Source organism: Streptosporangium sp. G12 (assembly GCF_052983175.1).
Genome location: NZ_JBRIQO010000019.1, coordinates 1 through 229170, shown reverse-complemented (window position 1 = coordinate 229170; position 229170 = coordinate 1). Strand labels below are relative to the sequence as shown.

202 protein-coding genes are annotated in these 229170 nt (G+C 71.2%); 102 read left to right on the top strand and 100 right to left on the bottom strand.

All coding sequences use genetic code 11. The features are described from left to right. Both ACVCAG_RS28260 and ACVCAG_RS28255 read left to right on the top strand, forming a co-directional pair. Nucleotides 1-235, top strand: a 235-nt coding sequence (locus ACVCAG_RS28260) for a peptide chain release factor-like protein (protein WP_440086076.1), incomplete at its 5' end; no start/stop codon positions are given. 277 nt (nucleotides 236-512) lie between these two features. Further along, on the top strand, nucleotides 513-1085 hold the full coding sequence (locus tag ACVCAG_RS28255) for a DUF6461 domain-containing protein (protein WP_447190569.1): 573 nt from the start codon (nucleotides 513-515) through the stop codon (nucleotides 1083-1085). 358 nt (nucleotides 1086-1443) lie between these two features. On the opposite strand, the gene ACVCAG_RS28250 is transcribed toward ACVCAG_RS28255, so the two are convergent. From ACVCAG_RS28250 to ACVCAG_RS28230, 5 genes are all read right to left on the bottom strand, one after another. Then, nucleotides 1444-1659 carry a hypothetical protein gene (locus ACVCAG_RS28250; protein WP_440086078.1) on the bottom strand — a complete coding sequence of 72 codons (216 nt, stop codon included), beginning with the start codon at nucleotides 1657-1659 and terminating at the stop codon, nucleotides 1444-1446. Nucleotides 1660-1686: 27 nt separating this feature from the next. After that, nucleotides 1687-4014 (bottom strand): N-6 DNA methylase, encoded by a 2328-nt coding sequence (locus tag ACVCAG_RS28245; protein ID WP_440086080.1) that lies wholly within the window; start codon nucleotides 4012-4014, stop codon nucleotides 1687-1689. 213 nt (nucleotides 4015-4227) lie between these two features. Further along, nucleotides 4228-4407, bottom strand: a complete 180-nt coding sequence (locus ACVCAG_RS28240; RefSeq protein WP_440086081.1) for a hypothetical protein — start codon at nucleotides 4405-4407, stop codon at nucleotides 4228-4230. A 106-nt stretch (nucleotides 4408-4513) separates the two neighbouring features. After that, nucleotides 4514-5017 (bottom strand): SRPBCC family protein, encoded by a 504-nt coding sequence (locus tag ACVCAG_RS28235; protein ID WP_440086280.1) that lies wholly within the window; start codon nucleotides 5015-5017, stop codon nucleotides 4514-4516. After that, on the bottom strand, nucleotides 5017-5391 hold the full coding sequence (locus ACVCAG_RS28230) for a metalloregulator ArsR/SmtB family transcription factor (RefSeq protein ID WP_440086082.1): 375 nt from the start codon (nucleotides 5389-5391) through the stop codon (nucleotides 5017-5019). The genes ACVCAG_RS28235 and ACVCAG_RS28230 overlap by 1 nt, the downstream gene beginning before the upstream one ends. A 315-nt stretch (nucleotides 5392-5706) precedes the next feature. On the opposite strand from ACVCAG_RS28230, the gene ACVCAG_RS28225 reads away from it, so the two are divergent. The 6 genes from ACVCAG_RS28225 to ACVCAG_RS28200 all read left to right on the top strand — a co-directional run bounded on the left by ACVCAG_RS28225 (nucleotide 5707) and on the right by ACVCAG_RS28200 (nucleotide 16478). Then, nucleotides 5707-8337: a glycoside hydrolase family 97 catalytic domain-containing protein gene (locus tag ACVCAG_RS28225; protein WP_440086083.1), complete on the top strand. Its 2631-nt coding sequence runs from the start codon at nucleotides 5707-5709 to the stop codon at nucleotides 8335-8337. A 243-nt stretch (nucleotides 8338-8580) separates the two neighbouring features. Beyond that, nucleotides 8581-11118: a glycoside hydrolase family 97 catalytic domain-containing protein gene (locus tag ACVCAG_RS28220; protein ID WP_440086084.1), complete on the top strand. Its 2538-nt coding sequence runs from the start codon at nucleotides 8581-8583 to the stop codon at nucleotides 11116-11118. A gap of 75 nt (nucleotides 11119-11193) precedes the next feature. Continuing rightward, nucleotides 11194-12468, top strand: a complete 1275-nt coding sequence (locus tag ACVCAG_RS28215; RefSeq protein WP_440086085.1) for an extracellular solute-binding protein — start codon at nucleotides 11194-11196, stop codon at nucleotides 12466-12468. Continuing rightward, the gene (locus ACVCAG_RS28210) at nucleotides 12465-13412 is read left to right on the top strand and encodes a carbohydrate ABC transporter permease (RefSeq protein WP_447190568.1); all 948 of its coding nucleotides are present in this window, start codon (nucleotides 12465-12467) and stop codon (nucleotides 13410-13412) included. Before ACVCAG_RS28215 ends, ACVCAG_RS28210 begins: the two co-directional genes overlap by 4 nt. Next, nucleotides 13405-14289 (top strand): ABC transporter permease subunit, encoded by an 885-nt coding sequence (locus tag ACVCAG_RS28205; protein WP_440086087.1) that lies wholly within the window; start codon nucleotides 13405-13407, stop codon nucleotides 14287-14289. The genes ACVCAG_RS28210 and ACVCAG_RS28205 overlap by 8 nt, the downstream gene beginning before the upstream one ends. A 26-nt stretch (nucleotides 14290-14315) precedes the next feature. Continuing rightward, nucleotides 14316-16478, top strand: coding sequence for an alpha-galactosidase (locus ACVCAG_RS28200; RefSeq protein WP_440086089.1), 2163 nt, complete (start codon nucleotides 14316-14318; stop codon nucleotides 16476-16478). 95 nt (nucleotides 16479-16573) lie between these two features. Here the strand turns inward: ACVCAG_RS28200 and ACVCAG_RS28195 are convergent, their stop codons facing one another. Further along, entirely contained in the window at nucleotides 16574-17437 is an 864-nt protein-coding gene (locus ACVCAG_RS28195; protein ID WP_440086090.1) for a helix-turn-helix domain-containing protein, read from the bottom strand. Between the two features lie 200 nt (nucleotides 17438-17637). On the opposite strand from ACVCAG_RS28195, the gene ACVCAG_RS28190 reads away from it, so the two are divergent. Together ACVCAG_RS28190 and ACVCAG_RS28185 are read left to right on the top strand one after the other, a co-directional pair. Continuing rightward, nucleotides 17638-18369, top strand: a complete 732-nt coding sequence (locus ACVCAG_RS28190) for an SDR family oxidoreductase (protein WP_440086091.1) — start codon at nucleotides 17638-17640, stop codon at nucleotides 18367-18369. Between the two features lie 50 nt (nucleotides 18370-18419). Continuing rightward, the gene (locus ACVCAG_RS28185; protein ID WP_440086092.1) at nucleotides 18420-19253 is read left to right on the top strand and encodes a hypothetical protein; all 834 of its coding nucleotides are present in this window, start codon (nucleotides 18420-18422) and stop codon (nucleotides 19251-19253) included. A 68-nt stretch (nucleotides 19254-19321) separates the two neighbouring features. Here ACVCAG_RS28185 and ACVCAG_RS28180 read toward each other — a convergent pair whose 3' ends face one another. After that, on the bottom strand, nucleotides 19322-19927 hold the full coding sequence (locus tag ACVCAG_RS28180; RefSeq protein ID WP_440086093.1) for a DUF305 domain-containing protein: 606 nt from the start codon (nucleotides 19925-19927) through the stop codon (nucleotides 19322-19324). Between the two features lie 236 nt (nucleotides 19928-20163). Between ACVCAG_RS28180 and ACVCAG_RS28175 the strand changes: the two genes are divergently transcribed. Beyond that, nucleotides 20164-21288 carry a transglycosylase SLT domain-containing protein gene (locus tag ACVCAG_RS28175; RefSeq protein WP_440086094.1) on the top strand — a complete coding sequence of 375 codons (1125 nt, stop codon included), beginning with the start codon at nucleotides 20164-20166 and terminating at the stop codon, nucleotides 21286-21288. A gap of 5 nt (nucleotides 21289-21293) precedes the next feature. On the opposite strand, the gene ACVCAG_RS28170 is transcribed toward ACVCAG_RS28175, so the two are convergent. Further along, on the bottom strand, nucleotides 21294-21617 hold the full coding sequence (locus ACVCAG_RS28170) for a MerR family transcriptional regulator (RefSeq protein ID WP_440086095.1): 324 nt from the start codon (nucleotides 21615-21617) through the stop codon (nucleotides 21294-21296). Nucleotides 21618-22346: 729 nt separating this feature from the next. After that, the gene (locus ACVCAG_RS28165; protein ID WP_440086096.1) at nucleotides 22347-22718 is read right to left on the bottom strand and encodes an anti-sigma factor antagonist; all 372 of its coding nucleotides are present in this window, start codon (nucleotides 22716-22718) and stop codon (nucleotides 22347-22349) included. Between the two features lie 283 nt (nucleotides 22719-23001). Here ACVCAG_RS28165 and ACVCAG_RS28160 point away from each other — a divergent pair, with 283 nt between their 5' ends. Beyond that, the gene (locus ACVCAG_RS28160; protein WP_440086097.1) at nucleotides 23002-23871 is read left to right on the top strand and encodes an MEDS domain-containing protein; all 870 of its coding nucleotides are present in this window, start codon (nucleotides 23002-23004) and stop codon (nucleotides 23869-23871) included. Further along, complete coding sequence (locus ACVCAG_RS28155; protein ID WP_440086098.1) at nucleotides 23868-24824, top strand: anti-sigma factor RsbA family regulatory protein; 957 nt, start codon at nucleotides 23868-23870, stop codon at nucleotides 24822-24824. Before ACVCAG_RS28160 ends, ACVCAG_RS28155 begins: the two co-directional genes overlap by 4 nt. Before the next feature lie 21 nt (nucleotides 24825-24845). Here ACVCAG_RS28155 and ACVCAG_RS28150 read toward each other — a convergent pair whose 3' ends face one another. From ACVCAG_RS28150 to ACVCAG_RS28130, 5 genes are all read right to left on the bottom strand, one after another. Beyond that, on the bottom strand, nucleotides 24846-25439 hold the full coding sequence (locus ACVCAG_RS28150) for a GNAT family N-acetyltransferase (RefSeq protein WP_440086099.1): 594 nt from the start codon (nucleotides 25437-25439) through the stop codon (nucleotides 24846-24848). Next, nucleotides 25436-26908 carry an amino acid permease gene (locus ACVCAG_RS28145; protein ID WP_440086101.1) on the bottom strand — a complete coding sequence of 491 codons (1473 nt, stop codon included), beginning with the start codon at nucleotides 26906-26908 and terminating at the stop codon, nucleotides 25436-25438. The genes ACVCAG_RS28150 and ACVCAG_RS28145 overlap by 4 nt, the downstream gene beginning before the upstream one ends. 31 nt (nucleotides 26909-26939) lie before the next feature. Continuing rightward, entirely contained in the window at nucleotides 26940-27545 is a 606-nt protein-coding gene (locus ACVCAG_RS28140) for a GPP34 family phosphoprotein (RefSeq protein WP_440086103.1), read from the bottom strand. A 466-nt stretch (nucleotides 27546-28011) separates the two neighbouring features. Next, nucleotides 28012-28785, bottom strand: a complete 774-nt coding sequence (locus ACVCAG_RS28135) for a GyrI-like domain-containing protein (RefSeq protein ID WP_440086104.1) — start codon at nucleotides 28783-28785, stop codon at nucleotides 28012-28014. Nucleotides 28786-29084: 299 nt separating this feature from the next. After that, nucleotides 29085-30272 (bottom strand): esterase-like activity of phytase family protein, encoded by a 1188-nt coding sequence (locus ACVCAG_RS28130; RefSeq protein ID WP_440086105.1) that lies wholly within the window; start codon nucleotides 30270-30272, stop codon nucleotides 29085-29087. A 716-nt stretch (nucleotides 30273-30988) separates the two neighbouring features. Here ACVCAG_RS28130 and ACVCAG_RS28125 point away from each other — a divergent pair. The 7 genes from ACVCAG_RS28125 (at nucleotide 30989) to ACVCAG_RS28095 (ending at nucleotide 38056) form a co-directional block, all read left to right on the top strand. Further along, nucleotides 30989-31240 carry a hypothetical protein gene (locus ACVCAG_RS28125; protein WP_447190567.1) on the top strand — a complete coding sequence of 84 codons (252 nt, stop codon included), beginning with the start codon at nucleotides 30989-30991 and terminating at the stop codon, nucleotides 31238-31240. Between the two features lie 82 nt (nucleotides 31241-31322). Then, nucleotides 31323-32381 (top strand): glycosyltransferase, encoded by a 1059-nt coding sequence (locus ACVCAG_RS28120; protein ID WP_440086107.1) that lies wholly within the window; start codon nucleotides 31323-31325, stop codon nucleotides 32379-32381. Nucleotides 32382-32570: 189 nt separating this feature from the next. Further along, nucleotides 32571-33710, top strand: coding sequence for a glycosyltransferase (locus tag ACVCAG_RS28115; protein ID WP_447190566.1), 1140 nt, complete (start codon nucleotides 32571-32573; stop codon nucleotides 33708-33710). Continuing rightward, on the top strand, nucleotides 33707-34771 hold the full coding sequence (locus tag ACVCAG_RS28110) for a glycosyltransferase (RefSeq protein WP_447190565.1): 1065 nt from the start codon (nucleotides 33707-33709) through the stop codon (nucleotides 34769-34771). Before ACVCAG_RS28115 ends, ACVCAG_RS28110 begins: the two co-directional genes overlap by 4 nt. Nucleotides 34772-34978: 207 nt before the next feature. Beyond that, complete coding sequence (locus ACVCAG_RS28105) at nucleotides 34979-36463, top strand: glycoside hydrolase family 130 protein (RefSeq protein ID WP_440086110.1); 1485 nt, start codon at nucleotides 34979-34981, stop codon at nucleotides 36461-36463. 164 nt (nucleotides 36464-36627) lie between these two features. Then, a complete protein-coding gene (locus tag ACVCAG_RS28100) occupies nucleotides 36628-37185 on the top strand; it encodes a helix-turn-helix domain-containing protein (protein ID WP_440086111.1) in 558 nt (185 codons plus the stop codon). Next, the gene (locus ACVCAG_RS28095; protein ID WP_447190564.1) at nucleotides 37178-38056 is read left to right on the top strand and encodes an SRPBCC domain-containing protein; all 879 of its coding nucleotides are present in this window, start codon (nucleotides 37178-37180) and stop codon (nucleotides 38054-38056) included. The genes ACVCAG_RS28100 and ACVCAG_RS28095 overlap by 8 nt, the downstream gene beginning before the upstream one ends. Before the next feature lie 71 nt (nucleotides 38057-38127). Here the strand turns inward: ACVCAG_RS28095 and ACVCAG_RS28090 are convergent, their stop codons facing one another. Both ACVCAG_RS28090 and ACVCAG_RS28085 read right to left on the bottom strand, forming a co-directional pair. Next, nucleotides 38128-38472 carry a hypothetical protein gene (locus ACVCAG_RS28090; protein WP_440086113.1) on the bottom strand — a complete coding sequence of 115 codons (345 nt, stop codon included), beginning with the start codon at nucleotides 38470-38472 and terminating at the stop codon, nucleotides 38128-38130. 353 nt (nucleotides 38473-38825) lie between these two features. Beyond that, on the bottom strand, nucleotides 38826-39959 hold the full coding sequence (locus ACVCAG_RS28085; protein WP_447190563.1) for a M12 family metallopeptidase: 1134 nt from the start codon (nucleotides 39957-39959) through the stop codon (nucleotides 38826-38828). 88 nt (nucleotides 39960-40047) lie between these two features. Between ACVCAG_RS28085 and ACVCAG_RS28080 the strand changes: the two genes are divergently transcribed. Beyond that, nucleotides 40048-42273 (top strand): helix-turn-helix transcriptional regulator, encoded by a 2226-nt coding sequence (locus ACVCAG_RS28080; RefSeq protein ID WP_447190562.1) that lies wholly within the window; start codon nucleotides 40048-40050, stop codon nucleotides 42271-42273. Nucleotides 42274-42391: 118 nt separating this feature from the next. Here the strand turns inward: ACVCAG_RS28080 and ACVCAG_RS28075 are convergent, their stop codons facing one another. Beyond that, nucleotides 42392-45046: a CHAT domain-containing protein gene (locus ACVCAG_RS28075; RefSeq protein ID WP_440086117.1), complete on the bottom strand. Its 2655-nt coding sequence runs from the start codon at nucleotides 45044-45046 to the stop codon at nucleotides 42392-42394. 183 nt (nucleotides 45047-45229) lie between these two features. Here ACVCAG_RS28075 and ACVCAG_RS28070 point away from each other — a divergent pair, with 183 nt between their 5' ends. From ACVCAG_RS28070 to ACVCAG_RS28055, 4 genes are all read left to right on the top strand, one after another. After that, nucleotides 45230-46687 (top strand): S8/S53 family peptidase, encoded by a 1458-nt coding sequence (locus ACVCAG_RS28070; RefSeq protein ID WP_447190561.1) that lies wholly within the window; start codon nucleotides 45230-45232, stop codon nucleotides 46685-46687. Between the two features lie 66 nt (nucleotides 46688-46753). Then, on the top strand, nucleotides 46754-47332 hold the full coding sequence (locus tag ACVCAG_RS28065; RefSeq protein WP_440086120.1) for a sigma-70 family RNA polymerase sigma factor: 579 nt from the start codon (nucleotides 46754-46756) through the stop codon (nucleotides 47330-47332). Next, nucleotides 47329-47763 carry a hypothetical protein gene (locus tag ACVCAG_RS28060; protein WP_440086121.1) on the top strand — a complete coding sequence of 145 codons (435 nt, stop codon included), beginning with the start codon at nucleotides 47329-47331 and terminating at the stop codon, nucleotides 47761-47763. The genes ACVCAG_RS28065 and ACVCAG_RS28060 overlap by 4 nt, the downstream gene beginning before the upstream one ends. A gap of 94 nt (nucleotides 47764-47857) precedes the next feature. After that, nucleotides 47858-48448, top strand: coding sequence for a hemerythrin domain-containing protein (locus tag ACVCAG_RS28055; protein WP_447190560.1), 591 nt, complete (start codon nucleotides 47858-47860; stop codon nucleotides 48446-48448). A 62-nt stretch (nucleotides 48449-48510) separates the two neighbouring features. On the opposite strand, the gene ACVCAG_RS28050 is transcribed toward ACVCAG_RS28055, so the two are convergent. Beyond that, entirely contained in the window at nucleotides 48511-49521 is a 1011-nt protein-coding gene (locus ACVCAG_RS28050; protein WP_447190559.1) for an iron-containing redox enzyme family protein, read from the bottom strand. A gap of 649 nt (nucleotides 49522-50170) precedes the next feature. Between ACVCAG_RS28050 and ACVCAG_RS28045 the strand changes: the two genes are divergently transcribed. Beyond that, entirely contained in the window at nucleotides 50171-51133 is a 963-nt protein-coding gene (locus tag ACVCAG_RS28045) for a GAF domain-containing protein (RefSeq protein ID WP_447190558.1), read from the top strand. 156 nt (nucleotides 51134-51289) lie between these two features. Here ACVCAG_RS28045 and ACVCAG_RS28040 read toward each other — a convergent pair whose 3' ends face one another. Continuing rightward, nucleotides 51290-56722, bottom strand: a complete 5433-nt coding sequence (locus ACVCAG_RS28040; protein WP_447190557.1) for an amino acid adenylation domain-containing protein — start codon at nucleotides 56720-56722, stop codon at nucleotides 51290-51292. A gap of 366 nt (nucleotides 56723-57088) precedes the next feature. Between ACVCAG_RS28040 and ACVCAG_RS28035 the strand changes: the two genes are divergently transcribed. From ACVCAG_RS28035 to ACVCAG_RS28025, 3 genes are all read left to right on the top strand, one after another. Continuing rightward, a complete protein-coding gene (locus ACVCAG_RS28035) occupies nucleotides 57089-57544 on the top strand; it encodes a hypothetical protein (RefSeq protein WP_440086126.1) in 456 nt (151 codons plus the stop codon). Between the two features lie 86 nt (nucleotides 57545-57630). Further along, nucleotides 57631-58101 (top strand): MarR family transcriptional regulator, encoded by a 471-nt coding sequence (locus tag ACVCAG_RS28030; RefSeq protein WP_440086127.1) that lies wholly within the window; start codon nucleotides 57631-57633, stop codon nucleotides 58099-58101. A gap of 185 nt (nucleotides 58102-58286) precedes the next feature. Continuing rightward, nucleotides 58287-59264 (top strand): NAD-dependent epimerase/dehydratase family protein, encoded by a 978-nt coding sequence (locus tag ACVCAG_RS28025; RefSeq protein WP_440086128.1) that lies wholly within the window; start codon nucleotides 58287-58289, stop codon nucleotides 59262-59264. An 87-nt stretch (nucleotides 59265-59351) separates the two neighbouring features. Here the strand turns inward: ACVCAG_RS28025 and ACVCAG_RS28020 are convergent, their stop codons facing one another. Next, nucleotides 59352-59711: a DUF3140 domain-containing protein gene (locus tag ACVCAG_RS28020; RefSeq protein WP_440086129.1), complete on the bottom strand. Its 360-nt coding sequence runs from the start codon at nucleotides 59709-59711 to the stop codon at nucleotides 59352-59354. A 620-nt stretch (nucleotides 59712-60331) separates the two neighbouring features. On the opposite strand from ACVCAG_RS28020, the gene ACVCAG_RS28015 reads away from it, so the two are divergent. Then, nucleotides 60332-60697, top strand: a complete 366-nt coding sequence (locus ACVCAG_RS28015) for a hypothetical protein (protein ID WP_440086130.1) — start codon at nucleotides 60332-60334, stop codon at nucleotides 60695-60697. Nucleotides 60698-60831: 134 nt separating this feature from the next. Here the strand turns inward: ACVCAG_RS28015 and ACVCAG_RS28010 are convergent, their stop codons facing one another. After that, nucleotides 60832-62169, bottom strand: a complete 1338-nt coding sequence (locus ACVCAG_RS28010; RefSeq protein ID WP_440086131.1) for an aminotransferase class I/II-fold pyridoxal phosphate-dependent enzyme — start codon at nucleotides 62167-62169, stop codon at nucleotides 60832-60834. Between the two features lie 318 nt (nucleotides 62170-62487). Here ACVCAG_RS28010 and ACVCAG_RS28005 point away from each other — a divergent pair, with 318 nt between their 5' ends. From ACVCAG_RS28005 to ACVCAG_RS27995, 3 genes are all read left to right on the top strand, one after another. Beyond that, nucleotides 62488-63096: a TetR family transcriptional regulator gene (locus ACVCAG_RS28005; protein WP_440086132.1), complete on the top strand. Its 609-nt coding sequence runs from the start codon at nucleotides 62488-62490 to the stop codon at nucleotides 63094-63096. Nucleotides 63097-63333: 237 nt separating this feature from the next. Continuing rightward, the gene (locus ACVCAG_RS28000; protein ID WP_447190556.1) at nucleotides 63334-65067 is read left to right on the top strand and encodes an ABC transporter ATP-binding protein; all 1734 of its coding nucleotides are present in this window, start codon (nucleotides 63334-63336) and stop codon (nucleotides 65065-65067) included. 101 nt (nucleotides 65068-65168) lie between these two features. Next, on the top strand, nucleotides 65169-67079 hold the full coding sequence (locus ACVCAG_RS27995) for an ABC transporter transmembrane domain-containing protein (protein ID WP_440086134.1): 1911 nt from the start codon (nucleotides 65169-65171) through the stop codon (nucleotides 67077-67079). 110 nt (nucleotides 67080-67189) lie between these two features. On the opposite strand, the gene ACVCAG_RS27990 is transcribed toward ACVCAG_RS27995, so the two are convergent. Further along, the gene (locus ACVCAG_RS27990; protein ID WP_440086135.1) at nucleotides 67190-67537 is read right to left on the bottom strand and encodes a YciI family protein; all 348 of its coding nucleotides are present in this window, start codon (nucleotides 67535-67537) and stop codon (nucleotides 67190-67192) included. 199 nt (nucleotides 67538-67736) lie between these two features. Here ACVCAG_RS27990 and ACVCAG_RS27985 point away from each other — a divergent pair, with 199 nt between their 5' ends. The 4 genes from ACVCAG_RS27985 (at nucleotide 67737) to ACVCAG_RS27970 (ending at nucleotide 69507) form a co-directional block, all read left to right on the top strand. Beyond that, entirely contained in the window at nucleotides 67737-68048 is a 312-nt protein-coding gene (locus ACVCAG_RS27985; RefSeq protein WP_447190555.1) for an SDR family oxidoreductase, read from the top strand. Beyond that, the gene (locus tag ACVCAG_RS27980) at nucleotides 67982-68533 is read left to right on the top strand and encodes a hypothetical protein (protein ID WP_447190554.1); all 552 of its coding nucleotides are present in this window, start codon (nucleotides 67982-67984) and stop codon (nucleotides 68531-68533) included. The genes ACVCAG_RS27985 and ACVCAG_RS27980 overlap by 67 nt, the downstream gene beginning before the upstream one ends. Nucleotides 68534-68730: 197 nt before the next feature. Further along, nucleotides 68731-69180 (top strand): GNAT family N-acetyltransferase, encoded by a 450-nt coding sequence (locus ACVCAG_RS27975; protein ID WP_440086138.1) that lies wholly within the window; start codon nucleotides 68731-68733, stop codon nucleotides 69178-69180. A 42-nt stretch (nucleotides 69181-69222) separates the two neighbouring features. Then, complete coding sequence (locus ACVCAG_RS27970) at nucleotides 69223-69507, top strand: hypothetical protein (RefSeq protein WP_440086139.1); 285 nt, start codon at nucleotides 69223-69225, stop codon at nucleotides 69505-69507. A gap of 1 nt (nucleotide 69508) precedes the next feature. On the opposite strand, the gene ACVCAG_RS27965 is transcribed toward ACVCAG_RS27970, so the two are convergent. Then, on the bottom strand, nucleotides 69509-70159 hold the full coding sequence (locus tag ACVCAG_RS27965) for a MarR family transcriptional regulator (protein WP_440086140.1): 651 nt from the start codon (nucleotides 70157-70159) through the stop codon (nucleotides 69509-69511). A gap of 256 nt (nucleotides 70160-70415) precedes the next feature. On the opposite strand from ACVCAG_RS27965, the gene ACVCAG_RS27960 reads away from it, so the two are divergent. The 3 genes from ACVCAG_RS27960 to ACVCAG_RS27950 all read left to right on the top strand — a co-directional run bounded on the left by ACVCAG_RS27960 (nucleotide 70416) and on the right by ACVCAG_RS27950 (nucleotide 71960). Beyond that, the gene (locus tag ACVCAG_RS27960) at nucleotides 70416-70961 is read left to right on the top strand and encodes a peroxidase-related enzyme (RefSeq protein ID WP_440086141.1); all 546 of its coding nucleotides are present in this window, start codon (nucleotides 70416-70418) and stop codon (nucleotides 70959-70961) included. A gap of 121 nt (nucleotides 70962-71082) precedes the next feature. Next, on the top strand, nucleotides 71083-71220 hold the full coding sequence (locus ACVCAG_RS27955) for a hypothetical protein (protein ID WP_447190553.1): 138 nt from the start codon (nucleotides 71083-71085) through the stop codon (nucleotides 71218-71220). Beyond that, a complete protein-coding gene (locus ACVCAG_RS27950) occupies nucleotides 71217-71960 on the top strand; it encodes an MOSC domain-containing protein (RefSeq protein ID WP_440086143.1) in 744 nt (247 codons plus the stop codon). Before ACVCAG_RS27955 ends, ACVCAG_RS27950 begins: the two co-directional genes overlap by 4 nt. A 64-nt stretch (nucleotides 71961-72024) precedes the next feature. On the opposite strand, the gene ACVCAG_RS27945 is transcribed toward ACVCAG_RS27950, so the two are convergent. Further along, entirely contained in the window at nucleotides 72025-72912 is an 888-nt protein-coding gene (locus ACVCAG_RS27945) for an alpha/beta fold hydrolase (RefSeq protein ID WP_447190552.1), read from the bottom strand. A 185-nt stretch (nucleotides 72913-73097) separates the two neighbouring features. Continuing rightward, a complete protein-coding gene (locus ACVCAG_RS27940; protein WP_447190551.1) occupies nucleotides 73098-74114 on the bottom strand; it encodes an alcohol dehydrogenase catalytic domain-containing protein in 1017 nt (338 codons plus the stop codon). A gap of 196 nt (nucleotides 74115-74310) precedes the next feature. On the opposite strand from ACVCAG_RS27940, the gene ACVCAG_RS27935 reads away from it, so the two are divergent. Further along, nucleotides 74311-74907, top strand: coding sequence for a TetR family transcriptional regulator C-terminal domain-containing protein (locus ACVCAG_RS27935; RefSeq protein WP_447190550.1), 597 nt, complete (start codon nucleotides 74311-74313; stop codon nucleotides 74905-74907). A gap of 137 nt (nucleotides 74908-75044) precedes the next feature. Here the strand turns inward: ACVCAG_RS27935 and ACVCAG_RS27930 are convergent, their stop codons facing one another. Then, complete coding sequence (locus ACVCAG_RS27930; RefSeq protein WP_447190549.1) at nucleotides 75045-76844, bottom strand: hypothetical protein; 1800 nt, start codon at nucleotides 76842-76844, stop codon at nucleotides 75045-75047. Nucleotides 76845-76900: 56 nt separating this feature from the next. On the opposite strand from ACVCAG_RS27930, the gene ACVCAG_RS27925 reads away from it, so the two are divergent. Next, a complete protein-coding gene (locus ACVCAG_RS27925) occupies nucleotides 76901-77995 on the top strand; it encodes an NAD-dependent protein deacetylase (RefSeq protein WP_447190548.1) in 1095 nt (364 codons plus the stop codon). Nucleotides 77996-78158: 163 nt separating this feature from the next. Here ACVCAG_RS27925 and ACVCAG_RS27920 read toward each other — a convergent pair whose 3' ends face one another. Beyond that, on the bottom strand, nucleotides 78159-78884 hold the full coding sequence (locus tag ACVCAG_RS27920; protein WP_447190547.1) for an HAD family hydrolase: 726 nt from the start codon (nucleotides 78882-78884) through the stop codon (nucleotides 78159-78161). A gap of 162 nt (nucleotides 78885-79046) precedes the next feature. Next, nucleotides 79047-80081 (bottom strand): endonuclease/exonuclease/phosphatase family protein, encoded by a 1035-nt coding sequence (locus tag ACVCAG_RS27915; RefSeq protein ID WP_447190546.1) that lies wholly within the window; start codon nucleotides 80079-80081, stop codon nucleotides 79047-79049. Nucleotides 80082-80134: 53 nt separating this feature from the next. Between ACVCAG_RS27915 and ACVCAG_RS27910 the strand changes: the two genes are divergently transcribed. Then, entirely contained in the window at nucleotides 80135-80986 is an 852-nt protein-coding gene (locus ACVCAG_RS27910; RefSeq protein ID WP_447190545.1) for a hypothetical protein, read from the top strand. Between the two features lie 98 nt (nucleotides 80987-81084). Here ACVCAG_RS27910 and ACVCAG_RS27905 read toward each other — a convergent pair whose 3' ends face one another. Further along, a complete protein-coding gene (locus ACVCAG_RS27905; protein WP_447190544.1) occupies nucleotides 81085-81543 on the bottom strand; it encodes a hypothetical protein in 459 nt (152 codons plus the stop codon). Nucleotides 81544-81753: 210 nt separating this feature from the next. Beyond that, a complete protein-coding gene (locus tag ACVCAG_RS27900) occupies nucleotides 81754-82353 on the bottom strand; it encodes a cupin domain-containing protein (RefSeq protein WP_447190543.1) in 600 nt (199 codons plus the stop codon). 76 nt (nucleotides 82354-82429) lie between these two features. On the opposite strand from ACVCAG_RS27900, the gene ACVCAG_RS27895 reads away from it, so the two are divergent. Both ACVCAG_RS27895 and ACVCAG_RS27890 read left to right on the top strand, forming a co-directional pair. Further along, complete coding sequence (locus tag ACVCAG_RS27895; RefSeq protein WP_447190542.1) at nucleotides 82430-82939, top strand: MarR family winged helix-turn-helix transcriptional regulator; 510 nt, start codon at nucleotides 82430-82432, stop codon at nucleotides 82937-82939. A 288-nt stretch (nucleotides 82940-83227) separates the two neighbouring features. Further along, nucleotides 83228-83533: a hypothetical protein gene (locus tag ACVCAG_RS27890; RefSeq protein ID WP_447190541.1), complete on the top strand. Its 306-nt coding sequence runs from the start codon at nucleotides 83228-83230 to the stop codon at nucleotides 83531-83533. A gap of 104 nt (nucleotides 83534-83637) precedes the next feature. Here the strand turns inward: ACVCAG_RS27890 and ACVCAG_RS27885 are convergent, their stop codons facing one another. After that, complete coding sequence (locus ACVCAG_RS27885) at nucleotides 83638-84012, bottom strand: winged helix-turn-helix transcriptional regulator (protein WP_447190540.1); 375 nt, start codon at nucleotides 84010-84012, stop codon at nucleotides 83638-83640. Nucleotides 84013-84109: 97 nt separating this feature from the next. Between ACVCAG_RS27885 and ACVCAG_RS27880 the strand changes: the two genes are divergently transcribed. Next, entirely contained in the window at nucleotides 84110-84517 is a 408-nt protein-coding gene (locus tag ACVCAG_RS27880) for a YybH family protein (RefSeq protein WP_447190539.1), read from the top strand. A 411-nt stretch (nucleotides 84518-84928) separates the two neighbouring features. Here the strand turns inward: ACVCAG_RS27880 and ACVCAG_RS27875 are convergent, their stop codons facing one another. Beyond that, nucleotides 84929-85648 carry a dihydrofolate reductase family protein gene (locus ACVCAG_RS27875; RefSeq protein WP_447190538.1) on the bottom strand — a complete coding sequence of 240 codons (720 nt, stop codon included), beginning with the start codon at nucleotides 85646-85648 and terminating at the stop codon, nucleotides 84929-84931. A gap of 185 nt (nucleotides 85649-85833) precedes the next feature. Between ACVCAG_RS27875 and cpt the strand changes: the two genes are divergently transcribed. Next, nucleotides 85834-86394 carry a chloramphenicol phosphotransferase CPT gene (cpt, locus tag ACVCAG_RS27870; protein ID WP_447190537.1) on the top strand — a complete coding sequence of 187 codons (561 nt, stop codon included), beginning with the start codon at nucleotides 85834-85836 and terminating at the stop codon, nucleotides 86392-86394. A gap of 87 nt (nucleotides 86395-86481) precedes the next feature. Here cpt and ACVCAG_RS27865 read toward each other — a convergent pair whose 3' ends face one another. Further along, nucleotides 86482-87318 (bottom strand): arylamine N-acetyltransferase family protein, encoded by an 837-nt coding sequence (locus ACVCAG_RS27865; RefSeq protein WP_447190536.1) that lies wholly within the window; start codon nucleotides 87316-87318, stop codon nucleotides 86482-86484. Nucleotides 87319-87393: 75 nt separating this feature from the next. On the opposite strand from ACVCAG_RS27865, the gene ACVCAG_RS27860 reads away from it, so the two are divergent. After that, nucleotides 87394-88041: a TetR/AcrR family transcriptional regulator gene (locus tag ACVCAG_RS27860; RefSeq protein ID WP_447190535.1), complete on the top strand. Its 648-nt coding sequence runs from the start codon at nucleotides 87394-87396 to the stop codon at nucleotides 88039-88041. An 87-nt stretch (nucleotides 88042-88128) separates the two neighbouring features. Here the strand turns inward: ACVCAG_RS27860 and ACVCAG_RS27855 are convergent, their stop codons facing one another. Continuing rightward, the gene (locus ACVCAG_RS27855; RefSeq protein ID WP_447190534.1) at nucleotides 88129-89013 is read right to left on the bottom strand and encodes a phosphotransferase family protein; all 885 of its coding nucleotides are present in this window, start codon (nucleotides 89011-89013) and stop codon (nucleotides 88129-88131) included. Nucleotides 89014-89427: 414 nt separating this feature from the next. On the opposite strand from ACVCAG_RS27855, the gene ACVCAG_RS27850 reads away from it, so the two are divergent. Continuing rightward, nucleotides 89428-90360 (top strand): YDG/SRA domain-containing protein, encoded by a 933-nt coding sequence (locus ACVCAG_RS27850; RefSeq protein WP_447190533.1) that lies wholly within the window; start codon nucleotides 89428-89430, stop codon nucleotides 90358-90360. A 98-nt stretch (nucleotides 90361-90458) separates the two neighbouring features. Here ACVCAG_RS27850 and ACVCAG_RS27845 read toward each other — a convergent pair whose 3' ends face one another. Beyond that, nucleotides 90459-90671, bottom strand: coding sequence for a DUF397 domain-containing protein (locus ACVCAG_RS27845; protein ID WP_447190532.1), 213 nt, complete (start codon nucleotides 90669-90671; stop codon nucleotides 90459-90461). An 11-nt stretch (nucleotides 90672-90682) separates the two neighbouring features. Further along, on the bottom strand, nucleotides 90683-91990 hold the full coding sequence (locus ACVCAG_RS27840; RefSeq protein WP_447190531.1) for a helix-turn-helix domain-containing protein: 1308 nt from the start codon (nucleotides 91988-91990) through the stop codon (nucleotides 90683-90685). A gap of 241 nt (nucleotides 91991-92231) precedes the next feature. On the opposite strand from ACVCAG_RS27840, the gene ACVCAG_RS27835 reads away from it, so the two are divergent. The 3 genes from ACVCAG_RS27835 (at nucleotide 92232) to ACVCAG_RS27825 (ending at nucleotide 94760) form a co-directional block, all read left to right on the top strand. Next, nucleotides 92232-92732, top strand: coding sequence for a hypothetical protein (locus ACVCAG_RS27835; RefSeq protein ID WP_447190530.1), 501 nt, complete (start codon nucleotides 92232-92234; stop codon nucleotides 92730-92732). 654 nt (nucleotides 92733-93386) lie between these two features. After that, nucleotides 93387-93806, top strand: a complete 420-nt coding sequence (locus tag ACVCAG_RS27830) for an ATP-binding protein (protein ID WP_440086170.1) — start codon at nucleotides 93387-93389, stop codon at nucleotides 93804-93806. A 318-nt stretch (nucleotides 93807-94124) separates the two neighbouring features. After that, nucleotides 94125-94760 (top strand): hypothetical protein, encoded by a 636-nt coding sequence (locus ACVCAG_RS27825; protein WP_447190529.1) that lies wholly within the window; start codon nucleotides 94125-94127, stop codon nucleotides 94758-94760. 159 nt (nucleotides 94761-94919) lie between these two features. Here ACVCAG_RS27825 and ACVCAG_RS27820 read toward each other — a convergent pair whose 3' ends face one another. Further along, a complete protein-coding gene (locus ACVCAG_RS27820; protein WP_447190570.1) occupies nucleotides 94920-95276 on the bottom strand; it encodes an AAA family ATPase in 357 nt (118 codons plus the stop codon). A 121-nt stretch (nucleotides 95277-95397) separates the two neighbouring features. Here ACVCAG_RS27820 and ACVCAG_RS27815 point away from each other — a divergent pair, with 121 nt between their 5' ends. Next, entirely contained in the window at nucleotides 95398-95871 is a 474-nt protein-coding gene (locus tag ACVCAG_RS27815; RefSeq protein WP_447190528.1) for a DUF4279 domain-containing protein, read from the top strand. 212 nt (nucleotides 95872-96083) lie between these two features. Beyond that, nucleotides 96084-97274, top strand: a complete 1191-nt coding sequence (locus ACVCAG_RS27810) for a hypothetical protein (RefSeq protein WP_447190527.1) — start codon at nucleotides 96084-96086, stop codon at nucleotides 97272-97274. A gap of 58 nt (nucleotides 97275-97332) precedes the next feature. Here ACVCAG_RS27810 and ACVCAG_RS27805 read toward each other — a convergent pair whose 3' ends face one another. Further along, complete coding sequence (locus ACVCAG_RS27805; protein WP_447190526.1) at nucleotides 97333-98295, bottom strand: LysR family transcriptional regulator; 963 nt, start codon at nucleotides 98293-98295, stop codon at nucleotides 97333-97335. An 89-nt stretch (nucleotides 98296-98384) separates the two neighbouring features. Between ACVCAG_RS27805 and ACVCAG_RS27800 the strand changes: the two genes are divergently transcribed. After that, nucleotides 98385-99902 carry an MFS transporter gene (locus ACVCAG_RS27800; protein WP_447190525.1) on the top strand — a complete coding sequence of 506 codons (1518 nt, stop codon included), beginning with the start codon at nucleotides 98385-98387 and terminating at the stop codon, nucleotides 99900-99902. Further along, complete coding sequence (locus ACVCAG_RS27795) at nucleotides 99899-100666, top strand: phosphotransferase (RefSeq protein ID WP_447190524.1); 768 nt, start codon at nucleotides 99899-99901, stop codon at nucleotides 100664-100666. Before ACVCAG_RS27800 ends, ACVCAG_RS27795 begins: the two co-directional genes overlap by 4 nt. 52 nt (nucleotides 100667-100718) lie before the next feature. Here the strand turns inward: ACVCAG_RS27795 and ACVCAG_RS27790 are convergent, their stop codons facing one another. Both ACVCAG_RS27790 and ACVCAG_RS27785 read right to left on the bottom strand, forming a co-directional pair. Beyond that, entirely contained in the window at nucleotides 100719-101585 is an 867-nt protein-coding gene (locus ACVCAG_RS27790) for an NAD(P)H-binding protein (protein WP_440086178.1), read from the bottom strand. Continuing rightward, nucleotides 101582-102019, bottom strand: a complete 438-nt coding sequence (locus ACVCAG_RS27785) for a nuclear transport factor 2 family protein (protein ID WP_440086179.1) — start codon at nucleotides 102017-102019, stop codon at nucleotides 101582-101584. The genes ACVCAG_RS27790 and ACVCAG_RS27785 overlap by 4 nt, the downstream gene beginning before the upstream one ends. A gap of 102 nt (nucleotides 102020-102121) precedes the next feature. On the opposite strand from ACVCAG_RS27785, the gene ACVCAG_RS27780 reads away from it, so the two are divergent. Further along, nucleotides 102122-102724 (top strand): TetR family transcriptional regulator, encoded by a 603-nt coding sequence (locus ACVCAG_RS27780; protein ID WP_440086180.1) that lies wholly within the window; start codon nucleotides 102122-102124, stop codon nucleotides 102722-102724. A 7-nt stretch (nucleotides 102725-102731) separates the two neighbouring features. Here the strand turns inward: ACVCAG_RS27780 and ACVCAG_RS27775 are convergent, their stop codons facing one another. From ACVCAG_RS27775 to ACVCAG_RS27760, 4 genes are all read right to left on the bottom strand, one after another. Beyond that, the gene (locus ACVCAG_RS27775; RefSeq protein ID WP_440086181.1) at nucleotides 102732-103760 is read right to left on the bottom strand and encodes an oxidoreductase; all 1029 of its coding nucleotides are present in this window, start codon (nucleotides 103758-103760) and stop codon (nucleotides 102732-102734) included. Between the two features lie 206 nt (nucleotides 103761-103966). Beyond that, nucleotides 103967-104683, bottom strand: coding sequence for a CE1759 family FMN reductase (locus tag ACVCAG_RS27770; RefSeq protein WP_440086182.1), 717 nt, complete (start codon nucleotides 104681-104683; stop codon nucleotides 103967-103969). After that, on the bottom strand, nucleotides 104680-105168 hold the full coding sequence (locus ACVCAG_RS27765) for a MarR family transcriptional regulator (RefSeq protein WP_440086183.1): 489 nt from the start codon (nucleotides 105166-105168) through the stop codon (nucleotides 104680-104682). The genes ACVCAG_RS27770 and ACVCAG_RS27765 overlap by 4 nt, the downstream gene beginning before the upstream one ends. Nucleotides 105169-105170: 2 nt before the next feature. Continuing rightward, nucleotides 105171-106358, bottom strand: coding sequence for a CE1758 family FMN-dependent luciferase-like monooxygenase (locus ACVCAG_RS27760; RefSeq protein WP_440086184.1), 1188 nt, complete (start codon nucleotides 106356-106358; stop codon nucleotides 105171-105173). A gap of 225 nt (nucleotides 106359-106583) precedes the next feature. Here ACVCAG_RS27760 and ACVCAG_RS27755 point away from each other — a divergent pair, with 225 nt between their 5' ends. Next, complete coding sequence (locus ACVCAG_RS27755; RefSeq protein ID WP_440086186.1) at nucleotides 106584-107312, top strand: hypothetical protein; 729 nt, start codon at nucleotides 106584-106586, stop codon at nucleotides 107310-107312. A gap of 157 nt (nucleotides 107313-107469) precedes the next feature. Here the strand turns inward: ACVCAG_RS27755 and ACVCAG_RS27750 are convergent, their stop codons facing one another. The 8 genes from ACVCAG_RS27750 to ACVCAG_RS27715 all read right to left on the bottom strand — a co-directional run bounded on the left by ACVCAG_RS27750 (nucleotide 107470) and on the right by ACVCAG_RS27715 (nucleotide 114548). Then, the gene (locus ACVCAG_RS27750) at nucleotides 107470-108930 is read right to left on the bottom strand and encodes a serine/threonine-protein kinase (protein ID WP_440086187.1); all 1461 of its coding nucleotides are present in this window, start codon (nucleotides 108928-108930) and stop codon (nucleotides 107470-107472) included. 72 nt (nucleotides 108931-109002) lie between these two features. Continuing rightward, nucleotides 109003-109356, bottom strand: coding sequence for a hypothetical protein (locus ACVCAG_RS27745; RefSeq protein WP_440086188.1), 354 nt, complete (start codon nucleotides 109354-109356; stop codon nucleotides 109003-109005). A 122-nt stretch (nucleotides 109357-109478) separates the two neighbouring features. Continuing rightward, entirely contained in the window at nucleotides 109479-109973 is a 495-nt protein-coding gene (locus tag ACVCAG_RS27740; protein WP_447190523.1) for a hypothetical protein, read from the bottom strand. 107 nt (nucleotides 109974-110080) lie between these two features. Then, nucleotides 110081-110455 (bottom strand): hypothetical protein, encoded by a 375-nt coding sequence (locus ACVCAG_RS27735; protein ID WP_440086190.1) that lies wholly within the window; start codon nucleotides 110453-110455, stop codon nucleotides 110081-110083. Nucleotides 110456-110589: 134 nt separating this feature from the next. Further along, nucleotides 110590-111804, bottom strand: a complete 1215-nt coding sequence (locus ACVCAG_RS27730; protein ID WP_440086191.1) for a CU044_5270 family protein — start codon at nucleotides 111802-111804, stop codon at nucleotides 110590-110592. Beyond that, the gene (locus ACVCAG_RS27725) at nucleotides 111801-112322 is read right to left on the bottom strand and encodes an RNA polymerase sigma factor (protein ID WP_362696255.1); all 522 of its coding nucleotides are present in this window, start codon (nucleotides 112320-112322) and stop codon (nucleotides 111801-111803) included. Before ACVCAG_RS27725 ends, ACVCAG_RS27730 begins: the two co-directional genes overlap by 4 nt. Nucleotides 112323-112491: 169 nt before the next feature. Next, a complete protein-coding gene (locus tag ACVCAG_RS27720; RefSeq protein ID WP_440086192.1) occupies nucleotides 112492-113865 on the bottom strand; it encodes an alpha/beta fold hydrolase in 1374 nt (457 codons plus the stop codon). Nucleotides 113866-114032: 167 nt separating this feature from the next. Further along, the gene (locus ACVCAG_RS27715; RefSeq protein ID WP_440086193.1) at nucleotides 114033-114548 is read right to left on the bottom strand and encodes an FBP domain-containing protein; all 516 of its coding nucleotides are present in this window, start codon (nucleotides 114546-114548) and stop codon (nucleotides 114033-114035) included. A 327-nt stretch (nucleotides 114549-114875) separates the two neighbouring features. On the opposite strand from ACVCAG_RS27715, the gene ACVCAG_RS27710 reads away from it, so the two are divergent. Continuing rightward, a complete protein-coding gene (locus ACVCAG_RS27710; protein ID WP_440086194.1) occupies nucleotides 114876-116411 on the top strand; it encodes a glycosyltransferase family 39 protein in 1536 nt (511 codons plus the stop codon). A gap of 61 nt (nucleotides 116412-116472) precedes the next feature. On the opposite strand, the gene ACVCAG_RS27705 is transcribed toward ACVCAG_RS27710, so the two are convergent. Both ACVCAG_RS27705 and ACVCAG_RS27700 read right to left on the bottom strand, forming a co-directional pair. Continuing rightward, on the bottom strand, nucleotides 116473-116700 hold the full coding sequence (locus ACVCAG_RS27705) for a helix-hairpin-helix domain-containing protein (RefSeq protein WP_440086195.1): 228 nt from the start codon (nucleotides 116698-116700) through the stop codon (nucleotides 116473-116475). A 361-nt stretch (nucleotides 116701-117061) separates the two neighbouring features. Next, entirely contained in the window at nucleotides 117062-117346 is a 285-nt protein-coding gene (locus ACVCAG_RS27700; RefSeq protein WP_440086196.1) for a hypothetical protein, read from the bottom strand. Between ACVCAG_RS27700 and ACVCAG_RS27695 the strand changes: the two genes are divergently transcribed. Then, nucleotides 117345-118748: a hypothetical protein gene (locus ACVCAG_RS27695; RefSeq protein ID WP_440086198.1), complete on the top strand. Its 1404-nt coding sequence runs from the start codon at nucleotides 117345-117347 to the stop codon at nucleotides 118746-118748. The genes ACVCAG_RS27700 and ACVCAG_RS27695 overlap by 2 nt on opposite strands. 118 nt (nucleotides 118749-118866) lie before the next feature. Here the strand turns inward: ACVCAG_RS27695 and ACVCAG_RS27690 are convergent, their stop codons facing one another. From ACVCAG_RS27690 to ACVCAG_RS27660, 7 genes are all read right to left on the bottom strand, one after another. Continuing rightward, nucleotides 118867-119673, bottom strand: coding sequence for an SDR family oxidoreductase (locus ACVCAG_RS27690; protein WP_440086200.1), 807 nt, complete (start codon nucleotides 119671-119673; stop codon nucleotides 118867-118869). Between the two features lie 218 nt (nucleotides 119674-119891). Further along, entirely contained in the window at nucleotides 119892-121826 is a 1935-nt protein-coding gene (locus ACVCAG_RS27685; RefSeq protein WP_440086202.1) for a discoidin domain-containing protein, read from the bottom strand. 194 nt (nucleotides 121827-122020) lie between these two features. Beyond that, nucleotides 122021-123004: a substrate-binding domain-containing protein gene (locus ACVCAG_RS27680; RefSeq protein ID WP_440086203.1), complete on the bottom strand. Its 984-nt coding sequence runs from the start codon at nucleotides 123002-123004 to the stop codon at nucleotides 122021-122023. A gap of 37 nt (nucleotides 123005-123041) precedes the next feature. Continuing rightward, nucleotides 123042-124097 carry an ABC transporter permease subunit gene (locus ACVCAG_RS27675; RefSeq protein ID WP_440086205.1) on the bottom strand — a complete coding sequence of 352 codons (1056 nt, stop codon included), beginning with the start codon at nucleotides 124095-124097 and terminating at the stop codon, nucleotides 123042-123044. A gap of 94 nt (nucleotides 124098-124191) precedes the next feature. Beyond that, nucleotides 124192-125838: an ATP-binding cassette domain-containing protein gene (locus tag ACVCAG_RS27670; RefSeq protein WP_440086206.1), complete on the bottom strand. Its 1647-nt coding sequence runs from the start codon at nucleotides 125836-125838 to the stop codon at nucleotides 124192-124194. Beyond that, nucleotides 125835-127250, bottom strand: a complete 1416-nt coding sequence (locus tag ACVCAG_RS27665) for an aldehyde dehydrogenase family protein (RefSeq protein ID WP_440086207.1) — start codon at nucleotides 127248-127250, stop codon at nucleotides 125835-125837. Before ACVCAG_RS27665 ends, ACVCAG_RS27670 begins: the two co-directional genes overlap by 4 nt. A gap of 63 nt (nucleotides 127251-127313) precedes the next feature. Next, the gene (locus tag ACVCAG_RS27660; RefSeq protein WP_440086208.1) at nucleotides 127314-128096 is read right to left on the bottom strand and encodes an IclR family transcriptional regulator domain-containing protein; all 783 of its coding nucleotides are present in this window, start codon (nucleotides 128094-128096) and stop codon (nucleotides 127314-127316) included. A gap of 175 nt (nucleotides 128097-128271) precedes the next feature. Here ACVCAG_RS27660 and ACVCAG_RS27655 point away from each other — a divergent pair, with 175 nt between their 5' ends. After that, nucleotides 128272-128811: a DUF4262 domain-containing protein gene (locus tag ACVCAG_RS27655; protein WP_440086209.1), complete on the top strand. Its 540-nt coding sequence runs from the start codon at nucleotides 128272-128274 to the stop codon at nucleotides 128809-128811. Between the two features lie 496 nt (nucleotides 128812-129307). Beyond that, nucleotides 129308-131173, top strand: coding sequence for a CASTOR/POLLUX-related putative ion channel (locus tag ACVCAG_RS27650; protein WP_440086210.1), 1866 nt, complete (start codon nucleotides 129308-129310; stop codon nucleotides 131171-131173). Between the two features lie 242 nt (nucleotides 131174-131415). Here ACVCAG_RS27650 and ACVCAG_RS27645 read toward each other — a convergent pair whose 3' ends face one another. Beyond that, nucleotides 131416-132507, bottom strand: coding sequence for an alanine racemase (locus ACVCAG_RS27645; RefSeq protein WP_440086211.1), 1092 nt, complete (start codon nucleotides 132505-132507; stop codon nucleotides 131416-131418). Between the two features lie 281 nt (nucleotides 132508-132788). Here ACVCAG_RS27645 and ACVCAG_RS27640 point away from each other — a divergent pair, with 281 nt between their 5' ends. Next, nucleotides 132789-132995: a VOC family protein gene (locus ACVCAG_RS27640; protein ID WP_440086212.1), complete on the top strand. Its 207-nt coding sequence runs from the start codon at nucleotides 132789-132791 to the stop codon at nucleotides 132993-132995. A 25-nt stretch (nucleotides 132996-133020) separates the two neighbouring features. Here ACVCAG_RS27640 and ACVCAG_RS27635 read toward each other — a convergent pair whose 3' ends face one another. From ACVCAG_RS27635 to ACVCAG_RS27625, 3 genes are all read right to left on the bottom strand, one after another. Further along, nucleotides 133021-133560 carry an RICIN domain-containing protein gene (locus ACVCAG_RS27635; protein ID WP_440086213.1) on the bottom strand — a complete coding sequence of 180 codons (540 nt, stop codon included), beginning with the start codon at nucleotides 133558-133560 and terminating at the stop codon, nucleotides 133021-133023. 226 nt (nucleotides 133561-133786) lie between these two features. Continuing rightward, entirely contained in the window at nucleotides 133787-136867 is a 3081-nt protein-coding gene (locus ACVCAG_RS27630) for an AAA family ATPase (RefSeq protein ID WP_440086215.1), read from the bottom strand. Nucleotides 136868-137069: 202 nt separating this feature from the next. Then, complete coding sequence (locus tag ACVCAG_RS27625; protein WP_440086216.1) at nucleotides 137070-137804, bottom strand: SDR family oxidoreductase; 735 nt, start codon at nucleotides 137802-137804, stop codon at nucleotides 137070-137072. A gap of 80 nt (nucleotides 137805-137884) precedes the next feature. On the opposite strand from ACVCAG_RS27625, the gene ACVCAG_RS27620 reads away from it, so the two are divergent. Next, nucleotides 137885-138541: a TetR family transcriptional regulator C-terminal domain-containing protein gene (locus ACVCAG_RS27620; protein ID WP_440086218.1), complete on the top strand. Its 657-nt coding sequence runs from the start codon at nucleotides 137885-137887 to the stop codon at nucleotides 138539-138541. Between the two features lie 13 nt (nucleotides 138542-138554). Here ACVCAG_RS27620 and ACVCAG_RS27615 read toward each other — a convergent pair whose 3' ends face one another. Further along, nucleotides 138555-140216: an alpha-amylase family protein gene (locus ACVCAG_RS27615; protein ID WP_447190522.1), complete on the bottom strand. Its 1662-nt coding sequence runs from the start codon at nucleotides 140214-140216 to the stop codon at nucleotides 138555-138557. A gap of 118 nt (nucleotides 140217-140334) precedes the next feature. Here ACVCAG_RS27615 and ACVCAG_RS27610 point away from each other — a divergent pair, with 118 nt between their 5' ends. The 5 genes from ACVCAG_RS27610 (at nucleotide 140335) to ACVCAG_RS27590 (ending at nucleotide 146398) form a co-directional block, all read left to right on the top strand. Continuing rightward, the gene (locus tag ACVCAG_RS27610; protein ID WP_440086220.1) at nucleotides 140335-140721 is read left to right on the top strand and encodes a hypothetical protein; all 387 of its coding nucleotides are present in this window, start codon (nucleotides 140335-140337) and stop codon (nucleotides 140719-140721) included. A 147-nt stretch (nucleotides 140722-140868) separates the two neighbouring features. Next, on the top strand, nucleotides 140869-143145 hold the full coding sequence (gene secD, locus ACVCAG_RS27605; RefSeq protein WP_440086221.1) for a protein translocase subunit SecD: 2277 nt from the start codon (nucleotides 140869-140871) through the stop codon (nucleotides 143143-143145). A gap of 177 nt (nucleotides 143146-143322) precedes the next feature. Next, nucleotides 143323-143679: a four-helix bundle copper-binding protein gene (locus tag ACVCAG_RS27600; protein WP_440086222.1), complete on the top strand. Its 357-nt coding sequence runs from the start codon at nucleotides 143323-143325 to the stop codon at nucleotides 143677-143679. Between the two features lie 244 nt (nucleotides 143680-143923). Continuing rightward, nucleotides 143924-144139 (top strand): EF-hand domain-containing protein, encoded by a 216-nt coding sequence (locus tag ACVCAG_RS27595; protein WP_329086723.1) that lies wholly within the window; start codon nucleotides 143924-143926, stop codon nucleotides 144137-144139. Between the two features lie 660 nt (nucleotides 144140-144799). Beyond that, nucleotides 144800-146398, top strand: a complete 1599-nt coding sequence (locus ACVCAG_RS27590; protein ID WP_440086223.1) for a tRNA ligase subunit PheS family protein — start codon at nucleotides 144800-144802, stop codon at nucleotides 146396-146398. 28 nt (nucleotides 146399-146426) lie between these two features. Here the strand turns inward: ACVCAG_RS27590 and ACVCAG_RS27585 are convergent, their stop codons facing one another. Continuing rightward, entirely contained in the window at nucleotides 146427-147755 is a 1329-nt protein-coding gene (locus ACVCAG_RS27585) for a hypothetical protein (protein WP_440086224.1), read from the bottom strand. 429 nt (nucleotides 147756-148184) lie between these two features. Here ACVCAG_RS27585 and ACVCAG_RS27580 point away from each other — a divergent pair, with 429 nt between their 5' ends. Then, a complete protein-coding gene (locus tag ACVCAG_RS27580) occupies nucleotides 148185-148994 on the top strand; it encodes an ATP-binding protein (RefSeq protein ID WP_440086225.1) in 810 nt (269 codons plus the stop codon). Nucleotides 148995-149005: 11 nt separating this feature from the next. Here the strand turns inward: ACVCAG_RS27580 and ACVCAG_RS27575 are convergent, their stop codons facing one another. Beyond that, the gene (locus ACVCAG_RS27575) at nucleotides 149006-150886 is read right to left on the bottom strand and encodes a DUF4118 domain-containing protein (RefSeq protein WP_440086226.1); all 1881 of its coding nucleotides are present in this window, start codon (nucleotides 150884-150886) and stop codon (nucleotides 149006-149008) included. Nucleotides 150887-151028: 142 nt separating this feature from the next. Between ACVCAG_RS27575 and ACVCAG_RS27570 the strand changes: the two genes are divergently transcribed. From ACVCAG_RS27570 to ACVCAG_RS27510, 13 genes are all read left to right on the top strand, one after another. Beyond that, the gene (locus ACVCAG_RS27570; protein ID WP_447190521.1) at nucleotides 151029-151712 is read left to right on the top strand and encodes a response regulator; all 684 of its coding nucleotides are present in this window, start codon (nucleotides 151029-151031) and stop codon (nucleotides 151710-151712) included. A 128-nt stretch (nucleotides 151713-151840) separates the two neighbouring features. Beyond that, nucleotides 151841-152473, top strand: coding sequence for an IclR family transcriptional regulator (locus ACVCAG_RS27565; RefSeq protein ID WP_362696195.1), 633 nt, complete (start codon nucleotides 151841-151843; stop codon nucleotides 152471-152473). A gap of 118 nt (nucleotides 152474-152591) precedes the next feature. Further along, the gene (locus tag ACVCAG_RS27560) at nucleotides 152592-153404 is read left to right on the top strand and encodes an SAM-dependent methyltransferase (protein WP_440086228.1); all 813 of its coding nucleotides are present in this window, start codon (nucleotides 152592-152594) and stop codon (nucleotides 153402-153404) included. A 123-nt stretch (nucleotides 153405-153527) separates the two neighbouring features. Then, nucleotides 153528-154841 carry a Na+/H+ antiporter NhaA gene (nhaA, locus tag ACVCAG_RS27555; RefSeq protein WP_447190520.1) on the top strand — a complete coding sequence of 438 codons (1314 nt, stop codon included), beginning with the start codon at nucleotides 153528-153530 and terminating at the stop codon, nucleotides 154839-154841. 130 nt (nucleotides 154842-154971) lie between these two features. Next, entirely contained in the window at nucleotides 154972-155784 is an 813-nt protein-coding gene (locus ACVCAG_RS27550; protein WP_440086230.1) for a phytanoyl-CoA dioxygenase family protein, read from the top strand. Nucleotides 155785-155999: 215 nt separating this feature from the next. Beyond that, nucleotides 156000-157172 (top strand): homogentisate 1,2-dioxygenase, encoded by a 1173-nt coding sequence (locus ACVCAG_RS27545; protein WP_440086281.1) that lies wholly within the window; start codon nucleotides 156000-156002, stop codon nucleotides 157170-157172. Between the two features lie 53 nt (nucleotides 157173-157225). Then, entirely contained in the window at nucleotides 157226-158182 is a 957-nt protein-coding gene (locus ACVCAG_RS27540; RefSeq protein WP_440086231.1) for a hypothetical protein, read from the top strand. After that, a complete protein-coding gene (gene fahA / locus ACVCAG_RS27535) occupies nucleotides 158182-159318 on the top strand; it encodes a fumarylacetoacetase (RefSeq protein WP_440086282.1) in 1137 nt (378 codons plus the stop codon). The genes ACVCAG_RS27540 and fahA overlap by 1 nt, the downstream gene beginning before the upstream one ends. Before the next feature lie 111 nt (nucleotides 159319-159429). Continuing rightward, nucleotides 159430-159867 (top strand): NfeD family protein, encoded by a 438-nt coding sequence (locus ACVCAG_RS27530; protein WP_440086232.1) that lies wholly within the window; start codon nucleotides 159430-159432, stop codon nucleotides 159865-159867. Between the two features lie 4 nt (nucleotides 159868-159871). Next, nucleotides 159872-160978 (top strand): SPFH domain-containing protein, encoded by a 1107-nt coding sequence (locus ACVCAG_RS27525; protein ID WP_440086233.1) that lies wholly within the window; start codon nucleotides 159872-159874, stop codon nucleotides 160976-160978. Between the two features lie 277 nt (nucleotides 160979-161255). Further along, the gene (gene tdh / locus ACVCAG_RS27520; protein WP_440086234.1) at nucleotides 161256-162284 is read left to right on the top strand and encodes an L-threonine 3-dehydrogenase; all 1029 of its coding nucleotides are present in this window, start codon (nucleotides 161256-161258) and stop codon (nucleotides 162282-162284) included. After that, complete coding sequence (locus tag ACVCAG_RS27515; RefSeq protein ID WP_440086283.1) at nucleotides 162284-163456, top strand: glycine C-acetyltransferase; 1173 nt, start codon at nucleotides 162284-162286, stop codon at nucleotides 163454-163456. Before tdh ends, ACVCAG_RS27515 begins: the two co-directional genes overlap by 1 nt. Before the next feature lie 141 nt (nucleotides 163457-163597). Next, entirely contained in the window at nucleotides 163598-164512 is a 915-nt protein-coding gene (locus ACVCAG_RS27510) for a LysR substrate-binding domain-containing protein (protein ID WP_440086235.1), read from the top strand. Nucleotides 164513-165196: 684 nt separating this feature from the next. Here ACVCAG_RS27510 and ACVCAG_RS27505 read toward each other — a convergent pair. The 3 genes from ACVCAG_RS27505 to ACVCAG_RS27495 form a co-directional block, all read right to left on the bottom strand. Next, nucleotides 165197-165727 carry a pyridoxamine 5'-phosphate oxidase family protein gene (locus ACVCAG_RS27505; protein ID WP_440086236.1) on the bottom strand — a complete coding sequence of 177 codons (531 nt, stop codon included), beginning with the start codon at nucleotides 165725-165727 and terminating at the stop codon, nucleotides 165197-165199. Nucleotides 165728-166061: 334 nt separating this feature from the next. After that, nucleotides 166062-167156, bottom strand: a complete 1095-nt coding sequence (locus tag ACVCAG_RS27500; protein WP_447190519.1) for a CU044_5270 family protein — start codon at nucleotides 167154-167156, stop codon at nucleotides 166062-166064. Then, a complete protein-coding gene (locus tag ACVCAG_RS27495; RefSeq protein WP_440086239.1) occupies nucleotides 167149-167706 on the bottom strand; it encodes a sigma-70 family RNA polymerase sigma factor in 558 nt (185 codons plus the stop codon). The genes ACVCAG_RS27500 and ACVCAG_RS27495 overlap by 8 nt, the downstream gene beginning before the upstream one ends. Nucleotides 167707-167985: 279 nt before the next feature. On the opposite strand from ACVCAG_RS27495, the gene ACVCAG_RS27490 reads away from it, so the two are divergent. Continuing rightward, nucleotides 167986-168636, top strand: a complete 651-nt coding sequence (locus ACVCAG_RS27490) for a hypothetical protein (protein ID WP_440086240.1) — start codon at nucleotides 167986-167988, stop codon at nucleotides 168634-168636. Between the two features lie 7 nt (nucleotides 168637-168643). Here ACVCAG_RS27490 and ACVCAG_RS27485 read toward each other — a convergent pair whose 3' ends face one another. Both ACVCAG_RS27485 and ACVCAG_RS27480 read right to left on the bottom strand, forming a co-directional pair. Next, nucleotides 168644-169384, bottom strand: a complete 741-nt coding sequence (locus ACVCAG_RS27485) for an aspartate/glutamate racemase family protein (RefSeq protein ID WP_447190518.1) — start codon at nucleotides 169382-169384, stop codon at nucleotides 168644-168646. Next, on the bottom strand, nucleotides 169384-170964 hold the full coding sequence (locus ACVCAG_RS27480; RefSeq protein ID WP_440086242.1) for an NCS1 family nucleobase:cation symporter-1: 1581 nt from the start codon (nucleotides 170962-170964) through the stop codon (nucleotides 169384-169386). The genes ACVCAG_RS27485 and ACVCAG_RS27480 overlap by 1 nt, the downstream gene beginning before the upstream one ends. Nucleotides 170965-171306: 342 nt before the next feature. Between ACVCAG_RS27480 and ACVCAG_RS27475 the strand changes: the two genes are divergently transcribed. After that, entirely contained in the window at nucleotides 171307-171927 is a 621-nt protein-coding gene (locus ACVCAG_RS27475; RefSeq protein ID WP_447190517.1) for a helix-turn-helix domain-containing protein, read from the top strand. On the opposite strand, the gene ACVCAG_RS27470 is transcribed toward ACVCAG_RS27475, so the two are convergent. The 3 genes from ACVCAG_RS27470 to ACVCAG_RS27460 all read right to left on the bottom strand — a co-directional run bounded on the left by ACVCAG_RS27470 (nucleotide 171911) and on the right by ACVCAG_RS27460 (nucleotide 176338). Beyond that, on the bottom strand, nucleotides 171911-173758 hold the full coding sequence (locus tag ACVCAG_RS27470) for a hypothetical protein (RefSeq protein WP_447190516.1): 1848 nt from the start codon (nucleotides 173756-173758) through the stop codon (nucleotides 171911-171913). The genes ACVCAG_RS27475 and ACVCAG_RS27470 overlap by 17 nt on opposite strands. Further along, on the bottom strand, nucleotides 173743-174498 hold the full coding sequence (locus ACVCAG_RS27465; protein ID WP_440086245.1) for an ATP-binding cassette domain-containing protein: 756 nt from the start codon (nucleotides 174496-174498) through the stop codon (nucleotides 173743-173745). The genes ACVCAG_RS27470 and ACVCAG_RS27465 overlap by 16 nt, the downstream gene beginning before the upstream one ends. 208 nt (nucleotides 174499-174706) lie before the next feature. After that, the gene (locus ACVCAG_RS27460; protein WP_440086246.1) at nucleotides 174707-176338 is read right to left on the bottom strand and encodes an amidase family protein; all 1632 of its coding nucleotides are present in this window, start codon (nucleotides 176336-176338) and stop codon (nucleotides 174707-174709) included. A 307-nt stretch (nucleotides 176339-176645) separates the two neighbouring features. Here ACVCAG_RS27460 and ACVCAG_RS27455 point away from each other — a divergent pair, with 307 nt between their 5' ends. Next, the gene (locus ACVCAG_RS27455) at nucleotides 176646-177020 is read left to right on the top strand and encodes a hypothetical protein (RefSeq protein ID WP_329086781.1); all 375 of its coding nucleotides are present in this window, start codon (nucleotides 176646-176648) and stop codon (nucleotides 177018-177020) included. 112 nt (nucleotides 177021-177132) lie between these two features. Here the strand turns inward: ACVCAG_RS27455 and ACVCAG_RS27450 are convergent, their stop codons facing one another. Beyond that, nucleotides 177133-177870: an SRPBCC domain-containing protein gene (locus ACVCAG_RS27450; RefSeq protein WP_440086247.1), complete on the bottom strand. Its 738-nt coding sequence runs from the start codon at nucleotides 177868-177870 to the stop codon at nucleotides 177133-177135. Between the two features lie 474 nt (nucleotides 177871-178344). Between ACVCAG_RS27450 and ACVCAG_RS27445 the strand changes: the two genes are divergently transcribed. Together ACVCAG_RS27445 and ACVCAG_RS27440 are read left to right on the top strand one after the other, a co-directional pair. Further along, nucleotides 178345-178554 carry a hypothetical protein gene (locus tag ACVCAG_RS27445; protein WP_362841132.1) on the top strand — a complete coding sequence of 70 codons (210 nt, stop codon included), beginning with the start codon at nucleotides 178345-178347 and terminating at the stop codon, nucleotides 178552-178554. Between the two features lie 2 nt (nucleotides 178555-178556). Further along, complete coding sequence (locus ACVCAG_RS27440; RefSeq protein WP_440086248.1) at nucleotides 178557-178901, top strand: DUF1036 domain-containing protein; 345 nt, start codon at nucleotides 178557-178559, stop codon at nucleotides 178899-178901. A 174-nt stretch (nucleotides 178902-179075) separates the two neighbouring features. Here ACVCAG_RS27440 and ACVCAG_RS27435 read toward each other — a convergent pair whose 3' ends face one another. The 7 genes from ACVCAG_RS27435 to ACVCAG_RS27405 form a co-directional block, all read right to left on the bottom strand. Beyond that, entirely contained in the window at nucleotides 179076-180878 is a 1803-nt protein-coding gene (locus tag ACVCAG_RS27435) for a GTPase (RefSeq protein ID WP_440086249.1), read from the bottom strand. Continuing rightward, entirely contained in the window at nucleotides 180875-182743 is a 1869-nt protein-coding gene (locus ACVCAG_RS27430; protein WP_440086250.1) for an ABC transporter, read from the bottom strand. Before ACVCAG_RS27430 ends, ACVCAG_RS27435 begins: the two co-directional genes overlap by 4 nt. Nucleotides 182744-183004: 261 nt before the next feature. Next, nucleotides 183005-183703 carry a response regulator transcription factor gene (locus tag ACVCAG_RS27425; protein WP_350969699.1) on the bottom strand — a complete coding sequence of 233 codons (699 nt, stop codon included), beginning with the start codon at nucleotides 183701-183703 and terminating at the stop codon, nucleotides 183005-183007. 183 nt (nucleotides 183704-183886) lie between these two features. Beyond that, entirely contained in the window at nucleotides 183887-184447 is a 561-nt protein-coding gene (locus ACVCAG_RS27420; protein WP_440086251.1) for a hypothetical protein, read from the bottom strand. A 37-nt stretch (nucleotides 184448-184484) separates the two neighbouring features. Further along, the gene (locus ACVCAG_RS27415; RefSeq protein ID WP_440086252.1) at nucleotides 184485-185765 is read right to left on the bottom strand and encodes an ABC transporter permease; all 1281 of its coding nucleotides are present in this window, start codon (nucleotides 185763-185765) and stop codon (nucleotides 184485-184487) included. After that, nucleotides 185762-186493, bottom strand: a complete 732-nt coding sequence (locus ACVCAG_RS27410; RefSeq protein WP_440086253.1) for an ATP-binding cassette domain-containing protein — start codon at nucleotides 186491-186493, stop codon at nucleotides 185762-185764. Before ACVCAG_RS27410 ends, ACVCAG_RS27415 begins: the two co-directional genes overlap by 4 nt. Continuing rightward, a complete protein-coding gene (locus tag ACVCAG_RS27405; RefSeq protein ID WP_440086254.1) occupies nucleotides 186490-187653 on the bottom strand; it encodes an efflux RND transporter periplasmic adaptor subunit in 1164 nt (387 codons plus the stop codon). The genes ACVCAG_RS27410 and ACVCAG_RS27405 overlap by 4 nt, the downstream gene beginning before the upstream one ends. A gap of 135 nt (nucleotides 187654-187788) precedes the next feature. Between ACVCAG_RS27405 and ACVCAG_RS27400 the strand changes: the two genes are divergently transcribed. Continuing rightward, on the top strand, nucleotides 187789-189663 hold the full coding sequence (locus tag ACVCAG_RS27400; protein WP_447190515.1) for an efflux RND transporter periplasmic adaptor subunit: 1875 nt from the start codon (nucleotides 187789-187791) through the stop codon (nucleotides 189661-189663). Nucleotides 189664-189807: 144 nt separating this feature from the next. Here the strand turns inward: ACVCAG_RS27400 and ACVCAG_RS27395 are convergent, their stop codons facing one another. The 4 genes from ACVCAG_RS27395 to ACVCAG_RS27380 all read right to left on the bottom strand — a co-directional run bounded on the left by ACVCAG_RS27395 (nucleotide 189808) and on the right by ACVCAG_RS27380 (nucleotide 194306). Next, the gene (locus tag ACVCAG_RS27395; RefSeq protein ID WP_440086284.1) at nucleotides 189808-191196 is read right to left on the bottom strand and encodes a HAMP domain-containing sensor histidine kinase; all 1389 of its coding nucleotides are present in this window, start codon (nucleotides 191194-191196) and stop codon (nucleotides 189808-189810) included. Next, nucleotides 191196-191927, bottom strand: coding sequence for a response regulator transcription factor (locus ACVCAG_RS27390; protein ID WP_447190514.1), 732 nt, complete (start codon nucleotides 191925-191927; stop codon nucleotides 191196-191198). Before ACVCAG_RS27390 ends, ACVCAG_RS27395 begins: the two co-directional genes overlap by 1 nt. 10 nt (nucleotides 191928-191937) lie before the next feature. Continuing rightward, nucleotides 191938-193128 carry an L-2-hydroxyglutarate oxidase gene (gene lhgO / locus ACVCAG_RS27385; RefSeq protein ID WP_447190513.1) on the bottom strand — a complete coding sequence of 397 codons (1191 nt, stop codon included), beginning with the start codon at nucleotides 193126-193128 and terminating at the stop codon, nucleotides 191938-191940. 164 nt (nucleotides 193129-193292) lie between these two features. Beyond that, nucleotides 193293-194306 carry an NAD-dependent epimerase/dehydratase family protein gene (locus ACVCAG_RS27380; RefSeq protein WP_447190512.1) on the bottom strand — a complete coding sequence of 338 codons (1014 nt, stop codon included), beginning with the start codon at nucleotides 194304-194306 and terminating at the stop codon, nucleotides 193293-193295. 374 nt (nucleotides 194307-194680) lie between these two features. Between ACVCAG_RS27380 and ACVCAG_RS27375 the strand changes: the two genes are divergently transcribed. Next, nucleotides 194681-195058, top strand: a complete 378-nt coding sequence (locus ACVCAG_RS27375) for an anti-sigma factor antagonist (protein WP_440086259.1) — start codon at nucleotides 194681-194683, stop codon at nucleotides 195056-195058. 36 nt (nucleotides 195059-195094) lie between these two features. On the opposite strand, the gene ACVCAG_RS27370 is transcribed toward ACVCAG_RS27375, so the two are convergent. After that, nucleotides 195095-198472, bottom strand: a complete 3378-nt coding sequence (locus ACVCAG_RS27370; protein ID WP_447190511.1) for an SCO7613 C-terminal domain-containing membrane protein — start codon at nucleotides 198470-198472, stop codon at nucleotides 195095-195097. Between the two features lie 95 nt (nucleotides 198473-198567). Continuing rightward, nucleotides 198568-199740, bottom strand: coding sequence for a hypothetical protein (locus ACVCAG_RS27365; RefSeq protein ID WP_447190510.1), 1173 nt, complete (start codon nucleotides 199738-199740; stop codon nucleotides 198568-198570). A gap of 118 nt (nucleotides 199741-199858) precedes the next feature. Here ACVCAG_RS27365 and ACVCAG_RS27360 point away from each other — a divergent pair, with 118 nt between their 5' ends. Then, the gene (locus tag ACVCAG_RS27360) at nucleotides 199859-200827 is read left to right on the top strand and encodes an aldo/keto reductase (RefSeq protein ID WP_440068930.1); all 969 of its coding nucleotides are present in this window, start codon (nucleotides 199859-199861) and stop codon (nucleotides 200825-200827) included. A 254-nt stretch (nucleotides 200828-201081) separates the two neighbouring features. Here ACVCAG_RS27360 and thpR read toward each other — a convergent pair whose 3' ends face one another. From thpR to ACVCAG_RS27345, 3 genes are all read right to left on the bottom strand, one after another. Beyond that, a complete protein-coding gene (thpR, locus tag ACVCAG_RS27355) occupies nucleotides 201082-201672 on the bottom strand; it encodes an RNA 2',3'-cyclic phosphodiesterase (protein ID WP_440086262.1) in 591 nt (196 codons plus the stop codon). Beyond that, nucleotides 201626-202891: an MFS transporter gene (locus tag ACVCAG_RS27350; protein WP_440086263.1), complete on the bottom strand. Its 1266-nt coding sequence runs from the start codon at nucleotides 202889-202891 to the stop codon at nucleotides 201626-201628. The genes thpR and ACVCAG_RS27350 overlap by 47 nt, the downstream gene beginning before the upstream one ends. Nucleotides 202892-203106: 215 nt before the next feature. Beyond that, nucleotides 203107-203562, bottom strand: a complete 456-nt coding sequence (locus tag ACVCAG_RS27345; RefSeq protein ID WP_440086285.1) for a MarR family transcriptional regulator — start codon at nucleotides 203560-203562, stop codon at nucleotides 203107-203109. 501 nt (nucleotides 203563-204063) lie between these two features. Between ACVCAG_RS27345 and ACVCAG_RS27340 the strand changes: the two genes are divergently transcribed. From ACVCAG_RS27340 to ACVCAG_RS27325, 4 genes are all read left to right on the top strand, one after another. After that, nucleotides 204064-204648, top strand: a complete 585-nt coding sequence (locus ACVCAG_RS27340) for a hypothetical protein (protein ID WP_447190509.1) — start codon at nucleotides 204064-204066, stop codon at nucleotides 204646-204648. Between the two features lie 272 nt (nucleotides 204649-204920). After that, on the top strand, nucleotides 204921-205520 hold the full coding sequence (locus tag ACVCAG_RS27335) for a hypothetical protein (RefSeq protein WP_440086265.1): 600 nt from the start codon (nucleotides 204921-204923) through the stop codon (nucleotides 205518-205520). Then, nucleotides 205517-206743 (top strand): aspartyl protease family protein, encoded by a 1227-nt coding sequence (locus ACVCAG_RS27330; RefSeq protein ID WP_447190508.1) that lies wholly within the window; start codon nucleotides 205517-205519, stop codon nucleotides 206741-206743. Before ACVCAG_RS27335 ends, ACVCAG_RS27330 begins: the two co-directional genes overlap by 4 nt. 85 nt (nucleotides 206744-206828) lie before the next feature. Continuing rightward, a complete protein-coding gene (locus tag ACVCAG_RS27325) occupies nucleotides 206829-208334 on the top strand; it encodes an ATP-binding protein (protein ID WP_447190507.1) in 1506 nt (501 codons plus the stop codon). A 170-nt stretch (nucleotides 208335-208504) separates the two neighbouring features. On the opposite strand, the gene ACVCAG_RS27320 is transcribed toward ACVCAG_RS27325, so the two are convergent. After that, nucleotides 208505-209902 (bottom strand): solute carrier family 23 protein, encoded by a 1398-nt coding sequence (locus ACVCAG_RS27320; protein ID WP_440086268.1) that lies wholly within the window; start codon nucleotides 209900-209902, stop codon nucleotides 208505-208507. 203 nt (nucleotides 209903-210105) lie between these two features. On the opposite strand from ACVCAG_RS27320, the gene ACVCAG_RS27315 reads away from it, so the two are divergent. Then, complete coding sequence (locus ACVCAG_RS27315; protein ID WP_440086269.1) at nucleotides 210106-210366, top strand: DUF2530 domain-containing protein; 261 nt, start codon at nucleotides 210106-210108, stop codon at nucleotides 210364-210366. A gap of 25 nt (nucleotides 210367-210391) precedes the next feature. Here the strand turns inward: ACVCAG_RS27315 and ACVCAG_RS27310 are convergent, their stop codons facing one another. Both ACVCAG_RS27310 and ACVCAG_RS27305 read right to left on the bottom strand, forming a co-directional pair. Continuing rightward, a complete protein-coding gene (locus tag ACVCAG_RS27310) occupies nucleotides 210392-213679 on the bottom strand; it encodes a sacsin N-terminal ATP-binding-like domain-containing protein (protein WP_447190506.1) in 3288 nt (1095 codons plus the stop codon). A gap of 186 nt (nucleotides 213680-213865) precedes the next feature. Beyond that, nucleotides 213866-214681 carry a DUF3027 domain-containing protein gene (locus tag ACVCAG_RS27305; RefSeq protein ID WP_440086271.1) on the bottom strand — a complete coding sequence of 272 codons (816 nt, stop codon included), beginning with the start codon at nucleotides 214679-214681 and terminating at the stop codon, nucleotides 213866-213868. Nucleotides 214682-214862: 181 nt separating this feature from the next. Here ACVCAG_RS27305 and ACVCAG_RS27300 point away from each other — a divergent pair, with 181 nt between their 5' ends. Continuing rightward, nucleotides 214863-216506: an MFS transporter gene (locus tag ACVCAG_RS27300; RefSeq protein WP_440086272.1), complete on the top strand. Its 1644-nt coding sequence runs from the start codon at nucleotides 214863-214865 to the stop codon at nucleotides 216504-216506. Nucleotides 216507-216615: 109 nt separating this feature from the next. Here the strand turns inward: ACVCAG_RS27300 and ACVCAG_RS27295 are convergent, their stop codons facing one another. Both ACVCAG_RS27295 and ACVCAG_RS27290 read right to left on the bottom strand, forming a co-directional pair. After that, a complete protein-coding gene (locus ACVCAG_RS27295) occupies nucleotides 216616-217014 on the bottom strand; it encodes a cold-shock protein (protein ID WP_344744291.1) in 399 nt (132 codons plus the stop codon). A gap of 90 nt (nucleotides 217015-217104) precedes the next feature. Next, nucleotides 217105-217734: an HAD hydrolase-like protein gene (locus tag ACVCAG_RS27290; protein ID WP_440086273.1), complete on the bottom strand. Its 630-nt coding sequence runs from the start codon at nucleotides 217732-217734 to the stop codon at nucleotides 217105-217107. Nucleotides 217735-218227: 493 nt separating this feature from the next. On the opposite strand from ACVCAG_RS27290, the gene ACVCAG_RS27285 reads away from it, so the two are divergent. Continuing rightward, entirely contained in the window at nucleotides 218228-218851 is a 624-nt protein-coding gene (locus ACVCAG_RS27285; protein ID WP_440086274.1) for a TetR family transcriptional regulator, read from the top strand. Between the two features lie 43 nt (nucleotides 218852-218894). Here the strand turns inward: ACVCAG_RS27285 and ACVCAG_RS27280 are convergent, their stop codons facing one another. Further along, entirely contained in the window at nucleotides 218895-220799 is a 1905-nt protein-coding gene (locus tag ACVCAG_RS27280) for a hypothetical protein (RefSeq protein ID WP_447190505.1), read from the bottom strand. Between the two features lie 145 nt (nucleotides 220800-220944). Here ACVCAG_RS27280 and ACVCAG_RS27275 point away from each other — a divergent pair, with 145 nt between their 5' ends. The 3 genes from ACVCAG_RS27275 (at nucleotide 220945) to ACVCAG_RS27265 (ending at nucleotide 226237) form a co-directional block, all read left to right on the top strand. Next, nucleotides 220945-223380 carry a helicase-associated domain-containing protein gene (locus ACVCAG_RS27275; protein WP_440086276.1) on the top strand — a complete coding sequence of 812 codons (2436 nt, stop codon included), beginning with the start codon at nucleotides 220945-220947 and terminating at the stop codon, nucleotides 223378-223380. A 302-nt stretch (nucleotides 223381-223682) separates the two neighbouring features. After that, entirely contained in the window at nucleotides 223683-224252 is a 570-nt protein-coding gene (locus ACVCAG_RS27270; RefSeq protein ID WP_440086277.1) for a hypothetical protein, read from the top strand. 338 nt (nucleotides 224253-224590) lie between these two features. Next, nucleotides 224591-226237, top strand: a complete 1647-nt coding sequence (locus tag ACVCAG_RS27265) for a DNA repair helicase XPB (RefSeq protein WP_440068963.1) — start codon at nucleotides 224591-224593, stop codon at nucleotides 226235-226237. Nucleotides 226238-226477: 240 nt separating this feature from the next. On the opposite strand, the gene ACVCAG_RS27260 is transcribed toward ACVCAG_RS27265, so the two are convergent. After that, complete coding sequence (locus tag ACVCAG_RS27260) at nucleotides 226478-226795, bottom strand: hypothetical protein (protein WP_447190504.1); 318 nt, start codon at nucleotides 226793-226795, stop codon at nucleotides 226478-226480. A gap of 137 nt (nucleotides 226796-226932) precedes the next feature. Between ACVCAG_RS27260 and ACVCAG_RS27255 the strand changes: the two genes are divergently transcribed. Next, nucleotides 226933-228954: a HelD family protein gene (locus ACVCAG_RS27255; protein WP_447190503.1), complete on the top strand. Its 2022-nt coding sequence runs from the start codon at nucleotides 226933-226935 to the stop codon at nucleotides 228952-228954. Nucleotides 228955-229170 lie beyond the last annotated feature (216 nt).

The window sequence follows — 229170 nt, the reverse complement described above, 5'->3', positions numbered from 1 at the left end:
CAACAAGGCGAGCACGGCGGTACGGGCGACCCACCGGCCCTCGGGGATCGTCGTCGTGGTCGACACCGAGCGGCAGTTCAGCCTCAACCGCCGCATCGCCATGCGGCTGTTGCGACAGCGCATCGAGCACGGCGACGAGACGGCGGGGCGCGCCGCGACCAGCGCCCGCCGGCGCATCCACGACGAGCTCGTCCGCGGCGACCCCACCCGTGTCGAACGTCCGGGAATGTCGTAGTGCCCCGATGAATGAGCCTTTTTCGTGCTGAAGCCGCGGCTCGGAGCGGCTGAGCCGGTGGAGGTGAACACCCAGGCCGCCGACGACTTCACCCGTTTTCGAGCAACTTCACATCACCCGCTCCCGAGCTGCCGATCGGGAGGGTGAAAGGCTCGCTGATCGCCGGAATTCTGAGCTCACGTTGGCCAGGGGTGCGTCACGCCACATCGCGACCAGCCCCATCGGCCCGTGACGATCGGGTTCCGTGTCTGTCGGTGGCGGCTGGCAGCATGACGACATGACTGTGCGGCCCATTGACGTCTCCTGGCTCCGCGGCGAATATGCCGAGGAGTGCTACAGCTTCATCTACGTCCGTGCCACGCCTGAACAGGTGGTCGCCCGCCTCGGCGGTCGATGGGAGGACTTCACGCCGGGCCCCTTCCCCGACGACCCGGATCACTACCCAGGTCCCGGGGAGCCTCTCGGCGTCACCTCCATCGGCGATTGGACGTTCGTTTTCGACCCTGACTGGCTCGGCACCTGCGAAGACGTGACCACCAAACTTTCCGAGGGCACCCGCCTCGTCTCCCAAGCCGCACTCGCCATCAAGGGCCTGGACTACTTTTACTGGTGCGAGAACGGCGAGATCCGATTCCGCTTCGGAGTCGATGACGAACATCTGACGGAGGAACCGGACGAACTCGCGGACGTGGTGACGGAGATCGACAGGCTTTACCCGTCGTTTCCCTGTTTCTACGAAGGGCCGGCTTTCCTGCTCGTCGAGCACCTGACCGGGATCAGGGTGACGGAGCAACTGCTGAAGGGCTCCACATTCATGTGGGGCGTCGTCCCGGAACCAACCACGTCGTGACGCCGGCCGCCAGTGAACGTTTTCGTCTTCCCTCGCGCGTTCGAAGGGTGAGGACGGCTTTGACCGGCCGGCCTGCCCGAAGAGGGCGGCAGCGGAGTTTCCACAGGATGCGCCAGGTCGAACCGCGCCGGAGCACATCGAAGCCTCCAGCAATCCAGCGCGGTTCGTCGGCTTTGCCGATGTGGCATGGGACGGCGCCGTCCACGCATTCATCCTCGGCACCCTCGTGACGGGAAGAGCCCGGCGGCACGGTATCCACAGCAGCCCTGCGGCCCGTGCCGCCAGGACGGAATGGACTCGATGATCAAGCCGAATGTGTCCTGTGCCTGCCTCCGTCCGGCCGGGAGACGTTGAAGAGTCATCGCGGTCCTTGGACCGCGGCCAGGACCGCCAGGCACAGGGCCATCGCCGCGGCGAACGCGCCACCACTCGTCAGCGCCGATTCGGCGAGCCCCGCTCCGGTCTGGCTCTTCAGTATGCCTGCGACCAGGGCGATCACCAGGGAGAAGAGCCCCGCGATCGCCAGCCAAAGGGACCGGGTGGCGCTCGGGCCGGCAGGAGGTTGCGTGTCCATGCGGAGTTTCCTTCCTCGGAGATGGGTTCATGCCGGGTCGAGAGTGAGCGCCCCGCTCATGAGGCCCTGGGTCAGCAGGGCGCGGGCGTCCGTGGCGGCCGTGACCAGCTGCCGGTGAAGTGAGATCTGCAGGTCGAGATCGTGGAGCAGGGCGGCGACGCGCCGCTGTACGGGCATCGGGGGCAGCATCACCGGTAGTTCCCCGAACGAGCGGGTGCTGATGGAGCGCGCTCCCGCCGTGGCCGAGCGGTCGTACACCCAGCCGAGCGCTTGCGGCTGCGACAGGAGGCCGAGCAGGTAGAGCGGGTCGAAGGCCTCCGGCCGGTGCGCGCGCAGGCGGAACAGGTTGTGGTGCGGCAGCCAGCCGCGGTGCTCATCGCGCACCAGCGCGGGAGGGACCAGCACGCCGGATCGGATGCAGATGATATCGCCGGGTTGAAGTAGGTAGCGCTCGTACGACGCGGCGAATCCGGCCGAGATCTTCTCCTGGCTGGAAGCGGTGATGTGGCCCTCCCGCAGGTGCTTGGGCCGCACCATGGGGGCGGCGCCGTCCGGCGAGCGTCGCTCGTCGCGCAGACGCGCGTACGAGGGGCCCGCCTGGATCTCACACACCTCCGCCAGTGTCGTACTGGTCCAGCCGTCTGGAATCGCGGAGAACGGGCTCTTGGTCCCTTGGGCGAGCGCCGCCGCGTGCGCGACGACCGCCTGGCCCGCCTCGTTCGCCAGAACCTGCGTCCTGGCCAGCAGTCCGAACGCGCCGGCGGCGGCGTTCAGCCCTTTGGCCGTATCGTTCGGCGACTCGTTGGCGAGATAGTCGGCGGGATTGAGGGAGAAGTCGCGGGCGTGGATGTCTTCAGGCCGAACCGTGACGCCGAGACCGCCGCCCGCCTCGTGCCCGCCGTCCGGCGCCTGACCGTCACGCCACCGCCGGTACGTGGTCACGATGGCGTTCGGGTCGTCCAGCGACAGGGTCCGGTGGTTGCGGGATTTCGCTGCTCGCTCCCGCGCGTCGATGAAGAGCACCGGCGTGCCAGGAGTGCCCGGCCGGCGCAGCAACCACACGGACACGGGCACGTCGGTGGCGGCGAACAGCCGGCCCGGCAGGGCGATCACGCACTCGACCACCCCGGCGTCCACCATGTCGCGGCGGATGTCCCGCTCGGCCTGGTTGACGGACGTCCCAGCGCTCTGCGGCATGATCACGGCTGCCCTGCCGCCGTCTTCAAGTGATTGCAGGACGTGCTGCAACCAGGCGAAGTTGTCGTTCCCCATCGGCGGCGCGCCGTACGGCCAGGTTGTCCGGGCCCTCTGCCCCGTCGTCGAGCCCGTGTTGAACGGCGGGTTCGTGACGATCACGTCCGCCCGGATCGCCGGCCGGTTCCCGCGCACCTCCCACGGAGTGGCCGTGCCGACTTCCAGGATCGCGTCGGCACCGCGCAGGGCCAGGTTCATCGCAGCGTATCGGAGGGTCTCCAGGCGCGGGCTCTCGCCACGCACCTCCGTGTTCCCGCCCGCGGCGTCGGCGGTCGCGACCAGCAGCTCACCCCCGCGGGCGTACGGGTCGTAGATGCGCTTGATCTTGGTGACACCGGAGACGACGAGGTCGGCCATGAGCCTGGTCAGCGCGGGAGGTGTGAAGAACTCGCCGCTGCGCAGCGCGACCTGCTCCTCGTACCTGATGAGGAGCAGGTCGTACGTCTCGCGTCCGAGGCCGGCGGAGAGCTCGACGACCTGCCTGAGTTTCCGGACGGTACGTGGGGTCAGCCGCACCAGGGAGTCCTGCAGCCCCGGGGGCACACCGCGGCGGCGCAGCGCCTCGTCGGCCGCGTGCCCGATGCGCCGGAGCAGTTCTTTGGCCTGCTTCGCGCCGTCGGCGGGCATGGACGGCTCGTGCAACTTCGTCCAGCGCTCCTGCTCGGCCACGCGCAGGAAGTTGAGCGTGAGCAGCAGAGCCAGGTAGTCCGCCATGGCGGCGGAGCCTCTGATCGCATCTGCCGGCGCCAGCAGCTCGTGCAGCCGTCGTGCGTGTCCTTCGCCGGATGAATCCCCTGCCGCGGGGGGCAGCTGGTCATCGGGCAGGCCACGTCGTACCCGGTCGCCGTAAGTGGTGCCGGAGGGTTCGTCACCGATCAATCTGTTGGCCGGGACGCGGCGCGCGTCCAGCCATGTGAGCACGCTCTGGAGCTGGAAGTATTCCGCCTCCCCCGCCGACACGGGCTTGGGGAAGTCGGCGTGCCGTCTCTCCCAGTTCGTGACGGCCGGACGGGCCACCTTGGCCCACTCCGCGATCTCCGTTCGGGTGATCAGCCGGCGGGTGTTACCCGTCTCCGCGCGTATCTCTCGCTGCTGTGCCATGAGCGCGACTGTAGGGGAGACAGCAGGCCCGCACACTCTGAGCACTGCCCGTGCGCAACTATCGGCCAACCGGCGTGCGGCTGCGTGCGCGTCGCCGAGATTGCCGCAACACCCCTGATCTGCAGGAAAATCCGCTGGAAGACATCCAGCCAGGATCATCGATGAGGTGGATTTTCAAAAATAGGGTTAACAAATTGACGGGACGACCTGATTCTACGAGAGCCGTACGTCGACGTCCACGTGGAAGCCGAGGCGGTCGGCGTAGGAGGCCTTGGCCCGGTCGATGTCCTTGACGGGCACCGGGACGAGTTCGAGGAGAAACGTGCCGGGAGGGACGGGCGGTGCGGTGAGGTCGGCCGGGACCTCGGTCTGCGCGGGCCGGGCGTCCGTCATTGCGGCTTGCCTTTCAGGTCGGTCGTCGCGGCTCGCCTTGTAAGGTCGGTCGTCACAGCTCGTCTTTCACGGTCGGGCGTCACAGCTCGCCGGTCAGGGTCGGACGTCACGGGCCGGCGTTCGCGGTCGTCTCGTCGAGCATCTCGGCGAGACGGTCGTACGCCTCGCCCGCACCGCGTTCCATGGGGGTGCGGAGGATGCCGTCGCGGGCCTCGCGTGAGGGGTAGCGCACCGTGATGGTCATCGCGGTCCGGCCGTCTCGCTCGTCGAAGACGGTGGTGACGAGGGCCTCGCCCTCCTCCCAGCCGTCGTGGACCTCGCTCTGGACCAGCCGGCCGGGCGCGTCGACCTCGTGGAACACCCCGCTCTGGCCCAGCTCCGCACCCCCCGGCCCGCGCGACACGAAGCGCCAGGCGCCGCCTGGGCGCAGGTCGATCTCGCAGACGACGAGGTGCCAGCCGCGGGCACCGTGCCATCGCCGGAGCAGCTCGGGGCGGGTGAACGCGTCGAAGACGAGCCGGCGGGGCGCGGCGAACGTCCTGGTGAGCACGAGGTCGGTGTCGGACACCGCCCGCACCGTGAGGCCTTCGGCCCGCTCCTGCCGTGACATCACGAACTCTCCCGGCTCTCCCGGCTCTCCCGTCCGGCGGCGTTCGCTCCGCCGGGTTCGAGCTCGCCGAGGAGGGCGTCCAGCCTCTGGTAGCTCTCCTCCCAGTAGGAGCGGTAGTTCGCCAGCCAGTCCACGGCGTCCTTGAGCCGACCGGCCTCCAGGCGGCAGGGCCTGCGCTGCGCGTCGCGTCCGCGGGAGATCAGTCCGGCGCGCTCCAGCACCCGCAGGTGTTTGGAGATGCCCGGCTGGCTCATCGCGAACGGCGCGGCCAGCTCGGTCACCGTGGCCTCGCCCTCCATCAGCCGGGTCAGGATCGCTCGCCGGGTCGGGTCGGCCAGCGCGGCGAACGTCGCGTCGAGAACGTCGGCAGACACTTTAATTACCTTTCAGTTCTATAACTATTCGGTTTTCTATCGCGCCGGGTCCGGCGCTGTCAAGGACCTCGGGCCCTACCTGCGGTGGCAGGGTTCCACCCCACGTCCCGTCGGCTCGGCTTCCGCCGGTCGTGTCGTCGCTCTTTCGGCCCGGCGTCCCTGCCCTGCCCTCCGCGACGTACCGGCGAATAGTCGGATCGTCCAGCCAGTCCACCGGTTCCACCATTCCTGCGGCCTCCAGCTGGGCTCATAGTTACCTCACCTGAGCGGATACACCCTGGTGAAGTCCAGCCCCCCTTCCTGACCGGAGGCGAAATGCCGCAGCGAAACGGCCCTCACCGCCCAGTCCTGATCGCCGTGCTGGCCATGGCGGCGATACTCCTCAGCCTTCTCGCGACGCCCCCCGCGTTCGCGCTGACGACCCGTGGCGTGAGCTCGCCGAACGGGCAGATCACCTTCACCGTCACCGAGCAGGCGCAGGGAGCGCTGACGTTCGCGGTGACGGCCGGGAGCACCTCGGTCTTCGGGGAGTCGCCCCTGGGCATCGCCACCTCGGCGGTCGACCTGCGGTCCGGTCTCGGCTTCACGGGAGAGTCGCGCAGGTCGATCGACACGACCTACACGTTGCCCGCCGGGACCAAGCCGTCGTACCGCGACCACGCGAACGAGCTGGTGCTGCGGTACGCCAGGTCGGGCCAGACGCTGGAGCTGGTGATCCGGGCCTACGACGACGGCGTCGCCTACCGGTACCGGCTGCCGGGGAGCGGCGCGGTGTCGATCACGGACGAGGCCGGCGGGTGGCGTCTGCCGACGACGACCGGCGGATGGGCCGCCCCCTGGAACGGGAACTACGAGCAGGACTACACCTACCGGAACGCCTCCCAGCTGAACTCCGGTGCGGAACTCACCATGCCGCTGCTGGCGTCGATCGACGACAACGCGTACTTCACGGTGATCACCGAGGCCGAGGTGGTGAACGCGAACGCCTCCTACGTGCCGTCCCTGCTGAAGGGCAGCGGCGCCGGGGACGGGCTGCTGAACCTGAGGCGGACGCCGGACCAGGCGTTCCCGATCTCGGCGACGTACCCGTTCCAGACGCCGTGGCGGGTGGCGATCATCGCGAAGGGCGTCGACCCGCTCTACAACTCGGACCTGGTGCAGCACCTGAACCCGCCGGCGGCGACCCCCGCCTCCTGGGTCCGCCCGGGGCGCGCCGCCTGGTCGTGGTACGCGGACGGGGACAGCGCCGCCGACCTCGACAAGCAGAAGGAGTACGTCGACTTCGCCGAGTCGATGGGCTTCGAGTACGTGACCATGGACTGCTGCTACGACCGTGCGACGGACCTCCCGGCGATCGCGTCCTACGCCGAGCGGCGCGGGGTGGGCATGTTCGCCTGGGTCAACGCCGAGCCGTTCGCCGAGCCGGCCGTCGCGGACGCGCTGATGGCCGAGCACAAGGACTACGGTGTCAAGGGCCTCAAGGTCGACTTCTTCCTGCGGGACTCGCGGGAGGCGATGGGCTGGTACCAGTCGATCGGCAAGGCCGCGGGCGACAACGAGATGATGATCACCTTCCACGGCAACACCAAGCCGGGCGGCGAGAACCGTACCTGGCCGTGGCTGGTGACGACGGAGGCGGTCGCCGGAACCGAGCACTACCTGTACCCGCCGCCCACGACCGCCCGCCAGGACGTCACCTATCCGTTCGTCCGGAACATGCTCGGCGGCATGGACTACACGCCGACGATGATCTCGGAGAACGCGTCGATCCTCACGCAGGGGCACACGCTCGCGCAGGCCGTCGTGTACACCTCCGCGATGGTCAACTACGCGGACTCGGCCGCGGCCTACGAGCAGTGGGACGGCCGTCACCTGATGCGCGCGCTCCCGACGACGTGGGACGAGACGAAGGTCGTCGAGGGGTTCCCCGGAGATCACATCACGGTGGCCCGCCGCTCGGGCGGCGACTGGTTCGTCGGCGCGATGACGTCGCCGGCCAGGACCGCCACGGTCCCGCTGTCGTTCCTCGGCTCGGGCACGTACACCGCGACGATCTTCTCCGACAACGGTTCGGGACGGCTCACCACGTCGACCCAGGCCGTGACGAGCGCGACCACGCTCTCGCTGCCGATGATCGCCACGGGCGGGGTCTCGGTGCACATCTCGAAGACCCCTCTGCCGAAGATCGGGTCCGGTGACACGCGGTACGAGGCGGAGAGCGCGGCCAACACGCGCGGCGGCGCCGCCGGGATCCACCCCTGCAAGGGGTGCTCCGGCGGGCAGAAGGTCGGCGACCTCGGGGCCGGCGGCTCGGTGCGGTTCAACGGCGTGACGGCCGCGACCGCGGGCACGCACAGGCTGACCTTCACCTACACCTCGGGCGACCCGCGTTCGGTGCAGGTGCAGGTCAACGGCGCCACCGTCTCGACGGAGAACGTCAAGGACTCCGGCGGCTGGGAGCACGTGGGCAAGTGGTCGCTCGACGTGCCGCTCAACGCCGGCGCGAACACCGTCACGTTCCTGAATCCCGGCGCCCACGCCCCCGACGTCGACGCGTTGACGATCGCGCGTACCGTCCAGGCCGAGGCGCCGGCGAACATCCGGGAGGGCGGGGCCGCCGTGGACGCGTGCTCGGGATGCGAAGGCGGCGGAAGCGGGGCCGGGGTGTCCGGGCTGGCGGACGGGTCGCTCTCGGTACGCGTCGACGCCGTCTCGGCCGGCGACAAGACGGTACGGATCAATTACGCGTCGGCGACCGCCGGCTCGATCAAGGTGGCGGTGAACGGCGGAGCCGCGATCACCGTGCCGCTGCACGCGACGGGGAGCGACGACACCCCCGCGACGGCGACCGTCGGGCTCCCGTTGAACCCCGGCGTGAACACGATCGTGTTCAAGGAGGCGTCCGGGGCGGCGGTGACCGTCGACTCGGTCGGCACGGTGCTGTGAGCCGGGCGGGGCGGTGATCGCCGGCTCGGCGGTCCGCGCGCCGACGCGAGCCGGGCGGGGCGGTGACCGCCCGCCCGGCGGTGCGGGTCTGACGAGGCGCCGCCCCGCCTACACCGTCGGATCGTCCATCCCCTGCCTGCGAAAGCCCATTTCACGAAGAATCACCCGGCCGATAGCGTCATTGATATGTGGCGGTGGCTCCCCACCGCCCGAGCAGCCTGACGGCATCTGATGGAGAACGTGGTGACCGACGAAGTACGCTCCAGAACCGCGACGAACGCGGGTCCGGTCGACGCCCGGGTCGAGAACGCCGGCACGGGAGTGCGGTTGACCGTCACCTGGCGGGAGGAGGTCGTCCTCGACCGGGTCCCGCTCGGGTTCGTGCTCGACGGCACGGAGCTGGGGACGGCGGACGCGGAGCTCGTGCGCGTCTCGGAGCGTACGGTCCGCGACCGGTTCCGCGCCCGCTCCGGCAAGTCCGCCGGCGAGCACGACTACGAGCACCGCGAGAGCGTGTACGCCTTCCGCGAGGCCGGCGTCGAATGGCAGGTCGTCCTGCGCGTCGCGCGTGACGGCGTCGCGGTCCGCTACGCGCTGCCCGCGCTGGACGGGACCGCCCGCGTCACGGGTGACCGCACCGCCGTCACGCTTCCCGCCGGGTCGCGGAGCTGGGTGCTCGACTACCAGACCTGGTACGAGACGCCTCGTTCCGGGGTCGACAGCGCCGAGCTGGCGAGCGGCGCGTACGGGTTCCCGTTCCTGGCCCGGCTGGACGCGGAGAGGTACGTACTGATCACCGAGTCGGGGATCGACGGCCGGTTCGCGGGCGCGCACGTCGAGGCGGGCGAGCCCGAGGCGGGAGGACTCGAGGGCGGCGGGCGGACGCTGCGGTTCGTCCTCGCCGACGAGAGTGTCGAGGTCACCCGCGGCGTCGTCACGCCGTGGCGGGTCTTCCTCGTCGGGACGTTGTCGGAACTGGTGTCCTCGCTGCTCGTCGACGAGCTGGCGCCCGCGGCCTCTCCCGAGCTGGAGGAGGCGGCGTGGGTCCGGCCGGGGCGGGCCGCCTGGTCGTGGTGGTCGGACTTCTACTCTGGCGCGCAGCTGAACAAGCAGAAGCACTTCGTCGACGTCGCCGCCGACCTTGGCTGGGAACACCTGCTCATCGACTGCGGGTGGGAGGAGACCTGGGTGCCGGAGATCGTCTCCTACGCCGCCGGCCGGGGCGTCCAGGTGCACCTGTGGACGATCTGGCGCGACCTGAACAGCCCGGAGGACCTGCGGAGGCTGGCGCTGTGGCGGTCCTGGGGCGTCGCCGGGATCAAGGTCGACTTCATGGAGTCGGAGTCGAAGGACCGCTACCGCTGGTACGACACGATCCTCGCCGAGACCGCGCGGCTCGGCCTCATGGTGAACTTCCACGGCTCGGTCGTCCCGCGCGGCTGGGCGCGCACGTTCCCGCAGGTGATCGGGTACGAGGCGATCCGCGGCGCCGAGTACTACGTGTTCTTCGAGAACCAGGCGCTCACCGCCGCGCACAACGTCATCCAGCCGTTCACCCGCAACGTCGTGGGCGGCATGGACGCCACGCCGGTCGCGTTCGGCGCCGCGAACCGCACGACCAGCGACGGCCACGAGCTCGGGCTGTCGGTGGCGTTCGAATGCGGGATCACCCACTTCGCCGATCATGTCGACGCCTACGCCGGACGCCCGCTCGCGGCCCGGTTCCTGGCGGAGCAGGCGCCGTACTGGGCGGAGACGGTGCTGCTGGCCGGCGACCCCGACAGCCACGCGGTCATCGCCCGCCGGGCCGGGGACCGGTGGTTCGTGGGCGGCATCGCCACCGGGGAGGCCCGGACGATCCGCGTGCCGCTCGACGCGCTCGGGGTGGGGGCGGACGCCCAGGTGTGGATCGTCGGCGACGCGTCGCCCACGACCGGCGAGGTGCCGGCGACCGGGCTCGTGGAGACGACCACGACCGCCGGTGACGCGATCGACGTCGAGGTCGCCCGCGACGGCGGGTTCGTCGCCATCGTGGCCCCGGCGGGCACCGACGTGTTCCGGGCCGCGCCCCGGCCGCGTCAGGCCGTACCGGCCGTGTACCCGGCCGTCGCCGAGGTCGGCGCGGACGGGACGGCGTCGATCACGACCGACGCCGGGGTCCGGCTGCGCCTTCCCCCCGGGTGGTCGGCCGAGCCTGTCGGCGAGACCGGCTGGGCCGTCCGTCCCGACGCCTCGCTGCGCCCCGGGCGTCTCGGCGTCGTGACGATCGAGCGGGACGGCGAGGGCGAGGGCCAGGTGCCCGTTGTCTCGCACGCGCGTGTCGTGCGCCCCCTGACGCCCGGCGACCACGCCCTCTCGGACCTGCCGATGATCGCTTTCGTCAACGACGACGGGCCCGTCGAGCGGGACCAGTCGAACGGGGCGGGCAACCCCGGCGACGGCCGGCCCATGCGCGTGGCGGGTCAGGGGTTCGAGCGCGGCCTCGGCACGGCGCCGTACTCGGAGGCGCGCTTCCACCTCGGCGGGCGCGTGGAGACGTTCACCGGCGCGGTCGGGGTCGACGACGAGTCGACCGGCGGTGCCAGGGTCGGCGTCCTCGGCGACGGCGTCGAACTGTTCGCCGCCGTCGTCGAGGCGGGCAAGCCCGTCACGGACTTCGGCGTGGAGGTGCGGGGCGTCCAGACCCTCTGCCTGCGCAGCGAGGCGGCCACACCGGACGACGCCGGCGTGCACGTCGACTGGGTCGGCACGACCCTGCACGTCCCGCCCACCAGCAGATGACACCCGGCCGATGACACCGCGCCGATCACGGCGACCGGTGCACAGCATGATCAACAGCGCAACCAGAGGAACACCATGAAAAGCACGTGGATGGCGGCCGTGGCGATGGTCACGGCGACGACACTTCTCACGGCCTGCGGGTCCGGATCCGGGTCGGGGTCGGGGTCGGGTGCCGCGCCGGGTGAGAAGGTCACCCTCACCTACGCCAACTGGAGCGAGGACCAGACTCCCGCGATGGAGCAGATCGCCGCGGAGTTCCAGAAGGCGAACCCGAACATCACCGTCAAGGTCCAGACGCTGCCGTGGACCGAGTACTGGTCGACGCTCCAGGTCGGCGCCGCGGGCGGCACCGCGCCCGACGCGTTCTGGATGCTCGCCGACCACTTCCGCGAGTACGCGAAGGGCGGCCAGCTGCTCGACCTGTCGGAGACGGTCAAGACCGCCGGGATCGACACGGGCGTCTACCCCAAGGCCGTCACCGACTCCTACACCTACGAGGGCAAGCTGTTCGCGCTGCCGAAGGACTTCGACACCAACGGCATCTGGTACAACAAGGCGCTCTTCGACGCCGCCAAGGTCGCCTACCCGGACGACACCTGGGGCTGGCAGGACGTGCAGGACGCCGCCGAGAAGCTGACCGACAAGGCCAAGGGCGTGTGGGGCATCGCGGCGCCGATCGACCCGCAGGGCGGCTACTACAACACGATCCTGCAGGCCGGCGGATCGATCATCAACAGTGAGGGCACCGCGTCCGGCTTCGCGAGCCCGGAGAGCGTCGCCGGCCTGAAGTTCTGGACCGACCTGCAGGCGGCCGGCTCGTCGCCGACGCTGCAGCAGCTGTCGGACACCGAGGCCGTCTCGATGTTCGAGAACCAGAAGGTCGCCATGTACTTCTCCGGCGCGTACTGGGCCTTCCGCTTCCACAAGAACGCCGACCTGAAGGGCAAGGTCGACGTCGCGCCGCTGCCGCAGGGCGTCAAGCGCGCCACCGTCACCAGCGGCATCGGCAACGCCGGGTACGCGGGCAGCAAGCACCCGGAGGAGCTGAAGAAGTTCCTCGCCTTCCTCGGCGGGACCAAGGCCGCCGAGATCCAGGCCGCCACCGGGACGGTGCTCCCCGCGTACAAGGGGACGCAGCAGCCGTGGCTCGACGCGATGCCCGAGTTCAAGCTGAAGGTGTTCATCGACGCCATCGAGTACAGCGTCCCCCTCCCGGTCGCCGGCAACGCGTCGGAGTGGCAGGGACTCGCCGCGGAGTATCTGGCTCCCGCGTGGGACGGCAAGAAGCCCGTGCAGGAGGCGGCCAAGGAGTACCAGGCCGCCGTCGACGAGGTGCTCGCGAAGCAATGACGTCCGTGACGACGAAGCCCGCGAGGGCGACGGAGCCTGTACGGCGGCCGGCCGGCCGCCGTACAGGCGTCGGTCAGCCCGGCGGCTGGTGGGCGGCCGCGTTCGTCGCCCCGGCGGTGATCGGCCTGGCCGCCCTCTACCTGTGGCCGTTCCTGTCCACCATGATCAAGAGCTTCCAGGACGTGCCGGCGTTCGGGCCCGCCACCTTCGTGGGGCTGGACAACTACGCGAACCTCCTCGGCGACGAGGACTTCTGGAAGGCGTTCGGCAACTCCGCCCTCTACACCGCGATCATCCTGCTCGGCATCCCCCTCGCCATCGTGCTGGCGGCGCTGATCGAGCAGGTCGGCCGGGGGCGCGCGGTCTACCGGGTGCTCTTCTTCCTGCCCGTGGTCACCCTGCCGGTCGCGATCGGCATGGTCTGGCGGTTCATCTACAACGGCGACTTCGGGCTGCTGAACTCGGTGCTGTCGTGGTTCGGCGTCTCCGGCCAGTTCTGGGTGGCCGATCCGCGGTTCACGATCTACGCGTTCGGCGTGGCCGGCATCTGGATGGGCCTCGGCATCAACCTGATCATCCTGGGCGCCGGGCTGCAGGCCATCCCGAAGGAGCTCTACGAGGCCTCCGCCCTGGACGGCGCGGGCCGCGTACGGCAGTTCCGGCACATCACCGTGCCGCTGCTCAGCCCGAGCATCTTCTTCGTCACGATCCTCAACGTGATCGCCGCCCTGCAGATGTTCGACCTGATCTTCGTCATGTTGCGCGGGGTGAACAACACCGCCCTCGCCGACTCCAAGACGATCGTCTACCTCTTCTACGAGAAGGCGTTCGTCCAGTTCGACCAGGGTTACGGAGCCGCGATCGCGATCGTGCTGCTCATGGTGATCATGATCGCCACGGCCCTGCAGTTCCGCCTCCAGAAATCGTGGGTGTTCTATGGCTGAGACCATCGCCGCTGAGACCACCGCCGCCAGGAGTCCCGGGCCGCGCCCCCGGCGGCGCGGGAAGGCGGGCACCACCTGGCCGATCCACGTCGTCCTCGTCATCGCGGCCGTGATCATGGTGGTGCCGTTCGTCTGGCAGATCCTCACCCTGTTCAAGTCGACCGCCGAGGCGACCAGGATCCCGCCGACGATCCTCCCGGAGAGCTTCGGCCTGGACGCGTTCGCGACGTTCTTCACGACCGTGCCGTTCTGGTCGATGTTCGCGGTCTCGGTCGGCTCACTGGTCCTGCGGGTCGCCGGCCAGCTCGCGGTCGCGGCGCTCGCCGGGTACGCCTTCGCCCGCATCCCCTTCCGCGGCCGCAACCTGCTGTTCGGCCTGTTCATCGCGATGCTGATGGTGCCGAGCCAGCTGTTCCTGATCGGCCAGTACGAGCTGATCCGCGGCATGCGGCTGCTGGACACCCTGCCGGCGCTCGCCATTCCCGGCCTGTTCTCGGCGTTCGGCACCTTCCTGATGCGCCAGGCCTTCCTCACCATGCCGAAGGACTACGAGGAGGCGGCGCGGCTCGACGGCGCCAACACCTTCCAGGTGTTCTGGCACGTCATGCTCCCGATGGCCAGGCCGATGCTCGCCGCGCTCGCCGTGCTGACCGGCCTCTACTCGTGGAACGACCTCCTGTGGCCGCTCATCGTCTCGCCCTCGGGGGAGAACCGGCCGCTGCCGGTCGGGCTGGCGGGGCTGCAGGGACAGTTCGGTACGGACTACCCGACCCTCATGGCGGGGGCGTTCGTGTGCTCCGTCCCGCTCGTGATCGTCTTCCTGCTCCTGCAGCGGCAGTTCTTCGCGGGCATCGCGAGCAGCGGCCTCAAGGGATGACGGAAAAGATGGGTAAAGATCATAAAGTGAACGACACCACGAACGACGTACCGGTACACCTGCGCGCGGGAGGCACCAGCCTCGTCGTCGCCGTCGACGGTGGCCGGCTCCCGCGCGTCCTGCACTGGGGGGCGGACCTCGGCCCGCTGGGAGACGGCGCCCTGGCGGACCTGCACCGGGCCGCGCTCCCGGCCATCGGCGACAGCGCGGTCACCTACCCGCAGCCCGTACCGGTGCTCCCCCAGCTGGCGGAGGGCTGGCTCGGGCGCCCGGGGCTCGTCGGTGACAGCGACGGCCGCCGCTGGGCGCCGAAGTTCCGGAACGCGACGCACCACCTCGACGGCGCGGCCGACGGCGGCCCGGTGCTGCGCGGCACGGCGCACGACCCGGAGTACGGGCTGACCGCCGACATCGAGATCCAGGTGCTCGCCGCCGGCGGCCTCGTACGGCAGCGGGCCCGGATCACCAACGACGCCGAGACGCCGTACCGCGTCGGCGGCCTGGAGATGGCCCTCCCCGTGCCGCCGGACGCGTCGGAGGTCCTCGACCTGACCGGCCGCTGGGCGCTCGAACGCGTGCCGCAGCGGCGCCCGTTCCACGTCGGGGAGTGGGTCCGGGCCTCGCGGGGCGGCAAGCCGGGGCTCGAACACACGCTGCTGCTCGTCGCCGGTGAGGAGGGGTTCGGGTTCCGGCACGGGACGGTGTGGGCGACCCATCTCGCCTGGAGCGGCAACCAGGTGCTCGCCGCCGAGCGGACACCGGCGGGCACCAGGCACCTGGCGGCGGGAGAGGCGCTGCTCGCGGACGAGGTGGTGCTCGGGCGGGGCGACTCGTACCAGAGCCCGTGGCAGTACGGCTCGTGGGGAGTGGGGCTGGACGACCTCGCCTCGCGGTTCCACCGGTACCTGCGGTCGCGCCCCGAGCACCCTCGCTCGCCCCGGCCCGTCGTGCTGAACACCTGGGAGGCCGTCTACTTCCAGCACGACCTCGCGACCCTTGCCGCGCTCGCCGAGCGCGGCGCGGAGATCGGCGCCGAGCGGTTCGTGCTGGACGACGGCTGGTTCCTCGGCCGCCGGGACGACACCACCTCGCTGGGCGACTGGACGGTCGACCCGGCCGTCTGGCCGGACGGCCTCGAACCGCTCGTCGCCCGCGTGCGCGAGGCCGGCATGGACTTCGGGCTCTGGTTCGAGCCGGAGATGGTGAACCTCGACTCCGACCTGGCCCGCGAACACCCGGAATGGATCTTCGACGCGGGGCACGGCCCCGGGCTGCCCTCCCGCCACCAGCACGTCCTCGACCTCGGCCATCCCGGCGCGTACGCCCATCTCCTGGAGCGGATGAGCGCCCTGATCGGTTCGCTCGGCATCGCGTACGTCAAGTGGGACCACAACCGGTACCTGCTCGACGCCGGGCACGGCCCCGACGGCCGGCCGGGGGTGCGCAGGCAGGTCCGGCAGGCGTACCGGCTGATGGCCGATCTCAAGGCCGCCCACCCGGGGCTGGAGATCGAGTCGTGCGCCAGCGGCGGCGGCCGCGTCGACCTCGGCGTGCTGGAGTACGCCGACCGGGTCTGGCCGAGCGACTGCAACGACCCGCACGAGCGGCTGGAGATCCAGCGCTGGACCGGGCTGCTGGTGCCCCCGGAGATGCAGGGCACGCACATCGGAGCCGAGGAGACGCACACGACCCACCGCACGCATCCGCTCGGCTACCGCGCGGAGAAGGCGCTGTGGGGGCACCTCGGCGTCGAGGTCGACCTGCTCACCGTGGACGACGAGACCCGCGCCGCGCTCGCGAGGTGGATCGCGTTCCACAAGGAGCACCGGGCGCTGCTGCACTCGGGTGACGTCGTGCACGCCGACCTCGCCGACGCCGCGTTGCGCCTCCAGGGTGTCGTGGCGGGCGACCGGAGCGAGGCGCTCTACGCGTTCAGCGTCGTCGAGCGCCCGTCGACCTGGCCGCCGGGGCGCGTCCGGCTGCCCGGGCTCGACGACGAGCTGACCTACACCGTCGAGGCCGTTCACCCGGGCACCCCGCCCGCGCCCGGCACCGTGCTCCCGCCGTGGCAGCACGACGGTGTGACGCTGCCCGGACGGGTGCTGCGGCTCGTCGGCGTCGAGGCGCCGTCGCTGGACGTCGACCGCTCGGTGCTGATCCGCGTCGTGAGCCGGGCGGCGACGCCGTGACCCGGGCGGCGGTCGCCTCGCCTCCCGGGCCCGTGGCGGCGTCGTGCCCCGGGCCGCCCTGCCGGGCTCGCGGGCCGCGGGAGAGCGCCCCGGGCTCAGCCCTTGGCGCGGTTGCGGTATTCGGTGGGGCTGGCCTCGTGCATCCGCTTGAAGTGGCGGGAGAAGTAGAACGGGTCGGGATAGCCGACCTCGCGGGCGATGGTGGCGACGGTCGCGTCCGTCGTGTCGAGCAGCTGGCGCGCCTGCGCCATCCGCAGCGCCGTGTGGTGCGCGAGCACCCCGCCTCCGGTCGCGTGGCGGAACATCGCGCTCAGGTGGGAGGGGGAGACGCCGACCAGTGACGCCAGGTCGGCGACCCGGACCGTGCTGTCCAGCCGCTCGGCGAGGTAGGCCATCGCCCGCTGCAGGGGGTCGCCGGGTGCCGGCATGGCGCGGTCGACGACGATCTGCGTGAGGAGCTTCCACGCCGCGCCGGCCGCTCCCATCCGGCTCGCCGGCGAGTGGTCGCGTTCGAGGATGGTGACGATCTCGTCCAGCAGCGCAACCGCCCGGTCGAGGCGCCGGATGGGGATCACCGGTCTGGACACGCTCGCGCCGATCTCCTCGACGAGCTCGGCCAGGTCGCTGCCACGGAGATGGCACCACCAGATCGTCCAGGGATTGTCGGCGGACGCGCCGTAGGAGTGCGGGGCGCCGCGCGGGATCACCAGGGCCGCGTTCGACCCGACGCGGTGCTGGGCGCCGCCGACGCTCGCCCATCCGGTGCCGGCCGTGCACAGGATGAGAATGGTCTCCTCGGTGCCGTTCGGCCTTGTCATCAGGTGGTCCGCCGCCTTGGGATAGTAACCGCAGTCGGTGACCATGAGGCGCCTGGTCACCGGCCGGGCGTGCGCCTCGGCGACGACGCGGCGCGGCACGACGGTGAGCCGCTGGTTGAGGAACCCCTCCTGGATCGGCACGGGAGCAGTATGGCACACGCCGTCGGATTGTCCAGGTAGTGCCGCGTAATGAACATTCCTCGCGGCCGGTCGCCGCGTGTTGACTGGTCCGCGAGGAACGACGGCGTGACCGGTCCGTGAGGAACGACGGGTCGCGTTCTCGGCCGATCGTGGAGACCGTCCAGCCGGGCGGGCTCCTCACCATCTGGGGGATGTAGATCATGGGACGGGGATTGCTGTCCGGCAAGGTGGCCGTGGTGACCGGCACTGCCTCCGGCATCGGCGCCGCGGTGGTGGACCGCTTCCTGGCCGAGGACGCGCGCGTGATCGCGGTCGACCTGGCCGGGCAGGGCCCCGACCGGCCCGGAGTGCTGGCGATCACCGGCGACGTGGCCGACGCCCGTACCTGGCGGCGGATCGCGGACGTGGCGCGGGCCGAGTTCGGGCGGCTCGACGTGCTGCACAGCAACGCCAGCGTGGTGACGCGGGCCCCCGCCCACGAACTGGCCGAGGCCGACTGGGATCGGCAGATCGCGGTCAACCTCACCGCGACGTACCTGGCGGTCCACGCGTGCGTCGGGCTCTTGCGGGCGAACCGGGGCACCATCGTGCTCAGCTCCTCCGTGCACGCCCTGGCGGGCCTGCCCGCGCACCCCGCCTACGCCGCGGCCAAGGGCGGCCTGGTGTCGCTCGGCCGCCAGCTGGCCGTGGAGTACGGCCCCGAGGTGCGGGTCAACACCGTGCTCCCCGGGCCGATCCTCACCCCCGCCTGGGACGGCATCGGCGAGGAGGACCGCCGCCGCAGCGTGGCCGGCACCGCCGCCGCGCGCTTCGGCAGGCCCGAGGAGGTGGCGGCCGCGGTGACCTTCCTCGCCTGCGAGGAGAGCTCGTACGTCACCGGGGCGTGCCTGGTCGTGGACGGCGGCTGGAGCGCGGTGAAGGACTCCGCGTGACCGGCCGGAACCGAGCGGGAGATCAGGACGGCCGGGAAGAGGTTCGCCGGATGGTGACGGTCCCGGTTCCGCTGCGCCCTCTCTTCGACCTCGAGCGCGGTGGCAGGTGGACGTCGCTGGCCGGCGGCGGCCGCGAGTGGCTGTGGTCGCGCCCCGACCCCGCCCGGGAGAGCGTGGTCCCCGGCATGGACTTCGTCGACGCGGGCGGCCTGGAGGAGTGCCTTCCCACGGTGCGCGGCCTGCCCGACCACGGCGACGCGTGGAGCCGCCCCTGGAGCGGGTCGGCGGGCGAGGGCTTCGTACGAGGTGACGGCTTCGAGCTGCGGCGCGGGGTCACCGAGGAGGCCGGGGCGGTGGTCGCCGAGTACCGCCTGTCGGCCGACCCGGGGTACGCGTTCGTCTGGGCCGCCCACGCCCTGCTCGACCTCGGCGACGACGCCCGGCTCGTCGCTCCGGCGGAGACCCCCACCAGGGTCTTTCCCGAGGCCGCGGAGATGCTCGCCCGTCCCTGGCCCTCCGGCGCCCCCTACCTGGAGGGCCGCTGGCCCGACCCGCTGGGCCTGCCGCTCGGCCGGTTCGGCCCGTGCGACGGCACCGCGGCCGGAGCCGTGCTCCGGTGTGCGGCCGTCCGGGTGGTGGACGGCCCCGACATCCTCCACCTGCGGGTGGAGGCGCCCGAGGGGGTGCCGGTGTCCACCGCGCTGTGGCGCAACCTCGGCGGATTCCCCGCCCGCGCGCCGTACCGCAGCATCGGCGTGGAGCCGATGCTCGGCGCGGTCTTCGACCTGGCCGAGGCGGGGCCGGGAGACGCCGCGGTGGTCCCGCCCTCCGGGGAGCTGACGTGGCGGCTGGTACTGGCGGCGGAACGGATGAGCGACGGCTGAACGCCCTTCGCGGGCACTCTCAGGTCCGGAGACGGGGCCTGCCATCGCCGTTCGCCCGGCCGGCATGATCAGCCGGGATGTCCATTCTGCCTGCCGGTCTTCAGCAAACGCTGCATCTGGGATATCTCGGCATGCTGGGTGTCCCTCACCTCGCGGGCGAACGCCGCGACCTCCTCGTGTCGCGCGAGCCCGTGCCTGAGCAGGTGCTGGGACAGCATCACCGCCGCCTTGTGGTGCGAGATCATGTCTTTCAGGAACGCCTTGTCCAGTGAGTCACCCGACAGGTTCGACAGATCGCGCATCATCGGCTGGTAGTCGACCGCCGTGTCGCGCCCTGGGTACCACTTGGCCAGCCACGCCTTCATCCTGGCGATGTCGGCGGTCTGCGTGGCCACGATCGTCGCGCCCAGCCGGCGTATTTCCGGGGTGCCGGAGCGCCGAAGCTGCTTCGCGGCGGTGACGCCCTCCTGATCGTGGGGCACCATCCGCGCCAGATAGTCGAACTCGCCGGTCGCGGCCATATTGTTCGTCCCGCGCCCGTCCGAGTTCCCCGGAGGGCGGGACTGCTGGGCCGGCGAAAGGCGGTCTTCGATCACGGCCGCCACGGTGACCCCCGCCAACGCCACGATCATCAGGATCAATACGAACAAGATCTTTGTCGTCGCCGGCCGCATCTTCCCTCCCTTCCGGCAAAGGTTCGCTTATCCCCACATATCAGGATGTATCTGTCACCTCAGTAGAAACAGTGCTGTTTGGCGCATCGGATCAGGACTAAAGTCCTTCCCGGAGCAGCCGATCAACATCGCCGCCCACGCCGGCCCGGCCTGACGGCTGCGCTCTCTCCCCCGCGACGAGTCCCGTTGTTCGGGAAAGCGGCCCGGGAGGCCACCGCTCGGGTACGTTGGGGCCGATGAACGATCAGCACGCGGAGGTTTCACGGCCGGAGCGTGGCCACCGGCCGGGCGGGCGGACGACGCCCGCCCGGCCGGACGTCTCGGAGGGCAGGCCGCGGGGCACGCGCGCGGGCCGGTCGCGCGGGAGGCCGATGGTCGCCTCGCTCGTCGGCCTGGTCGTCGCGATCTCCGGCTGCGCCGCCTCACAAAGCGCGACCTCACAGGACGCCGCCTCACAGGACGCCGCCCCGCGAACGGGTGCCGCGCGGGACACCTCCTCGCAGAGCGCCGCCCCGAAGACGACACCGCCGCCTGCGGCGGAATCCGCGGGCCGGACTCCCGCGGGCCAGACGGCACCCGCTCTGCCCGCCCCGGACGCGACGATCCCCACCGACCCGTCACGGCTGGCCCGTTCCCTCACCACGACCACCGCGGAGCTCCGGCGCGCCATCGACGGCTGGAGACGCGAGGGCGACCCCGCCAAGGGGCGACCCCCCGAGCCGGTGGTGCTGCTGGCCCTGCACCAGCAGCGCATCTACCGCTACCTGGTCCTCAACCCGAAGGTCGCCTCCCGCACCTACGCCAGGCTGCCGAAGGCCCTGGCCGGGCAGGCGAGGGACAACGTGACGGCCGGCCGGGACCTGCGCTCCCTCGTCCGGCCCATCAGCGGAGCGGCGAAGTTCCGCGTCCAGCCGCCCAAGCCCGCCGACTTCCTGCTCGGCCACTTCCGGTATGCCGAGCGGCGGTTCGGCGTCGACTGGGAGGTGCTGGCGGCGGTGATGTTCGTCGAGACCAAGTTCGGCCGGGTGCGGTCGCCGAGTCACACCGGCGCCAAGGGGCCCATGCAGTTCATGCCGCGAACATGGGCCGCCTACGGGATGGGCGGCGACATCCAGGACACCCGTGACGCCCTGCTCGCCGCGGCCAACTACCTGCACGCGTCGGGGGCGCCACGCGACTACCGGCGCGCGCTGTACGCCTACAACCACTCCCAGGCGTACGTCGACGCGGTGCTGCTGCACGCCCGCCAGATCAAGCAGGACATCAGGAACTACTACGCCTACTACAACTGGCAGGTGTTCGTGGTCACCACCCGCGGAGACCGCCGCCTCACCGGCCCCGGCCTCACACCCGGCGGCTGAGGTCCTCACTGGCGGTCGCGGCTCCGCTGGAGTTCGGAGTTGATGCGCAGGGCCTCGGCGAGCTGGTCCTCCAGGATGATGATGCGGCAGGCCGCCTCCAGCGCGGTGCCCTGGTCGACCAGTTCGCGGGCGCGGGCGGCCAGGCGTAGCTGGTAGCGCGAGTAGCGGCGGTGGCCGCCCTCGGAGCGCTGCGGCTCGATCAACTTGGCGGTGCCCAGGTTGCGGAGGAACGCCGGGGTGACGCCGAGCATCTCGGCGGCCCGGCCCATGCTGTAGGCGGGGTAGTCCTCGTCGTCGAACCGGTGACCGGAGACCTCACCCGAGCCCATCGGCCCTCCCCGCTGCGGTGACCCGGTGGGCCGGTTCAGCCTTGCCGGCGGTGCCGCGGAGCCCGAGCCCTGCGCGGACGGCCGACGCCGTCACTGCTTGATCCATACAACCTTCCCGGAATGCCGACAGGGGCCCCGGCGCCTTGATGCGCCGGGGCCCACGAGGTTCAACACCATCTATCGGCCCTGGGGCCGATCCGTTTCTTCCGCACCGGCCGCCCGATGGGGACGGGGATGCGGGGATCGCGTGTGCGTGACCGTAGACCACCTTCCAATCCGTGGGACTGCGGTACCCGTGCGGCGGAACATCAGCCGTCAACGGGCGATCCTGATGGCGTTCAACACTCCCTTCGCTATCTCTGCTTCTTCGATCTCATGCGTCACTTACCGCAACCGCGCGCCCATGGCCAGGACCCTTCACCTGCTGTGCCGGCCCCGGCACGTCCGACGTCGCGGCTTCGTTCACCGCTACTGCCGTGGCAGCGCGTCCACGGCCGGGACCCTTCAACCGCTCGGCCCCGGCACGTCCGACCTTCTGCCCCTCTTCACGGTCTTACCGCGTTGTCTCCTGCTGTCCACGCTCGTCCGGGCAGCTCGTCGTGATGCCTGAGTCCTGCGCTGCCCTCGCGGATCCGTTCCTTGCGATGTCAGAAACCATACCCCCGCTCGATACGAATGTCTACATCGGCCACTACAGATTTTCGCTCTCGTGAAGGTAGGAGCGGCGCCTCACGTCGGGGGGAGCAGCTCGGCGACGGCCTGTTCGGCGTTGTCGCGCAGCTCGAAGCGGGGCAGCAGGCCGGTGCGTCGCAGCAGAAGCCTCAGGCCGTCCGGGACGCCCGCGAACAGGAGCCGGCCGGTGGCGGTGTCCTGGATGCGCTGCCGGGTGTTGGCCAGGATTCCCAGGGCCGTGGAGTCGTAGAAGGTCAGCTGTGACAGCTCCAGCACCAGGCGGGGACCGGCGCTCAGTTCCCAGACCTCGTTGACGTGCCGGGTGAGCGTGGGGGCGGTGACGAAGTCCAGGTGCCCGCCCACCTCCAGCACGCTGCAGTGCCCGCGATGAGTCACCCGCACCCACAACGCCTGCTTGTGACGATCCACCTCAGCCCTCCCTGGCCGCGTACCGATGGCGGACCCCCGCGATACCCCGATAACGAGCGGCAATGCCCCTCCCCACGGACCAAACGCGAATCCGCCGGCGCATACCCCGGTCCGGCCGCCGCGAACGTCCCCGGCGGCGGACGCGGGTGACGGCGGTTACGGTCGCCGCGACGTCGACAGACCCGCTCCAGGCGAGGACGAGCTGTATAGGCTTACCTGGCGATAACTATGAAATTTCCGAAATATCTCCTTTTCCCGACGAGATGGCGATTAGGGGGAAGTGATGCGCCATGTCAAGGACGTGAAGCTGGGCGATCACCTGTGCCTGGCGTTCTCGCATGAGGACGAGCAGCGCGAGGTGGCCTCCGCCTTCGTCTCCGCGGGCTTGGAACGCCGGGAGCGGGTGCTGTACTTCACCGACGGCCCGGCACCTGGGCGCGTACGTCACTGGCTGGAGGACGCCGGGGTCGATGTGACCTCGGCGATGCGGACGGGCCAGTTCGACGTCGTCTCCAACGACGACGGCTACCTGGCCTCGGGCCGGTTCGACGCCGATACGATGATCACCACGCTGAGGCGCGAGATCGAGGCCAGCCTGGAGGCGGGGTTCACCGGGTTGCGGGTCAGCGGGGAGATGAGCTGGGCCCTTCGCGACAGACCGGGCGTCGAGCAGCTCGAGCACTACGAACGCCGCGTCACCGCCCTGTTCGCCGAAGGCCTGTCGGCGGCGATCTGCCAGTACGACACGCGCCTGTTCCCCGCCGAGCGCCTCGGCGCGCTGGTCGGCAGCCACCCGGACGACGTGCGGATGAACGCCCTGTTCCACGACGGCCAGCTGCGTGTCATCCCGTCCTTCGACGCCGTCGGCGGCCGTGTGCTGCGGGTGATCGGCACCATCGACCACCGGAACACCACGGTGCTGCGCACGATCCTGGACGCCGATTCGAGCGCGGACGTACGCTTGGACATGGCCGGCCTGGAGTTCATCGACGTGGCGGGCCTGCGCGATCTGGCGCACGCGGCCGCCCGCCTCCCGCGCGGACGGCGCCTCCTGGTGCTGAATCTGGCTCCCATGCTGGGCGAGGTCATCCGCCTGGTCGGCTGGGACCGGACCCCCGGCCTGATACTCGACTCGGAGGCTGTCCCCGCATGAGCAGCATCACCGTCCAGCCCTCGGACGCGGCGCCCGGGTTGATCCACCAGGCACTGATATACGACACCGACCAGGCCTTCCTCTCCGCCACCACCGCTTTCTGCCTCGACGGCCTGGCGCGGGACGACAGGGTCCTGGCGGTGACCACCGAGGCCAACATCGAGCTGCTGAGGTCCGGCCTGGGCGACGCGGCGGGCCAGGTGGAGTTCGTCGCCGCGCGGAAGTGGTACGACGCGCCCGGCCGGACCCTGGCCGCCTACAACTCCTACGTCAACACCCACTCGCCCGCCCACCGGCGGATCCGCATCATCGGCGAGCCCGTCTGGCACGGCCGCGGCGAGCGGCAGGAGGCGGAGTGGACCCGGTACGAGGCGATGCTCAACGTCGCGTTCGCCGGCAGCCCGGCCTGGATCGTCTGCCCCTACGACACGCGGACGCTGCCCGGGCGTATCGTCGCCGACGCCCGCCGCACCCACCCGGACCTGCTGGTCGACAGCAGCTCGCGGGCGAGCCGGGACTATGACGATCCGGCGACCTTCACCCACGCCGCCGACCACCGTCCCCTGCCGCCGCCCGCCGGGACCGAGGCGACCATCCGGTTCGACGCCGACCTGTCCCGGATGCGGAGGCGGGTGGCCGCGTGGGCGGCCGCGTCCGGCCTGTCGGACGAGCGGGCCGAACGGCTCCTGCTCGCCGTCAACGAGGTCGTCGCCAACGCCGTCGAGCACGGCGGCGGGCACGGTGAGATACGGCTGTGGACCGACGGCCCGGCCATCGGCTGCGACGTCACCGACCCCGGGCACATGGACACCCCGTTTCCCGGCTACCTGCCGCCCGGCCTCACCGGCCTTCGCGGCCACGGCCTGTGGGTCGTCCGCCAGGTCTGCGACCTGCTGGAGATCCGCACCGGCCTGCCCGGCACCCAGGTCCGTCTTCACCTCTCCCGCGCCTGACCTCGGCTCGGCGCGCCGGAATCAGGGGTTCGGCGGGCGCCACATCGGGAACATCGGCGGGCCGCCGGGCAGGACCAGCGGGTCGCCGAGGTCCCGGTAGCCGTGCCGCAGGTAGAGCCTGCGGCTGCGAGTGCTGCTGGCCTCCAGGTACGCGGGTGTCCCCGCCTCGTCGAGCCCGCGGTGGTACCCCTCCAGCAGCCGGGTCCCCGTCTTCCGTCCCTGATGTCCGGGAAGCACGGCGAGGAACGCCAGGTAGTGGTGTGGCTCGTGGGGATGGCGCCGGTCCATCTCCTCGCCCATCTGCTCGATGCGCTCCGCGTGGGGCCCGGCGAACGCCTCCACCCGGGCGGCCCGGTCGGGGATCTCGGGAAGCGGCTCGACCCCCTTGTGGTACCACACGGCCACGGCGGACATGTCGGCCGTCGCGTGGACCTCGCCGTGAGTGAGGGCGCCTTCGCTGAGCATGGAGAAGAAGGGGGGCATCACCCGGCGGCGGTCCTCCTCCGGCGGGATCATCCAAGCCGAGACCTCCTGCTCGTGGAAGGAGGTGGCGATGATCGCGCCGATGGTCTCGGCGACCCCGGGAGCGTTCTGGATGCGAATGATCTCGGTCATTCGTTCCCTCCCACGGCCGCCTGGGCGCCCAGGCCGATGTTGGCGTACACCTTCGGCCGCCTGGCCCGCAGGGCGAGTCCCCACATGACGCCGAACCCCGCGGCGACGAAGTAGATGGCGGGCATGATCCAGCGGAGCGGGGAGTCGGGGGCCACGCCGAGCACGGTGTCGAAGTTGAGCAGGACGAGCACGATGACGACGAACAGCAGGACGGAGGAGATGACCGGGGCGATGCGGGTCCGCCAGGCGTTCTCCTCGTGGGGGTTCTTGGCGAAGAAGACCAGCACGGAGACCGAGGTGGCCGCCAGCATCATGAGCAGTCCCAGGCCGCCGAACGACCCGACGGTGAAGAACAGCTGGATGACCGGGTCCAGGTCGAAGATCGCGTATATGACGATCGTGGCCAGCCCGATGACGCTCTGCGCCACCGAGCCGTTGACCGGGGCACCGGTCCGGGGGGAGGTACGGCCGAAGGTCTCGGGCAGGACCCTTTCCCTCCCGAGGGCGAAGACGTAGCGGGAGATCGTGTTGTGGAAGGCGATCAGCGCGGCGAAGAGGCTCGTCACGAAGAGCAGGGAGCCGATGGTGGCGATGGTCGCCCCCAGGTGCTGCCCGGCCAGGTTGAACAGGAGATTCGAACTCTGCTCGCGCGAGGTCTCGACGATCTTGTCCGAGCCGATCGGCACGGTCATCGCCCAGGAGGACACGGCGTAGAGCCCGGAGATGACGGCGAGCGCGACGTAGGTCGCGATCGGCACCGTGCGCCTCGGGTCCTTGGTCTCCTCGGAGAACACCACCGACGACTCGAAACCCGCGAAGGACGCGATGCAGATCGCGACCACCGCTCCGATCCCGGGGACGAAGAGGTTCGACGGGTCGAAGACGTCGAGGCTGTAGCCCGAGGCCGACGGGTTGACCAGGTCCGCGATGTCGAACAGGACGACGACGGCTATCTCCGTCAGCAGCAGGACCGACAGGACCTTCCCGTTCACGTCGACCCGCATGAGGCCGAGCGCCCCGGTCAGCACCCAGGCGACCAGCCCGATGACCCACCAGGGCGGGGAGCTGCCGAACCAGCCGGCGATCAGCGGCTGGGCGGCCGCGCCGATCATTCCGTAGAGACCCACCTGGAGCGCGTTGTAGGCCAGCAACGCGACCCACGCGGTCGCCACCCCCACCGGCCTGCCGAGCCCTTTCGCGGTGTACGCGTAGAACGCCCCGGCATTGACGACGTGGCGGGCCATCGTCACGTAGCCGACGGCGAACAGGCCCAGGATGCCCCCGAGCAGGATGAAGGCGAGCGGCACGCCGGTCACGCCGGTCGCGGCGTAGGCGGCGGTCACCGAGCCGCCGATGACGGTGAGCGGCGCCGCCGCCGAGATGACGAAGAAGACCACGGAGGGCACGCCAAGGCGGTCCTGGGCCAGCGCGGCGGAGACCGCGCCGGTTCTCTGCTCTGTCACGGACATCGAGGGACTCCTTGGAATGAGGGGGGTGGGCTCACCGGCGGGTGATGACGGCGTCGCCGACGGCGGCCTCGGTCTGGGCGATCAGTTCCTGGAGCGGCGCCGGAAGGGCGGCGATCGCCGCGGAGAGGTACGCCGGGTTCTGCTCCCACAGGACGAGCTGGTCGCCGCCGGTCGCGACGAGCAGCCCCAGCAGGACGCGGTCCTGGGCGTTGAGTGGCTCACGGCGTTGGATCGCCAGGTTGACGCGCCCGACGGGCCACCCCGCGACGTTCACGTCGACCGGTACCCGTCTCCGTGACGGGCGCCTGCCGGGCGGGCGCAGCAGCCCGTCGGCGGTCATCCGGGCCGCCACGTCGGCGAGTGCAGTACGGGCGAGGAACTGCAGCCAGGTACGGAAGCGGTGCGAGGGTTCGGCGACGATGTGCCCCAGGGCGGTCCGGGTGAGCGCGTCTTGAGGCGGCGCCGCGTCGAGGACGACGAGCCGCACCTGTCCCGCCGCCGATCCCACGGTCACCCGCCCGGCGAGCATCAGTTCTCCCAGTACGGCGGCGGCCAGCCCGAGACCGGTCAGACGGGCGTGAAGCCTCATCCGGCCGGTCGCGTTGTCATGCACGACAAAGAACAGGTCGTCTGCCAATCGGGTTCCTGAAAGATCAACTCCAACCACGAACGGCGATCGTATAGCTAAATCATTAAATTTGTCATTATGCGAACAAAGTTCTAGCGGCGGACATAGATGAACCCGACGAGAATCAAAGAAGCGGGAAGATGGCCAAGAACCCGGAGCCATGCCGAGGACACCTCGACGACTCCAACGAATCCAGAAATTTACTTATTTTTGGCCATCAGCAGGCAGGTGCCGGGAAGCGACGGGCCAAGGAGTTCGGGAGCCGGAACAACCCCGGTCAGGCGGCTCCCGAAAGAGGAGGTCCACGAATCCCGATGAATCGTCGCGGTACTTTGATGCGAACACTTTTGGCATTTTAGGACCGACGTAATGCCGGGGCGGCTTTCGGGTCTCCGCCCGGGGTGATAGCGGGGCGCACGCGCCCGCGCGGGGCCGGACTCGGCCGCTTCTGGATCGCCGGCGGCCGGACACCCGTTCATTCCGGGTCATTCAGTTTGATCATCAGATGTGTCACCAGCCGGTCCTGTGGCGTGGTGGCGGGGTTGGAGACGTACACCTCCCGCAGCGGGCCGGCAGGCATGTGCCCGCGCTCGCCCACCCAGGCGAGCAACGCGTGTGTGGTGAGAGGGATCTGGTCGTACGCCCCGATATGGGTCGCCGACGCGTACAGACCGCCCGGCAGGACGTCCGAGGACGTCCCCGGGACGTCCTCGGACGTCTCCAGCGCGACGGCCACGGCCACCTCCTCCGCCATGTCGAGCGGGAACAGGCCGACCAGCAGCCCGTCCGGCACGCCCGCCGCCGCGAGCAACCGGGCCACGCACGCCGAGGTGACCGCGCCGATCCGCTCCTGAGGCGCGGTGTCCCGTACGACGACCACCCGCCGGGCGGGCTCGCGGACGACCGTCACCTCCGGCCGGGGCAGGCCCTCGGACAGGATGCGTTCGAGCGCGGCGAAGTTGCGCTCTCGGCGCGCCAGCTCGGCCTCCATGCGGTCGCGCACGCCGCCGAGCACGCCCGCCTCACCGGACAGCACCCGCCCGATCGAGGGGAGGGGTACGTCGAGGGAGCGCAGCAGGCCGATCAGCATCGCGGGGCGCGCCTGGTCGGGCCGGTAGTAGCGGTAGCCGGTGTCCGGATCGACATACGCCGGGGCCAGCAGGCCCAGCTCGTCGTAGTGGCGCAGTTGCTTGACGCTGAGCCGGCACAGCCGTGCGAACCGCCCGATCGGCAGGTGTCCCTCGTTCACCTCACCAGAATGAAGGTTCCCGCGGTGGGAGGGTCCAGCCGGACCGCCGTCTCCCGATCCGCCCGTGGGCCGCGGGGACCGGCCCCGGCACGGGAGACGGAGACCCGGTCAGGTGCCGGACCGCCGCGCCTCCCGCGACGACCGGACGAGCGGGCGAGCGGGCGAGCGGGCGGCGGGGACGGCGGAACAGCAGGCGTGGCCGGGACCCGTGTCGCGGGTCCCGGCCACGCCCGGGTTCTTTCTCGATCGAGCCGCCGTCACCTCGTGGCCGGCGGGGGCACCGGTCGCCCGGTGCTATCTCAACGGCCGTCGCAGCCCCGGGCGGCGAAGGCCAGGAACTGGGTGGCCTCGTTGCTGTCGAAGTTGTCGTCGGAGCCGACCACCAGCGTGCACTCGCCGTTGCGCAGGCGCGGCCCCCAGGCGAGGCTCTCCAGATTCTGCAACGGCAGCCGCACCCTGCCGAAATCGGTGACGAGACGCTTGGAAACCGGGCGGTACGGGCGTCCGGCGGCCAGGCTGTCGCGGGTCAGCACGTTCGTGGCGCCGCGCAGGTCGATCTCGTACAGTTTGGCCTTGTAGTTGACGCCCTCGATCCAGGAGCGCTCAAGGGCGAGGTAGCGGTTGTCGTCGATCGCCAGGATCTCCGAGACCCCGCTGTCGGACTTGCCGTTCGCCGGGATCGGCGCCGCCGGGAGCTTGTCGATCGGGTAGGCGTACTGCCCGCGCGGCCGGCCGTCGCGTCCCCACACGGTGATGCGGGCCGTGGCGCCCCGGCTGACGGTCGGCGGCGCGCCGTCCTCGTATCGCGGGCCTTCCGTGACGGCCGCGATGGTCCGCTCCGTGGAGGTCAGCCCCTCGAACCCGAAGTTGCGCCGGGGGCCGCTGGTGGTGGCGGTCATCTTCAGGTTGCGGGGAACCGGCAGCTCCCCGAGGTAGCGGCCCTCGCTGTTGGTCCAGCGGACGGACAGGTCGGACACCGGGATGTCGGGGTTCTCCGCGTCCGGCCGGTCGCCCTCGTTGGCCCACAGCACCCTGCGGCTCCACCGGTCGTAGCGGATCGTCTCGGGATCGGCGGACCTGGGCCGGCCGTAGGCCGGGTAGGAGCTCCCGCCGGGACGCCGCAGGGTGGTGACCCCGGTGAGGTTCACCCCGGTGAACGCCCCGGTGACCGGGTGGATGTCGAAGCGGCCGGTGTAGAAGCGGGCCGGGTTGTAGCGCCACCGGTCGTCGGATATGAGGTACCAGGTGCCGGTGCGGGGGTCACGGTCGAGACCGGAGAGGCCGCCGACGGTGGTCCCCCGGAACCGCATCCTGTGTGGCAGGCGCTGCTCGCCGAGGAAGCGGGTGATCCGGAGCCCCTGCGCCGGAGGCGCGGCCACCACCGAGGACTCCGCGGCCGTCGCCGACGCCTGCGCACCGGCGGCCCCGAGGCTGACCGCCGTCGCGAGCGCGGCCGCGAGTGCCGTGATTCTTCGCGAATTGGTCATATGACTCTCCTCTTCCCAGTAATGATCCCGAAAGAACTGGCTGGAATATGAGACCGCGGATTGCGGAAAATTTCCACGAGAATCAACAATTCAATGCCCATTGGCCGCTCAATGACAGAGCAGAATAAGCCATTTGTCACGCATTTCCATCACCAAGTCGGCGATAAGGGCAAGCCGCTTCAAAACCTGCGGGTAAGGATGTCGGGGACGGCGCCGTACGGGCAGCTCACACCCGGAACGCGTACACGCACGGACATCCGGCGACGCCCGCGACGCCGCGTCCGCACGGATCCGGCCGAGGTGGCGCGCATCCGCACGGCGACGGCTCGGGCCGTTTCCCGTGCGTGAATTGCACCGGATTGGATGGCGATCGACCCGTCATGACGCGGAGAAGCCACCCTGACGGGTGAAATACCGTTCCGGGGTTTATCTATCGATCGCGGTGACGCGTACACGAATGCAAGGTGCCGAGGGCCGATCTGGCTCGCTGACGTTCTTGTCCCGGTTCGCGGGCATGAGAGGGAGGGGGTTTGACCAGGTGCTCGGCGGGGTGATGAGCCGGCGGGGCGGCGAGTCGGCTGGTCGGAGCGTCAGCGGGTCGACGATCATGGTGGTCGTTCGCCCGCTCGGGGTGGCCTCCGGCGCGAGGAGTACGCTCGACAGGACGCCGACAACTCCGCCGGGTCTACTCCACATGGACATCTGGACGGCGAAACATGGCGGATACCGAGCCCGCGTGCGAGCTGCACCTGCGAATCGCCGGGCAGCCCCACGACCTGATGCTGCGCCTGCACGGACACGAGCCCACCGAGGACGAGGTGGCGGGCTGGATGCGGGACGGGTCGGTGGTCAGGCTCCAGGTCACCGAAACGGCCGGGCGGACACCCCACACCATGCTGGTGAATTTCAGCAGCGTGGTTTTTGCCTGGCTCTGTCCTTACCAGTCCGGCAGAGGGGTGAATCTGTGAGGTCGAGGGAGGGCCTGGGACGGGTACGCACCGGATCCGGTGACCGGTGAGGGCGGCTTCGCCTGAGGGGGGCGCGCCGAAGGTGACTCCGGCGAAAGCGGCTCCGGCAGAGGCGGCGCCGGAGCCGGCTCCGCTGAAGGTGGCCCTGCTGGGACCGGTCGCCTGGCGTACGCCGCCGCGCCACTACGGGCCGTGGGAGCAGGTCACCAGCCTGCTCGCCGAGGGACTGACCGCCAGGGGCGTCGACGTGACGCTCTTCGCCACCCTCGACTCGATCACCTCGGGGACGCTCGACGGGGTCTGCCCCACCGGGTACGCCGAGGATCCGTCCCTCGACGGGCGGGTGTGGGAGGCGATGCACGTCGCGCACGCGCTGGGGCGTTCCGCCGAGTTCGACCTCGTCCACAGCCACCTCGACTGGCTGCCCCTGGCCTTCGCGGGCCACTGCCGCGCTCCGCTGCTCACCACGATCCACGGGTTCTCCGGGGCGGGGATCCTGCCCGCCTACGCCCGTGCCCGATCGGCCTACGTCTCCATCTCCGACGCCGACCGCTCCCCCCGGCTCGACTACGTCGCCACGGTTCACCACGGCATCGACCTCGGGCTCCTGCCCTTCGACCCCGACGGCGGCCGAGGGCTGGTCGTCTTCGGCCGGGTCCATCCCGACAAGGGGACCCACACGGCGATCGAGATCGCGCGGCGGGCCGGGCTGCCGCTGACCGTCTGCGGGATCGTCCAGGACCGGCGCTACTTCGACGAGCGGGTCGCCCCGCACGTCGACGGCGAGCGGGTCAGGTTCCTCGGCTCGGTCGGCCCCGAGCGGCGCGCCGAGATCCTCGGCGGAAGCGCGGCCCTGCTGCATCCCATCGCGTTCGACGAGCCCTTCGGCCTGTCGGTGGTCGAGTCGATGGCCTGCGGCACCCCCGTGGTCGCCTACCGGCGCGGGTCGATGGCCGAGGTCGTGGATCCGGGCGTGACGGGCTTCCTGGTGGACACCGTCGAGGAGGCCGTCTCCGCCGTTTCGCGCGTCGGCACGATCGACCGGGCGGGTTGCCGCGCCCAGGCCGAACGCAGATTCGGGGTGGAGAGAATGGTGACCAATTATTTACGCATCTACCGCGACATAGTGGACCGAGCGTAATCCCCTGATACTGTCGGAGTGACGTAGCCCCCGCGGTCCTCTGCGGGGTCGCGGCAGCCGGGCCCCGATGAGGACGGCCCCCGGCGCCAGGCTTCGGTTCCATCCGCCACCACGCCGGCCGATGGACGTCTTCATCCCGTGAGGTCCGCATCCGTGAGCCGGGGCGGCCGATGACCGGAAGGCTTGGCAGTGGCCTGTACATATGGATTTCTCAGCACCCACCCGCCCACGCAGTGCGGGCTCGCGACCTTCAACTCCGCCCTGGCCGCCCACCTCACCGAGGGGGGCACCCGCGGCGGGATCGTCCGCGTCACCACGGACGGCGACGACGAACGCGCCGTGCCCGGGGTCGTGCACACCTGGGCCCCCGGCGGGCGCGAGAGCTGGAAGGCGGCGGCCTCCGCCCTGGAGCGGTTCGACGTGGCGGTGGTCCAGCACGAGTACGGCATCTACCCCGGCCAGGACGGCCAGGACGTCCTGCCGCTGCTGCGGCATCTCATGGTGCCGAGCATCGTGGTCCTGCACACCGTGCTGACCCGGCCGACCCCCCGGCAGCGAAGGCTGCTCGAGCAGATCGTGGACGCCGCCGGCGCGGTGGTCACCATGACCGGCACCGCCCGCGACCGGCTGCTCGCCGGCTACCACGTCGACCCGGGCAAGGTGTCGGTCATCCCGCACGGAGCCGCCGACCACATGCGCGTCCCGGCCCAGCGCCGCCTGCGGCCGCACCTGCTCACCTGGGGGCTGATCGGCCCCGGCAAGGGCATCGAGTGGGCGTTGCAGGCGCTCGCCCTGCTGGGGGACCTCTCCCCCTCGCCCACGTACACGATCGCGGGCAAGACCCACCCCAAGGTGCTCGAACACCACGGGGAGGCCTACCGCGACCGGCTGCAGCGGATGGGGGCGCGGCTCGGCGTGGCCGCCTCCGTGCGGTACGACCCGGTCTACCGCGACCAGGCCTCGCTGATCCGGCTGGTCCGCTCGGCCGACGTGGTCGTGCTGCCGTACGACTCGCACGAGCAGGTGACCTCCGGTGTCCTGATCGAGGCGGTGGCCGCCGGGGTGCCGGTGGTCGCCACGTCCTTCCCGCACGCCGTGGAACTGCTCACCGGCGGGCCCGGCCTGCTCGTCCCCCACGAGGACCCCGCGGCGCTCGCCGCGGCCGTACGCCGGATCCTCACCGAGCCCGGCCTGGCCGAGGACCTCAGGAACCGTACCCACGCCCTGGTCCCGACCCTGCTGTGGCCCGCCGTGGCGGCGCGCTACGAGGACCTCGCCCGGGGCCTGCTCACCAGACGCCCGGCGGCCGTGGCGGTGGCCCTGCCGTGACCCCCGCGACCCCCGCCCCCCACACGGCCCCCATGGTCGCCTCCGCCATCCCCGGCTTCCGGCACCTGGCGCGGCTGAGCGACGACACCGGCCTGTTCGAACACGCCAGGCACGCCGTCGTCCGCCGCCAGCACGGCTACTGCACCGACGACGTCGCCCGCGGGCTCGTCGTCACCAGCCGCGAACCGGCGCCGGCCCCCGAGGTGCGGCGGCTCGCGGAGTGCTACCTGGCCTTCCTCACGCACGCGCAGGACGGCTCCGGCACGTTCCACAACCGGTTCTCCCACGACCGGCGCTGGACCGACGAGCCCGGTCTCGGCGACTGGTGGGGCCGGGCGCTGTGGGGCCTGGGCACCGCGGCGGCCCGCAACCCCGCCCCGTGGATCCGCGACGAGGCCCTGATCTCCTTCGCCCTCGGCGCCACCAGGCGGTCCACGCATCCGCGCGCCATGGCGTTCGCCGGGCTCGGCGCGGCGGAGGTCCTGCGCGTCATGCCGGACAACGCCCCGGCCGCGGCCCTGCTCGCGGACGCCGCCCGCGCGGTCGGCGTCCCCCCGGCCGACCCCGACTGGCCGTGGCCGCAGCCCCGGCTGACGTACGCCAACGCCGCCCTCGCCGAGGTGCTCATCGCGGCGGGCCACCTCGGCGGCGATCACTCGATGCTCGCCGACGGCCTGCGGATGCTGACCTGGCTCCACGACATCCAGACCAGGGACGGGCGGCTGTCGGTCGTGCCCGTCGCGGGCTGGCGGCGGCACGCGCCGCGGGACCGCTACGACCAGCAGCCGATCGAGGTCGCCGCGCTCGCCGACGCCTGCGCCACGGCGGGCGCCGTCACCGGCGACCCCGCCTGGCAGGCGGGGGTGTGGCGGGCGTCGGCGTGGTTCCAGGGCGCCAACGACCGGGGTACGGCGATGTGGGACACCGCGACCGGCGGCGGCTACGACGGCCTGACCCTGTACGGGCCCAATCTGAACCAGGGCGCGGAGTCGACCATCGCACTCATCTCCACCCTGCAGCACGCCGAGCACCTGGTGAGCGAACGGAGTGAGGTCGTCTGAAGGCATCGTGCCCTGGTCACGGGACCGGCGGGATGATGTCATGGGTGTCATGACGGGATATGGCGCGACCTTCACACGGCGTCGCGTCCCGACCGCGCTCCTTGGGGGACGCCGCGTCCCGGCCGTGCCCTCCGGAAGGTGCCGCGCCCCGACGGCCTCCCCCGGAAGGCACGGCGTCCCGGCCCCGAGACCCCTGAACGAGGTGCCATGACCATCAGGGACCTGGCCACCCGGCTCGACCAGACCCTCGCCCCCGACCCGCGAAGAGTGATCATCAAGCTGTTCGTGCCCGGCGAGGACGCAGCCCTGGCGCGCAGCCGGGCCGCCGCCCTGATCGACCGCATCACGCTTCTCGGCCACGACGAGACCGCCGCGCTCCTCGAGGAGACGCTGCGGGGGTTCGGCGACCGGCACCGCGACCTCGCGACGACCTTCCTGCACCACTACGACCTGGTCCGCTACCGGGTCCCGAGCCATGTCGACCTGCGGCCGGCGGCCCGCCTGCTGGTCGGCGCCTACTTCAGCCACGAGTACGCGGTGGAGGGCGCCGCGCTGTGCAACCCCTCGATGGTCGCCCACCCCGACCAGTCCGGCCTGAGCCCGGGACGGCTGCGCGTGGTGATCAGCACGCGGCAGATCGGCGAGGGCCACCTGTCGTCCATCGGCTTCGTCACGGCGGTGCTCGGCCCCGGCGACGAGCTCGTCGTCGCCGACCGCTCGGGACCGCTGGCCGCCGGCCCTCGGCACGGGGTCCCCCACCGGCGTGACCTGCTCGCCGCCGCGCTCACCGACGAGGGCTGGGACAACGAGGTCTCCGCCACCGTGCTGGGCTCGCTGCCCGACCTCTTCGACGACGACGACTTCGAGCAGGCGGTCGCCCGGCTCCCCACCGACCTGCTCACCCGCACCACCACGCACGGCACCGTGGAGGAGCTGCGCCGGGCGACCGCCGCCGACTACGCCGTGACCTTCCCCGCCGACGTCCCGATCGAGCGGCGGGTGCTCTGGCCCGCCACCGCGGCCGAGAGCAACGGGATGGAGGACGCCCGTTTCGTGAGGATCGTCGATGAGGACGGCACGCCCTCGTACCGCGCCACCTACACCGCCTACGACGGGCGGCACATCCGCTCGCACATGCTCGCCAGCGACGACCTGCGTACCTTCGAGGTCACCCCGCTGCGCGGGCCCGCCGCCGTCAACAAGGGGATGGCGCTGTTCCCGCGCCGGGTGGGCGGGCGCCGGCTGGCGCTGTGCCGCTCCGACGGCGAGACCATCGGCCTGACCTCCCTCGGCGAGGACAGCAGGTGGCGGCGCCCGGTACCGCTCCACACCCCCCGCAGCGGCTGGGAGCTGATCCAGGTCGGCAACTGCGGATCCCCCCTGGAGACCGAGGCCGGCTGGCTCGTCCTGACCCACGGCGTCGGCCCGATGCGCCGCTACGCCATCGGCGCGCTGCTGCTCGACCTGGACGAGCCGCGCCGCGTCATCGCCGAGCTGCCGGGCACGCTCCTCACCCCCGGCGACACCGAGCGCGAGGGGTACGTGCCCAACGTCGTGTACTCCTGCGGCGGCCTGCTGCACGCGGGCGCCCTGTGGCTGCCGTACGGGGCGAGCGACGCCCGGATCGGATTCGCCCGCGTGACCCTCGACACCCTTCTGGGGGCGATGCGATCGTCCCCGGAAGGCAGGTGAGCCCCGCACCTCCCGCCCGCCCTGCTCTTCTGGTCTTCTGGTCTCCTGGCCGCCTTCCTCTCGCCCGCCTGACCGGTCGCCGGTCACCGCGGAGAGACGCCGGGCGAGCTCCTCCGCGCCGACCATTGAAAAAATATAATTTTACGTACAAGCTTGATTTTGCGATGAGAGACGTCCTGTACCTGGAGCAGATCGAGCAGGCCGAGGCCCTGCTCAAACCGCAGCGCATCGAGGTGCTGCGGCAACTCGCCGAGCCGCGCTCGTGCACCGAGGTGGCGGCTCTGCTCGACCAGACCCCGCAGCGGGTCTACTACCACGTCAAACGCCTGGTCGAGGCGGGCCTGGTGACACAGGTGACCGAGCGCAGGGTGCGCGGCATCCACGAGGGCGTCTACCAGGCGAGCGCCCGTTCCTACTGGCTCTCGCCCCGCCTCGTCGGCCGGATCGGCCTGCGCACGACCCGGGACGACCTGGGCCTGGGCTACCTGCTGGACCTCATGGAGGAGGTTCAGGCCGACATCGGCGCGCTCGACAGGACCGCGCCGGAGCTGCCGTCCATCGGCGTGTCCGGCGAGATCCGCATGCTCCCCGAGCGGCGTCAGGAGTTCCTGAACGACCTCCAGGCGGCGCTGCAAGACCTTTTCACCCGTTACGGCGGCACCGAAGGGGACGCCTTCAAGCTCGCCGTCGCCTGCTACCCCAAGGGAGAACCCCGTGAGTGAGCCGATGAGGCTGAGCGCGCGCGTGACCGCACCGCTCAAGGCAGTCCACCACGCCCTGACCGACCCGGGCGAGCTGCGCGTCTGGCTGGCCGAGCACGCCGAGGTCGAGCTGCCGCACCGGTACGCGTTCTGGGGGCGTCACACCCCCGACGGAGAGGCGCCCCACCAGCGGCCGCTGCACGTCGACGACCACACGCTGCGCTTTTCCTGGCTGCTCGGCGGCGAGGAGACGACCGTCGAGATCAGCCTGGAGGAGGAGAGCGCGGAGTCGACCATCGTGACGCTGACGCAGACCCACTTCGACCAGGAGTCCGCGATGACCGAGGGCGGAGTCCTGGGGACGCTGCAGACGTTCTGGTGCCTGTCGATCGCGAACCTGGTCGACCACCTGGAGGGCCGCGGGCTCACCCCGAAGGCCGACTTCACCTCCCCGATCATGCGGGAGCAGCTCGTCATCGGCGGCTCGCCGGAGGCGGTCTTCGACTCGCTCGTCGACCCGGAGAAGTTCAGCCGGTGGTTCGGCTACAAGGTCGACCTCGAGCCGTACGTCGGCGGGCGGTTCGCGATGGGCGGCTTCGAGGCCAACGACACGCCCGCGAAGGTCGTCGCGCTGGAGCCGGGCCGCGGCCTCTCCCTGGAGTGGCCGGGCCTCGGCGTCTCCAGCTGGGAGCTGGAGGATTCGGGCGGCGCGACACGGCTCACCTTCGTGGAGAGCGGCTTCGACGAGAAGAACCCCCCGTACGCCGGGTGGATGGGCTGGCTCAGCGGCATCGCCGAGCTGCGCCGCTTCCACGAGCTGAGCGACTGGCGCCCGATCTGGCTCGACGCGAGCATTCCGGGCTCGCCGGAGCAGACAGAGGTGAGCGGCTGACCACGAGGGGCGGGATCGGCGGCATGCCGGTCACGCCCCTCCGTCACCCCCGTCACACGACCTCGTGAATGTCACGGGGTCCGGTGAGTGTCACCCGATTCCATGGAGCGCTCCGCCTTCTTCATCTTCATCCTTACGACGACCGCTCCCGCCACGAAGGCGACGACGAACACGAGGGAGACGATCCGCCATTCGCTCGGCCAGTCCAGCACCTGCGGCAACGCCAACGCGACCAGGGCCAACCAGAAGAGCAGCAGGTACCACGCGTACGGCCGCACCGGCAACGCCCGGTCGCCCTTGGAGTACAGGGGAGGGAACCGGCCTGTCGCCAGCGTGTAGACGCTCTGTGCGACCATCACGCATCCGAGGACCAGAACAGCCCAGTTGATCACCGTTAAAATTATGTTGTCGCTCATCAGGATCGTCCCCCATCCCCGCCGCCTATGAACGAAACCCGTCTTTTCCGACCGTCGGCCACCTGCCCCGCGATATGCGAGGAAAACCATTCATTCGGATGACTGCGCGCGACTCCGACCCGCCTTTTCCCGCTCCGGAAAGATGAACTGCGGAAACGCCGGACATATACCGGAGATCTAGCTGACGCAGAACTCGTTCTCCTCGGGGTCGAGCATCGTCACCCCGTAGTGGTCGTCGTTTCCCTCCGGCGTCGTCACTCTCGCCACGGTCGCCTCCGTGTCGCCACCTCGCCGGCCCGTCGCCGGCGCCGGCGATCCTGCACGACGCGTACGACAGTTCCGGCACCCGGCGCTCACCAGCACATGACGGCGGCCTGGCCGGGTCCCCAACAGGAGTGGACACGCGCGCGCAGGACGTAGCGGCGGTCCCTGAGCAGGTGGACGCGGAGGGACGCGTTGCGCGGGCGCCCGCCGTCGTCGTCGCCCGCCAGATAGCGCGGGTCGCCGCCGACCTCCTCGAACAACACCAGCACCGTGTCGCACTCGCCGAAGACACCGACGGTGTAGTCACGGGTGGCGCGAGGTGTGATCACGAAGTCGCGCTGCTCCCCCGCCCCGGTTCCGAGCGGGGCGGAACGGAACGGCCGCAGCTCGGAGGGCGGCGCGGCTCCCGGGGGCGGGTACCAGCGGCGGGCGAACGCGGCGTCGGGCCCGGAGACGGTGCCCGGCGGCACGATCCCCGCCCGGTGGCACGAGGGTTCCAGGATGAGCCCCGGGCCGAGCCGGTATCCCATGACGGACAGCGGATCCCATACGGGGCCGTTCGCCTCGCTCTCGTCGAGCCTGCGGATGACGTTGTGGAACGTCCGCGACCTCGGCCAGAGATTCGGCGGCCCCGCGAAGTCCTCGTAGACGGCCTCCTCGTCCCAGAGGATGCCCGAGTACGGGCTCTGGTGCTCGTGGACCATGCCGATGACGTGGCCGATCTGGTGCAGCACGGTGCCCCGGCCGGACGCCCCGGTGAGGTCCCAGCCGAAGTTCACCGTGCGGGAGGCGGTCCCGACGCGGAGCGCGTCGCGTCCCACGGCCGACCACGATCCGGCGTCCCGCCGGAACCCGATCCGCACCTCCGCCTCGGTACGGTCGGCGACCTCGGCGAACTCCAGCCCGATGCCGAGGTCCTTCCACTCCTGGAACCCCCGGCGCACGGCGTCGCGCTGCCCGCCGTCGCCGTGCTCGCCGTCATGCCGCCCGCCCAGGAAGCAGTAGTGCAGGACCGTGCCGTTCAGCCACGCCCGCCGCCCCGAGAGCAGGGCCGCGCGCCGCCGCCCCTCGAGCCCGTCCGGCGGCGCGTAGGCGGGGTACGGCGGGAGCGAGCAGTGCCGGACGCGCTCGCCGTCGCCCGCCCTCATCGACGTCCCCGCGGCATGGCGGCCCTCGCCCGCGGGCAGGGTGGGGAGATCAAGGAAACCGTGTCCACATGCCACGAGACTGGGGACGGAATCCCGGACGCGCATGAGTAGGGCCTACTCAATTCCACGTGTATCACGGACGGGCGGCCCGGCTCATACCGCTGTGAGAAACCCACGGTCCCCCTGGCCGTTCACGGCCAGGACTGAGGAACTCGATCTCGTACGGCGAAACCTGGCGGCCGGCCGCCGGGGCGTCGTCGTGACCGGCGCGGCGGGGAGCGGCAGGAGCCGCCTGGCCGCCGAGGCCGTACCCGTGCCCGAGACTGTGACCGAAGCCATGACCGAGCCGGTGCACGCGCGGATCACGGGAACGCCGGACACCCTGGACAGCCCGCTCGCCGCCTTCGCCCATCTCCTCTCCCGCTCCCTGCGCCGCGCCGGGCTTTCCACCTCCCGGGATTCCGCGGGGCTCCCCGTCTCCCCGTCCCTCACGGGATCCTCCCCGCGCCCCGCGGGGCTCCTCTGCCCGCCGGACCCGGTCGAGGCGCTGGACGGGGTGCGCGTGCTCGTCGTGGACGACGCCCACCTCCTCGACGACTCCTCGGCCGCGCTCGTCCACCGCCTGGCGCTCAGGGGGCGTACCCGCCTGCTCGTCACGGTCCGTGAGGGCGTGCCCGTGCCGGAGGACGTCTCCAGGCTCTGGAAGGAGAACCTCCTGCCGCGCGTGGCGCTGGTCCCCATGACGGAGCGCGAGTGCGGCGAACTGCTGTCCCGGGCGGTGGGCGGCTACGTGGACACCCTCACCGTCCGGCGCCTGCACCGGGCGAGCCGCGGTGACCTCCGCCTCCTGCGCGAGCTGGTCGTCGCCGTCCACGCCGGAGGGGACCTGAGCAACGTCTCGGGCACCTGGACCTGGCGGGGCACTCCCCCGATGACGGCGCGCGTCAGGGAGCTGGTCGAGGACACGATCCGCGACGTCGACGGGGAGGAACGGGAGGCGCTGGAGCTCATCGCGTCCGGCAGGCCGCTGAGGCTGGTCATGTCCGGCGAACCGCAGGAACCCCCCACCGCGTCCGACGCCCCCTCGGAACCCGTCGCGTCCGGCGCGCTCCCGGAGCTCCTCGCGTCCGGTGAGCGCCCGGTCCCGGACGCGCCGGGCGCCGGGACCGCCTTCGGCGTCCTCGAACGCCTGCGGGCGAAGGGGCTGGTCACCGTGGACGACCGGTTGTCGGTCCGGCTCGCCCACCCGCTGCACGGCCCGGTGCTCAGGGCCGCCGCGAGGCGCCCGGGGACGGGCGGTCCTTCCGGCTCGCCACGGCTCCCGCGGGCCTCGGCAACGGCCACGGCGCTGGCGGGCGAGTGCGAGGACCTGACCGCACGCGCGTACGCGGGACGGCTCTCGGGGATACCGCGCGGCACCGGCGAGCGGATGGCCGAGGACGACACCGGCTGGGACGAACCCGCGATGCCGGAGTTCTGCGCGCGGCGCGCCCGGGTGGCCCGGCTTCGCGGGGAGACCCGCGAGGCCGTCGCCTGGAGCCGCGAGGGACTGCGCCGTTCCCCCCACCACCGCGCCTGCCTGGCCGAGCTCGCGCACGCCTCCGCCTACCTCGGCGACCTGACGACCGCGCGGCAGGCCCTGTCGCGCGGTCCGGCCCCCGGCGGGGACGCGCGGGCGCGCGCGCGGCCCGCCGCCCAGGACCGGTCCCCGGGATCCTCGGTGTCCCCGGCGGCACCGGAACCCGGGGGGAACGCACGGTCGTGGGCGCTCGCCGCCGAGCGGGCGCGGACCTGGACGCTCGCCGCCGAGGGAGACCTCGACGGTGCCCTGCGCTCCGCGCTGCGTGCCGCCGGAGACGACCCGCTCGACGACGACCTGTTCGCCCTGCACGACGTGGTGCGGCTCGGGACCCCCGAGCTGGTCGTCGACCGGCTCGGGGAGCTGGCCGACCGCGCGCGGGGAGGCCTCGCCCCCCTGCTGGCGCGGCACGCCCGAGCGCTGGCCGGGCGCGACGGTGAGGCCCTGGACGAGGTGGGGCGTGGTCTCGCCGGCCTCGGCCTGACGCTGCACGCGGCGGAGGCGTTCGCGCACGCGGCCCTCGTCCACGAGGACCGGCGAGCCTCGCAGTCCTCCAGAAACCGGGCCTCCGCGCTGGCGGGCGCCTGCCAGGGGGCGCGCAGCTCCGCCCTGGTCAACCTCGCGCTGCCCAGGCTGACCGCACGCCAGCGGCAGATCGTCAGCCTCGCCGCGGCGGGCCTGACCAACCGGCAGATCGCCGAGCAGCTCACCGTGTCGATCCGTACGGTGGCCAACCACCTGTGCGACGCCTACGCGCGGCTCGGCAGCAGCGACCGCGCCGACCTGGGAAGGCTCTTCACCGTCGGCTGACGCGGCGGGCCGGCCGGGCACGCCGGTCGGCCCGACCGGCCGGGTGCCGGACGTCCCCCGGCCAGAGGCGTCAGGCTCCACCCTGCCGGAGACACCGGACGTCACCCGGCCGGAGCCGTCAAGCCCCGCCGATGGCGGAGAAGGACCAGCCGGTCGCCCGGTTGAGGGCGTCGCCGGGCATCGCCAGCCTGGCGTCGCGCAGGGCCTCGGCCATGCTCAGGCCGCGCCGCAGCCCCTCGTGCAGGGCGAGCATCAGCGGCACCACGGCCTGGTCGTCGACGGGCACCGAACTGGCCACGATCCCGGCCGTGCCCAGCGGCAGCAGCGCCGCGGCGAGGCCGAGCAGTTCGTTCGCGCCGACCGGCTGCAGCCTGCCGGAGTCGCAGCTGGACAGGACGATCCGGTACGGGGCGCTGTGCAGCCGTTCGAGGTCGTGCACCGTGAGCGGGCCGTCGTCCATCCTCAGGGAGGAGAACATCGGGCTGTCGGAGCGGAAGGTGCCGTGCGCGGCGATGTGGGCGAGCCTGCTGCCGTCGAGCGCCGCGAGCACGGCCGGTGCGACCGCGGTGCCCGACCCCAGCACGGTCGCCTCCCCGTACCGCGCGGCCAGGAGCGGGATCTCGGCACCGCCCGTCGCCAGCCCCGGCCCCCTGACCAGCACGACCCGCTCCTTCGCCGGCGACGGCTCGATCTGCCGGGCGCGGAGCCAGGCGCTGGCGGACGGCGACACGCTCAGCACCCGCTCGCCCAGCGCCGGCAGCAGCGCCCAGGGCACCCCGTGCAGCCTGCCCGGCGGGACGACGACCACGGGACCGTCCCCGAGGTGGCGCACGGCGGGACCGAGCAGCGACTCCTGGAGGCGGCGCCCGCCCGCTTCGAGGACGGGCAACCTGCCCTCCGAGCCCCCGTACGCGATCCGCGAGAGGCCCGCGCGGGCGTGGTCGGCGTCGATCGCCGCGTCGGCCAGCCGTCCCGCGGCGAACCTGCGCACCCGGCCCCGGCCGCAGAGCAGGACGTGCAGCTCGCCGTCGACGGCGACGATCTCGACCAGCCACCCGTCGCCGAGCCCGTCGAGCAGGAGGCCCGCGTCGAAGCGGTGCCCGTCGAAACCGCCCGCGCTGCGGGTGCGGAGCGTGCGGGCGCGGATCTCCCTCTCCAGCCGCCGCTGCTCGCGCTCCAGCGCGGGGACCGGCACGCCCCCCTGCCTCGCCGTGTCGACCCGGCTGCTGATCTCGCGGAAGGCCGTCACGTCGCGCAGCAGCCCGGGATCGTCCGGGGGCCGGGTCGGCGGGACCGCGAGCACGGTGGCCCGCCAGCGCTCGCTCCAGCCGAGGAACCGGCGCGGGCTCCCCCCGGCGAGGGTCGCCCGCTGCGCGAGCAGGGCCAGCTCCGCCCCCTGCGCGCTGGCCCGCGCCCGCAGCTCCGAGGCGCCCAGGGTCATCCTGTACTCGTCCAGCAGGTCGAGCCCCCGGCGGCAGGCGTCCAGCACGCCGCGCGTGCGTCCCGCCGTGGCCGCCCTGAGCGCCTGCGCCACCCAGCCGTCCACCCGGGCGAAGGCGGGCCCGCGTCCCCTGGCCCTGGCCGCGGCGGCCAGATGCCGTTCCGCGTCGGCCTCCCAGCCCAGGGCGAGGGCGGTACGGCCGGCCAGCAGCGAGGCCTGGACCGCCTCGGGGGAACGCAGCTCCGCCAGCCGTACGGCGACCTCGGCGGCGTCGCGCACCGAGCGGCCGGAGACCTTTCCCGCCGCGAACCTGGCCTGGACCAGCACCAGCCGGGCGTGGGCCTGCCACCAGTCGCGGCGCTGGCTGGAGAACAGCCGGATGGCCGTGCTCGCGCGGGCGATCGCCGCGTGCGGCTCACCCGCCGCGATCGCGGCCCGCGCGGCGATCAGGAGGAGCTCGGCGCTGCGGGTCGTCTGTCCTCCCATGCGGTTCAGCTGTTCCGTGGCGGCGTCGGCCTCCTCCAGCGCCTCGCGCGCCAGCCCGGCCGCCAGGAGCACCCCGCACCGCCGGATGTGCAGCACGAACATGGGCGTGCCGAGGGCCTCGTAGCGACTCGCGGCCTCGTCGAAGAGACGCAGCGCCGCCGGGAGGTCGCCGGACCTGAACGCCGCCAGCCCGCGGCTCTCCACGGCGTCGGCCTTGTCGTGCTCCTGGTCGGTGGTGTCCCACAGCCGCTCGGCGGCGACGAAGTCGGCCTCGGCCCGCTCGACGGATCCCATGGCCAGGTGGACGGTCGCCCTGAGCGTGAGCGCACGCGCGGTCCAGATCGTGTCCTGGGCGCGGCGCAGGGCGGGAATGGCCCGCCGCAGGTCGTCGAGCGCCTCGCGGTGGCCGCCGAGGATCCACCAGGCGTAGCCGCGGCGGAACAGCACGCGGGCCCCGGTGACCCCGCTGCCCCTCTCGACGGCCGTCTCCAGCGCCGCCATCCCCTGGCGGGTACGGCCCGCGTGGATGAGGGCGGCGCCCAAAGTCGCCAGCACGTCGGCCTCGCGGTTCGGGGAACCGGACCTGGCGGCGAGGGCGCGAGCCTGCCGGAGGTGGCCGATCGCCACCATGAGGTCGCCGAAGTCGCGATGCCAGATGCCGATCACCTGGTGGGCGACGGAGGCGTCGTGCGGCGAGGGCGCGCCCGGCAACCCCGGCAGCCCCGGCAACCCCGACAACACGGCCCGCGCTCCGGCCAGCGCGTCCGCGGGGCGGGCGAACACCAGGGGCAGCAGGGAGAGCGGGTCTCCCGCGGGCGGCGGGATCCGCGAGCTTCCCCCGGTCACGGATCGATGTTAGACGTGGTGTGTTCAGGGCGTCCATGCCGTGGAGCCCTCCGAGGACGCCCCCGTCCGGCTTCGGACTCCCGTTCGCGCCCGGAAATCCGCTCGGGGGGTGTATCAACGAGACGACCGGCGGCTCTTAACCCGTGGCGACGTCAGGACATCTCCGAGACGAGGACGGCGAATATGACGAGTGCGGTACCAGACAGATTCCAGGAACAGTTCGACCAGATCCAGGCCGCCATGGGCGACGAGATCGTGCTCGCGGCGGGTTTCGAGGGTCCGGAGCGCATGTTCCTCTACGAGAAGGGCTACGTCCTCGCCCGCGCCGACGACGCCGACGAGGTCGCCTCGGTGGTCAGGGACGCGTTCGTCCGGGATCGCGGCGGCGACCAGACCGAGAACGTGCGGGTGGAACGGGACGACAGCCCGGGCGGCGTGCTCAGGATCAGGGTCGGGGAACCGGACAGGAGCGAACGTTCCGGCGACCGGGACGTGTCGGACGCCCTGAGGGCCGTCGAGGGCCTGGAGCGTGACAACAGCCGTCGCATGGTGTCCAGGAACCACATCGTGTCCATCGCGGTGAACTGCTGCCCCGGCGACGAGCCGGTGCCGGTGCCCCGGTCCCAGCCGCCCAACCCGGCGGTGGCCGAGTTCTCCGGCCGGGGAGACGTGCCGGTGTCCGTCCTCGTGGTCGACACCGGGCTGGTGGAGAACTACAAGTCGCACCCGTGGATGCACCGCGTCGAGGGCGTGGGCAAGGAGGTCGAGCTCGACAAGGAGGGCGTCCTCAAGCAGTACGTCGGGCACGGCACCTTCATCGCCGGGCTGGTCAGCGCCGTCGCGCCCGGCACCGACGTCACGGTGCACGGGACGCTCGTCAACGCGGGCGCCATCAGCGAGAAGGTCCTGGGTGACAAGCTGCTCGGCGGGATGCTGCCCGAGGGGAGGTGGCCCGACATCATCAACCTGTCCGCGGGGACGCCGAGCACGTGCTCGGAAACGCTCCTGGGGCTCGAACGCTTCATGGACGCGCTGATGGAGCACCCCGAGACGCTGCTCGTGGCGGCCGCGGGGAACAACGGCAACGACGTGAGGTTCTGGCCCGCGGCCTACGCCGACCACCCCGGCTACGCCGGTGCCGTCGTGTCGGTGGGGGCGCTGAGGAAGGACGGCGCGGACCGCGCCTGCTTCAGCAACCACGGGCCGTGGGTGACGACGTACGCGCCCGGTGAGCGTCTGGTGAGCGCCTTCACCGCGGTGGACCCCACCCCCGCGGTGTACGACTACCAGCACTCCACCTTCCCCCGCTGCCGGTACGACCACTGGTACGACTGCACCTGCCGGTTCCCCCCGCACCGGGGCGAGCTCAGCGAGAACGCGAAGGCGTCGCCGGCCGCGCTTCCCGAGCGCGTCGTGTTCGACGGCCTGGCGGAGTGGAGCGGCACCTCCTTCTCCACGCCCCTGGTGGTGGGCATGATCGCCGACTACATGATGCGGCACGAGGGGACCGGTTCCCGGGAGGCCGCCAGAAGGCTCCTGGACGAGACCCCCGTCGGCATCCTGCAGAGCATCCCCGTCCCGGCTCTCATCCCCTCCACCTGGAAATCGGCGAGCGTGCGAAGTGTTCCGGCCGGGCACTGAAAACCACTGCGGGCGGATCGGCCCTCCGGCGTACGATGACAGTCCCGAAAGCAAGGGGACCTCACCGTGGATCGAGACTCGATCGGCATCCTCTTCCGCGCCGCGGTGGACACCGACGACGCCGCGGCGTGGAAATCCCTGGTCGAAGGTCTCAGCCCCCTCGTGTGGTCCGTCGTGCGCGCCCACGGGCTGAGAGACGCGGACGCGCAGGAGGTCTACCAGACGACCTGGTTCCGGCTCGCGCAGAACCTCACGCGGATCCGTGAGCCGGACAGGGTCGGCGCGTGGCTGGCCAGTACGGCGCGCAACGAGTGCATCAAGGTGATCAGGGCCGCCCGGCGGGTCTCGCCGAGCGGCGACCCGGGGGTGTTCGACCGCGTCGTCGACGACCGCACCCCGGAGCAGGCGGTGATCGACTCGGAGGACGCCGCGAGGGAGCGGGAGCGGGCGCGGGCGACCTGGCAGGCCTTCCAGGAGCTCGGTGAGAGCTGCCAGCGGTTGCTGCGCCTGCTCACGGCGTCACCGCCGTCCAGCTACCAGGAGGTGTCGGCGACGCTCGGCATCGCCGTCGGGAGCATCGGGCCGATCAGGCAGCGCTGCCTGCGACGGCTGCGCGTCCTCCTGGGCAGGCGGGGTTTCCAATGAGCGACGACGAGCTGGAGGCGGAGCTGCGCCACGCCATCGAGCTGTTCGATCCCGTTCCCTCGCATCTCCTGCAGATCGCGGTCGAGGCGTACACGCTGCGCACGCTCGACGCGGAGCTGGCCGAGCTGGTCTTCGACTCGCTGAGCGGGTCCTCGCAGGTGCGGGGTGAGCGGCAGCCGCGCGTGCTGACCTTCCAGGGCGCGGGGCTCACCGTCGACCTGGAGGTCACCGTGACCGCCACCGGCGGGCGGGTGGTGGGCCAGCTGATGCCGCCGCGACGCGTGGAGGTCGAGGTCCTCGGAGGCCGGCCGGCCACCCTGACGGCCGACGACCTGGGCAGGTTCATCTACGACGATGTTCCCGCCGGGCCGTTCAGCCTCCGCTGCCGTCTCGGGGACGCGACGGTCGTCACCGAGTGGATCACCGTCTGACGGCGGCCCGCACCCGTCCGCGTCCCGCGACGTCCCCCGGGTTTCGGTGCCCAGGTGGGGGTAATCCGACCTGGTAGACGACACAGGGGGACTCATGAGTGACCGCCAGGCCGTGCCCGAGTCGATGGGCGAGAACGACGTCGTGGACCTGCTGGTACGCCAGCACGCGATGATCAGGGATCTGTTCGACGAGGTCGAGGAATCCCCCGTGGGGGCACAACGGACCGAGGCCTTCGAGCGCCTCGTGCGGATGCTGGCGGTGCACGAGACCGCCGAGGAGGAGGTCGTGCACCCCTACGCGCGTCTCAAGATCGAGGATGGGGACGAGGTGGTCGGCGACCGCCTCGCGGAGGAGAGGGAGGCGAAGCAGCTGCTCGCCGACCTGGAGAGGCTGGGCGCCGACCATCCCGACTTCTCCGGGCATCTCCAGGTGCTGCGGGCGGCGGTGCTGGCCCACGCCCAAGCCGAGGAACGCCACGAGTTCGCCCGGTTGCGCGCCCGGACGAGCGTGGCCGAGCGCCGGGCGATGGCGGCCGGGGTGAAGGCGGCCGAGGCGCTGGCCCCGACCCACCCGCACCCGGGCACGGAGTCGATGGTCATGAACCTGCTGTTCGGGCCGCCTCTGGCGATCGTGGACCGGACGCGCGACGCGATCCGCCAGGCCATGCGGGGGCACGGCGGCTGAGGTACGCCGCTCTCATCGGTGGCGGCCGCCGGACGAGGCCGGGTGGCGGGGGGCGGGGTCGGTCACGACCTCGTCGCCGCGCCCGCCTCCCGCAGCGAGGAGGTGCCGCGACGCCAGTGGCTCATGACGTGCTCGGCGAAGAGCCGGTCCAGGGTCAGGGCGCAGGCCGCGCCGTACAGGACGTCGCCGGCCCGCGAGGGGTACTGCGTCGCGAAGCCGCCGCACATGTCGTCGGCGGCGATCTGCTCGTGGGCTGCGTCGGCGCGCACGTGCTCGTCGTAGAAACGCCGCGCCGCCTCGTCGCCGCCCAGCCTGCGCAGGCCCAGGGAGTAGCGGTGGTTGAGCGCCGAGGAGGTCATCTCGACCGCCGCCAGGTGGCCCAGCAACGCTCCGAGGTGGCGCCGGTGCAGCCCGAACAGCGACATGGCGTTGGAGACGGCCAGCGTGATCGCCGGGACCCGGTCGAGATGGGCGCCGTAGGAGTCGTCCATGTCCAGCCCGCGCATGGTGGTCCTGAACAGCTCCGAGCGCATCCGCTCGGCCCTCCCGCCGCCGTACGCGTCGGCCTGGATCTCCACCAGCGCGGCCTTGGGACGGCCGCTCAGCCGGGGAATCGCCAGGGTGTGCGGGTCGGCCTCCCTGAGATGGTGGATCGACCGGTGCGCGACGAACTCGCGGAACTGCTCCAGGTCGGCCTGCCGCTGGAGGAACCCCGCCAGGTCGGGCCCGTCGACGGCGGCGGCCACCAGCTCGGCCAGGGCCTGGCGCGTCTGCTCGGGCCGCGAGCCCGGCGGGTACTGTACGGCCCGCGCCAGCCCCTCCTCGAACCGCGCCTCCAGGATCTCCCGCACCTCCAGCAGGGAGGGATTCCACTCCCACCGGTCGTCCACACCGTCGAAGCCCCGGTAGTGCAGCTCGTAGCAGACGAAGAGGGCCAGCTGTACGTCCTCGTCCACGAGGACCGGGCCCGCGAAACGCGCCGGGAACGACAGGAGCGGGAGCGAGAGGAGACCGAAGCGGTGCGGCGGGCGTACCAGCCGTTCGAAGAGCAGGGAGGTGATCGGGCCGCGCACGGCGGGCAGCGCCGGAGCCCCGCCGGGAACCCCCGGATCCCGCGGGTTCGGGAGGTTCCGCTTCGAGCGCGGCGAAGGCGACGGGGACGGCGGGAACTTCGAGGGCGCCGGAGAACGTGACGGGCCGGAGGACCTCGGGGGCCCCGGCGTGCGCGACCGGGTCGGAGACTCCGGGGGAGCCGGGAGGCGCGACGATCCGGAGGCCTCGGATCGCCCCCGCGTGCGCGGCCGTAACGAGGACTCCGAGGGGGCCGGGAGGCTCGGGGGCCCGGGGAGACCGGGAGCCGTCAGGGGTCCGCTCGCGACCGCGGGGGGATCCTTCACCGTGGTGCCGTCGTCGTGGACGTCGGCGGTACGCCGCCCGTAGTGAGCGGACGCGTCGAACCCGCGCGCCATGCGTCCCCCCGTTCGATGACCCCTAGACCGGTCCGATGCCCGCCCCGGAGCCCGCGAAACGCCCCCAAGATCGCTGCTTCCATCCGATGAACTGCAGAAATAACGAAATATGCGAGTACTCCGGTAGCTCGGGCGGCACTTCGGTCGTCCGGATCGGGCCGGTACCGCGTTCCTCGGGACGGGCACGCGCCCGGCGCTCGGCGGGACGCGGCATCGATTCGGGATGTTTGGCATGACCGTTTACGGTCATCCCATGGAGAACCTCGACGTCCCGCGGTTCCCGCCCGTCCCCCTACCGGAAGCGGTCCTGGTGTCTGCCTCTCCATCCGCGTCGGCGTCCGCCGGCCCGTCCGCCGTCGCGAACGGCGGACCGCCCCCGGCCGTGCCCGCCTCCGGAGACGAAGCGGAGACCGCGCGACCGGCTCCCGGTGACGACGCCGAAACCGGGCGGCTGGCCGCGCTGCGGCGGTACGAGATCCTCGGCGCCTCCCCGGACGGAACCTTCGACCAGATCGCCAAGCTGGCCGCGGCCGTGTTCGACGCCCCCATCGCCACGGTCGGCGTCGTCGACACCGACCGGGTGTGGTTCGCCGCCACCCACGGGCTGGACGGGATGGAACAGGTCGGCGTCGAGCCCGGCCTGTGCGCCTCGGCGGTGCTGGCGGACGGCCCGTACGTCGTGAAGGACGCGGCGGCCGACCCGCGTACCCTCGATCACCCGCTGGTCCGCGGGGAGCTGGGGCTGCGGTTCTACGCGGCCGCCCCGATCGTCACCGCCGAGGGGCATCGGCTGGGCACCGTGAACGTCATCGACCGGCGCCCGCGGGAGGTCACCGCCACGCAGACGGCGGTGCTGACCGGGCTCGCCGCGCTGGTCGCCCGGCACCTGGACCTGCGCCTGGCGACCATCCACGCCGTACGCGCCGAGCGGCTGCTGCGCGAGGAGGCCGACGAGCGCGGCACCGTGACCGCCGCGCTCGCCGAGCGGCTGCGCCAGGTCGCCGCCGCGGAACGCGAGACGGGCCACCCCGCGCTGTGCCAGCTCGGCGGCTCGGGACGGCAGTGCGCGGAACCCGCCGAGCTCAAGATCGCCGACGGCTGGGGCGACTCGGCGTGGGCCTGCACCGCGCACGCGGAGGAGGCCCTCTTCGTGGCCGCGGTGTTCATCGCCAACAAGGACCTCGGCGGCCTGAACGCCTATCTCGAACGCCCCTGACCGGCGGCGCTCCCGGCGACCCCGAGCGCGCTCCCGGGAGCGCGGTCAGGCGCGGGCCTTGGGACGACCAGCGCGTCAGGCGCGGACGTTGAAGGAACCGCGCGTCAGGCGCGGGGCGTCGAGGAAGCGGTCAGGCGGGGTCGTCGAGGAGGGCGGTCAGGCGTTCGCCCTGGCGCGGCGGGCCTCGATCGCCTCCAGTCCCACCTGGTCGTCGGGGAGGGCGTCGGGCATCTCGGTGTCGAGCCCCACCAGCCTCCTGACCCGCAGCGACCCGGCGACGACCAGCACCATCCCGAGAGCGCAGACCAGGTAGAGCAGCCCGATGCCCCGGCCGGGTCCCACCCCGATCACCGCGCCGACCGTCGAGGCGAGAGGGCCGCCGGGGACGAGCAGCGGGTCGAGCAGGGCGGTGCCCAGCGGGGCCACCAGCCCCATGCCGATCGGCAGGGTCGACCAGGCGACCAGGGTGTTCAGTGCGAAGACCCGGCCGTGGTAGCGGTACGGCACCTTGATCTGGACGATCGTGGTGTAGATCGAGTTCATCACGGTGAGGAAGAAGGTCAGCGCGAACGCGCCGATCCCGATCGTCACCAGCGACGGGCCGAGGCCGACGATCACGCTTCCCGCGGCCATGGCCAGCGTGGCGGCCAGGACACCGCGGAAGCGCCGCTTGGGCGGCCCGCCCCACAGCGCCATGGTGAGCCCGCCGAGCAGCACGCCGAGGCCGCTCACCACCGAGATGCGGCTGACGTCGGCGAGGGTCGCGAAGGAGAGCACCAGCGGGGACACCAGCAGCATGAGCGGCGACAGGAAGACGTTGAGCACCGCGAAGAAGGCGAGCATCGAGCGCAGGCCCCGCTCGTTCCAGGTGTAGCCGAACCCCTTGGCGATCTCGGTGGTCAGCGGCTCCCTCGGCCGCCACGGCAGCGTGTCGGGGAAGCGGACGAGGAGCACGACGACGATCGCGAAGACGTAGCTGGCCACGTCGATGGCGACGATGCCGCCCAGCCCGATCCAGGCCAGCAGACCGGCGGCGATCAGCGGTACGACCAGCTGTGCCACGCCGCCCGCCATCTGGGTGACCCCGATCGCGTGGCCGAGGTAGTGCTTGGGGACGAGCTGCGGGACCGCGGAGTTGTAGGCCAGCCGCTGGAAACTGCTCGCGACCGACAACGAGATGATCAGCAGGTAGATGTGCCAGAGCCGGAGGTCGCCGAACAGGATGATCCCGGCGAGTACCGCCTGGATGGCGGCCGAGGCGCAGTCGGCCAGCAGGATCACCCGGCGCCGGTCTCCCCGGTCCACAATCGCACCGGCCAGCGGCGAGATCAGCAGCCCCGCGAGGTTGAGCACGGCCAGGATCGAGAACTGCGTCACCGAGCCCGAGTCGACCAGCACCGTGAGCGGCAGCGCCCACCCGACGAGCGCGGAACCGATCATGGATATCTGCTGGCCCGCGGAGAAGGTGAGGAAGCGCGCCATGCTGGGCCGCACGACGTCCTTCGCGTCCTTCGCGTCCTCTGCGTCCGAGGTCCTGGCGACCCCGTGGACCCACCAGGTGTCGTCGGGACCGCGTTCCGGTGGCGCGTCCAGCCGGTCGTGGATCTGCAGGATCCCGGCCAGTTCCTCGGCCCGGTAGCGGAGGAAGAAGTGCCCGCCCTCGTCGAGGACGACCAGGGCGGCGGTGTCGGCGATGAAGTGCCACTCCCTGAACCGCTCCTCGTAGAAGTCGGTCGCCGGGTCGCGCTCGCCGATCACCGAGACGACCGGGGCGCGCAGCCGGACGCGGTCGGGGGTGTCGAACAGGTCGGTGAAGTACTTCTCGGCCGCCTTGCCGTCGTGGCGCATCGTGCGGACGATCCGGTCGGCCACCCCCGGGTCGAGCTCCTCCAGGTCGACGCCTCGCGCCTTGAGCCAGTTGATGTCGCCCTGGCTGCGGCGCAGGCTCTCGAACTCCCCGATGCGCGACAGGGTCCGCATCAGGCCCCGGGGACGGGCGAAGGGGAAGATCGCCCCGATGTAGACGGCCTCGACCTCGCGGCCCGCCGCCTCCACGCGCCTGGCCAGCTCGGTGGCGAGGCCCGCGCCGACCCCGCAGTGGCCGTAGATCACGACCGGCCCCTCGACGGTCCGCAGGCTCTCCTCGGTGCAGCGCCTGGCGACCTCGTCGAACTCCTCGGGCTCCTCGTCCAGCCCGACGTCGTTGCCCGGGATGGCGACGGCGTAGAGCGCCTGGTCCTCGGGGAGCGCGTCGGCGAGCGGCTGGTAGACGATCGCGCTGCCCGAGCCGTACGGGACGCAGACGTAGCTGCGCGTCACGGTACGGCGGGGAGTGAGCCGCTGGAGCAGCGGGCGGACCCCTCCGCCGCCGGGGCCGCCGACGAACCCGGCCAGCTCCCGCACGGTGCGGAAGGAGAACAGGTCCACCAGGCCGACCTGCAAACCGCCCTCGGGCAGGGCCCTGCGCAGCTTGGCCACGACCTGGATGGCCAGCAGGGAGTTGCCGCCCAGGTCGAAGAAGTCGTCGTTCGCGCCGACGCGCTCCACCGAGAGCACCTGCTCCCAGACGGCGGCGATCGCCCGCTCGGCGTCGTTCTCGGGCTCGACGTACTCGGCGGCCCCGGGCTTCTCGGGGGCGGGCAGGGCCTTGCGGTCCAGCTTGCCGTTCGGCGTCAGCGGCAGCGCGTCCAACGTGACGAACATCGAGGGGACCATGTAGTCGGGCAGGGTGCCGCCGAGGGCGACCCGCACCCGGGCGGTCTCCGGCGGCTCGTCCGCGACGAGGTAGGCGACGAGCCGCCGGTCCCCCGGCACGTCCTCCCTCACGATCACCGCGGCGTCGCGCACCCCCGCGCGCTCCCGCAGCGCGGTCTCGATCTCTCCCAGCTCGATCCGCAGGCCGTGCAGCTTGACCTGGTCGTCCAGGCGGCCGAGGAACTCGATCGTGCCGTCGGGCAGCCACCGGGCCGCGTCGCCGGTCCGGTAGACGCGGTCGTGGCCGAGGGGGAAGAACCGCTCGGCGGTGAGCTCGGGCCTCCGGTGGTAGCCGAGGGCGACGCCGACCCCGCCGATGTGCAGCTCGCCGGGCACCCCCACCGGCACCGGGCGGCGGTGCGGGTCGAGCACGTGCAGCGCGATGTTCTGGATCGGCGCGCCGATCGGCACGCTCGTCCTGCCCGCGAGCGCCTCGGCGGTGCAGTGCCAGGAGGAGACGTCGACGGCGGCCTCGGTGGGACCGTAGAGGTTGTGCAGCTCGGCGCCCGGCAGGATCGCGAGGCAGCGCAGGGCCAGGTCGACCGGGAGTTCCTCCCCGCTGCAGATGACGCGCCGCAGCGAGGTCAGGTCCCGTACGCCGTCCTCCGACAGGAAGATCCCGAGCATCGAGGGGACGAAGTGCGTCGTGGTGACGCCCTCCGAGGCCACCAGCTCGCGCAGGTAGGCCGGGTCGCGGTGCCCGCCCGGCTCGGCCAGCACCATCCTGGCGCCCGTCATGAGCGGCCAGAAGAACTCCCAGACCGACACGTCGAAGCCGGCGGGCGTCTTCTGCAGGACGACGTCGTCCGGCGTCAGGCCGTAGCGCTTCTGCATCCAGTCGAGGCGGTTGACGATGCCGCGGTGGCTGTTCGGCACGCCCTTCGGCCTGCCCGTCGAGCCGGAGGTGTAGATCATGTACGCCGCCGCGCCCGGCTCCACCGCGCCACCCGCGCCCGGTTCGCCCGCACCACCCGGAGCGGCGCCGGCGCCGGCGTCCCCGGTGGCGGTCCAGACGGCGGGATCGTCCAGGGCGAGGACGGTGGCGCCGTGCCCGGCCAGCCGGTCCGCCAGGTGCCGCTGGGTCAGCACCACGGCGGCGCCCGCGTCGGAGAGCATGAAGGCGAGCCGGTCGGCGGGGTAGTCGGGGTCGAGCGGCACGTAGGCCGCTCCCGTCTTGAGCACGCCCAGCAGCCCGGTGACCAGCTCCGCCGACCGCTCCGCGCAGACCGCGACCAGCGATCCCGGTCCTGCCCCCGAGCCGCGCAGCACGCGGGCCACCCCGGCGGCCCGCTCGTCGAGCTCCCGGTAGGTCAGCGACTCGCCCCCGAAGGTGACCGCGGGAGCGTCGGGGCTCCGCGCCACCTGGGCCTCGACGAGGCCGTGCAGCGTCGCGTCGGCGGGGAAGTCGGCCGCCGTGGCGTTCCACTCCTCGGTGAGGAGACGGTGCTCGGCCTCCCCGAGCAGCTCCAGCTCGCTCACCGGGACGCCGGGGCGGGCGACGGCGTCCCGCAGGAGGTTCTCCAGGTGCCCGGCCATCCGCTCGACGGTCGCGGCGTCGAACAGCGCGGTCCGGTAGGTGAAGGTGGCGGTCATGCCGCCGTCGGCGGTGGGGACGAGGTAGAGCTCGATGTCGTGGCGCGCCGAGCCCGGCGCCATCGCGAAGTCCTCGGCCGCCAGGTCACCGGCGGCTCCCGCGGCGACGGCGAAGTCGTGCATGGAGAAGAGCGCGTCGGCCAGCGGCTGCCTGCTCGGGTCGCGGGGCACGTCGAGCGCGTCGACCAGTCGCGTGAAGGGCAGTTCCTGGTGGTCGAGGGCGTCGATGACCACGTCGCGGGTGCGGGTGACGAGCTCGGCGAAGCCGGGGTCGCCGTCGAGGCGGGCGCGGAGCACGAGGGTGTTGACGAACATGCCGACCACGTCGTCCAGCCCGTCCCTGGTCCGTCCGGCGACCGGCGTGCCGACGGCGAGGTCGTCCCGGCCGCTGTAGCGGGCGAGCAGCACCTGGAAGGCGGCGAGCAGGGTCATGAAGCGGGTCGCGCCGCGTTCCGCGCCCAGCCCGGTCAGGGCGGTGACCAGCTCGGGGTCGAGCCGGTGGACGTGGGAGGCGCCGTCGAAGGTCAGCCGGGGCGGGCGCGGCCGGTCCGAGGGCAGCTCGGCGCGGGGCAGCCCGGCCAGTTCCCCGCGCCAGAACGCCAGCTCGCGCTCGAACGACCGCTCGCGCTGCCAGAGCGCGAAGTCCCCGTACCGGACGGCGGGCGCGGCGGGGGCGTCTCCCCGGTACAGCGCGAGGAGGTCGGCGAAGAGCAGCTGGGTCGACTGCCCGTCGGCGGCGATGTGGTGGACGAACAGCGCCAGGACGTGCTCGTCGTCGGCGATCCTGATCAGGGTGGCGCGCAGCAGCGGCCCCTCGGCCAGATCCAGCGGCTCGGCGCTCTCCGCGCCGATCAGCTCGGCGGCCTCCGCGTCCGTGGCGGCCTCGGCCAGGCGCAGCGGCACCGGCGCGGTGGGAACGACGTGGACCGCGGGCCGCCCGTCCTCCGTCGCGGGGAAGCGGTGGCGCAGGCTCTCGTGCCGGTCCGTCAGCGTGGCCAGCAGGTCGCGCAGCCGGTCGACGTCGAGCGGGCCGCGCAGCCGCACCGCGACCGGGAGGGTGTACGTGGAGGTGCCCGGGGTGAAGTGCTCCATGAACCACAGGGGCTCCTGGACCGGGGAGAGCGGGGGATGCGTGCCCTCGGGCCTGCGCGGGATCTCGGGGCGCCCGGTGTCGACGGCCCCGCCCCGGAGCCTGCGCCTGAGCAGATCCCGCCTGGCATCGGACAGATCGGCGACGGACATGGCCTCATCCCCCTGTGACGATGTCTCCACGGGTACGCCGGGACGGCGCGGCGCCGGGGTACGGGGGGCGCGGCGCGCTCACGATGAATCCACGGAAACCATCGGATGCGCACCCCAGTGTGCGCAGAACAGGAAAGAAGGTATCCCAAAAAGATCCGCGACTCCATCAAGGTCCACTGGCCACTTCCGGCAGCGGGAAAGGGGTGGCGGTCCTCACCGCGAGCCGGCGGGACCACCGGGGAGGCGCCGGGGAAACGCCGGGAAGTGCCGAGGAAGGGCCGGGGAAACGCCGGGGAAAACACGGCGCCCGGCGCGTGGGAGCGGGGGAAGCACCGGTCTCCCGGTACGGGAAGGTACGGTCGGTTCATGTCCGAGCGCAGCATGCCGCATGACCTCGCCGCCTGGGCGTGCCCCCACGGGCAGGACGCTCGCCGGGGTTGCACGACCTGCTACGAGGAGTCGAGCGACCCCGACACGTCGAATCCCTTCTGGGAGGTCGCCGCGTGGTTCACCACCTCGCGGCCGATCCCGATCAGGACGCTCCAGGACGCGCACCACCACGGCCGCCATTTCGCCCTTGACCAGCCGTCCACACCACTGGTCTACCTGCTCACCGGCCGCGCCCGCGCGGAAGACAGCGTGCAGGCGATCGCGGGCGTCGTCGGCTTCCTGCTGCACAACCGGCACGTGGTGGCCGACTTCACCGTGACCGAGACCCGTGCCACCCGCCGCTCGCCCGGCACTCCCGCCGCGCCCAACGCGACCCGCCAGACCGACAAGTGGCTCCAGGACCAGCGCCGCCCCGACGGCCGCGCACGGTGAGAGCTCCGCGCCGCGGATGACAGGGTGCGGCGGCGGTCCCTAAGCTCGACAACACCATTGTCGGGACAGCGAGCCGGGAGGCGATCGTGACGGCGGACCCTCCGGGCTTCGAGCTGCCGCTCCGCCTCTTCCTCGGCTTCCGGGTGCTCATCGACGAGCTCCACGCGGAGCTCGCCCGCCAGGGGCACCCTGACATGCGGCCGATGCACGGCTTCGTCCTGCAGGCGATCGGCCCCGAGGGCACCACGGCCGTGGAACTCGGCCGGCGGCTGGGCGTCTCCAAGCAGGCGGCGGGCAAGACGGTCGACGCCCTGGAGCAGCTGGGCTACGTCGAGCGCGGCTCCGACCCCGGCGACGCCCGCCGCAAGATCGTGCGGCTCACCGAGCGGGGCGTCGACAGCCTCGTCCGGTCGGCGCGCATCTTCGACGACCTGCGCGCGGGCTGGGCGAGGACCCTCGGCGAGGACCGGCTGCGCGCCCTGGAGTCCGACCTGCGCGCCGTGACCCCGCAGGACGTCTTCCGCCTGGACGTCCCCGGCTGGTTCGGCGGCCACTGAACGTTCACGGGAACGGCCCGCGCGAAGCACTCCGTCCGGACGGGAGCCCGGTGAGCGGGACCTCGCCGAAGGGAACGTCACCGGGTGCAACCGCCCTCATCCGGGTGGCGGCGGATAAAGAGCCCGGCTCTCGGGAGCGCGTACCGCGACGTGGGCGCCCCGCCCGGTTGGGGACAATGGCGGGTATGCGAATCCTGATCGTCGGCGGCACCCGGTTCGTCGGCCGGCACATCACCGGGGCCGCGCTCGCGGCCGGACACGAGGTCTCCCTGCTGCACCGCGGCCGGTCCGGCCCCGGGCTGTTCCCCGAGGCCGAGCACCTGACGGCCGACCGCGACGCCGACCTGTCCGTGCTGCACGACCGGCGGTGGGACGCGACGATCGACGTCAGCGCGTACTTCCCGTCGCAGGTGACCTCGCTCTCCGGCGCGCTCTCCACCGGCCAGTACGCCTTCGTCTCCAGCACCGCGGTCTACCGGACGCCCGAGGCGCGGGGCTTCACCGAGGACTCGCCGCTGGCGGAGATCGACGGGCCGGTCCCCGAGACGGTGACGAGCGAGACGTACGGGCCGCTGAAGGTGCTGTGCGAGCGGGCCGCGGCGGAGGCGTTCGGCTTCCCGACGCTGATCGTGCGGCCCACGTACGTCATCGGCCCGCACGACCACACCGGCCGCTTCACCTACTGGGTCAACCGGATCGCGCGGGGCGGCGAGGTCCTCGCGCCCGGCGACCCCGGCGACCCCATCCAGGTGATCGACGCCCGCGACCTGGCCGTCTGGATCGTCTCCATGGTCGAGGGGACGCGTCCGGGCACCTTCCACACGGTCAGCCCTCCCCCGCCGTTCTCCTTCGGCGACATGCTGGAGGCGATCGCGGCCGAGGTCGGGCCGCCGGGAACGACCCTGACCTGGGTCGGGCAGGACTTCCTGCTCGCCCAGGGCGAGACCGGCCGGTCGCTGCCCCTGTGGTCCGAGGGCGACCCGTGGATGTCGGTCAACACCGCCGACCCCGCCGCCGCCCGCGCCGCGGGGCTCGATCCGCGGCCCCTGGGGCGGTCGATCCGCGAGATCCGCGAGGCGGAGTCGTCCTTCTCGACGGACGCCGCCATCACCCCCGCCAGGGAGGCCGAGCTGCTGTCCCGCTGGTCCGCGCGCGGCGCCTAGTACCGGTTTCCGGCTACCGGCCGTCGGGCTCTCGACCGTTCGGCCACGGCCGCCGGTTGGACGACGGCCGCCGGTTTCCGGCCGGGGTCAGCCCCCCAGCCGTGACGGCCTCAGCGGGTTGTGCCCGACCTCCAGCAGCGCCCGCCGCCGGTCGTCGTCGTCATCGTCGACCGCTCCCTCGGCCAGCGTGTCCTCGACGCGGTCGACGGCCTGCCGCATCGTCTCGACGTCGTCGGCGGTCAGGTCCGCCTTCCGCTTGCCGAGAACCTGGAGCACCTGGCGCCCGAGCGGCGGCATGGCCGCCTCGGGGTTCACCACGTCGGCCCCGTCCGCCGACGCGGAGGCCGAGGCCAGCAGGAAAGCCCTCAGCTCCTCCGACGTCATGTTCACGACCTCGTGGAACTCCTGCCACACCAGGTCGAGGATCAGATCCGATTCGTCGGCCATCGCGTTCTCCTCTCACGCCGGGCCGGTACGGCCACGCCCCGGACACGAACCGGCCACCGGCGGGTCGGAGCTCCCACTGGCGGGAGTGCGCACGGCGGCGGGCGCACGGCCCGCCCTACCCCCGCTTCCACACCGATAACACGAGAGCCGGGGCACGGATGGGGAAAGAGACCTCCACAGCCGGATGAGAGCCACCCTCGGGCGGGGCCGCCCTTCGAGCGCACGCCCCGTCCGGGCAGCGGCGGCCGACCGGCCGAGCCCTCCGAAACAGAACCCTCTCGGACGGGCCTTCTGGAAAAGTCCTCCAAGGAGGGGAAGGCGGCCCTGCCGCAGAGTGATCTCATGCGACCAAGGCCATTCAGTTGCCATTTTCCTAAATGTCAGAATTTAAGACGAAATTTGTCGCCAGAGTCGAACCTGCAATTCTCGATCCGGTGTAACCTCGGCCTTTCTCTTCGGCGGCGATCCCGGACCAAGGCTTTGTCTTGTGCGGGGTGAACACCCGGATGCTCCTGAACTAGCGTTTTGTGTGACATCGATTCCATATATTTCCGGAAACCGGATTGGCGGCATGCAGGACCAGGCGGCATGCCGGACTGAAACATCAGAGACGGAGTGACATGTTCAAGCACGTTCTCACCATCGGCACATTGGCGGCCTCCGGCTTCATCGTCGCCATGACGATGCCGGTTCAGCCCGCCGGGGCGAACGCGACACCCCAGGAAGCCGCTCCGGTATCCATACTTCTGAGTGATCCGTCCCCCGGCGGTCACAGGCAGCCTCGCTCCTCGCCCGGCCGCCGGCAGCACCGCTCCTCGCCCGGCCGTCAGCAGCACCGTTTCTCGCCCGGCCGCCAGCAGCAACAACCCGAGGTCGGCCGTCAGCAGCAGCAACCCGAGGCCGGCCGCCAGGACGGCTCCTCGCCCGGCCGCCAGCACTACTCCGTGCGCGGCAATCAGTACTTCTCGCCCGGCATCCCCTTCTAGCCGAGAGGTTCCGAAGCGGGCCGGTGGCCGGTTCCGCGATGCCCGGGGGCGGCCGGCCGCCGGCCGCGCCGTCACCTCGGAACGTCCCGTCCAGGACAAACCCCTCCGAGGCAAGCCTGACCGGCCGGCCCTCCTCAGGCGGGGTTGTCCACCGTGAAGCGCACTCCGGAGAAGCGGCTCCGCCACTCGGTGACCTCCGGCGCCACGGTGCCCGGGTCGACGTTCTCGTCCAGGCCCCGGGCGACGAACGCGGCCAGCTCCGGCATGTCCGCCTCGGTCATCCCGAGCCTGACGAGTTCCGGCGTACCGACGCGCAGGCCGTTCGCGTCCCCCTCGACCGCCTCCGACGGCAGGCCGATGCCGCAGGCGAGAAGGTTGGCCTCGCGCAGCCGCCGGGCGGCCCGCTGGCCGCCGCCGTAGCGGTGGGCCAGGACGGCGAACTGGTGGGAGCGGGTACATCCGCGCTCGGCGGCGAAGACCGGGACCCCGAGGGCGAGCAGCTCGTCCGCCAGCCGCCGCGCGGTCGCGACCATCTCCCGCGCGTAGGCGGGTCCCGCGGCCTTCCAGTCGAGCATCGTCATGGCGAGCGCCGCGGTCTTGCCCGCGTCGAAGTTAGCGGTCAGTCCCGGGTAGGCGATCGCTTCGATCCGCTGGGCCAGCTCGGCGTCGTCGGTCACGATGAGGCCGCCCGCGGGACCGCCCAGGCTCTTGTACGTGCTCATGGTGATCAGGTGGGCGCCCTCGTCGAGCGGCTGCGGCCAGACCTTCCCGGCGATCATTCCGCACAGGTGGGCGGCGTCGAAGAGCACGCGGGCGCCGACCGAGTCGGCGATCTCGCGGATCCGGGCCACGGGGTGGTGGAACAGGTTGAGGCTGCCGCCGATGGTGATCAGCTTCGGCCGTACCCGCCCGGCGAGCTCCCGCAGGGCGTCGACGTCCACCGTGTAGCCGTCGGGCGTGACGGGGGCGGGAACGATCCGCAGCCCGTACAGGCCGGCCGCACCCGGCTGGTGGTGGGTGACGTGGCCGCCGATGCTCGCCGGAGGGGCGATGATCGTGTCACCGGGTTCGCAGGTGGCCATGAACGTGTAGAGGTTCGCGAGCGCCCCCGAGCCGACGCGCACCTCGGCGTAGCGCGCGCCGAAGACCTCCGCGACCAGCTCGGCGGCGACGATCTCGATCTGCTCGATCGCCTCCAGGCCCATCTCGTACTTCTCACCCGGGTAGCCCAGTGACGGCCGCGACCCGAGGTTGGCCGAGAGCAGGGCCTCGGCCCGCGGGTTCATGATGTTCGTGGCCGGGTTCAGGTTGACCGACTCCACGTCGTGGATGCGGTGGTTGTCGGCCACCAGTCTTTCGATCTCGTTCTGGACCGTGGAGGCGGCCTGGTCCGTCACGGTCTTCAGGACGGACTGGACGCGATCCTCGGTGGCGGCGGGCACCCAGGGACGGTGGGCGAGGGCACGGGGCATCGGGTGATCTCCTGGCCGACAGGCAGACGGCTGTCGCGATGACGTCACGGTGTCTGCCACACGACGTTAGATCGCCGACGAAGCCCAGCGCATCAGGTGAAAGATGGGCTTTCTAGCTGCTTTTTCCTACATTTGCCGGAAAAAGATCACTTCTTCCACAGGGGCCTCAGACGCACCTTCAGCCTCCTCCACCGGCGGCCCCGCGGCCTCGGGACAGGACGGTTTCAGGACCGCACGACAGGACCGCTTCCAGGCCGCACGACGGGACCGTTTTAAATGAGTGAGCAACTCACTCACTCATCGGATAGGATGCACGACGTGATCTCGACCTCACAGCGGGCGGCCCCCCTCCCTCCCGACGAGCGGCGCGCGGCCCTCATCGCCTCCACCCTGTCGCTCGTGCTCGCCGAGGGCCCCGACGTGAGCACCCGGCAGATCGCGCAGGCCGCGGGCGTGGCCGAAGGGACGATCTTCCGGGTCTTCACCACCAAGGACGAGCTCGTGAACGCGGCCGTCACCAGCGCCTTCGACTCCTCCCCGCTGCTGGACGAGCTGGAGGCCGTCGACCGTACGGCTCCCCTGGACGTCCGGCTCGTGGCGGCGGTCGAGATCCTGCAGCGGCGCACCGCGCGCGTCTTCCGCGTGGTGGACGCGATCGGGCTGAAAGCCGTCGAGGCCGGCCGCAACCACCAGAGCCTCTCCGAGGAGAGCGCCCTCATCCAGCAGGCGCTCACCGACCTGATCGAACCCGCCCGCGACCGGCTGCGGCTCGAACCGCACGAGGCGGCGCGCCGGCTGCACCTGCTGACCGTCGCGTTCACCCATCCCCGGCTCGTCGAGAACGATCCGGTGGCCGCCCCGGAGATCGTCTCCATGCTGCTCGACGGGGTACGCCTGCGCCCCGACGCCCCCGAGCCGCTTCCCTGACCCCGACGGCCCCGACGACTCGACGGCCCCGGCACCCCCGCCCTCCCTGCCTCGACCCGATCCCTCGCCTCGACGTCCTCCTTGACCTCAACCGAGGTTCACATCGCAGGCTGATCCCCGACCCTCCCTGGAGAAGATCCCCATGATCCCGGTTACCGGGGTGACGGGCGAGACCGGCCGGCGGCCGGACCCCCGGCACGACGCCCCTCGCCCGGCCACCCCACGTGAAGAGACCTCATGCTGACCCGCCTGCTCCGCACGTACCTGCGCCCCTACTCGTGGGTGCTGACCGCCGTGGTGGTGCTGCAACTCGTCGGCACCATCGCCTCCCTGTACCTGCCCAGCCTGAACGCCGACATCATCGACCGGGGCGTCGCCACCGGCGACACCGGCTACATCCTGTCCGCCGGCGGCTGGATGCTGCTCGTCTCCCTCGTGCAGATCGCCTGCGCGATCGCGGCGGTCTACTACGGTTCCCTCGCGGCCATGGGGTTCGGGCGGGACGTCCGCTCGGCCGTCTTCCACCAGGTCGGCGGGTTCTCCGCCAGGGAGGTCTCCCAGTTCGGGGCCCCCTCGCTGATCACCCGCGGCACCAACGACGTGCAGCAGGTCCAGATGCTCGTCGTGATGACCTGCACGATGCTGGTCGCCGCGCCGATCATGGGCGTCGGCGGCATCATCATGGCCCTGCGCCAGGACCTCGGCCTGTCCTGGCTCATGCTGGTCTGCGTCCCCGCGCTGCTGGTGTCGATCGGCCTGATCATCACCCGCATGGTCCCCCAGTTCCGCGCGATGCAGGACCGCATCGACACGGTCAACCGGGTGCTGCGCGAGCAGCTCACCGGCATCCGCGTGGTGCGCGCCTTCGTCCGCGAGCGCGAGGAGACCCGCAGGTTCGCCGAGGCCAACCAGGCGCTGACCGACACGTCGCTGCGCGTCGGACGGCTGACCGCGCTCATCTTCCCGACCGTGATACTGATCCTCAACGTCTCCAGCATCGCCGTGCTCTGGTTCGGCGCCGCGCGGGTCGACAGCGGCGAGATGCAGGTCGGCGCCCTCACCGCGTTCCTCATGTACCTGATGCAGATCCTCATGTCGATGATGATGGCCACCTTCATCTCGATGATGATCCCGCGCGCCGCGGTCTGCGCCGAGCGCATCGTCGAGGTGCTCGACACCGAGTCGTCGGTGACGCCGCCCCGCGACCCGGTACGGCAGGTGAGCGGGCGCGCCGAGCTGGAGATGCGCGACGTCGAGTTCCGCTACCCGGGGGCGGCGGCACCGGTGCTGTCCGGCATCTCCTTCCGCGCGGGCGCGGGACAGACCACCGCCGTCATCGGCAGCACGGGCTCCGGCAAGACGACGCTGATCTCCCTGATACCCCGGCTGTTCGACGCCACCTCGGGCACGGTGTCGGTCGGCGGCGTCGACATCCGCGACCTCGACCCCCAGACGCTCTGGACGCGCATCGGCCTGGTGCCGCAGAAACCGTACCTGTTCAGCGGCACCGTCGCGAGCAACCTGCGGTACGGCAACCCGGACGCGAGCGACGCGGAGCTGTGGGAGGCGCTGGAGGTCGCCCAGGCCCGCGACTTCGTCGAGGCGATGCCCGAAGGCCTGGAGGCGCCCATCACGCAGGGCGGCACGAACGTGTCCGGCGGGCAGCGGCAGCGGCTCGCCATCGCCAGGGCGCTGGTCAGCAAGCCCGAGATCTACCTGTTCGACGACTCGTTCTCGGCCCTCGACCTGGCCACCGACGCGCGGCTGCGGGCCGCCCTGCGCCCGCACACCGCCGACGCCGCCGTCGTCATCGTCGGCCAGCGGGTCTCCACCATCGCCGACGCCGACCAGATCATCGTCCTGGACGACGGCGTGATCGTCGGCCTGGGGACCCACGACGAGCTGCTGGACTCCTGCCCCACGTACCTCGAGATCGTCGAGTCCCAACTAGCCGCGGAGACCGCAGCATGAGCGACCGGCCCACGACGACCACGCGACCGCGCCCCCCGCGCCCCCCGGGCCCTCCGGCCGGAGGGCCCGGCTTCGGCCGCGGCCCCTTCGGGGGAGCCGGGATGCCCGCGGAGAAATCGATGACCTTCGGGCCGTCCGCGCGTCGGCTGATGCGGCGCCTGGATCCCGACCGCCCGAAACTCATCGTCGTGATCGCCCTCGCCGTGACCAGCGTGGTGCTGAACGTCATCGGACCGAAGATCCTCGGCCACGCGACGGACCTGATCTTCACCGGGGTGATCGGCAAGCAGCTGCCCGCCGGCACGACCCCCGAGCAGGCGATCGCCGCCGCCCGCGCGTCGGGCAACGACAACTTCGCCAACCTGCTCGCGGGGCTGGAGGACTTCGTACCGGGCCGGGGCATCGACTTCGGCGCGCTGGGCACGGTCCTGCTGTGGGTCCTGGGCATCTACGTCGCGGCGTCGGCCTTCGCCTGGATCCAGGGCTACGTGCTCAACGACGTGGTGCAGCGCACCGTGTTCCGGCTGCGCGAGGACGTCGAGGACAAGCTGAACCGGCTCCCCCTGCGGTTCTTCGACGGCCAGCCGCGCGGCGAGCTGCTCAGCCGGGTCACCAACGACATCGACAACGTGTCCCAGACCCTGCAGCAGACGATGAGCCAGCTGCTGACCTCGCTGCTGACCGTGATCGGCGTGCTGGCGATGATGTTCTTCATCTCGCCGCTGCTCGCGCTGATCGCCCTGATCACCATCCCGCTGTCGATGGTCGTCACCGCGCAGATCGCGAAGCGCTCGCAGAAGCACTTCGTGGCGCAGTGGGCCCACACCGGCACCCTGAACGCCCACATCGAGGAGGCGTTCACCGGTCACGAGCTGGTGAAGGTGTTCGGACGCCGCCCCGAGGTCGAGGAGGTGTTCAGGCAGCGGAACGAGGAGCTGTTCAAGGCCAGCTTCGGCGCCCAGTTCGTCTCCGGGATCATCATGCCGACGATGATGTTCATCGGGAACCTCAACTACGTCGCCATCGCCGTCGTCGGCGGCCTGCGGGTCGCCACCGGGTCGATGAGCCTGGGCGACGTGCAGGCGTTCATCCAGTACTCGCGGCAGTTCACCCAGCCGCTCACCCAGGTCGCCTCGATGGCCAACCTGCTGCAGTCGGGGGTGGCCTCGGCCGAGCGCGTCTTCGAGCTGCTCGACGCCGAGGAGCAGGCCCCGGACCCCGCGGTCCCGGTGCCTCCCACCGTCAGGCGGGGCCGCGTCGAGTTCGAGCACGTGTCCTTCAGCTACGACCCGGAGCAGCCCCTCATCGAGGACCTGTCCCTGGTGGCCGAGCCCGGGCACACGGTCGCGATCGTCGGCCCGACCGGCGCGGGCAAGACCACCCTGGTCAACCTCGTCATGCGCTTCTACGAGCTGGACTCGGGACGGATCACCCTCGACGGCGTCGACATCACCGCGATGCGCCGCGACGACCTGCGCTCGCACATCGGCATGGTGCTCCAGGACACCTGGCTGTTCGGCGGCACCATCCGCGAGAACATCGCCTACGGCAACCCGCGGGCCACCGAGGAGCAACTCCAGGCCGCCGCGCGCGCCACGTTCGTCGACCGGTTCGTCCGCACGCTGCCCGACGGCTACGACACCGTGATCGACGAGGAGGGGAGCAACGTCAGCGCCGGGGAGAAGCAGCTGCTGACCATCGCCCGCGCCTTCCTCGCCAACCCGTCCCTGCTCATCCTGGACGAGGCCACCAGCTCGGTCGACACCCGCACCGAGGTCCTGGTGCAGCACGCCATGGCCGCGCTCCGCTCGGACCGCACCAGCTTCGTCATCGCCCACCGGCTGTCCACCATCCGCGACGCGGACCTCATCCTGGTGATGGACGCGGGGCGCATCGTCGAGCACGGCACCCACGACGAGCTGCTCACCGCGAGGGGCGCCTACCACCGCCTGTACTCGGCGCAGTTCAGCGGCGCCGTGGTCACGGACGACGAGGAGGCCGCCGTACGCTGAACCCCGCCGCACGCCCGGCACCACCCGCACGGTGTACGCGTGCGGGTGGTGCCGGGCGTCGCGGGTGTCCGGCGCGGCCGCCGGTCATCGCCATGACCCGCCCCGGCGGTTCAGGAGGGCGCGTCCCAGACCGGCCTGACCTCGACGCCGGCACCCATCGGACAGCGCGCGGCGAGCTCCAGGGCCTCGTCCAGATCCGCGCAGTCGACGAGGTAGAAGCCCGCGAAGTCCTGCCTCCGCTCGGCGAAGGGGGCCTTCGCGACCAGCACGCCGTCATCGGAAGGGCGTAGCGTCACGGCCTCCCTCGCCGGCATCACCGCTTCGCCGGAGAAGTGGATCCCGCGCTCCTCGAGGAACCGGGCGAACGCCCGGTGCTCGTCCAGCGCGGCCCCCATCTGCTCCTCGGAGACCGAGTCCCAGTAACCCTCGGGATCGAACAGCGACAGCATGAACCTCATGTGAACCTCCTCGTACGGAGTGGCTGTGGGCTTCCGGTTCCCGCATCGTGCCAGGACACACCGACAGAACCGCCGGCCCGGGAGTGCCCGGCCGGGCCCTCTCCCCGGGCGCGTCCGGCCCTCGCCGCGTCCGCTTGACTTCAACCGAAGGTGAGGTCGCAGGCTGGCCTGGACATCCCCACCATCGAAGGAGATCCACATGATCCTGGTCACCGGAGCGACCGGCAAGGTCGGCGGGCAGGCCCTGTCCCAACTCCTCGACGCGGGCGTCGCGGTGCGCGCGCTGACCCGCGACCCCGCGTCCGCGACCCTCCCGGAGGGCGCCGAGGTCGTACGCGGCGACCTGGCCGACCCCGCCACGCTGGACGACGCCCTGGACGGGGTCGAGTCGGTGTTCCTCGTCTGGCCCACCCTCTCGGCCGACCACGCGGCGCCCGCGACCCCGTGCCGGGCGCGCCCGAGCAGGACCCGGACTCGATCCTCGGCTCCCACGCCCTCGTCGAGCGGCTGATCGAGCGGTCCGGGCTGGAGTGGACGTTCCTGCGGCCCGACGGGTTCGCCGCCAACACCCTGATGTGGGCCTCGCAGATCCGGGAGACCGGGACCGTCCGCTGGATCCACGGAGCCGCCTCCAGGGCGCTGATACACGAGGGTGACATCGCCGCCGCCGGGGTGAGCGTGCTCACCGGCACCGGCCACGCCGGGGCGAGGTACGTGCTGAGCGGCCCCGAGACCCTGACCCAGGTCGAGCAGGTGACCGTCATCGGCGAGGCCGTCGGCCGGCCGGTCCGCTGGGAGGAGCTCTCACCCGAGGTCGCGTTGCGCGGGCTGCTCGACCAGGGCTGGCCGCCCGCGGCGGCGGAGGAAATGATCGACGCGTACGCGCAGATGGTGACCTCCCCCGAGCCGGCCACCTCCACGGTGGAGGAACTCACCGGGCGGCCGGCCACCCCGTTCCGGCGGTGGGCGGCCGACCACGCCGGCGACTTCCTCTGACGCACCCCGAGCCAGGGCCCGCATGAGGTTCAGAGCATGGGATTGCCTCAGCGCCGACCATTCGGCTCGGCAGGTCACCGCTGGACGGTCACCCTCCAGGGCACCGCACGTCTCATTTCGTCCTATATGGGACGCTCTCTGCCATGCAAATGAGGAGCGGCATAGCTGATGACATTTTCCCCATCGTTGCTCTGCACGTGGACAGCTGGCGTTCGGCGTACGCGGGGATCATGCCCGACGGCTTCCTGAACGGACCCCTGGCCGACGATCGGCTGGTGTTGTGGCGGGAACGGCTGGCTTCGCCCGTACGGGGATCGGGGCTGTTCGTCGCTCGCGACGGCGATGGAGAGCTGGCCGGCTTCGTCTACCTGCTTCCGGCTCCCGGCGGGCGGATCCTCCTTGACAACCTCCACGTGCGGCCGGGGAGCACCGGTTCAGGCATCGGAACGCAACTGCTGCGGCGAGGGCTGGCATGGGCGGCGGACGAGCACCCCGGCAGGGAGGTTTATCTGGAGGTGCTCCGTGCGAACACGCGCGCCATCGCCTTTTACGAACGACACGGCGCCCGCCGCACGGACGAGCGGATGTGCCGTTTCCCGCAGGGTTTCGAACTGCCCGAGTTCGAGTACGCCTGGCCGACAACCTGATCGGCCGGGTACGTGGGCTCCAGTGGCGAGGTATGGCGATTGATGCGTCAGGACGACCTGGTCGGCGAGATCACGATCGTGGACGCGGATGGACCGTGGCTCAGCGGCCGGTTCGTTGCCGGGCCCGCGTTCCCTGACGTGGAACCGCTGTTCCAGCAGGAACTAGCGTTGCTCGACACTCTCGACGAGGACTACGAGCGGTGGGAAGCGATCTATGACGAGATCACGCGAGCGGTGCGCCTGATAGGACCTCATCGTCCGGTGACAGAGTTCCTGCTTCACATCCAGAACGGCGAGGCATGGTTCCGCTGGAGCGACGAACCGTGATCTAGGCCGTCCACGCGGAGGTGAAGCGCTGCCAGGCGAGCTGTTGTTGCTCGGGGGAGGCGTCGGCCTGCTCGGCGCAGTCCAGGCGCAGATGCCGATCCCCGAACGGTTCGTTCAGGTAGTCGCAGTGGTGAGGGTTCGCGGAGTCCGCGTGGACGTACGGCTGGAAGAAGCGGCAGGTGACGCAGATGCGTTGTGGCGGGATGTCGCCGTTCTGCTGCAACGTACGGATCAGCTTGATCAGCGACCGTAACATGGCGGTCTGTTCGCGGGAGTCGAGCGTTTCGACGGCGCCGCTCAGGAAGCCGGGCCACTCGCTCGCCCGATCCGCCGTGGTTTCGCCGGCCGGGGTGAGACGCAGGGTCACGGATCGCTTGTTCGCCCCGGGCTCCTTCACCACGAGTCCTTTGTCCACGAGCGTGCCCACGGCGTTGCTCGCGGTCGCGGCCGAGACGCCCAGGCGGGCGGCGAGGCTGCCGAGACTCGTCGGCCGCCCGCGCAGCAGCTCCAGGGCCTGCGCCTGGGTCGGTGTCACGCCCGCGGGCCCGGCCCCCTTCCATGCCCTGCTCCGGAGCACCATGCCGATCTTGGAGAGGCCGCTCGTCACGCGCCTGGCGACAGGCTCGCTGATCGCGTCGAAGCCCTCAGTCATGTTTAGCACTCCTAACTTTGGCTTGACGTGGCACCGTTCAGCATTGATAGTACTGCTAACGGTTGATTGAGCCAAGCGTTTCCAGGGCGGCCACCTGCGCGGACTCTGTTCGCCATGCCCACGTCGCGACGTTTCTGGTGCCCGGCCTCAATTACGACCGTGAGACCTCCGGTCTCGACATTCAGACGTGCGCGCAGGCAGTGCACGTTCACGGCACCTCACCCATCTTCGATGATGATGACAGGAGCACCACCCGATGTCCCGTGTCAAACTGATCGACGCTCAGGGCGCTACCGACGAGTCCAAGCCTCTGCTGGACGACATCACCGCGACATTCGGCACGACGCCGGCCATGTTCAAGGCCGTCGCCAACTCGCCGGCCGCGCTCAAGATGATGTGGGCCGGCTTCGGAGCCCTCGGCGGCGGGCGCCTGGGCGCCCGGCTCGGCGAGCAGATCGCCGTGCTCGTCGCCGACCGCAACAGCTGCGAGTACTGCCTGGCCGCCCACACCGCCCTGGGCCGCAAGGCCGGCGTCTCCGCGGAGGACATGAGCCGGGCCCAGGAGGGCCACTCGCACGACCCACGCGTCGGCGCCGCGCTCGGATTCGCCGCCAAGCTGGTGGAGGACCGCGCGCAGGTGACCGACTCCGACGTCGAAGCGCTGCGCGCGGCCGGCTTCGACGACGAGGAGATCGTGGAGCTGGTGGCGCACGTCGCGCTCAACCTCTTCACCAACTACGTCAACGTCGCACTGTCGGTCCCCGTCGACTTCCCGAAGGTCGCCCTGCGCAAGGCCGGCTGACCAGGCGGGGGCGGGCTGCGGGCGACTCGCCCGCCGCCCGCGTCCCGCCCCGTCAGCCCCTGGCGCGTACCGCTTCCCCGAAGCGGCCCAACGAAATCGGCCCGACCAAGAGGAGGCCCGTATGCACGCGGTGGTGAGCAGGCACGTCCCGTTCGAGGGCCCTGGCCCGATCACGCCGGCGCTGCCCGCGGCCGGCACCGAAGGGCGAATGCCCAGCTGGGCCGAGCACCCGCCGGCCACGGCAGGTGAGCGGTGGTGACCGCCGGACGGGTGCTGGTCGTGTCCACCGGGGTCGTGCGCCCCCTGCCCTGGCACGGACGCACCGTGGCGTCGGGCATCGGGAAGAGCCCCGTCCACGGGCCGGTCGAGGTCACCCGGCTCGGCGTGACGGGCGACGAGCAGGGGGACCGGAAACACCACGGCGGTCCGGACAAGGCGCTCCTGCTCTACCCCGTCGAGCACTATCGGGCATGGGCCCGGCGGATCGGTCACCTCACCCCGCCCGCGTTCGGGGAGAACCTCACGATCTCCGGGATCGTGGAGGACGACGCCGTGCTGGGCTCGGTCTACGCCGTCGGCACCGCCGTGCTGCAGGTGACCCAGCCGCGCAGGCCCTGCTACAAGCTGGCCGCCCACCACGGCATCGCGGGCCTGGCCGTCCTGACCCAGCGCAGCGGCAGGACCGGTTTCTACTGCCGGGTGCTGCGCCCCGGCCGGCTGGAGGCCGGTGACGGCCTCGACCTACTGTTCCGTCCCGGCCACGGCATCACCGCCGCCGAGGCGCACCGCGTGCTCAACGTCGACCGCGCCGACCGGGCTGCCGCCCGGCGCCTGCTCGACCACCCCGAGGTGCTGCCCGCCTCCTGGGTCGGGCTGCTCCGCAAGCGCCTCGACGGGCAGCTCGACGACCAGGGGGAACGCCTGCACGGCTCGGCGTCAGCCGGAGCGGCGGACACCGAGCCCGCTGTTCCGCCCGGCATGACGAAGGAGACCGCATGACCACCGACACCCGCGTCCCCGGGCGCAACCACAGGGACCCCGCGCCCACCCCGCCGCCGGCCGGCTAGGACGGCCCCGACGAGCCGCGAGCCGCGTACCGTTCCTCCCCGCCGGCGAGAACCGAGTGGAGCCTCTCGGCGAACTCGGCGGGCCGGTCCGCGAGGCCGCCCCCGTGGTCACCGGGGAAGTCCACGACGGTGGTGCCGAGACGCCCGGCCAGGGCCGCCGCCGCCCGACCTGCCACCTGTTCCCGTGACTCCACGCCACCGGCCACGACGATCCTGGTCGGCGCGGTCCGCAGTCCCGCGATGTCGGGCAGGTGGCCGATGAGCGGCAGCCACTGGTGGGCGAAGTAGAACTCGACGTTCTTCCGTATCCGGGCCGTCGTCTCCGGCGTCCCGGGACCCGGCTCCCCCTCGGGCCCCGGACCTTCCGGTTCCTCCCGGTCGCCGTCCATCTCGCCGCTCCGGATCATGGAGGCCAGCGCCGCGTCGGCCCCTTCCGCGAGGAAGGTCTCGTGGATCCTCCGCCCCTCGGCGCGATGGTGCTCGGCCTCGTCGAGCAGCTCCGTGACCGGCGGCTCGTGGGCCACCAGGGCACGGACCTGACCGGGATGCGCGGCCACCAGGTCGAGCCCGATCAGCGCGCCGCTGCTGGTGCCGAACACGTACGCGGGCTCCGAGCCGAGCGCGGCGAGCAGGTGGTGCGCGTCGTCGGCGTGGTCCGCGACGCTGCAGTCCTCGGGCGGGCCGTCGAAGACGCTGCGCGAGTTGCCGCGCGTGTCGTACGTCACGACCGTGTACCTGCCGGCGAGAAGTCCCGCCACCTCCGCGAACGCCTCGGCGTCCATCGGGCCCGCGGGGATCATCAGCAGGACGGGGCCGGAGCCCCGCACCTCGTAGTGAAGACGCGCGCCCGGCAACTTCAGGCTTTCCACCTTCGCGGGATACATCGGCTCTCCTCCGGGTGAGACGCGGCCCGCGGACGTGTGTCCCCGGCCGGGTGTCCTCGCGGCGCCCTTTCGCGGAAGGCGGAGAGGGGCACCCTTTCACACGAAGGAGTCGGAGCCCGGAACCCGATCTCGACAGCCTTTCTCTCCGCGAACGCCGTCCTTTCGAATCGAGACGCCCGCCCGGTTCACGCCGCCACGTCGAGGACGACGCGGAACCGGGCCTCACCGCTCATCATGCGTTCGTACGCCTTCGGCGCCTCCGCCAACGGCACGGTCTCGATCATCGGGCGGATACCGTGCCGCCCGCTGAAGGCGAGGTTGTCCTCGTTCTCGATCGAGCTGCCGGTGAGGCTCCCGCTGAGCGTGCGGGTCCCGAAGATGAGGTCCGCGGTGTTGACGGAGATGGGGTCGAGGGCGGCTCCGACGACCACCATGCGGCCGCGAGCCGCGAGCCCGGTGACCAGCCCTGTCATCGAGGCACCGCTCGCGGCCGTCGCGATGATCGCGGCCGCGCCCCCGAGCTCCCGCAGAGCGGCACCCGGGTCCTCGCGGGAGCTGTCGATGTAGTGGTCCGCACCCAGCTGCCTCGCCAGCGCGGCCTTGCCTGTTCCCCGGGCGACGGCGGCCACGCGGTAACCGAGCTTGGCGGCGTACTGCAGGCCGAGGTGGCCGAGACCCCCGATCCCCTGGATGGCCACCAGAGCTCCCGGGGGGCCGTCCACCTGCTGCAACGCCTTGAACGTCGTGAGACCGGCGCACAGCAGCGGCGCCGCCTCGACGGAGCTCATGCCCTCCGGAATGCGTACGAGCCCGCTTCCCCTGGCGAAGACGACCTCGGCGTAGCCGCCGTCCACGGTGGTCCCCACCTGGTGCTGGTTCGCGCAGTTGACGAAGTCACCCCTCCGGCAGGGGTCGCACTCGCCGCACTGACCGCCCAGGAACCCGACGCCCACCCGGTCCCCCACCCGCCAGCCGGTCACGCCCTCGCCCACCGCGTCGATGACGCCGACGATCTCGTGGCCGGGGACGACGGGCCGTTCCGGGTCGGCCCGGACTCCTTCGACGGCGAGGAAGTCGGTGTGACAGACCCCGCAGCTCTCGACCCGGATCCGGACCTGCCCCACGGGCGGCTGCCGGAGCTCGCGGGTCACGAGCTCGAACTTCCGCGATCCGGTCACTTCGAAGGCACGGTAGGTGGACATCGTTCTCCTCACAGGGGTTCGTGCCCGCTTCGCGACCGTGGCGGCCGGCGAAACGGTCCCGGAGGTACCCCGGGCGTTTTCAATATGACCGGTCGTCTTAAAAGTGTCAACAGCGTCATGTCGCGGTGGGCGCTGTCGCCTCCCCGGTTTGACGGCACCCAAGACGACCGGACATATTGGGGGTGAGGGGGCGACCATGGCCAGGAAGAGCATGCGCGCGGAGATCGTCGGGGCCGCGCTGGAGCAGTTCCACATCCGGGGCTACAACGCGGCCGGGGTGAAGGACATCACCGACGCGGCCGGCACGCCGAAGGGGTCCTTCTACAACCACTTCGACAGCAAGGAGGCCCTCGCCGTCGTCGCCCTGGAACACTACGGCGCGGGGCTCCGCATGGAGGATCTCGCCGACGGCGAGGTCGAACCCCTCACCCGTCTGCGCAGGCACTTCGAGTTCCTCCGCGACGAGACCGTGCGGCACGGATTCACCCGGGGATGCCTCATCGGTAACTTCGGCGCCGAGATCGCCGATCGCAGCGACGTCATCCGCACGGCCGTGCACCAGAGTTTCCAGCAGTGGACCGCCCTGATCGCGGCGACGCTCACCGAGGCCCGGCGCGCCGGATCGGTACGCCCCGATCTCGACCCTGAGGCGACGGCCCGCTTCCTTCTCGGCGCCTGGGAGGGCACCCTCGTCGTGGCCCGCGCCGACCGTTCGGCGAGCGCCTTCGACTCCTTCTTCACCGTCGCGTTCGGCACGCTGCTCGTACGGGGCGACGACCACACCGGCACATGACGGACTCCGCGAGCTCGCGACCGCACCACGTACCGGAAGCCGGCCGATCGGGTGAGGGCGGGCACCGGGCGATTCGCCCGGTGCCCGCCCGTCCCCGTCACGCCGGGCGGCCCGGAGGATTCACGACACCGGCGCCGCTATTGCGGATGGTCGTTCTCCGTCACCATCGGCGTGTCCTGGTTGATTCTGATGATCTTCGTCGGCGGTGGTGTGGCACCCGCCGGGGGGTCGGTGGCCTGGCGCTTGCCGGCGCCGGCTTGACCAGGGGGCTGCGCGGGGGGATGGACCGGAGCGTGAACCGGGGCATGGACTGGCGGAGGAGCCGGGAACAGCGTGTGAGAGAAGCCGATGATCTCCCGGATATCGACCTCCAGTTGCTTCCAGTTCACCTCCTCGTCGCCGTGGGCGCGGAGTTCGAGGGGGACGAGGCGGTATGACACGCCGCCGGCCAGGTAGTGGTCCGGTTCGTGGATCTCCTTCATCCCGCCGAAGACCCGCTCCACGGAAACGGTGGGCACGCCGGGAAGGAGCAGCGCGCTGTTCAAAAACGCGCCCACCGTCAGCCGGTTCACCTCCGATATCGCAGTGTCCTCATCTTCCTCGGGATTGCATGTCGTCAGGGTTTCCAGGTCACGTATCGGGCCGCCGTCGGGACCGTTCTCGCTCCCCTCGGGCGCGCCGGCCTCGAACAGGTCCCCGGGTGATTCCCTACCGGTCGGCGCGGCACTGATCGCCCTGCCCTCAAGCGCCGGGACGAGCGCGTCATCCAGAATCGACCACGGGAATCCGAATTTCGGGTCCTGCTGTTCCTGGTAGACCTTCTTGTACGAGGGCAGGAATCCCGCCAGGTTCTGCCATTCGTTCAGAGCCTGGTCGACATAGTCGCGATTGAGAGTGATATCGCGTGCGCTCGCCCTCAATTCCGAGAGATCCCAGGCGTCCTCCGGGTCATCGGAATTCTTGGCCTCGGCCGCCGCGATGTCGGCCAGGATCGTGGCGAGGTCGGCCTCGGCGTCGGCGTACCGCTGCTCCCTGTGCCGCTGCGCGCTCGCGACCTGCACGGCGACGAACGCATTCAGATCCTTCAGCTCCGCGTCGTCCGTGTCCGCGAGCAGGGTGGCGAACGCCTGTTCCTTGAGGAACCACTGCACCTGTTCGGGGAGCGTCTTCGCCACCTCTCGCAAAGGGACGCGCGACAGCGCGACGGCCTTGTTCTTGATCTGTCCCGCACCCTCCACGTACGAGTGATCGATGATCGCGGCGACCTGGGTGTACACCAGGGCGACGAATCCGCGGAGCGTGGTGCGCTCCTCCTCCGTCACGGTGATCTGCCTTCGCCCGGCCCACTGGGTGAACATGATCTCGGCCGCGGTCCCGGCATGTGCCGCGCGAACACAGCTGATCTTGGCGAAGGGGCGTTTGCCCACCGCGCGCGCCTTCTGCCCGATCCAACGCAGGGCTTCGTCGAGCTTGCCGATCGGAACCCCGACCGTATAGTGCACGAAAAGGTTTTCCACCCCTTTGTCGGACACCATGTAGACCTTCTTTTTGGGTCCCGCGATCCTGAGGTCGGATTCGACGAAAGCTCCGGCACCATTGGTTCGGGTCACCCAGAAACCGAGTTTCTGCAACGACAGTAGTTTTACCAGGGAGGTCCTCCCCTTCGGGGAGTACAGCACGTCGGCGACCCCTCTGAGTCCGGCCAGCAAGGGACCGACCGGGTCACCCGGCGCCAACTGGTCGAACGGGTCGGTGACGAACTCGACGTTCGAGTAGTCGATGGATTCACCGCTGTCTTTCACCTCGTCCGCGTCGCGGGCGTCGGTCAGGAGCCGGAACCGGCCTTCCTTGAAACCGGCGAGCAATTCGTCGCCGTCGAACATCCCTCCGTCGGCGTTGGTGACGCGCCTGTCCAGTTCGATCTCGAATCCCATCACGCCGTCACAGTAATCCCGGCCGCGAACAATGCCCATGACGCCATTGACTCGTTCCAATGACAGTTTCCGGCAAGGTTCTCACCTCCTCGATACGGATGCCCGCCAAGACGCGCGTGCCGTTCCCTCCCGCGCGGTACGAGGGGTGGAGCCCCGAGCACGGTGATCGGTCAAGCGAGGTCGGCACGATCACCACCACCGGGTCCACGGACCGGGCACCCGTACGGGGCCGCCTGGACGGTGGGCGGCGGGCAGGACCCGAGGCCGCCCCGCCCGTGCGGGTGGGGCAGCATGGAGGGGTGAGCGACGGTACGAGCACGCTGGCGGGACTGCTGGCCGAGGGTGACGTTGTGGTGCTGAGCGGCGCCGGGATATCGACGGAGTCGGGGATCCCCGACTATCGAGGACCGGGCGGCACCCTGACCCGGCACACCCCCATGACCTACCAGACGTTCACCGGCGACCCGGTGGCCAGGCGGCGCTACTGGGCCCGAAGTTACATCGGGTGGCGGGCGATGACCCGGGCCGCGCCGAACAGCGGCCACCACGCGGTCGCGTCCCTCCAGCGGCGGGGCCTGGTGTCCGGAATCGTGACGCAGAACGTCGACGGCCTGCACCAGGCGGGCGGCGCCCGTTCCGTCATCGAGCTGCACGGCAACCTGCGGGACGTGGTCTGCCTGGACTGCGGCCACTCCAGCCCGCGCGAGGAGCTGGACCGTCGCCTGACCCAGGCGAACCCGCGGTTCGGCGCCCGGCCCACCGCGATCAACCCGGACGGTGACGTCGAGCTGCCGGACGAGGAGATCGACGATTTCCAGGTGGTCGGGTGCCGGGCGTGCGAGGAGGGCATGCTGAAGCCCGACGTCGTCTTCTTCGGGGAGACCGTCCCGGCGGAGCGGGTGCGCGAGTGCTACGCGCTCGTGGAGGGCGCGCGCCTGCTCCTGGTCCTCGGGTCGTCGCTGACGGTGATGTCGGGCCGCCGGTTCGTGCTGCACGCCGCGAAACTCGGCATCCCCGTGGCGATCGTGAACCAGGGCCCGACCCGAGGCGACGACTACGCGGCCCTCACCGTCGACGCCCCCCTGGGCACCGTCCTTCCGGAACTGGTCCGTCTCATCGACACCGGGGCGGTGTCCACCGGCTCGCCGCACTGATCCGGTCCCCGCGTGACCCCGGCTTGACCCCGCGTGGCTCCGGCTCGTCCCGTACAGGACTGACCGGTTCCCCCGCCGGCTCCCCGGCCGGGGGACCGAGCCGGGCAGGCCCCTCGGAAGCAGGCCGGTGGTCGGTGGTGCGGGCCGTTACGGCCGTCTCGGTCTAACGGTCGCCGCTCGCCCGGTCCGGCACGCCCAGCACGGACCGTACGACGGCGTCGGTGTCGGCGAGATCCCCCAGCACCAGCTCCGGACCGGCCTCGCCCAGGACGCTCGCGTCGTTGAAGCCGGTGGCCACCGCGATCACCCTCGCTCCGCCCTCATGACCGGCGCGGACGTCGTTCGGCGTGTCGCCGATCAGCACGGTGTTGCGCGCGGTGAAGGGCTCCCCGTACTTGCCGGCGGCGCGCCGCTGCGCGAGGGCCACCAGCGCGGCGCGGTCCTCGTGGTCGGTGCCGTACGCGCCCACCTCGAAGTCCACGAAGCCCTCCAGCCCGAACACGGTGAGCTTGCCGATCGAGACCGGCTCGGTGTTGCCGGTGAGCACCGACTGCACCACGTCCCGGCGTTCCGCCAGCGCCGCGAGCGCCTCACGCGCTCCGGACAGGGCCCGGCCGCGTTCCCGCATGACGGCCTCGCGCACGACGAACGCCTCGGCGAGGGCGACGTAGAAGGAGTCGAGGAGCCGGTCCGACACCTCGACGTCGTGCGCCTGGAAGATCTCGGTGATGATCGCCCGCTCGGTCCGCCCGGCCACCTGCACCGAGTGCTCCATCCGGCGGCCGGTGGTGGCGTGCAACGCGTGGTCGTAGGTGTCGGCGGTGACACCGCCGGCGTCGATCAGCGTGTGGTCGATGTCCCACAGCACGAGCGTTCTCGGGGAGCTCACCGCCCGAGCATAACCAAGCCCGGATCGCCGAGGCCTGACGGCCCGGCCTCCCGGAAGGGCGCGGATCCCGTCACCGGCGGGGCCGGAGCCCGAAGCGAACGGCGTGAACGGCATGAACGGCGTGAACGGGGTGAACGGCATCGACACGGCCTCTCGCGGGCGTCAGAGATCGACGCGGGCGACGAGCGGCAGGTGGTCGCTGCCGGTGGCGGGCAGGGTCCAGGCCGCGACGGGGATCGCCGTACGGGTCATGACGTGGTCGATCCGGGCGAGAGGGAGGGCGGCGGGCCAGCTGAAACCGAACCCCCTCCGCGTCGAGACCATCCGGGAGGTGAGCGGGGCCAGGCCACGGTCGTCGAGGGTGCCGTTGAGGTCGCCCAGCAGGACGACCCTGTCCAGCTTCTCCGAGGCGACGGCCGCCCCCAGCTTGGCGGCGCTCTCGTCCCTGCGGCCTGACCCGAAACCGTCCGGCGGCCGGATGCGGATCGAGGGAAGGTGGGCGACGTACACGGCCACGTCCCCGTGCGGCGTCCGCGCGGTGACCCGCAGCCCGCGGTTCCAGTCGAGCCCGACGCCCGCGGGCCTGATGTCCACCGGCCGCGGGTCCGCCAGGGGATACCTGGACCAGAGGCCGACGGTGCCCGCGACCGCGCGGTGGGGGTGGCCGGACGCGAGGGCGTTCTCGTAGACGGGCCGGACGGCGGGCGTCAGCTCCTCCAGGGCGACGAGGTCGGCCCCGGCCCGTACCAGGGCCAGCGCGGTCCCCTCATGGTCGGGATTCTCCTCGCCGACGTTGTGCTGGAGCACGGTCAGGTCGCCCCCCGCCGCCCGGTCGGCGGGCAACGCCCGCCCGCCGAACACCACGGCCCAGACCGCCGCGGGCAGCACCAGGGACACCGTCGCGAGGGCCGAGCGGCGCAGCAGCGCCAGACCCAGCAGCACCGGAACGGCCAGGCCGGCCCAGGGCAGGAAGGTCTCCAGCAGGCTGCCGAGATTGCCCACGGTGTTGGGCACCACGGCGGGGAACGCCGTCAGCCCCGCCACCAGCACGCCGGCCGACGCGAGAACCCACCCGCGCGGCCGTGACTTCGAAGGCTCGCCGGAGCTTCCGTCCGGCGTGTCCCGTCCCCACGCCCGGCGCCCTGCACGACGGGCGCGCTTCCCCTCGCCGTCGGTCTTCCGATCTTCGACGCTCATACACCCGACCGTACGATCATCGCGGCGGCCCTGGGGGCCTCGATAATCTTCGGATGCTGCGATTACTCCTGACGCTCCTGATGGTGACCCTGCTTCTCAGCAGCGGCCACCTCCTCGTCGGACAGTTCACCTTCGATGACCACGCCGCCCGCGCCGTCTGGACCTGGCGGACCAGCGGCGCGGCGGAGATCTGGCGCGACGGCTTCGTCCCGACGGAGGACCTGAGCCAGATGCCGCACGACGTGGAGGAGCAGATCTCGAGTGACGAGGAGTACGGCTTCGCCGTGGCCGGCCCGCTCCCCGCGATTCCCGAGGAGGCGCGGATTCACTGGGATGACGGCTCCACCATGCGGGTCCCCGTGATCGGCGCACGTCAGGCGCTGATCGCACTGTCCCCCTTCGAGATGGAGGCTTCCGTCCGGGACGATCTGGCATACAAGATGACCGCCGCCATCTTCACGACCATGCGCCTGCGGACCCTGCGCGGCATGGCCACCGTCCCGGCGTGGCGGCTGTACTTCTCCAACCTGCCCGGCCCGATCGATCACGTCGCGGTCGACCGGGCCACGCTCGGCACCGTCGAGGACGCGGTCGGTGACCACCTGGCTCCCGACTTCCGCGGTTTCGAGGTGCTCGACGAGCGCACGCTGCGGGTGAGCTACCTCTATGGCGTCTGCGACAGCCGAGATACGCCGACCGTGCACCTGCGGACCGACGAGCGGCCCGACGTCGTGGTCCTCGGAATCGAGATTCGCGAGCGCAGGAACGGCCTGTGCGCGGGCGTCGGCGCATCCGGCGAGGGCGTCGTCCGGCTCCGGGAACCGCTGGGCGGCCGGGTGGTGCTCGATGCGAAGAGCCGGCTTCCCATCTGCCTCCATTGGTCGGGCCCTTGCCACGCCGGGTGACCTGGGGCGCGTCCTGGTACCGACCGCCGCCATCCGGCACGACCGGGCCACCGCCCGGCCCGCCACCCGATCACCGATCGGGCTCGGGGCTCACTCGTCTAACCGGCTGACAGCCGCCCGGCGAGCCGGTCCAGGCCCTGCCTGATCATCTGCCCGTACCCGTCGTCACCGAGTGCGCCAACGGCGGCACGCCCGCGTTCGAGGTGGTCGCGCGCCCGGTCGAGGTCGCCGAACCTGCGGTAGGCGTCACCCAGGTTGAGGTGCAGGGAAGGGTAGAAACCGCTCACGGGACCGGCGACACCCGCCTGCTGAGCCCGCTCGTCGGTGACCAGGTCGGCAGCCTCCAGGGCGCGCAGATCCCAGAGCAGTTCCTCCTTCACCTCGTCCTGGACGTCGGCCATCCAGTGAGCGAGAGCGCACCGGTGCAGGGGGTCGCCCGTCACACCGATCTCCTCCCACAGCTCGGAGAACAGCTTCCGGGCGGCCTCTCGTTCACCCCGCCGGCCCAGCTCGACACCTTGGCCGATCCTGGCCATCGTCACGTCGGGCTCGGTCATGCGGTCTCCTCGGCAGTCCTCGGCAAAAGGGCAACAGTGATCGGCGACTGTAACGGCCACCACCGACACAAACGCGACCCGCCTCGGCATCGTCGCGCATGGCGCGCGCCCACGAGCTTGGCGGCGCCACCGATCAGCGACGAGACCGCCGGCACGATCGACGGGATGTGCCGTCACCTCCACCGTGCGTTTCCCTCCGTGGCACGCATGTCAGGGACGGGGACCGCGCCGTGATGGGGGTGACGGAGTCGCGTCGCGATGGGGTGGCGAAGCCGTGTCGTGGTGGGTCGGCAGGGTGAGGAGACGGTCCCGCGCCCGGCCGTCACGGAAGCGGCGCCAGACCGGACTGTCGTGGAAGTGGTTGTCGAAGCGGTCCTGTGAGCCGAGGATCTCCTGTGGGCTCGCCTCCCCGCGGCGCACGCGGTCTCCCAGCCGGAAGTAGTCGAATCGCTCGGCTCCCGGCTTGAAGATCAGCATGTCCACGCCGGTGTGCGCGGGGGTGCTGAACGCGTGCGGGGTCCGGGGCGGCACGAGCAGGAAGTCGCCGGTCTCGACCGTGACGACCTGGTCGCCGGTGAGGACGTGCAGGCCGCCGTCGACGATGTAAAAGATCTCCGGCGCCCCGTTGTGGTAGTGCGGCGGTGGCCCGTCCGTGTCCTTCCCGATCTTGGTGCGGATCGCGCTGACCAGCCTGCCCGTCGTCTCGGCGTCCGCCAGCAGTTCCATCGTGTTCGGCGGGTCGCCGAGGATCTCGGCCTCGCCCGCCCGCACCAGCACCGGCCGGCCGTGGCTGGAATCGGTCTCTGTCACTCGGCGCTCCTCAAAACTAGTTCGTGATCGGATAGTACGACTGCTAACTATCTTCTGTCGAATAGAATCCGATGACATGACAGGAGAGGCCGACACCGGCCCGGGAGACGCGATCGACGCGATCCTCGACCAGTGGCGGCGCGAACGCCCCGATCTGGATCTCTCGGCCATGGACGTCCTCGGCCGCCTGGCGTTGCTCACCCGCGTCGTGGAGACGCAGGTGGACGGCATGCTCGCCCGTCACGGTCTCGGACGCGGGGAGTTCGACGTGCTCGCCGCGCTCCGCCGCTCCGGCCCGCCGTACTCGCTGATCCCCTCGGAGTTGTCGGCGACCCTGATGATGTCGCGTGCGGGCATGACCAGCCGGCTGGACCGGCTGGAGACCGCCGGCCTGGTCGAGCGGAGTCTCGACCCCGCCGACCGCCGCAGCTTCCGGGTCACGCTGACCGGCGAAGGCCGGCGGATCATCGACGCCACGCTCACCGACCACGCGGCGACCCTGAAGCGCCTGGTCTCCGGCCTTGCCCCGGAGGATGTCGCCGCGCTGACCCGAATCCTCCGCGCCATGATGGACACCGCTACCTGAGGCTCCCGGATGCGGCCCCGACCACGTCCGGCACTCAGCTCAGACGGACAAATTCAGCGTGGCCGTTCCGGGGTGCCCGGCGGGACGGACCGATGCTCCAACGAGTCTGGGAGGTGTCGGTCCTCATGTCATCGGCACGGTAGCGGCCAGGTCGTCGCTCATCGCGGTGAAGACGACCGGGATCGACGCAACGACCGCCGCAGTGGCGTGACGAAGTTTTCCGTACCGTCCGCAGGACATGACGCCCCTTGTGGGCAGGGAAAGGTGGATGCGGAAAGGAGACAGACCATGCGGGCACGTGGCGAACCCTCGGTCGCGGCTTCCGGTGAATGGAAGGACGAGGACGGCACGCGGTTGCCGGCGGGTGAGGCTCACGCCTGGCGGCCGGGAACCAACCAGACGTTGTGCGGCCTGGCTCTGAGCCGGTCGCGGCTGCGGCGGTTCCACCACGTTCCGTGGACGGACGTGTTCCCCGAGTCAGGCGGTGCCGCCGAGGAGATACGGCGGGTCTGCCCCAAATGCCGGGCGGCGGCCGGGGGCCATTCCGGTCGCGGCTGGAGCAAGACCTGGCACCGCGAGTCTCCCCGCCCCTGAAGCGGTTTTGCAATGGAAGTCGCTCGGCCGAGCGAGCGTGCCATGGGCGGTCACGGTCGTTCCTCCAGGAGCAGACCGGCGAGGGCGACGGCGATCAAAGCGATTCACGTGCCTGGCGGCCGGTGCCGCGCACCCCAGTCCCACATCGCCTGGAGGACGGGGCCGAGGTCACGCCCGTGGGAGGTGAGGCTGTAGCGCACCCGGGGCGGCCAGTCGGGCCGGCGGTGGCGATCGAGCACGCCTGCCGCGGTCAGGTGCGCCAGCCGATCGGACAGCACCTTGTCCGACAGCGCGGGCAGCGCCTGGCGAAGCTCGCTGAACGTACGGTCGCCCCGCAGCAGCTCACGAATGAGCAGGGTCGTCCAGCGCCCGTGCAGGGTCGCCAGAGTGATCTCCACCGGGCATGACGGGGTGGGTTCGGTGACGCTCGCGCGAGGGTCGTCGGGCAGGCCCGGGAAACCAACCGTTTGGTGAGCCACGAAGGCACCTCCTAGCGTTGCCGCGTCTGACTGGTTTCTACCTGACCGCGATGTCTACCTGACCGCGATTTCTACCCGACCGGAAGGAAACAGGTCGATGATGCGACAGCTGGCCGAACGCCCCGAGGACGTGCCCGCGGTCTTCGCCGAGCGCTTCAACCACGGTGACGCGGAGGCGGTGGCGGAGGTCTACGAAAGCGGAGCCGTGTTCGTCCCGGAGCCGGGCTCACCGCTGACCGGACAGCAGATCGACGCCGCCAACGGCCGGTTCCTGGCCCTGGGACTGCCGATCACCGTCCGGCCACGGCACGTCTACACCACGGGCGACCTCGCCCTGCTGATCGTCGACTGGGTCATCGACGGCACGTCCCGCGACGGCCGGCCCGTGCACATCCAGGGCACCGCGACCGACGTCGCCCGACGCGGGCAGGACGGGTACTGGAGGTACGCCATCGACAACCCCTTCGGCGTACGGGCGGAAACCGGCGGCCAGGAAAGTCCCTGACGGTCGTCGCCGGTCGTTCACCCCGCCAGGCGACGTGCGAAATCAACCGGCTCCGGCAGGCGCAGCACCCGCTCGTCCTGGTTCCACCCCCCGCCCCTCACGCATGGCCCGGACCGTCTTGCCCAGCTCATGGGCGAGACGCGTGGCCTCGTAAGCCTCAGCCGCACCCGGCTCGGCCATCCGGCGATCTCTGAGCTCCTGCCAGCTCTCTCGCTCACTCATATCGCTTCTTCTTCCTCGTCGACGGTATGCGCCAGTCGGACACAGCGACGCGTGGCCCGGAGAGCCCGAACTCGAAAGGGGCGCCCACCGCGGATCCCACGACGGCGCCGACGGCCCGCCGAGTACGGCTCATCCCGGCAGCCTATGACCACCGGTACGCCAGGAAGGCGTGCTGATCGATCTGGAGGGTTACGGGGCGTTCATTCCGCTGCCACTACCGCGGTCGTCGAGGACGAGGGCGGCCCGCCCGTTGACGGTGTAGCGGATGTGCGTGACCTCGGGGGTGTGGATCACCCTGGTGGGCGTGAGCTCGATCGCCTCCTTCTCCGCGAGGTCGAGACCGAGGCCCGCACCAAGGTCGGCGTCGAGCAGGCGCATCCCCCTGCCGAGCACGGTCGGGACGATGTGCAGTTCCAGTTCGTCCAGCAGACCGGCCTGGATGACCTGGCGCAGCAGGGTGCCCCCTCCGGCGACCGCCACGTTCTTGTCCCCCGCGGCGGCGCGTGCCTGCTCCACGGCACTGGCGATGCCGTCGGTCACGTAGGTGAAGCTCGTCCCGCCCTGACGCACCAAGGTCTCGCGGGGGCGGTGGGTCACGACGAACACCGGCGCGCGAAACGGCGGCTCGTCACCCCAGGGGACCTCGCCTCCGTCCGCCATGTTCCGACCCATGACGTAGGCCCCGGCGGCCTCGAACGTCTCGGCCATGATGTCGGAGTTGACGTCCCGTTCGCCGCCCGCGAAGCCCTGCCGTTCACGCCAGGCCGCGGCGTCGATCACCCACCGGGTGACCCGGAAGAAGCCCGCGGCCTCCGCCGACTCCAGCCAGTCCCTCGCCTCGCCGCTGTGTCGCGGGCCGGCGTAGTGGCCGTCGAGTGAGACCGACATCTGTGCCGTCACCTTTGTCATGTCGCTTCGCTCCTGTTCCGGCGGCCCCCTGAATGGGACCCGCTCGGTAGGGAGTCGGAGCCGCGGACCGGATCTCTACCTGCCCGCACCGAAATCTTGACGCCACCGGACGCCCCGACCTCGCGGCGGCAACGTTCGCCGGGTCGTGACGGCGGGGCGGGGTCGGCCGAAATCCGCTTTGGGCCGTGTGGGAGAGGCTCTACCGTGGCAAGGTGGCGACTCAGATGATCATCATCAACGGTGGTTCCAGCTCGGGGAAGTCCGGGATCGTCCGGTGCCTGCAGGCTGTTCTTCCTGATCCGTGGCTGGCGTTCGGCGTCGATTCGCTCGTCGACGCGATGCCCGCGAGGATGCGGGCGTCGGACGAGGGGCTCGAGATCGCGGCTGACGGCGGGGTGAGCGTCGGAGCGGACTTCATGGCGCTGCAGACGGCCTGGATGCGGGGCGTCGCGGCCATGGCCCGTGCCGGCGCCAGGGTCGTCATCGACGACGTCTTTCTCGGTGGAGCCTCGTCCCAGCGGCGGTGGCAGAGGGTTCTGGACGAGCTGGACGTGCTGTGGGTCGGTGTGAGATGCGAGGCCGCGGTCGCCGCGGGCCGCGAGGTCGCACGTGGAGATCGGGTCCAGGGTATGGCCGCGTTGCAGGCGGACGTGGTTCACGACGGCGTGGTTTACGGCGTCGAGGTGGACACGACGCATACCGAGTCCCTGGCGTGCGCGCGGACCATCGCCGCCCGTGTCAGCTGATCGGTGGATGGGCTCCGGGCCGTCCGGCTCCTGCCCCTCTTGATGGGAATGTCGACGGGAGATGACAGCGCCCGCGCCGTACTGAATTCAGGGAGTGTCGCTGACGCGTGCGCGCCACAGGTCGTCCTGGGTGCCTGTCTTGTGCCAGAGCCGGGCGACGCCGTTCCGGCCGAGGTCGTCGAGCGGGACGAGGAAGTCCGTGGAGAGCGTTCTGGCGAACTCGTCCGCGTCGCCGATGGTCCGGGACGTCCTGCCGTCGGCGCCCAGCCGTCGCAGCGTACGTGACAGCAGTAACAGCGTGTGACCGGCGATCGGCCGGGCGGCCATGAGCGTGGTGACGTACGCCGACTCGGCGGAGGTCGACATCTCCCGGGAGCGAGCGGCGAAGTCGGCGATCTCGCGCGGCAACAGCCGGAAGTCGTAGGAGGCGACCGTCCCGCCGGGGTGGTGGTGGAAGCGCCAGGTGTCCGGGTCGAGCCGCTCCAGCCGGTACGTCAGGTCCCCCTGGGTGTGCGGCCCCTCGCGCAGCGGCAGCGGCTCGACGAAGCCGTCCCCGATGCCCGCGTCGGCCAGCCAGCGACGGCCGTCGAGGTCGACCAGCAGCGCGTTGTGGTTGCCCCACATCGCCTCGCCCCGGGCCGCGCGCAGGACGCCGGCCTCCACCATCGTCACCTGGAAGCCCGCGAGGCGCAGCAGCATGGCCAGGCCGGCGTTCTGCTCGTAGCAGTAGCCGCCGCGTCGCCGCCGCACGAGCTTGTCGAACAGCGCGTCCGGTTCGAGACTGATCGGCCTGCCGAGCTGGATGTCGAGGTTCTCGTACGGCACGGCCTGCCGCCAGGCCCGGTGCAGGGCGAACAGCGTCCCCAGGTCGGCGGCCACGGGCCCGTGGTGACCGATCCTGCGCAGTATCGAGTCGATGGTCATCTCCGCCTCCTAAGTGAAAGAAGATCCGCCACTTATCTAACATAAATGAAAGAGACCCATCCGTATACTGCTGGAGTGGAAAACGAGAGTCCCGGCCGCAAGCTCCGGGCCGACGCCCGGCTCAACCGCGAGCAGATCATCGAGGCCGCCCGCGCACTCATCGCCGAGCGCGGCGCCGAGGTGCCGATGGAGGAGGTGGCCCGCCGCGCCGGCGTCGGGACCGCCACCCTCTACCGCCGCTTCCCCGACCGGGAGGCGCTGGTGCGCGGAGTCGCGCTGGACGGCTTCCACCGCGTGGTCGCCATCGCGCGCGACGCCGAGGACGAGGAGCCGGACGCCTGGCGGGCGCTGTCGCGCTTCATCCGCCGAGCCGCCGCCGAGCTGCGGCTGGCCACCTGGCTGTCGATCTGGTTCACCAGCACCTGGGAGCAGCTCCACACCGACCCCGAGGAACGGCGGCTGCGCCACACCCTGCTGAAGATCCTCGACCGGCTCGTCCGCCGCGCCCAGGCCGACGGCGACCTGCGCCACGACGTGGACGCTGGCGACCTGACACTGATGATGGCCCTGCTGCTGCGGCCGATCCCCGGCCTGCGCGCCGAGCTCACCCAGCGCAGCGTGGACCGCTACCTGACACTCATGCTCGACGGCCTGCGTGCCCACCCGGACATCCAGCGACTGCCCGACGGCGACATCGGGCTGGCCGACCTCGGCGGCGATTGACGGCCACCTTCACCGCCTCCAGGGCAGATCGGCGAGGGCTGCGGCGATTGGCAGGCCGGTGGCGTCTTCACATGACGCGGTCGCCGGTCAGGTAGAACGGTGGTGCACCCATGCTCGCCCTGCCTCGGCGGCCCGCGCGCGAAAATCGCGTCCTTCCACCGGGCCGAACCGCGCCTTGTACAGACGGAACAGCGTCCACAGCGCGGCCAGGGCGGTTACGGCGTTCGCGGGTGCGGATCGCCAGGCGGGCACCTGCGCGAAGAGCGCCTCGGTCTGCTCGGGAGTGTGGCCCGCCTCGATGAAGCGGGGTGCGAGCATGACGGCATCTATCCAGGCCGCACCGCGCGCAGCGAACGCCCAGTCGATGACGTACGGCCGACCGTCATCGATCCGGAAGTTACCGGAGTGCAGGTCGTAGTGGAGAAGGGTGTCGCCGTCCAGGGCGTCGGGGCTGAGCTTGTCGAGCGCCGTCTCGTACATGGCCCGGTGCGGAAGCTCCTCGGGAGGAAGAGTGAGCAGTCGCGCGGCCTTGGCCTGGAGCATCGCGATGTTCGCGGCGACATCCGGAACATCGCCTGGACATGGGGTGAGCGCTTCGTTCAGGACGGCCAGGGTGTCCAGCACGAGCGGCACATCCGGCGAGCCGGGCGACAGGTCGGCATCGCGGCCGTCGACGTACTCGTGCAGCAGCACGATCCACCCCTCCACCTCGCCACTCCACCGCAGGCGGGGGGCGGGCAGGCCGGGCGGCAGTACGGTGCCGACTCGTCGTTCCCGCTCGTACAGGGACGCGGCCGGACTGGCGGTGGAGACGGCCTTGAGGAAGACGGTCCCGCCGTCCTCGGCGTGCAGCCGAGCGGCGATGCCGGGCATGAGCCCTTTGGTCACCGATTCGGCCTTGAGGACCTGGCCGATCTGCTGCTCGACGGTGTGACGTGCACTGCTGGGGAGGTCGTCCCACTGTGGTTTCACGGTCAGCTCTCCCTCGGGTCGTCGGCGCAGCCCACGTAGCACCGGCTGCATTGGCTGGCAGGTATCCACAGCTTGGGGACAACCGGCAGGTCAGCGGCTCGCATGGCCTTGACGGTAGCCCCGATCGCGGCCACAGGGTCGTGAATCGCGTCCTTGGGGGTGTCGACAGGCGTGTGATGAATGAACGCCACCGGCCCTCACGCAGAAGCCCTGGCGGTCACGGGTGTACGCCATGAAGGCGTGCCAGCCGATATCCACCTGCTTGGAAGGGGAGCAGACGCGCGTCTGAGTTGAGTGCGCACGCGACCAGAGAGGCCAGGACATCTGTTCCATGATGCGCGTGGCGCCCCCGCAAAAAACGATCTTCACAGGCGACTTGTCCAAACTGTCGCTACTTAATGGCAAGATTCGGACATGAGCACGTACATCAGGATCTTCGGTGAAATCCCTGGGTACCCAGAGGGCTGGGCACCTCCTACCGGGAAACGTGCAGAACTACGCGAAGCGGGCATACACGCACATAACGTAGCTGGAATATCCGGAACAGCCGATGAGGGCGCCGACGCAATCGTTCTTAACGGCGGGTATCCAGATGACGATGACCGCGGCTTGTTGATCATCTATACCGGACATGGAGGGCAAGACTCCAGCACAAAGAAGCAAATCGCCGATCAAGATCTCAAGGACTCCGGAAATGCCGCTCTTGTCAAAAGTCAACTCGACAGCCTACCTGTTCGAGTGATCCGTGGATATAAAGAGAAGTCACCGCACGCACCCGCCAAGGGTTATCGGTACGACGGGCTATATCGAGTTGTACGGCACTGGTTCAAGACTCGTAATGACGGGTTCCGCGTCTGCCAATTTCTCATGGTCAAAATCGATAGCCCGTACGATGTTCCCGACCCGGACTACCCTGATGATATCTTCACTGAAGATAATTCGAGTGCTTCTCAAGTACCAGTGGGACCTGTCCGTCGAACTAAGACTACCGTCAACAAAGCCAACCGCCGTGCTACCGTTGTAAAAGAGGTTAAGGCTCTACACACCAATCTATGCCAGGTCTGCGGCAACACGGTAGAACTTCCCAGTGGCCCAAGTAGTCAAGCTGCACACATACAAGCCCTTGGCGTCCCCCACAATGGCCCTGATGTGATCGAAAACATTCTATGCTTATGCCCTAACGATCATCTAAGGTTCGACAACGGCGCCTTCTACTTGACTGACAACTTGGAGGTTGTGAATGCCCTCGACGGTAAGATCGGCCGTCCATTGCGGACTCATCCTGAGCATAAAATTGGAACCGAATACGTGCGATATCACCGAGCTTGCTGGGTTAAAGTGCCCTGAACCAACCCCAAGCTATATGGCAATGGAATCTTTCACCTCAACCTCAAACACGCTTCCAATAGGAGGAAAAGATCTTCCTAGGAGCTAGGATTCACTTTTTAACAGCCCAGGCTGTCGAACGCTCCGTTTTTAACATCACAGACAAACGCTTGCCACACGTTACTTTTGAACACCAGCATGGGTCCGAATGGATCTTTGCTGTTTCGTACAGCACAGCTTCCTCCGGGAAGGACCGCCGTCTCCACACAGTTGTCTTGCTGAGCACTCTGACTGCTTTTACGCCAAACCAAAGCAGAAATGATGTGATCCACAATCACTTCTCTCAAAGGAGGTGCATGCGGACGCCCAGTCGACGGATCCGCTCCCGGTAGCTGTATCGCTCAAGATCCAGCAACGTCCGTACGGCCTGCTGGGCCATCGGGTGGTTACGCACCAGCAGAGGAGCCGCCTTCTCCGCGCGCTCCAGTTCGACCAGAGCCGCCTCGCGCTTACCGCACCACAGCAGACCTCGCGCATAGTCGAGATGGTGATACCCAACGCGGCTCGCCTGTAGCCCCTTCGGTAGCCGTACCGTCTCTCCCCTGCTTACGGCCTGCGGTCCGTCTCCCAACTCGACCGCGACGGCGACGCCGTGGATGTCGACGTTGGGTCGATTCGTACACAGCTCGTAGTAGTTCGTGCGCTGGCGTGTTCCGAGCCGAGTGACCGCCTCATCGGCCAGCCGATGTCGCGACCATGCCTCAGCGGCGTCGTTCTTACGAGCGGCGGTGATCGCGGCTCTGAGCTGGAGCCCTCCCCAGACGGCCAGCGCTTCGGGCTCACCCGCGACGTACTCGTCTTCGATGCTCGCGCAAGCTGTGTCGAGCACGGCAAGCGCGTCATTCCACGAGGTACTCGACCACAGGTTTCGTATGCGTAGATACGCGAATATAGCGCCGTGGTACGGGTCTCCTGAGCGCTCGGCGGCCCAGCGGACCCGGCCGGTGGCGATGAGGGAGAGGTCGGCGTACCCGAGGTTGTAGGCGACCGAGTCGGCCGCCTGATAGGCGGTCGAGAGCAACCCGAACGCCGTGCTCCGATCGGACTCGGGATACAGATGGGTCGCGGCCTGGAGTTCGGAGAGCAGGGCCGGCAATGCGTCAGCTAGTTCCGCGTAGCGGGCTTCCCTCCGTAGCCAGCAGACGTGTTCGGTCGCGGCGCGAAGGTCGGGCAGTGCTCGTACCTCACCGTCCCACTCGGGGTCGAGGTCGTAGCGCTCCAGGTGGCGGCGGATCTCGGGGATCGCCGAGTGGCCGCGGTCCTCGGCCGGGGTGTCACCGCGGTAGGGGCGCGCGGTGAGCTCGTTGGGATGTACGCGCAGCACCCGCGAGAGGGTGTTGACCAGCGCGATGGAGTCGAGCGGAATGCTGTCGTTCTCTACTCCGGACACCCAGGACTGCGCGCGGCCGATGCGCCGCGCCAGCTCGTTCTGGGTGATGCCCACGCGCTTACGAGCACGTCGTACGCGCGTTCCCACACTCTCCGCCGCCGGGTCCGAGTAGGCCATGGCCTCAAGGTAACTCGCCTTGACGCGCTTGGCTCCCCTCCTCGCCAAAGTATCAACGGCGCTGATGTCGCTGCCTCTGCGCATCAATACATTCACTCTCCGTGAGGGTCTATGAACGCGGGAATGCCCGGCGGCGACGGGAAGTACTTGGCGCCCTGCCTGACGCGTACGCGAACTCTCATACGGAGATCGCGGCTTCCCGAAACGGGAGCCGGTCCACCGGCCGATGCACGGACGTAGCCGGTGGCACCACCATGAAAACGGCCCTGCCAGGGCGAATGACGTCGCCCGGCAGAGCCTCGACCGCACTCTGGAGGTGCGACCTATGTCCAACCCTAGTAGAACCCTAAAGATCATCCGGGTCCGCTGGCATGCCGAGCAGCCGCCCTCGCCCCTTGGCTGCCGCTGGTGCGGCCATCCCCCGTACGCGCACGACGCCGCCAGCCTGCCGCACCGGCCCGGTCACCTGTGGGAACAGCCCACCCCGGCCCAGGTCCGTACCCGCATGACGGCCCGGCGCCGCCTCGGGCTCTGCGGTCGGCTGCCCTCGGCCGTACCGGCCGCACACCCGGTGCCCGCCGCGCCGAATCCGTCCATCACCGTGGCCGCGCGCCCGACGGGTCGGCCCTTCGCCGGTTCTCCCTCGGGCAGGGGACGCCACGCGCGACCGGCCGCGATGGCCGCGCCGCCGTACAAACAACCGCCGTACGGGCAGTCGCCGTACGGACAGCCTTCGTCCAGACAGCAGCCGTACGGACGGAAGTCGCTGGGTGTACGACCCTGGCCGGGCAGGCGCGAGGCGTACCGGAAAGCGGTGACGGCATGAGTCCGCCACCCGTCGAAGCGACCGCCGAAACAACGGAAAACCTTCCCGCTTCCCTCTCCTGCGAGCCCGGTGAAGACGACACCGGCGCGCCGGCCCTCCGGTTCACCGGCTGGTGTCTCTGGTACGGCAAGGCCACCGAGCGATGGTGGGCGCTCTCCCCCGCCTGGTGCCGGGAGCGCGTCGGCCTGGTCGAGGCCGATACTCCCGCCGAGCTGGCCGCCCGGATGCGGCACATCGAGGACTTCCGCCCCCATCCCGCCTCCGACCAGCGTGAACGGCCACGGCGTCCTCTCCCCGGGACGGGCCGCCTAACGGCCGTTCCAGGGCCACGGCCTGAAGGTGTCGACGGCACCGAGGACGTCAGGTTCGCGGAAAGGGACGCCGGGGGCGGGAAGAGCATCGCGATCACGAGGAAGGGATGTGGAAGGGATGGCGGGGCGACTCCTCTCCGTGCTCGTCGGCGTGTTCGCTGACCGGCTCCGAGCGACAGTCGACGACGCCACGGAACCGGCCCAAGCGGGTCCGGCCCAAGCGGAACCGGCCCAAGCGGGAGCGGTATGGTCGCCGCACCTGGGCCACGTACCCGGGTGGTCGACGCCCTCGGATAACGAGGGTCACGCGGATCACATGGGTCACGTACCCGCGAGGTCTCCCGTGATCTCTCAGCGCTTCGGGGCCACCCGCGACCAGGTCAGGCCCGCGCGAAACTTCGTCGCCGAGATCCTCGGGGACGACCACCCGCTGCATGACGACGCCGTGCTCCTCACCAGCGAACTCGCCACCAACGCCGTCGAGCACTCCGCCCAACCAGTTGATACCGGCACCGGGTGGGACGGTACGGGACCGGTCGAGCGGCCAGGGGAGTTCGTCGTCACGGTGGCCTTCCTCCCGCACGGCGTCATCGTCACCGTCCAGGACCCCGGCTCCGCGCGGATCCCCTGCGTAAGGAACTCCGGGCTGGACGCCACGGGCGGCCGGGGACTGATGCTCGTCAACGACCTCGCGACCCGCTGGGGCTTCCATCGCGACGGCACCGGGACCGTCATCTGGTTCGAGCTCGGCTCACCCGGCTGAGAACCCGGACAAGGCCGGTGGGCCGGTGTGATGGTGCGAGATCTGGATGGACTCGTACCATCGCACCGGTCCACCGGGAACAACCGCGAGTGACCGTGCGAGGGGGGAACGACCTGCCGGCCGTCCTGGTCGCCGACGGATTCGAGGTCGAACTCGCCGCCCCCCGAAACATCACCTCAGGACTGAAGCCGCCCCACAGCTCCGGCCGAGCCCATGCGGCATGCGACACATGCCGCGGCGTGGCCACTGTCGTGAGTGATCGCTATCCTGGCACCTCCCGACAGGGGTGGAAAACCAGTGGATCCGGTTACACCTGAGATGATCGAACACTACACGCGCCTCTTGAAAGATCTTGGCGACCTGTCCGCGGTGCGGGGCCTGATGAACACCGATTCGATGTTCTGGATGGTCGTACGGGGTCGTGACACGCCGCTGACGGTCACCGAGGTCGCGTGCCGGCTGGGTGCCGACCCCAGCACGATCGTTCCGCGCCTTCCGGTGGATCTGCCGGACACCGGCTATGTGGCGCTGGAGCAAAGCGAGCGTGGCGTGATCCTCATAGCGAGCGTCGGTTTCTCGCCCACCACCCCGGGAGCGTGGGCCAGGCTGACCGAAAACGCTCAAGCGTGGGGTTTTTGGTGGTTGATCAACAATGCCAATGAGTTGTGCTACGGCGCCGACGGCGCTCTTGTCACCACGCTGGACATCCTGCATCCCCAGCCATCGGGATGCACCGGCCAGAACCCGCGGAAATTGGACGCCTACCTGGGCGCACTCCGGATGCTCGCCGAACGGAAGATGACCGACGCCGAAACGGGCGTGCCGTACCCCGATCAATATCGCGACTGGGAGACGGCCCTGGCGACCGTGGAAGCGATGAGCGGCGTACGCCTGGACCTTGACCGGCTCGTCCGGGAGCAGCAGTCGGTCTACGCCCCGGCGCTGGACTTGTAGCTCAAGCGTGCTCGTCTCCGCCGAGCGGGGCGACGCCTCCGCGCCTTGACCGTCGCCACCTGTCCGGCGTCACGTGATTTCAGCGTCTTCAGGCTCGTCCGGCGCCGTTGGCCGGTCGCGCCGGTCTCAACAGGTGCTGCCCTCGTGGTAGGGCCGGGGTCAGTCGGCGTCCTGGTCCAGCGCGTGGCGCAGATAGAACTCGGGCTTGGTCAGATAGCGGCGCCAGTGGTCGACCACTTGGAGCTTGTCCCACTCGGCGGTGTGGATCCCGTGGTCGTCGAGTTCGAGGATCTGGGCGCCGGGCAGGCTGGCGAGGATCGGCGAGTGGGTGGCACAGATGATCTGGCCGCCCTCGCCACGGACCCGGTCCATCAGGCTGAGCAGCCGCAGGCACGAGGTGAACGACAGGGCCGCCTCCGGCTCGTCCATCAGGTACAGGCCGGGGCCGGCCACCATCCGTTCGAGAACCGTGAAGAATCCCTCACCGCCTGGTCGAGGATGTGCGCGGCGGCCGATCCCTTTTCCCCGCCGCCCGCCGTGGACGGATCACCTCCGTTCGAAGCGGCGCCGCGTACGGCGGACCGCGGCCCTCCTCCACCACGGCGCCAACGGCACCGCACGCCGGTAATGTCGCGGAATGCGCGTCCACCAGTATGTCTACTTCGCGTTGTTCAGCCGGTACACCTCCGCGGAGGAGATGGCGCGGTGGCTGGGCGTCGAGCCTGACGAGGTCACGGTCCGGGGAGGCCGCGGCGCCGAGCCGGTCAGGCCGGTCAGCCACAGCTGGAAGATCGTATGCCGTGAGCCTGACCTGCGGGTCGACGAGCAGGTATCCCGTGTTCTGGACCGACTCCGGCCCCATACCGGCCGCATCGCCGAACTCGCCGGACGTCTTCGCGCCGAAGACGCGGAACACGGCGGCGCGGTCTTCGAGGTCGTGCGCCGTCTCGACGGGCACGAGGGGGACCCTCCGCGATCCCTCTCGAACACCGTGGATCCGGGGTCACCTCGGGAGCCCAACCTGCTCGGCTGGCACCTTGACCTCGACGTGCTGCGCTTCCTGACCGCCACCGGTGCCGCCCTGGACGTAGACGAGTACGACATGACCTAGACCGGCATCTGCCTGGGCCGTGCGACACCCACCTTCCGCACGACCTCCTGGCCCGCGGCGAGCCGAACGGCGCGCGAGCCGGGCGTACCGCACCCACCCCCTCGACGAACAGCCGCCCGGGGGCAGGCCGATCGAGAGTGTGCGTGGTTTTGTCGGACGCCTGCGGCAGGCTGCCCCCGACCGGCCGGAGTTGGATCTACCGAGGGACGCACATGGCACGCATGCTCCGCAGCATCGACGAAGAGGTCTACGTGCAGTACGGGATGTTCGCCCTGGCGGGCGCCGACCTTGAGGAGTGGAGCAGCCCGGAGGGCTACCACTTCGTGGCGGATGTCCGGATGGAGGCGTGGGACGGTGAGCCGCCGCCCCCCGGGGGCTCCTGGACGCCGGTCGACCAGGTGACCTTCGTGGCGGACAGCGGTGTCGTACACCTGTCCCTGATGATGGAGGAGCGTGGCCACGACTTCCTCATCGGGCCGCCGTGTTTCGAGTACGGGATGGCGATGCACTTCGAGCCGCTCGCCGAGGACGGCGAGCCGGATGAGGACATGGACGAGGACGAGGACACGGACGCCCCCGAGGAGCGGTGGCTGCTGCGTTTCTGGCCGATCCGTGACGTGTTCGATCCGCTGCTGCACCTGCCGGCCGCGCCGTCCATCATGCCGGCGCCGGAAGGGGACGTCCCTCCGTCGTTCTCGCCTGAGCTGCGGCCTCCACCGCTCAGGCCCCGGTCGGTGCCCGTGCCCGTGTCGGCCGCCCAGGACTGGGCCGCGATGCGGGTCGATCCTTCCCGGCGGACCTTCGAGGAGTGGCTGAGCGCGAAGGAGGAGAAGCTCCGTGGGAAGGGCGTGACGATCTACGAGTGGCTGCGGGCGCGGGGCGTCGAGATCGAGGACGGGACCGAGGTCACGCCGGAGAGCGTCGCCCGTCCCGAGGACCGGCCCGGCCGGTTCGCCGATCCCCTCATCGACCGCTACTACGCGCGGCAGGAGGCCTTGGAACTCCTTCCGCACCATTTCTCCGACGATGAACCGGATGAGCAGGAGGAGCAGCTGCGGGAGATGTCCGACGCCGAGCGCATCGCCGAGGAGTTGAATCCGGAGAATTCCCGGAGTTTCTCCATGGTCTACGAAGGCAGGGGAGACATGTCGCCGGGGATCAGCCGTCGCCTCTGGCGGTGGGAGGACGCCGTCGGTGGGCAACCGTCCAGTGGTGGTCTCACCGTCGACCGGCAGGTGCACGCCCGCGATCCGCACGGTCGCCGGATCTTCGTCTCGGGCATCGTGACCGTGCTCCGTTCGGAGCGGTTCACCGGACGCGCCAACCATTACGTGGTCAGGGACGCCGAACCACACGAGGCGGCCCGCGTCCTGTGCGCCGAGGCCACCTGGCAGGACCGGTAGTACGGCCGGGGAAGCGCAAGGCCAGAATTGTCCGTCCTACGAGGAGGGGAAGCTCACCTTACGGACGGCCGGCAGCCGCGGCGGCGAGGTCTTCGGCCGGCAGCCAGTGTGCGGTGGGCTCGTAGTGAAGCCATCCCTCCTGCAGGGCAGTGTTGGTGGCGGTGTGCAGGAGCCGATTCAGGAGCGGATGGTGGTTGCGGCGCCGCCAGACCAGCGACCACGGGTAGAGCGGGGTGGGATCGACCAGCGGGATCAGCGCCGTGTCCGCGATGTCGGCGGTCTGGGCGTTGGCGTCGATCAGCCACACACGGTCGGTACGGGCGTGGATCTGCGCCACCACCTGCTCCAGCGTGGCCAGCGCCGGCCCGATGGCCAAAGGGATGGCGAAGTGGTCACTGAAGGCGCGCAGATAGCCGTCCAGCTCGGTGGCGCCCGCCAGGGCCGGTGTCCAGATCCCGCAGGAACGCAGGTCGACCGGGCGCAGGCGGGACCGCGCCGCCAGCTGATGACGGCGTGACATCAGCGCGTACAGCGGCTCGAACCTCAGGGGCTGATGAGCCAGGTCCTCCAACCGGGAGGGGGCGAGGCCGTGCACCCGGCCGAAGGCCACGTCGATCTCGGCACGCCGCAGCGCCGACAGAGCGGTCCCCAGGCTGTGCCGGCTGCTCAGCTCCAGCGGCAGGTCGACCAGGTCGATCAGCCAGCGCAGCAGAAAGGAGCCGGCGATCGGGCGGAAGGTGTCGAGCCGCAGCGGACGGCAGTCGAGCCGGGCGGCGGCCACGATCTCCTCGGCCGCGGCCAGGGTCTGGCGCGTCAGGGGCAGCAGCCGCCGTCCCAGGTCGGTCAGCTCGACGAGGTGATGACCGCGCACGAAAAGCGATCCGCCCAGGGTCTCCTCCAGGCGTCGGACACGAAGCGACAGCGCCTGCTGGGTGAGGCACAGCCGGGCCGCGGCCCGTCCGAAGTGCAGCTCTTCGGCGGTCGTGACGAACGCCTGAAGCTGTCGAAGGTCGAGATCCACCCCCCACACGCTGCAGCGACAAGCAACGCTTGTCAAGAAGGGAAGGTTTTGTTGGACACCGCACGCCGGTGAGCGATGGGGTGGACCTCATGGATGAGGACACCCGGTCGGGCGAACCGGTCCGAGACACGACCGTCCGAGACACGACCGCCACCGCCGACGTGACCGGTACGGCCGGGGACGGCGCGGCGGATCCGCGCCGCTGGCGCGCGCTGGCGGTGCTGGCGACGGTGCAGTTCATGTTCACCGTGGACAGCTCGATCGTGAACGTCGCGCTGCCCTCGCTGCAACGTGACCTGGGTGCCTCGACGGCGGACCTCGCCTGGGTGGTCAACGCCTATGTCGTGACCGCGGGCGGGCTGCTGCTGCTCGGCGGGCGGCTGGCCGACCTGTGGGGCAGGCGCCGCCTGTTCCTGCTGGGCACGGCGATCTTCGCGCTGGCGTCACTGGCCAGCGGGCTCGCGGCGAACACCGGCATGCTGGTGGCCAGCCGGTTCGGGCAGGGCCTGGGCGAGGCGCTGGCAGCGCCGGCCGCCCTGTCGATCATCGTGCTGACCTTCCGCGACGGTCGTGAGAAGGCCCGCGCCCTGGCGATCTGGGGAGGGCTGAGCGGACTGGGCGCGACGGTGGGGGTGTTGCTGTCCGGGGCACTGACCGAACTGGCGGGCTGGCGCTGGATCTTCCTGATCAACCTGCCGGTCGCCGCGGTGGCGTTGCTGCTCGCGCCGCGGCTGGTGAAGGCGCGGCCGGGCGGCGGTGACGGCCGCAGGGTGGACTGGGCGGGGGCGGTACTCGTCACGACCGGCCTGATCGCGCTCATCTCCGCCCTGCTGTCGGCCGGTCAGGCCGGGTGGAGCACCTCGACCACCCTCCTCCCTCTGGGCGCGGGGCTGGCCGCGCTGGCCGCCTTCCTCGTCGTGCAGGCGCGGGCCGCCTCGCCGCTGGTGCCGCCGCGATTCTTCGCGAGCCGCGTCCGCCTGTCGGCGAACCTGGCGACGGTCACGCTGGCCAGCGGGATGGCGGCGACGATGTTCCTGCTCACCCTGTACATGCAGAACGTGCTCGGCTACCGGCCGCTGGCCACCGGGCTGGCCTACCTGCCGTTCTGCGTGGCCTTCCTGGGCGGGCTGATGCTCTCCACCGTGTTGACCGCCCGGCTCGGTACCGCGCTCACCAGCGGCGCCGGTCTCGTCCTCAGCGCCGCGGGCATGCTGTACGTCGCGCTGAGGATGTCGGTCGCCGGCGGTTACGCCGGTGACGTGCTGCCCGCCATGGTGATGATCGCCGCGGGGCTGGGGATCGCCTTTCCCGCGCTGCAGAACGCGGCGCTGCACGGAGTGACCGACCAGGACGCCGGACTCGGTTCCGGGGTGCAGACGACCATGCAGCAACTGGGCAGCGCCCTGGGGCTGGCCGTCTTCGCCGCGATCGCGATAGGCCGTACCGGCGCGGCGCTGGAGGCCGGCGACTCCTCCCCGGCGGCGGCCGTCAGCGGCTACCGGTGGGCCTTCCTGGCCGCGGCGGGCGCTCTGGTCCTGGCCTCCGTGCTGGTGTCGGCGACGGTGTGGCGTACCGGAGCGGATCGTACGAGAAAACCCGCCGTATGACCGAGGGCGAGGAACTCCGCGGCGGCATGAACGTGGTGCGCCGGTACGGCGGCACCGTCCACCGCCCGGCCTCCGCGGCGTCGCCGGCGGTCCACCGGCTGCTGCGGCACGTGCGCGCGCGGGGCTTCGACGGCGCCCCCGAGCCGCTGGGCCTCGACGCCGACGACGAGGTGCTGACCTTCCTGCACGGACAGGTGCACCAGGCGCTCCCCTCCGAGCTGCGCACGTCCGAACTCCTGGACTCGGCGGCCATGCTGCTGCGCCGCTTCCACGACGCGAGCGCCACGTTCGAAACCGGTCCCGGCGACCGGTGGTGGCTGCCCGCGCGTTCGCCCGCCGAGGTCATCTGCCACGGCGACGCCGCACCGTACAACTGCGTGGTGCGCGAGGGCACGGTCGTGGGCCTCATCGACTTCGACACCGCGCACCCGGGCCCGCGCATGTGGGACGTGGCGTACGCGGTCTACCGGTTCGCCCCCCTGCACGCGCCGGACAATCCCGACAGCTACGGCAGCCCCGCGGAGCAGGGGCGCCGGGCGGCCCGCTTCTGCCGCGCCTATGGCATTCCCGCCGACGCCGCGCTCCTCGACACCGTGGCCGACCGGCTGCGCGCCCTCATCGACTTCATGCGTGCCCAGGCGAAACGAGGCAACAAGGCGTTCCAGTCCCACATCGACGGCGGTCACGCCGACCTGTACGAGGCCGACATCCGCTACCTCGCCGCGAACCGCGACCTCCTGCTCAGGGCCTTCGACGAGGAGTGACAGCGCCGCGCCGTTCGTCCGACCGGCCGCCGTCGCCGAACTCCCGCGCCGTTCAGCCGGCCGGCTGCCATCGCCGGACGTGGGCGGCGCAGAACTCGCGGAAGCTCGTCGGCCGGTCACCGGTGACGTCGGCGACCGTCGTGGTGGTCCGGTCCTCGGCTCCCCCGGCAATGGCGTGGTCCATGCCGGACAGGAGGACGGCGAAGCGGTCGGGGATGCCGGCGTCGGTGAGCAGCTGCCGCATGACGTCCACCGTGACGGCGCGGTGCCGGACCGGGCGCCCGCTCAGCTCGGCGATGGTCGCCGCGACCTCCGCGTAGCTCAGGGCCTGCGGGCCGGTCAGCAGGTGGTCGGTGTTGTGCGGGGTCGTGTCGGTGAGGGCGTGTACCGCCACGGCGGCGATGTCGGCCGCGTCGATGAAGCCGACCCGGCCGTCTCCGGTCGCGGTCACGATCTCGCCTCGTTCACGGATGCTGTGCGCGTGCATGTGGTCGTCGGCGAGGTTCTGCATGAACCAGGAGGGTCGCAGTACCGCCCACTCGGGGAACATGTCGGCGATGGCGGTGTGCACCACCCCCAGACCGCTCCCGCCCGCCGGGATGGCCGACGAGCTGAGCAGGACGATCCGTCGCACGCCGGCGCCGCGGGCCAGGTCCAGGAACGGCCGCATCTGCCGCGCCGGCTCGACGACTCCGATCGGCGGTATCAGGTAGATGCCGCGTACGCCGTCCAGGGCCGCGGGGTAGGTGCTCCGGTCGTCCCAGTCGAAGCGCACGTGCCGCCGCGCGGCCTCCGGCCGCGCGGGTCGGCTCCGGTTCGCGGTCCGTACGCGATGTCCCCGCCGGATGAGCCGGTCGGCGACGCGCCGGCCGGTGTTGCCGGTCGCGCCGGTCACGAGGATGGTGTCGGCTTCGGTCATCGGGTCGCGCCTGTCGCCGCGACGCCCAGCTGGTCGTCGCCCAGTGCCTCGAGCGCGACCGTCGGGTTCCAGTGGTCCCGGTAATGGGTGATCTTTCCGTGGGCGACGGTGACCACGGCGATGTAGGAGATCTCGTACGGCTTGCCGGTGGCCACGACCTTTCCGGAGGCGGTGAACTCGGCGACGACGACCGCCGGATCGACCGTTTCGTGCACGGTGAGGGCGGTGACCTCGGCGATGTCGAGCTTGTCGGGGTAGTCGATGAGGTAGTCCGTGATGGCGGTGATCCCGTCGAGGCGACGCGGCCATCCGGGCGGCGCGAAGGGGAACTCGGCCACCGCGTCCTCGTGCCACAAGTCGAGGTAGGCCCGCATGTCCTTGGCGAGCAACAGGTCCACGCCGCGCCGGAAGACGGCGGCTGTCGTGTCGGTCATGTCTCTCCCGTGGTCGAAGGACGCTCCGCGATATAATTCGGACCGCCGGTCCATTTAATATACGGACCAGCGGTCCGAATTGCCAAACCGAAGGGGCGGGACATGACGGCGGCAGGGCGCAAGGAGCGAGCGGACGCCGTCCGCAACCGGGAGGCGGTGCTGGCCGCCGCGGCCCGCCTGCTCGACGCCGCGGACGATCCCGGTGACGTGTCCATGAACGACATCGCGGCCGCCGCCGGCGTCGGCAAGGGGACCCCGTTCCGAGGATTCGGTGACCGGATCGGCCTTCTCCAGGCCCTCGCCGAGCAACGCGGCGAGCGGTTGCGCGCCGAACTCGCCGCGGGCGAATCGTCGTCCGACCCGGTCGAGCGGGCGACGGCGATGCTCGACGCGATCCTGCGGTTCAAGCTCGCGAACCGCTCGCTGATGCTCGCCCTGGAGAACGCCGGCAGCGGCAGCCCGTACCGGAATTCGACGTACGACCGGTGGCACAGGCACCTGGCGGAGATCGTCGCCGAGGTTCACCGGCCGGACGACGCCGACTACCTGGCCCACGCGTTGCTCGCCGCCGTGCGCAGTGATCTCATCGAGCATCTCAGCGACCAGCCACCGGAACGAACTCGCGACGGCCTCGCCTGTCTCGTACGCGTCGTTCTCGCCGGCGATCCCGCCGGCCGAGCCCCGGACCCCGACCGGCCCCGGTGACGCGCCGTCACGCGTCGAGGCGCGTTCCGGTGAGCTTCTCGCCGAGGTCCCACAGCCGGGTCGCGGAGTTCGGGTCGATCGAGTAGGGCATGACGCCGAAGGTGAGGGACTCACCGGTTCGTACCCGCTCCTCGGCGATGGCGACGGGGTCGTCGCCCTCGGGGACGAGCGGGGCGATGTCGGAGTTCTCGCAGTAGACGCCGCCGTGCCCGTCGAGCCGCGGGCCGGTGGCGCACCACACGCTCGTCGCGGCGCCCTGCTCGGGGCTCTTGATGTTCCGCGACGGGTCGATGATCGGTTCGCCGTTCTCCCCGATCATGCCCATCCGCCGGAGGTGGTCCGGGTCGGTGTGCCGTACGAGCGGGGTGAGGATCCTGCCCGGGTGCAGGGAGAACGCCCGCACGCCGTGGTCGCGTCCGCGCCGGTCGAGCTCGACGGCGAAGAGGTTGTTGGCCGTCTTCGACTGCCCGTACGCGCTCATCGGGTCGTACGGGCGGCGCTCGAAGTGCACGTCGTCCCAGACGATGTCGGACTGGCGGTGTCCCCACGACGACACCGCGACGACCCTGGCGCCCTCGGCCCGCAGCAGCGCGGGCCAGAGCCGGAGCGTCAGCTGGAAGTGGCCGAGGTGGTTGGTCGCGAACTGGGACTCGTAGCCGCGCGCGTCGCGGGAGAGCGGGCCGGCCATGATCCCGGCACTGTTGATCAGCATGTGCAGCAGCCGGTCACCGTCGAGGAAACGGCCGGCGAACGCGTCGACCGACGCGGGGTCCTGGAGGTCCATCGGTTCGAGCTGGACACCGTCGACACCGGCGAGGGTCTCGGCCGCCTTCTCGCGGTTCCGTACGGGAACGACGACCTCCGCTCCCGCCGCGCGCAGCGCGCGGACCGTCTCGACGCCGAGGCCGGAGTAGCCGCCCGTGACGATCGCGGTCCTGCCGGTGAGATCGACACCGGCGACGACCTCGGCCGCGGTCGTCGCGGGGCCGTATCCGGTGCCGAGCGGGGTCTGCGGTGTGAGTGCGGGCGCGGTCATGCGATCGCCTCCGAGAGGTCGGGACCCGGGTGGCCGGGCTTGATGTGGCGCATGGGTTCTCCTACGACGGCCAACAAAACGGAGGATTCTCCGTTTACATGGGATCGACGATAACGGAGGCTCCTCCACTTAGCAAACGTGCCGTATTCCCTCGGAAGCACCCCGGTTCCCTCGGAAGCACTCCGGTCGGGGACCGGCACCCGCGATCACAGTGTTCCGCCGGCGGCGAGTCGCATGAGGTCGGTGGTGAAGTCGACGTCGTCGGCGCTGCGTTCGGCGCGGGTGGCGTTGCCGCCGAACTGGTGCTGGTAGCCGGTCCATGCGCTGTCGGCGATCGACCGGCCGACGCCACTGCGCAGCAGGAGGACGAGTTCGGTGGCGGCTCGCTGGATCCGGTCGCCGAGCGCGGCCTGCCCCCAGTCCTCGGGTGCGGCGAAGAGGGAGGTGGGCACGGGGAGAGCCCGCATGAAGGCGAACAGGGGCCGGAGGTGCTCGTCGACGACCATGGCGTGCCGGGCCGTGCCCGCGGTGGCGGCGAGGATGACGGGTTTGGCGATGAGCAGGTCGTTGTCGAGGATGTCGGCGAAGGACTTCATCAGCCCGCTGATGCCCGCCTTGTACACGGGTGTGCTGGCGATGACGGCGTCGGCGGCGGCAAGGCGTTCGAACACCGCCTTGAGGCGCTCGCCGGGAAATCCGGAGACGATCGCCTGGGCGATGTCGACCGCGAGCGGTCCGAGCTCGATGATCCCGACGGTCGCGGGCGTGCCGGATTCGCGGAGCAGGTCGAGCACCTTCTGCACCGTGCGGTCCGCGAGAAGGCGGGTGGAGGAGGGTTCGCTCACACCGGCGCTGACGACGACGAGGCGCAGGGGCTCGTCAGGTTCGGATGAATCGTGCGGGTCGAAGGTGTCGGGGTTCATTCGGGGTTCCTTTTCGTTCTCTTCGGGGTGGCGGCGGTCGCCGCCTCGTGCTCGGCGGCTTCGAGGAGCCTGAGGCTGAGGTCGCGGACCATCTCCAGCTGACCGGGGTCCAGGGCCCGGGTCATCGCCCGGGCCACATGTCGCGCGTGGGCGGTGCCGGCGCGTCGCTGGATCTCCACGCCGGCCGGCGTGAGGCGGATGCGACAGGCACGGGCGTCGTCCGGGTCGCCCTCCCGCTCGACGAGCCCGCGAGCTTCGAGCCGTGCGACGAGCCGGGACATGCCGGGCTGGGAGATCAGCACGTCGGAACCGAGCTCGGTGATCCGCAGCCCACGTCCCGCGGTGGAGAGCGCGTAGAGCACGCCGTACTCCCGCGGCAGCAGATCACCCCAGTGATCGGCCTCGGCGAACTCGCGGGCGATCGTGGCCTGCGCCCGGAAGAAGGCCTCCCACGCCTCGTTCGCGAGTCGGACGTTGCCCGCCATGGTCACACGACCGACGGGAAGCGTGCCGCGACGGCCGGGTCGCTGTCCTGGTACGGGGACGCGCCGGAGAGGTTGTCGCCGCGGTTCGGGTTCGGGCGCGGTTGCCGCGGCCGGGCGTCGCCGTACTTCTCCGCGACCAGGGTGCTGTGGACGGGGGCGTCGGGCACTCCGGGGGCGCGCCTGCCGGCCATCTCCTTGCGGAGCACCGGGACGACCTCGGTTCCGAGCAACTCGACCTGCTCGAGCGCCATCTCGACGGGCAGCCCCATGCCGTCGAGCGCGAAGAGCTGGCGCTGGTAGTCGCCGAAGCCCTCCTGGAAGGTGAGGGTCTTGTCGATGACCTCCTGCGGACTGCCGACACTCAACGGCGTGCGAGCCATGTAGTCATCGAGCGAGCTCCCCCGGAAGACCGGGTACTCCTCGAAGTACGGTCGGAAGGTGTTCACGGCGTCCTGGGAGCGCCGGGCGATGAACGCCTGCCCGCCGAGGCCGACGATCGCCTGCTCCCTCGTGCCATGCCCGTAGTGCTCGAAACGCGCGCGGTAGAAGTCCACGAGCGGTTTGAAGTGCAGGTTCGGCGCCAGGATGTGATTGGCGAAGTATCCGTTGCCGTAGAAAGCGGCCTGCTCGGCGATCTCGGGAGTGCGGATCGAGCCGTGCCAGACGAAGGGCGGCACATCGTCCAGGGGCCGCGGGGTCGAGGTGAAGCCCTGCAACGGGGTGCGGAAGGTGCCCTCCCAGTCCACGACATCCTCCCGCCAGAGCCGGTGCAACAGGTTGTAGTTCTCCAGAGCGAGAGCCACGCCCTGCCGGATGTCCTTTCCGAACCACGGATAGACCGGCACCGTGTTGCCACGTCCCAGCATGAGATCAAGCCGTCCCTTCGCCACGTGCTGGAGCATGGCGTAGTCCTCGGCGATCTTCACCGGGTCGTTCGTGGTCATGAGCGTGACCGAGGTGCTGAGGATGATGCGCTTGGTCAGCGCCGCGATGTGCGCCAGCAGGGTGGTGGGCGAGGACGGGACGAAGGGGGGGTTGTGGTGCTCGCCGAGCGCGAACACGTCCAGCCCGACCTCGTCGGCCCGCTGCGCGATTCGCACGATGTTGCCGATGCGCTCCGCCTCGCTCTGGGTACGGCCGGTGACCGGGTCGGGCGCGATGTCGCCGACCGTGAAGATTCCAAACTGCATGATGTCCGCCTTTTTGGGTTGTTTCTGGACACCATAACAACATGCCTGCGCATGTATTCCCGCGATGGGAGACCCGCCCCACCCAGGCGCCGTCGACGCCCCTACAAGTGATCACGAAGGCGATCGCCGCCAACGCCCGTCCGGGCGGTTCTGACAGCGGCGTTGATCAACGTAAGCTGTGGCTCGTCAACGCCCGAGGTTCCGGAACGCTGCGAGGGTGGGTGGATGCGGACGATCCTCTTGCAGACCGAGGTCTCCGACGCCGAACAGGTCGTCATCGAGCTCTCTCCGGGCCGCGAGATCACTTTTGGTCGCGGCTCGGCGGACGCCCCGGTCGACTTCCCTCTTGATCATCCGGGGATATCCCGGCGGGCCGGGATCATACGGGCCATGGAGGATTACTGGCTGCTCACCAATCTCAGCCGTGACTCCACCCTTGTCGTGGAGAATCCCGAGGGGGGCGGGGAGTTCCTCAAGGTGGCTCCGCGCCGGGCGGCCGCGCCCATACCGTTCGAGTTCGCCCGGGTGGTGCTCCCGGTGGCGGGTGGCGCCTGTTCCTTTCTGGTCTTCGCCTCACAGCACAGCTTCATCGACCTCGACGCGCCCGAGGCCGCGGCGGTCGGTGAGCCGACCGTCTCCGGCTTTCCCCTGGACGAGACGGCGAAATACTTCCTCGTGCTGATCGCGCTCTGCGAGCCGCGCCTTCGCGACTGTGCGTCCGCGGTCATCCCGACGGTGCCGGAGGTGCTGGAGCGGTTGCACGAGGTCCCCGGCTGCGCGGGACTGACCCGGGCCGCGGTCAACTTCCACATCGACTATCTCGCGCGGACGAAACTGCGCGTCAAGCCGTCGTCCGGTTCGCGCAAGGCCGACTGGCAGCGCGCCGCGCTGGTCTCGGTCGCGCTGCGCTTCGACCTGGTGCGGGAGGAGCACCTGAAATGGCTGAACACGTGATCACGTCTGACGTCCGGCCCGGTCGCGTACGTGACCGGGCCGGACGCGTAGGCGACCGTGTCTGACGTGCGACGCGGCCTCGTACGTGACCATGTCTGACGTGCGGCCCGGCCTCGCAGGTGATCGCGTCTGACGTGCGGCCCGGTCGCGTATGCGATCACGGCTGGTATTCGGCCCGGTGCTTCCGCACCCGTTCGACGAACGGCCGGATGCGTTCGGGAACCCCGTTCTCCCGGCGGACCACATCGTCGGAGGAGCGGAACGCCGCGGCTCCCAGCAGACCGGGATCTCCGGGCACCCCGGCCATCAGGGGCAGCCGCGTGCACAGATAGCGGCCGACGGCGGGAATGGTGTCCTCGGGGGAGAAGGGCGGGGTGGGGACGACGCCGCGGCGGTCGGCGGGCAAGTAGTACTGCAGCACCGACGGCGTCCAGCGCGCGAGGCCGTACTCGTCCTTGGCCACGTCGAACAGTCCCGCGTCGAAGTTGCTCTCCGCCTTCAGGATTCCGGCGACCAGTGCCGGGCTCAGGCCCGGCTCGGCGCACATCGTGCCGGCTTCGACGATCAGGGCGCGGTACTCCTGGGGGATGTCGGAGTCGGGGCGCAACCAGCGCCCGAACGGATCGGCCACCGACGAGTCGACCATCCCGGCCCCTGAGACGCCGGCCATCACCAGAAGGGCCGCGGCCATCGCCCCCGCCAGCCGCGCGCCCGTTCGCCGCGACGGGGCCTTGGTCGTGCCGGCCAGCACCCGGGCCCGGTAGAGCTGGCGGGCCGCGCTGGGCCGGAGCCTCGGATCGGGTGTCAGGCAGTCGGTCACCCAGGAGCGCCAGGCCTCGGGCAGCGAGACCGGAAGCGTCAGGGGCCGCTCGCCCGCCGCGTACTCGGCGGCGGCCACATAGCGCGCACGGGCGGTCGGGGCGTTGAAGGGAAGGTGGCCGGTGAGCAGCTGGCAGGCCGTCACGCCGAGCGCCCACACATCGGCCGAGACCCACACGGCGTGTCCGCGTTCGCTCAGGGGCTCGCTCCAGCGCTCCGGAGGCACGTGGTCCACCGACCCCATCGGGGGAAGGTAGCCGTGGGTCCCGTCGATCTCTGTGGCCAGGCCGAAGTCGGCGAGACGCACCGAGCCGTCGGCCATCACGAGCACGTTGTTGGGCTTGAGGTCTCCGTGCACCCACCCCTCGGCGTGCATGTGCGCTATTCCCTCGCAGATCTCGGCGATCAGCCTCGGCGCGCCGGGAACGGGAGCCCCTCCCCGGATCAGGTCGGCCAGCGACCGTTCCGCCAGGTCCATCACCAGGACGCACGCGCCGTCGAGTTCGGGATTTCCCGCGTCGTCGATGACGAGCGTCTCGTGCAACCGGATCAGGCGAGCGTGCCGCAGCCTGCTGTGCAGGCGTATCTCCCGCTGCGTCATGTCCTTGAGGTGTCCCAGCTGCCGCCGGGTGACCGTGCCCGTGGGCAGGAACTTCAACGCCGCGTGTGCCGCGCCATCCCCGTCTCGTACTCCCAGGTAGACGCTCGCCCAGCTCCCCGTGGAGATGGGCCTGCCGACCTGCCAGTCACCGACGCGGTATCCGCGGGGAACACTGACCGCCCATCCCTCGGTGTCCATCGGCCTCCTACCCTTCTTGCCGTTTCACGGTCGGAATCATCAGAATGCGTTCCCTCGGACTGTTCATCGGCTTCACGTCGGGGAGGCCGGCCTCCCCGCTCCCGCGATGTTTCCAGGGCTTCCGGCCGGGCCGATGCCGTTCAGGACGGTGGTGAGCAGGTCCTCGACGAAGCCGGGGGGAATCTCCAGGGCGGTCGCCGCGCCACCGCCGAGCAGGTGGGGCAGGACCAGCTCGTGGCAGGCACCGATGATCATGGCGGCGGCGGCCTCGGGATTGGCGCCCGGGGCCAGGCGGCCGAGGTCGCGTACGGTGAGCCCGGCGGTACCACGCTGGGCCATGAGGCGTTCGGCGGCGGCGATCAGGTGCTCGCGCAGGCTCCGATCGCCCTCGCCGTCACGCAGGGCCGCTGCTTTTCTCGGGGACATCACATCGCATCGTAGTGACCGCCGGGAGCAAATGATCACCGGGAGCGGGTGGCGGTCAGGGTCGGATGAGGGTCAGGGACAGGTGTCGGTCATGGGCGGGTGCGGGTCGGGGACGGTGGCGGTCAGGGGCGGGTGGCGGTGGTCAGCCAGGCGGCGCCGCGCAGCCGTACGGCGTCGGGCTCCTCGTAGGGCCGCAGCGCCACCGTGAGCGCGGCAAGGGCTCGGGCCGCGGTGTCCCTGTCGACCTGGTCGAGAGCGAAGCGGACGGGGCCCCGTGCTCCGAGGAAACCGGCCGCGTCGGCGGCGCCCCGGCCCCACATCTGGGGCGCGTCGACCGGTGTGGAGGTCACCTTCTCGAAGCCCGCGCCGGTGAGCACCTCGCGGACACGGGCCGGGTCGGCCAGCGACTCCGGGCCGGGAGCGCCGGGCCCGGCCGGGGCGGGGCTCGGCGGCAGGTGCTCGGCCATCGCCGCGAAGACGGTGCCCAGGTCGTTGTCGGTCATCCTTCGCAGGGACAGGATGGCCAGGCGCCCGCCCGGCCGCAGCGCGCGGCCGATGTTGGCGAACGCGGCGACCGGATCGGCGAAGAACATGATCCCGAACCGGCTCACCGCCACGTCGAAAACCGAGCGGGAGGGGCGCACGCGATCGGGTGGCGGACGTCGTCCACGGGACACGGGAACACGGGGACACGGGGATACGGGGACCGGCGTCGCCCCCTCGATCAGCCGAACCGGATGTGTTTCACACCCGTCCACGCACGGCGCAGGCGTCCTCGCAGCGCGCCGTCCGTGTTCGGGGCGAGCGCCAACCCGGACGAGGCGGCGATGTGGTCGGCGACCTGCGGGATCGTGAGGAGGTCGGTCCACACGTGCTCGGCGAACTCCGCCTCGCGCAGCCGCTCCAGGCACCGGTCGAGCCTGGACACGGCGAAGCTCTCCCGGCGCAGGGGTGCGCCCTTACCGGCCACGTACTGCATGGCGTGCCCGAAGCCGACGTGTTCGGGATCGCAGACGACGCTTCCCGGGAGCCGCCGCCGTAGCTCGTGCGCGGTCTGCGTCTTGCCGCCGCCGAAGGGGCCGTTGATCCACAGGAGCATGTTCCGAGCCTACGAGGGCGGGTGCGGATCGCGGGCGGCTTCGCATGTCCCCGACCCGTCGTACGCCCCCGGGAGTACGACGGGTCGGGAACCCAAGACGCGGGCTCGGGGGTTCAGAACGCGGGTCCGGGGACTCAGGACGCGGGTTTCTCGTCGGTCCAGCCGGCTTCGAGGACGGTCTGGGAGTGCCACACGGTGCCCGGTTCGAATCCGGCCTGCGGGCCGCCCGGCCGTACGACGACGCTCTCCCTGGCCAGCGCCCTGCCGGTCGTCTCGTCGAAGATCAGGCGGTCCAGCAGGACTCCGCCGGCGCCCTTGGCGTCCGCCTTCGCCCTGACCCGTACCTCGATGGCGACCGCGCTGCCGGTACGGCCCTCCGCGTCGGTGACGCCGCGGGAGACCTTGATGGTCTTGAGGTCGGCGAGCATCCGGAAGGCGGCGCCGCGCACCTGCGAGGTGACCGGCATGTCGGTGATCAGCCCGATCGAGACGGCGAACAACCAGGCGTCCGACGACATCGGGTCGTCCGACTCGGTGCCGCTCCCCGTGTACGAGCGCAGCAGCCAGGCCTTGAGGTCGTCGGGGTCGTCGGGCAGGCCGCGCAGGTCCTTCATGGTGACGTTGCGGCCCAGCCAGAACACCTTGTCCCCGTCGACGAGCGGAATGTGGCTGTCCTTCGCCTCTCCCGGCTCGGTCGACAGGACGTAACCGCCTCTCTGACCCCCGCCCTTGCCGGGGACCTCGACCTCGATCTCGGTCGGGGAACCGGCCCGCCGCCAGGCCGCCTCGTCGTCCGGGCTCGCGGGCCGCGCCCCGAGTGACCGCGTCCGGCTCCACTGGTCCCCGCCGGTCGCCGACGGGGTCCAGCCCTCGTTCCGTGTCCGCTCGACGACGGTGTAGTCCCCGTCCGCCGCCTCGGACAGTATCCGGGTCACCGACGCGGTGTGCCAGTAGGCGCCGGTCGTGTCCGGCTGGCGGGCCGCTCCGTGGGCGGCGGCGAGCAGGATGGACCGGCTGGAGAGCTCGACGCGCGAGGCGGAGGGCGTCGGGCTGGAGGACGCCTGGCTGGAGGCCGTCCGGCCCGGATCGGCCTGGGCGGAGGGCGCGTCCGGGACCGTGCCGCCGGTCGCGGAGATCGTGACGGCGACCGCGGTCACGGCCGCGGCGGCTCCGGCGAGGCCGAGGCCAAGGCCGAGGCCCCACCCCGGGCGGACGGCCCTGCGCCCGGCCGGCGCCCGCCGGGGCTGTGCCATGGCGCGGGAGAGCTCGGCGGCCCTGGTACGCGGGTCGACCGGGGTGTCCCCCAGGTGCTCGGGGCGTGCGGCCCGCAGCTGATCGATGGGGTTCATGACCACTCCTCGCTGAGGTTCCTCATCCGGGGTCCGGGGTACGCGGCGGTGTCCATCTCCTGCTTGAGCCGTTTACGCGCGCGGTGGAGCCGTACCCGGAAGGCGGTCGGAGAGCAGCCGACGACCCGCGCCGCGTCGCGGGGGGAGAGCCCCTGCCAGGCGGTCAGGATCAGGAGTTCCCGGTCGTCCTCCGACAGCCCCGTCAGCGCCTTGAGCACGCTGAGCCGTTCGGCGACCTGCTCGGCGACGTCGTCCTCGGTCCAGGCCCGCAGCTCGGCACTGAGCGCGTCGCGCCGGACCTCCGCCCGGATGTTGTCGCGCAGCACGTTGCGGGCCACCCCGAGGAGCCACGGCAGGGCCGGCTCCGGCACCTCCTCCAGCCTCCGCCAGGCGATCGCGAACGTCTCGCTCACCACCTCGTCCGCCACCTGCCGTCCCGCGCGGCTGACCACGTAGGCCCAGACACGTTGCCGGCACTCGTCGTACATGCTGGTGAACCGCTGCGAGTCGTCCGTCACCGCCCCGCCCCCTTCGTACCGGATGTGTTGTTCTGACACCGGGAAATGGCCGGGGCTCCTCGTTTGTTACCTGCCTTCTTCAAAAAATGGTACGAACCACTACAAATCCGGAATCATCCCGGCCTGGGACCCGTCTCCTGCCCGGTGACCGCGGGGGCCCGCTCGCGCGTCAGCACTTCGTCCCGGCGGCGGGCAGCACGCGGTCGGTGAGGTAGCGGTCGATGTGGTCGCGGGCACAGGGGTTGGAGGCGTGGAGCGTGTGGCCGGGCCCCTCGTGCCGGACGACGACGCTGCCCGGCACCTGCCTGAGCACCCGCTGCACGGCGTCGGACTCGCCCCAGGCGCCCGCGCCGAGCATGGGCGGCAGCCCCTTCGGCAGCGGGGCGGGCGGGTTGGTCACCCGTACCGGCCAGCCGACGCAGCCGAGGGTCGCGGTCGCCATCGTGCTCGCGGTGCCCGCGTTGGGCGCGACCTCGCGCAGCCGGGCGATCGTCGCCTCCAGCTCGGCGCGGCCGGCGGGACGGGGCCAGTCGACGCACTCGGTGACGCCGGTCGACTGGTCGGGATAGCGGGCGCCGCGCTCGGGCACGAAGCCGGAGGCGTCGCCGCCGGCGGCCGCGCGGATGTCCCGTGCCAGCTTCGGCCACGCCTCGGCGCCCTTCCTGGCGGAGCTCACCGCGAAGGCCTGCAGGTCGCGCCCGCCGTACGCGATGCCGGCCTGCCTGGCGGGAATCGGCGTGCGATCGGCCCTGGCGACCAGCTTGCGCCACTTCGCGGGTACGTCGCGGCACTGTCCGGCGGCGCACCAGTCGAAGAAGCGGCCGATGGCCTCCTCGTTGCTCCTGGCCATCGCCTCCAGCTCACCGGCCCAGTCGGCGGTGCTGTGGTTCCACGTGCCGTCGAGCACCATCGTGCGCACCTGGCCGGGGAAGAGCCTGGCGTACGCCTGCCCGTAGAACCCGGCGTAGGAGGCGCCGTAGAAGTTGAGCTTGGCGCCGCCGAGGGCCTTCCTGATCGCCTCCATGTCCCTGGCCTGGTCGGCCGAGCTCATGTTGGCGAAGAACTCGGGATCCTTGTTGCGGCAGGCCTCGGCGTAGCCGCGGTTGGTGTCGGAGAGCCGCCCGAAGTCGGCGTCGTCCTCGGGGAACTCGGGCAGCGGGATGCGCGTCCAGGTGCACGGCAGGCCGGTGCTCAGGCCCCCGATCTGCTCGCCGTAGCCCCGGGTGTCCCAGGTGACGATGTCCATGCGCTCGCGGAGCTCGGCCCACCGGTTTCCGGACCGGGTGATGGCGATCCCCGGCGCGCCCGGCCCGCCGTAGGCGATCAGGACGGAGCCCTCGGAGGTGCCGGTGGCCTTCAGGCGGCCCAGCTTCAGGGTGATCTCGCGTCCGCCGGCCTGCTGCCAGTTGACGGGTACCCGCAGGTCGGCGCACTCCATCCCGATCTTGTCACCCGGGCAGGTGCTCCAGTCGAGGGAATCGGTCTGTGGTGCCTGCACGCCCGAACCCAGAAGGGTCAGGGCGACGGCGATCGACGTCAGCATGAAGGCCACGATCTCCGAACGGCCACCCCGGCCGCATCGGAGCCCGGTCTGATTCCGGAGGCGGCGCATCAGACCGGGGGATGTCATCCCACGACGACCACGCGGCCACTACGCGGGCGCCCGGGGCACCTGGGGCCCTCCGGGAGGCGGGCGGACCCGCGATCCGGTCACGCCGAGCGCAGGTCGCCGTCGAAGACCTTGTCCAGGAAGCCCTCCAGGTTGAAAGCGGTCCGGGTGATCCGCTCCTCCGTGGTGAGCGTCTCCTCGAACCGCACGCCGGACTCCGCCCGCTTCGTGCCGCGCACGTAGAGGGAGCAGGCCAGGTCGGCGCAGATGTAGGTGCCGACCGTGTTGCCCTGGCGGCCCGCGGCGCCGACCCTGGGCGCGACGAACAGGGCGACCCCGGTGCCGGAGTGGGGGGTCAGGCAGATCGAGCAGACGGTGCTCTTGGTGAAACTCCTGCGGACATCCTGCGCGACGCGCAGGGTGACGCCGACGAGCTCGCCCTGCCGCTCGACGACCAGGTAACCCCGGTCGGGGGCGCCGGGATCGCGCCAGCCCAGGAAGTCGAGGTCGGCCCAGGAGAGCTCGGAAAGGTTCCTGGGCAGGTTGAGCCTGCGCGCCTCCCCCTTCGAGCAGTTGACGAAGGATTCGCGTATCTCTCGCTCGCCGACCGGGTTCATGGTTCACCTACCGTCATGACGATCATTGAAAAAGGCCCCCGGAACCCCGGCTCCGGCCCCGCGATCGGCGCCTCCGCCGACCGGCGGGCGGCCAGACCAGATCAGGCCAGGCCAGGCCACAGCCCGGTCAGGCCCGGCCGGGACGGGTCTCGGTCAGGCCGAGGTGCTCCCGGGCATCCGGCAGCGGCCAGTGTCTCAGTACGACATCAAGGACGTCGAGGGATTTTTCCCCCAACGCTCGGAGGCCGCGCGAGCGCCCGTCGCCGGATGGCGAGCGGATCGGGATCACCCCTCGCGTCACCGGCGTCGAGAGCCGATGATGAACAGGTGTCCGAGTCCTCCTCCGCGTCGCACACCCCTGACACGCCCTCTCCCTCCGCCCCGCACACCATCGGCACGACCGTCCGGGCCGCCCCCTTCGCCCGGCGGCCCGTCGGCGCGGTCGCACTGGCCACGCTCGCCGTGCTGCTGGTCGCGAGCCCGCGCTACGGCTATCACCGGGACGAGCTGTACTTCCGGATGCTGGGCGAGCGGCCCGCCCTGGGGTACTTCGACACCCCGCCGCTGACCCCGCTGATCGCGCGGGCCTCGGTCGCCGTGTTCGGCGACACCGTGGTCGCCCTGCGCGTCGTTCCCGCCCTGATCGCGTCGCTCGTCGTCGTCCTGGTCGCCCTCCTGGCCCGGGAGCTCGGCGGCGACCGGAGGGCGCAGACCGTCGCCGCTGCGGGAATCGCCACCACGACCCTGCTCCTGATCGGTGGCCATTCCCTGCTGACCCTCGGGGTCGACCTGCCGCTCTGGGTCGCGGCGGCGCTGTTCGCCGTACGGGCGCTGCGGGGCGACGGCCGCTGGTGGCTCGCGCTGGGCGCCGTCGCGGGGGTGGCGACGTACAACCGGCAGCTGATCGTGCTGCTCCTGGTCAGCGTGGGCGTGGGCGTGCTGGCGGCGGGGCCGCGCGAGGTGCTGCGGGACCGCAGGCTCTGGCTCGGCGCGCTGCTGGCCCTCGTGATCGCCGCGCCCAACCTGGTCTACCAGGCGACCCACGGCTGGCCACAGCTGGTGATGGCCGGGGCGCTGGAGGCCGACGAGGGCGCCGACAACCGTCTCTCCTTCGTACCGCTGCAGCTCCTGCTGCTCGGCCCGCCCCAGGCGGTCGTCCAGGTGGTCGGTGCCGTACGGCTGTGGCGGGAGCCCCGCCTGCGCTGCCTCGCCCTGGCCTACCCGTCGGCCTGCGCGCTGACGCTCTACTCCGGCGGGCGCCCCGACTACGTGGCGGGCCTGCTCGTGCTGCTCTTCGCCGCGGGGTGCGGCCCGGTCAGCCGGTGGATGTCGGGTGCGGGACGGCGCGCGCTGGTCGTCGGCGCCCTGGCGGTCAACGCGGTCCTCTCCGTCGTCATCGCGCTGCCGGTGATCCCTCCCCCGGCCCTGGAGGGCACCCCGGTCGCCGGCATCAACGAGGTGGCGCGCGAGTCGATCGGATGGCCGGAGCTCGCCGCGCGGGTCGCGGCGGTGGTCGGCGGGCTGACGCCTCAGGAGCGCGCGCGGACCGTACTCCTCACCGACAACTACGGAGAAGCCGGGGCGCTGGACCGCTACGGCGGGGAGTACGGCCTGCCCGAGGTCCACAGCGGGCACAACGAGCTCTACTGGCGCGGCCCGCCGTCGCCGTCCGCCCGGATCGCCGTGGTCGTGACCGACTCCACCGGCGGCTACTCCCGGGTGTTCGCCACCTGCGAGGAACGCGGCAGGGTCGACAACGGCGTCGGCCTGTCCAACGAGGAGCAGCACCTGCCCATCCTCGTCTGCCGCGACCCGCTGCGCCCGTGGCAGCTGCTCTGGCCCGAGATGCGGCACCACAGCTGACATCCCGCCACCCGCGAGACCCGCGTTCCGGCCGGGGTCCGGCCGGACTCAACGCTCGGGCTCACCCCTCGGCGAAGGCGAGGCCGCGTTCGGCGAGCGCCTCGCGCAGGAGCCCGATGGCCTTGGGGCCCATGCCGTGCAGCCGCAGGAGCTCCCGCTCGCTCGTGGCGGCCACCTGGGCGAGCGTCGTGTAGCCGGCCGCGGCCAGGGCCCTACGCGCGGGACGTCCGATGTTGGTGGGGATGTCGATGAGAACGTCGCCCTGACCGCTCTGGTCGCGGGTCGTCATGCTGCCTCCTTGCGGAACGGGTGAGCCGGTCGTCCCGCGCCACGGGAAACCCCTCGGCACGAGGACACCACGTTGCGGAAACCCGGCTTCGCGGGAACGCGTGGCGCGGTTTTGCGAGTCTCGCATTCCCCTACGACAGAACGGCGAGACGCATACGGCGAACGCCATGATCATCCGATTGAACGGGACATCCGGTGCGGACAGGCCAACGACCGCGACACCCTGCCCTGACCACGCCGCGAGGCGGAGACCGTCGACACGACGGGGAGCCCACCGGCGCGGGCCGCGGGTCATCGCGGACGCGGCGGGCGTGCGGACCGCGGGCACCGGCTGACGCCTGGATGCCCGCGCACCGGTCGCGTCATTTCCAGTTTTGAAAACGCGCCGAAAACTTAGGACGCATCAGAAAAGCCGGAACGAGAGCGGGAAACATAATCGCGGCCCGCGACCAGGAAACGCGGCCGGAGTCGAGCGCGTCACGCGAGAACCACTTCTGGATCGCCGCTCCTGTCAGGTCGCGTTGTTGAAGCGTTTTCGGATGCTCACAAATCCCGGGCTTCGAATTCCATGCCGTCGCGCCGTTCCCAATTCGGCGTCGAGCGGATTTGATGGGGCCACCACCGATCCGCAGCACGGAGGCAGGCATGTCGACGCCACAGATCCCCACCACCGAGGACGCCCTTGCCGTGGTCCGGCGAGACCTTCCGGCTGACCGGATGCTCAATCTTGGACCGCTCCAGATCAACGTCCGGCACAGCGCCCTGGCGGGTCTCGACGAGGCGGGGGTGACGGAGAAGCTCGTAAGCATCCACAGGGCCGTCGGCCAGGACCCCGGTCTGGTCGGGAATCTGACGGATCCGCAGCTCCGCCACTGGCTGCTGTACGCGGCCAACCTGCTGGCGGTGAACCAGACGGGCGCCCCCGGCTTCAACGTCAAGGAGGCGTTGGCCTGGCTGGTGAACAACGTCACCACGGTGCGGCCTCGAATGCCTTTCTCCGACCGCGACGGCTTCGAACTCCAGGTGCTCGGCCGCACCGGATGGCTGAAGGCGGCCCTGGGCGCGAAGGTGCCGCGCCTCCCGGAGGAGGCGCGGCAACGGGCCGCCGCCTGCTACGGCGCCCCGCCTCCCGGGGCGCCGGGTGAACGGCCCCCGCTCGACCAGGAGCTTCTCCTCAAGGAGTTGCTGCCGCGACTGCAGGACTTTCTCATCAAAGAGGTCACGATATGGCGTAGGCCGTCCGGGGTGAAGCGCGCGTTCCAGAAGATGTCCGACTTCGAGATGATCGCGCAACTCGCCCAGTCCGTGGCCTGGGAGATGCTGCAACCGTACGCGGCGGCCAGGGAGGACAGCCCGTTCGTGAAGGGCTTCGACTATTTCAAGAACATATACGACAAGACCACGACCGTACCGACCGAGAACGACCTGGTGAGGCACCTGATGAACCGCGCCTTCCTGGTGGGTGGGCAGGGCGCACCGGGAAAAACGGTCTTCGACGCGGCCGGATACGACAGCACCCGAGGCGCGGACAACGTATTCCTCTTCGAAGCGCTCGGTAAATGGATGAACGGGCAGGACGTCGTGAAGCGGCTCACGCTTTTCTACGCCCAGCACATCGGTTCCAACTCCCATGGAGACAAGGGCGGCGGCATCGGCCTGGTCACCGAGTTCAGGCCCGACCAGCCGCAGTCGCGGTCTCGCTGGGAGGTGATCGAGACGATCGTCCACGAGATGACGCACTCGCTCATCCATCCACGTCTGGCCGCGAAGATGAAGAACACGAACAGGCCGCTGGTGATCTCGGAGGGGTTCGTCGAGGTGGTCACCAGGGAGATCTACAACTGGATGATCGACCACGGGGGCGAGGCGTCCACGAGGAGGCTCATGGTCGGCGTGGAGGGCGACCTGCTGCCTCCGATCAAGAAGAAGGAACTCAGCTACGGGGCGGATGGGCGGTACGCGGACCAGATCTTCCAGATCGTCGGCCGGGAGAGGTTCCTCACCGCCTTCCTGACCGGAGACGTCGAGCTGGTCGGCCTGCCCGCCTGAACCGGCACCCGGGGTCCTGGTCTTCTGGAGCCAGGGGCCAGAAGACCAGGACCCGGTCTGCGGAAGGGCCGGCGGCCACGGGCCTGCGCGGCCTCGGATCTCCCTACGGAAAGCGGCCTCAGATCTCCTTGAGGAAGCCGGCGTCGACGGCGAAGTCGGCGCCGGTGGTGCTCGCCGAGCGCGGCGAGACGAGCAGGGCGATCACGTCGGCGACCTCCTGCGGCTCGACGAGGCGGCCGGTGGTCAGCTTCATCATCTCCGCCGCGACACCGTTCAGCACGGCGTCGCGGTCGGTGCCCGCCTGCGCGGCGATGATGTCGGCCGCGCCGCCCTCCTCGGTCCACCACGCCGTCCGCACGGGCCCCGGCGACACGGTGTTCACCCGGACGCCCTGCGGCGCGAACTCCTCCGACAGCGCCTTCGTGAGATTGTTCAGGCCCGCCTTGGCCGCGTTGTAGTCGACGTTCATGGGGGCGGGCAGCCGGGCGCTGCCCGAGGACACGTTGACGATCGAGCCTCCGCCCCGCTGGAGCATCACCGGAACGGCGGCGCGGACGGCCCGTACGACCGAGAACAGGTTGAACTCGAACATCGCCCGCCAGTCGTCGTCGGTGGGGGCGAGGAACGAGAAGCGCGGCAGGGCCACACCGGGCGGCGGGCCGCCGGCGTTGTTCACCAGGATGTCCAGCCCGCCGAACACCTCCACGGCCCGCGCCACGATCCGGCCCGGAGCCTCGGGGTCGGTCAGGTCGGCCGGTACGTGGAGAAGGTCCGCGCCGTCGAGCGCCTCCAGCTCCGGGGTGCTCTTGCGCGAGGCGGCGACGACGCGGGCCCCCTCGTCGAGCAGGGTACGGGTGACGGCCAGGCCGATGCCCTTGGAGGCGCCGGTGACGACCGCGACACGGCCGGAAAGCTGCAGGTCCATGGAATGTCCTCTCGTCGTCGGGCCCCGTACGGCGGGAGGGGCCCTTCACGCGAGCAAAGCTATGGCGGGCACTCGGCCCCGGGCTGGCAGCATTCGGACCGGCAATTCACGCTGGATCCGGACCGGCGATTCACGCCCGGCCGGAACCGGCGATCCACCCCCGGCCCGGCCGACGGGACGCCCGCCGGATGGGGGCTCGCCGGCCGGGCGTGGCCTCGTCAGCTCGCGTAGGCCTCCAGTTCGAAGATGCGGGCCGCGGTATCGCTGTCGCTGGTCGGGGTGAGGACGTTGAGCCGGACGTACCGGGCGCTGACGGGTGTGACGGTGTGGGTGGTGACGTTGGCGGTGTTGCCCCGGGCGCTCACGACGTTCGTCCAGGTGGTGCCGTTGGTGCTGACCTGGAGGTCGAAGTCGCGGGTGTTCCAGGCCGTCTTCTCACCGCCCGCGCCGGAGTGGCGCAGCACGAACCGCCCCACCTGCGTGCTCGACTGCAGGTCGACCTGGAGCCACTTGCCGGCGCCCAGCGCGCACCACTTGTCGGAGGTGCCGGCCGTCCAACTGCCGTTCACGGCCTTGGCGGGAGCCTCGCCGGCCGCGCACTGGCCGCTGGCGGTGGCCGGCTTGTTCAGCGCCAGGTTGGGGGTCGGTTGCGTCGTCTCGGGGACGTAGAGGCGGATGTCCGTCAGGCTCGCGCTGCCCTCGTAGACGTTGGTGTAGAGGTCGCCGATCACGAAGTAGTCGGGATACTGGGAGCCGGCCGGCCACTGGTTCGGCCAGGACGCGCTGCCGTTCACGTCGTTCTGGACGAGGGTGGCGTTGTAGCGGCCGTCGTACTCGCCGGGCTTGACGTTGTAGTGCCAGATCGGCGCGTTGCCGACGATGAAGGGGCGGTGGAAGCGGATCGTCTTCTGCCCGACCCGGGCGAAGTTGCCGCTGGCCTCGAGCACGTAGCCGGTGGCGTCGCGCTCGATGGCGAAGGTGTAGGACTGGTTCGGCATCAGCTCGGGCTGGAGCTCGGCCGCCGACGACAGCTGCTGCTCGGCCACGCCGCCGGAGCAGCTCGTCATGAACCACTGGGAGTTGCCCGCGAGGCCGCCCGGTCCCGGCGTCCAGTTGGGCAGGCCGCTGATCCACATGTTGACCGTGTTGAAGTTGCCGTCGCGGTAGTTGTAGTACTGGTTGGTGTTGGAGTCGCAGACCCGCCCGCCGGTGCCGCTGCCGACCCGGTCGGGGTGCTGGGAGAAGGAGTCCATCAGCACCTTGCGGCGGTAGTGCCAGAAGTGGTTGTTCCTCGGGGCGGGGTTGGCGAAGTCCACGATCGACATGAAGTGGAAACCGTTGTAGCCGTACGGGCCCGACCGCACGTCCTGCCACTCGCAGTAGGGCGCGGCGGCGTTGCCGCTCCAGCCCGGGCTCCTGGACCCCTCGCCCCAGGGGTGCTGCGTCTTGCATCCCTGCGTGCCGTAGCCGTTGATCTTTCCGTCGTACTCGATCGAGCCGTTCCGCTTGCCGCCGAAGTCGATGGTCTTGAGCTTGTACTCGACGCGGTACTGGTCGGGCAACTTGTTCGTGGGCCGGAAGATCGCCCCGCCGGTGTGGTCGGGCACGTTGAGCACCGCCGCGGGCGCGCCGCCCACCGTCGCGGTGGTGATCGACGGCGGCGACTCGATGACGCCGTCCTTGTTCCAGTCGCGGGCGGAGAGCGAAGCCGTCAGCCAGCCTCCCTGGCCGACCGGGAACTCCTTGCGGTAGGTGGCGAAGGAGTTGAACGCGGTGGTCCAGGCCGACCCGTAGTCGTTGCGGTACCACTGGCCGGAGTCGTCCATGATCGTGTCGAACGGGGTGGTGTAGTTCTCCCTGACCCACGGCGCGTTGCCCGTGTTGATGGGAGCCGAGAAGTTCTCCGAGTGCAGCAGGGTCCAGGCGGCGGCGCTCTTCGCCGCACCCGCCCTGCTCTCCGCGCCCGCCTTGGCCTGCGCACCGGACGCACTCGGGGTGCTCGGGATGCTCGGACCGGGAGTACGGGCCCCGGCCGGCGCCGCGGCGTCGCCCGTCGCGGGGGTGCCGACCCCGAACGAGGTGATTGCCACGACGGTCGTGGTGACCGCGGCGAGGGCCGCCTTGCGCGCGGCCCCTCTGACGTTGCTTCGCATGGGTTACGTGCCCTTCACTCGACGAGTAAGGCGTTGCTCGTGCCTGGACGCGACCCGCGCCCTCGCGGGTGTGCGCACCTCCGTTCCCGGTACCGGGCGACCACGGGTGGCGTCGCCGACCGCCACCCGGGTGCCGTTCACAACCGGCCGTACTCCACGAGCCGTCCCCCGGACGGCCGCGGACCGGAAAGGGGCTAGAAGCCGCCCTTCGGGTCGAGGTATTCGGCCGCGTTCTCCTTGGTGACCCTCGGGGAGGGCACCACGGTGTCCTTCTCGACCTTGGCCCCGCCCAGGATCTCGACCGCCCGGTCCAGGCCCATGGCGCCGATGATGTCCGCGTCGTTCAGGCCGGTCACCAGGTAGTTGGTCCCGTCGAGGATCGCCTTGAGCGCCTCGGCCTGGCCGTCGACGCCCGCGATGACGATCTGCTCGGCCTTGCCCGCGTCCGCGATGGCGCGCTGCGCGCCCAGGCACATCGCGTCGTTCTCGCAGAACACCGCGACGAGGTCGGGGTTGGTCGCCAGCAGGCCCTCCATCACGGTCAGGCCGCCGTCGGATCCCCAGTTGCCGAAGTCGGGGGCCTCGACGAGCGTGATGCCCGCGGTGCTCGCGAGCACCGACTTCACGCCCTCGGTACGGGCGAGGCCGATGCTGTTGTCGGCGGGACCGCCCTTGATGATCGCGACCTTGCCGCCCTTGGGCAGCTTCTCGGCGAGGAACCGGCCGTTCTGCACGCCGATCGCCTTGTTGTCCGGGCCGATCCAGCTGGTGTACTCGCCGGTCTGGAACTTGCGGTCCACCAAAACCACGGGCTTGTTCGCCGTCTTGGCCGCGTTGAGCGCCGCGGGCGCCGACTCCAGCGGGCCGCCGGAGATGATGATGGCGTCGACGTTCTTGCTCAGCAGGTCCTCGACGTTGGAGGCGAGCTTCGCCGCGTCGCCGTTGGCGTCGGTGCTGATGATCTCGATCTTGCCCTTTTTCTTCGCCTGGGCGGCGATCGCCTTGTCCATGCCGCTGAAGTAGGGGCCGCTCAGCATGAAGTTGGCGACGCCGATCGTGTAGGAGCCGTCGCCGGAGGCGGAGGCGGCGGGCCCGCCCTCACCGGACGAGGAGCAGGAGGCAAGGCTGAGAGCGAGAAGGCCGGTGGCCAGCAGGCCGCTGAATTTTCTGGCGTTCATTTCGGTATACCTCGGGGGGTGTGGTGGAGCGGGTACGTCAGGTGCGCGTCTGGTTGGCACGCTGGACGAGGATGACGGCGATGATGATCAGTCCCTTGAGCACCTGTTGCCAGAAGCTCTGCACGCCGTACAGGTTGAGAAGGTTGTTGATCAGTACGAGGACCAGGACGCCGCCGAAGGTGGCCTTCACGGACCCGCGCCCGCCCGCCAGGCTCGCCCCGCCGATCACGCACGCGGCGATCGCGTCGAGTTCGAAGGCCACCCCGACGCTCGGCTGGGCGATGCCCACCCGGCTGGCCAGGATGACGCCCGCGAGACCGGCGCACGCGCCGCTGATCGTGTAGGCGAGGATCACGTGCCCGCGCACGTCGATGCCCGCGAGCCGGACGGCCTCGGCGTTGCCGCCGATCGCGACGATGGAGCGACCGGCGGGGAAGCGGGTCAGGAACAGGCCGCCCGCGAGGAACACGGCCAGCATGATCACTGTGCTCAGCGGGACGGGGCCGAGCATCGCCGAGCCGAGCGTGAGGAACGCCGGGTCCTCGGGGGTGATCGGCACCTCGGAGTAGACGAACGCCAGGCCCCTGACGGTGGTCAGCGCCGCCAGGGTCACCACGAAGGGCGCCAGCCCGAACCGGGCGACCAGCACGCCGTTGACCAGCCCGAACCCGATCCCGCAGGCGACGCCCACGACCGTCGCCATCGGGATGGGGAGGTCGGAGACGAGACCGGCGGTGATGATGCCGGAGAAGGCCACCACCGACCCGACCGACAGGTCGATGCCGCCGGTGAGGATCACCACGAGCATGCCGTACGCGAGCAGGCCGGTGGTGACCATCTGCTTGAGCAGGTTGGTGAGGTTGGGCGGGGTGAGGAACGTGTCGGAGGTGAGTGCCGCCACCGCGACGAGCGCCACGATGAGCGTGACGAACGCGACCTGCGCGGTGAGGTCCCGGCCCGCCAGGACCAGCCGGGGAAACCTTCCGTGGATCGAGGCCGCCGGACCGGCGGGCGCCGGGCCGGAGGAGGCCTCGGGACTCGGGGTGGTGGGAGCCGCGTCGGTGGACGCGGGCCCCGCCGGCTGCCCGGTCACGCGATCCCCCCGGGCCGGGCGGGCCTCCGGGTGGGCCGGGTCATGTGGTCACTCCGGGCTGGCCGGGTCATGCTGTCCTCCGGGGGTGTGCGGGTCATGCCGTCCGCCCGATCGAGTGGGCGAGGATCTCGTCCTCCGTGGTCCGGTCGGAACGCAGGTCGCCGGTGATGCGCCCCTGGTTCATCACGAGCACCCGGTCGGTGGCGCCGAGCACCTCCGTCAGGTCCGAGGAGATGAGCAGGACGGCGAGGCCCTGCCGGGCGAGGTTGTCGATCATGCGGTAGATGTCGACCCTGGCCGCCATGTCCACACCGCGGGTCGGCTCGTCGAGGATGAGCACGCGCGGCTCGGCCAGCAGCCACTTCGCGAGCACGGCCTTCTGCTGGTTGCCGCCGCTGAGGTTGGCCACCGGCATCGAGGCGCACCCCGAGGGCTGGATGCCCAGCCGGTCGATCATGCCGGCGACGTTCCTGCGCCTGAGGCCCGTGTCGATCAGCGGGCCCCGGGTGGCCGAGTGCAGGGTCGTGAGCGTGATGTTGTCGAGCACGCTCATGCCGAGTACCAGGCCGGTGCGCTTACGGTCCTCGGTGACGAGCGCGAGCCCGGCCGCGATGGCCTCGGCCGGCGTACGGAAGCCGACGGCCCCGGACCGGCCGCGTGCCCGGTCGGCGGACGCGGCCTCGACACCGGACGCGGGCTCGACACCGGACGCGGGCTCGGCGCCGGACCGGGCACCCGCCTCGCCCGCGGACAGGGACTCGGCGCCCGGCCGGGAACGTGGCCGCTCCACGAGCCCGGCACCGGACCGGACGCGCACCTGGCCCGCGGACGCGGGCTCGGCGCCGAAGACGCACCGGGCCAGCTCGCTGCGGCCGGAGCCGACCAGGCCGAACAGCCCGACGATCTCCCCCGAGCGCACGGAGAACGAGACGTCCTCGAACTCGCCCCCGCGAGTGAGCCCGGAGACGCTGAGCCGTACCTCGCCGGGGTCCGCGCGCCGGTCGGGGTAGATCTGTTCGAGGCGGCGGCCCGCCATGAGGCGGATCAGCTCGTTCTCGCCCGTACGGGCGGGTTCGGTCGTCTCGACGATCCTGCCGTCCTTGATCACCACGATCGAGGTGGCGAGCTCCAGGACCTCCGCGAGCCGGTGGGAGACGTAGACGACCAGCACCCCGCGCTCCCGCAACCGCCTGATCAGCGCGAACAGCGACTCGAGGTCGCTTCCGGCCAGCACCGCGGAGGGCTCGTCGAGCACCAGCACCCGCGGCTCGTCCACCAGCGCCTTGGCGATCTCCACCATCTGCTGCCTGGCCACCGTCAGGCGGCCCGCGACGGTACGCGGGTCGATCGCGCCGAAGCCGATGCTCTCCAGCAGCTCCCCGGCGCGGGCGTGCGCCGCCGGCCAGTCGATGAGCCCGCCGCGCTTCCTGGGGAAGTGCCCCATCAGCAGGTTCTCGGTGACCGACAGCTGGGGTACCAGGGTCAGCTCCTGGTAGACCGTGCGGATGCCCCGGGCGTGCGCGTCGTGCGGCGAGCGCAGCTCGACCCGCTCGCCGTCCATCCACATCTCGCCCGCGCTCATGGGCTGGGCACCGGCGAGGATCCTGATCAGGGTCGACTTGCCGGCTCCGTTCGCGCCGACCACGGCGAGGACCTCGCCGGGGTGGCCCACCAGGTCCACCCCGTGCAGCACCTCGACGCCGCCGTAGTCCTTGCGGACGCCCCGGAGCTCCAGGCTCATCCGAACGCCTCCATGACGACGACCGTCTTCTGCCGGGTGAAGTCGAGGACGGTCTCGTGCAGGCCCTCGCGGTAGCCGCCGGTGTCCTTGGTACCGCCGAACGGCAGGTTCTCGGCGCGCAGCGCGGTCGAACCGTTGATGACGACCCCGCCGACGTCGAGGCGCCGCGCGATGGAGAACGCCCGCGAGACGTCCCGGGTGAAGACCGCGGCGTGCAGGCCGTACGGGGACTCGTTGGCCATCCGCACCGCGTCGAGGGGATCGGTGAAGCGGGCGACGGGCGCCACCGGGCCGAAGATCTCCTCGGCGAAGGTGGGGCTGGCGGTGGGCACGTCGACCAGCACGACCGGGTCGACGAACGCGCCGCGCCTGCCGCCTCCGGCGGCGAGCCTGGCCCCCTCCCCGACGAGCCTGCCGACGGCCGCCTCGACCCGCTCGGCGGCCTCCTCGGCGATGAGGGGGCCGACGTCGGTCTCCTCGAGCAGCTGGTCGCCCACGGAGAGCTTGGCCGTCTGGCCGAGCAGCGACTCGACGAAGGCGTCGTGGATGCCGTCCTGGACGTAGACGCGCTTGACCGCGCAGCAGATCTGCCCGTTCCCCCTGGCCAGGCGGCCGAGGACGACGGCTCGGGCGGCCTCCTCGGCGTCGGCGTCGTCGCAGACGATGAGCGCGTCGTTCCCGCCGAGTTCCAGGAAGACCTTCTTCAGGGTCGCGGCCCCGAGGCGGGCGATCTCGCGGCCCGCCGCGGTGCTGCCGGTGAGGCTCACCGCCGCGATCCCGGGGTGCTGAGCCAGCGCCTGGGACACCTGCACGCCTCCGGCGACCAGCTGGTGGGCGTGGGCGGGCGCGCCGGCCCGCTCGACGAGCTCGGCCACCCTGAGCAGGGCGAGCGGGCAGCGGGCGGGCGGCTGGACGACGACGGCGTTGCCCGCGGCGAGGGCCGCGGCGGCCTTGTGCGCGTACAGCTCGACCGGGTAGTTGAACGGGACCAGCGCCGCGACGACGCCGAGGGGCTCGCGCATCGTCACCGCGAGGTGCCGCTCCAGGCCGGGAACGGCGTCGAGCGGGATCTGGCGGCCGAAGAGCCTGGTGGCCTCCCCCGCGTACCCGCGGAAGATCCGGATCGCGGCGTCGACCTCGCCCCGGGTCTGCTGCACGGGCTTGCCGTTCTCGGCGGCGAGCAGCGCGGCGAGATCGTCCCGCTCGGCCTCGATCAGGCCGGCCACCCGGCGCAGGAGGTCCGCGCGCTCGTGGGCGGGCATGGCCGCCATCGCCCGCCGGCCCTCCTGGGCGGTCTCGACGACCGCGGCCACCCGCTCCGCGCTCGCCGCCTCCACCTCCCCGAGCTGCTCGCCGGTGCCGGGGTTACGGACGGTGATGACGGAGGCGTCCGGCGAGGTGAGAGCGGACATTCGTTGCACTTCCTTCCATACAGGCCTTGCGTTGCGAGCTGCGGATCCGTGGAGGGGGCGGGATCAGGCGGGTTTGCGGGTCCTGGGGGCGGCGTAGCCGATGCGGCGGCCGATGTCCGCGGCCATCCCGAGCGCGGCCGGCGCCAGGCGGTGGCAGTCGCCGACGCTGAACCGTCCGGCCGGTGCCGACACGCTGAACGCCCCCACCGGGCGGCCGGAGGCGTTCATGATCGGCAGGCCGATGCAGCGCACCCCCTCCTCGTTCTCCTCGTCGTCGATCGCGAAGCCCTGGTCGCGTACGGTGTCGAGCTCGGCGAGCAGCGCGTCGCCGGTGAGGCTTCTGGGCGTGCGGGGCTCCGCCCGCACGCCCAGGATCTCGGCGCGGCGCGGCTCGTCCAGGAAGGCGAGGACCGCCTTGCCCATCGCGGTGCAGTGCAGCGGTACGCGGCTGCCGATCCGGGAGACCAGGCGCACCGACTTGGCGCTCTCCACCTTGTCGACGTAGACGATGTGGTGGCCGACCGGGACCCCGAGGTGAACGGTCTCCCCGCTGATCTCCACCAGCTCGGCCAGGTACGGCTGGGCCGCGGCGCGGAGCCCGTCCTCCTCCAGGTAGCGCCCGGCGAGGGTGATGAGGGTGACCCCGAGCCGGAAGGCCCCGGTGGCGTCCCGCTCCAGAACGCCCAGTTCCAGCAGCGAGATGGCGTAGCGGTGGGCGGTGCTGACGGCGACGCCGGTATGCGCCGCGAGTTCGCCCAGGGTCATTCCGGACTGACCGCTTCCGGACACGGCACTGATCAGCTCAAATGCCTTGTCGACGCTTGATGATTTCCTACCGCTTTTCATTCGAGTTACTCGAATCTATTTTCAGATATTTGTAAGATTTTTGCGATAGTTACATCGGCGATAACCACTGTCAACCCTCGCGCACAAATAGTCCCCGCCCGGGGTGAGGCCGGAGCAGGGCAGGCACGGTCGGACTTGTAGGCATGAACGACCACAAAGCACTACGATCAGGCATATGTTCGACCAGAGCGCGTGTCACTGTCTGCTGTGCGTCGAGCAGGAGGTGGAACTCGACGAGGCCGGCCTCAGGACGATGCGAAGTGTCCGGGATCGCGGGTGGGCGGTCGTCATGGTCCCGGAGGACGAGGACGGGCCGGGCTGGGCGTTCACCGTCGGGCTGTGGCACACGCTCCGCTCCCCCGAGGTGGCCATGTTCGGTCTCCGCGTGGACGTGATGGGCAACTGCCTCGACACCCTGGCCGACGAGGTCGCCGCCGGGCGTCACCTGGTCGAGGCCCGGGAGCGGGACGACGTGATCAGGAACTACCCGGTCGTCGCGAGAACGGTGGACACGAGCTGGTACCGGTCGCTGTTCGGCACGGCACTGCACTTCTACCGGCGGCCCCCGCTGTCCTTCATGGAGATCGTCTGGCCGGACGCCGCGGGCCGCTTCCCCTGGAACGACGGCTGTGCCCCGCGACTCCGCGAGCTCCAGCCCGCGCTGTGGATCCCGAAGGACGACCACGCCCCGGGCCCCTGGACCAAACTTCCCTGACGAACCCGGGCCCGCGACCGGAGACCCGACCGGGACGGAGACACGCCATCGGCACCGGCCGGGCCTCCGGAGATCGCGACGGGCACCGGCTCCGGCGTTGCGGCGAACCGAAAACCGGATAAACGGCTAAATAACCCGACTCACCTGTTTCATGTGGTTTTCTGGCGACTCAGGGCCTTATTCCGGGAGTCGCCCGCATAAAGGCCCTTGGCCATTTCCTCACGGCGCTTCCGGGCCCTTCCCGAGGACGAAGGACGCGATCTCGGGGAAGGGCCCGGGAACGGCCCTGAGAACCGCCCCGCCGCGGGGCCGTCGCGGCTCGCGCACCTCGCCCGTCCCCGGCCCATGAGGGTTTCCCGGCCCACGAGGTTTCCCGGCCCGCGCGGCGCCGGGCGCCCGTACCGGCGACCTCCGGCGCGTTCACCCGACCCCCACTCGGCGACCTGTAATTTTTGTACAATTGTCGACTGTGCTTTACCTATGGGGGAGGAATTCCGTGCCAAGGGCGACGTTTCGAGAACGCTTGCGTTACTGGTTCGACAACACCATGTCCCGGGGCACGCCCGCGCTGATCGGATGGCTCGCCCTCGTCTCTCTCGGCCTCATCCTGCTGGTCACGACGCTGAGTCTGTGGCTGACCCCGCACGAGGCCGCGAAGCACCACGGCGCCCCGGGCATGCTGTGGATGACGCTGATGCGCGCGCTGAGCCCGGGGAAGGTGGCCAGCGACACCGGCAGCGCGCCGTTCGTCGCCCTGATGTTCGTCGCGTCGCTGGGCGGGCTCTTCATCGTCAGCGCCCTGGTCGGCATCCTCTCCAACGACCTCAAGAGCAGGTTCGAGGAGCTGCGCAAGGGCAGGTCCCGGATCATCGAGACCGGCCACATCGTGGTCCTGGGCTGGTCGGAGCAGGTCTTCACGATCGTCAGCGAGCTGGTCCAGGCGCACGCGAGCGACCGCAGGTCGGTCATCACGATCCTCGCCGACAAGGACAAGATCGCCATGGAGGACGAGATCCGGCAGTTCGCGGGCGAGACCGGCAGGACCAGGCTGGTCTGCCGGACCGGGCGGCCCACCGAACCGACCGACCTCGACCTGATGAACCTCGCCGGGGCCCGCTCGGTGGTCGTCCTCTCCCCGCAGGGCGAGGACCCCGACGCGCACGTCATCAAGACGCTGCTCGCCCTGGCCAAACGGCCCGGCAGCCACCCGCCGGTGGTGGCCGCCATCGCCGAGAGCTCCAACATGGCCGCCGCGCGTCTCGCGGGCGGTCCCGGCGTCCACCTCGTCGACTCCGACGACACCGCCTCCCGGCTCATCGTGCAGTCATCGCGGCAGTCGGGCATGTCCGTGGTCTGCATGGACCTGCTCGACTTCGGCGACGGGGAGATCTACCTGCGCTCCGACCCCGACTTCACCGGCATGACGTACGGCGAGGTGCTCCCGGCGTACCAGACCGCCACGGTGATCGGGCTGCGCCAGGCCGGGAAGGTCATGCTGAACCCGCCCATGAGCACCGTGATCGCCGACTCCGACGAGATCATCGTGATCGCCAACGACGACTCGATGATCCACCTGGCCGCCGGCATGCCCTCGGCCCGCGAGGAGTCGATCGTCATGGTCGAGCACACCAGACCGGGCCCCGAGCGCACCCTGGTCCTCAACTGGAACGGCCGGGGCCGCCGGGTCGTCCGCTATCTCGACGGCTACGTCGCGCCGGGTTCGGTCCTGGACATCGCCTCCGACCACCCCGACGCGGCGACCGGCTTCGAGGGATTGTCCAACCTGACGGTCAACGTCAAGGAGTGCGACACCTCCGACCGTTACGCGCTGGAGTCGCTCGGCCTGGGCCTGTACCAGCACGTGATCGTGCTCTCCGACGACCGCTACAGCCCCGGCCACGCCGACACGCGCACCCTGACGACCCTGCTCCAGTTGCGCGACATGCAGTCCTCGCTCGGCGAGCGCTACTCCATCGTCAGCGAGATGCACGACGAGAACAACCGGAGCCTGGCCGAGGTCACCAAGGCCGACGACATCGTGATCAGCGACACGGTGATCGGCCTGCTGCTGGCCCAGCTCGCCGAGAACCGGCACCTGGCCGAGGTGTTCGGCCAGCTCTTCGACTCGGGGGGTTCGGAGGTCTACCCGCGCCCGGCGGAGCGGTACGTCCGCCCCGGGGCGCCGGTCGACTTCGCCTCGGTGATCGAGTCGGCCCGGCGCCGCGGCGAGACCGCGATCGGCTACCGCCTGGCGGACCGCGTGAACGAGGCCCCGCACTTCGGCGTCGTCCTCAACCCGGACAAGTCGCGACCGCTGCGCCTCGGCCCCGGCGACTCGGTGATCGTCCTGGCCGAGCGCTGACCCGCCGGGGCGGGGCCCTGCCGGATCAGGCAGTGATCATGAAAGCGAGCCCGAGCAGCACTACGACGGGGATCACCCAGACCACGGCCTCGATCGCGAACTCCTTGTACACGGTGAGCTTCTCCCTCTGGGTGCTGCCTGACATGAAAACGACGATGCGCAGCATATGCGTATCGGCAGGCGTTCCCGTACCCGGGTCGGGGCCGGCCGGCGGCTTTCTCCGGCTCGGCCTCCGCCGGTTCCTAGCGGCTCAGATAGTGGAAGCTCGGTTTCGGGTGCATCAGGAAGTCGTGGTGGGAGATGTTCCAGGCGTAGGCGCCCGCCATCGTGAACTCCACCAGGTCGCCGGGCTTGAGCGCGATGGGGACCCGGCGGGCCAGGGTGTCCTTGGGAGTGCAGAGCTGGCCGACGATCGTGATCGGCTCACCGGCCTCCGTCATGACCAGGGGCTGGTCGTGGCCCTTGGTGGCGGGGGTGCGGATGTGGTGGGTCCCGCCCGCCACGATCGCGAACAGCTCGCCGTGGACGCGTTTGACGTCGATGACGCGCGTCACGTACCTCCCGCAGTAGACGGTCAGCGAGCGTCCCGGTTCGATCCGGAGCGTCTCCCCGGGACGACGGAGGGCGGCCAGGCCCGAGCCGTAGGCCGTCCAGTCGAAGCGGTCGTCGGGGTCGGCGTAGGAGACGGCCATGCCGCCGCCGAGGTTGATCTCGGTCGCCCCCAGCGTCCGCGCGTAGTCCAGGACGGCCGCCGCCAGCTCCAGCATCCGGGGCGCGTCGAGCCCGCTGGCCAGGTGCGCGTGGATCCCGCGCAGCCGTACGGCACTCTGGGCCTCCAGCAGGGCGACGCATTCGGCGATCCCCGCGGGGTCCATCCCGAACGGTGTGGCGCCGCCGCCCATCGCCAGCGAGGCCCCCGCGATCGGGACGTCCAGGTTGACCCTCAGCAGCACGTCCGCCGAGCGGCCGGACGCGAGCAGGCGGCGCAGCTCGCCGGGGCTCTCGACGTGCAGGCGGGTCACGTCGCCGAACAGCTCGGCGTCCGTCTTGCCCGGCCCGCCCAGCGCGATCGGCGCGTGCGGGAAGTGTTCCCGCACGTGCGCGAGCTCGCCCCCCGAGGCGACCTCGAAGCCGTCGACGTGCGGGGCGAGCGTCCGCATCAGCTCCGGGTCGGGGTTGGCCTTCACCGCGTAGTACAGCTCGACGTCTCCCAGCGCGGCGCGGATGTCCCTGACGTGGGCGCCGAGTTCGACCAGGTCGTAGACGTATGCGGGCAGCGGCCCGGCCAGGAACGACTCCGAGGTCTGCGGCTGCGCCGCGACGGTGGCTGTCACTGCGTTCTCTCCGATCATGGCGGTACGGGACGTCGGGCGGGCGAGAACCGGGTCTCGACGATCAGGGGGCGCGGGGGCATGACCGCGGTCACCTCCTCGTCCACGATCTGATCCGTGTGGTGGACATCCAACACGCTTCACCCGGGCGGTTCGTCGATACGGTGCCGTGTCGGGGAAAGTCGAGGGCGCGGGGAGTAGGGTGCCGCCCGTCGGTACGCGGCCATCCGGGGCGAAGGCCACGAACGCGGCGAGGGCGCGAGGAGCGGCTGAGGGAGCGGAGGGTGGCCGGGCACATCCGGGTGGCGTTCGAGGTGGACGACTCGGCCGCCGTCACCGCCGAGCTGGCCGGGGCCGGGGCGACGGTGGTCGCCGAACCCGTCCGGACCCCGTGGAACTCGCTCAACTCCCGCCTTGAGGGGCCCGCCGGGCTCCAGCTCACGCTCTTCACCGAGCTGGGGGAGGCCGCCGATCCCCAGGGCGCCCGTTAGCCGTTCAGGCCTTCGATCTTGAGGGTCATCGGGTGACGAAGTACCAGAGACGCGCCCGATGGTTGTCGCAGAAGTACTGGTTGGCGTAGACGTTGTTGGTGGTGCCGCCGCCGGCGACGGTGAGGCACTTGTCACTGTTGTAATTGCGGATGTGGTAGTTGGAATCGCCCTTGTCGACGAAGGACCACAGGCGTGACGGATGTGCGTCGCAGTAGTACTGGACGGCGGGGGCGTTCTCGTAGGGGCTGCCGCCGGCGATGGTGAGGCACTTACCGGTGTAGTTGTTCTTGATCCAGTAATGGTTGTTGCCTCTGTCCACGAGATACCAGACACGCGACCCGTGACTGTCGCAGCTGAACTGGACGGCGGGGGCGTTGTCGTTCCGGTCGGCACCGGCGATGGCCAGGCACTTGAAGCTGTTGAAGTTCCTGATCCAGGTGAGGGCCCCCGCCGGCACGGGTGACGCCAGGGCGGCTGAGGCCGCCGGTGCGGACGGCGCCATCCCCGCGGTCGCGACCATCGCCGCCAGGAGCACGCCGACCGTCTTCGTGTAATGCTTCGCCATTGCCATCACTTTCCCTTGGTCGTGGAGACGACAGGAGGAACCGTCACGGGGTCCGTTTCGCCTTCGAAGAGTTCCGGTCCGCGGGGCGCGGTCACCGGATGACTCATTTCACCGGCCGCGCCGGGGCTCCGCCATCGCCGCCGAATAACCGAACGTTTCCGGCACCCGGAGACAGGGGCCGTACCGGCCCCGGAGGGTGGTGGCGATCACGGTCCTGCCATGACGCTCACGGCGTCAGGGCACGGCGCAGTTCCGCGAGCGAGTCGACTCCGAGGACGTCGTGTGCTTCGCGGAGGAGCGTGGTGACCGTGTCCAGGTCGAGGACCATGCTGTAGGCGATCTCGGACTTGGAGTGCCCGTCCGCGGCGAGCCGGGCGATGCGTTGCCGACACGGGTCCAGGGCGTCCACCCGCCGGCGCCGGAGGCGAGGAGCGGACCCGAGCCGCCGCGCGACGGCGTCGCCGAGCGACACGGCGCCGCACTCCTCGGCCAGTGTCAGTGCCTCGGACAGCAGAACGCGGGCATCGTGATCGCTCCGGGTCAGGGCTGTGCCGAGTTCGGCGAGAGCGTGGGCCTGTTCGAGGCGGTGCGGCGTGGGGCGCAAGATCCGGATCGCCTCCTCGAGAAGCTCCGCGGCCGAGTCCGGCTGCAACACGGCGAGGGTCCGCAGGGCTCGCGCACGGGTCAGCTCGCCGCCGAATCGATCCGCTCGCCGCATCCCGACGGTCACGACCTCGCGGGCCTGGTCCGGCGCGGAGTGTCGCAACGCCCGGCCGAGATCGAAGCGCCACAGGCACACGGACGGGTTGAGCAGGCACGCGTTTTCGAGCCACTGCCCGACCCGGCGCAGAGTGGCGGCGGCACCGGCGGTCTGACCGCGCGCGAGTTGAAGGGCGCCCCGAACGGCGTTCGGCACCGGGAGCACCAACGCGTCGGCCAAGGACGTGCCGTACTCGCGGTCGCCGCACACCGCCTGCGCACGATCGACGTCGCCGCGCGCGAGCAATGCCTCGATCAGGGTGCCGGTGGCGAACTGCTCCCCGGGCGTTCCCGGACCGGTGCGGTCGGCCAGGCGCAACGCGATCTCGGCGTCGGCGACCGCGTCAGCGAGTCTTCCCTCCCGCAGGGCCACGTTCGCCACATGGGCGCGGGTGAACGTGAGGTGGGTGCCGCGCCAGCCGTTGCGGCCGAACTCTTCCATCGCCTGCTCGAACAGACGTCCGGCCATCGAGAGGTCGTCGGAGTACAGGTGGACGAATCCGGTCATGGTACCCACCTCCATGCCCTGGTCGAGGTCGGCGAACGACACACCGTTCCGGAGCACGGGCCGGATGGCCTCCGCCGCGGCGGTCCGCGGCTCACCGCGCAGCACCAGGCTCCATGCGTGCGTGGCGATGAGCAGACGCTCCACGTGGCCGGTGCCGGACAGCGGTGGGGCGGCCCGGTCGAGCAGCAGCATGCGGTCGGGCCGGTGCGGGTCGTCGGCCCACCATGTCGCCCACAACAGCTGCTCTGCCCGCAGGCGGTCACGCAGAGCGTCGTCACGGCAACCGTCCAGTGCCCGGTCGAGGGATCGGACGGCGTCGCCGAGCCGGTTGGCGTAGCCGTACGCCTTGGCGAGCGCGATCGCCGCCTCGACGCCCTGGGCGTCATCGGCGGCCTGCTTGCGGGCGGCGAGCAGTTCGGGGATGGCCGTGGCCACCTCGCCCAGCGCCAGCGCCTGCCCGTAGCGCATTCGTACCTGGCAACGCCGGCCGGGCGGGGGCGGCTCGGCGACCGCGCGCCCGAGGTAGCGGGCCGCCGTGCCCGCCAGGCCGGAGCTCATCGCCTCGGCGGCTGCGGCGGCCAGCCGGTCGACCACCCAGGGATCGCCCGCGGTGTTGACCCGCAGCAGGTGAGCGGCCACCGTCTCGAGGCCGGCATCGGCATGGTGCAGCAGCCTTGCCGCCGCGAGATGGGTGTCGCTGCGCTGCGAGGGGTCGATGGCGTCGTAGACCGCGCTTCGGATGATCGGGTGCCGGAAGTCGACACTGGACCGGTCGGCCAGGATCGCGGCCCTGCAGAGCCGGTCGTATTCGCGCCCACCTTCCTCAGAGGTCAGTCCCGCGAGACGTACGGCCTGGTCAAGCTGGATACCGGGGCCGAGCACGGCGAGCGTTCGGGCCAGCCGCCCCGCCGACGGCCCCAGCATGCTCAGCCGCTCGTTGAGGTGGACCACGACCTGGCGAGGTATGAGACGAGCGACGCGCGTGGCGGACTCGGCCGTCGGCGCGAGCCGGCGCTCGTGGGCCAGGTCGAGCATCCACCGCAGATAGAACGGGTTGCCGCCGCTGTGCCGGTGGAAGGCCGAGCAGAACGTCTCGTCGGGAGGGCCGCTCCGGCGCCCGAGGCTGCGGTCGACGATGGCACGCACGGCGTCCAGGCTGAGCGGCCGGGGCCGGATGATCGAGGTCGCGCGCAGGATGATGCGGGTGAGCGCCGGGGACGTCGTGGGCTCGTCCGGCCGGCAGGCGAGCAACAAAACGACAGGCAGTCCGGCCAGCCTGGCACTGAGGAACTCCAGCCAGTTCAGCGACTCCTCGTCCAGCCAGTGCGCGTCGTCGACGGCCAGCAGCAGCGCGTCGTCGCGTCCGGCAGGGTCGGTGGCGTTGACCAGGAGCCAGTACAGGGCTTCGGTCAAGCCGATCATCGAGCCCCCTCGCCGCGTATGCGGCAGGCCGAGCGGTACCCGCGCGAACGCGGCGGCGCCGGCGAACAGACGCTGCCGATCCTGGCCACTGTGACCGGCCGCCCAGCGGCCGAGCAGTGTTCGGACGCCGCAGAAGGCCATCGTCTGATCGAGTTGATTGCCGCGCACCATCAAGGGAGTGATCCCACGCACGGCGCTTTCCGAGCACACCCGCGCCAGCAGTTCGGACTTGCCGATTCCCGCCGGGCCCTCGACCACGATCGTGGCCCCCGCCCTTCTGCGGACGTCGTCGAGCGACGATGAACAGGAATTCAGATCGTCGTCGCGTTCGAAGATGCCGTTGTCCGCGGCGGTGTGACCAGGCAGTCGCAGTGCTTGCAGAACGTGCTGCTCGTCGAGGGCGACCCTCCCCGCGGCGCGGGCACAGGCCACGCAGCCCGCGACGACCTTCGCGACGAATTCGTCCCGCAGTCGCCGTTTGCCGGCCATCACCTCGGAGAACGTGGCCGCCGCGACCCCGCTACGGCGAGCCAGCGTCGCGTCGGTAGGTCCGCCCACGACCCGCTGTAAGGTGCGCAGCTGGCGCCGAAGATGGTCGTCGGGGTCCGGACGGGCCATTTCCGCTCCTCACGTTCCTTGAACGCGCCGCACGGGACAGGCCACAGCGATCAATTCACTTCCGATCGGCCACAGCCGGAGGAAAAAACATTTTAGCGATTTTCACAGCATGTCACCGGCGCATTTCGTACGGTCCTTCTTCCGAGAGGTCGTGCGAAACTCGGGCCCCGAGGCCCCGAGGTCGCGAGGAGCCGGAGATGGCTCAGAGCACGGAGCCGCCGGTGGCGTCGAGGGTGGTCCCGGTGACCCAGCGGGCGTCGTCGGAGACCACGAAGGCGACCACGTCGGCGACGTCCTCCGGGGCGCCGACCCTGGCGAGGGCGGACTGCCCGGCCGCGAAGCTCTCGGCCTCGGGGTCGCCGCGCAGCCAGCCCGCGTTCATGTCGGTGTCGGTGATGCCCGGCGAGACCGAGTTCACCGTGATCCCGCGCGGACCGAGTTCCTTGGCCAGCGTCCGGTTCAGCACCTCCATCGCCCCCTTGGTCGCGACGTAGGCGGGACTCTGGGGGAAGGCGATCCTGGTCACGCCGGAGCTGATGGTGACGACGCGCCCGCCGTCGCGCAGGAGGGGCAGCGCCCGCTGGATGATGAAGAACGGTGCCCTGACGTTGACGGCGAACATCCTGTCGTAGGCCTCGGGTGTGACCTCCGAGATGCCGCCGGGGACGATGATCCCCGCGTTGTTGACGAGGATGTCGAGCCCGTCCACCTCCTTCTCCAGGGCGGTGAAGAGCGTCTCCACGTCCCCCTCCACACCGAGTTCCGCCCGGACGGGGAACGCCTCTCCCCCGGCCTCGGTGATCGCCGTCACGACCTCCCCTGCCGCCGCCTCGTCCCTGGCGTAGTGGACGGCCACCCGGACCTCCTCGCGCCCGAGCCGCAGGGCGATCGCCCTGCCGATCCCCCTGCTCGCACCCGTCACCAGCGCGGTTCTCACATCGCCTCCCAGATTTTATAGCGATCGCTACAAAATCGAACCGTAGCAGAGTTTTGTAGCGTTCGCTATACAATGCTCCGGTGAGCAGGAAGCGAGCCTTCGACCGCGACACCGTGCTGGAGATAGCGCTGCTGGAGTTCTGGCGGCACGGCTACGAGGCCACCTCCATCGCCTCCCTCACCGCCGCGATGGGCATCCGCCCGCCCAGCCTGTACGCCGCCTTCGGCGACAAGCGGCACCTGTTCGAGGAGGTCGTCGAGCGCTACAGGAGGTACGACTTCTCCGCGCGGGCGCTGGCCGAGGAGCCGACCGCGCGGGCGGCGATCTTCAGGATGCTGCGCGAGGCGGCGGCCAACTACACCGACCCCGGGCACCCGCCGGGCTGCCTGATCTTCAGCGCGGCGGCCAACGTCGGCCCGGAGTCGGCCGACGTGCGGGAGGCGATGCGCGGGATCAGGGAGGGCGCCAAGGCCGCGCTCACGGCGCACATCGCCTCGGACGTGGCGGCGGGCCTGCTCCCCGAGGGCACCGACGCCGAAGCTCTCGCCCTGTTCTACGCGGCCACGATCCAGGGCATGTCCGCCCAGTCCCGCGACGGCGCGACCCGGCGGGATCTGGAACGGATCGCCGAGCTCGCGATGCTCGCCTGGCCGGGGGAACGGGAGGGCACTCCGGACGAGCACCCTCCCGCCCGGCGAGACGCTCCGGACGGGCACCCCGGACGCGGCCGGGAGTGATCCCCGGGCCGGGTCACCCGCTCTTGGCCGAGGTGTCCTCCGGGGCCGCGTCGGGGACGGAGGCGCGGAACCAGCGGGTGCCGTACGGCTCCAGCGTGAACTTCACCCGGCCGTCGGAGGGCAGGTCGATGGTGCCGTCCACCAGCAGGTCGACCAGCGTCTCGCAGCCGTCGAGCTTCTCGAGCACGAGATCCACCTTCGCCTCGCGGTCGGCGAAGTTGTGGACGGCGACCACGGTGCCGCCCTCGGCGTCGGCCCGGTGGGCCAGCACGGCCACGTCACCGGCGTCCAGGATCTCGTACGCGCCCCAGGCCAGTTCGGGCGACTCCCGGTAGCGCTCGATCAGGAGCTTGATCCAGCTGAGCAGCGAGTCGGGGTCGCGGCGCTGGTCGGCGACGTTGACGTTGCGCGGGCCGAACTTGCCGGTGGGCGAGGGGACGTTGGTCTTCGGGTTGGGCGAGAAGCCGCCTCCGGCCGACCACTGCATCGGGACCCGGACCGCCATCCGGCCCTCGGCCTTCAGGTTCTCGCCGAGACCGATCTCCTCGCCGTAGAAGAGCACCGGGGTGCCCGGCAGGGAGAACAGCACGCTGTAGGCCAGCTTGAGCCGCCGCAGGTCGCCGCCGAGCATCGGGGGAAGGCGGCGGCGCAGACCCCGGTCGTACACCTGCATGTTCTTCTCCGGGCCGAAGGCGTCGAAGACCTCGTGCTTCTGCGCCTCGGTGAGCTTGTCCAGGGTCAGCTCGTCGTGGTTGCGGACGAACATCGCCCACTGGGAGTCGTCGGGCGGTTCCGGCCGGTCGTGCAGGGCCTCGGCGAGGGCCTCCGGGTTCTGGCGGGCCATCGACAGGTGGAAGCGCTGCATGGCGATGAAGTCGAAGCACATGGTGACCTCGTCGCCGTTCCCCGCGTCACCGAAGAACTTCATCAGGTCCGGGTAGGGCAGGTTGACCTCGCCCAGCAGGATCGAGGTGCCGTCGCGGCGGTTCATGAAGGCGCGCAGGTCGGCGAGGAACTCGTGCGGGTCGCCGCCGATGCCCTCGATCAGGAACGGCACCGCGTCCACCCGGAAGCCGGACAGGCCGAGTTCCATCCAGAAGCCGAGAACGCGCGCGATCTCGTCGCGGACCTGCGGATTCGCCGTGTTCAGGTCGGGCTGGAACTTGTAGAAGCTGTGGTAGTAGTACTGGCCGGTCTTCTTGTCCAGCTCCCAGAGGCTGTCCTCCTTGTCGGGGAAGACGATCGCCTTGGGGTCGACGGGTCCCGGCTCGTCCTGCCAGACGTACCAGTCGCGCTTGGGAGAGTCGCGGCTGGAGCGGGCCTCCTTGAACCAGGGGTGCTCGTCGGAGGTGTGGTTGACCACCAGGTCGGCGATCACCCGCATGCCGCGGTCCCTGGCGGTGCGCATGAACTCCACGAAGTCGCCAAGGGTGCCCAGCCGGGGGTCGACCGAGTAGAAGTCGCTGATGTCGTAGCCGTCGTCGCGGCTGGGGCTGGGAAAGAACGGCATCAGCCAGATACAGGTCACCCCGAGCCGGTCCAGGTGGTCGATCTGCTGGGTGAGGCCCCGGAAGTCACCGATGCCGTCACCGTTCCCGTCCTTGTAGGTCTCGACGTCCAGGCAGTAGACGACGGCGTTCTTCCACCACAGATCAGCCGTATAGGTGAGTCGCATGCGTGCGCACTACCCTCCCTTGACGTTTTTATGAGACAACCCCGACATTGGGCCGACGCCGGAGAGGTCGGCGAGCCCCCCGGCGCGTTACGGTGGACGGGACGGCCAGGAGGAGATCATGCGACAGCTGAGGCGCGGCGCGCCCTTCGGCTGGCTGCTCGCCCTGCTGCTGCCGCTGCTCGTCTCCGGCGGGTTGAGCGGGGGCGGCGCCACCGTCCTCCTGCGGCACGCCACCGTCACCCAGTCCTCCGGCGAGCACCAGCGGCTCTCTCGCCCGGCCTCCGACAGCGGGCACAGGAACGCCCTCGTCACCGGCCTCTCCGCCACCGGGATCGGCCTGGGGGGCGGGGGCGGCCACCCGCTCGCTACCCCGCCGGCGGACCCGCGGCACCTCTCCCTCACCACCGGCCAGGACTCGCGTCCGGCCCGCGACGACGACACCCGCCCGCTCGCGGCCCTGCTCGTCAGGCCGGGGCGCGCGCCGCCCGCCTCCACCGCCGGCTGAACCGTCCCGGAGCCGCTCCGGGCCTTCGCCGTACCGGAAAACGCCTTTCCCGTGCCTGAAAGCCGCCGTACGCGAAGCACGCCGGCGTCCTGAGACCGGCTCCTCCGGCATGACCCGAGGACAGTTCCCCAGCCTGTGGAGGCTCCCATGTCGCGTGCCCCGGTGGTACGCGCGGTGGCGGCGCTCGCCGTCATCGCCACCTCGCTGTTCATCGCCCTGACCATGTCGCCGCGCCTCGGCCTCGACCTGCGCGGCGGCACCCAGCTCGTCCTGGAGACCAGGGACTCACCGACCGTCAAGGCCGACGCCGCGGCCACCGACCGCACCCTCGAGGTGCTCCGCCGCCGGGCCGACGGCTTGGGCGTGGCGGACGCGCCGCTGGCCCGCTCGGGCGAGCGGCGCATCATCGTGGAGCTGCCCGGCGTGCAGGATCCGACCAAGGCCGCCGAGGTCATCGGCAAGACCGCGCAGCTCACCTTCCACCCGGTCCTCGGCGTCCCCGACCCGGCGGCCGGCACCCGGCCGGGGAAGGGCGAACAGATCCTGCCCGACGAGCGTGGCGGCCCGCTGCACATCGGACCGGCCGCCCTCACCGGTGACGGCGTCAGCGGCGCCGAGGCGGGCATCGACGCCCAGCAGGGCAGCGGCTGGTTCGTCACCGTCGACTTCCGCGACAGCGGGCGCGCGGAGTGGGCCGAGCTGACCGGCCAGGCCGCCTGCAACCCGGCGGGCGACCCCAAACGGCGGGTCGCCATCGTGCTCGACTCCAAGGTGATCGTCTCACCCCAGGTGAACGAGGACGTGGCCTGCGACGTCGGCCTGCCCGGCGCGTCCACCCAGATCACCGGCACCTTCACCTCGGAGGAGGCCGCCGACCTGGCCCTGCTGATCAAGGGCGGCTCGCTGCCGGTACCCGTCGAGATCGTCGAGCAGCGGACCGTCGGCCCGACGCTCGGCGCGGCCGCGATCACGGCCAGCGCCCAGGCCGCGGTGATCGGCGTCGCGCTCACCGCGCTGTTCATCGTCGTGACCTACCGGCTGGTGGGCCTCATCGCCGCCTTCGCCCTGGCCTGCTACGCGCTGATCTCGTACGCGGCGCTGGTGGGGCTCGGCGCCACGCTCACCCTGCCGGGACTGGCCGGCTTCGTCCTGGCGATCGGCATGGCGGTCGACGCCAACGTGCTGGTCTTCGAACGGGCGCGGGAGGAGTACGCGGCGGAGCCGGGGTTGCGGGGCGCGCTGGAGAAGGGCTTCCGCAACGCGTGGAGCGCGGTGGCCGACTCCAACATCACCACGCTGCTCGCCGCCGGACTGCTGTTCTTCCTGGCGTCCGGACCGGTACGCGGTTTCGGCGTCACGCTGAGCATCGGTGTGATCGCCTCGCTGATCACCGCGATGGTCATCACGCGCGTCCTCGCCCAGTGGGCGGTGAGCCTCCAGGCCGTCTCCTCGCGGCCCAGGCTGACCGGCCTGTCCGACATCGGGCGCGTCCGTACCTGGCTGAACGCGCGCAAGCCTGACCTGATGAGCCGCCGCTCGGTGTATTTCCTGGTCACCTGCGTGCTGGTGGCCGCGTCCGTGGCAGGGGTCGCGGTGCGGGGACTCGACTTCGGTGTGGAGTTCACCGGAGGCAGGCTCGTGGAGTACTCCACGAGCACCCCGATGACCGCCGACGCAGCCCGCGAGCTCGTCAGCGACGCCGGGTTCCCCAACGCGGTGGTGCAGTCCTCCGGCGAGGACATCTCCGTACGGGCCGGTCAGATCAGTCCCGCCGACGTGGTGCGGATCGAGAGCGCGCTGGAGAGCGGGGGCGCGTCGGTCACCAAGGAGCGCGACGAGCTCGTCGGGCCGAGCCTCGGGGAGGAACTGCGCCGCAACGCGCTGATCGCGCTGGGGGTCGCGCTCGCCGCGCAACTCGCCTATCTCGCCTTCCGGTTCCGCTGGACGTTCGGGCTGGCGGCGGTGCTGGCCCTGGTGGCCGACGCGGCGATCGTGGTCGGCGCGTTCGCGTGGCTGGACAAGCCGGTGGACGGGGTGTTCCTGGCCGCGATGCTCACCGTGATCGGCTACTCGGTCAACGACAAGGTCGTGGTCTTCGACCGGGTCCGCGAGCTGTGGGGTGCGCGGCCGAAGGCCCCGTTCGCCGAGGTGACGAACACCGCGATCCTGCAGACCGTCCCCCGTACGGTCAACACCGGCCTGGGCGCGCTGTTCATCCTGGCCGCGCTGGCGGTGCTCGGCGGTGACTCGCTGACCGACTTCGCGGTGGCGCTGCTGATCGGGATCGTCGTCGGCACGCTCTCCTCCGCGCTGGTCGCGGCGCCGATCGCGATCGAGCTGGAGCGGCGCAGGCCCACCGCGCCGCCCCGGCCCAAGCGAAGAGGGCCGGCCCCGGCCCGCCAGGGCTCGGGCGCGGTGGTCTGACCGCCTCCGCCTTTCCTACTAACCCTACAAATGATGGGTGAATTTATACACAAAACTATTGCCATCTGGGACTAAAGGCAGAACTCCCCGGCTGGCAAGGGTCCTCGGCAGGGGCACAACACTGTTGCGAGATCTTCGGCCGTTGAAGCAGAACGGTCACGAAAACGGGGAGAAAGCATGAGCCACGCGGTCAAGATGAGCCCTCAGATGCAGAAGAGCATCGATGCGTGCATGGAGAGCCACAGCCGTTGCGAGCAGACCATGACCTACTGCCTCATGCAGGGGGGCCGGCACGCCGACATGGCGATGATGGGCCCGCTCATGGACTGCGCCGACATGACCCGCATGTGCGCGGACATGATGATGCGCCAGTCGCCGATGGCGATGGAGATGGCCGCGATGTGCGCGAAGGTGGCGGGCAAGTGCGCCGAGGCCTGCATGTCCATGGGCGACGACTCCATGATGAAGGAGTGCGCCAACGCGTGCCGGATGTGCGCCGAGGCCTGCCAGTCCATGGTCGGCGCGCGAGCCTGAACGACCGTCCGGCCGGTCTTCGCCGGGCCGTCCACGTCGGCAGAGGGATGGCGTGGACGGGACGCGGGGCGACATGGCGGGACAGAAGGTGAAAGAGGGTGAAAGGGCGCCGCCGATCCGATCGGCGGCGCCCCCGTCATGACCGGAACGACGGGAATCCTCCGCTTTCAACGGGAGACCGCGCCTCGAATCCCGCTAGTGTGCTTGGCGTCTGATTTCCCTGCTGCCGAAGGCGGATGCAATCGTGGCGGACGACTACGCGACGACTTTCAAAATCGTTGATGTTGACGGTGACGGCCTCATCTCGGTTCCCGAGCTGACGAGGCTCATGGAGGTGCTCGGCCAGCCGATCACCCCGGAGGCGGCCGCGGCGGCCGTCGCCAGGATCGACCAGGACAGCGACGGCCTCATCTCCCTGGAGGAGTTCGCCGGATACCTCGCCCAGACCCGGGCGGGCTGACCTTCCGGCCCCGACCCGGACACCTCAGACCGGATCGGCCAGACCGGAGCCGGACACCAGGTTCCGGACCGGCCGGCGAACCGGATCCGATCGGGGCATCCCGCCCGCCCCCTGGGCCGGGCACCCCGATCGGATCCGGTCCAGCCACCCTCACCGCAAACCGACCCCGGCCCCGCCGCCCCCGGCCTCGTTGATCCCGGCCGAAACCCCCTGCCGGGAAAGCCGGCGTGCGCCGCCATTCCCCCTCGCGCACGGCCGGGGCGCCCCCGACCGGCCTCGCTACCGACCTGGTGGCATGTTGACGCGCCATTGACCGCGCAATAACTTTGGGTAGTCATATGAGCGCACAGCGTAGCGAAGGCTCGGATCGACGTGTGAACACCGATGTTCCCGAACGGTCGTCGCACGCCGATCCCTTTCAGAAGGCGATCTCGCGTCTCGCGCGTGAGGTCGTCCGGTCGCCACGATCCGCGCTTCCGCTCGCTTCCCGTCACGTCCCGGCCGGAAGGCGATCCGGCGTCTTTCGCCTGACCGCCTCGGGAGCCGGCCTGCTCGGGAGGCCTCACAGAGGAAGAGGGCAGAAAAATGAGGAGCGCATCCAGCGGCCGCGCCGGGAGCGCGCCGCATGACTCGCGTGGTGCCCGGCATCCGGTGACCGTCATGGCCGAGCAGATGACCGATGTCTTCCTCGACCTCGGCTACCGTGTCGCCGAGGGGCCCGAGGTCGAGGCCGAGTGGTTCAGCTTCGACGCCCTCAACATGGACGACCGCCACCCCTCCCGCGCCCCCGAACGCACCTTCTACGTCGAGCACCCCTCGGCCCCCGGCCGGAGGTCGGGTCTCGTGCTGCGCACGCACACCTCACCGGTGCAGGTGAGGGCGATGCTCGGCACGCCCCCTCCCCTGCGGGTGGTCTGCACGGGCCGCGCCTACCGTCCCGACCCGGCCGACGCCACCCACAGCCCGGTGTTCCACCAGATCGAGGGCCTCGCCGTCGACCTGGGCCTCACCATGGTCGACCTGAAGAAGACCCTCGACCACTTCGCCACCTCCACGTTCGGCGGCGGCACGGTGACCCGGCTCCGCACCCACCGCTTCGCCTACACCGACCCGTCGGTGGAGGTGGACGTGGAGTGCGCGGTCTGCCGGGGCACCGGCGCGGAGGATCGCGACGCGGTTCCTCGGGAAGGCGCCGCCGGAGACGCTCCCGCGGACCCGTGCGGGACCTGCGGCGGCGAGGGATGGATCGAGTGGGGCGGGTGCGGCATGGTCCATCCCCGGGTGCTGGCGGCCTGCGGTGTCGATCCGCACCGATACGGCGCCTTCGCCTTCGGCATGGGCGTCGAGCGAACGCTGATGCTGCGGCACGGGCTGAAGGACATGCGCGACGTCGTCGACGGCGACGTCCGCTTCCCCCTCGGGATGGACGAGTTCGCCCCCGGAAGACCGCGGCCCAGGCCTCTTCCCCGGGCCACGCCCCCGACGCGGGCCGTGCCGGCCGCGCGGGCCGTGCCCGACATGGAGACCATCCCGCTGGCGCGCGGCCACGGTGCCAGGGCCGCACGGAGACGGGAGGCCGGTGGAGGGCTCACCCGGTCACAGAACCTGCGGCGGCGGATCGGGCACGCGCTGGCGGGAGCGGGATACGTCGAGACGCCGTGCTTTCCCTTCGTCTGCGACGCCGCGTGGGACGCCTTCGGCCTGGCGCCCGACGACCCGCGCCGCGCCACACTGACGCTCACGAACCCGATCAGCCCGCGCGAGCCGTCACTGCGCACCACGCTTCTCCCCGGGCTGCTGGCCGCGCTGGGTCTCAACCTCACCCGGGGAAACCCCGCCCCGGCGCTCTTCGAGCAGGGGACGGTCTTCGTGCCGCCCGCGAGCGGCGACCTCCCGCCCGTCCCCCGGGCCGACCGCCGCCCCACCGACGACCAGCTCGACGCGCTGAACACCGCCATCCCCGTTCAGCCCCGCCACCTCGCCGCCGCCCTGACCGGCGAGTCGTCATGGGCCCGCGCGGTCGACGCCGCGCGTACGGCGGCGCACATCATGGGGGCCGGACTGGTCACCCGGCCCACCGAGTACGCACCCTGGCTGCCTGGACGCTGCCTGGAACTGCTCGTCGGGGGGGCCGTGCTGGGCCACGCGGGCGAACTGCGCGCCGGTACGGTTCAGGCGCTGGGCCTGCCCCCGAGGACGAGCGCCATGGAGATCGACCTCACCGCGATGGAGCACCTCACCGACCTCGGGAGCAGGTGACTCCCGAGGCGGCCCGCCGGCGGGGGCGTCAGACGGTCGTGAGATAGATCTGGCCGAAGACCTCGGAGAGCTTCTTGAGGTCGGTGGTCATGTCCGTCTCGGGACTGGCCGGGTTGTAGACGCCGGCCAGGCGGCGCTGGATCGGCAGGAGCTTCTTCAGCTGGTCCCAGGCGGTCAGCCGGTTCACCGCGCCCTGGGCGTTCTGGACGCTGGTCCACACGTTCACCTGCTGGGCGGCACCGTCCTTGACGGGCGCCGACAGCCGGGAGGCGATCTTGGCGGCGGTCACCTGGCCGACGAGCCCGGTCTCCTCGGCGGCGACCTGGGCCAGGACGTCCCACGAACGGGCGCGGACCTGGATCCACTGGTTGAGGTGGGCCTGCTCGGCGTTGATCTTCCAGGCGTCGTAGCCGCCGTACAGCAGGCCGCTGTCCAGGGAGAGCTGGTCGACGCGGCCCGCGATCAGGGGAGACTCGATCTTCTCGGGAGCGAGCAGCGGATACCGCTTGCGCATCTCGGCCTTGCAGGTGTCGTTCGCGCCGCAGGCGAGCTCGGGCACCACCGTGTGGATGCCCAGCCGCTTGCCGGGCGCGGCCTGGCGGAGGGCGTCGGAGGCCGCGGTGACGAACGCGGTGATCTCGGCGTCGGTCTTGAACGTGGTGTTGTAGCCCAGCTGGGAGGTGAACCTGATGCCCGCCACCTCCGGGCGCGCGGCCAGCGCGCCGATGCGCTTGACGGCGGCGGTGAAGGTCTCGGTGCCGGCCTTCCAGTCGTCGGCCAGCTCGGTGTCGATCCAGACCCTCAGCTGTACGGCCTTCGCCGCGGTGATCGCCTGACCGGCGGGAGTCTGCGCCGCGGCCGCGACCGCGGGGTCCTGAGCGCCCGTGGGGGTGGGGGTCGGCGTCGGGGTGGAGGTGCCGGTCTGCTCGTCCCCGGCGACCGTGCCGTCGCCGCCCTCGCCGTGCCCGTCGACCGAGCACTGCCGGCCGGCCTCGCAGTCGGGCGCGCCGCCGTCTCCGGCCCCTTCGGGGAAGGGCGAGTTCTCGTCGCCCTCGGAACCGCCGTCGGGCGCCTCCGGGCAGACCGACCCGGCGGCCGAGCAGTCGAGGAACTTGCCGTCGCTCGGGGTGGCCTCCTTGAGGTGGGCCCCGTCGTCGGCACCCCAGAACAGCGCGACCCCGAGGGCCTCGTCCGGCTTGGCCAGCCAGGTGCACACGACGTAGGCCGGGGTGTCGGCTCCCATCAGGTCGTTACAGCTGCGGGGATCGTCCTGCGAGTATGCGGCCCCGGGCGTCATGACACCGACGAGCGCGAGCGTGGCGCTCACGGCGAGAGCCCGGCGCAGAGTAAGTCGCATGTCCTGAACTCCCCGGAAAGCTGGTCAAAACGATCGATCCGCACTTTACCCAGATCACGATGGGCTCGACAGTCCCAGTCAAGGAATCATCAGCATTCTGATATCTCCGCATCTCCCGCCGAACCCGTACCGGCCGTCACCCCTCACACCACCGCCGTGCCGCGGTGGGCCCGCCCGGCTCGGGCGGCGGATGGTACTCGGGTGAGGACGCCGGGGCATTACGGCTAGCGGTAGTGCCGGAGGCCCCGCTGGCATGAAGGACCAAACGGAGGCTGCCAGCGCAGACGACGGGCGGCGGAGACGACATCATGATTCGGTGAACAACTGTCCAGAGGCGGGAGGGCTCCCCCCGGCCGTCGAACCGCCGGTGAGAAATCCCGTCGCCGTCGACGGAAGCGCACCGCTCGACGCATCTCGAAACGAATCCTCATGTCGCGGCGTACCAAGGATCTGAGCAACGGGTTCCACGGTCTTCCCAGGGCGGACGAGATCATGCATCTCGCCCTGGCCACCGGCAACCTGCTGAACCGGCTGGAGAGCGCCAGAAGCCGGGTCGACCAGTCGCTGATCCAGCAGCGGCGATTCGTGTCCGACGCCTCCCACGAGCTGTTCACCCCGATCGCCGGGCTCAGAACACTCCTGGAAGAGGCGCGGCTGCACCCCGACGAGACGGATCTGGACGAACTCCTGGCAGACGCGCTGGAGGGCGTCGACCGGCTCCAGACGATCGTCACCGACCTGCTGGTGCTGGCGAAGGTGGGGGCGCACACGCCTGACGCGTTCGTCAACGTGGACCTGGGAGAAATGGTCCGTGCCGCGATCTCGCGGCGCGAGAACGGTGTCCCCGTACGGCTTCGGCTCGCCCCCGGGGTGCGGGCGAACGTCATCGACGCTGAGATCACCCGTCTCCTCGCCAATCTTCTGGACAACGCCCAGCGCCACGCCAGGCACGCGGTGCTGGTCGAGGTGTGCCGGAACGGCCGGTACGGCGAGCTGGCCGTCACCGACGACGGTGACGGCATCGCCGCCGCCGACCGGGAGAGGATCTTCGAGCGGTTCACCCGGCTGGACACCGCCCGCTGCCGTAACCGAGGGGGCACCGGGCTCGGCCTCACGATCGCCCGTGACATCGCCGAGTCCCACCGAGGGACCATCGACGTGGAGGACTCCAGCACCGGTGGCGCGCGGTTCGTCCTCCGCCTCCCCCTCGCCGGCCGTGAGCTGCCAGATCACTCCTGAGATCGGCGATATCAGGAGTGATCAGTCGAAACCATCACGATCGGTGTCATCACTATCGGTACCACCGCGGAGAGCGACGTCCCCTCCTCCGCGGAGCTCGCGACCCGCAGCCTGCCGCCGAGCGTCTCGACGCGGTCCCTGAGCCCGATGAGCCCCGACCCCTTGCCGTAGTCGGCCCCTCCACACCCGTCGTCGCGGATCGAGAGCCGGACGGCCGCTCCGGCCATGCCCAGGGTGACGTACACCACGGAGGCGTTCGCGTGCTTCGCCACGTTGGTCAGCGCTTCCGCGGCCGTGTAGTAGAGGGCCACCTCGACGTGCTCCGGCAGAGGCGGGACGGGCTCCAGTTCGAGCTCGACGGGAAGGGCGGAGCGGCGTGCGAGCGCCTTCAGCGCGGGCACGAGCCCGCCCTTCGAGAGGATCGCCGGGTGGATGCCCCGTGAGAGCTCCTGCAGATCGTTCACGACCCCGTTCAGTCCCTGGACCGCCCGGGACAGCTGTTCCCTGAGTTCGGTCATCGGCGGCGGCATGCCGTCCTCCACCGCGCGTAGCTCCAGCCCGAGCGAGACCAGGCGCTGCTGGGCTCCGTCGTGCAGGTCGCGCTCGATGCGCCGGCGGGTCTCGTCGGCCGCGGCGACCACGCGGGCGCGGGAGGCGGCGAGATCGGCGCGGGCCTGGGCGTTGGAGATGGCGGTCGCGACCAGCTCGGTGAAGTCCATTATGCGTTCCTCCACCCCCTCGAACCTCGGCTCCCGGGCGCTGGAGAAGACGAGCATCACACCCCACAGGCTTCCGTCGACGATGATGGGAGAACCGACGGTAGAGGTGACTCCCATCTTCCGTACCCATGTCGCGATCTTTCCGCCGCTTTGTTCGTAGCTCCCCTTTCGCGTCGGACACCCGGTCTTCAGCACGGTGGCCGAGACGCTCACCTCGTTGAGCGGCCACCGTGAGCCGAGGGGCAGCACCTTCTCCGTGCCGTCCTGCCAGCTCCACGAGCCCAGCACCGTCACGTGGCCGGGGTCGTAGCGGTTGATCGCCACGTGATCCGCCTTCATGAGGGAGCCCATCTCGAAGGCGACCGCGTTGAACAGCTCCGCCGAGGAGATGCCCCGCGCCACGAGGGTCGCGACCCGCCGCAACGCCGCCTGCTCCTGCGCGATCCGGCGGATCTCGTCACGGCTCGACGCCAGGACCGTCTCGGTGTTCTCGCGATCATGGGCCGCCCTCAGCAGCGCCTCCAGGGACGGCACCATCCGCTCACGCAGACGCCTCCGTACGGGCTCGGGCACGCCGGGGGGCAGGAGCAGCGTGCCGACCCTGACCCCGTTCTCCACGAGCGGCAGCGCCTCTCCGTGCTCCTCCCCGGGGAACTCCTCAAGCCGGATCTCCAGGTTCGGTGCCTCCAGAGCCCGTGCCAGCAGACGCGAGGCCGGTGTCAGCGCGGTTTTCAGGTCCTTCGTGCGCAACAGGACGTGGGCCAGTTGCGCGGTGAGATCCACTTCGTGCCGACGGCTCTCCGCCTGGATGTTCAGTGAGCGCACCAGCGCCGCGATCGAGCTGATCGCGAACCCCACGAGAAGGAAGATCGGGATCGGGGTCCACAGCCCGCGCGTCCCGTACGAGAAGCTCCACGCGGGCGGGAGGTTGAAGTAGTTGAAGACGACGGCGCTGCCCACCAGGGTCGCCAGTCCCAGACCCAGCCCCCACTGGATCGAGATCAGCAGAACACCGAGCAGATAGATCCCTCCGAGGAAGTCGCCCGACGTCACGCGCTCCAGGAAAAGGGACAGCGTGGCTTCCGCCGCGATACACAGAGCGCTGCAGATGATCCCCACCGCGAGGGGCGGCCGCTTTGTGCGCAGCAATAACGACAAAAGCCGTTCGCGCATGGAGACTAAGATACTCGCATGTCAAGGAGGGGTTTGACGGCTGTTTCCCGACCGCGCTCCACACGTACGGCCGCCCGAACCTCCGAGATGTCATTTTTTTTAAACCCGCGTGACCATTTCTTTAACCAAAATTCGGAGAGAAGTGCATGGCGAAAGGGCGGGAGCCGTGGGTGCGGACCGAATACGAATAGCGCTGGCGGACGACGACGTGCTTTTTCGCGAGGGAGTCGCGAGCCTCATGTCGCGGTCGGGCTTCGAGGTCGTCGGCCAGGCGGGGGACGCGGCGGAGATCCTCGCCCTCGTCCGGCTGCACCGGCCCCATCTCGTCATTCTCGACATCCGGATGCCCCCGGCCCACTCCAACGAGGGCATCGAGGCGGCGCGGGTGATCCGCGAGGAGTTCCCGGAGACGGGGATCCTGCTGCTGTCGGCGCACATCGAGGTGGAGGAGGCGATGGAGCTGCTCGCCACCGGGCACCGGGTCGGCTACCTGCTCAAGAGCCGGGTGACCGGGGTGGACGACTTCGTGGAGACGCTTGAGCGCATCGTCCAGGGCGGCTCGGTCGTCGACCCGAGTCTCGTACGGGAACTCATCAGGACCCACCGCAGGGGCGATCCGCTGGGACTCCTCACGGCGCGCGAGCAGGAGGTCCTGGCTCTGATGGCCGAGGGACGCTCCAACTCCGGCATAGCGCACAAACTATGGATCACCGAGGGCACGGTCGAGAAGCACGTGCACAGCATCCTGTCCAGGATGCGGATACCGGGGACGGAGGACGACCATCGCCGCGTCCTCGCCGTGCTGACCTTCCTCGACGCCCGCTGAGAGATCCGCCGGGTCTGCCGGAGGGCGTGAAGACGGTGACGATGATCGGGACATGTCTCCGGCCCGGCGGGCGTTCCGGGGCGGCACGCGATAATCGGGACATGCTTCCAGCCCAGCGGGCGTCCTAGATGCCGGCCGAATCCTCGCAGACCCTGCAGCGCGGCCTGCGGCTGCTGCGCCTGCTCGCCGACGGGCGGCGGGGCCGCACCCCCACGGAGCTGGCGGCGGAGCTGGAGCTGAGCCGCCCCGCGGTGTACCGGCTGCTCACCACCCTCCAGAGCGAGGGCTTCGTCCGCCGGGACGGCGACGGGCGGGTCCATCTGGGCTTCGGGGTCCTCGTCCTGGCCCGAGCCGTGCAACCGCTGCTGCGGGAGGGCGCCCTGCCCACCCTGCGCAGGCTGGCGGAGGAGGTCGGGGCGACCGCGCACCTGACGGTGGCCGAGGGCGACGACGGCCTGGCCGTGGCGGTGGTCGAACCCTCCTGGACGAACATGCACGTCGCCTACCGCGAGGGCTCCCGCCACCCGCTGGAACGGGGCGCCGCCGGACTGGCCATCCTCGCCCTGCGCGCGGGCCGTACCGGCTATCTGGTCTCCGAGGGCCAGCTCCAGGAGGGGGCCAGAGGCGTCGCCGCCCCCGTGCCCGGCCTTCCCTGGCTGGAGGCGTCGGTGGGCGTGGTCACCTTCACCGCGCTCGACCCGGACGCCGTGGGCCCCCGGGTCGCCGCGGCCGCGGCGGAGCTGTCGGGCTCGCTGACCTGACGGTCCCTTCATCGCGAATCACTAAATAACCAGACAAACCCGCCCAAGAGCGGCGTAGAACCGGCAAGATGGCAATACTAAGGATCTTCACTCTCCGGCGCCAGAGAAAGAGCACCCCGTGCCCGACGAGCCCTCCCCGCACACTCCCACCCCGATCGACTCCAGCGTGGCCCACTCCGCCCGGATCTGGAACTACTGGCTCGGCGGCAAGGACAACTACGCCGTCGACCGGGAAATCGGCGACCAGTTCGTCGGGATTTTTCCGGACATCGTGGATATTGCCCGCTCGTCCAGGGCGTTCCTCTCCCGCGCCGTCCGGTACATGGCCGGCGAAGGCGGGATCCGCCAGTTCCTCGACATCGGCACCGGGCTGCCCACCGTCGACAACACCCACCAGGTCGCCCAGCAGGTGGCACCGGACGCGCGCGTCGTCTACGTCGACAACGACCCCATGGTTCTGACGCACGCCCGCGCCCTGCTGACCGGTACCCCCGAGGGCGCGACCGAGTACATCGACTCCGACGTGCGCGACCCCGACGCGATCCTGGAGGCCGCCAGGGCCACCCTGGACTTCGACAAGCCCGTCGGGCTCATGCTGATGAACATCCTGGGTCACCTCACCGACATCGACGAGGGACGGGCGATCACGCGCCGGCTGCTGGCCGCCCTGCCCTCCGGCAGCTACCTGGCGGTCGCCGACGGCACCAACGTGATCCGCGGCGCGGAGTTCGAGAAGGCCATCGCCATCTGGAACGAGGCCGGCTCGGTCCCGTACACCCTCCGCGGCCCAGAACAGATCGCGAGCTACTTCGAGGGCCTGGAGCTGGTGGAACCCGGCGTGGTCTCGTGCCCGCTCTGGCGTCCCGGGCCGTCGATCGTCGGCGGCAACCGCGAGGTGGACGAGTTCTGCGCCGTGGGCCGCAAGCCCTGACCCCGGGCTCCGGCGCGGCACCCCCCGCGCCGGAGCTCCGATGGACCCGCCGGTAGGGTGAACGCGGGTGCGCCGGGAAGTCTGGTCGGCAATGTCCGACCCGACCCCCGAAGTGGAGCGCCCATGAGCGGCACCTCAACCAGCACGCCTCGCCTGTTCAGCCGGGGTTCGTGGGCCGAGACCCGCCGCATCGCGGACATACTGCGCGGGGAGACCGTCGGCGGAGCGCTGCTACTGGCCGGCGCCGTGGCGGCGATGATCTGGGCGAACTCCCCGTGGTCGGGCGCCTACGAGGGGCTGCGCGCAGTCAAGATCGGGCCCGCGGCCCTGCACCTGGATCTGACCCTCGCGGCCTGGGCCGCCGACGGGCTGCTGGCGATCTTCTTCTTCGTGGCCGGGCTGGAGCTCAAACGCGAGTTCGTCGCCGGTGACCTGCGCCAGGCGCGGCGGGCCGCGGTGCCGATCGCGGCCGCGTTCGGCGGCGTGATCGTCCCGGCCGTGCTGTACCTGCTCGTCACCCTCTCCAGCGGCGCCGACGGCGCGGCGCGGGGCTGGGCGATCCCGACGGCCACCGACATCGCGTTCGCGCTGGCCGTGCTCGCGGTCATCGGCCGGTACCTGCCCGCGGCGCTGCGCACCTTCCTGCTCACCCTGGCCGTGGTCGACGACCTGCTGGCCATCGTCATCATCGCGGTCTTCTACACCGAGCACCTGTCGTTGCCGCCACTGCTGGGCACGCTGGTGCCGCTGGCGATCTTCGCCCTGCTGGTTCAGCGCCGGGTGCGCGCCTGGTGGCTGCTGCTGCCGCTGGCCGCCGCGACCTGGGCGCTGATGCACGCCTCGGGCGTGCACGCCACCGTCGCCGGGGTGCTGCTGGCCTTCACGGTGCCGGTCGTCCGCAGCGAGCGGGCCGGCGGCCCCGACGCCGGGCCCGGCCTGGCCGAGCACTTCGAGCACCGTCTGCGACCGATCTCGGCCGGGGTGGCCGTGCCGGTGTTCGCGTTCCTGTCGGCGGGGGTGGCCCTCGGCGGGACGAGCGGCCTGGCCACCGCCCTGACCGACCCGATCGCGGTGGGCATCGTCATCGGGCTCGTGGCCGGCAAGCCTGTCGGGATCATGGCCGCGACCTGGCTGGTGGCCCGCTTCACCCGTGCCGACCTGGACGAGAACCTGGCCTGGGTCGATGTGGGCGGGCTGTCGGTACTGGCCGGTATCGGGTTCACCGTCTCCCTGCTCATCGGGGAACTGGCCTTCGGCGCCGGCAGCGAGAGCGACGCCCACGTCAAGGTGGCGGTCCTGGCGGGCTCCCTGATCGCGGCCCTGGCCGCGGCGCTCGTCCTCCGGCTGCGCGATCGTGTCTACCGGCGCATCCACGAGGCCGAGACCGCCGACCGTGACCACGACGGCATCCCCGACGTCTACCAGGCACGTCCCTGAGTGCACGACGGTGCCGTGGGGGCGGTCGCCTCCGGGCTCGGAGGGGCGGGAAGGGGTTCGGTGAACACCCGACAAAGGCGGCGCGGAAGATGTCGGGCGGCCGGGACCGGTGTCGCCGCACGATGGGGGCATGGATGACACGACCTTGGTATCCCGCTTCCTGCGCGACGGCTTCGTGAAGGTGGAGGGCGCCGTCGCGCCGCGCGTGGCCGCGGACTGCGCGCGGCTGCTGTGGCGGGAGACGGGCTGCGACCCGGACGATCCGGCGACGTGGACGCGGCCCGTGCACTGGGTGGCCGGCATGGCGCAGGGGCCGTTCGCCGCCGCACCCAACTCCCCGTTCCTGCAGCACGCGTACGACCTGCTCGTCGGCGCGGGACGCTGGGAGCCGCGCTACTCGCTGGGCACGTTCCCGCTGCGCTTCCCGCACGAGGAGGAGCCGGACGACGCGGGCTGGCACATCGAGGGGAGTTATCTGCCGGAGGGCGAGAGCTGGTACTTCACGAATCTGCGCTCCCGGGGCCGGGCGCTGCTGATGCTCTTCCTGTTCAGCGAGGTCGGTGAGGAGGACGCCCCGACCCGGATCCGGGTCGGCTCACACCTCGACGTGCCGAAGGTGCTGGAGAGGTACGGGGAGGACGGGGCGAGCGGGCTGGCCCTCGCGCCCGATCTGGTGGCGGCGTCCGACCACCGGCCAGTCGCCCTCGCCACCGGGTCCCCCGGCGACGTCTTCCTGTGCCATCCGTTCCTGGTGCACGCGGCGCAACCGCACCATGGGGTGCGGCCGCGCTTCATGGCCCAGCCGCCGCTGATGCCGGCCGCGCCGTACGAGTTGGAGCGGGCCGACGGCGCGTACTCACCCGTGGAGATCGCGATCCGCCGGGGCCTGGGACAGGACACCCCCGGTCCGGACGGGGAGGGCACCGGCCGCGGCGCCGGGTAGACACGCTCCGTCCGTTCCCGGAACCGGGCGGAGAACCCGTGCCTGGGCAGCGGCACGTCCGGCGGCGGCCCGCCGTCCGTTTTCGTGCGACCGGGTCAGGTGCGCCGAGAACCGGCAGCCACCGGACGACGTTTGACATCTCCCCGCCCCTGACAGATGGTTGTTCGTATAAAGGACGTATGCGTCCGATAAACGGACAAAGCTGGGAGAAGCGGATGCCGTACTACCGGGTCGTCGGGGAGATCCCCCGCAAGCGGCACGTGCAGTTCCGGCGGCCCGACGGCGGGCTGTACGCCGAGGAACTGATGGGCGAGGAGGGGTTCTCCAGCGACTCGTCGCTGCTCTACCACCGTCACCTCCCCACGGCGATCCTCAAGGCCGAGGCCGTCGAGCCCGACGCGTCGAGAGGGCTTCTCACCCCCAACGTGCCCCTCTCCCCCCGCCACCTGCGCACCCAGGACCTGCCGGACGGGGGCGACCTGGTCACCGGGCGCGGGCTGCTCGCCGGAAACGCCGACGTCCGCATGTCGTACGCCGCGAGCGAGGCCCCCAGCGGCCTCTACCGCAACTCCATGGGCGACGAGTGCGTCTACATCGCGAGCGGGCGGGTCAGGTTCGAGTCGACGTACGGGGTGATCGAGGCCGGGGAGGGCGACTACGTGGTCGTCCCGACCGGGACGATCCACCGGTGGGTGCCGCGGGGCCGCGTCACGGCGTTCACCATCGAGGCGTCGGGCCACATCCGGCCGCCCAAGCGCTACCTGTCCAAGTACGGCCAGTTCCTGGAGCACGCCCCCTACTCCGAGCGCGACCTGCGCACCCCGCAGGAGCCCCTGCTCGCCGAGGGCGAGGAGGTGCCGGTGCTGGTCCGCACGCGCGGCGGGCTCACCCGGCTGGTCTACCGCGACCACCCGTTCGACGTGGTCGGCTGGGACGGCTGCCTCTACCCGTACGCGTTCAACATCGACGACTTCGAGCCGATCGTGAAGCGCACCCACGCCCCGCCGCCGGTGCACCAGACCTTCGAGGGTCCCAACTTCGTGATCTGCTCGTTCTGCCCCCGGCCGCTCGACTTCCACCCGGAAGCGATCCCGATCCCGTACAACCACCACAACGTCGACTCCGACGAGCTGATGTTCTACGCGGGAGGTGACTACACCGCGCGCAGGGGCTCGGGCATCGACGTCGGCTCGGTCTCGCTGCACCCCGCGGGATTCACGCACGGCCCGCAGCCCGGCGCCGTCGAGGCCGTCATCGAGGCGGTGCGGCAGGGCCACACGCGGACGAGCGAGCTGGCCGTGATGGTCGACACCTTCCGCCCCCTCGACCTGGGCCCGGCGGGGCTGTCGGTGGAGGACCCCGCGTACGCGTGGACATGGGCCCGTTGACGGGTCACGGGCCCGTCGCGAACGCGGGCCCGCCACGGGGTAGGGACAGGGCCATGAGCGCACACGCGAGTACGGGCACGGGGACGGGCGCGAAGGTGAACGACGTGGGGACGGGAACGGCGGTGCTCTTCCGGGGGCTCGTCGACGACGCCGGGCTGTTCCCGCCGACCGGGCTGCCGACGGCCGAGGCCCTGGAGCGGCACAGGAGCGACCTGGCGGGCGACGACCCGGTGCTCACCCACCGGTTCCTCTGCCCGGCCGGACGCCTGGCGGAGCTTCGCGACCACCTGACCTTCCCGATCCGGCTCGGCCTGATCCTGGACACCCCCGAAGTCCCGTCCCTCGAGTCCCTCGAGTCCCTCGAGGACGTCGCCGTCGAGCTCGTCGAGGTGCGTCAGCCGCCGGGCGAGACCCCGGGGGCCGTGGCGGAGCGGCTGACCGGACGGCTGCCCGGCGGTGCCCGGCTGTTCGTGGAGGTGTCCCCGGGCGACCTCGCCTCCCTGCCGCGCGACGCCACCGGCCCCGGCCTGAAGTTCCGCTGCGGCGGGCTGACCGCCGGCGCCTTTCCCGGCGCCGCGGACCTGGGCGCCCTCATCGCGCACTGCGCGAGGCACGGAGTGCCGTTCAAGGCGACCGCGGGGCTGCACAACGCGGTCCGTCACTTCGATCCCGTGCTGGGCGTGGACCGGCACGGCTTCCTCAACCTGGTCCTCGCGGTCTGCGCGGCCGTGGAGGACCGCGATCCGGTGCCGGTGCTGAAGCTGACCGACGTCGGCGAGCTGGTACGGCTGGCGCAGGCCGTGCCCGACGGCACCGCGGCGCGCGCCAGGGAGCTGCTGGTGTCGTACGGGTCGTGCGACACGCGCACCCCGATCGAGGACCTGGCGGCCCTGTGCCTGATCACCCGGCGCCCGCCCGCGTCCGCGGACGCGGCGTCCCCCGAAGGAACACCCGGCGACGGAACGGCCGCCGACACGGCGGCCACCGGCGCAGCAGAGGAGAGTGCGTGATGTCTTGGGGCCTGGAGAACCTGCCCTACGGAGTCTTCTCCCGCCACGAGGGGGAGACCCCTCGCGTCGGCGTCCGATACGGCGACCACGTGGTCGACCTGGCCGGGGCCCTGCACGACGAGGTGTTCGCCACCGGCTCGCTCAACGCCTTCATGTCCAGGGGCCCGGCCGCGTGGCGCGACACCCGGGTCCTGATCCAGAACAAGCTGAGCACCGACCAGGCGGTGATGGGGCCGCACCTCGTCCCGCTCGACCAGGTCACGCTGCACCTGCCGGTCGAGGTGGCCGACTACGTCGACTTCTACTGCTCGCTGGAGCACGCCTCCAACCTGGGCCGGATGTTCCGCCCCGACGAGGAGCCGCTCAAGCCGAACTGGCGGCACCTGCCGGTCGGCTACCACGGCAGGTCAGGGACGGTCGTCGCGTCCGGCACCCCGGTCACCCGGCCGTGCGGGCAGCGCGGCGCGGGGGTCTTCGGCCCGTCCGCCAAGCTGGACATCGAGGCGGAGCTGGGATTCGTCGTCGGCGCGCCCACGGCCCTCGGCGACCGGGCCGGGCGGTTCGAGGACCACGTGTTCGGCGTGACCCTGGTCAACGACTGGAGCGCCCGCGACATCCAGGCCTGGGAGTACGTCCCGCTGGGCCCGTTCCTCGGCAAGTCCTTCGCCACCTCGGTGTCGCCGTGGATCACCCCGCTCGCGGCCCTGTCGGAGGCGCGGATCGAGGGCAGGCCGCAGGACCCGGAGCCGCTCGGCTACCTGCGCCGCGAGGAGCCGTGGGGGCTCGACCTGCGGCTGGAGGTCTCGGTGAACGGCGAGGTCGTCTCCCGCCCCCCGTACCGGGACATGTACTGGACGCCCGACCAGATGCTCGCCCACATGACCGTCAACGGCGCCGCCCTGCGCACCGGCGACCTCTACGCCAGCGGCACGGTCTCCGGCTCCGGACCGGGCGAGCGCGGCTCGCTGATCGAACTGACCTGGAACGGGACCGAGCCGCTGAAGCTGCCCGACGGCTCGGCCAGGACCTTCCTGGAGGACGGGGACACCGTCACGATCACCGCGACCGCCCCCGGACCCGGTGGAACCGTGATCACCCTGGGAGAGGTGTCGGGAACGATCGAGCCCGCGCGGTAGTCCCGGAGCCGGACGGCAGAGCCGGGCCTGTCGGCGATCCGGTGGAGGACATACGGTGGGAAAGGAACCTCCCAGACGTCCGGCGCGTTGTACAGGCAGGAGGGCCGGAGCATGGAGTACTGGGTCATCTGGTTGATCTTGGCGGTGGCGCTGGGAGTCGCCGAGATACTCACCCTGACCACCGCTCTCGGCCTGATCGGGGGCGCCGCCCTCATCACCTCCGTCGCCGCCGGGCTGGGGCTTCCTGTCCCGCTCCAGCTCGTGGTGTTCATCGCCTCCCTGGCCGCCGGAGTGACCGTGGTCCGGCCCATCGCCAAGCGCCAACTCACCATGCGGCAGCCCCGGAGCCAGCGGTTCGGGATCCAGGCGCTCGTGGGCAAGCCCGCCTACGTCCTGCGCGAGGTGACCGGCCGGGACGGCCGGGTGCGGATCGGCGGCGAGGAATGGTCCGCCAGGGCCTACGACGAGACCCTGGTGATACCCGCCGGGGCGACCGTCGACGTCATCGAGATCGAGGGCGCGACCGCGCTCGTGTATCCACGGGAGTGACACCATGGACGCTCTGCTCATAGCCGGACTGCTCATCGTCCTGTTGGCGGTGTTCACCGTGATCCGCTCGGTGCGCATCGTCCCCCAGGCCCGGGCCCGCAACGTGGAACGGCTGGGCCGATACCACAGCACGCTGAAGCCCGGCCTGAACTTCGTGATCCCGTACATCGACCGCGTCTACCCGATGATCGACCTGCGCGAGCAGGTCGTCTCCTTCAAGCCCCAGCCGGTGATCACCGAGGACAACCTGGTCGTCGAGATCGACACGGTCCTGTACTTCCAGGTCACCGACCCCCGGGCCGCGGCGTACGAGATCGCCAACTACATCCAGGCCGTGGAGCAGCTCACGGTCACCACGCTGCGCAACGTCGTCGGCTCGCTCGACCTGGAGATGACGCTGACCTCGCGCGACACGATCAACAGCCAGCTGCGCGGGGTGCTGGACGAGGCGACCGGCAAGTGGGGCATCCGGGTCAACCGGGTGGAGATCAAGGCCATCGACCCGCCCAAGAGCATCAAGGAGGCGATGGAGAAGCAGATGCGCGCCGAGCGGGACAAGCGCGCCGCGATCCTCAACGCCGAGGGCCAGCGGCAGTCGCAGATCCTCACCGCCGAGGGCGACAAGCAGAGCGCGATCCTGCGGGCCGAGGGTGACCGGAGCGCCGCGATCCTCAAGGCCGAGGGCCAGTCCCAGGCCATCGACGAGGTCTTCCAGGCCGTGCACCGCAACGACCCCGACCCCAAGCTGCTGGCGTACCAGTACCTGCAGGTGCTGCCCGAGCTGGCCAAGGGCCCGAACAACACGTTCTGGGTGATCCCCAGCGAGGTCACCTCCGCGATCCAGGGCGTCTCCAAGGCGTTCACCGAGGCGTTGCCGCAGTCGTCGGCCGTCCGCGAGGCCCCCAGGATCAACGAGGCCGCGGCCGAGGAGAGGAAGCAGGCCGAGCAGGCCGCCGCCGACGCGGTCGCCGAGGCGGCCGAGGCCGATCTGGGCCCCCGCCAGCTCAACGCGCCCCCCGCTCACCTGCCCGGCGACGACCTCCTGGGAACGGGGACAGGGGCGGGAACGGGAGTGGGAGTGCGGGAGGAGCACCGCCGGAACGGCTCCTGAACCTCCCGGTTCTCCCGGCTCTCCCGACCTCGACCCCCTCGTCTCTCCCTCGGTCCTCCCGCCCGGCGTGTCCGGGCGGGAGGACCGACGTCGTGGTGGGAATCGACGGCGAGGACCGCTCGCCTGGTCGGTTTGCGGTCAAATGTCTGGGTAACCCTCTAGGTCTCGGGGACCGGGCGTGAAGCAACGCTGTGGGTGGGGTTAAGAAAACCGCGATGGACATCCCCGAAGGCGACCGGGCACAGTGCGTAGGGTCGGAGCTGAGGGGGAATCCGCTATGAAAGCGCTGGTCAAGGAGAGGGCCGAACCCGGCCTGTGGCTGGCCGACGTGCCTGAACCGTCCGTCGGCCCCGGTGAGGTGCTGATCAGGGTGCTGCGCACCGGGATCTGCGGCACGGACCTGCACATCCGGAGCTACGACGCGTGGGCCCGGCAGACGCTGCGGACGCCGCTCGTCATCGGCCACGAGTTCTGCGGCGAGGTCGTCGAGGTGGCGCCGGGCGTGGAGGACATCGCCCCCGGCGACCTGGTCAGCGGTGAGGGGCACCTGGTCTGCGGCAAGTGCCGCAACTGCATGGCCGGACGGCGGCACCTGTGCCGTGCCACGATCGGGCTGGGTGTGAACCGCGACGGCGCCTTCGCCGAGTACGTGACACTCCCGGCCTCCAACGTCTGGGTGCACCGGGTCCCGGTCGACCTCGACGTGGCCGCGATCTTCGACCCGTTCGGCAACGCGGTGCACACCGCCCTGACGTTCCCGATGGTCGGCGAGGACGTGCTGATCTCCGGCGCCGGCCCGATCGGGCTGATGGCCGCCGCGGTGGCCACCCACGTGGGCGCCCGCAACGTGGTCGTCACCGACGTCAGCCCGGAGCGGCTGGAGCTGGCCCGCAAGCTCGGGGTCACCCTGGCGCTGAACGTCGCCGAGACGTCCGTCCAGGAGGGCATGGACGGGCTGGGCATGCGCGAGGGCTTCGACGTGGGCCTGGAGATGTCCGGGAACCCGAAGGCGCTCCGCGACATGATCGCCTCCATGTCGCACGGCGGGAAGATCGCCATGCTCGGCCTGCCCGCCGAGGAGTTCGCCGTCGACTTCGCGACGATCGTGACCTCGATGATCACCCTCAAGGGGATCTACGGCCGGGAGATGTACGAGACCTGGTACGCCATGTCCGTGCTCCTGGAGAAGGGCCTCGACCTCTCCCCGGTGATCACCGACCGCTTCTCCTACCGCGACTTCGACGCGGCCTTCGACACCGCCGCCGGAGGCAAGACCGGCAAGATCATTCTGGATTGGACGGCCTGATGTTCGACAACCTCCGCGACGACTTCCGTACGACCCTGAACGAGATCGCCGAGGCCGGGCTGCTCAAGCCCGAGCGGGTCATCACCACCCCGCAGCGCGCCGGGATCGCGGTCGCGGGTGGTGGCGAGGTGCTCAACTTCTGCGCCAACAACTACCTCGGCCTGGCCGACCACCCCGAGGTGGTCGCCGCCGCCCAGGAGGCCCTCGACCGCTGGGGCTTCGGCATGGCGTCGGTCCGCTTCATCTGCGGCACCCAGGAGGTGCACAAGGAGCTGGAGGCGCGGCTGTCGGACTTCCTCGGCCAGGAGGACACCGTCCTGTACAGCTCGTGCTTCGACGCCAACGGCGGCGTGTTCGAGACGCTGCTCGACGACCGCGACGCGGTGATCTCCGACGCCCTCAACCACGCGAGCGTCATCGACGGCATCCGCCTCTCCAAGGCACGACGCCTGCGTTACGCCAACCGCGACCTGGCCGAGCTGGAGGCGCGGCTCAAGGAGTCCGCCGACGCCCGGCGCAGGCTGATCGTCACCGACGGCGTCTTCTCCATGGACGGCTACGTCGCGCCGCTGGAGGAGATCTGCGACCTGGCGGAGCGGTACGGGGCCATGGTGATGGTCGACGACTCGCACGCCGTCGGCTTCGTCGGCGAGCACGGCGGGGGCACCCCCGAGCTGCACGGCGTGCGGGACCGGGTCGACATCCTCACCGGCACGCTCGGCAAGGCGCTCGGCGGAGCCAGCGGCGGCTACGTGGCGGCGCGCAAGGAGATCTGCGAGCTGCTCCGCCAGCGCTCGCGCCCCTACCTGTTCTCCAACTCCCTCGCCCCGGTGATCGCCGCCGCGTCGCTGCGCGTCCTCGACCTGATCAGCGGCTCGGACGAGGCCCGGACGAGGCTGCGCGCCAACACCGAGCGGTTCCGCACCGGCATGACCGAGGCCGGGTTCGACATCCTGCCCGGCGACCACCCCATCGTCCCGGTGATGATCGGCGACGCCGCCGAGGCCGCCGCGATGGCCGAACGCCTGCTGGAGCTGGGCGTCTACGTGATCGGCTTCTCCTACCCCGTGGTCCCGCACGGCCAGGCCCGCATCCGGGTCCAGCTGTCCGCGGCCCACTCGGCCGAGGACGTCGACCGCGCGCTGGAGGCCTTCGCCGCCGCCCGCGGCTGAACAGGGTGGCCGGACACCGGCCGCGCCCCGGGGACGGGCCCCGCGGCCGGACAGCGGTCCCACCCCATCGCCAGGCGCCCGTAACGGCCGCCGAAAGACCGTTTGTCGTAGTTCACGGGTGACCTCGGCGAGAATACTGGAGTGATAGACACGCGGCGGCTCAGGACCCTGCGCGCGGTGGCCGACCATCGCACGGTCACCGCCGCCGCCGCGGCGCTGCACCTGACCCCCTCGGCGGTCTCCCAGCAGCTCGTCGCCCTGGAGCACGAGGTGGGTCACCGGCTGCTCGACCGCGACGGCCGGGGCGTGCGGCTCACCGCCGTCGGGCGCATCCTTCTCGACCACGCCAATGAGATCTTCGCCCAGCTGGAGCGGGCCGGGGCCGACATCGCCGCCTACACGGCCGGCACGGCGGGCGAGGTGAAGGTGGCCTCCTTCGCCACCGCGATCGGGCTGGTCGTGGCTCCCGCGGTCGGCACCCTGCGGGACAAGGAGCCCGGCATCCGGGTGCACGTCCTGGACGCCGAGGGCGACCAGAGCCTCACCATGGTCCTGGACGGCGCGGTGGACGCGGCCGTGGCCGTGGAGTACCGCGGGGCCCCGGCCGAGGACGACCGGCGGCTGTCGCGCATCCCGCTCTACTCCGAGCCGTTCGACCTGGTGCTCCCCCGGGGCCATCGCCTCTCCGGGAGCGAGGTGACGGTCGCGGACCTGTCGGGCGAGACCTGGATCGGCCCCTACCCGGGCAACCCCTGCCACGACGTGATCGCGCTGGCCTGCGAGCACGCGGGCTTCACCCCCGAGTTCGCCCACTCCTCCGACGACTTCAGCGCGGTGGTCGCGCTGGCCGCCGCCGGAGCGGGGGTGGCGATGGTGCCCCGCCTCGCCCTGCGCGGCACCGACCCGTCCGGCGTGGTGATCCGCCCGGTGCCCGGCCCCGAACGCCGCGTCTTCACCGCCGTACGCCGGGGCGCCGAGCGGCATCCCCTGCTCATCCCACTGCTGAACGCTCTCCAGGACGCCGCGACGACACTGCGCCGGGTCCCGTCCCTATGACCCTTGCATCGCGAACGTCCGATGGGACCGAAGACTCTTTCGCCATGTACGAGACGTCGCGATGCCCGCCGTCCCGGCATTCGGGTTCTGGAGGCGCGGAGAGCTCCTCGCTCTCGTCCGCCCATGATCTCGTCGGAACGGGCCGTCGGTGCCGGTGCCAGTAACGGCCCATCACCACCACCATCAGGGCGGTCGCGGCGACCATCCCGGCGATCGCCGCCTGAAGCACCAGATCCATATCACCCACCCCGTCCCGTAAGTCTCTTATGCGGCTTTTCGCGAAACGATGAGCCAACGGATGCGTCACAACTCGTACATTTTTTGGAAAGCGCTTTACCTTGCTCGCGCCCACCGTCTGGGAAGGACCTTCCCGGCCCGCGCGGTTCAGGCGAACGCGCGGGCCACACCCCTGAGCCGCGCCCTCGGCGGCCGACGTCGTCTTCCGGTGCCCGCTGACCCCGCGCCGGGCGTGCCGGACGGCGTTGGCCACCACCGTGGAACACCTTCATCACCACCATCAAGAACGGCGATCTCGGCTGACCCGACGTTCGGATGAAGGCGCCGGGCGTGCCGGGGAAACCAGGTCCGCGATCCGCTTGGTCTCATCGCGGTTCATCGTGCACCGCCCGCTGTGACCGGGAGCGAGTCACGCCGCTCACACGACGGCCTCCGTCCCGTCGCGGATCAGGGCCGGGGTGCCGCGGTGAGCTTCGCGACGTCGGAGGCGTAGACGGTCGTCCAGTGCGGATGCAGCCGGTAGTAGACCACCTCGTCGTCCCAGTCGAAGGCGTCGCCGCCATAGAAGCCCTTGAAGTACGCGAGCAGGTCCGGCCAGTCAGCGGCGGGCTCGCCGTCCCGGGGGTTGAGGATCTCCACCGTGCCGTGCGTGAACACACCCAGTTCCTCACCGCGCAGGTGCGCGGCGCTGACGGCGGGCCTGGCGGCGAGGTGGCGGGCCTTGGCGGCGTTGCGTGCCGTGCCGAAGTGCCACTTTCCGTGCAGGAAGTGCCCGTCCACGCCGCTGATCCGCGGCTCGCCCTTCGCTGTCACGGTGGACAGGGCGAGGGTGCACATGCCGGTGAGGACCTGGGTGAGCTGTTCCGCGGTCAGGGTGCGCTCGCCGTTGATGATCGAGCGGAGGTGCGAGGTGGAACGGGAGAGGGAGGCGTCGAGGAGGGCCTGAAGCTCTTTGAGCTCTTCTGGCGTTTCGCGCATTGAAGTCCTTGTCCATCCGTAGGGGCCGGTCCATGGCCGCCGTCGACGTCGGCCGGTCGAACCATGCTCGCCCTAAAACCCGACACCTTGTGTCATATTTTCTCACCCGGCTCGCGGACCGCGGCGGGCCGCCGCAAGTCCGGGGAAGTGATGCCGACCGCTCCCACTCGCTGCTGCCGGTGCCTGCCGTGACCTGGGGTCGGCCCGTGATCGGCGTCCTGGGTGGAAAGGCCCTCCTGACCGGCGGCACGCCGAGGTTCGAGCGGCTCGCCGATCAGGAGGGCAGGGCCGTGACCGTCACGGTGAGGGTGTGGGATGACGGTCACGAGGGAGATCAGTCCTTCGGGCGCTCGCCGAGCCTGTCGGTGAAACCCATGTCGGCCAGCGCCACGCTCAGTAGCGTCACGCCCTTCTCCACCACGTCGTACTCGAGCAGTTCGGCCGTTCGCGGGTCGATGATCAGACGGAAGGTGAACGCGTCGGCCGTCGACGAGGAGAGGGCGACCCCTGTGCGCCCCAACGCGTCCTTCGCCTCACCTTGCGAGGTGATGCCCGGCTGGTCGGCGAGCACTTCGAACAGGGCGGACCGGGTACCCGGCGTGATCGGCGCCGTCATCAGGTCCACGCCCGTCTGCCACAGGTAAACGGCCTTGCCGGAGCCCGCGGAGTCGGGGCTGCGCTTCCAGAGGTCGTCCAGGTGGCGCTTGAGCCCGTCCTGGCCGGCGGGCAGCTCGGTGACACTCCGCGGGGTCAGGCTCGGGTTGTCGATCGACAGGATCGACTCGAAGGCGTCGTCGGTCCGGGGTTCGCCGTCCGCCAGTTCGGGCGACCCCGCCGCCTTCCAGGCGGCCTCGTCCTGTGGGGAACCGAACGTGACCGCCACGTCCTGGTTGCTCACCCTCCGGCCGGTCTCGCCCGCCTTCATGGCGCGCCAGGTCTCGCGGGTGTTGGCCAGATAGGCCGCGTACGGCAACTCGGCGGACTTTGCCTTGATCTCGGCCGTGTGCTCGCCGGGGACGTTGTACACCTTCTGCGTGGTGCGCTCGTTGACGTACCAGTAGCGGCCGGAGTCCGCCGGTTCCCGCCGCGCGGTCGAGGCCGCGGCCAGCAGGAACGTGCGCGCGTCCGCCACGCGTTCGGGCGCCCCCTGCGTCGTGGAGGCCACCACGGCGCCACCCGGCTCCGGACCGGGGCCGCCGCCGGTCGTGACGACGACGGTCGCGGCCGCGAGCCCGGCGGCCAGCGTGCCGACCATGAGGAAGTACGGCCGCCGCGAGCGCGGCCGGGCCAGGCGGGCGGGCCGGGCCGGTTCGGTACGTGGGGTGGCGAAGGCGCGGGCCAGGTCGTCCGCCCGGCGGCGCCGGTAGCCGTCTTCGGTCAGCTCGTCCAGCTCACTGGGCCTGAGCAGGGCGAACGTGCGTTCATCCATGAAAGGGGTCTCCAAAGAGGTGCGGATCAGGATTCGACACGCGAACGCGGCGTGGGCCGCCGACGTGCATCGCCTGGATCAAGCGCTTGCGCGCCCGGTGCAGCCGGACGTTGTACGTGCGGACCGAACAACCCATGACGGTCGCGGCCTGCTCCGGCGACAGGCCGTACCAGCTGGCGAGCACCATCGCCTCCACGTCCTGCTCGGGCAGGGCCGACAGCGCGGCCAGGGCGCTCTCCCTGTCGATGACGTGCTCGGCCACGTCCCACGCCACGTGGTCGCGTGAGGTGGTGAGGGCGGCTATCCGGTCGGCCAGGGCCTGGCGGCGGGTGCGCGAGTCGCGCTGCTTGGCCAGCAGGTTGCGGGCGACACCGAGCAGCCAGGGCAGCGACGGCTCGGGCAGTTCCGTGAGCCGTCTCCACGCCACGAGGAACGTCTCGCTGCAGACGTCCTCGGCCGCGTCGCGCTCGGCTCGCAACAGGGCGTAGCCGAGCACGCTGCGGTAGTGCCGGTCGTACAGGTCGGTGAATCGTTCTTCGGGATCGTCCACACCAAGTAGTCCCTCCGAACGCGTCCGGATTACCGCGTCCCGTCGATCCATCCCTCATGCTCGTCCGCACTCCAGGTAGGACGCCGGCCCCATTGTGTCCGTCATCAGGTACGGGGACGACGCAGGCGTGCACCCCCCGGCACGCGCCCGCGAAGCCGTGGTGATCGGCGCCGACCACTGTCTCGCCTGGGACGACGACTCCCTCACGCCGCCCCACCGACCAGAACCGGTAAAAAGCGCGCCACCGGCACGCTCCGGGTCGGCGATATCGTTCCCTCCATGCACCGATCAACCGAAACCGGATCTTCCCCCGTGTCGGCGGACGACCTTGACCTGGCCGTTCAGCTCGCCGTCGGCGTCCTTCGGGAGGCAGCCCCGGCGGCCTGGGAGGGCAAGGCCGGCTCGCTGGAGTGGGATTGTTGGGAGACCGTCGAGCACCTCGCCGACGACCTCTTCTCCTACGCCACCCAGATCGGTCCCCGGACACCGCCGTTGGAGGGCGTCGTGCCCTTCGCGTGGGAGCGCAGAAGCCCTCAGGGCCCGGCGAACGCGATCCACGTGGACCGGGCGGCGGGGCCGGCCGGGCTGCTGCAGGCGCTGGAGGCGTGCGGCGCGCTGCTGGTCGCCATGGTGCGGACGACGCCACCGGAGGTCCGCGCCCACCATGTGCACGGGGCGTCCGACCCCGAGGGCTTCGCCGCGATGGGGATCGTGGAGACCTTGGTGCACACCCACGACCTAACCAGGGGGCTCGGGCTCGACTGGACCCCGCCCGCGGGCCTGTGCGCGCGGACGCTCGCCCGCCTGTTCCCGGACGCCCCGGCGGACACGGACCCCTGGCCCACCCTGCTGTGGGCCACCGGCCGCGCCGAACTCCCCGGACGCCCGCGCCTGACCACTTGGCGCTGGTACGGCGCACCCCGGCCGTAGTGAACGGTCAGACGGAGAAGTCGCGCAGCAGGCCCGTGTACCTCTTGGGGCCGGGAGGGGCGAACTCGCCGCGGGTGCTCGTCCGCAGGCCGAGGGAGACCAGCGACTCGACGAGCTTGGTCGCCACGGCCACGCCGTCGATCACGGGGACGCCGACGGCTCGGGAGACGTCCGCGCAGAACGAGGCCATGCCCGCGCAGCCGAGCACGATCGAGTCGCATCCGTCCCGCTCCACGGTCTCGGCGCAGAGGGCGGCCACCACCTTCCGCGCGTCCGAGGAGGGGTCGTCCAGCTCCAGTACGGGGATGTCGCAGGCGTGCACCCCCCGGCACGCGCCCGCGAAACCGTACCGGCCGGCGAGGTCCCACGCCCGGCCCGTGGTCCTGACCAGGGTCGTCACGACGCTGAAGCTCCGGCCGACCAGGGTGGCGGCGTGCATGGCCGCCTCGGCGATCCCGACCACCGGTCCCGAGGCCAGCTCGCGGGCGGCGTCGAGGCCGGGGTCTCCGAAGCAGGCGATGACGTACCCGTCCGCCCCCGCCGCCTCGCCCGCCGCGATCTCCGCCAGCAGGCCCGGCACGGCCAGGGCCTCGTCGTAGTGGCTCTCGATCGACTCGGGGCCCATCGCCGGGTTGACGGCCGTGACGACGGTGGACGGTGCCGCGACCGCCCGGGCGCACCGGCCGATGTTCTCGGTCATGGCCCGGGCGGTGTTGGGGTTGATCACCCGGATTCCGACGCGGGTCATCAACCGGCCAGGGTCGTGCCGTCCGACACCCGCTCGGCGTCGCGGTCGAGACCGCCGATCCTCGGCGACATCCGCTCCAGTACGGTGAACGCCACGAACCCGAGCCCGCAGCCGACGAACCAGCTGTAGTCGGCGATCCAGGTCACGTCGGCCGTGGTGAGCTCCAGGTCCAGCAGCATCTTCGGCAGGAGCACCGACGCGATCGCGGGGACCCCGCTGAGCACCGTCGCCCAGACCGCGTTGGGGTTGTAGCCGCTCCGGAAGAAGTAGCGGCCGGTCGGTTCGAGGGTGAACAGGTCGTCCACCCACACCCGCTGGCGGCTCACGATGTAGTAGCCGGAGATCAGGATCCCGAACAGCGGCCCGATCAGGGCGCCGAGGATGCCGAGCGTGTAGTGGATGGCGTCCGGGTTGCCGTACCAGTTCCACGGCGTGAGCAGCACGGAGCCGACCGCCGCGATCATGCCGCCGGTCCGCCAGCTGATCTTCTGCGGGTTCACGTTGGAGAAGTCGAACGCCGGGGAGATGAAGTTCGCGACGATGTTGATGCCGATGGTCGCGATGACGAAGGTGAGCCCGCCCAGCAGGATCGCGAACGGCGTGTCGATGCGCTCGACCGTGTGGATGGGGTCGGTGATGAGCTCGCCGAACACGGGCACGGTCGCCGACGCGGTGATCACCGTGAGCAGCGAGAAGAACAGGAAGTTGACCGGCAGCCCGAGCAGGTTGCCCTTCTTCACCGCCGCGAACGACCTTCCGTACCGGGAGAAGTCACCGAAGTTCAGCATCGGCCCGGAGAAGTACGAGACGACGAGGGCGATCGCGCCGAGCATGACCGGGATGGACGCGCCGAAGTCGAGGTTCTCGCCCCCGGAGAGGTCGAGGCTGATGTTCTCCCAGCCCGCCTGGCCGACCAGGTAGACGGCGAGCACGACCATGACGACGTACACGGCGGGACCGGCCCAGTCGATGAACCGCCTGATCGCCTCCATGCCCTTCCAGAACACGGCCGCCTGGGCGACCCAGAGGATGGCGTAGCAGATGTAGCCGAGCGCGGACAGGCCGAGGAAGCCGCCCTCGTTCAGCGACGCCGACGCGGGCCAGAACTTGAGGAAGACGATGATGAGCGACTGGGAGGCGAGGTAGGTCTGCACCCCGTACCAGGCGATCGCGATGAGCCCGCGGATGATGGCGGGGATGTTCGCGCCGCGCACCCCGAAGACCGCCCGGTTGATGACCGGGTACGGCACCCCGGTGACCTGGCTGGGCTTGGCGACCAGGTTGCAGAACACGTTCACGATCACGATGCCCGCGAGCAGGGCGAACAGGACCTGCCAGCTCGCCAGCCCGAGGGCGAACAGGCTGCCCGCGGTGACGTAGCCGCCGACGCTGTGCACGTCGGACATCCAGAAGGCGAAGATGTTGTACGAGGACCACGTCTGCTCGCGGAGCGGGGCCAGGTCCTCGTTCGCGAGCCGGGGGTCGTAGCCGGGCTTGACGAGACCGGCGCCGACGGGCATGCCTGCCGCCTCGACGACGTCGTGTAGTTTCGGCTGGGACGGTGCGCTGTGTTCGGTCATTGTCAGCTTCCGTGGGGGGTACGGCGCGGGAACCGGTGTCCCGCGTGCGGGCGCGCCGAGGCGGAAGGTGCCGGGATCGGCTCGGGGGATCGGCGCGAGGAATCGGCTTCGGAGGATCGGCGAGAATGGCGGGTCGGCGCAGCCGCGGCAACCGTTCGGGACTGCTTGACGGGCTGTGTGACGGGCCGCGGCATGGGCTGTGGCCGGGGTCGTCGCAGGGGCTGTGGCGTGGGCTGTTAAGTGGTCACTTAACAGCTGCCGTCAATGTATGCCTTGACACCCGAGTCCTAATTTCACCCGCGTAAAGGCCTTGTGACAATTGGTGTGGAGGCCGTGACAGGCATGACCCCGGAACCCGGCACGGAGATCGAGGCGATCACGAACGAGCGCCTCGGCCGGAGGCTTCGCGAGCTGCGACTCCGGTCGGGGATGTCGCTGCGCGCCCTGGCGCGCGAGCTCGGCATCTCGGCCAGCGCGGTCTCCCAGATCGAGCTCGGCACGATGCGGCCGTCCGTCAGCAGGCTCATCGCCTTCGTGTCCGCGATCGGCGTGCCGCTCGCGGCCGTGTTCGACACCGCCGAGCCGGCCGGCGCCGGCCCGGCGGGGCAGGACCCCCCCGCCGGGCGGTTCGCCATCCGGCGCTCGTGGGAGGTCGCCCCCATCCGGCTCAGCGGCGGCATCACCTTCCGCAGGCTCTCGCCCACGCCGTCACCCGACGTGGAGTTCTTCGAGTCGACCTATCCGCCGGGCTCGATCTCCAACGCCCACGGCCACTTCCTCAAGCACGAGGGCTACGAGGTCGGGACGGTGACCCGGGGCGAGCTGACCATCGACTTCGAGTCGGAGGTCGTCACCCTCGCCGAGGGCGACTCCATCACCTTCCCGTGCAGCCGCCCGCACATCATCGGCAACCGCTCGGAGACCGTCACCGCCGTCGCGACCTGGCTCATCGTTCACCACTGAGTTCGCTGCTGAGTTCACCGCCGGGTTCACCACCGGGTTCACCGCTGACCGTCGGAGACTCCTTACGACGGTAGGAGAGGACCACACCCGTCGTGTAGAGGCCCACCCCCAGCAGGACCATGAACACGATCGTGGGCCACTGCAGCCACGGCGGCAGGTAGAGGGCGAGGAACCACGCGCGCGTCGGGCTCTCCGACGCCTTGAGATAGCCGGCCAGCAGCCCCTGCGGGAACAGCGGGATCGCACCGACCGTGAAGCAGAACCCGATGATGATCTGCTTGTGGCGCGGCAGGGACTCGAAGGGGAGCCGGCTGACCGTGCCCGGTTTCGGAGCCGGTCGGCGGCCGGTGCGCATCGTGTCGAGCAGCTCGGGCCCTTTCTCCAGCAGCCGCCGCTCGGCGAGCAGCCCGAACCCCCAGTAGCAGAGAGCCCCCGTCAGGATGCCGACGGCGACTCCCGCCCAGCCGAGGAACCCGGCCGCGATCGCCGCGGGAGCCGCGGTGAGGGCCGTCAGCGCCAGCACCGCGTACACCATGCCGGTGACCGCGCCGTCCTCCTCCGTGGAGCGCAGCGGGTTGCCGCCGCGCCGGTGCGGGTCGGTGCCGGGGATGAGCCCGTACACCGAGACCAGGGGGACCAGTCCGGCGCCGCCGCCCAGCAGGGCGAGGAGGACGGCGAGCAGCATGGGCCACGGCCCGCCGGTGACCGCGGCGAGGGAGACCGTCACCACGAGGGCGACGGGCGCGACGGTCAGCAGCCACGCGTGCTGCCGCCCGCGGACGTCGCTCGCGCCGGGCGTCATGAGCGTGAGCCACAGCGCGGTGCCGTCGGTGCCGTAGAGGTTGGCCGACATGGCCGCGGCCATCACGACGAACACCGGTCCCGCCCAGGGCAGCATCCCCGTCCAGCCCACCAGCAGCGGGGCCGCGGCGAAACACACGCCGTAGGCGAGGGCGAAGGTCAGCTGGTGGGTGCGCACCAGGTCACGCGACCAGGTGCGCAACTCCTTGGCGAGTACGGCGCCGGAGGCGGTGGTGGCCCGGATCGGCCGGCGTCCCCTCGTGGCCGCCCTCGACGCCCCGGCCCGCCGGGTGAGCAGCGCCGCCCACGCGGCCAGCAGCAGGACGACCAGCAGCGCCATCCCGCCGAGGGCCGCCAGGGCCCGCGACCAGTCGGCGGACGCGGCGGCCTCGACCGCGACCGTCCCCCAGCCGGAGGGCAGGTAGCGGGCCGCCGTCGTCACCACCGGCGGGATCCCCGCCGTCTGCCCGAGTGCCATGAAGACGACCCAGATCTGGCCGAGGAAGGCCAGGATCAGGCCGTTGGTCAGCCCGGCGCCGACCGCGCCCACGCGGGAGCGCAGGGCCAGGCCGAGCAGGGCGACCGCGACCCGGGAGAGCAGGACGAACACCGTGAGCTGGAGCAGCAGCGCGGGGATCGAGACGAGCGCGGCCGCGACGCCCTGCCGTACGCCGAAGACCGTGAGCCCGGTCAGGGCGAGCAGGCTGATCACGGGCGCCACCCCGACGAAGGCCGCCACGAGCAGTCCCGTGGCCAGGCGGCGCGGTCGCAGGCCGAGCAGCGTGAAGTACTCCGGGCGGAGCGTCTCGTCACCGCCCCCGGCGAAGACGGGACCGAAGATCCAGCCCAGCATCCAGACGGCGTAGACGGCCGGGAGCAGGTCCGGCCAGGAGAGGGCCGTGAAGATCGTGCCGGCCGCGAGGACCAGGCCGACCAGCGCGCCCATGACGACGAAGCCGGCCCGCTGTCCGGTCATCGAGTGCCGGAGTACGGCCACCTTCATGTTGACCATGGTCAGCTCGACAGCCACGTCAGCTCCTTCACTCCGCCGTCGGAGGTGCCGACCAGGCCGACGAAGGTGTCTTCGAGGGAGCCGGTGCCGCGGACCTCGTCCAGGGAGCCCGCGGCGGCCACCCTGCCCTTGTCGATCACCGCGACGTGGTCGCAGAGCTGCTCCACCAGGGCCATGACGTGGCTGGAGAGCACGATGGACCCGCCACCGGCCACGAAACCGCGCAGGATCGTCTTGATCGTCGCGGCGGACACCGGGTCCACGGCCTCGAAGGGCTCGTCGAGCACGAGCAGCCTCGGAGCGTGCAGCAGAGCGGTGGCCAGGCCGATCTTCTTGCGCATCCCGGTGGAGTACTCGATGACGAGCGTCTTCTCCGCCTCGTCGAGTTCCAGCACCGACAGCAGTTCCTCGGCGCGCTGGTCGACGACCTCGCGCGGCAGCCCGCGGAGCAGCCCGAGGTAGGTCAGCACCTCCCGGCCGGTGAGCCGTTCGGGCATGGCCATCCCGTCGGGCAGGACGCCGACCAGCGTCTTGGCCGTGGCCGGGTCGGACCAGACGTCGGCGCCGAAGATGCGCGCGTGGCCGTCGTCGGGGCGGAGCAGGCCGACGGCCATGGACAGGGTGGTGGTCTTGCCCGCGCCGTTCTGGCCGACAAGCCCGTAGAAGGAGCCCTGGGGGATGTTCAGATCCACGTGGTCGACGGCGACCTTCTCACCGAAGGTCTTGCACAGGCCGTGGATCTCGAGTGCTGCGGGCATGGAATTACTCCGGAGTGCGGGGTGGAGAGGTACCGGTTCGCTCGCGATGACCGAGACAAAGATCAAGAAATATGAGCATCTGAGAACCTACAGCGGCGACAGCGGCACATACCAGGCCCGCCTCGCGCCCACCCGGAGGTGGCGGACGCGAGACGGGCCGGAACACGTCCCCGGCCCTCAGGACGGCGGGGATCAGGAGGTCAACGGGTCAAGGCGCGCAGGTCTGCGGCTGCCTGCCCCCCGGCTGGGCGCACCGGAAGAGGGACGGGTTGACCACCGACGGCGGGCGCCACTCCCGCGAGGCCTGCTCGTAGGCGTACGCGTAGGCCAGGAGCCTGGCCTCGGTGAAGGCGGTGCCGAGGAACGTCATGCCGAACGGGCGCCCGTTGGCCGGGTCGTACCCGATGGGCACGGCGACCGAGGGATACTGCGCCCGCGCGCCGATGCCCGCCGAGCCGTTGCCCGCGAACACGAGCGCGTCGAAACCGCCGGACTGCAACGCCGAGTCGAGGCGCTGGCGGGCCGTGGCGATGCCGTTGTCACGGTCGGCCTCGTAGGTGGCCTTGGTGGCGGGGTCGTCCAGGTTGATGGCGTTCGAGGTCTCCAGCAGGGTCTGGCCGAACTTGATCGCCCCCTCTCCGGCGTGGGCGAGGTTGAAGCGGACGACGTCGTCCAGTGTCTTCATGGGGGCGCGGCGGCCCAGCCGGGCGAGATAGGCGTTCAGGTCACGCTTGAACTCGTAGTTCAGGATGCTCGCCGGAAGCCCGCTCGTGTCCACCGTCACGGCGCTGACCGTGGCGCCCTGCGCGCGCAGCACGTCGACGGCCCGGGTGAAGGCGACGCCCTGGTTCCCGGTCGGGGCGCCGACGACACCGATCTTCACGTTCTTGAGCGCGTCCTTCGACAACGCCGCCGTGTAGTCGGTACCGACGACGTCCTTACTGGCCGCGGTCGCCGGGTCCTGAGGGTCGATGCCGGTGAGCGCGGTCAGCAGCGCCGCGGCGTCGTACACGGAGCGCGTCATCGGCCCGGCCGTGTCCTGGCTCGCGGCGATCGGGACGATGCCGGTCCGGCTGACCAGTCCCACGGTCGGCTTCACGCCGACGAGCGAGTTCGCCACCGACGGGCTGAGGATCGATCCCGAGGTCTCGGTGCCGATGGTCACCGCCGCGAGCGCGGAGGCCGCCGCCGATCCGGACCCCGAGCTCGATCCGCTGGGGGTCTGGCTGACGTCGTACGGGTTGAGGACCTGTCCCCCCAGCCCGCTGTATCCGGACGGCATTCCCGACGTGGTGAAGTTGGCGAACTCGGTCAGGTTGGTCTTGCCCAGGATGATCGCTCCCGCCGCCCGGAGCCTTTTGGTGAGAAAGGCGTCGTCCTGGGGATAGGAGTCGGCCAGGGCCAGGGCGCCCGCCGTCGTCGGCAGCCGGTTGACGTCGATGTTGTCCTTCACCAGTACGGGTATGCCGTGCATCGGGCCACGTGCCCTCCCCCTGCCGCGATCCCTGTCGGCCTGCCTGGCCTCGTCCATGGCGCTGCCGTTGAGCACCCGGACGGCGTTCAGTCCCGGCCCGTCGCTGTTGAGCGCGCGGATCCGTTCGATGTAGGCGTTGACGAGCCACTCGGAGGTGATTTTCCTCGCTCCCAGGGCCTGCTGGAGCTGACTTACGGTCACCGTCTCCAGGTCGATGGAGAAAGGCGGCCTGCCGGTGGACTCGGCCTGCGTCGGGGTGGTCAGCGCCACCGCGCCGAGGGCCGCGACGGTGGCGAACGAGGTGACGTAGAGGCTGGTGCGGGACGCCGTGCGGCGCAGTCCGGATCGGAGACCAGAACGGTTCATGAGAGGCAGCACGTCCTTCGGTGAAGGTCTCGCCTCGGCTGGGTCATCCGAGGAAGCGGTGATCACCCGCAAAGCGTGCGATATATGCGTTATAGCTATATTTCGGATGGGTTACCGTCCGTCACCGGCTCGGAGTGAGGGATCCTCCCACTTCACCGACCGCTTCGCCGGCCGCTGTCGATCCGCACCGACCGACACGGGACAGACACCGGACGGCCCCGGACGGCCTCATGCGCCCCGGACATGCCGTACGGGCGGACGCGGTCCGGCCGGCCCATCCGGGGAGAGCCGACCTATCCTGGGAGAGGTGGAAGAGAACCGGGCACGACGGATCGTTGACGCGCTGCGCGATCGCGGAATAGACGGCCACCTGGCGAGGGTCGGCGTGTATCAGTTCGGGATACGCGTGTCACTGCCCGACGGGCGCGAGGCCGAATGGGACACCGACGGCACCGCGGGCCTCGAAGCCCAGGTGATGCGCAACGGGATGCTGGTCGGTTTCGTCCCCGTGATCGAGGGTTCCGAGGACTTCGACGAGCAGCAGGTCCTCGACGCCATCGCGCGGACCGACTACGACCAGCCCATCGCCAGGCAGCGCGCGCAGGCGCCGCCCCCGGCCGAGCCCCTGCCCCGCATCGGCGGTGTCTTCCGCCGCTTCTTCGACGGCTTCCGCTACCGGTGACGACAGCCTGAGCGGCTTTCCGCCCGCCGTCCCTGGGCGGAAGGGTGACGGCGGACCGCGGCAACCCGGGCGGGTGTCCACACAAACTTCATGATCTTCATGGCCGGGCGACTCAGGCGTAGACGGACGCGAGCCACGCGCCCCAGATCCGCTCGGCGTCGGCCTGGTCGACGTCGGCGAAGATGTGGTGGCCGGTCATGATGACGCCGCCGCCCCCGACGAACCGCAGTAGCGCGTCGTCGGTCCGCACGCCCAGGAAGCCGGGGGCGAGCACCGTGTCGACCACGCCGTCGACGGTCTGCCCCGCGATCGTGAAGTGCACCTTGTCACCCTCCCCGACCTGCTCGGACAGGCCGACGGCACGGGTGAGGCCGGCCCAGACCAGGTCCTGGTCGGGCTGCTGCGGGCCGAACGCGGCGACCGGCACGGCGGTGCGGCCCGGGAAGTGCTCCAGATACCGCGCGAGGGTCCGCAGATAGAGCGGGTTGCCCTTGCGGAGCGCGTCGTACTCCGCCTCCCAGTCGCCGGTCAGGACGCCGCTGTGCACGAACCGCAGCGCGGTGCCGCCGCCGTCACGGCCCTCCACGAGGTATTCGAACGCCATGGACGCACCGTCCTCTCCGGGCTCCGAGCGATAGCCGAACCGGTGCGGCGGCTCCCAGGCGGTGACCGTGGCCTCGCCGGTGAAGCCGGGCATCGCCATGGACGTCCTGCCGCCCTCGCGAGGCTCGATCTCGTTCTTGCCCATGAACCACGAGTCGACGCCGGGGCCGGTCGCGATCGCCTCCCAGACCTCCTCGGGGGTGGCCTGGAGGTCCACGTCGTGGGTGAGACGGAATTCGTGCGACATGTCAGGGCTCCTTGGTGTCGTCGCCGCCCGCGGCGATCCACAGTGCGGTGTTCGAAATCCCCGCTTCGAACACGTCTCGACGATAGCGGCCGACGACTCATATCGTCAATAAAAGAAAAATTGTCGGCGGCGGACGGACGCACCCGCCGCGGTCGATGGCGGACCGGCCGAGCGTATCGGTGCAGGTGAAACGATCCGAGCGGCCGAGGCCCGAGCCACCGACGCGGTTGGGGACACCGCACGCCCAGGTGCGGGGCAAGGACGGCCCCACTTCGAAGACGCGCCTGGATCGAATGGGTCGCACAGGCCAGGCGCCGTCCTGCCTGGACGAGACTCTCCGCGACCTCGGCGACCAGCCTCCTCTCCGCCACCGCGCCACCCGTGGAAATGAAAACGATTCTTTACACGGCCTTGATGGTGACTGTATGTTGTCAATTAATCACTCTACGAACTCAACGAATGTAGGTGAGCCACATGCCGGACAACGGCACCGAACGCTCCCCCGACCCCCGGGTGGCGTTCGCGGACGCGGCGGCGGCCAACACGGGCGAGACGGACGAGCGGCCGGGGGCGGCCGACCGCGCCGCCGTGGTCGCGAAGACCGACGACCACCTGCCGCCCCTGGCCGACCAGCCGATCGACGACAGGCCCCTCGCCATGCGATTCACGGAATCGGAGGAGTAGAGATGCAACTGCACTTCCGTAACCGCTACACCTCCAAGGTGTGGGTCGCGATCATGTTCTACAGCCCCGACGGCTGCCGCGACTACGGTCAGTGGGGCACCCGGGGCTGGTGGCCCATCGACCCGGGCGGCGAGGCGTTCGTCCTCAACACCGACAACCGCTATGCCGCCTACTACGCCGAAGCGGCCAACGGAGCCGTCTGGACCGGCGCCTACGGCCCGATGTACGTCTACCAGAACGCCTTCGACTCCTGCATCGGCATCGGCAGCACCGCCGCCAGGCTCGTCGGCACCCGGCTGATCGACATGAACGGCTATTCGAGCTATTACGTGAATCTCACTTCCTGACGCGCTCCCCCCACCTGACGCGCCGACCGGCCCCGACCGGCTCCGCACGGCAGTGGGAGAGGACGCGGATGAGCGCCTCCTGAGAGACGGACGCCAGAATCCCTTCTCCAGGGTCCGTCCCCCTTCGCCCGGGAGGCGCTCGATCCCCGCCGAAACCGTCCGCCTGTCCGCGGGCTATCCGCGGGTTCCGTTCCCGGCCACCGTGACCGCCTCGGTGAAGTGCCGATACCGGGTCAGCTCCTCCTCCATGGGATCCAGCACCAGCTCGCGGCCGACCTTGTCGACGCTCGACCGCAACGCCTTCGCCGCCTTGCGGGCCCGGCGACGGCCACCGAGCCAGGCGGCCACCCGGGAGAGCAGCGCGATCAGCAGACCGAGCAGGACGCCCCCGATCAGCAGCGTGGTCGGCCAGGGCAGCTCCCCCGCGGTCGGCATGTAGAGCTGCGGAAGCCGGAGATAGTCGAGGGCTACCAGGGCGAGCAACCAGATCCCCCCGGCGAGCACCGTCGCGAGCGCCAGCCACTGCGCCAGCCCGGCCAGCCGCCACCACAGGGGCCGTTTGGAGACCCCGAGCGAGGTGGTGGCCACCGCCCGGTCCAGGCCGTCCTCCAGTTCGTCTCCGCGCGACCTCGCCGCCTGCCGCACGGCAGCGGCCCACGGCGCGGGAAGCCCCGCGGAGGCGGCCCCGGCGGCCTCGCGGATCGCGGTGTCCATCCGGGAGCGCTGGACGACGGTAGCGACGGGGATCGACGTCCTCCCGATGACGTTCCCCGGCTCTCCGGGCTCCCTTGGCACCACCCGTTCTCCGGTGGACCGGCTCGTGGCGTCCAGGCGGAGGCGGCGGAGTGGGTCGGGCCGCAGACGGCGGATCCACCGGGTGGGCGGCCAGCCGGTGGCGGCGACCGAGCGGTGCCGGTGGGACTTGGCCACGGCCTCGACGACGACCGGCACCCCGGCGGCCTGCGACAGCGCGTCCCTCAGCGGCCTCGCCAGGCCGTCCGGCCTGCTCGCGACGTCAGGAGGGGTCTCGCCGGGGGTGACGCCGGACGCCTGGAGAAGCGCGTCGGCGGCCATCCCCGCGTCGGCGGCGAGGCGGGCGGACCAGGACCGCCGGTCGGCGACCCGGGAGGTGAGCAGCGAGCTCAGCTCGGGGACGCCCGCGCCGGTGCGGGTGGACACCCCGACCACCGGGACACCGGTCAGCCCGTCCTCGTCGAGGAGCCGCCGGAGGTCCTTCAGGCACCGCTCGGCGGCGGCCGGGGAGAGCCGGTCGACCTGGTTGAGGACGACGACCATGACGTCCCGGTGCCGGGCCAGCGGCCTGAGGTAGCGGTCGTGGACGGCCGCGTCGGCGTACTTCTGCGGGTCGAGCACCCACACCAGCAGGTCGACCAGCTCGACGAGCCTGTCGACCTCCAGCCGGTGCGACGGCTCGATCGAGTCGTGGTCGGGCAGGTCCAGCAGGATCAGCCCGGCGGCCTCCCCGTCCGTCCCGAAGGCCGTGCCGCCGGCCCGCTCGCTCAGCTCGGTCCCCTTCGCACCGGCCGACCGGCCGGTGCCGGGCCGGGGCCCCTCGCCGTTCCCGTGCCGCGGGCTCTGAGCGGCCTGGCCAGAGGTGTCGAGGAGCTCGTGGCGGCGGGGGATCTCCAGCCAGTCGAGCAGTGGTCCCGCCCCGGCGCCCTCCCAGAGTGCGGCCTGAGCGGTCGAGGTGGTCGGCCTGGTGACGCCGACCGTGGCGAGTGAGGTGCCCGACAGCAGGTTGAACAGCGAGGACTTGCCGCTGCCGGTGGCCCCTGCCAGCGCGACCGCGGTGTGGTCGACCGACAGGCTCGCACGTACGCCGGCGCGGGAGATGACCGAACGCGCCGCGGCGACCGCCTCGGCGTCCAGCCTCCCGTCGGCCAGGTCGGCGGCGCGCGCCAGCGCCGCCAGCCGGTCGTCCAGCGAGACCGTCTTCTCTCGTCGCAGCAGCTTCACGCCTGGCCCGCCTCTCCCGCACCGGTGGCGCGCGGGACGCCGTCGGGTGCGCCGGTCACGTGTGGAAGGCCGTCGGACGGTCTCCGGGACTCCCCCACGGCGGCCGGGACGGAACCCGCGGGAAGCGCGGCCCGGCGGTCCGCGACGGGGAGCTCGCGCAGGTGCTCGCGGATGGCGCCGGCGGTGGCGCGGAGGGCGGGGGCGGTGCCCTCGGGGGGCTGGACGGCGTCCAGCAGGTCGGTGAAGCGGTCGGCGTCCTGGCCGAGGAGGATCGCCACGCGGGCGCGCAGGTCGGAGCGGGCCTTGACGGTGAGGTCGCGGACGGCCTGGTCGCCGAAGACGGCCTCCAGGACCTTCTGGCTGAGCACGCTGGTGCCTCCGGCGATGCCGACCTCGATGCCGGTCAGGCCGCCGGTCGAGGCGAACACCGCGATCATCAGCAGCAGCCCGGCCCCGTTGAGGCCGAACGAGGTGACGCGGGCGGTGGTCCGCCGGTCCGCCCCCTCCTCGCGGACCAGGTCGAGCACGTACGACTGCCAGCCCCTGACGGCCTCCTCGGCCCTGGCGGGCAGGTCGGCGGAGGCGCGGCCGAGACGCCCGGCGACGGCGACCCCCTCGCGTTCCAGGAGGGCCCGCCCCGAGGGGTGCGACGACCACGACTCCAGCAGGCGTTCGGCGGCGCTGTCGGCCGAGGCCCTGATCAGCGCCTCCACCCCGCTCTCCAGAGCGATCCGCAGCTCGCTCTCGGGCGCGGGCCGCCCGGTGACGAAGGCCACGACCCGGTCCCTGAACCTGCCGACCCGGCTCTCCAGGGAGCGCATCAGGTCGCCGGTGCCGATGAAGTCCTGCCAGCGGGCCAGGACCTCGCCGCGCAGCAGCGACCCGTCCCGCATGCCCTCGTCGAAGGTGGACAGGCCCACGGCGTAGGCGGCGTCCGCCATCGAGCGGAGCTCCTCGGCCCCGGTGTGCTGGCGGTCGACCGCCGCGGCGAGCGCGGGCACGCGGGTGGAGAGGCTCTCCAGCGCGCCGGACAGGGTCTGGCGTACCACCTCGGCGCGGGAACGGGAGTCGGCGGCGATGGCGATGAGCCAGTCGGCGATCGGCTGGACCGCCTGACGCGGCAGGCGGGCGTTCTCGTCGGGCAGTACCAGCTCGGGCACCTCGAAAAGGTGCGTCCCGCCCAGGCCGTTCGCCTCCAGCAACCGCTTCAGGTCCTTGCGCACCACGCCCATGGCCTCGGGGGGGACCCTGGACAGGACGACGGCGAGGGCCGTGCTCCGCTCCCTGGCCGAACGCAGGAAACTCCAGGGGACCTCGTCGGCGTACCGGGAGGCGGTGGTGGTGAACAACCACAGGTCGGCGGCGGCGAGCAGCTGGGCGGCCAGCTCGCGGTTGGCGGTGACGATCGAGTCGATGTCGGGGGCGTCGAGCAGGGCCAGGCCCGGCGGGACGGCCGCGGCGGTGACGATCCGGAGCGTGCCGGGCTCGCCCCTGCCGCTCCCGGTGACGCGCGGCAGGCCGGGCAGGACGTGCTGGGCGGTGAACCACTCGCGGTCGACGGGGCTGGTGACCAGGGTGGGGGCCATCGTCGTGGGCCGCAGCACGCCCGGCTCGGAGACGTCCTCGGCGACCAGGGAGTTCACCAGCGTGGACTTCCCGGCCCCGGTGGAGCCGCCGACGACGGCGAGCAGCGGAGCGTCGATCGCGCTCAGCCGGGGGATCAGGTAGTCGTCGAGCTGGCCGGTCAGCTCGCGCAGCGCCCGGCGGTCGGCCACCACGTCGCCGATCGCGAGGGGGAACAGCTCGCGGTCGAGATGCCGCCGCAACTCCCGCAGCGTCTCCAGAAGACCGTCGTTGTCACCCATACGGTCGATCCTGCCCTGCGAGAGCCCCTCTAGACGCGTTTGGCCCCACCGCTCGACCGGGTTACGGGGGCGAACTCGGTAAAGCGGTGGGGCCCAGCCCTCGGACCTCATCCGCGGGCCGTGCCGAGCTCGTCTCCCCCGCAGCTGGAGGCGAGCCCGAGCCCATCGGATGCTTCCGAGGTGATCGGGGGTCGTGCATTGTCTATTGGAACACATAAAGCTCAGAAACGGGTCAGCTGAAGCTGAATATCAGCTGAAAGTTCAATCACTGTGGGGCGGTCGCAGCACATAGCCCACACCGCGGAGGGTGTGGATGAGCCGGGGCTCGGCCGTGTCGACCTTCCGGCGCAGGTAGGAGACGTAGGACTCGACCACCCCGGCGTCGCCGCCGAAGTCGTAGTTCCAGACGTGGTCGAGGATCTGCGCCTTGGAGAGCACCCTGCCGGTGTTGACCATGAAGTAGTGCAGGAGCTTGAACTCGGTCGGCGACAGCCGCACCGGGACGCCGGAGCGCCAGACCTGGTGCGCCTCCTCGTCCAGCTCGAGGTCACCGACCTGCAGGCGGACCGGCAGGTCGAGGTCTCCCCTGGTACGGCGGAGCACGGCCCGGATGCGGGCGAGGACCTCCTCCAGGCTGAACGGCTTGGTCACGTAGTCGTCGGCCAGGCGCAGCCCGGCGACCTTGTCGTCGGTGGCGTCCCTGGCGGTCAGGAAGAGCACGGGCATCTGCCCGCTCATCTCCCGCAGCCGCCCCGCCACGGCGAAGCCGTCCATGTCGGGCAGCATCACGTCCAGCACGACCAGATCGGGACGGATCCGCTCGGCGAAGTGCACGGCCTCCCGGCCGTCCACCGCGGTCACCACCTCGAACCCGGACAGGCGCAGGCTGGCCGAGAGCAACTCCCTGATGTTCGGTTCGTCGTCCACGACCAGCAATCGGGCTTCCACTCTGTCCAGCACATCCCGAGGCTCGCCCACCTCGCTGGAACGCAGCTCAGCCAGGGCTGAACGTTTCCTGAGAACCGTCTCGGCACCGCTCCCGCGAAGCGGTTCGCCCGCGCTCACGGCGACCGGCGCGCCGCCCCCGGGAACCCGATTCACCACCGCCTACAGGAAACGGCCCGCCCTTCGCCCGCGGCCGGTTCACCGGCGTCCGGCGCCCGACGACGGCTCGGTGATCGCGGTCGCGGTCACCGAGCCGTCGTCGGCCGCCGCCCCGCGTACGACCACCGCGCCTCCGGGCTCGAGGTCGGTGACCTTGCCCTCCTTCGTGACGCGTACGGACGTCTCGTCCGTGGTGTTCACGGTCACGACCGAGCCGTCCGCCGTCTGGACGTAGACCCTGCCGCCCTCGACCCGCTGCACCGTGCCGACGGTCATGCCGCCCCGGCCGCCACCGTCCTGACCGGCCCTCTGGCCCCCTTGACGGCCCTGGCCGCCGCCGAAACCGCCGAAGCCGCCGGGGCCCACGTCACCCTGCCGCGTCGCCGTCGCGGGGCCGCCGGACGGGCCGCCCATCGCCTTCTGCGCCTGGATGCCCACGATCACCCCCGCCACGAGCATCACCCCGGCGCCCAGCACGAGGGTGAGCGTCGGCAGGCGGCGCGGCGGCCGGGCCGCCAGTTCGCTGTCCAGGTCCCCCCGGAACGGGGAACTCTCCAGCGCGCTCCCCGCCGGGACCGTCTCGTCGGCGTCGCCGCCCATGTTTCTCTCCTTGCCTAAGCCGGGTAAGCCGTACGGGTCACTCGTGACGCAGGGCCTCGATGGGCCGGAGCCTGGCCGCCCGGTTGGCCGGGTAGCCGCCGAAGAACAGCCCGATGCCCACGGAGACGCCGAGGGCCAGCGCGATCGAGGACGGTACGAGCACCGGTGAGATCCCGGCGATCGTGAAGCGGGTGCCGGCGAACGCGACCGCGACCCCCGACAGGCCGCCCACCAGGCTCAGCACCGTCGCCTCCAGCAGGAACTGGCCGAGGATGGCGCTCCTGGGCGCGCCGATGGCCTTCCTGATGCCGATCTCCCTGGTCCGTTCGGTGACGGTGACGAGCATGATGTTGGTGATGCCGATGCCGCCGACCAGCAGTGAGATGGCGGCGACGGCGCCGAGCAGGGCGGTGAAGATCCCCACGGTCGAGCTGACGGTCTCCTGCAGGGTGGCCTGGTTCAGGATCCGGTAGTCCGCGACGCCCGCCGGGGTGATGCCGTGCCGCTGGTCGAGCACGGCGGTCACCTCGGCCTGGGCGGAGTCGGTCGTGTCGGCACCGGTCGCCTGCACGATGATCGAGCCGAGCGCGCCGAACCCCGTCAGGCTCTGCTGCACGGCGGGCAGCGGCACGACGGCCACGTCGTCGGCGTCCTGCATGCCCGCCGAGCCCGACTCCCTGAGCACCCCGATCACCGTGAACGGCACCCCGGAGACGCTGACCGGCCTGCCGACCGGATCGGCCGTGCCGAACAGCTCCTCGGCCACCGTCCGCCCGATGACCATGACCTTCCTGGCGGCGAGCACGTCGTCGTTGACGAAGTAGGTGCCGCTCTCGACGGGCCTGTTCGTAGCCTCGAAGTAACTGGGGTAGGTGCCCACGAGCTGCGCGATCGTGTGGCTGGCGCCCTCGTGGACGGCGGTGGCCGCGTTCGCGGTCACCACGGGCGACACGCTCCGCACCGAGGGAACCCGCTCGCGGTCGGTCAGCGCCCTGGCGTCCTCCAGGGTGAGCTGCCTGGCCTGGGTACGCGGGCCCTCGTTCTGGCCCCCGGCCGCCCGGCCCCCGCCGCCGCCCCCTCCCCCGAAAGCACCACCACCGCCACCGCCGCCTCCGGCGAAGGACGCCGAGATGGTAAGGGTGTTGGCGCCGAGCCGCTGGATGGACTGCTGGATGCTCTGCGAGGCCCCCTCGCCGAAGGCGACCAGCAGGATCACGGCCGCCACCCCGATGAGGATGCCGAGGGTGGTCAGGAAGCTGCGCAGCTTGTTGGCGGCCAGCCCGCGGAGCGCGAACCTCAGGATCTCGAGCCGGCTCACGCGGTGACCTCCGGCACGCGGGGCGGGAGGCCGTCGGCGGGGGCCTGGCGACGGTCCTCGACGATCCGGCCGTCCACCAGGCGGATGACCCGCTTGGCGTGGGCGGCCACGTCGTCCTCATGGGTGATGATCACGATCGTCCGGCCCGCGACGCTCAGCCGGTCGAGGATGCCCAGCACGTCCCCGGTGGAGGCGGTGTCGAGGTTGCCGGTCGGCTCGTCGGCGAGCAGGAGGGCGGGCGCGGTGACCAGCGCCCTGGCCACGGCCACCCGCTGCTGCTGGCCGCCGGAGAGCTGGTTCGGCTCGTGGCGGACCCGGTCGGACAGGCCGACCTGCTCCAGGGCCGCCAGGGCGCGGGCCCGCCGGTCGGCGGCGCCGACCCCGCCGTACGCCATGGGCAGCTCGACGTTGGCGAGCGCGCTCATCCGGGGGATCAGGTTGAACGACTGGAAGACGAATCCGATCTTCCGGTTGCGGAGGACGGCGAGCCTGCGCTCGTCCAGCGAGCCGACGTCGGTGCCGTCGATGCGGTAGTCGCCGGAGGTGGGCACGTCCAGGCAGCCCAGGATGTTCATGAGCGTGGACTTGCCGGAGCCCGAGGCGCCCATGACGGCGACGTAGTCGCCCCGGTCGACGCTGAGCGACACCCCGCGCAGCGCCCGGACCTCGGCGTCTCCCCTGCCGTACACCTTGGTGATGTCCGTGAGGGACAGGACGGGGACGGTCATCGGCCGTTTCCTCCCCCGGCGGGGCGGATGCCGCCGTTGCCGCCACCGCCGTTGCGACCGCCGCCCCCGCCGCCGAGGCCGGGGAAGCCCCCGCCCTGCCGGGTGGTCTCGGTGACCACCGGGCGGACCACCCGGTCGCCCTCGGCGAGCCCGGACCTGATCTCGGTGAGCGCGTCGCCCTTGATCCCGGTCTTCACCTGGACGGGCACCTGGCGTCCGTCCCGCAGTACGGTCACCGTGCTCCGCCCGCCCGCCGTGGAGATCACCGCGGAGGAGACGGCGAGCACGTCCTCGGCACGCTCGACGACGACCCCGACCGTGGCCGTCTGGCCGAGCCTGACCTGCTTCGGCACCTCGGTGAAGGAGATCGTCACCGGGTACTGGACCACGTTGTTGCTGGTGGTGGCGGTCGGCTGGATCTGGGTGACCTTGCCGGAGGCGGTGACCCCGGTGAGCGCGTCGAACCCGATGGAGGCCGTCTGGCCGATCTTGAGCTTGGTGACGTCGGCCTCGGTGAAGGCGCCGACGAGTTCGAGCCTGCGGGTGTCGGCGAGGTCGACGAACCCGCCCGAGGCGTTCGCGTTGGCGTTGGCTCCGGACCCGGCCGAGTTGTTCGCGTTGGTCGCGGCTTTGGCGGCGGTGCCCGAGGAGCCGCCGACCGTGCCGTTGACGGCGGTGACCGTACCGGTGAACGGCGCCTTGATGACGGTGCCCTCCACCGCGCGCTTCGCGGACCGGTAGGTGTTCCTGGCCGTGACGTACTGGGCGTAGGCCGCGGCGGTGGAGGTGTCGTCGTCCGCGGAGTCGAGGGCGGCGGCGGCCGCGTCAAGGCTCTCCTGCGCCGAGTCGTCGTCCAGCCGGGCGAGGATCTGCCCCGCGGTGACCTTGTCACCGGCCTTGACGTAGATCTTCTCGACGGTGCCGTTCGATCCGAAGGAGAGGGACCGGGCGCGGGCGCTGGCCACGGTTCCCGAGGCGGAGACGGAGGCCGAGACCGTGGCACGGGTCACCGGCACGGTCCGCACCGCGGCGTCGGCGGATGAGGCCTCGCCGCCGAGGGAGGAGTAGGCGATCACCACTCCACCCAGCAACAGGACCCCCAGGGTCCCGTTCACGATCAGCGCTCCGCGCTTGGTCGACAGCTTCACAGCGCCTGACACTGGCGCATCAGGCTTGGACTCACCCCGACGAAGGCTGAAGATTTCCTGCAGACCTGGTCGTACCGCCCATGATGCACAGGAAACCTTCAGGGACCCGTGAGCATGCTGTGAATCAGGCGGTCCAGGATGTCCGCCATGAGACCGACCCATCTCCCGAAGAAGCTGCGCGCGGGAGGACTCGCCCTGGCCGCCCTCGTCCTGGTGGGTACGGGGGCGATCGTCGTGTTCGACGGCGGCTCCGACCAGGCTCCCCGGGTGGAACTGGCGTCCGCCAGGCGCGGGACGGTGACCGCCGCGGTGTCGGCCGCGGGCAGCACCGTGGACGACGGCACCCGCGACCTGGCCTTCGGCGGTTCGGGGACGGTCACGAAGGTCTACGTCAAGGCCGGGGACAGGGTCGGCAGGGGGGACGTGCTCGCCAGGATCGGTTCCGCCCCCGCACGCGAGCGCTACGACGCGGCGAAGGCGCAGCTCGCGGCGGCCGAGGAGGCGCTGGACACGGCGGGGAGCACGCCGGAGAGCACGGGGACGACCGAGGCCGGGCAGCGGGCCGGAGGCCAGGACGGGGACCGGACGGCTGACCGGACCGGGGATCGGGCGGGGTCCGACCGGACGGGTCCCGCCAGGCAGGCCGGCTGCGAGCCCACGGCGACACGGCCTCCGGGAACGGACGCCACCCCCACGCCCGCCCCGACCAGGACGGGTGCCCCCACGCAGGGGCCGGGGCCCGCGCGCACGCTCTCACCACCCTCGACATCCACGCCGGCCGGATCGGCGCGCACGTTCTCGCCGTACCCGGCGTCCGCGCCGGCCGGATCGGCGCGGACGGTGCGGGTCGTCCCCGCGGGCGGGATCGTCCCCGCCGGGTACCGCTTCGCGGCGGCCCCGGCCCCGGCCCTCACCCCCGCTCCGGCGCGGAGCTCCGCGTCCGTACCGGCACCCACCGCGACACCGGTGGCCGCGCGGACGGATGAGGGCGCTCCCCAGCCCGCGCCGACGGTCACCGTCACCGTGACGGCCGCTCCGACGGTGACCGTGACGGCCACCGCGACGGTCACCGTGACCGCGAGGCCGCACAAGGGCGAGCCGCCCGCGACCACCGGCCCCGGTCCCGCAGACCCGTCCTCGGGCCCCTCGACCGGCCTCGGCGAGCATCCTGGACCGACGGCGAGCTCCACCGGTCCCAGCGGTCCCACCGGCACGGCGTTACCGACCGCCATCGCCAGGCCCACCACCGGATGCCCCACCCCGAAGCCGAGCACGGGAACGGGAACGGACAGGAACACCGGGCGGAACACCAAGCAGGACCCTCGGCAGGGTTCTCAGCAGAACGGCGGAGCCGGGCGGGGGACGCTCACCGTGGAGCAGGCCGAGGCCCGCGTGAAGCAGGCCCGGGCGGAGCTGACCGACGCCACGGAGGAACTCGCGGGCGTGCGGATCGTCGCCCCCGCCGACGGCACCGTCATGTCCGTGGCCGGGGCGGTCGGCGACAGCGCGGGCACCGGCACCTTCCTCACCCTCGGGGACCTGGACGAGCTTCAGGTGGAGGCGCTGTTCACCGAGTCGGACATCGGCAGTCTGAAGCCGGGGCAGCAGGCGGCGATCACTCTGGCCACCCGGCAGGGGGAGAGGTACACGGGCACCGTGACGGGGATCGCCCCCACCGCGACCACCAGCGACCGGCTGGTGAGGTACGGCGTCACGATCGCGTTCGACGAGCCCCCGGCGAACCTCCTGGTGGGCCAGACCGCCTCGGTCACCGTGGCCGTCGCCGAGTCCGCCGAGACGCTCTACGTCCCGGCGCAGGCCGTACGGACCAGGGACGGGGTCTCCAGGGTCACCGTGCCGGGGGGCGCCGAGCGGGTCGTGGAGACGGGGGTCCGCGGCGACCGGTACGTCGAGATCACCTCCGGGCTGTCCGAGAACGACCGGGTGGTACTGCCCGGCGGCGCGGCCGGAGGGGAGTTCCCCGACAGCAGCTGGCCGGAACCCGGCACCGGCGCGCCCTGAACCGGGCGGCGACGGTAACCGGCTGGACCGGTTGGACCGGTTGGACCGGTGGAATCAGCCGGGTTCCGGTGGGGTTCGGCCGGGTCCGGGAGCGGGGCCCGGCCAGGTCCGGAGGCGCGATCCGTTCGGATCCGGAGGCGCGGTTCAGTCGGATTCGGGGGCGAGCGGGAGGACCACCCGGAACGTCGAGCCCTTGCCGGGTTCCGACTCCACGGCGACGCGGCCGCCGTGCGCCTCGACCATCGCGGCGACGATGGCCAGTCCGAGACCGCTGCCGCCGTCCTCGGGGGCGCGCCGGCCCCGGGCGGAGTCGGCGCGGTAGAACCGCTCGAAGACGCGCTCGCGCTGCTCGGCGGTGAGGCCGGGCCCGTCGTCGGCGACCTCGATGACGGCCATGCCGTCGTCGCCGGAGAGGGCCACCCGTACGGGGGTGCGCTCGGGGGTGTGGGTGAGCGCGTTGGTCATGAGGTTGCCCACGACCTGGCGGAGCCGTACCTCGTCGCCGGAGACGATGAGCGCGGAACCGTCCACCGAGAGGGTGACCTCGCGTTCCGGGGCGAGGATGCGGGCGTCGTGGACGGCGTCGGCGGCGATGGCGAGCAGGTCGACCGGACGCATGACCATCGGCCGCTGCTGGTCGAGCCGGGCCAGCATCAGCAGGTCGTCGACGAGCAGGCCCATCCTGACCGCCTCGGACTCGACCCGGCGCATCAACGGCGCGGCGTCGATGCCGGGCGCCTGCCGGTAGAACTCGGCGAAACCCCGGATCGAGGTCAGCGGCGTGCGCAGCTCGTGCGAGGCGTCCGCGACGAACCTGCGCATGCGCTCCTCCGAGCTGCGGGCCGAGGACTCCGACTCCGAACGGGCGCGGAAGGCCGTCTCGATCTGGGCGAGCATGCCGTTCAGCGACCGGCCGAGGCGGCCCACCTCGGTGCGCGGGTCGGCGTCGGGGACGCGGCGGCCCAGGTCTCCGGCGGCGATGGCCTCCGCGGTGCGCTCGATCTCCTCCAGCGGGCGCAGGCTCCTGCGGATGATCACCACACCGGCCCCGGCGAGCATCAGCACCAGGCCGCTCCCGCCGAGCAGCTCCACCAGCGCGAGCTGGCCGACGATCTGCCGTACCTCGCCCATGTCCACGGCCACGATGAGGATTCCGCCGGTGTCCAGCGAGGTCACCCGGACCCGCCAGTCGCCGTTCTCGAACGAGTGGCCGCCCTGTCCCGGGGCCACCTCCGGCCCCGGCTTGCCCTCCACGTCGATGCCGCTGAGCAGGACGAGGGTCTTGCCGTTCCTGCCGCGGAGTTCCAGCCTGGCGTCGGACGGCATCGACTTGCCGACCAGCGCGACGGACCCCCGGTTGTTCATGCGGCGCAGCGCGGAGTCGGTGGTCAGGTCGATCTGGCCGTCGACGCGGTCGATCAGGTAACCGCGCATGATCGAGACGCTGCCGATGCCGATGAGGGCGAGCGCGATCGTCAGCAGGACCAGGATGACGCCGATCAGCTTCACTCGCAGGGGAGTCGCGTCGAGCATCACGGGGCCGGTGGTAGGCGCAGCACGTATCCGACGCCGCGCAGGGTGTGGATCAACCTCGGTTCGACATTGTCGATCTTGCGGCGGAGCACGGAGACGTAGGACTCCACGATCCCGACGTCGCCCCTGAAGTCGTAGTCCCACACGTGGTCGAGGATCTGGACCTTGGACAGCACCCGCCCCGCGTTCGCCATGAAATAGCGCAGCAGCTTGAACTCCGTCGGCGACAGCGACACCGCCCTGCCCCCGCGCCACACCTCGTGGCTCTCCTCGTCGAGCTCGAGATCGGCGAAGGTGAGCCGGGGCGGCCGGGGCGCGAGATCGCCGGAGCCGGTACGGCGCAGCACGGCCCGGATGCGGGCCACGACCTCCTCCAGGCTGAACGGCTTGGTCACGTAGTCGTCCCCGCCCACGGTCAGCCCGCGGATCTTGTCCTCGGTGGCGTCACGCGCGGTGAGGAAGACCACCGGCGTGTCACTGCCGCCGCCGCGCAGGCGCCGTACGACGTCGAAGCCGTCCATGTCGGGGAGCATCACGTCGAGCACGATGAGGTCGGGCCGGTGCCGTTGGACGGCGGCGACGGCGTCCGTGCCGTTGCCCGCCGTGTTGACACCGAACCCGGCGAACCTCAGGCTCGCGGCCAGAAGTTCGAGGATGTTGGGCTCGTCCTCGACGATCAGCAGGCGGGCCTCGGGTGAGTCGGTCACTGGTTTATTTTCACCGGCCCACATGAGAAAGCAGTTAACTGGTCAACACTGAGGCTAACCCCACAATATGCCTGGCAATCGCCAAACTTGACGTGGCCGCCGGTGAGGGGGCGTTGCGCACGAGGGCGACGCGGCCGTGCACGTCGATCGCGAAGTCGTCCAGCATGCCGCCCCGCCCGTCCACAGCCTGTGCGCGGACGCCTCCGGTGGTCCTGACCAGGTCGGCGGCGGTCAGGGCCGGGACGTAGCGGCGCGCGGCCCGCAGGAAGGATCCTTTACCCATCGAACCGGCCACCTCCCTGATCCCGGTCCGCCAGTGCCTGGCGGCGAGGCGCAGGGTGCCCCGCCAGGCCAGGATCCGGCCCAGGTCGGCGAGGTCGACGTCCCGCCAGGAGTAGCCCTCCAGCGCCAGCGCCATGACCGCGTTGGGGCCGACCAGCACCTCGCCGTCGATCTTGCGGGTCAGGTGCACGCCGAGGAACGGGTAGCGGGGGTCGGGGACCGGGTAGATGAGCCCGCGGACCAGGTTCTTCGCCTCCCCGGCCAGCGCGTAGTACTCGCCGCGGAAGGGGACGATCCGTACGTCGCCGGGGATCCCCGCCATCCGCGCGACGGTGTCCGTGCCGAGCCCGGCACAGACGATCACCCGGTCGAACCTCAGCGTCCGCTCCCCCGCCAGGACGCTCACCCCGCCCGCGGTCTCCCGTACGGCGCGCACCGGGTGGGACAGCAGCACCGAGCCGCCGCTCTCCTCCACGTCCAGGGCGAGGCGCCGGGCGACGGCGGGGAAGTCGGCGATCGCGGTGTGCGGGGAGTGCACGGCGCCCACGCCGACGGCGTGCGGCTCGATCTCGCGCAGGGCCAGCGCGTCGAGCTCGGCGATGCCGGGAACCCCGTTCGCGCGGGCCCGCTCGGCGATCCCGCGCAGCTCGGGCCGCTCGGATCCGGTGGAGGCGACGACGAGCTTGCCGACCTCGTCGTACGGGATGCGGTGCTCGGCGCAGTACTGCCTGAGCATCGCCACGCCCTCCCTGCAGAGCGTGGCCTTGAGCGAGCCCGGACGGTAGTAGATCCCGGCGTGGACGACACCGCTGTTGTGCCCGGTCTGGTGGGCCCCGACGCGGTCCTCCTTGTCGAGGACGGTCACGGTGGCCCCGTGGGTCAGCGCCGTCTCCCTGGCCACGGCCAGCCCGACGATCCCCGCACCGACGATCCCGACCTTCATCGCCGGCTCCTCCCTGCTCGTTCGCCTGCCTCGTACGAGGCCGCCTCACAGGGCCGTCTGCCTGCGAGGTCGCTTTCCTGCGGGGCTGCTTCCCCTGAGGGTGATCATGGCGTGGTCCGAGGTGCTCGATTCCGCCAGGGTGGGAAACGTGTCACCGCGTGACATTATCCCGCCAATCTCCCGGCCTTGCCGGTGGTGAGATGTCCTTCCTGTGCCAGCCAGCGCAGCGAGTCGGCGATGGTCTCCCGGACCGGCCGCAGGCTCACGCCGAGCGCCTCCAGGGTCGGGGTGTCGTACGTGCGGACCATCGTGACCATCATCTCGACGGCATCCCTGGTCAGCGGGTAGTCGATCTCCTTGATCAGCTTCATCACGTCGCCCACGGCCGCCGCGCCGCGCAACACCGACCGGTGGATCCTGAACCTCCGGCCGCGGTTCCCCGTCAGCTCGTCGCAGACGTCGGCGAGCTGCGCCCAGGTGAGGTAGTGCCCGCCCAGCATGAACCGGCGTGGCCCGCGCCCCGGTTCGAGGCAGCGGGCGAGCACGACGGCCAGATCCCGTACGTCGACGATGTTGACGCCGCCCGCGGTGATCGGCCAGCCCTGTTCCAGGCCGGCGCGCAGCCCTTCCACCATCGCGTCCAGCGAGGGCTGGTACGGCCCGGTGACCCCGGCCGGATAGACGATCGTGATCGGCATCCCCTGCTCCTGGAGCCGCCTGGCATAGCGCTCGGCGGAGATCTTGCTTCTGCCGTATCCGTTCCTGGGCGTGGAGAGCGGGCTCTCGGTCGTGATCACCGGTCCGGAGGGGGGCACGAAGACGCCGACGCTGGAGACATGCACTATGGGGTCGAGACCGAGTTCGACGGCCTGCCCGAGGACGTTCCTGGCCCCGGTCACATTCGTACCGTTCAGGTCATCGGCCCGGCCGATCACCCCGATTTCCGCGGCGGCGTGAATGACGGCGTCGCACTGTTCGAGACCCTCCCGCACGGCCGCCGCGTCTCGGATATCGGCCCGGTGCAGGGGAATCGCCCCCGTCACCCCGACGGCGGCCAGCACCTCGCGTGTTTTCTCTGGATTACGTATGAGAAGAAGCGGCTCATGCCCGTCTGCGAGGAGCGCGGCGACCGCATGCGAGCCGACGAAACCTGATGCCCCGGTTATCAGAACGCGCATGCTCGAAAGTTAGCGGCAATCCTCACCACAAGAGAAGGGATAACCGGCCTGGTTCTTAACCGTCATTGCCTATGCGGGAAATACGTCCAGGCCGATCGAGGAATACGTGAATATGTCGGGGCAGTAAAGAGTGATGCGGTCATTCATTTTCGGCATGAGATCACGCTCGGGATCACGTATGAGATCGCATCTGAGATTGCATCTGAGATCGCGCCCGCATCGGCTCCCGGAGCGGACGGCGAACGGCGGGTGTCCACAGCCGTTACGCACATGTCTCCCGTCCGTCGCCCACCCCGGTGTCACGGAGGGGTATACCTTGATCAGGCCGGATGGCGGCCGAAACCGACCGCGTCACCGGGTGGAGATACGAGGCGATGAGCAGAGAACTCTCCATCGGCGTCGACCACCACGGGCACCTGGACTGCACCGTGATCACTGTCACGGGTGACATCGACCGTAATTCCAGTGAGCTGCTCAGAGAGACCATCGAACAACTGGTCTCCGACTACCGCCCGCGGATCGTCATCGACGCCGGAGGCATCACCTTCTGCGACTCCACAGGGCTGCGGATACTTCTCAGCGGCGCGCGGGTGACCTCGGAGGCGGGCGGATGGCTGCGCCTCGCCGGGGTATCGGATGTCCTCAAACGCCTTCTGCAGGTGACCGGTCTCTTCACCTGGTTCCCCGTCGACCCCGACGTGGCGGCATCTCTCGACCACGCCGCCCGCCGCGGCCTGCAGTCCCCCGGCTGAGCCCCGAGCGACCTCGGGAAGCGACCTCGGGAACGGTCAGCGCATCCGGCCGACCGCGCCTCGCAGGCGTCGCACGTCCCGCAGGCGCGCCTCGTAGGTCGCGCCGACGACCACGAGCAGCACCCCGCCCAGCGCCATCGGCACCCATCGGGGCACCAGCACGACCACCTCCGCGATCCACGGCGCCAGCTCGTGCAGGGCGACGACGGCCAGGGTCAGCCCGCCCAGGACCGCCGGGGCCTGGAGCCGGAACCGGGCACCGGCCAGCAGCACGGCCAGCGAGACCGTGCCGAGCAGCAGCGGCCGGAGCCAGCCCGAGCCGGTGAGCAGCGCGAGCATGCCGGGTACCAGGCTGGAGACGAGTCCGGGACCGTAGGCGACCCAGGACGACGTCTCCCCTCCGCGCGCCCGCCACCAGCCGAACGCCAGCAGCACCAGCGAGAACGGGACCGTGTACGCCTCGATCACGCTGATGTCGGAGGCGAGCAGCCGTAGCCACGAGGCCAGCAGCAGGAAACCCGTTCCGGCGTATCCGGCCCATCGGCGATCGGGCCGCAGCGCCGTACCGGCCATCAGCACGCCCGTCACGGCGCACGCCAGGCTCGCAAGCGGCAGGTCGGCCGAGGCGAGCGGCAGTCCCGCCCCCGCGAGGACGTACCCCGCCGCCTCCACACCGACCGCGAACGTCGTCCTCCTGAACCGGCCCGCCACGGCCGCCGCCGCGCAGGCCACGGCGAGCGGGCCGAACGCCGCGTGCCGTACCGGCCAGTCCAGCGCCAGCCCGGCCGCCAGTGCCTCCCCGCCCGCCAGCAGCACCGCCAGCCCCGCCGCGACCGGCGCCACCGCCCGTTCCCCGAACGCGACCACCGCCTCCGCCCCGGCCCTTCCCCTGGCCCTCGCCTGGTCACCCAGCACGACCGCCACGGCGATCACCGCCACGGCGGGAAGGACGAGCAGGGTCGCGGGCTCGCTCATGAGGGCCCAGGAGATCGCGACGAAGGCGGTCCACAGCGCCGCCACTCCGCCGAAGACCGCGTTCGCGCGGCTCCGCGCCGCCATCCACGCCGTCGGGACGGTACCGGCGACGAACAGCCCCAGCTCCACCCCGTACGGCAGGGCGACCGACACCGGCAGTGCCACCACCACCGCGGGCCAGGCGAGCAGCGCCGCCCTGGTCGCGCCCCTGCGCCGCGCGACCTGCCAGGAGACCAGCACCGCCGCCGCGGCGACGAGACCGACCACCACCGCGAGCAGCGGATGGCCGCCCGAGGGGCCTGTCACGGCCGTCCACGGCCGTACGAGGGGGCGGTGGAAACCGAGGGTCGCGGTGACGGCGGCGTGCGCGGAGACGACCGCGAGCACCGCCAGCACGGCGCTCAGCACCAGCCCGGCGGACCGCCGGAGATCACCGTTCTCCCCCGGCGCGCCCTCGGGCGAGGGCCTGGCCGGTGAGCCGCCGCGCAGCGCGAGAAGCGCCGCGAGCACCGCACCGGCGGCCAGCGACAGGGACAGGCCGTCACCCGCTGGAAGCCACCGGGTCCCGGCGGCGACCGCCCACATCAGGCCGGTCGCCGAGAGCACACCGGCGACCAGCGAGACCGCCGCCGCCTCACGTACCCGGGCCGCGAACGCCGCCGCGCCCCACGCGACGAGCAGGACGCCGAGCGTCGCGTACGTGCTGGACCGCTCGGCGAGCGCGGTGGCCGTCGCCACCGCGGACACCGCGCCGGCGGCGAGCGCGAGGGCCCCCGCCCACCGCGGCCGGCCGGCCAGGGTCATACCGGTCACGAGGACGACGGCCAGCGCCGACAGGACCACGAGGTCCGCCCCGTGCCCCCAGCCGAAGGCGACGGGGGCGACGGCCACCGCGAGGGTCCCGGCGGCGAGCGCGGCGAACCCCATGGAGGCCCGCCCCCGGGCGGCCGCCAGTGCCGAGGCGACGGCCAGCAGCCCCGACACGACCGGGAACTGCGGGAACGGCGCGATCAGCCGGGCATCGGCGAAGCCCGGAGATCCCGACCACACATCGCCGAGCCGGTTGAACGGGGCGACCAGGGTGAAGATCACATCGTTCGCGAAAGGCAGTGCGGTGAGCACCGCCAGCACCCCGGCGGAGACGGCACCGGCCGAGCGGACCCGCGGCTCGTCCAGGCCGGGCGCGTACAGCATGACCGCCACGGTGACCAGGGCCGCCACCGTGTACGGTACGGCCCACCAGGTGAGCGGCAGCGGCCAGGCGGGGGCCGCCAGTCCCGCCGTCAGCGTGAGCGCCGAGACGGCGGTGACGACCCAGAGGCGGTCCGTGTTCCTTACCTTCCGCGCGACCGCGAACCCGATCACCGCCAGCGTGACCAGCAACAGGGCGTCCCTGAGCGAGACGATCGCCGGAACGTCGCGGGGGAACGGGCTCGGCGTCTTTCTCGGGAGTGATTCCAGGAGGCCGTGACACACCCCCAGCCCCCACACCACGCCGAAACAGACCGCGACCGTCTTCCGTGGCCCGCGGCCGCCGGGCTCGGAAGTCCGGCCCGCCACGCGGAACGCCAGGAACGCCAGGAACGCGGCGTCGGCGGCGGCCGTGGCGGCGAGCGCGGCGGTGATCCACGGCGTCGTCTCGCCGAGAGCGAGCAGCGGGAGCGGGAACTGGGCGAGGACGATCGCGACGGGCAGCGGCAGTCGCAGCGAAAGAAGCCGCGAGTAGCCCGCCATGACGAGCGCGACCAGGGCGAACAGCAGGGCGGCGTAATGGAGTACGGCCATGCCGTCGGCCCCGGCCAGCCCCGTCCGCCGGGCCGCGTAGCCGTCCAGGAAGAGCAGCGCCGCGCCGAGCATCGCGATGGTCTCGGCGGTGGTGACGAGCCCGCGCCTCACCAGGAGCGTCGGCGCGGCGAAGGTCAGCCCGGTGAGGGCGGCCAGGATCGCCGCCCGGCCGCCGAGGCCCATGCTCCCCCAGCTGACCACCGTGAACACCACGGCCGCGACGGCCAGCAGCAGCCCGCCGAGGCCGAGCAGCAGGTTCTGCACCGCCTGAGGCGAGAAGTCCTTCCCCGGCTCGGGCACCGCCTCCGGCCGCCCGGCGGGTCCGCCATCGGTCGGGTGTTCCCGCTCCTGCCCGGCCGGTTCCTGCCCGGCCCGCTCCCGTCCGGCCCGCTCCCGTCCGGCCGGTTCCTTCCCGGCTCGTTCCTCCCTGAGCAGGCCGAGCAGGTGACCGCGCCGGATGAGAAGCTCCGCCTCGCGGGCGCGCAGCCCCGCGAGGGCACCGTCGAGCCGCCACAGTTCGGCCGCCACCGGCCCTCTCAGAGGCAGCGCGCAGCGCGGGCAGCGCTCGTGCGTCCCCGCGATGGGGGCCGAGCACTCAGGGCAGCCCACCGGCGAGGAGGAGCGGGGGCTCGACGCCGAGTTCTCGTCATGCATGGTCCGAAGGATGGCGCAAGCGGCTTGCCGCCCGCTTGCGTCGGATCACTCAACCGGGTCTGAGTACCTCAGCGGGTCTGAGTATCCCAGCGGGTTCAGCGGGTTCTGCGGGCGATCAGGGTGATGACGCCGATGGCGCCCGCGGCGATGGCCAGCCAGAGGAGCACGGCCGAGGTCGGTATCCCGGTGTCCGCGCCGGTGCCGTCCTCATCGGCCTTCGCCCCGGCGGCCGGCGTGGGCTCCGGAGCGCCGGTGACACCGGAGACCGGGGTGGGAGCCGCCTGGCGCCGGGCGGACGTGGGCTCGGGAGCCGCCGTGTCGAGGATCTTCGCGGGCAGCGGCACCCGGTAGACCGGGCTGCGGCTTCCCTCGCTGCCGGTCAGCAGGTACCTGCCGTCGCGCGTGTAGGTGATCGACTCGGCCTGTCGCAGCTCCGGCATCGTCACCCGGGCGATCTGCTCTCCCGGCGCGCGGTAGACCGTGGCGGAGAAGTAGGTACGGATCACGAAGCTCGACCCGTCGGGGGCGTAGGCGGCGTCGGTGGCCATGATGGGCGCGGAACCGACCTTGCGGAGCACGTTGACCCTGTCGGCGCGCAGCCGCTTCGGAGCCTGGTAGACGGCACCGGCGAACTGCTTGGTGACGATGTGGAGGCGGCCGGTCCGGGGGTGCACCATGATGCCCTCGGCGTTGTGCCCGCCGTCCTCGTAGCGGAACCGGTAGCGCACGGCGGGGACGACGGCGTCACTCAGCGTGGCGGGCTCCGCCACCTTGTACACGGAGATGTCGGGCCATGCCCCTTCGAGGTTGTCGCCGATGTCGGCGAACCAGAGCACTCCCCGCCCTGTCCGCGGATCGGTGGAGGCCGCCATACCCTCCCAGTCGCGGGAGGCCGCGCCACGCAGGGTGAAGGTCGCGCGGGTCCGCCCGTCGGGGCCGACCGCGAAGAAGACCGGCCCCGCGGAGCTGTCGTTGTGGGTGTAGTAGACGTCCTTGCCGGTCGGTGAGACCGCCAGCCCGCTCGACTCGGTGATCCGGCTGTCCTTGAAGCGGAAGAGGATCCGCTCCCCTCCGTCCGCCCGTCCGGTACCCGTCGGTACGCCCTGCGCCGCCCCTCGCGCCGCCCCCGCCCGCGTACCGTGTCCCGCGTCCCCCCGGACTCCCTGCCCCTCGCCCGCCCACGCGCCCTGTCCCGCGAGGACCGCGGCCGTGGCCAGGCCGGCCACGGCGAACACGCGAACCAGGACTTCCCCCGCCTTACTCAGCATTCAGCCATCATGCCCCGGCGGTACGCGCGAGCGTCACAGACGTGGCGGGTCCGGCCGACACGGGTTTCCTCGCGAATCCGCTCGCCTGGAGTGCGCTCCAGGTACCTAGTGTGAGGGTATGGATTACACGCAGCTTGGCCGTACCGGCCTGAAGGTCAGCCGCCTTTGCCTGGGCACGATGAACTTCGGCCCCTTGACCACGGAGGAAGACTCTTTCGCGATCATGGACCACGCCCATGAGCTGGGGATCAACTTCTTCGACACCGCCAACGTCTACGGCTGGAAGAAGGGCGAGGGCATCACCGAGCAGATCATCGGCCGTTGGTTCGCCAAGGGGGGCGGGCGCCGCGAGAAGACGGTGATCGCCACGAAGCTCTACGGCTCGATGGGGGACTGGCCCAACGAGGGCCAGCTGTCCGCGCTCAACATCCGCCGCGCCGCCGACGCGTCGCTGAAGCGGATGCAGACCGACCACATCGACCTCTACCAGGCGCATCACGTCGACCGGAACACCCCGTTCGACGAGTTCTGGGAGGCCATGGACATCCTCAAGCAGCAGGGCAAGATCCTGTACGTCGGGTCGTCCAACTTCGCGGGCTGGCACATCGCCAAGGCCCAGGAGAGCGCGCGGCGCCGCAACAGCGTCGGCCTGGTCTCCGAGCAGTCCCACTACAACCTGGTCGTCCGCGCACCGGAGCTCGAGGTGATCCCGGCGGCCGAGGACTACGGTGTGGGCCTGATCCCGTGGAGCCCGCTCGCGGGCGGCCTGCTCGGCGGTATCCTCCGGAAGATCGACAAGGGGCGTTCGGCCTCGGAGCAGATCACCAAGCAGCTGGACAAGCACCGCGACAAGATCGAGCGTTACGAGGAGTTCTGCGACGAGCTGGGCGAGGATCCGGCGAACGTCGGCCTGGCGTGGCTGCTCCACCAGAAGGTCGTCACCGCGCCGATCATCGGGCCGCGCACGCTCGACCAGCTCGACGGCGTCACCAGGGCGCTGGAGATCGTTCTGGACGAGAAGGCACTGGCCCGCCTGGACGAGATCTTCCCCGGCTTCAAGACGGCGCCCGAGCACTACGCCTGGTGAACGGTGTCGCCGGGCGGCACCCGAACGAACGGGGATTCCCTGGCGGCACCTGAGCCGGGAATGTCCGGGAGACACCTGAACGGGCCGGGACCGCGGGGCCGGGAGCGGGCCGGTTGACCGCCGCGAGATCCGGGAACCCGAGAACACGGCCGCCCGGCGGCTAGGACACGAGGGCGCCGATCACCACGAGGAGCACGAGCAGTGCGAGCACCGTGGGCAGCAGCCAGCGACGGGGACGATCCACGTCCTGGAGCCTAGCCCTGCCCAGGGGGTGCCGGGGCCGTCAGATGCCATTCCTCGACCGTCTCGTAGCGAGCCCCGCCCCCGCCGGTGGTCCCGCCCCCGAAGTCGCTCCGCATCAGGTGCACCGTCCCCGCCTCCCACGCGGCTCCTGAGAACGTCCCGAACGCCTCGACCAGAGCGCTCACGTCCGTGTCGGCGCGGCACCGGGCCAGGCTCAGATGCGGCGTGAACCGCCGGCGATCCGTCTGCCCGGCTCCGGCCTCCAGCGCCCCGGCCCCCACCTGACCGGCGAGGCGGGCGAGGTCGGCGCGGTCGCCCCCCAAACCGGTCAGGAAGACCCGCGCCCGGCCCGCCGAGGGAAACGCCCCGGCACCGGTGAAGGACAGCGTCATCGGCGGGTGGCGCGTGGCGGCGTCGGCGAGCCGCGCCCGTAGCTCGGGCAGCACCCGGTCGGGCACCTCCCCGAGGAACGACAGCGTCACATGCCAGCTCGCCGGGTCCAGCCAGCGGAGCCCCGGCCAGCGCGGCCGGTGGGCTTCGAGGGCGAGGATGAGCTCATCGCGCGCCGGTGGCGGCGGCAGCAACCCCACGAACAGCCGCATGCGACCTCCTGCTGATCACCTTTGTCAGCATTATGGCCACCCCGGAGCCGATCAGGGTGAGCGCGCCGCCCACCATGACCCCCGCGCGCGGGCCGCCCAGCTCGGAGATCCAGCCGAGCAGCAGCGCGCCGAAGGGGGCTCCCCCGGTGAACACGAGCACGTAGATCCCCATCACCCGGCCGCGCATCTCCGGCGAGGTGGCGAGCTGCACGCTGGCGTTGGCCGCGGTGTTCACCGAGATCAACGCGATACCGGCGGGCACCAGGGAGACCAGGTAGAGGGGGTACCACGGCGCCAGGCCGCTGACGATCTGGAACAGGCCGAACGCGACCGCGCCGCCGACCAGCAGCCGCCGGCTGGGCCGTACCCGCCGCGCCGCCATGAGCGCGCCCGCCAGCGCGCCGACCGCGAACATGCTGGAGGCCAGCCCGAACGAGGCCGCGCCCGCCCCGAAGACCTGGCGCGCCATGAGCGCGATCGACATCGAGAACGACTGCGTGAACAACGAGACGAAGGCGATCAGCAGTATCGGCATGAGCAGCTCGGGCCGCACCATCACGTAGCGCAGACCCTCGCGGAGCTGCCCCTTGGCCCTCGGCACCGGTTCCGGGGTGGTCAGCTCGGAGGTGCGCATGAGCATCAGGCCGGCGAGCACGCCCGCGAAGGACAGCGCGTTCATCAGGAAGATCGGGCCGGTGCCGCCGAGCGCGTAGATCAGGACACCCGCGACGGCCGGACCGACCACGCGGGCCAGGTTGAAACTCGACGCGTTCAGCGCGATCGCGTTGGACAGGTCCTTGCGGCCGACCATCTCCACGACGAACGACTGCCGGGTCGGCACCTCGACGCAGGCGATGAGGCCGAGCAGGAACGCCATCACGAACACCTGCCAGACCCGGGCCGAGCCGGTCACGACGAGCACGCCCATGGTGAGCGCCAGCAGGCCCATGAGCGACTGGGCGACGATCAGCAGTCGCCGCTTGGGATAGCGGTCGGCGAGCATGCCGCCCCAGAGGCCGAAGAGCAGCAACGGCAGGAACTGCAGCATGACGGTCACGCCCAGCGCGAAGGCGCTGCCGTTCGTCAGGTCGAGCACCAGCAGGTCCTGCGCGGTGCGCTGCATCCACGAGCCGACGTTGGAGACCACGCCTCCGGCCGCGAACAGCCGGTAGTTGTAGACGCGCAGGGACCGGAACATCCCGCCCCGCGTCTCGGGCACGGGCTGGGCCGTCCCGCTCTCCGTGGCCTGGAACTCGTTCGCGGTGGCGGCGGCCCTCGCGGCCCGCCACCGCCGGACCCTCGCCCTCAGCCCGGTCTTCCCGCCGGGCTCCCGGCCCGGTCCCTCCCGCGGTTTCGTCCCTGGTTCTCCGCCCGGCGCGGCGGATGCCCCGGCGTCGCGCGGGGTCGCCGGGGCCTCGGGTTCCTCGGGGTCGGCTAGATCCGGCTGAGCTTCTCCAGTATCGGAGCCGCCTGCCGGAGCGTCGCCCTCTCCTCGGGTGTCAGCTCCTTCAGCCGTTGCGTCAGCCACGCCTCCTTGAGGCGACGCTCCTCCCTCAGCAGGGTTGAGCCCTGCTCGGTCACGCCCACGGTCACCTGGCGCCGGTCGGTCGGGTGCGGTGTACGTGACACCAGCTCCCGCTCGGCCAGCACGGCGATCACGCGGGTCATCGAGGGCGGCTGGACCTTCTCCAACTCGGCCAATTCGCCGGGGGTTATCCCGGAATGCCGTTCTACGGCGGCGAGCGTCGCGAGCTGGGTGGGCGTCAGCGAGTGCACCGCGGCCTGCCTGCGCAGGCGTCTGTTCAGTCGTGCCAGCGACACGCGCAGAGCCGAAGCCAGACCGGCGTCGCTGCGCAGGTTCGCGACGTGGTCCTTCCTGGGGTCCTTCATCATTTGCGTAACTCATTAGCTTTGCTAACAATATATGGACGCACGCGATTCCCTCCAGCGGGTTTCCTACTCGGAGCGGGCCGTACAGCGTGCCAGACGGATGAGGGATCGCCAACCCCGCCCCGAGCGCCGGGCTCCGCCCCCCGGAAACCCGGGGAAAAGCGCAGGAGATCCGAGGGGTTCGCCGCGCGGGGCTCCTGTTGGAAGCGCCAGCGGATCTGGCCGTACTTCCCCTTGCGGAAGCCGAAAGCCCTCGACGGGGCGACCTCGTACACCAGAACCGCCATTTTATCTCTTCGCGCTCCCGCGCTCCTGGGGGGACCGGCCGCCCCGCGCTCCCGGTGATCGGGGCGACCGGCCGGACGGGATTCCGCCCGCCTGGGCAGCCGTCCGATTCGCGGACTCCGGATCTCATCCGATTCTCAGACAGGGATGAGAGGGGTCTCATGTGGTCGCCCGACCATCGGTCCGGTAGGTGCTTCACATCGGACTAGGAGTCACATGAACCGCACCAAGCGCATGATCATCATCGCCGGCGTCGGCACCGCTCTGGCCGGCGGACTGGCCGTCCCCGTGGCGGCCTGGGCGACCAGTCCCACCCCCACGCCGTCGTCCCCCTCTCCGGTGACCCCCGGTACCGGCCACGACGGCGCCGAGCACGGCCCCCGCGGGGGCCACGGCGGTCCCGGCGTCCGTGGCCATCACGGGGAGATGGCCGCCAAACTCGCCGAGATCCTCGGTGTCGACGAGGCCAAGGTCACCGCGGCCCTGGAGGAGCTCCGGAAGGAGGGCGGACCGGGCCGCCCGCCCAAGGACGCCGAGCAGGCCGCCCCGCGGGAGGAGGCCGGGCAGGCCGCCGTACGGGCCAGGGCCGAGGCCCTGGCCGCCAAGCTCGGTCTCACGGCGGACAAGGTCGCCGCCGCACTGGAGACGCTCCACCGGCAACGCGGCGCCGAGGCCGAGGCGGCCATGGCCGAACGGCTGAAGGCGGCCGTCACCGCCGGCACGCTCACCCAGGCCGAATCCGACGCCGTCCTCAAGGCGTACCGCGCGGGGCTGCTCCCCGGTGGCCCCAGAGGGCGCTAGGAGAGCACGACGGCACGCGGGCCCGGCCAGAGAAACAGGACGGCACGCGGGCCGTGGCCCCGGAGGGCACTGAGCACGACGGCGCACGGGAGGGGGCGCTGAGCAGGACGCGGAAGCCCTTCCACGAAGGACGACCTTTCCCCGCAAGCGATGATCGTCAGGCCGGGCGGCCGGTCGAGCGCGTACGGGTCGTTGACCCTCACGTAGACCATATGTACGCTATTCCGAAATTACGGAATTGTCTCCCGATGGCGACCTGAGGATGCGTGCGAATGGACACGACGGAGCAGCGGCTCGCCGCTCTGGAGAGGCGGGTGGAACGGCTGGAGACTGCGCCGGTCACCCAGCGGAAGGAGCGGGCGGCCGGCGGCTCGACCGGCGACGCGCCTCTACGGTTGCTCGACCGGCTGCGCGAGCACGTCGGCGGCACCGACGACGGGCAGGCTCCCGGCCCCTTGGAGGCGACCGGCGCGATCGCGTACGCGGGAGCCGTCGGCCGCGCTGGCCGCGAGTATCTGTGGGCCAAGCAGCACACCGTTCGCGACCTTGTCAGCGCGGAGCGGTCGGGCACCGCCACCGTGCTGGAGTGCCTCGGGAGCCCGGCGCGCCTGGCGTTGCTCACCGCGGTGCTCGGCACGACACGCACCCGCGCCCAGCTCCAGGAGGTCCTCGGCGAGGCGACCTCCACCGGGCACCTCTACCACCACCTGCGCGGGTTACAGGCGGCGGGCCTGCTCGTCCAGCCCCGGCGAGGCGAGTACGAGCTCGCCGCCCACGCACTGGTCCCGCTGCTCACCGTTATCGCGGCCACCCTGGACCTGAGCGCCGGAGGCGATCAGACGGCAGGGGAAACCGGGGAGGCGGGGGAATGAGCCGGGTCTCCCGCCGGTGGCACGCACGGGGAGCGTCCGCCCGCGCCGCGTGGCGGGCCTGGGAGCGCGGGGACATCGACGAGGCCGAGCGTCTGGCCGGCCATGCCGACCGGCGGCAACACGCGCACCTCCGGTTCCTGACCAGCTACGTGCGCGGAGACTACGAGCAGGCGCTGACTCACTACGAGGCCGTTCGCCGCCTTTATCCGGCCTGGACGGAACTGGACGAACCCGTCGCGCACGCCTTGCTGCATCTGGACCGGCCGGCCGAGGCCCACGCGCACGTACAGCGGCGCCGGGGGAAACGACCGATGCCTCCCGACCTCGTGGCGCGGATGGATCACCCGCTGAGAGTCGAGCTCGACCGCACGACCGTCCTTCCCTTCGCCGACCACGCGCTGGCGCCCTACCTGCCCGCCGTGGACGCCACGCTCGACGGCCACCCCGTACGCGCCCACATCGACACCGGCGGGACGTTCCTCGTCATGGGAACCGGGCGCGCCGAAGCGCTGGGCATCCGGCTGACCCCCGACGGAAAGGATCATCACGGTACGACCCGCACCGACCTCTACACCGGGATCGCCAGGGAGCTGACGCTCGGCGACGCCGTCCTGACCAACGTTCCGGTGGAGGCCATGCCGACGCTGCGCGGCGACCAGGATCTCGTCATCATCGGCACCAACGTGCTGCAGCGGTTTCTCACCACCGTCGACCACCCCCGCGGGCGCCTGCTCCTGTCGCGACGCCGCGACCCACGGCAGGCGGCCGACCATCTCGCGCTTCTCGACGACCAGCCGGAACTCGCCCGGATCCCCTTCTACCTGTGGGCGGACCACTACATGTTCGCCCGCGGAGGCTTCGGCACCCGGCAGGACCTCAATTTCTTCATCGACTCCGGACTGGTCTACGTCATCCAGGAGGACGGCTCACCGCCCCGCCAGGCATGCCTCTACACGACCGCGCGGCGATACCGCTCCTGGGGTGTGAGTCGGGCCCGCGCGACCCGCCCGCACTTCGTCGTCGACGAACCGATCCACCTGGGACCGCTTCGCCAGGACGACCAGTTCGTGGCCACGACCCCGACCCGGCGCGTGCCCTGGGCATCGTTCGGCGGCGTACGCGTCGACGGCCTGCTGTCCCATGCCTTCCTCGACAAGTACGCCTGGACCCTCGACTTCGAGCGGCACGAATACACGTTCCGACACCCCGTACCGCTTGCGTGACCCGCATCGGCGGACGGTCCAGCAAACCCATGTGTGACTGCTACCTGAACTGTATGCTTGGAAACCTACAGTTTAGGAGGCATCAGTGCTCAAGCCGTCCCGGCTGCTTGCACGCGACTCTGAATGGTCCACACTCATCGAGTTCGTCACGCATCCCGACCCCCATCTGCGACTGGCGGTCCTGTCAGGACGGCGGCGGGTCGGCAAGAGTTACCTCCTCCGCACGCTGGCCGACACGATGGACGGCCTTTATGTCTCCGCTGTCGCAGAGGAGGGCACGGTGACCGCACGGCAGCGATTCGCCGACGACCTCGCGCGATACGCGGGAGTGAGCTCCGGCCTCTTCCGCGACGATGCCGGCTGGGAGTCTCTCCTCGATTCGGCGATCAGCCTGACCATGCGACGACGCGGCGCCTCCGGATTGCTGGTCATCGACGAACTGCCCTACTGGATGACGCACTCTCCGGAGCTTCCCGGCCTGCTCCAGCTGCTCTACGACCGTTCACAGACCGGTCACGGCCACGAGGGCGGACGAGTGATCGTCTGCGGATCGGCCATGTCCGTGATGAACGATCTCCTGTCCGGCACGAAGGCGCTGCGCGGGCGGGCGGCCGTCGACATGCGTCTCCAGCCGTTCGATCCGAGCACCACCGCACGGCACTGGGGCGTCGACGATTTGGCGACCGCCCTGCGACTGCACGCCACGCTCGGCGGATCTCCCGGATACCGCAACCTGACCTCGGTGCCTTCGCCTCAGACCCCGCAGGAGTTCGACGCCTGGATCCCGGCGACGGTTCTCAATCCCGGCCAGGCGCTCTTCTCGCGGAGCGAGGCGGAGTACCTGCTGCGGGAGGACCCGCGGTTCACCGGGAGCTCACTCCATTACGCGATCATCAACGCGGTCGCCACCGGCGCCACCAGTCCAACGAAGATCGGCGGACTGGTCGAACGTGATCGCACGTCCCTGACCCGTCCGCTTGAGATGCTGACGAGTTCGGGATACCTCGACTACTCGACCGACCCGCTCTGGGAGCGCCGTCCGGTGGTCACCGTCGCGGATCCCATCATCCGCTTCCACAACCTGATCACCGTTCCAAAACGGGACCTGATCGAGACGGGCGGTTCCGCCCAGGCATGGCGCGAGTCCCAGCCCACCTTCATCTCTCGCATCCTGGGCCCTCATTTCGAGGAATGCTCACGCGAGTGGCTCCGCCGCCGCACCGACCCCTCCCTCCGCGCGGGAACGAGCACGATCGCCTCGACAGTGGTCAACGATCAAGGCGGACGGGCCAAACACGAGATCGACGTCATCGCCCTGGACCGGAGGTCCGGCCGCGCCACGGTGGGGCTCATCGGGGAGGCGAAGGCCACTCTCGTAAGGCGAGGCCCCGCGGACCTGGAACGGCTCGACCGGCTGAAGGAGATCCTCCGAGGCCAGGGGCATGACGTCACCTCCACCCGGCTGGCGATCTTCTCGCTGGAGGGCTTCCACCCCGACCTCGTGACGATCGCACGCCGCCGTGGCGACGTGCTCCTCGTGGACCTGCCATCCCTCTTCGGAAAAACGGAACCCACCGTCTTGCCGACATGATCTGGAACGGACTCGGATCGCGGATGGAATGCCTGGCGCGTCGGCGACCGTCGCCCGGCGGCCGCGATCCGTCCGCCGCGGTTCCGCTCTCCGGCACGGCGGACGAGAACGCGGAAAGCCGTCACGGCGATCATCTTCTTGGGTCACCATGACGGCCTTCGGATCGTCGCTCAGCCGAGGCTGAGCAGCGCCTTGATCGGACCGAGCGCGAAATAGATCACGAACAGACCGGCGACCGTCCACATGAGCGGGTGGACCTCACGGGTCTTGCCCTTGATGGCCTTGATCAGTACGAAGGTGACGAAGCCCGCACCGATACCGGTGGCGATCGAGTACGTGAACGGCATCAGGACGATCGTGAGGAACGCCGGGATGGAGATCTCGTAGTCGGTGAAGTCGATCTCACGGATGGCGGTCATCATCAGGAAGCCGACCACGACCAGGGCGGGGGCGGCGGCCTCGTAGGGGACGACGGCGACGAGCGGCGAGACGAAGATGGCCAGCAGGAACAGCACGCCGGTGACGACGCTGGCGAGGCCGGTGCGGGCGCCCTCGCCGACACCCGCCGCCGACTCGATATAGGTCGTGTTGGAGGAGACGGAGGCCGCGCCTCCGGCCGCCGCGCCGATCGAGTCGACAAGGAGGATCTCGCGGGTTCTGGGCAGGGTGCCGTCCTCCCTGATCAGCCCGGCCTGCCCGCCGACGCCCACGATCGTGCCCATGGTGTCGAAGAAGTCGGTGATCAGGAGGGTGAAGATGAGCAGCAGGGCCAGGACGACCGAGATGGAGCCGAAGGCGCCGAGCGGATCGAACTCCCTGAACAGCACCAGCGGGTTGTTGAAGCCGAAGATCTGCTCGGGCAGCCGGGGGACGACGAGCTGCCAGCCCGCGGGGTTCGGCGGCTGGCCCGGCGTCACCGAGGCCCCGACCTTGGCGATGGCCTCGACGATGATCGCGAGGACGGTGGTGGCGATGATGCCGATCAGGATGGCGCCCTTGGTCTGGCGCGCCACCAGCAGCACGATCAGCAGCAGGCCGACCACGAAGACGAGGATCGGCCAGCTGGTCAGCGAGCCCGCAATGCCGAGTTCCAGCGGCGGCCCGGCCGCCACCCGGCGGACGAAGCCGGCGTCCACGAAGCCGATCAGGGCGATGAACAGGCCGATGCCGACGCTGATCGCCGTCTTCAACTGGGGTGGGATGGCGTTGAACACGGCGGTGCGGAACCCGGTCAGTACCAGGAGCGCGATGATCACGCCCTCCAGGAACACCAGACCCATCGCCGACTCCCAGGACATCTGCGAGGCGATGCCGTAGGTGACGAAGGCGTTCAGGCCGAGACCCGCGGCCATCGCGAAGGGGACCTTGCCGATGACCCCCATCAGGATGCTGAGCAGTCCGGCCACGAGGGCGGTGCCGGCCGCGACGAGCGGGATGTTGGGCGTGCTCCCGTCGCCGATGAACTGGCCCTCGGCGTCCTTGACGGTGGCGATGATCAAGGGGTTGAGCACGACGATGTAGGCCATCGTGAAGAACGTGGCGAACCCGCCGCGCACCTCCCGGCCCACGGACGAGCCACGGTCGGAGATGAAGAAGAAACGGTCAATCCCACTTATTTGGGTGGTTTTAACATCTTTCACTCACGCAGAGTGACAGCGGGATTCCCGTCTCGGAAGACCCGGATGGTGATGGTGATGGTTTCGAGATGGATTCGCGTCTTGACGTAATCCGTTTTGCGAACAGTGGGACGTCGTCACCTAGTCTGGAGCGCGTGAACCAGCCACGACGTCCGGATCTGCAGCCGTTGAGGACCAACGACACGCTCACGATCCTCACGGGTACGGGTATGTGGGTCATCGCCCTGGTCGTGCTCCTGGTCGTGCAGCCGGATCCCGAGTACCGCTGGTGGATCTGGACCTGCGTGTCGGGCATCTGCGGCGGTCTTTTCGGCCTCTGGTACGTACGCCGCCGCAACCGCCGCCCGCCGCCCCCGCCCGAAGAGCCGATCGAGCCGACCACCGCGATCCTGTGACCCCCACGCGCTCCCGGGCGATCGTCTAGGTCGAGGCGGTCCAGCTGTCCAGGTCGGCCTCGGCGAGCAGCAGCGGCACCGCCGCCGGATCGCGCAGCAGCGCCGCCACCGCGAGCCGGTCACCCCACTGGCCGGACGCCCAGGCGAGCCCGCGCGCCAGCCCCTCCACCCCCGAGGCGTGCACCGTGCCCTCGAAGAACCGCCAGGCCGCGGGGACACCGTCCACCAGCAGCCTCTCGTGCTCCACGTAGGTCGCGGGCGCGGTCGGCAGCAGTGACCGTACGGCGGCCGGGACGTCGCGCGTCTCGCCCGAGGACGTCACCTCACCCGCGGCCTCCTCCCCCGCCAGCGGCAGGTCGAGCAGCTCCGACAGCGCCTCGGCCAGGTCGAACGGGGCCAGGATCAGCGGCCGGCCCGCGACGAGCGGCAGCAGGTCCGGCGCCTCGACCACGACCGGCTCCCCCGGCTCGCCCGCCTCATCCCCGGCATCGGTGCCGGTGGACAGCGGGCGGCCGTCCTCCGCGTCGACGGCGACGATCGCGTCACCGAGGACGGCGCGTACGGCGCGCGGGGGCCCGACGCGGGCGGGGTCGACACCGGCGAGGGCCACCCACAGGGAGCGGAGCTGGGCGCGGTCGACCTCCACCGCGGGGTCGCCCAGCAGGTCGAGCAGCTCGTCGGGACCGCCGTGGGAGGCGAGGAGGTCGGCCAGCGTGCTCCGGACTCCGATCATCGCCAGCGCGGCCTCGTCGACGACGGCCGGGGCGTCGCCGTACAGGCCGAACAGCAGCGGGTCGCCCGCGGGGAGCCGCAGCTGCGTGGGGCGCCTGCCGGCGAGCACCGGGTGCGTGGAGAGCCACCAGGCGGTGTAGGACGGGACCTCCACGATCTCCCCCGCCACCAGGATCCGCAGCGGGTGCAGCACCGAGCGGAGCGGCGGGCGCGACAGCAGGGCGAGGGCGGCGGGCCAGTCGGCGACGTACTCCAGGTCGCGTACGGCGGAGAACTCCCGGGCGACCGGCGGTACGTCCATCTCGGGCAGCAGGTCGAGGACGGTCTCCAGCCACTCGTCCTCGCGATCCAGGTCGTGGTCGCACTCGTCCGGATCGATCATGACGTCGGAGTCGTTGACCACGGCGAAGCCGTCGAGCACCCCCGCCGCGGCGAGCACCCGGGGGCCGTACCGCTCCACCAGCTCGGGAGCGGCCGTGCCGAAGTGCGTCTCCCTGTCGAGCAGCCCGGCCAGCGACCCGTCGGCGAGGAGCAGCTCGCCCGCCGGGTACAGCTCGCCGTCGGCGCCGCGCAGCGCCAGCTCGGACAGCCAGGGGGCGTCGCCCGCGGTCAGCCCCGCGGCGTCGACCAGCGCGAGCACCGCCTGGGCCACCGGTTCCGAGTCGGGGCTGTCGAGCGACTCCGATACGGCGGAGCGGGTCAGCGGGTCCTCCAGGACGGTGCGGGGGGTGGCCTCGCCCGCGCCGAGCCTGAGCAGGAGGGGATGGGCCGCGTCCGGGTGCACCACGCGCAGCCCGAGCGGGGCGAGGACGGCCGGGTCCAGCGCGGAGCCGTCGGTCAGCAGCAGCGTGCCGCGCGGCCCCCTGACCAGGCGGCCGTCGGCCAGCGGCACCGGCAGCGCGCCGAGGGCCTCGGGGTCGTCGGCGGGCAGCACCTCGTACAGCGACCGCCACCAGGCCGGGTCCCTGTCCTTGACGGCGTCGCCGGAGAGCATGTCCACGATCTCGGAGAGCTGCACTCGGCTGACACCGAGCGCGGTGATCGCCGGATGCCGGGACGGCCACCCCGCGGGCAGCAGCCCGGGGATCATGGGGGCGACCCGCTCCAGCAGCTCGGCCGGGGCCGCGACCACGGAGGCCTGCCGCCCGGAGACGACCAGCTCCTCACCCTCGGAGAGCGGGGCCGGGGAGGCGCCGCCTCCGGCGGCCACCTCGGAGGGGTCGGGAAGCAGGAGCGAGGTGCCGGAACCGCCCGGCCTGCCCGTCGAGGCCGGGTCCGCGGGCGGGGAGAGCGCGGGGAGCAGCGGGGTGTCGGGGAGCCTGCGCAGGATCGCCCGGCGGATGCGGGCGTCGAGCTCGCCCTTGCCCATCATGCCGGGGACGAGGTCGAGGAGCCGCGGCGTGCGGGGCAGGCCGGCGAGCAGCTCCAGATAGGTGTCGGCGGCCCGCTCGACCAGGAAGTCGGCCAGCGGACCCGGCGCGACGTGCCGCCGGTCGGTGGCCATCGGGAACGAGGCGATCAGCAGCGCGGGCAGGTCCAGCGGCTCGTCGCTCGGCGTGGGCGCGTGCACCACGGGCGGCACCAGGGCGGGCAGCGGCCGGGGCTCCCCGACCGGCGTCTCCTTCCCCGAACCGGCCGCGGTCCCGCCCGGGGCACCGCCCGAGAACCCGGCGGACGCGGAACCGGCGGCGGGCGCGAACCCGGCGGATCCAGAACCGGACCCGGACCCGGTGACGGACCCGGGACCGGCGGATCCGGGACCGGTGACGGGTACGGCCCAGCGGACCAGCCAATGCGGCCGGGAGCGCTCCTCGGTCGGGCGGTCGGCGAAGAGCTCGGCCACCTGCTCGGGGGTGAACCGCCCGGAGGCCGAGACGACCTTCCAGCCCTCGGAGGTGACGGTCCGCGTCTCGCCGTCCACGTCGACCTCGATCGACTCCAGGGCGGGCAGGCCGAGCAGCAGGGCGGGGCTGGTCTCCCTCAGCATCGCCCGTACGGCCTCCTCGGCCGCCTCGTCACGGAGCGGCAGCCGCACGAGCGTGTCGAACCCGGCGGGGATCTCGACCGGGCCCGCGGGGAAGGGCAGGCGCAGCAGCGGGACGTGCCCGCCGCGCTCGGCCAGCTCCTTGGCCAGCTCGGGCTCGGCGGCCACCAGGGCGGCGGTCTGGTCGCGGGACCAGCGGACGACCCCGGAACCGAGCGAGCCGATCACCGGCTCGTCGCAGACCGACACCACGGCCGCGAACCCGACGCCGAAACGGCCGGCCGCGTGGGTGTCGTCGCGCTTGGCGGAGACGCGCAGCGTGGACAGCCCCTCGATCCCGGCCCTGTCGACCGGGGCGCCGGTGTTGGCGGCCGACAGCACGCCCTCGCGCAGCGAGAGGCGGAGCCGCCCGGGCACCCCGGCGCGGAGCGCGGCGTCCGCGGCGTTCTGGGCCAGCTCGACGATCAGCCGGTCACGGTAGCCGCCGAGCGCGAAGTCCTCCTCCGCGTTGGCGTCCTCGCGGAAACGGGCCGGCGAGGCGGTCCAGGCGGCCAGGACGGCGGAGCGCAGTCGTTCGGTGCCGAAGATGTCAGTCAAGGCGATGCTTCCAAAGGTCGATGCCCCGCACGGCCGGGCGTCCCGGCCGGAACGGCCCGAACGGCCCAGGCGGCCGGGACGCCACGGGAGCGGCGCCCGGCCGCGACGGCCGGGTGTGCCGCCGGGACGGCGGCGGGGCGGGATGGACCCGGTGCCCCGGGTTGGGAACGGCCCTGCGGCGCCGGGTCAGGAGTGGCCGAGCGGCTCGGAGGCGGTGTCGTCCACCGATCCGGCCAGATCCGGTTCCGTGCCGTTCTCCGCGGTGTCGTAGGAGAGGTCGTCGAGGATCGGCGAGGTCGGCTCGACCTGGTGCGGCAGCACGGCCGCCTCGGAGTGCGCACCACAGCCGTGGTCGGCGGCGACCACCCGTCCGTCGTCGGGGGCGTACTCGTTGGCGCAGACCCCGAAGCCGGTGCGCAGCGCGCCCGCGAGCGGCCAGTAGAAGCCGCAGGTGGAGCACTGGGCGGGCGCGGCGTGCGCGAGCGGGGTGTGCGGCCCCGACTCGCCGGAGTGCCAGCGCCGCACGGCGCGGTCGCGGCCGATCGGGGAGAGCACCCGGGCCCGACCGAGGCCGTACTCGAAGATCATCTGATGGTCGGAGTCGTCGTCGGTCTCGGTGAAACCGGGCGCGAGCCTGTCGTCGTCGTCGGAGGTGGGCAGCAGATCGCCCACGCCGAGGTCACCGGGCAGGAGCCGCTCGCTCCACGGCACCCACTGCGGCGGCATCAGGGCCCCCGCGCCGGGCAGGAGCACGACCTCGCTGACCGTCACGTTGCGCGCCCGCGAGGCCCGGGCGACCGTGACGGCCCAGCGCCAACCCCGGTAGGCACGGTCGAGACAGGCGAAGTAATGGGTGACGACGCGGTCTCCCTCGCCCTCGACCCCGAGGTGGTCGCCCACCTCTCCGGGCCTGACGTTCTCCTCGACCGCGGCTCTGGCCAGGTCGACGGCCGCGACGCACGCCTGGTCAAGGACCACGGCGCGGGATCGAGTCCGGCTCACGAGTCGTCTCCCGTCAGCCTCGCAGCACGACGGCTGCTGTCCCTACTGGCTCGCTCGCTCACTGCGCTCACAGTTCATTCTCGCCCATGACCGGAGCGAACGGCACCGTGGACATCCCATCGTCCACGGAGTGACCTAGCGCACCGGACAACTCACCCGCCCTTCGGGTATGACTGGATACGTGGCAGCTGGGTGGGAACGGGCGCGGAAGACGGTGGGCGAGGCCTCTCGGCGGGTCGGCGGGGCCGCCGCCGCCGCGGGCCGGGCCGCCGCGCGCGCGGGCCGCGGCACGAGCCGGGTGACGGCGCGAGCCGGCAAGGGAGCGGGCCGGGCGACGGCGCGGGCGGGCCGGGGGGCGGTCAGCGGCACCCAGCGGGCGGGCCGGGCCGCGCGGCGGCTGACCCACGCGCAGGGCGCGGGCCGCACCGGGCTGGGCCAGCTGATCGAGTTGACCGCCGCGCACAGCGCGGGCGACGCCCTGGTCACCGCCGCCCTGGCCGGCACCCTCTTCAAGCTCCCGGTGAACGAGGCACGCGGCCAGGTCGCGCTCTACCTGCTGATCACGATGATCCCGTTCGTGGTGGTCGCGCCGTTCGTCGGCCCGGTCCTCGACCGGTTCCGCTCCGGGCGGCGTTTCGTGATGGCCGGAACCCTCTTCGGCCGCGGGCTCCTCTGCTTCGCGATGGCGGCGGCGATCGTCCCCGGCGACGTGTTCACGATCTTCCCGGCGGCGCTGGCCGTGCTGGTGCTGTCGAAGGCCTACAACGTCTCCCGCGCGGCGATCATGCCGAGCGTGCTGCCCGCCGACATCGCGCTGGTCACGGCCAACGCGCGGGTCGCCCTGTTCGCGTTGGTCACGGCGGGCGTCGCGGTGCCGATCGGAGCGGGCGCCAGCGCCTGGCTGGGCGCCGAGTGGGTGCTGCGCGGGGCGACGGTGCTCTTCCTGCTCCAGGGCGTGCTGGCCGTACGGCTCCCGCGCCACATCGACTCCCCCGACCTGGAGGGACTGGACGACGAGGGAGAGGAACGGCCGCCCCGCTGGCGCACGATGCTGAACGTGGGCCCGGTGGTGGCCGAGGCGATGCACGCCAACGTGGCCATCCGCCTCTACTCCGGGTTCCTGCTCTTCTATCTGCTCTTCCTCGTCCAGGACAAGAACCTGCCCGGCCTGCCGCCGATGGTCGCCATCGGCGTGCTGGCGGTGGCCGCCGGGGTCGGAGGGCTGGCGGGCACCGCCGTGGCCTCGTGGGTGCGCAACCACTCCCCGCAGGTCATCGTGCTGGGCACGCTCGCCATGACGACCGCGATCACGATACTGGCGGCCGTCGTCTTCCAGCTGTGGAGCGCGGTGGCGGTCGCGCTGGTGGCCGCGTTCGCCCAGGGGCTGGGCAAGCTCGCGCTGGACGCGATCGTGCAGCGGGAGATCGGCGAGGAGGTGCGCTCGTCCACGTTCGGGGTGGTGGAGGCCTTCCTGCAGATCGCCTGGGTGCTGGGCGGCCTGGTCGGGCTCTGGCTCTCGCTGTTCGCGGGCGGGTCGGCGGGGCTGGCCGTGATGGCCGCGGTGCTGGCCGGCTCGCTCGGCTGGCTGCTGGTACGCCGCCGCAGGCGGGTCCGCGAGGTGGACGCCAGGGTCGAGGCCGCCAGGGACGCGCGCCCCGCCCCGTCCGGGCCGCACCCCGCGACGGACGGAGAGCGGCCCTCGCGGGGCGCGACGCCGGAGGAGCGGGCCAGGCCGCGCCCCGCCGGGACGACCACCACGGTCGTGCACCACGGGGACCCCCCGACGGAGAAGCGGACCAGACCGCTCACCAACCCCCACGGCTGAGCCGCGAGGGTCTCCGGGCGTTCGGCGTTCGGGGAGGGCCTGGACCCGCACGGCTGAGCCGCGGAGCGGGCACGGGAGATCGGGTCGACCGGCGGGCGGCCGGCGGGTGTCAGTCGTCCAGGTCGTCGGCGACGGCCCGGAGCACGGCGGCGATCTTCTTCGCGTGCGCGGCCTCGGGCTGCTTGCCCCTCTGGTACGACGTGGAGACCGTGTCCAGAAGCTTGATCAGGTCCTCCACGATGACGACCATCTCGTCGGGCTTCTTGCGCTTGCCCTTGGGCTTGGCGGTCTTGGCGAGGGTGGGGGGCTGGTCGATCACTCGGACCGAGAGCGCCTGCTGGCCACGGCGCCCCTCCGCCACGCCGAATTCGACCTTCTGGCCCGGCTTGAGGGAGTCCACGCCGGAGGGTAGCGCGGAAGAATGCACGAAGACCTCGCCGCCGTCGTCGCGGGTGAGGAAGCCGAATCCCTTGTCGGCGTCGTACCACTTGACCTTGCCACTCGGCACAGGGGTGACCTCGTTCAGACTGTCGTGAAAAGGAATGGATGTAGGTTATGCCCCGCGGGCGCTGAGAGCGACCGTGTATTGGGACCCGAATTACACGAGAGCGGCGGGGGTTCGCCAGCCGTCGAACCATTCGACGAACTCGGTCAGATCACCCAGGATCACATCGGCTCCGTGATCACGTAGTTCTCCCACCGGATAGACACCCGTCGCCACCGCCACGCTGACGACTCCCCCCGCTCGTGCCGCGTCGATGTCCGCGACATGATCTCCAACATATGCGGCGGCGCCGAAAGCCGCGAGGGCCGGACCCTTGGCCGCCCCGAAAACCGACCCGGCGACCTCGTCCACCTCCAGGCCGAGGAACTCGACCGTGCTCGCCGCGTCGCGGGCGTTCTTCCCCGTCACGACGGCGATCCGGCCCCCCGCCCGCCGTACGGCCTCGACGGCCTCGCGCGCGCCGGGCATGAGGGTGGTGACCGGGATGGCGATCGACGGGTACAGCTCCCGGTAGACGTCGGCGGCCGCGGGGACCTCCTCGGCGGGCATCCAGTTGGCCAGCTCCCACTCCAGCGGCGGCCCCAGCCTGGCCACCACGGCGACGCTGTCGATGAAGACGCCGGTACGCAGCGCCACCTCGTCGTAAACGGCGGCGATGCCCGCGCGCGTGTCGGCGAGCGTCAGATCGAGGTCGAATCCCACGGAGTTCATCAGGTCACTCACCGCTCCTTGTCGGCTTCGCGAAGAGGATTCTCCGAGAAGCCCTCAAAGAATGCCAAATCACCCTAAACATGGCTAATCCTAAGCGTTGTACATGAGACCCCTCGCTGTGGAACCCTTCGCGAAAAGATTTCCTTATCCGGAAGGTTGGGTGCGCGTCCCTCTCCCGCGCTTCTCCGGGCGGCCGGCCTCCGGGACAGGTTTTCGCGGACCGGTCTCCATGGGCCTGTCCGTGGGTCTGTCCACGAAGACAGGCCCGGGGACCGGTTCCCCCCTCGGGACCACCCATCGTGCCGGTCCGTGTACGGGTCCGCGAGCGCCCGGTGGACCGGCCGGTGAGGCCGGGCAGCCGAACCGGGTGGTGAGGCCGGTCGGTGGGCCGCCTCGCGGGTGGACCCGCGGTCCTTCGGCACGGGCGGGAAGCGGCGCGCCGCGGTGCGGTGCGACCCGGTCCGGGTGGCACTGGATAAGGTCACGGAGGAGGTATCGGCAGAGAATGACCAGATCGACGCGCGAACGGATCATCGACGAGGCGCTGCGCCTGTTCGCCGAACGGGGCTACGCGGCGACCTCGGTGGCCGAGATCGAGGCCGCCTCCGGGCTGTCTCCCGGCGCCGGTGGCCTCTACCGGCACTTCAAGTCCAAGTACGAGGTGCTGGCCGCGGCGATGAACGAGCACGCCGCCAGGACGCGGGCACAGATCACCGAGACCCTGGCCGAGCTCAGCGTCGTCGACACCTCGACCGGCGTCGAGGAACGGCTGGCCCACCTGTGCGGGTTGGGGCTGGCCAAGGTCCGTGAGGAGAGGCAGCTGACGCGCGTCTTCTTCCGCGACCTGAGCCAGTTCCCCGAGCTGGTCGCGACCGTGCGCGAAGGTCTGCTGCAGCCCATGTTCGACGCGATCACCATGTGGTTCCGCGCCCAGCCCGAGTACGCCGGAGCCGCCGCCGACTGGCCCGCCATCGGTGCCGTACTCGGCGGGGCGGTGATCAATTACCAGCTGTTCGAGGAGACCGTGGGTGAGCCTCCCGGTCGCGTGGAGCGCGACCGCTTCGTCGCCTCCTGGGTGCGCCTCGCCCTCGGCCTGCTGCCCCGGCCGGCGGTCCAGGCCATCGGCTGACAGGCCCGGCGGCCCTTCGGGGACCGGGAGGACTCCACCGGTGTTATCCGGGCCGGCGGACCCCCCTTCCCACGGGGACCGGGGGATTGAGAAGGCGGTAGGCCAGCCAGAAGACGGCCCACGCCGTACCGAGCATGAACATGAGCCCGCTGATGGTGAAGAACTCGTCCACCACCGTGCCGAGGTCGTTCCTGGCCCTTACGAGAGCGACCAGTCCGCCACCAAGGGAGTAGCTCACGATCGGAGCGGCCAGCCCGAGCGCCTTGTCGGAGGTGTGCCAGTTCTCGCAGGCGATCACGACGAGCGCCGCGACGGCCCAGACCAGCACCGGGATCCTGAAGATCGCGATCGGGGCGAACGGGAAGGGGATCAGCAGACCGGCCAGGGCGAGCAGGGCCAGACCGACCATCTCGCGCCGGTGGCCCAGCAGGATCGTCCGGGCGTCCTGGGTACCGGGGACGACGTCCTCCCTCGACCGGGCCGGGCGTCGCCGGCGCAGCCAGCCGGGCCGGTTTCGCGCCTGCTTCCTGGCCAGCCGCTCCTCGGCCTCCCGCATTCCCCTGGCCACGCCGGGCGGAAGCCCCGGGCGGTCCTCCGCGCCTCCCGGCTTCCCGCGCGGCGCCTCCACTCGATCTCCCTTCGGATCCTCCACCCGCTCCCCCTGAAGTTCCCGCGGCTTCCTCGGCTCCTGAGACTCCGGAGGCGGCTCCGGTGTCTCCCGCCGTGCCACCGGCGGCGGGAGAGGGTCCTGTACGGACGGGATCTCCTCGGTCGGCGGGTCGCTCTCCACCGCGTCCTCCCACTCGTCCGCGGCGTCTCCCCCGCTTCCCGGGCGGCTACCGGGGGGGATGTCGGGCTCGTCCTCTTCCGGGACGGCCGATGATCCGGGGACGGCCGATGATTCCGGGACGGCCGATGATTCCGGGACGGCCGATGATTCCGGGACGGCCGATGACGACCGCGCGCGGGCCGGGAAGATCCGCTCCACCCACCTGGACCCGCGCGAGGCCGAGGACCCGGGAGCATCCGGCTCCGGGCGCTCCGGCTCGGGACGATCCGGGGTGCGATGACCCCGCGCGGGTTCGCCGGCGTCCGGGCCGGCGCCGGTCGAGGCGTACGGATGCCCCCGAACGGGGCGGCGGGAGGGCGGGAGACCGGGATCCCCCGGCGTGCTCTCGCGGGCGGCCGACGAGGCACGTCCGGCCGTCTCCGCCTCACCCGGCGCGGGTGAAGACGAGGGCGAGGGCGTGGGTGAAGGCGTGGGCGAGGGCGCCGCTGGATCGGGGGTGGCCGGAGACGGTGAACCCTCCGGCGTGCGACCGGGACCGCCCGGGCCGGAGACCGCATCCTGCGGCGTGGGAGCGGGATCCTCGGGACCGGGCCTCTCGGAGGTGGGGTCGCGGTCCTCGGGGACGTGCCCTCCCCGAGGGGGGTCGTGGTCCTCGGGGACCGAACCTTCCGGGGTGGGGGCGGAGAGAGGCATGGCGGCCACCGGATCGACGGCTGAGGTGACGGTGAGATCCGTGGCGCGGATGGAGCGGCCGGCGCCGCCGGCGGTCCCCGCGGGATCCTCCCGGGGCCTGGGAACCGTGCCGGAGTCCTCACGCGAGCCCCCGGAACCCCCGGAACCCCCGGATCTCCGGGAACCCCGGGAACCCTTCTCGGAAACCCGCGGCTCGGGGCGCCCCGGTGGATTCTCCGAAGCCCGGGAGGGCGCCTCCCTCCCCAGGCGGCGCAACTCGCGACTGACCAGCGCGGCCGGGTCGCCGAACCGGGCCAGGACCCTCGCCACGGCGGCGGGGTCGTCCACTCCGGCCCGCTCGGCGTCGATCCGCCTGCGCAGCACCGCGACGAAGTCGATCCGCTGTCTCGGCGGCAGCACGCCGTGGGCCGCGTCGGCCGCCTTGCTGACGTAGTCCAGGACGAGCTGGTCCGCACGCTCGATCACACTGGCCATCCTCTCTCGACATCGTCTCGCTCGTGAGCTTCTTCCCCCATTCACCGTCCATCACGTGATCGGCCGGCCCTCTTCACGGGATCCCGAAATTCCCCCAGGCCGCGCGATGTCGGTCAAGCCTCCTACCATTGGCGGAATGAGCACGGAGTTCACCGAGTGGCTGCGCGGCCGGAGCGACGACCGGTTGCGGGCTCTCGTCTCCGTGCGGCCCGAGCTCATCACCCCCGTGCCCGCCCACCTGGAAGGACTTGCCGGACGGGCGAGCAGCCCGTCGGCGGTGGGCAGGGCACTCGACCGGCTCGACCGGTTCACGCTCGCGGTCGTGGAGACGCTGGCCGTGCTGCCCGGCCCGGTCGCCTACAGGTCACTGCGTGCCCAGATGGCCCGCGCCCTTCCTGGAGCGGCCGATCCGGAGTTCCAGAGCGCCCTCAAGGAGACGGTCGAGCGGCTGCGCACCATGGCCCTGATCTACGGGCCCGACCGCGCCCTGGCTCCGGCGCCCGGGGTGCGGGAGGTGCTCGACGCTCCCGCGGGGCTCGGTCCGCCCGCCGTGGAGGCGTTCAGGCACCACCCCGCCGAGCGGCTGGCCGAGCTTGTCCAGGACGTCACGGGCGACGGCGGCGCCACCGGCGACACCGGGAACGCCACCAAGGAGACGCTCGCCGCGCTGCTCCGCGACGGGGAAATCGTCGGACGGCTGGTCGAGGAGGTCTCGCCGCAGGCGCGGTCCGCGCTGAACGAGCTGGTCTGGGGACCGGCCAGCGGCCGGGTGCCCAACGCCCGCCGTGAGGTGCGGGCCGCCACCGCGCAGTCGCCGATCGAGCAGCTCCTCTCCCGTGCCCTGCTCGCCGCCACCGGCGAGGAGACCGTGGTGCTGCCCCGCGAGGTCGCCCTGTTCCTGCGCGGCGGCCGCATCCACCGGGACCTGTCCCCCTTCCCGCCCGCGACCGAGGGCACCGAGCGCGACCGGAGGCTCGCCGACCGCACGGCCGCCGGGCAGGCGTTCACGTTCACCCGCGCGGTGGAGGAGCTGTGCGAGCGCTGGAGCGCCGACCCGCCCGGCGTGCTCCGCAGCGGCGGCCTGGCCGTGCGTGACCTCAAGCGGACCGCGGGCCTGCTCGACCTGCCCGAGTGGGTGGCGGGGCTGGTTGTCGAGGTGTCGTACGCGGCGGGGCTGATCGCGGCCAGCGGCACCGTCGACGGCGACTGGCTGCCCACCCCCGTCTACGACGGCTGGCGGGTGAAGTCCACGGAGGACCGCTGGGTGGTGCTGGCCACGGCCTGGCTCACCATGGACCGGGTGCCGGGGGTCATCGGCGAGCGCGACGAGCGCGACCGGCTGCTCAACGCCCTCCACCCCGACCTGCGGCGCCCGGCCGCCGCCGAGGTCCGCGCCACGACCCTGGGCGTGCTCGCCTCGACGCCGGGGGTGGCGCCGACCCTCGACGCGGTACGCGAGCGCCTGGCCTGGGAGCAGCCCCGTCGTCGCGGAGGTCACCGCGACGAGCTGGTGGAGTTCACGTTGCGCGAGGCCGAGCAGATCGGCGTCACCGGGCTCGGGGCGCTCGCGGCCCACGGTCGCGCCCTGCTCCCCGACTCCTCCGGCGGCGCCGGCGGTTCGGCCGTCCCGGCCGGTCCGGGCGGTGGCGGCCGTCCGGTGTCCGCCGCCCACCTGCTGCTCCCGCTGCTGCCCGAGCCGCTCGACCACGTGCTCCTTCAGGCCGACCTGACCGCGGTCGCCCCCGGGCCGCTCACCGGCGACCTGCGGCGGTGGCTGGCGATGGCGGCCGAGGTGGAGTCGACCGGCGGCGCGACGGTCTACCGCTTCGACGAGCGGTCGATCCGGCGGGCACTGGACGCCGGGCAGGGTGCCGACGAGCTGCTGGCCATGCTGGAGCGCCACTCGACCACGCCCGTGCCGCAGCCGCTCAGCTACCTGGTCACCGACGTGGCCAGGCGACACGGCCGGATGCGCGTCGGCACGGCGAGCGCGTACGTGCGGTGCGACGACCCCTCCCTGCTCGACGAGGTGATGGCCGACAAGCGGGCGATCCCGTTGCGGCTGCGGCGGCTCGCTCCCACGGTGATCGCCTCCAAGTCCTCCCGGCCGGCGCTGGTCGACTCGCTGCGCGCGATGGGCTACGCCCCGGCGGCGGAGTCGCTCGACGGTGACGTGATCATCACCCAGCTCGACGTCCGCCGGACCGAGGGCACCTCCGCGGGCCGTTCCCCGGTCACGTTCAGCGGCCACGAGGCCGACGTGGTGGCGGCCGCCGTGCGCGCCGTGCGCGCGGGCGACGCCGCGCACCAGGCTCGCCGCGCCCCGGTGGCCGCCCCCGGCGGCCAGGTGCCACGCTCCCCCGCCACCGCCACGATCACCGCCCTTCGCGAGGCCATCCGGCAGGGATCGCAGGTCTGGATCGGCTACCTCGACTCCCAGGGCAACGCCACCAGCCGGATCCTCGAACCCGCCCGGATGGAGGGCGGCTATCTCACCGCCTACGACGAGACGCGGGCGGCGGTGCACCGCTTCGCCCTGCACCGCATCACCGGCATAGCCGACATCGTGTGAGACGCCCCCTGCCGGTTCCGCCGGGGACCGGAAAGCCCGTGCGGCCCCGGTGTGCCGGACGAGAGCACGGGGTAGTCTCAGGTTCCGGAACGGGGCCGCCACGAGCTCGGCCGACGGTCCGGTGGCGGCGCACCGTCCGCCGCGTCGTTCAGCGGGACGCTCGCCAAGGCGCGAGGGTCCTCCTCCGGGTCTCCTCCGGCCGCCGGGATGCGACCGAGTCCATTCGCCCCTGACACCCGGCTCACGACCCATATCGTGATAACAGTTGACGTTCTGAGCTCCAAAGAAGCGAGAGATCCCCAGTGAGCAGCGGTCACTCCGAAGGCCCCAGCACCAACCCGGACGACTGGAAGAGCCCCTACGCCACGGGGCCGGGCCAGGCCCCGGGCCACGACCGGCAGCCGTACGGCTACGAGCAGACCCAGCAGGGTTACCAGCCGGAGTACGTCCAGCCGGAGTACGGTCAGCCCGAATACGGCAAGGCCCAGGGCTATGGCCAGACCCCCGGCCATCCCGACCAGCCCTACGGACAGGGGTATGGACAGGGCTACGGCGAGCAGCCCTACGGGCAGGGGTACGGGCAGGGCTACGGGGCGCCGCCGTCCCGCGAGGTCGAGAGCGTCAGGACGCACGCTATCGTCGCCCTGGTCATCAGCCTCGTGCTCGCGCTGAGCTGCTTCGCGAGCCCCGGCGGCCTCATCGGCACCATCCTGTCGGGCCTCGCGCTGGGCAGGGTCGACACCGACCCGCGAGGCGCGAGGAACCTGCTCAAGTGGACCTGGATCAGCGTCGGCGCCAACGTCGTGCTGCTCGTCCTGGGCGTGGCCTTCTTCATCGTCGCCGGCCTCAACGGCGCCTTCGGCCCGAGCTGACCATGCCGAGGACCGCCCGCCGGAGCCGTACGCGCGGCACCGGACACGCGAGGACCGGGCGTCCGGACGGGCGGACACCCGGCGGGCGGGCGTGCGCGAACCGGGTACACGACGTACGGACACCCGACGGGCGGACACGCGACAGGCGGGCGCGCGCGGACCGGGCACACGACGGACGGGCAGGTGACGGACGGGCGCGGGAGACCGGATGGGCCGGTCGGGACTGCCCGGACGTTCCCGTCTGTTGCATACAGGGAGCGCGGGACGACCCTTCGGGCGTCCACGGGTGCGACCATGAGCTGATCCGCCGTAACCTGCGGTGACCAAGGGAGAAGTCTGTGACTGACGGACCATTGATCGTCCAATCGGACAAAACCCTGCTCCTTGAAGTCGATCACGAGAGGGCCGGGGAGTGCCGCAAGGCGATCGCCCCGTTCGCGGAGCTGGAGCGTGCCCCCGAGCACGTGCACACCTACCGGATCACCCCTCTGGCGCTGTGGAACGCGCGGGCCGCCGGGCACGACGCCGAGCAGGTGATCGACGCGCTGATCGCGCACAGCCGCTACCCCGTGCCGCACGCGCTGCTGGTCGACGTCGCCGAGACGATGTCGCGCTACGGCAGGCTCCGCCTGGAGAAGCACCCGGTTCACGGGCTCGCCCTGACCAGCACCGACAAGGCCGTGCTGGAAGAGGTCCTGCGCGCCAAGAAGATCCAGCCGCTGCTGGGCGAGCGCCTGGGCGACGACGGCGTGGTGGTGCACCCGAGCGAGCGCGGAAACATCAAGCAGCACCTGCTCAAGCTGGGCTGGCCCGCCGAGGACCTGGCCGGATACGTCGACGGCGAGCACCACCCGATCGCGCTCACCGAGGACGGCTGGGAGCTGCGCACCTACCAGCGGGAGGCCGCCGAGGCGTTCTGGCACGGCGGCTCCGGCGTGGTCGTGCTCCCCTGCGGGGCGGGCAAGACGATCGTGGGCGCGGCGGCGATGGCGCAGGCCAAGGCGACGACGCTGATCCTGGTGACCAACACGGTCTCCGCGCACCAGTGGAAGCAGGAGCTGCTCAAGCGGACCTCGCTGACCGAGGACGAGATCGGCGAGTACACCGGCACGAAGAAGGAGATCCGGCCCGTCACCATCGCCACGTACCAGGTGATGACGACCCGCAGGCAGGGCGTCTACCGGCACCTGGAGCTGTTCGACGCCCGCGACTGGGGCCTGGTCGTCTACGACGAGGTGCACCTGCTGCCCGCGCCGATCTTCCGGATGACCGCCGACCTGCAGGCCAGGCGGCGGGTGGGCCTGACCGCGACGCTCGTGCGCGAGGACGGCAGGGAGGGCGACGTGTTCTCCCTGATCGGTCCCAAGCGGTACGACGCGCCGTGGAAGGAGATGGAGAACCAGGGCTGGATCGCCCCGGCCGACTGCGTCGAGGTGCGGGTGACGCTGACCGACGAGGAGCGGCTGGCCTACGCGATGGCCGAGTCCGAGGAGCGCTACCGGTTCTGCGCGACCACGCCGTCCAAGACGCGGGTGACCGAGGCGCTGGTCCGCCGGCACCTGGACGAGCAGGTGCTGGTCATCGGGCAGTACATCGACCAGCTCGACGAGCTCGGCGAGCACCTGAACGCGCCGGTGATCAAGGGGGAGACGAAGGTCAAGGAGCGGGAGCGGCTCTTCCAGGCGTTCCGCGACAAGGAGATCCAGGTCCTGGTCGTCTCCAAGGTCGCCAACTTCTCCATCGACCTGCCGGAGGCGGCGGTGGCCATCCAGGTGTCGGGCACCTTCGGGTCCCGGCAGGAGGAGGCTCAGCGGCTGGGCCGGGTGCTGAGGCCGAAGGCCGACGGGGGCGGGGCCCGGTTCTACTCGGTGGTCAGCCGTGACACGGTGGACCAGGACTTCGCCGCCCACCGGCAGCGGTTCCTGGCCGAGCAGGGGTACGCGTACCAGATCATCGACGCGGACGACGTGCTCGCCGGAGAATGACCCCACCTGGCGAACACGTCGTCAATTTGTGTCAGGTCCACGAAATCCCGCGGGCTTTCGACAAACAAACCACCCCCTCGCTAGGCCTCGGCGGCCACTGGCGACATACCCCCATGATCTGAGGGAGTCACCATGTTTGCCGCGCTTTTTCGCTATTTCGACAGAGAATGACGGAGGGTGGCAGATCGACTACCGAACGATCGGGGTGGCGACCCTGCGATCAGGGTGACGCCCGGGCGATCACAATGACGACCGGACGATCAGGCCGCCCGCGAAGAGAACGCCCTCCGCGACCACCCAGGCGGCCACCGCGGCGGTCATCAGCGCGGTGAAACGACTTCCGGCGCCGCGCCTCCCCGGCGCCAGCAGGGCGGCCGCCGTGCAACAGACCGCGACCGCCGCGAACAGGGACGACAGCCTGACCACCCCGGCCAGCCCGTCCACGCAGCCGGGGTCGGAGCAGAAGGCCTCGACCCCCCAGCCCGCGAACACCGAGAATCCCCAGAGCGCGGCCAGGAGAAGACTGGCGACGGCCGGTATGACAGGGGAGATCCGCACGACCGTTGGGATACCCGCGACCGCCGCTTCCCAGTCCGGCATTAATCCTTTTGAGACGCGGGTGAGTCGCCGCTAAGCTGGTCGATTCGCTGCCCGATGACCACCACCTCCGTTTATCGAATGGGAGGCGCTTCAGCGTGCCCGCACATCAATTGGCCCCTGACATAACCGACGATCCCGCCCGGATTCTCGCCGCCGAGCGCGAACACCTGGCCACCTCCAGGGCGGCGCTCCGCGCGATGCGCGAGCACGCCCGCTCCCTCTCCTCCGACGCCGCCGGAGACTGGGTCTCCCAGCAGATCCTGCAGGCGCTGCTGGACCAGCGCGTCGAGGCGCTCGCCGACCACTCCGGCACGCCGCTGTTCTTCGGCCGCCTCGACCGCCAGGCGGGAGACGACCTTCCCGGTACGGTCTACGTCGGGCGCAGGCACGTCCACGACGACAGCAGCCGCCCCCTGGTCATCGACTGGCGGGCCCCGGTCTCGCGGGCCTTCTACCAGGCCAGCCCGTCCGACCCGATGCGCGTCGCGCTGCGCCGCAGGTTCGGTTACCGGGGCGGCGACCTGACCGCCTACGAGGACGAGCGCCTCGACCTGGGCGGCCCCGCCCTCGCCCAGAGCAGGATCCTCACCGAGGAGATCGAGCGTCCGCGCTCGGGGCCGATGCGCGACATCGTCGCGACGATCCAGCCCGACCAGGACGAGATCGTCCGCTCGGACCTGGGGCGGACGGTGTGCGTCCAGGGCGCCCCCGGCACCGGGAAGACCGCCGTCGGCCTGCACCGGGCGGCCTACCTGCTCTTCACCCACCGCGAGCGGCTCGCCAGGTCGGGCGTGATGATCGTCGGCCCGAACCGGGCGTTCCTCTCCTACATCTCCTCCGTGCTCCCCGCCCTGGGTGAGGTCAAGGTCGACCAGACCACGGCCGCCGGGATCCTCGGCGACCACTCCGCCCCGGAGGACCCCGCCACCAGCACGATCAAGGGTGACGCGAGGATCGTCCCCGTGCTCGGGCGCGCCCTGTGGATGCACGTCGTCAAGCCCACCGAGGGCGTGCTGTTCACCAAGGGGATCAACCGCTACCGGGTGGCCGACCACGAGGTCCGCGAGATCGTCGCCGCGCTGCGCGGCACCACCCGCTACGGCCCGGGGCGTGCCACGCTCGCCCAGCGTCTCGCCCACCTGGTGCTCGTCCGGATGGAGCAGCGCGGCGAGTCGCCCGACGACCGGGTGCAGGACGCGGTGGCCAGGTCCAAGCCGGTCAGGCAGCTCGTGGACCTGGTCTGGCCCAAGCTGACCCCGCAGCAGGTGCTCCACCGGTTGTTCAGCGACCCCGCCTTCCTCGCCGCCGCGGCCAAGGACGACCTCACGGCCGAGGAGCAGTCGCTGCTGCTGTGGGCGAAGCCCGCCAAGTCCTTCCGCTCGGCCAAGTGGTCGGCGGCCGACGGCGCGCTGATGGACGAGCTGGCCGACATGATCGAGCGGACCACCCCGCTGGGCCACCTGGTCGTGGACGAGGCCCAGGACCTGTCGGCCATGCAGCTGCGGGCCCTGGGGCGGCGCTGCCGCACCGGCTCTGCCACCGTGCTGGGCGACCTCGCGCAGGGCACCACTCCCTGGTCCGCCCGCTCCTGGACGGAGGTCCTCACCCATCTCGGCTTCGAGGACGGCGCGGTCACCGAGCTCACCCTCGGCTTCCGGGTGCCCCGGGAGGTCCTCGACTACGCGGCCAGGCTGCTGCCCTCCGTCGCCCCCGACCTGGCCGCTCCCCGGTCGCTACGGCCCGGCGCGGGCTCCCTGTCGGTGCGCCCGGCGCCCGACCTGGCGGTGTCGCTGGCCCGCGCCGCCGAGGAGGCGCTCGCCCGCGAGGGGTCGATCGGCGTCATCGTCCCCGACGCCTCGGTGGGCGCCGTGTCCAAGGCCCTGGCCCACCTGGAGCATCGGGTGCTGAGCCCCGACACGGTCGAGGACCACCGCCTCCTGGTCGTCCCGGCGTCCCTGGCCAAGGGCCTGGAGTACGACCACGTGATCGTGTCCGAGCCCGCCGACATCGTCGACGCCGAGCCCCGCGGCCTGGCCCGCCTCTATGTGGTGCTGACCCGCGCGGTCACCTCCCTGACCGTCCTGCACTCCAGGCCGCTGCCCACGCAGCTCGGCTAGCCTCGGGGCCGCGTACGGGCCACCGCGCCGGGCGACGGGGTACGACGCCGAGGAGCACGGGGACGAAGCGGAGCACGGAAACAAAAAGAGGCGGCCCCGGCACTTCGGGGTCGCCTCTTTTTCGAAAGCGCGTGGACTCAGAAGTCCATGTCGCCGCCGCCGGGCATGGCGGGGGCGGCTCCGGCCTTCTCGGGCTTCTCGGCGATGACGGCCTCG

Coding starts and splice junctions, on each gene's coding strand:
- ACVCAG_RS28255 (WP_447190569.1), top strand. CDS start 513: ATGACTGTGCGGCCCATTGACGTCTCCTGGCTCCGCGGCGAATATGCC.
- ACVCAG_RS28250 (WP_440086078.1), bottom strand. CDS start 1,659: ATGGACACGCAACCTCCTGCCGGCCCGAGCGCCACCCGGTCCCTTTGG.
- ACVCAG_RS28245 (WP_440086080.1), bottom strand. CDS start 4,014: ATGGCACAGCAGCGAGAGATACGCGCGGAGACGGGTAACACCCGCCGG.
- ACVCAG_RS28240 (WP_440086081.1), bottom strand. CDS start 4,407: ATGACGGACGCCCGGCCCGCGCAGACCGAGGTCCCGGCCGACCTCACC.
- ACVCAG_RS28235 (WP_440086280.1), bottom strand. CDS start 5,017: ATGTCACGGCAGGAGCGGGCCGAAGGCCTCACGGTGCGGGCGGTGTCC.
- ACVCAG_RS28225 (WP_440086083.1), top strand. CDS start 5,707: ATGCCGCAGCGAAACGGCCCTCACCGCCCAGTCCTGATCGCCGTGCTG.
- ACVCAG_RS28215 (WP_440086085.1), top strand. CDS start 11,194: ATGAAAAGCACGTGGATGGCGGCCGTGGCGATGGTCACGGCGACGACA.
- ACVCAG_RS28210 (WP_447190568.1), top strand. CDS start 12,465: ATGACGTCCGTGACGACGAAGCCCGCGAGGGCGACGGAGCCTGTACGG.
- ACVCAG_RS28205 (WP_440086087.1), top strand. CDS start 13,405: ATGGCTGAGACCATCGCCGCTGAGACCACCGCCGCCAGGAGTCCCGGG.
- ACVCAG_RS28190 (WP_440086091.1), top strand. CDS start 17,638: ATGGGACGGGGATTGCTGTCCGGCAAGGTGGCCGTGGTGACCGGCACT.
- ACVCAG_RS28185 (WP_440086092.1), top strand. CDS start 18,420: ATGGTGACGGTCCCGGTTCCGCTGCGCCCTCTCTTCGACCTCGAGCGC.
- ACVCAG_RS28180 (WP_440086093.1), bottom strand. CDS start 19,927: ATGCGGCCGGCGACGACAAAGATCTTGTTCGTATTGATCCTGATGATC.
- ACVCAG_RS28175 (WP_440086094.1), top strand. CDS start 20,164: ATGAACGATCAGCACGCGGAGGTTTCACGGCCGGAGCGTGGCCACCGG.
- ACVCAG_RS28170 (WP_440086095.1), bottom strand. CDS start 21,617: ATGGGCTCGGGTGAGGTCTCCGGTCACCGGTTCGACGACGAGGACTAC.
- ACVCAG_RS28160 (WP_440086097.1), top strand. CDS start 23,002: ATGCGCCATGTCAAGGACGTGAAGCTGGGCGATCACCTGTGCCTGGCG.
- ACVCAG_RS28155 (WP_440086098.1), top strand. CDS start 23,868: ATGAGCAGCATCACCGTCCAGCCCTCGGACGCGGCGCCCGGGTTGATC.
- ACVCAG_RS28150 (WP_440086099.1), bottom strand. CDS start 25,439: ATGACCGAGATCATTCGCATCCAGAACGCTCCCGGGGTCGCCGAGACC.
- ACVCAG_RS28145 (WP_440086101.1), bottom strand. CDS start 26,908: ATGTCCGTGACAGAGCAGAGAACCGGCGCGGTCTCCGCCGCGCTGGCC.
- ACVCAG_RS28130 (WP_440086105.1), bottom strand. CDS start 30,272: ATGACCAATTCGCGAAGAATCACGGCACTCGCGGCCGCGCTCGCGACG.
- ACVCAG_RS28125 (WP_447190567.1), top strand. CDS start 30,989: ATGGCGGATACCGAGCCCGCGTGCGAGCTGCACCTGCGAATCGCCGGG.
- ACVCAG_RS28105 (WP_440086110.1), top strand. CDS start 34,979: ATGACCATCAGGGACCTGGCCACCCGGCTCGACCAGACCCTCGCCCCC.
- ACVCAG_RS28100 (WP_440086111.1), top strand. CDS start 36,628: ATGAGAGACGTCCTGTACCTGGAGCAGATCGAGCAGGCCGAGGCCCTG.
- ACVCAG_RS28090 (WP_440086113.1), bottom strand. CDS start 38,472: ATGAGCGACAACATAATTTTAACGGTGATCAACTGGGCTGTTCTGGTC.
- ACVCAG_RS28070 (WP_447190561.1), top strand. CDS start 45,230: ATGACGAGTGCGGTACCAGACAGATTCCAGGAACAGTTCGACCAGATC.
- ACVCAG_RS28060 (WP_440086121.1), top strand. CDS start 47,329: ATGAGCGACGACGAGCTGGAGGCGGAGCTGCGCCACGCCATCGAGCTG.
- ACVCAG_RS28055 (WP_447190560.1), top strand. CDS start 47,858: ATGAGTGACCGCCAGGCCGTGCCCGAGTCGATGGGCGAGAACGACGTC.
- ACVCAG_RS28045 (WP_447190558.1), top strand. CDS start 50,171: ATGGAGAACCTCGACGTCCCGCGGTTCCCGCCCGTCCCCCTACCGGAA.
- ACVCAG_RS28040 (WP_447190557.1), bottom strand. CDS start 56,722: ATGTCCGTCGCCGATCTGTCCGATGCCAGGCGGGATCTGCTCAGGCGC.
- ACVCAG_RS28035 (WP_440086126.1), top strand. CDS start 57,089: ATGTCCGAGCGCAGCATGCCGCATGACCTCGCCGCCTGGGCGTGCCCC.
- ACVCAG_RS28025 (WP_440086128.1), top strand. CDS start 58,287: ATGCGAATCCTGATCGTCGGCGGCACCCGGTTCGTCGGCCGGCACATC.
- ACVCAG_RS28020 (WP_440086129.1), bottom strand. CDS start 59,711: ATGGCCGACGAATCGGATCTGATCCTCGACCTGGTGTGGCAGGAGTTC.
- ACVCAG_RS28015 (WP_440086130.1), top strand. CDS start 60,332: ATGTTCAAGCACGTTCTCACCATCGGCACATTGGCGGCCTCCGGCTTC.
- ACVCAG_RS28010 (WP_440086131.1), bottom strand. CDS start 62,169: ATGCCCCGTGCCCTCGCCCACCGTCCCTGGGTGCCCGCCGCCACCGAG.
- ACVCAG_RS28000 (WP_447190556.1), top strand. CDS start 63,334: ATGCTGACCCGCCTGCTCCGCACGTACCTGCGCCCCTACTCGTGGGTG.
- ACVCAG_RS27995 (WP_440086134.1), top strand. CDS start 65,169: ATGCCCGCGGAGAAATCGATGACCTTCGGGCCGTCCGCGCGTCGGCTG.
- ACVCAG_RS27990 (WP_440086135.1), bottom strand. CDS start 67,537: ATGAGGTTCATGCTGTCGCTGTTCGATCCCGAGGGTTACTGGGACTCG.
- ACVCAG_RS27985 (WP_447190555.1), top strand. CDS start 67,737: ATGATCCTGGTCACCGGAGCGACCGGCAAGGTCGGCGGGCAGGCCCTG.
- ACVCAG_RS27970 (WP_440086139.1), top strand. CDS start 69,223: ATGCGTCAGGACGACCTGGTCGGCGAGATCACGATCGTGGACGCGGAT.
- ACVCAG_RS27965 (WP_440086140.1), bottom strand. CDS start 70,159: ATGACTGAGGGCTTCGACGCGATCAGCGAGCCTGTCGCCAGGCGCGTG.
- ACVCAG_RS27960 (WP_440086141.1), top strand. CDS start 70,416: ATGTCCCGTGTCAAACTGATCGACGCTCAGGGCGCTACCGACGAGTCC.
- ACVCAG_RS27955 (WP_447190553.1), top strand. CDS start 71,083: ATGCACGCGGTGGTGAGCAGGCACGTCCCGTTCGAGGGCCCTGGCCCG.
- ACVCAG_RS27945 (WP_447190552.1), bottom strand. CDS start 72,912: ATGTATCCCGCGAAGGTGGAAAGCCTGAAGTTGCCGGGCGCGCGTCTT.
- ACVCAG_RS27940 (WP_447190551.1), bottom strand. CDS start 74,114: ATGTCCACCTACCGTGCCTTCGAAGTGACCGGATCGCGGAAGTTCGAG.
- ACVCAG_RS27935 (WP_447190550.1), top strand. CDS start 74,311: ATGGCCAGGAAGAGCATGCGCGCGGAGATCGTCGGGGCCGCGCTGGAG.
- ACVCAG_RS27925 (WP_447190548.1), top strand. CDS start 76,901: ATGACAGTTTCCGGCAAGGTTCTCACCTCCTCGATACGGATGCCCGCC.
- ACVCAG_RS27915 (WP_447190546.1), bottom strand. CDS start 80,081: ATGAGCGTCGAAGATCGGAAGACCGACGGCGAGGGGAAGCGCGCCCGT.
- ACVCAG_RS27910 (WP_447190545.1), top strand. CDS start 80,135: ATGCTGCGATTACTCCTGACGCTCCTGATGGTGACCCTGCTTCTCAGC.
- ACVCAG_RS27905 (WP_447190544.1), bottom strand. CDS start 81,543: ATGACCGAGCCCGACGTGACGATGGCCAGGATCGGCCAAGGTGTCGAG.
- ACVCAG_RS27895 (WP_447190542.1), top strand. CDS start 82,430: ATGACAGGAGAGGCCGACACCGGCCCGGGAGACGCGATCGACGCGATC.
- ACVCAG_RS27890 (WP_447190541.1), top strand. CDS start 83,228: ATGCGGGCACGTGGCGAACCCTCGGTCGCGGCTTCCGGTGAATGGAAG.
- ACVCAG_RS27880 (WP_447190539.1), top strand. CDS start 84,110: ATGATGCGACAGCTGGCCGAACGCCCCGAGGACGTGCCCGCGGTCTTC.
- ACVCAG_RS27875 (WP_447190538.1), bottom strand. CDS start 85,648: ATGACAAAGGTGACGGCACAGATGTCGGTCTCACTCGACGGCCACTAC.
- ACVCAG_RS27865 (WP_447190536.1), bottom strand. CDS start 87,318: ATGACCATCGACTCGATACTGCGCAGGATCGGTCACCACGGGCCCGTG.
- ACVCAG_RS27850 (WP_447190533.1), top strand. CDS start 89,428: ATGAGCACGTACATCAGGATCTTCGGTGAAATCCCTGGGTACCCAGAG.
- ACVCAG_RS27840 (WP_447190531.1), bottom strand. CDS start 91,990: ATGCGCAGAGGCAGCGACATCAGCGCCGTTGATACTTTGGCGAGGAGG.
- ACVCAG_RS27835 (WP_447190530.1), top strand. CDS start 92,232: ATGTCCAACCCTAGTAGAACCCTAAAGATCATCCGGGTCCGCTGGCAT.
- ACVCAG_RS27825 (WP_447190529.1), top strand. CDS start 94,125: ATGATCGAACACTACACGCGCCTCTTGAAAGATCTTGGCGACCTGTCC.
- ACVCAG_RS27815 (WP_447190528.1), top strand. CDS start 95,398: ATGCGCGTCCACCAGTATGTCTACTTCGCGTTGTTCAGCCGGTACACC.
- ACVCAG_RS27810 (WP_447190527.1), top strand. CDS start 96,084: ATGGCACGCATGCTCCGCAGCATCGACGAAGAGGTCTACGTGCAGTAC.
- ACVCAG_RS27800 (WP_447190525.1), top strand. CDS start 98,385: ATGGATGAGGACACCCGGTCGGGCGAACCGGTCCGAGACACGACCGTC.
- ACVCAG_RS27795 (WP_447190524.1), top strand. CDS start 99,899: ATGACCGAGGGCGAGGAACTCCGCGGCGGCATGAACGTGGTGCGCCGG.
- ACVCAG_RS27790 (WP_440086178.1), bottom strand. CDS start 101,585: ATGACCGAAGCCGACACCATCCTCGTGACCGGCGCGACCGGCAACACC.
- ACVCAG_RS27785 (WP_440086179.1), bottom strand. CDS start 102,019: ATGACCGACACGACAGCCGCCGTCTTCCGGCGCGGCGTGGACCTGTTG.
- ACVCAG_RS27780 (WP_440086180.1), top strand. CDS start 102,122: ATGACGGCGGCAGGGCGCAAGGAGCGAGCGGACGCCGTCCGCAACCGG.
- ACVCAG_RS27775 (WP_440086181.1), bottom strand. CDS start 103,760: ATGACCGCGCCCGCACTCACACCGCAGACCCCGCTCGGCACCGGATAC.
- ACVCAG_RS27770 (WP_440086182.1), bottom strand. CDS start 104,683: ATGAACCCCGACACCTTCGACCCGCACGATTCATCCGAACCTGACGAG.
- ACVCAG_RS27765 (WP_440086183.1), bottom strand. CDS start 105,168: ATGGCGGGCAACGTCCGACTCGCGAACGAGGCGTGGGAGGCCTTCTTC.
- ACVCAG_RS27760 (WP_440086184.1), bottom strand. CDS start 106,358: ATGCAGTTTGGAATCTTCACGGTCGGCGACATCGCGCCCGACCCGGTC.
- ACVCAG_RS27755 (WP_440086186.1), top strand. CDS start 106,584: ATGCGGACGATCCTCTTGCAGACCGAGGTCTCCGACGCCGAACAGGTC.
- ACVCAG_RS27750 (WP_440086187.1), bottom strand. CDS start 108,930: ATGGACACCGAGGGATGGGCGGTCAGTGTTCCCCGCGGATACCGCGTC.
- ACVCAG_RS27745 (WP_440086188.1), bottom strand. CDS start 109,356: ATGTCCCCGAGAAAAGCAGCGGCCCTGCGTGACGGCGAGGGCGATCGG.
- ACVCAG_RS27735 (WP_440086190.1), bottom strand. CDS start 110,455: ATGCTCCTGTGGATCAACGGCCCCTTCGGCGGCGGCAAGACGCAGACC.
- ACVCAG_RS27730 (WP_440086191.1), bottom strand. CDS start 111,804: ATGAACCCCATCGATCAGCTGCGGGCCGCACGCCCCGAGCACCTGGGG.
- ACVCAG_RS27720 (WP_440086192.1), bottom strand. CDS start 113,865: ATGCTGACGTCGATCGCCGTCGCCCTGACCCTTCTGGGTTCGGGCGTG.
- ACVCAG_RS27715 (WP_440086193.1), bottom strand. CDS start 114,548: ATGAACCCGGTCGGCGAGCGAGAGATACGCGAATCCTTCGTCAACTGC.
- ACVCAG_RS27705 (WP_440086195.1), bottom strand. CDS start 116,700: ATGACGACCCGCGACCAGAGCGGTCAGGGCGACGTTCTCATCGACATC.
- ACVCAG_RS27695 (WP_440086198.1), top strand. CDS start 117,345: ATGTCGACGCCACAGATCCCCACCACCGAGGACGCCCTTGCCGTGGTC.
- ACVCAG_RS27700 (WP_440086196.1), bottom strand. CDS start 117,346: ATGCCTGCCTCCGTGCTGCGGATCGGTGGTGGCCCCATCAAATCCGCT.
- ACVCAG_RS27690 (WP_440086200.1), bottom strand. CDS start 119,673: ATGGACCTGCAGCTTTCCGGCCGTGTCGCGGTCGTCACCGGCGCCTCC.
- ACVCAG_RS27685 (WP_440086202.1), bottom strand. CDS start 121,826: ATGCGAAGCAACGTCAGAGGGGCCGCGCGCAAGGCGGCCCTCGCCGCG.
- ACVCAG_RS27680 (WP_440086203.1), bottom strand. CDS start 123,004: ATGAACGCCAGAAAATTCAGCGGCCTGCTGGCCACCGGCCTTCTCGCT.
- ACVCAG_RS27670 (WP_440086206.1), bottom strand. CDS start 125,838: ATGAGCCTGGAGCTCCGGGGCGTCCGCAAGGACTACGGCGGCGTCGAG.
- ACVCAG_RS27665 (WP_440086207.1), bottom strand. CDS start 127,250: ATGTCCGCTCTCACCTCGCCGGACGCCTCCGTCATCACCGTCCGTAAC.
- ACVCAG_RS27660 (WP_440086208.1), bottom strand. CDS start 128,096: ATGAAAAGCGGTAGGAAATCATCAAGCGTCGACAAGGCATTTGAGCTG.
- ACVCAG_RS27655 (WP_440086209.1), top strand. CDS start 128,272: ATGTTCGACCAGAGCGCGTGTCACTGTCTGCTGTGCGTCGAGCAGGAG.
- ACVCAG_RS27635 (WP_440086213.1), bottom strand. CDS start 133,560: ATGGCGAAGCATTACACGAAGACGGTCGGCGTGCTCCTGGCGGCGATG.
- ACVCAG_RS27630 (WP_440086215.1), bottom strand. CDS start 136,867: ATGGCCCGTCCGGACCCCGACGACCATCTTCGGCGCCAGCTGCGCACC.
- ACVCAG_RS27615 (WP_447190522.1), bottom strand. CDS start 140,216: ATGCGACTCACCTATACGGCTGATCTGTGGTGGAAGAACGCCGTCGTC.
- ACVCAG_RS27610 (WP_440086220.1), top strand. CDS start 140,335: ATGCGACAGCTGAGGCGCGGCGCGCCCTTCGGCTGGCTGCTCGCCCTG.
- secD (WP_440086221.1), top strand. CDS start 140,869: ATGTCGCGTGCCCCGGTGGTACGCGCGGTGGCGGCGCTCGCCGTCATC.
- ACVCAG_RS27600 (WP_440086222.1), top strand. CDS start 143,323: ATGAGCCACGCGGTCAAGATGAGCCCTCAGATGCAGAAGAGCATCGAT.
- ACVCAG_RS27590 (WP_440086223.1), top strand. CDS start 144,800: ATGGCCGAGCAGATGACCGATGTCTTCCTCGACCTCGGCTACCGTGTC.
- ACVCAG_RS27585 (WP_440086224.1), bottom strand. CDS start 147,755: ATGCGACTTACTCTGCGCCGGGCTCTCGCCGTGAGCGCCACGCTCGCG.
- ACVCAG_RS27580 (WP_440086225.1), top strand. CDS start 148,185: ATGTCGCGGCGTACCAAGGATCTGAGCAACGGGTTCCACGGTCTTCCC.
- ACVCAG_RS27575 (WP_440086226.1), bottom strand. CDS start 150,886: ATGCGCGAACGGCTTTTGTCGTTATTGCTGCGCACAAAGCGGCCGCCC.
- ACVCAG_RS27565 (WP_362696195.1), top strand. CDS start 151,841: ATGCCGGCCGAATCCTCGCAGACCCTGCAGCGCGGCCTGCGGCTGCTG.
- nhaA (WP_447190520.1), top strand. CDS start 153,528: ATGAGCGGCACCTCAACCAGCACGCCTCGCCTGTTCAGCCGGGGTTCG.
- ACVCAG_RS27550 (WP_440086230.1), top strand. CDS start 154,972: ATGGATGACACGACCTTGGTATCCCGCTTCCTGCGCGACGGCTTCGTG.
- ACVCAG_RS27545 (WP_440086281.1), top strand. CDS start 156,000: ATGCCGTACTACCGGGTCGTCGGGGAGATCCCCCGCAAGCGGCACGTG.
- ACVCAG_RS27540 (WP_440086231.1), top strand. CDS start 157,226: ATGAGCGCACACGCGAGTACGGGCACGGGGACGGGCGCGAAGGTGAAC.
- fahA (WP_440086282.1), top strand. CDS start 158,182: ATGTCTTGGGGCCTGGAGAACCTGCCCTACGGAGTCTTCTCCCGCCAC.
- ACVCAG_RS27530 (WP_440086232.1), top strand. CDS start 159,430: ATGGAGTACTGGGTCATCTGGTTGATCTTGGCGGTGGCGCTGGGAGTC.
- ACVCAG_RS27525 (WP_440086233.1), top strand. CDS start 159,872: ATGGACGCTCTGCTCATAGCCGGACTGCTCATCGTCCTGTTGGCGGTG.
- tdh (WP_440086234.1), top strand. CDS start 161,256: ATGAAAGCGCTGGTCAAGGAGAGGGCCGAACCCGGCCTGTGGCTGGCC.
- ACVCAG_RS27515 (WP_440086283.1), top strand. CDS start 162,284: ATGTTCGACAACCTCCGCGACGACTTCCGTACGACCCTGAACGAGATC.
- ACVCAG_RS27505 (WP_440086236.1), bottom strand. CDS start 165,727: ATGCGCGAAACGCCAGAAGAGCTCAAAGAGCTTCAGGCCCTCCTCGAC.
- ACVCAG_RS27500 (WP_447190519.1), bottom strand. CDS start 167,156: ATGGATGAACGCACGTTCGCCCTGCTCAGGCCCAGTGAGCTGGACGAG.
- ACVCAG_RS27490 (WP_440086240.1), top strand. CDS start 167,986: ATGCACCGATCAACCGAAACCGGATCTTCCCCCGTGTCGGCGGACGAC.
- ACVCAG_RS27485 (WP_447190518.1), bottom strand. CDS start 169,384: ATGACCCGCGTCGGAATCCGGGTGATCAACCCCAACACCGCCCGGGCC.
- ACVCAG_RS27480 (WP_440086242.1), bottom strand. CDS start 170,964: ATGACCGAACACAGCGCACCGTCCCAGCCGAAACTACACGACGTCGTC.
- ACVCAG_RS27475 (WP_447190517.1), top strand. CDS start 171,307: ATGACCCCGGAACCCGGCACGGAGATCGAGGCGATCACGAACGAGCGC.
- ACVCAG_RS27465 (WP_440086245.1), bottom strand. CDS start 174,498: ATGCCCGCAGCACTCGAGATCCACGGCCTGTGCAAGACCTTCGGTGAG.
- ACVCAG_RS27460 (WP_440086246.1), bottom strand. CDS start 176,338: ATGAACCGTTCTGGTCTCCGATCCGGACTGCGCCGCACGGCGTCCCGC.
- ACVCAG_RS27450 (WP_440086247.1), bottom strand. CDS start 177,870: ATGTCGCACGAATTCCGTCTCACCCACGACGTGGACCTCCAGGCCACC.
- ACVCAG_RS27445 (WP_362841132.1), top strand. CDS start 178,345: ATGCCGGACAACGGCACCGAACGCTCCCCCGACCCCCGGGTGGCGTTC.
- ACVCAG_RS27440 (WP_440086248.1), top strand. CDS start 178,557: ATGCAACTGCACTTCCGTAACCGCTACACCTCCAAGGTGTGGGTCGCG.
- ACVCAG_RS27430 (WP_440086250.1), bottom strand. CDS start 182,743: ATGGGTGACAACGACGGTCTTCTGGAGACGCTGCGGGAGTTGCGGCGG.
- ACVCAG_RS27420 (WP_440086251.1), bottom strand. CDS start 184,447: ATGGGCGGCGACGCCGACGAGACGGTCCCGGCGGGGAGCGCGCTGGAG.
- ACVCAG_RS27410 (WP_440086253.1), bottom strand. CDS start 186,493: ATGACCGTCCCCGTCCTGTCCCTCACGGACATCACCAAGGTGTACGGC.
- ACVCAG_RS27400 (WP_447190515.1), top strand. CDS start 187,789: ATGAGACCGACCCATCTCCCGAAGAAGCTGCGCGCGGGAGGACTCGCC.
- ACVCAG_RS27395 (WP_440086284.1), bottom strand. CDS start 191,196: ATGCTCGACGCGACTCCCCTGCGAGTGAAGCTGATCGGCGTCATCCTG.
- ACVCAG_RS27390 (WP_447190514.1), bottom strand. CDS start 191,927: ATGTGGGCCGGTGAAAATAAACCAGTGACCGACTCACCCGAGGCCCGC.
- lhgO (WP_447190513.1), bottom strand. CDS start 193,128: ATGAAGGTCGGGATCGTCGGTGCGGGGATCGTCGGGCTGGCCGTGGCC.
- ACVCAG_RS27380 (WP_447190512.1), bottom strand. CDS start 194,306: ATGCGCGTTCTGATAACCGGGGCATCAGGTTTCGTCGGCTCGCATGCG.
- ACVCAG_RS27375 (WP_440086259.1), top strand. CDS start 194,681: ATGAGCAGAGAACTCTCCATCGGCGTCGACCACCACGGGCACCTGGAC.
- ACVCAG_RS27370 (WP_447190511.1), bottom strand. CDS start 198,472: ATGCATGACGAGAACTCGGCGTCGAGCCCCCGCTCCTCCTCGCCGGTG.
- ACVCAG_RS27365 (WP_447190510.1), bottom strand. CDS start 199,740: ATGCTGAGTAAGGCGGGGGAAGTCCTGGTTCGCGTGTTCGCCGTGGCC.
- ACVCAG_RS27360 (WP_440068930.1), top strand. CDS start 199,859: ATGGATTACACGCAGCTTGGCCGTACCGGCCTGAAGGTCAGCCGCCTT.
- thpR (WP_440086262.1), bottom strand. CDS start 201,672: ATGCGGCTGTTCGTGGGGTTGCTGCCGCCGCCACCGGCGCGCGATGAG.
- ACVCAG_RS27345 (WP_440086285.1), bottom strand. CDS start 203,562: ATGAAGGACCCCAGGAAGGACCACGTCGCGAACCTGCGCAGCGACGCC.
- ACVCAG_RS27340 (WP_447190509.1), top strand. CDS start 204,064: ATGAACCGCACCAAGCGCATGATCATCATCGCCGGCGTCGGCACCGCT.
- ACVCAG_RS27335 (WP_440086265.1), top strand. CDS start 204,921: ATGGACACGACGGAGCAGCGGCTCGCCGCTCTGGAGAGGCGGGTGGAA.
- ACVCAG_RS27330 (WP_447190508.1), top strand. CDS start 205,517: ATGAGCCGGGTCTCCCGCCGGTGGCACGCACGGGGAGCGTCCGCCCGC.
- ACVCAG_RS27285 (WP_440086274.1), top strand. CDS start 218,228: ATGACCAGATCGACGCGCGAACGGATCATCGACGAGGCGCTGCGCCTG.
- ACVCAG_RS27275 (WP_440086276.1), top strand. CDS start 220,945: ATGAGCACGGAGTTCACCGAGTGGCTGCGCGGCCGGAGCGACGACCGG.